Source organism: Burkholderia sp. PR2 (genome assembly GCF_052372875.1).
Taxonomy (GTDB): Bacteria; Pseudomonadota; Gammaproteobacteria; order Burkholderiales; family Burkholderiaceae; genus Burkholderia; species Burkholderia diffusa.
The window spans coordinates 681180-911865 of sequence record NZ_JBQRWH010000001.1 but is presented as its reverse complement, the minus strand read 5'-3'; the positions used below and the strand labels follow the sequence as shown (position 1 = coordinate 911865).

Here is a 230686-nt window from a genome sequence, read left to right as displayed (position 1 = left end):
GCGCCAGGCGCCCGAATACGGCTATGACCAGCCGCAGGGCCCGGGCGGCTTCCGCACCGTCGACGACGACCGCCTGTACAACGGCCCCGGCGACCGCTACGACTGGAAGATCGTCGGCAAGCGCGAGATCTACGTGCCGTACGACAACTACAAGGCGATGGACACCTCGGTGAAGTATGCAGACCTGCTGACCAAGGGCCACGAGAATCCGGCCTACATCCGCTACGAGCTGCATCGCGTGTGGGTGCTGCAGGCGACGCTGAAGAGCAATTACCGTCACCAGTATGCGAAGCGCGTGCTGTACATCGACGAGGACTCGTGGATGACGCTGCTCGCCGACAACTACGACGCGCGCGGCCAGCTGTGGCGCACCAACGTCGCGACGACGCTGTATGCGTATGACGCGAAGGTGTTCTACCCGGGCGTCGTGTTCTACCACGACCTGATCTCCGGCGCGTACATGGCCGACCGCCTGACGAACGAAGGCCCGATGCCGAAGCTCGACAACAGCCCGCAGTTCAACGAGGCGTATTTCTCGCCGGACGCGATCCGCAGTTCGGGTAACTAAGCAACCTGCTGACGCGGCACGCCCGCGACCCACGCGCCGGAGCCCCGCTCCGGCGCCCGACGCCGCCCGCGACGGCGGCCTTTTTCCATTCGAGATTCGAGGGCCCTTTCATGTCTTCCCGCCTGCATACGACGCTCGGCGACGAGCTGTACGCCGCGTGGCACGCACGCGCACCGGTCGCGCCGCTGTCGAGCCGCCCGCGCCGGCTGTCGCTCGACGACGCCTACCGCATCCAGCAGCGCTTCATCGAACGCCGCGTCGAGCGCGGCGAAGCGGTGGTCGGCAAGAAGATCGGCGTGACGAGCCAGGCCGTGCAGGACATGCTGAACGTGCGCCAGCCCGATTTCGGCATCCTGCTGTCCGGCATGCACTACGCGGCCGGCGAGGCGATTGCCACCGAATCGCTGATCGCGCCGCGCGCCGAAGGCGAGATCGCGTTCATCCTCGCGCGTGACCTGCGCGGCCCCGGCATCGACCGCACCGACGTGATCGCCGCGACCGCCGCCGTCGCGCCATGCTTCGAGATCGTCGATTCGCGCATCCGCGACTGGGCGATCCGCATCGAGGACACCGTCGCCGACAACGCGTCGTGCGGCGTGTACGTGCTCGGCGAAGCACGCGTCGACCCACGCACGCTCGACCTCGCCGCGTGCGACATGACGATCGAGAAGAACGGCGAGCGCGTCGCGCAAGGCCGCGGCGACGCGGCGCTCGGCCATCCCGCCGACGCCGTCGCGTGGCTCGCGAACACCCTCGCCGAATACGACGTGCCGCTGCTTGCCGGCGAGATCGTGCTGTCCGGCTCGCTCGCGAAACTGATTCCGGTCACAGCCGGCGACGCGCTGTCGATGCACATTTCCGGCATCGGCAGTTGCGACGTCCGCTTTATCTAAAGGAACGAACCTGATGAAGAAAATCAAATGCGCACTGATCGGGCCCGGCAACATCGGCACCGACCTGCTGTACAAGCTGCGCCGCTCGACCGTGCTCGAACCCGTGTGGATGGTCGGCGTCGACCCGGCATCCGACGGCCTCGCGCGCGCCCGCGAATTCGGCCTGAAGACCACCGACCAGGGCGTCGACGGGCTGCTGCCGCACGTCGTCGCCGACGACATCCGCATCGCGTTCGACGCGACCTCCGCCTACGTGCACCGCGACAACTCCGACAAGCTCACCGCGCTCGGCGTGAAGATGATCGACCTGACGCCCGCCGCGATCGGGCCGTATTGCGTGCCGCCGGTGAACCTCGACGCGCACCTCGACAGCGCGCAGATGAACGTGAACATGGTGACCTGCGGCGGCCAGGCGACGATCCCGATGGTGTACGCGGTGTCGCGCGTGCAGCCGGTCGCGTACGGCGAGATCGTCGCCACGGTCTCGTCGCGCTCGGTCGGCCCCGGCACGCGCAAGAACATCGACGAATTCACGCGCACGACGTCCGGCGCGATCGAACAAGTCGGCGGCGCGCGCAAGGGCAAGGCGATCATCGTGATCAACCCGGCCGAGCCGCCGCTGATCATGCGCGACACGATCCACTGCCTGACCGACGGCCCGCCCGACGTCGACGCGATCACAGCCTCCGTGCATGCGATGGTCAAGGAAGTGCAGCGCTACGTGCCCGGCTACACGCTGAAGAACGGCCCGGTGTTCGACGGCAATCGCGTGTCGGTCTTCATGGAAGTCGAGGGGCTCGGCGACTACCTGCCGAAATACGCGGGCAACCTCGACATCATGACCGCCGCCGCGGCCGCCACGGCCGAGCGTTTCGCCGAACAGATGCTGGCCGCTGCGGCCGCCACCGCTTGAGTCGAGGAGTCACACGATGTCACTTGCAGGCAAGAAGATCACCGTCCACGACATGTCGCTGCGCGACGGGATGCACCCGAAGCGCCACCAGATCACGCTCGACCAGATGCGCAACATCGCGCGCGGGCTCGATGCGGCAGGCGTGCCGCTGATCGAGGTCACGCACGGCGACGGGCTCGGCGGCGCGTCGGTCAATTACGGTTTCCCCGCGCATACCGACGAGGCATACCTGAGCGCCGTCATTCCGGAGTTGAAGCAGGCGAAGATATCGGCGTTGCTGCTGCCCGGCATCGGCACCGTCGAGCATCTGCGCATGGCGCACGAACTCGGCGTCGGCACGATCCGCGTCGCGACGCACTGCACCGAGGCGGACGTGTCGGAGCAGCACATCGGCCTCGCGCGCACACTCGGGCTCGATACGGTCGGCTTTCTGATGATGGCGCACATGTCGTCGCCGGAGCAGCTCGTCGTGCAGGCGAAGCTGATGGAGTCGTATGGCGCGAACTGCATCTACATCACCGATTCGGCCGGCCACATGCTGCCCGACGACGTGACCGCGCGGATCGGCCAGGTGCGCGATGCGCTGAAGCCGGACACGGAACTCGGCTTCCACGGCCATCACAACCTCGCGATGGGCGTCGCGAACTCGGTCGCGGCCGTTGCCGCGGGCGCAAACCGGATCGATGCGGCCGCAGCTGGCCTCGGCGCCGGCGCGGGCAACACGCCGATGGAAGTGTTCGTCGCGGTGTGCGACCGGATGGGGATCGAGACGGGTGTCGACGTGTTCGCGATTTCCGACGTGGCCGAGGATCTCGTCGTGCCGATCATGGACGCACCGATCCGCCTCGACCGCGATGCGCTGACGCTCGGCTATGCGGGCGTCTACTCGTCGTTCCTGCTGTTCGCGAAGCGTGCGGAAGCGAAATACGGGATTCCGGCGCGCGACATCCTCGTCGAACTGGGCCGCCAGCGGCTCGTCGGCGGGCAGGAGGACATGATCGAGGACGCGGCGCTGACGATGGTGCGGGCGCGGGAAGTCGCGGCCTGAGCGAACGTTGTAGCCATTCGTCCGGAAGCAACGGGAAACGGGGCGCAAGCCCCGTTTTCATTTCGGGTGTCGGGATCGATCCGCCCCGGCCACGCATCGTCAACGATGCTTCCCGCCGTGCCGCTTGCGCCGATGCGCCGCGCGCGCCTGCAGCAGCGTCGGCATCAGCTCCTCGATGTACTGCCGCGCCTGTCCGCGCGTCACGATCTCGCTGAAGCGCTGATGGGCCTTGTCATGGCCGACCAGCGCCGCATGCGCTTTCTTCAGGATGTGCAGATACGCGACCAGGCTCGTGCCGTCGCGCACGGGCAGCGCATCGCGCGGGTCCGGGGCCGGTGTCGTACTCATGATCCGATCCTTTGCGGGCAGTCGGTGCGGCAGGTTGTGGTGACGAGCGCCAGCAGGTCGTTCGCGAGACGGTCGCGGTCCGTCAGCGGCGCGAGGCCGAACAGCCGCTCGAGCGTCGCGGCGACCGACGCATGGTCGTACGGCGTATGGTCGACCTGCCCGGCCGCGACCCACGGCGAAATCACGATCGCCGGCACCCGCACGCCATACACGTCGAACCCGAAGCCGCTCGCGTTCAACGTCGCCGCCGCGCCATCGTTCGGCGGCGGCGCGGCGCCCGGCCTGACCGAATCGTAGAAGCCGCCATGCTCGTCGTAGCAGATCACGAACAGGCTGCTCTCCCACACCGGCGAATTGCGGATCGCGTCGTACACGCGCGCGGCGAGCTGGTCGCCACCGGCCAGGCCATCCATCGGGTGCTGCGAACTGCCGTTCCGGTAGGTGCCGTGCACGATGTCGCCGTAGCCGGGCTCGATGAACGTATAGCGCGCCGTATAGCCGGCCGCGAGATCGGCTTCGAAATGCGCGAGGTCGTCGATGTCGAAGAAGCTCACGCCCTTCAGCGATGCCACCTGCGGCACGTGGCCGAGCGGGTCGCCCGACTGGTCCTGGTAGATGCGCCAGTTGTCGTCGCCGAGCGCGGCGAAGATCGAACCTTTCGGATAGGGGAAGCCGTCGAACGCGTCCCATCCGGCCATTTCCTCCCTGGTCGGCGAATGGTCGAGGCCGGCCGACGACGCGCCGTGCAGGAAGAAGCGGTTCGGCCAGGTCGGCCCTGGCATCGACGCGTGCCACGCGTCGCACAGCACGAATGCGTTTGCCAGCGCGTAAAGCGACGGCGCCTGCGTCGCGATATTGACGCCCTGCATGATCTTGCCCGCATCGGCTGGCTGCGGCGGCGTGCCTTCGGAATGCGACGTCGCGTAGTTCGACACGAATCCCGAATTGTTGATGCTCGGATAAGGTCGCCCTTTGACGAACGGCACGCCCGTGCCGCAAAGCTGTTCGAGCACGTCGGTGAATTCGTGACACGGATCGGTCGGCATCCGGTCGGGTGCGCCGCCGCCGAACGGGTAGACCGCATCGCCGTACGCGTTGCTGTTACCCGGTGATGCGGCAACGATGTCGGGATAGCCCGACAGCGCGAACAGATGGTCGAACGAGCGGTTCTCGAGCATCAGCACGAACACGTGCCGGATGCGGTCCTGAACCGACGAAACTGCGGGAACTGAAGGAGCTGCGGGGGCTGCGTCTGCACTCATGGCGCCTCCTGGCGTCGCGCGACGAAAGTCCTGCTGGCACGATCGCGGCGGCACTGAAAGCAACTGAAAGAAAAGGCGCTGCAGCGTGCGCGGGCCGCGAATTGCCGACGAGTGTACGGCTACGCCGGCCTGCGCGTAAAGCCGGGCACGGCGCGCGGCAAGACACGGGCATTCAGCCGACGACCGGCGTGGGTGGGGAAAGCGATGCGCGGCGAATCGACGCGTGCGGGAAAAGCGAGCCGAATCGGGCGATTCGACCGGAGAGAATGCGGCCTCGGCCGCCGCAGCACTGCCCCGCCGCTGGCGACCGCCGAACGGCGCGAGCCGCGCCGTCCATCCGGTGTGCCCGGCCGCATCAACGGGCCGGACGGGTTTCGATCGGTGCGGCGTTGCGCTGCCCGATCGCTACTGCTTTAGCGACGCGGTTGCCCGGGGCGCTGCGGACGCGTCGAATTCGCGTCCTTGTGGCGGAAGTTGATGCGGCCCTTGGTCAGGTCGTACATCGACAGTTCCAGCGTCACGCGATCGCCCGCGAGAATGCGGATGTGGTTCTTGCGCATGCGGCCCGACGCATACGCGCCGACCACGACGCCGTTTTCCAGCGTGACACGGTATTTGCTGTCCGGCAGCACTTCGTCGACGATTCCGTCCAGTTCCAGCAGTTCTTCTTTTGCCAAACCAATTCCTCCAGACAAGGTGATGACCGCGGCCGCGGCGAGCTCACCGGCGCCGTGCCCCTCAACGGGACGGCGGCCGGCGGGATGCCGGGGATCAATTCGTTCAGACGGACGACGCGCCCGTCTTGCAATCGGAGCCCGGCGCAATGCGGCGGTCGGGCGGTCGGTGGCGGCGGTGCAATCGGCACCGCGCAAAGTCGGGACCGCGCCGTGTGCGGCATGGCGACGGTCTACTCGGGTTGCAGCATGGGCCGCTGGCGACGCGGCGAGCGCTTCGCGAGGGCGTTGGATCGCACGTCGTACGGACCTGCGATGGATGAGAGAAGCACACGACCGATGCATCGTGAATTCCGCGATGCATCGGTCGTGTGCGTCGAAACGCGCAGGACGCCGGCTCGGGCCGGCATCCGCGCGAAATTCGTCCGGCAGCGGCCGCCATTCGACGGCCGGTGCCGACGCGGCTTACTGCGGCGTGATGTTCGACGCTTGCAGACCCTTCGGGCCACGCTTCACTTCGAAGCTGACCTTCTGGCCTTCGGCCAGGGTCTTGAAGCCCGTGCCGCGAATTTCCGAGAAATGGGCGAACAGATCGTCGCCGCCGTTGTCCGGGGAGATGAAACCAAAGCCCTTGGTTTCGTTGAACCACTTGACGGTACCGGTATCCACAAATACTTCCTTAATACGATTGATACGAACGATGAACATGCGCCCGTGACAGGCACAGAAAGAATCAAAAGAGGGAGAGACCAACGACTGCCGCACCGCGTGCGGCCAATGATGAGCAATCGAACTTCTTGAAGACTTCGGTCTCGGACACTACGCGGTGCGGACCGATCCGTCAAGCTCTTTCGATACGATGCAGGCGCGCGGCAGCGCGCGCGCCTTGCCTGGCGGGGGTGCGCGGCGATCTGGAGGCGAAGCGATGCAGCCCCTATTTTCGCCGCGTTCGCCCCCGTTCACCCCGTTACTGCCCGTCACCGCGGTTCGAACACGTGATGCAGCGCCGGCGGCGTCGCACCGTCGCGGATCTTCATCTCGAACGTCTTGCGCGCGACGCTCGACGGCCGCACGTCGGCCGCGTCCAGGTAGAACTGCGAATACCAGTCGCGCATCTGGTACAGCGGCCCGTCGCCTTCGCACAGCAGCGGGTTGTCGATGCGCGTCTTGCTGTGCCAGATGTCGACGTCCTCGTAGAACGCGCGCTGCGCTTCCTTCACGTATGCGTTCGCGATCTCCATGTTCTGCGCGTCGCTCAGGCCGGCCACCTTCTTCACGATCACGCCGTAGCGCAGCTCGAAGCTGTTCATGTCGATCGGCACGTGGCAGTTCAGCAACACCGAGTGGATCGGCTGCCCGCCGCTCTGCCCCGTCATCTGCGTGATGTGCACGGCCGGCCCGAAATACGTCGACAACGCCGTCAGGCTGTCGCCGCCGAGCTTCTCGCTGCGACCGACCATCAGCTGCGTCGCCTTGTGATCCTCGAACAGGTTCGCGAAATAGTCGATCGGTGCGCGGTGCACGGTCGCGAAGTGCGCGACGTCCGAGATGTTGTCGACCAGCTCGCGGCAATTCGCCTGGATCACCATCTTGTCGACGACCCAGTCCGACCATTCGTCGGAGAAGCACACGTCGAGGCGCGGAATCGCGACTTCCGGCGGCGGCGCGTTGCCTTCCGGGTCGTTCCACACGAACAGCAGGTTGTTTTCCTCGCAGGTCGGCCACGCGCCGATGCGCGCCTTCGGCGGAATCCGCTTGCAGTACGGGATCGACGCGCACTGCCCTTCGCCGTTCCAGGCCCAGCCGTGGAACGGGCACACGAGGTTGTCGCCTTCGACCTTGCCGAGGCTCAGGTCGGCGCCCATGTGCGGGCAATACGCGTCGACGACGTTGATCTTGCCGGTCGAATCGGCGAACGCGGCGAGCTTGCGGCCGAAGACGTTCAGCGTGTGCGGCTTGCCGTCCTTGTAGTCGCGGGCGAGCCCGAGGCAGTGCCAGCCGCGCGCATAGCGCTGCGCGAGCGGCTGGGCTTCGATCTTGTAAGGGCGTGCGGACATGTGGGTTGACTCCTCTTGGTGGGACGCGCGGCGGCCCGCCGCGCACCGGGTAACGGGGGTTGCGTCGCTCAGCGCACCGGATTGCCGGGTTCGAGCGTGCGTGTCGGCTTGAGCGCGGGTGTCGGCGCGGCCTGCGGCGATGCCGGCTGCGGCTCGTGCGACACGCGGCGCTCGGCGCGCTCGACGCCGAGCCATGCGGCCAGCGCGGGCAGCAGGAACACCGCGCCGAACAGGTTCACGAGGAACATGAACGCGAGCAGCACGCCCATGTCGACCTGGAATTTCAGCGCGGAGAATGCCCAGGTGCCGACGCCGATGAACATCGTGACGGCCGTGAACAGCGCCGCGGTGCCGCGCTGGCGCATCGCGTCGGCGAATGCGTCCGGCAGCGTCGCGCCGTGGCGGATGTCGTGCTGCAGGCGTTCGTACAGGTAGATCCCGTAGTCGACGCCGACCCCGACGCCGAGCGTGATCACCGGCAGCGTCGCGACCTTCAGCCCGATGCCGAGCCGCGCCATCACCGCGTTGCACAGGATCGACACCAGCGTGAGCGGCACGATGATGCACAGCACCGCGCGCCACGAGCGGAACGTGACCGCGCACAGCAGCGCGATCGCGCCGAAGATCGACAGCAGCATCGCGATCTCCGCGTCGCCGACCGCCTCGTTGGTCGCCGCCATCACGCCGACGTTGCCGCCCGCGAGCCGGAACTCGACGTTCGGCGTGGGGTTCTCGGCCGCGAAGCGCTTGATCTCGTCGACGATGTGCGCGATGGTCGTGCCTTCGTGGTTCTGCGTGTAGATCAGCACCTGGATCGCCTTGCAGTTCGCGGTGTTCATCCCGTTGTCGGGATCGAACGCATTGGCGCCCTGCGTGAGCCCGTCGCTGGAGCGCGGCAGCGCGGCCCAGCGCGGGTTGCCTTCGTTGAACGCGGCGATGAACACCTTGCCCTGCGACGACACGCTCGTGACCGACTGCACGCCGGCCACACCGCGCATGTTCATCTCGAACTTCTCGATCGCGCTCATCACCGGGTAGTGCAGGCACGCGTCGTCGAAACCGGTCGTCTCGACGATCACCGACAGCACGTCGACACCGATGTTGTACTGGTGCGTGATGGCGGCGTTGTCGATGTTGTAGCGCGAGTTCGCGCGCAGCTCCGGCGCACCGGTGCCGATGTCGCCGATCTCCAGCTTGCGCGACTCGAGCGTGCCGTATGCGAGCAGCGCGAGCGCCACGGCGAACACGCCGAGCGCCGGCGCCGGCCGCGCGAACACCGCGAAGCGCGACCACTTCCCGCTGCCGCCCGCGGCGGCCGTGCGCTGGGCGCGCGCGAGCGTGCCGCGCTCGAGGCGCGTGTACGACAGCAGGATCGGCAGGAACACCTTGTTGGTGACGATCATGAGCAGCACGCCGAGGCACGCGGTGATGCCGAGCTCGCGCACGATGTCGATCCGGATCCGCATGATCACCATGAAGCCGAGCGCGTTGGTCAGCAGCGCGACCGTGCCCGGCACGAACAGCTTGCGAAACGCGTCGCGCGCGGCTTCGACCGACGACGCGCCGCGCACCAGCGCCTGCTTCCACGCGTTGGTCATCTGCACCGCATGCGACACGCCGATCGAGAAGATCAGGAACGGCACGAGGATCGACATCGGGTCGATGCCGAGCCCGAGCAGCGGCAGCGCGCCGAGCAGCCAGACGACCGGCAGCAGCGCGACGACGAGCGCGAGCACGGTGGTTTTCAGCGAGCGCGTATAGGCGAACAGCAGCGCGGCCGTCACGAGGAACGCCAGCGCGAAGAACGCCATCACGCCGGCGATCCCGGCCTCGACGTCGCCCACCAGCTTCGCGAAGCCGATGATGTTGACGTCGATGCCCTGCTTCGCGTAGCGCGCACGGATTTCCTCGAGCTGGCGCGCGACCGCGCTGTAGTCGAGCCGCTTGCCGGTGGCCGGATCGGTCTCGCGCAGTTCCGCGCGGATCAGCGCCGACTTCAGGTCGTTGCCGACCAGCCGGCCGATCTGCCCGGAGCGCGCGACGTTGCGGCGCACCTTCGCGAGATCGTCCGGGTTCGCGCTCGAGAACTGGCCGGGCACGACCACGTCGCCGCGAAAGCCGGCTTCGGTCACTTCCGTGTAGTGGACGTTCGGCGTGAACAGCGAGAACACGCGCGAGCGGTTCACGCCGGGGATGAAGAACACGTCGTCGGTCGCGTGGCGCAGCGCGTCCATGAACGTCTGGTTGTAGATGTCGCCGTCGCCCTTCCAGCGCAGGCTGACGAGGATCGTGTTCGCGCCGGGGAACGCGCCCGCGTAGCGCTCGAACACCTGCATGTACGGGTGCTGCATCGGGATCATCTTGTTGAAGCCCGGATCGAGCTTCAGGCGCGTCGCGGACAAGCCGAGCGCGAGCGTCACCGCGACGCACAGCAGCATCAGCAGCCGGCGCTGCCGGATGATCGTGTCGGCGCAGCGCTCGACGAACGCGGCGAGGCGCGATGCGGGAACGGCTTCGGTGGGGCGTGACAGGTCGTCCATGGATTTCTCGGGTCGGAACGGACGGGACGGACGATGCGGGCGAAACGGGTCGGCTCGGCGAGGCGAACGGATGCGGGCGACGGCAAGCGCCGCCGCGCATCAGGACGGCGACGCGGCGAGCGGCGCGACGCCGGCCTCTCCGCCGAGCAGCAGCGCGCCGGAGCCCATGTCGAGCACGGCAGCGAGGCTCTGTACGCCGCCGAGCTTGCGCACGTCGAAGGTCAGGCCGCCGTCGCGCGACGCGACGATCGCGCCGCCCTGGCCGACCAGCACGAGTTCACCGTCGGCAAGCTGGGTCGCGCCGAAGTACGACACCGGCACGCGGCTGTCGACGTGCGTCCAGGTCGCGCCGCGATCGGTGCTGCGCAGCACGTTGCCGCGCATGCCGTACGCGACCCAGTCGCCGTTCGCGAGCATCAGCGCGCCGAACAGCGAGCCTGCGTACGGCGACGGGAGTGTGTCCCAGGTTGCGCCGTTGTCGGTCGAGCGCAGCAGCGTGCCGCTCTCGCCCGCGATCAGCAGGTTGCCGTGGCTGTCGCCGACGATCGCGTTCAGGTGGCGGTCGCCCGCCGGCGTCTTCAGCGGCTGCCACGTGAGTCCGGCATCGTCCGAGCGCAGCAGCTGGCCGAAACTGCCGGCCGCGAACAGCGGGCCGTTCGCGCTGCCCCAGACGGACAACAGCGGATCGGAACGCGCGTGGTCGCTGTGGACCTCGCGCCAGTGCACGCCCGCGTCGTCGCTGCGCACGATCCGGCCGTCGTGGCCGACCGCGATGCCGAGCGTCGGCGTGATGAAGCTCACCTGCGTGAGCGTCGAGCCCTGATCGGGCGTCACCGAGGCCGGCCGCCAGCGACGGCCCGCATCGTCGCTCAGCAGAATCACGCCGCGCTCGCCGACCGCGACGATGCGCGTGCCGGCGCGGGCGAGCCCGTTGATCTGCAGGCGGTCCGCATGGATCGCGGTGACCGGGAACGCCGGCAGCGGTCGCGGCGAGAACGCGAACAGCGCGGCGCCGAGCACAAGCGCCGACATCGTGAGTCCTGGCAAGGTACGTTTCATCGGTTGTCTCCTGTCCTGGCAAGCGGCCCGGACCCGCGCCGACGCGCTCGCCCTGCCGCTGCAAGTCTCCGGGCCGTCGGTCGTTGCCGCGGCCTCGCATGGTTCCGAATGGATGGCGGCCGTTCCGGGCTGCCGGTCCGGCCGCCGGTGCGGCTGCGTCGAATGCCGTTACGCACCGACCTCGAACAGCGCGGCGGCACCCATCCCGCCGCCGATGCACATCGTCACGACCGCATGCCGCACGCCGCGGCGCGCGCCTTCGAGCAGCGCGTGCATCGTCATCCGCGTGCCCGACATCCCGAACGGGTGGCCTAGCGCGATCGCACCGCCGTCGACGTTCAACCGCTCGTCGGGAATGCCGAGCGTGTCGCGGCAATACAGCGCCTGGCACGCGAAGGCCTCGTTCAGCTCCCACAGCCCGACGTCGCGCACGGTCATCCCGAAGCGCGCCAGCAGCTTCGGGATCGCGAACACCGGGCCGATGCCCATCTCGTCCGGCTCGCAGCCGGCCACGGCCAGCCCGCGGAAGGTGCCGAGCGGCGCGAGCCCGCGACGCGCGGCTTCGGCGCGCGACATCACGACCACCGCCGCCGCGCCGTCCGACAGCTGCGACGCGTTGCCGGCCGTCACGAACTCGCCCTGCTCGACGACCTTGCCGCCGCTCCACGATGGCTTGAGCCCCGCGAGCCGCTCGGCCGTCGTATCGGCGCGCACGCCTTCGTCGCGCGCCGCGCGCACGGCCTCGTGACCGGTCAGGTTGCCTTCCTTGTCGAACAGCGCGCGCGTCACGTCGAGCGGCGCGATTTCCGCGTCGAAGCGGCCGGCCGCCTGCGCGTCAGCGGTGCGCTGGTGGCTCTGCAGCGCGAATTCGTCCTGCGCCGCACGCGAGATCCCGTAGCGGCGCGACACGATCTCGGCGGTTTCCATCATCGCCATGTACGCGGCCGGCTGGTGGTCGAGCACGGCCTGCGAACGCGCGCGGTAGCCGTTCTTGTGCTTGTTCTGCGTGAGCGAGATCGATTCGACGCCGCCTGCGACGACGATCCGCGCGTCGCCCGCGCCGATGCTACGCGCGGCGCTCGCGATCGACATCAGGCCCGACGAACACATGCGGTCGATCGCCATGCCGGGCACCGACGCCGGCAGCCCCGCCGCCGCCGCCGACAGGCGGCCGATGTTGTAGCCCTGCGTACCCTGCTGCGCGGCGCAGCCGATCAGCACGTCATCGACGTCGGCCGGCGCGACGCCCGCGCGTTCGAGCGCGGTGCGCACGACGTGGCCGCCCAGCGCGGGCGCCTCGGTGTCGTTGAACATGCCGCGAAACGCCTTGCCGATCGGCGTGCGTGCGACGGAAACGATGACTGCGTCTTCCATGAGCTGGCTCTCTGAATCTGGAACTAGAAGTAGTAACGGCTGATCGTGTCGGCAACGCAGCCGGGCTTGCCTTCGCCTTCGATCTCGACGGTCACGCGGATCCACGCCTGCACGCCGCCGTCGAGCGGCTCGATGCGCAGCAGCTCGCCGACGCCCCGCACGCGCGCGCCGACCTTCACCGGCGCCGGGAAACGGATCCTGTCGCAGCCGTAGTTGACGCCGAGCCGCGCGCCGTCGATGCGCACGATCTGCGGCAGGAAATGGTTGACGAGCGACAGCGTCAGGTAGCCGTGCGCGATGCACGCGCCGAACGGGCCGTCCTTCGCCCGCACCGGGTCGACGTGCACCCACTGGTGATCGCCCGTTGCGTCGGCGAAGCCGTCGATGCGGATCTGGTCGATCGCGAGCCACGCGCTCGCGCCGAGCGTGCAGCCGACGGCCGCCGCGAGTTCATCGGGATGCGCGAACACGCGGGGCGTCGCGCGCACGGGGTCGAGGGTCGTCTCCATCATGCGTGCTGGCTGCTGACCGACAGCACTTCGCCCGTCATGTACGACGCGTAATCGCTTGCAAGGAACACCATCACGTTCGCGACCTCCCAGACTTCGGCGGCGCGCCCGAAGGCTTCGCGCGACGCCAGTTGATTCAGCAAGTCGGCCGGGGCCGACTTCTTCAGAAAATCGTGCATCGCGATGCTCGGCGCGACCGCGTTGATGCGCACTCCGTAAGGCGACGCCTCGAGCGCCGCGCAGCGCGTAAGCGCCATCACGCCCGCCTTCGCCGCCGCGTAGTGCGCCTGTTCCGCCTGCGCACGCCAGCCGAGCACCGATGCGTTGTTGACGATCGCGCCGCGGCCGCGGGCCTGCATGTGCGGCAGCATCGCGCGCATCATCCGGAACGTCCCGGTAAGGCTAATGTCGATCACCCGCGACCATTCGGCATCGTCCATTTCGACGATGCGTTTGGCGCCGCCGAGCCCGGCGTTGTTGATCAGTACGTCGACGCCGTCGAGCTTGTCCTGCGCATCGGCCACGAGGGCCTGCACGTCGTCCTCGACCGCGACGTTGCACAGGCGGCCGTAGACCTGCCGCAGCCCCGTTTCGGCGCGCAGCGTCTCCACTGCCTGTTCGAGGCGCTTCTCGTGGATGTCGGAGATGAACAGCGCGCGGCAGCCTTCCTCCGCGCAGCGGCGCGCGGCCGCGAAGCCGATGCCGGCGCCGGCGGCGGCCGTGATCAGCACCGATTTGCCGGCGAGCAGCTGGTGGCCCGGCACGTAGGCCGGCGCTTTCTGGATCTGGGGTTCGGTCATGCTGTGCCTCGTGGTTCTCTGGGCATGCCGAGCCCGCGCTCGGCCATGATGTTGAGCTGGATTTCGTTGGTGCCGGCGTAGATCGTGTCCGCACGGGAGAACAGGAATACGCGCTGCAGATGGGTGAGCTTCTCGTCGGCCGGATCGATCACGTTCGCGCGCGGCCCGAGTGCGTCCATCGCGAGCTGGCCGAGGTCGCGGTGCCAGTTCGACCAGAAGTACTTGTAGATCAGCGCCTCGCGGCGCAGCGGTGCGGTGGCGCCGCCGTTCGCGTCGTCCGCGCCGGACAGCATCCGCAGCGCGTTGTAGCGCATCACGCGCAGCCCGGCCCACGCGCGGCCGATCCGCTGGCGCAGCACCGGGTCGCGATCGGCGCCCGATTCCCGCGCGGCGTCGATCACCCATTCGAGCTCGCGGACGAACTGCATCTGCTGGCCGAGCGTCGACATCCCGCGCTCGAAGCCGAGCAGCGTCATGGCGATCCGCCAGCCGTCGCCCGGCGCGCCGACCAGGTCGCGTGCTTGCGCGCGCGCACCGTCGAAAAACACTTCGTTGAATTCGGCGCCGCCGTTGAGCTGCCTGATCGGGCGGATCTCAATGCCCGGCTGGTCGAGCGGCATCAGCAGGAACGACAGCCCCTTGTTGCCCTTCGATGCCGGATCGGTGCGCGCGAGCACGAAGATCCAGTCGGAATCGTGCGCGAGCGACGTCCACACCTTCTGGCCGTACACGCGCCAGGTGCCGTCGGTGTCCTGCTCGGCACGCGTGCGCACGTTCGCGAGATCGGAGCCCGCGCCCGGCTCCGAGTAGCCCTGGCACCAGAACTGCGTGCCGGCGAGAATGCCGGGCAGAAAGCGCGCGCGCTGGTCGTCGGTGCCGCACGCGACGAGCGTCGGCCCGAGCAGCCCTTCGCCGATATGGCCCATCCGGCCGGGGCCGCCGGCGCGCGCATATTCCTCGTGGAAGATCACCTGCTCGGCGACCGTGAAGCCACGGCCGCCCGCGTCGGTGTGCCAGCCGAGGCCGGTCCAGCCACCGTGCGCCAGTTCCCGTTCCCACGCCTTGCGCAGCGCCGGAAACGCTTCCTCGTCGCCGGGGCCGCCGCGAAATTTCAGGCAGGCGAATTCGCCGGTCAGGTGCGACTGCACCCAGTCGGCGACTTCGTGCCGCAATTGCTGTTCGCGCGTTTCGCTGTTCATTGGAGTGCTCCCGTGCGCGCGGCGGACGCACGCGTGGCCATCGACGCCTGTGCCGATGTCGGTGCCGCCTCGCGCCGCGACGTGTCGCCGTCGATCGCGTGGCGTGCGAGCCATTCGAGCAGTTGCGGCGTGCTGCCGAACTGCGCGAGCGACGCCTGCGCGCGCTTGAAGTAGAGATGCGGGTCGTATTCCCACGTGAAGCCGACACCGCCGTGCAACTGGATCGCTTCCTGCGCGCAGAACGCATACGCGTCGTTCGCGGCGGCTTTCGCGGCCGCGACGTCGCCGCGCAACGTCGCGCCCGGCACCGCCCCGCCCGCTTCCGCATCCCATGCGTGCGCCGCGCCGAGCACGGCCGAGCGTGCGGATTCAATCAGCACCATCATCTGCGCGCAGCGATGCTTGACGGCCTGGAACGACGCGATCGCGCGGCCGAACTGCACGCGCTGGCCCGTGTAGTCGAGCGTCAGGTCGAGGCATTGCTGTGCGCCGCCGAGCTGCTCGGCGGCCAGCGCGAGCGCCGCGAACCAACCGGCGCGCTCGAGCACCTGCGAGGCAACAGCGCCGCCGGCGAACAACGCATCGCGGTTCACACGGATTTCGTCGAGGACGATGCGCGCGATCGGCCGCGTCGCGTCGAGCGTGTCGAGCGGCGTGATGCTCAGGCCGGGCGCCGTCGCGACGTCGATCGCGAACAGGCCGATCGACTGCCCTTCGTTCGCGATCCGCGCGGGAATCAGCAGCAGATCGGCGCGCGCCCCGTCGATCACCTGTTCGATCGTGCCGGACAGCGCATAGCCGCCCGCTGCTTCTTCCGCGACGACCGGCAACTGCCCGGCACCGGCCGGAAGCTCGAACGGCAATGCCAGCGTCGCGCTGCATGCACCTTCGGCGATCTTCGCGAGCCAGCCGGTCGCGGGCGGCGAGTCGGGGCAGCTCGCCAGCGCGGTCGCAGCCAGGCACGCGGTCGAAAAATACGGCACGCACGCGACGCGCCGGCCGAGCTGTTCCATCAACAGTGTCTGTTCGACCGCGCCGAGCCCCATCCCGCCTGCCGCCTCCGGCAGCGACAGCGCGTTCCAGCCGAGCTCGCCTGCGAGCGCGGCCCACAGCGCGTCGTCACGCCCGGCCGATTGCTCGAGCGCGCGGCGCACGTCGGCGGACGCGCTGCGTTCGGCGAGCACGTCGGCCGCCGCGTCGCGGATCATCGCCTGTTCGTCGGTGAGCGCCAGATCCATGCCTCAGCTCCCGTACACACGCTGCGCGGGACGCGCGTCGGCGAGCAGCCGCGCGACCGCCGGGCCGACCTCGGCCGGCGCCCAGCGCGCGCCGCGATCGACGCTCGGGCCGGTGCGCCAGCCTTCGGCGACCGCGATCATCCCGCCTGCGACCTCGAACACCTGGCCCGTCACGTCGGCCGACAGCGGGCTGCCGAGCCACACGACGAGCGGCGCGACGTTGGCCGGATCGAAGTAGTCGAAGCCGCCGTCCTCGGGCTTCTTCATCATGTCGGCGAACACGCCCTCGGTCATCGACGTGCGCGCGGCCGGCGCGAGCGCGTTCACGCGCACGCCGTACCGCTGCAGCTCGGCCGCCTGCATCAGCGTGAGCGCCGCGATCCCGGCCTTCGCCGCGCCATAGTTCGACTGACCGATCGACCCTTGCAGCCCGGCGCCGGAACTCGTGTTGACGATGCGCGCGTCGACCTGATTGCCGGCCTTCGCGGCGTCGCGCCACACGCGCGCCAGCACGTTCGACAGGCAGAAGTGGCCGCGCAGATGCACGCGCATCACGTCATCCCAGTCGGTTTCGGTCATGCTGGTGAACATCTTGTCGCGGCAGATGCCCGCGTTGTTGACCAGCACGTGCACGTCGCCGAACGCTTCGCGCGCGGCATCGACGATCTGCTGCGCGGTATCCATCGTGGTGATGTCGTCGGCATTCGCGAGCGCGCGGCCGCCGCGTCGTGCGATCTCGTCGCACACGGTTTGCGCGGCCTCGTGGCGGATGTCGTTGACGACGACCGCCGCGCCTTCGGCCGCGAACGCGAGCGCGTATTCGCGCCCGAGCCCGCCGCCGGCGCCGGTGATGATGGCGGTGCGTCCGTTACAGATTCCCATGCTTGTGCCTCCTGGATCGAGAGATCGTGAAAGTGCCGCGCTCACAGGCGCTCGATGATCGTGACGTTCGCGAGGCCACCGCCTTCGCACATCGTCTGCAATCCGTAACGGCCGCCGACACGTTCCAGTTCGTGCAGCAGTGTCGTCATCAGCCGTGCGCCGGTCGCGCCGAGCGGGTGACCGAGCGCGATGCCGCCGCCGTTCGGGTTGGTCTTCTCGTGCGGGAAGCGCGTGTCGGCGAGCCACGCCTGCGCGACCGACGCAAACGCCTCGTTCATTTCGACAACGTCGATCCGCGACCAGTCGAGCCCGCTCTTCTTCAACGCGGCCTTGGTCGCCGGGATCGGCGCGGTGAGCATCCACAGCGGATCGTCGCCGAGCACGCTCAGGTGGTGAATGCGCGCGCGCGGCGTGAGCCCGTAGCGCTTCAGCGCGTCCTCCGACACGATCAGCAACGCGGCGGCCGCATCGCAGGTCTGGCTCGCGACGGCAGCCGTCAGCGAGCCGCCCGGCATCAGCGGTTCGAGCGTCGCCATCTTTTCCAGCGACGTGTCGGGTCGCGGCGTTTCGTCGTGCATCACGCCTTCGAGCGGCACGATTTCCCGCTTGAAATGGCCGGCCTCGATCGCCGCCACCGCGCGGCGGTGGCTTTCCAGCGCGTAGCGCTCCATCGCGTCGCGCGACAGGTTCCAGTGATCGGCGATCCGCTGTGCCGCGACGAACTGCGACACCGGCGCGTCGCCGAAGCGCGCGCGCCAGCCGGTGCTGCCCGAGAACGGGTCGTTGAAGCCGAGTGGCGCCGCGCTCGTCATCGCGGACGAGATCGGGATCTGCGTCATCGTCTGCACGCCGCCCGCGACCACCACGTCCTGCACGCCGCTCATCACGGCCTGCGCGGCAAAATGCACGGCCTGTTGCGACGAGCCGCACTGGCGGTCGACCGTCACGCCCGGCACCTGCAGCGGCAGCCCGGCCGCGAGCCAGCAGGTGCGCGCGATGTTGCCGGCGAGCGGGCCGATCGTGTCGACGCAGCCGAATACCACGTCGTCGTATTCGTCGGCCGGAATCGCGTTGCGTTCGACGAGCGTCTTCAGCACGAAGCCGCCGAGGTCCGCGGCATGCACGTGCGCGAGCCCGCCCTTGCGGCGGCCGGTCGGCGTGCGCAGCGCGTCGACGATATAGGCTTGTTTCATCAGTGGGTTTCCTCGAAGTCGAAGGTCTGCGCGGGGCCGATCGGCAATGCGCGGCCGACGATCGCGTCGGCCACGCGGGCCTTGTGGAATGCGTTGTCGCCCCAGCTGCCGGAGAGCGCCCAGATCCGCTTCATGAAGATCTGCAGGTCGAGCTCCCACGTGTAGCCGATCGCGCCGTGCACCTGCATCGTGTGGCGCGCGGCCAGTTGCGCGGCGGCGGTCGCCGCGAGCTTCGCGTGCGACACCAGCACCGCGCGCTGCGGATGATCGTCGGCGATCGCCCGGGCCGCGCGCGCCACCACCGGCCGCGCGAACTCATAGCGAATCGCGACGTCGGCGAGCAGATGCTTGAGCGCCTGGTACGAGCCGATCGCCTTGCCGAACTGCTTGCGTTGCGCGCTGTAGTCGATCGCGACGTCGAGCACGCGCTGCGTGAGGCCGAGCAGCTGCGCCGCGACCGCAAACGCGCCGTGGTCGAGCGCGCGATCGAGCAGCGGCGCGGCTTCGTCGGCGCTCGCGATGCGCGTGGCCGCCGACGGCTCCCAGTCGAGCGTGAACAGGCGCCGCGACGGGTCGACGCTGTCGACCGGGCGCCACGCGCACTGCGCGGGATCCACGCGGTGCAGCTCGCCGCGGTGCTCGCACAGCAGCGTTTGCGCGACGTGCACGTCGGCCGCATACGGGTTCACCGGATGCACGAGCGCGACACGCGCGCGCCCTTCGGCGATGTCGCGCAGCAGCGCGTCGCGCCAGTCCGCGGCGGGCAGTCGCGCGAGCACGCCGGCCGACACGAGCGCCGTGTCGAGCAACGGCTCCGGGCTGCCGAAATAACCGTAGGTCTGCGCGAGCAACGCCCATTCCACTTCGGTCAGGCCGAGACCGCCGTGCGTCTCGGGCACCGACACGGCGGTCAGCCCCTGCGACGCGAACAGCGACCACAGCGCGTCGGAGCGGCCCGTCGGCGTGGCCCACAGCTCGCGGATCAGCTCCGGGGTCATCTCGGTCATCAGCAGGCGCTTCACGCTGTCCGCGAGCGCTTCCTGGTCTTCATCGAATACGAAATCCATACGATGTCCGTTCAGTGAGGGTGGCGCCTGCGCGCTTACGCGCGCGGCATGCCGAGCATCCGTTCGGCGACGATGTTGCGCTGGATCTCGTTGGTGCCCGCATAGATCGGGCCGGCCTGCGCGAACAGGAAGCCGTCGAGCCAGTGACCGAGCATCGCGTGCTGCGCGGCCGACTGCGGGACGACCTCGCCGTGCGCGCCGAGGATGTCGAGCGCGGTCTGGTGCATCCGCAAATCGAGTTCCGACCAGAACACCTTGTTGGTGCTCGACTCCGCGCCGATATGGCCGCCCTTCAGCAGCCGGCTCGCGGTCGCGTAGGTCGACAGCGCGTACGCCTGCGCATCCATCCACGCGGACACCACGCGTTCGCGCAGCGTCGGGTCGCGATCCGCGCTGTCGCGGTGCGCGAGATACAGGTCGCGCAGCGCCTGCGCGGTGCGCTGGAAACGGGCGGGCGAACGCAGCATCAACCCGCGCTCGAAGCCGGCCGTCGCCATCGCGACCTGCCAGCCCGCGCCTTCGGCCGCGAGGCGGTTCTCGACCGGCACGCGCACGTCGTCGAAGAAGATTTCCGCGAAGCCCGTCTGCCCGTTCAGCTGGCGGATCGGCCGCACCGTGATGCCCGGCGTCGACAGCGGCACCATCAGGAACGTGAGCCCGTGGTGACGCGACGATTCGGGATCACTGCGGAACAGCCCGAACAGCCAGTCGGCCCACACCGCGCGTGTCGACCAGATTTTCTGGCCGTTGAGCACGTATTCGTCCCCGATGCGGATCGCCGTCGTGCGGATCGCGGCCATGTCCGAGCCCGCGTTCGGCTCCGACCAGCCCTGCGCCCACACGTGCTCGCCCGCCGCCATCGCCGGCAGGAAGCGCGCCTTCTGCTCCGCCGTGCCGAAATCCATCAGCGTCGGGCCGAGCAGGAAGATGCCGTTCTGGTTCACGCGCATCGGCGCGTCGGCGCGCCAGTACTCTTCCTCGAAGATCAGCCACTCGATCAGGTCGCAACCGCGCCCGCCCAGCTCGCGCGGCCACGTGACCATGCTCCAGCGCCCCGAATGCAGCGTGCGCTCCCATTCGCGGTGCGCGATGAAGCCTTCCTCGGTGTCGAAGCTCGGCAGCCGCTCGCGTGGCACGTGCGCGGCGAGCCATTCGCGGATTTCCGCGCGGAACGCCTGCTGTTGCGGCGTATAGGTCAGGTTCATGCGCGTGCCTCCTCGGCTTGCGCGTCGAACCGCGCGTCGCGCTTCTCGACGAACGCGGCACGCGCCTCCGTCGAGTCGTTGGTCATGTACGCCTGCAGCGTGAAGCCCTGCTCCCAGCGGTACTTGTCCTCGAGATCGCCGTCCTCGACGCCGTTCAGCGCCTCCTTCGCGAGCCGCACCATCGCCGGGCTCTTGTCCGCGATCTTGCGGGCGATCGAGCGCGCCGCGTCGCGCAGCGCATCGCGCGCGACGACCTGCTCGACCGCGCCGAGCCGATATGCTTCGGCCGCGTCGATCATCTCGCCGGTGAAGTACATCGTGCGGACCTTCTGCACGCCGAACAGTCGTTGCAGATGCGCGCCGCCGCCCATCGCGCCACGGTCGATCTCCGGCACGCCGAAGCGCGCGCAATCGGCCGCGACGACGATATCCGCCGCGCCGCAGATGCCGATCCCGCCGCCGAGCACGAAGCCGTGAACAGCCGCGATCACCGGCTTCGGGTTGCGGTGCACCGCGCGGAACGTCTCGTAGTTGCCCGCGTTGACCGACACGATCCGTTCCGGATGCGCGGCCAGCTCCTTGATGTCGACGCCCGCGCAGAAGCCGCGGCCTTCGCCGCGCACGACGATCACGCGCACCTCGTCGTCCTCGCCGAGCGCATCGAGCGCCCGCGCGAGCGCATGCCAGCCCTGCGCATCGAGCGCGTTCACGGGCGGATGGGCGATCACCAGTTCGGCGATGCCGTCGGCGCGCTCGATCCGGAACGGCATCGCGCCGCCCGGTTGTTTGGATGTAGTCATCTCCACTGCCTCCCTGTGATGTCTTTCAAGCCGCGTGGGTCGCCGTCGCGCCGCGCAACGCGGCCAGCGCGTCGATCCGCTCGCCGGCTTCCGCGACGATCCGCGCGATCAGCGCGTCGCACGATTCGATCGCGCCGATCATCGCGGCCGCCTGGCCGCTCGGCAGCACGCCCTCGTCCGGCCGCCCCTCGACGATCGCGCGCTGAATCAGGAACGGCGCGTTCGCGGCCATCAGCGTCTGGCTCGCCGTGTAGTCGTGCGAGCGCAGCGCCTTGATCGCGAGGCCCAGCATGTCGGTCGTGCGCAGCCCGTTCTGACGGCGCCAGGCTTCGGCCGTCTTCAGCGCGAACAGCGTGCGGCGCAGCGGGCCGAAGCGCTCGAGCTTCAGCAGATACGGGTTGTCGATCATGCGTTGCGGCAGCCCGTCGAGCGCGTCCGACACGCGGATCCGCGCCGGGTCGCCGACCGCGACGTACCGGTCGAGCGTCGCGCGCGGCACCGGCGATTCGGCGCTCATCAGGAAGCGCGTGCCCATTGCGATGCCGGCCGCGCCGTACGCGAGCGCGGCAGCCAGCCCGCGCCCGTCGAAGAACCCGCCGGCCGCGACCACCGGCACGCGCACCGCGTCGAGCACCTTCGGCAGCAGCAGCGTGGTCGGCACCGAGCCCGTGTGGCCGCCGCCTTCCGCACCCTGCACGGTGACGACGTCCGCGCCGAGCTCGACCGCCTTCGCCGCGTGCTTCGGCGCGCCGACGGTCGGCATGCAGACGATGCCGGCGTCCTTGAAGCGGCGGATCGTCTTCGCGTCCGGCCCGCGGCCGTAGCTGACCGCGCGCAGCCGGTGCTTGATCGCGAGATCGACCACCTGCGCGGCGTTCTTCTGGAACATGTGGAAGTTGATGCCGAACGGCTTGTCGGTCAGTGACTTCACCTTCAGGATCTCGGCCTCGACCTGCTCCGGTTCCAGCGTCGCGCCGGCCAGGAAGCCGAAGCCGCCGGCGTTGGCGGTCGCCGCGACGAGCCGTGCATCTGCCACCCAGCCCATCGCGGTCTGCACGATCGGGTAGCGGCAGCCGAGCAGGTCGCACAACGGGGTATGCAGCGTCGTGCTCATGCCGCGGCTCCGTTGACGGCGGCCGGTGCCGCATCGGTGCGTTCTTCGCCGTCGGTCTCCGCCGGCCTGCGCTGCGAGCTGGCCATCTTGCGCGCGTCGTAGCCGCCGAGGCGGTCGCCGCTGACGAGCTCGTTGTGGGCATGCGCGAAGTGATGCCATGCGAAGGCCGCATCCATCGCCGCGCGCTTGCCCTGCAATTCCTCGACGTGGTTCAGCGCCTGCTTGGTCAGCGCGAGGCCGAGCCGCGGCATCGTCGCGATCTTCGCGGCGATCGCGTAGGTCGCGTCGCGCAGCCGCTCGCGCGGCACCACGCGATTGACCATGCCCATCTGGTACGCACGCTCGGCCGGCATCCGCTCGCCGAGGAACAGGAATTCCTTCGCGATGCGCGGGTTCAGTTCGTACGCATGTGCGAAATACTCGACGCCCGGAATGCCCATCCGCACGACCGGATCCGCGAAGAACGCGTCCTCCGACGCGACGATCAGGTCGCATACCCACGCGAGCATCAGCCCGCCCGCGATGCACGCGCCGTGCACCATCGCGATGGTCGGCTTCGGCAGGTCGCGCCAGCGCCGGCACATCCCGAGGTACACCTCCTGTTCGCGCGCATAGAGGAATTCGCCGCCCTCCTTGTCGACGTGGTCGTACCACAGCGACGCGCGGTCGAACGACTCGTGAATGTCGCGGCCGGGCGTGCCGATGTCGTGGCCCGCCGAGAAATGCTTTCCGGCGCCCGCGAGCACGATCGCCTTCACGGCGTCGTCGTGCGACGCGCGCCGGAACGCCGCGTCGAGCGCATACGTCATCTTCGAGTTCTGCGCGTTGTGATACTCGGGACGGTTCATCGTGATCGTCGCGATGCCGTCCTCGACCGCGTAGTCGACGACACCTTCGCCGAACGTCATCTGGGTCGCTTCCATGTCGGACCTCATCCGCGGCGCGGCGCCGGATTGTTGCGCACGATCGTCGCGCGCAGGTTGTGAGGGTCGAGCGCACGCACGATGCGCAGGTCTTCCGCGCTCGGCGCGGCCGTCGTGCCGAGTTCCGGTGCGGCGACCAGCGGGAAACCGGTCGCATCCTGCACCTCGTCGAAACTCACGCCCGGATGCAGCGAACGCACGCGGATCGCGTGATCGGGGCTGCCGAAATCCATCACGCACAGGTCGGTGACGATGCTGCGCAGGTCGACGAAGGTCTTCATGCCTGGCAGCCGGCGCGCCGGGTTGTAGCCGACCGTGCAGACCATGTCGACTTCGCCTTCGACGAACGTGCGCTTGCCGTGGCCGCTGACGAAGAATGAATTCGCGTGATTCGTCGAGTTGCCGGGGAAGCCGCGCGCGCCGAGCAGCTGCGTCTTCGGACGCGCGTAGTCGTCGCCGAGCCACGAGATGTTCGCCTGGCCAAAGCGGTCGATCTGCGTCGGCATCACCAGCGCGTGGCGGCGGCCGTGCCACAGGCAGTCGAATACGCGTTCGTAGGTCATCCAGCCGCTCGCCTTCACGCGATGGCCGTCGGGGCGCGGGCCGAGCGGGACCGGCTCCTCGACGAGATACGCCTCGCCGTCGGTCAGCATCAGACCGTTGTTGTAGGCGAGCCGCGCGAGGCCGGCCGCGAGCCGCGGACCCGTGCCGATGCCGGTCGCCAGCACTTCGCCGTCGTCGCGCCAGAGTCGCGCGGACGCGACGATCATCAGTTCCGCGAGGGAATGGTCGAGAGATTCGCTCACAGGCGCTCCTTTACAGAATCGGCAACGGCAGCGTCGTCACATGCGGCAGGCCGCCGACGCCTTCGAGATACTGGCGTTCGTCCTGGCCGACCACGTCGCGCAGGTACGCCGCCGTCTTCGCATCGTCTTCCGCGCTCGCGCAGTACGCGCGCAGGTGCGGCAGGTCCCAGCCGTAGGCCGGCCCGCACGACGTCGGGTGTGCGCCGCCCGGCGCATGCACGACGCCGGTGACGAGCGAGCGCTCGAACGGGTTGCGTTTCGCGGCATCGAGGTCTTCGGTCGCGAGCGACGCGTCAACCGTTTCCGCCGACACGTAGCAGCGCTGCGCGGCGCGCGCCATCCACGCGTCGAAGAACGGATCGGGGCCGTCGATGCGCGTGTTGCCCATCCGGTCGGCCGCGTTCACGTGCAGCAGCGCGACGTCGAGTTCGAGTGCCGGCATCGCGAGCAGCGTCTCGCCGTCGTCGTACGGCGACTTGACCGTGCGCAGTTGCGGCGCGTGATCGAGCAGCGCGGTGCCGAGCCCGGCGCGGGTCGGCAGGAACGGCAGGCGCGCCGCGGCCGCGCGCAGGCCGAGCTGCAGCATCCCTTCGTCGAGTTCGAGCACGTCGATACGGCCGTGTTCGCGGGCACGGCGAAAATGCGGTTCGAGCGGGATCACGTCGAGCGACACGAAGCCGAACACCACCTTGCGCACCTTGCCCGCCGCGCACAGCAGGCCGACGTCGGCGCCGCCGTAGGCGACGACCGTCAGGTCCTTCAGGTTCGAGCGCGCGATCTCGCGCACCAGCGCCATCGGCTTGCGCCGCGGCCCCCATCCGCCGATGCCGATCGTCATGCCGTCGGCGAGTTGCGCGACCACGTCGCGCGCGGACATCGTCTTGTCGAGAGGTTTCATCGTCATCGTGCTGGCTTACCGGTATCCGATGCTGAAATCGTGGCCCCACTGGCTCACCTTGGTGGCCTCGAACACCGCGTGCTTCGACCAGTCGACCGTGAGGCCGCCGAAGCCGTATTCGAGATCGAAGCCGCCGGGGGTCTTCATGTAGAACGAGATCATCTGGTCGTTGCAGTGCCGGCCGAGCGTCGCCGACATCTTCACGTCGTGCGCGGCGACCCGATCGAGCGCGCGGCCGACTTCGTCCATCGAGTCGACTTCGGCCATCACGTGCACGCAGCCCGACGGCACGGCCATCTCGAACAGCGCGAGGCTGTGATGGCGCGCGTTGCGGCAGTGCATGAAGTGAATGCGCTTCTCGGGTTCGGCGGGGTCCGGCGTGAACTTCACGCGGTAGATGTCGGACAGCTCGAAGCCAAGCACGCCGCGCACGAATGCGTCGGTCGCGTCGAACTGCGGCGCGGGCAGTACCGCGTGGCCGAGCCCCATGTCGCCGGTGACGAAGCGCGCGACGCCGAGCGGCGACACGAAGCGGCGGAAGTCGCAGCGCGCGCCCCAGTACAGCTCGTGGCGGTTGCCGGACGGGTCGGTACACCACGCCATGGCCTGCACTCGGCGCAGCGCGGCTTCGTCGCGCGTGGCGCGCACGGCTTCGACGCCCGCGCGCTGCAACGCAGCGAGCGCGGCGTCGAACGCGGCGCCGTCGGGCAGCTCCCAGCCCGACGCGAAATAGCGGTCGGTTGTGCCGGGGACGATCACGTAGCGGAAATCGCGCTCGTCCATCTTCAGGTACAGCGCGCCGTCGGGTGCGTCGAGCGCCTGCATGCCCAGCACGTCTTCCGCGTAGCGGCGCCACGCATCGACGCGGGTCGCCTCGACCACGACGTAGCCGAGCGCACGGACATCGATCATGTCGGCCTCCTCCAGGTTCAGATTCCGTTGTTCGTGAAAGGATTCTGGCCGGTCGGGGATGGCGTCACATCGTCTGTTGGGACGAGAGCCTGCGGGGAGAGAGAGCGTGGCGCGGCGGGTGCGCGCAGCGAAACGATGCCGCGTTGCTGCGGCGCCGCAAACGACATCGGTCGCGCGGGGCCGCAACGACGCGCGGGCATCGGCGACAACGCCGACGGCGTGCGTACGGTTCAGCCGGAATAACCGGTCCGGCGGTTTATCTTTCTTACGGACGAAACGTCAGGAATGCCTGAAAAAATCGGCCGGAATGCTTATTTCTTCTGCGTAGAAATCAACGATTTACCCCGAGCCGGGAATCGTCGTCGACAACCTGGCGTCATGGCGTCGACCCAGTCTTGACAAGCGCTGCAGCCTTCCGCCGACTGCCTGGAAACGGGCTGCGAAGCGCCGAGACAAACCTCGACACATGCATCATGGACTTCGATCCTTGTAACGGGTATGTTACGCAAGCGGCGTTTAATGTCTTTCATAAATATCAATAACGGCCTACAGGATCACCCATTGAAAACCATAAAAAACCCGCTTTCGCTGTCCGACCTGTACGAGGCGTCGGCGGCGATGAACCGGCGCGGCTTCATTCGCCTCGGCGCGTATGCCGCCGTATCGATGCTGGCCGCCTGCGGCGGCGGCGGATCCGACGCACCGCCGCCGGACCCGCACCCTGACGGCGTCTCGCTGACGCTCGCCGTGCAGTCGGCCGCGTCCGGCACCGCCGCGCTCGATGCCCACTTCGCGAGCCTCAGCTTCGAGAAAGGCGCCATCAACGACAACTACTTCCGTGCCGACAACACGAACCTCATCGGCCTGCTCAACACGCTCGGCGGCGGCGTGCTGCGCATCGGCGGCAACAGCGTCGACCGCTTGACGTGGGCGCCCAACGGGCCGGGGCAGATCCGGGGGCAGATTTCGCGTATCGACGTGGCGCGATTCGGCGCGTGCCTCAAGCAATGTCCCGCATGGAAAGTGATCTACGGGATCAATTTCGCCGGTGCGCGCGGCTCGGTGACCTCGCCGTCGCAAGCGGCCGACGAAGCGCTGTACGTGTCGCAGCAGCTCGGCGGCCAGTTGCTCGCGTTCGAGATCGGCAACGAACCCGATCAATACGGCGACCGCAGGACGCCGAACCTGGCCGGAATCAACTACGACATCTTCCTGAACGGCGGCACGGTCGCCCAGGGCACGATCGCGGGATGGAACCAGTTCGCGCAGGCGATCGCGGGCGCCGTCAGCGGCGCCGTGTTCAGCGGGCCGGCCGCCGCCAGCGACACGCCAGGCTGGGCGGAGTCGTTCGCGGCGAGCCAGGGCAGGAACATCGCACTGCTGACGGAGCACTACTACATCAGCAACTACAACGACAACGCGCCCTCGATCGCAGGGATGCTCGCCTACCCCGATACGAACCTCGTGACGGCCCTGAAAAACATGCGGTCCGCCGCGCAGAATGCCGGCGTGCCGTTCCGGATGGGCGAGACCAATTCGTATTTCAACAGCACGAAGCCGGCCGGCGTCAGCAACGTGTTCGCGAGCGCGCTTTGGGCGATCGATTTCATCTTCACGCATGCCCAGTACGGCGCGAGCGGCCTGAATTTCCACAACAACGGATCGATCAAGAGCTATACCGCGATCGCCGATTCGCAAGGCGAAGTCACGGCCGTGCAGCCGCTCTATTACGCACTGCTGCTCTTTTCGCAAATCTTCGCGGGCGGCGGCGCCGGTCAATTCCTGAATACGACGCTCAGCCCGAGCACGGCGGCCGTGAGCGCATTCGCGGTCGCGACCAATCAGGGCGCGACCTACGTCATCATCAACAACAAAGATACGGCCAGCGCCGCAAACGTTACCGTCACGCTCGACTCGCAGGCGTCGCGCGCGACAGTGATGACGCTCGCTTCGTCAGGTGACGCAACGGGTGTCCAGCTCGCCAATCCGGGCATCTACAACGGCGGAACACCGATCACGTTCGGCGGGCAGGCGGTCGCGCTGAATGGCGCATGGAACAGCACGCCGCAGCAGACGCTTGCCGTCGCGAAACAGCAGGTGGCCGTGAGGGTCGCGCCGGTGAGCGCCGCGCTGATTCGCATCCGGTAGCACGTCCGGCTCAGAAGCGATACGAGATCCCGATCTGCAGGACCGGATACCACCGATATCGCGACATCATCCGGTTCAGTTCGTCGAGGCCGCTGGAGGTCAGGATCTGGCTCTTCTGCGGCCCGGCGGCGGCGGCGAGTTCCGGCGACAGCGTGTAAGAGGAGCGCGGGATCCCGTATGCGACACCCAGATCGGCGACGAAGCCGAGCCCTTTCGACGCCGGCCGATGCCCGTAGCCGATCCCGACGTACGGCATCACGGTCGGATAGCGCGCCTCCGCGACCGCATACATCCCGGGCAGCGCCGGGTAGCGCTTGCCGGCGAAGACGTAGGTGCCGTTGGTGGGCACCGACACGCCGCGGATTTCGTCGTCGGTGAAGCGCAATCCGATCGTCGCGCGAAAGCCGCTGCCGCGCCATGGAAAGATGTCCGCATACAGGCCGCCTTGCCGCAGCTTGATGTCGTCCTGATAGCGATTGCCGGCCACGGTGAAGTCATGCGTCAGATTGATCGCATTGAAATCCGCGTGTGCGCCCAGCACGGAGTTGAAGCTCACGGCCGCGCCGATGCCGACGCCTTGCGTGCCGCCCTGCAGGTAGATTTCCTGCGCGTGCGCGCCAGCCGCGAACACCATCGCCAGCGCAGCCCATTGGTTCATTGTCATTTTCACGGGCGTCTCCCCGACATGTGCCGGGCGCGCCGACCCGCCGCGTGCAGCGCATGCCGCCACGCGCAGCGGGCCCCCCGGCACGACATCTCGCAAGCAAGCTTGCTATTTGACGGATCACGCGTGCGGTGTCCGTTCGTGTCGCCGATACGACGCATTGCGCGTCCGACACGACCGGCCACCATCCTGCGGCGCGATCCGATCCCCGATATTTCGATGTCATTGCGTGCCGCTCCCGCGATTCGTCGTTGCCATCGGTCGCGGTTGTGTCGAGCGGCTCCGGCCTAACCGCAAGGCGTGTGCCATGCGGCGCGGACCGGCGCGGGACAAGCGTCGCGGCCTGACGTCCGGGGTTGCGCGGGAGGAAATCGACGGAAATGTTTCAGGAGCGCATCTGTTTTCGGCGCGTCAGCGCCGTGCCCGATGCCGGGAAGCAGCGAATCGGGCGTCGCGACGCGCGCCGGGAAAGCGTGCGCGGCCGTCGGCGCACGCGAAGTCGCCGCGGCCGGCAAGCGCGTGTGACGCCACGCACGGAAGAAAATGTTTCATCAACGTGACCTCGCGCGAACCGCTCGTGGTCCGAGAGGCGAGATCGCGCGATACGGGTCAGGGTGAATACCGAGGACGATGCGTGCGCAACCAGTCGCTGGTGGGATGGCCGTTCATACGCATCGATGCATGCAATGTGGGCCGACGATACCGTTCGCCGGCGGTATGCAGATCCGGCGCCGGGAGCAACTGACGCGTTCGTCTGCCGAGCCCGCTCGTCCAAGCGGGCCCCCTGCATCCGCTACAACCCGTACCCGCCGGACACGTTCAACTGCTGCCCCGTGATGTAGTTCGCGCGGTCCGACGCGAGAAACACCGCCGCGCGCCCGATATCGTGCGCCTTGCCCCAGCGCTTGAGCGCGAGCATTTTCTGCGTCTCGTCGATCCATGCCTGGTCGAACTGCCCTTGTTCGAGCAGCACCGGAAACATCCCCGCCTCGATCACGCCGACCAGGATCGAATTCGCGCGAATCTCGTGACGGCCCTCCTCGCGCGCGAGCCCTCTCACGAGCGCCTCGTTCGCCGCCTTCGGCGCGACCGACAATCCATCTCGGTCCGGCCAGCGCAGATGCCCGGCCGAGCCGAGCGTCACGAACGACCCACCGCCCGACGCGCGGAAATGCGGCAACACGGCCTTCGCCGCGTTGAAGAAGCCGACGGTCTCGACCTCGATCGCGCGCCGCCAGTCGTCGTGCGTCATGTCGCCGATTCGGCGCTGGTTCACGAACGGGCCGGCCGCCCACACGATCGTGTGCACGCGGCCGTGCGCGTCGATCGCTGCCGCGAGCGCCGCATCGATCTGCGCGGGATCGGTCACGTCCACGCAATGCGTGGTGGCCGCGACACCCGTGCCGCGCAGGTCGCGCGCGACACGCTCTGCCACGTCGGCCTTGCTGCGATAACCGAGCGCGACCGGCACGCCGGCGCGCGCGAATTCGAGCGCGACGCCCTGCCCGATCCCGCCGCTGCCGCCGAACATGAGCACCGCGCCCTGTGGAAATCCGGTGTCGTTCATGTGTTCATCCCATTGGTGACGTATCGCGCGCCGGCAGTCAGGCCGCCGCTTCGGTTCCCGCGCGCAGCCGGTACTTCAGCACCTTGCCGGCCGCGCTCGTCGGTAGTTGCTCGACGAACGTGAAGTGCCGCGGCACCTTGTAGTTCGCCATGTTGCTGCGCGCCCAGTCGTTCAGCGCGGCGGCGTCGGTGTGCGCGCCGGGACGCAGCACGACGTACGCATGCCCGACTTCGCCGAGCCGCGTATCGGGCACGCCGACCAGCGCAACCTGCGCGATCGCCGGGTGCGCGGCCAGCAGCCGCTCGATCTCGGCCGGATAGCAGTTGAAGCCGCCGACTATGAACATGTCCTTGATCCGGTCGGTGATCTTCAGGTTACCGTTCGCGTCGACGCAGCCGAGGTCGCCGGTATGCAGCCAGCCGTCCGCGTCGACGGTTTCGCGCGTCGCGTCCGGCTGGTTGAAGTAGCCGCGCATCACGTTGTAGCCGCGCACCCAGATCTCGCCGGTCTCGTCTGGCCCGAGCGCCGCGCCGTCCTGCCCCGCGATACGCAACTCGACGCCCGGCATCGGCCGGCCCGACGTGCAGGCGATCGTCTGCGCGTCGTCGCCATGACGGCACAGCGTCGCGAACCCGCACGATTCGGTCAGCCCGTAGCCGGTCAGCACGGTCTCGAAGCCGAGCTCCGCGCGCATCCGCTCGATCAGGCTCGGCGCGATCGCGGCCGCGCCCGTCACCGCGATCCGCAGCGACGACAGGTCGCGCGTCGCGCGATCGGGCGCATCGAGCAGCGCATAGTACAGCGTCGGCGGGCCGGGCAGCACCGACACGCGTTCGTCGGCGATGCGCCGCAAGACGTCGGCGGGCTGGAACACGAGATGCGGCAGCACGGTCGCACCGCTCGACAGCGCGGCGAGCCAGCCCGCCTTGTAACCGAACGTATGGAAAAACGGATTGACGATCAGGTAGCGGTCGTCCTGGTGCACGCCGGCGATCGTGGCCCACGCCTGCGCGGCCCGCAGGTTCTGTCCGTGCGCCGTCATCACGCCCTTCGGGCGGCCCGTCGTGCCGGACGTGAACATCAGGTCCATCACGGTATCCGGTGTCACCTGCGCCTCGCGCTCGCGCACGGCGGCGAGCGGTACCGCCGCGCCGCGCGCGAGGAACGCGTTCCAGGTTTCGTCGCGCGAGCCGGACGGCGGCTCGCCGTCGAACACGACGACGCGTTCGAGCGTCGCGGGCCGGTGCGGCGCGAGCATCGCCGGATAGGATTCGCCGAGGAAGGTGCCGCAGCAGAACAGCAGCCGCGCGCCGCCGTCGTGCAGGATGCCGCCCACCTCCATGCCCTTCATCCGCGTGTTGACCGGCACGAGAATCGCGCCGACGGTGTGGATCGCCAGCGCCGCGACGATCCATTGCGGCAGGTTCGGCGCCCATACGGCGATCCGGTCGCCTGCGTCGATGCCGCTCGCGAGCAGCGCGCGCGCCGCTTCGAGACGCGCCGCATCGAGTTCCGCAAAGGTCAGCCGGCCGTGTTCCGACTCGATCGCCGGATGCGCGCCGTGGCGCGCGGCAGCCCGCGCGATCAGCGCGGGCGTGGTGAGGATTTCGTTGTCCATCGTCATAGGCATCGCAACAGGGTTGCCGCGCGCGCCGCCAGCGCGCCACGGCTCAATCGGGGAACACCACGCGCAGCGCGTCGCTCGCGGGCCGCGCGCGGCAGGCGAGCGTCCAGCCGGCCGCGATCTCGTCGTAGTCGAGCACGTGGTTGCCGTCAAGCGCCACTTCCCCGCGTTCGACCCGGCACATGCATGCGCCGCACTGCCCCATCCGGCAGGAATTCGGTGCGGGCAGCCCGGCGCGCAGCATTGCGTCAAGCAGTGTTTCGCCGGGCGCGCTGTCGAACGCGAACGCCTCGCCGTCGAGCACGGTCTCGATCGCCGCGCCATCGCCGGAGTCAGCCGCAGCGGTCGTTGCGGACGATGCCGCCGGATCGGCCTGCGCCGACGCATCGGGCAGCGACGCGAAGCGCTCGACATGGACGCGCGCACGCGGCAGCCCGAGGCCGAGCATCGCGGAGAGCGCATTCTCCATGAACATCGCCGGCCCGCAGATGAACGTTTCCTGCTGGCTGAACGGCCGCGCGAGTTCCTCGAGATGCCGCTGCAGCGGCACGCCCTGCACGCTGTCGAGCCAGTGGATCACGCGCAGGCGCCCCGGATGGCGGTGCGCGAGCTGCTGCAGTTCGTCGCGGAAGATCACCGAGCGCTCGTCGCGGTTCGCATAGATCAGCGTCAGCATCCCGCGGCCGTGCACGAGCGCCGATTTCAGGATCGACAGCACCGGCGTGATGCCGCTGCCACCGGCGAACAGCAGCAGGTCGCCGTCGAGCGTGCGCGGCGTGAAGACGCCGGCCGGCGGCAGCACGTCGAGCGCATCACCCGCACGGATGTGGTCGCACAGCCAGTTCGACGCGCGACCGTCGCGCACGCGCTTGACGGTGATCTTCGGTGCCGCATCGATGCCCGGCGCGCTCGACAGCGAATAGCAGCGTGCGACGGTCGCGTCGGCACACGGCACGTGCAGCGTCAGGAACTGGCCGGGCCGGTATGCGAACGCATCGCGCAACGCGGCGGGCACGTCGAACACGAACGAACATGCGTCGTCGCTTTCGGCAATGACGTCGGCAACGGTCAGCCGGTGAAAACGGGAATCGCTCATCGCCGGCTCCTCATGCCGCACCGGCGGCATGCCGGCCGGTTTCGCTCGTGCGGACCCGTGCCGGGTTCGACGCGAGCGCCGGTGCGATGCATGCGAACGCATTGAGCACCTGCGTTGCCGCAGCACCGATCAACAGCACAAGCGCTCGCATGATCGTTGTGTCCGCACCGTTCGCGATATTGCGGTTCAGTCTGCGTGTCATGAGTCGTCTCTTTCCGATGCGGTCAGGCGCGCGGCCGTCACGCGGCCGCGCGGTTCGCGGGCGCGCCGGGCGTCGTATACGCGCCGTCGAGATAGACGAGCGGATCGACGTCGCCACTCATCAGCACTTCGCGGATTCGCCCGATGAACACCGTATGCGTGCCGTATTCGAAACGGCCGTCCTGCTCGCACACGAGGCTCGCCTGCGAATCGTGCAGATACGGGACGCCGAGCGGCGACGTGCGCCACTCGCCCGTCGTGAAGCGCGCCTCGCCCTTCAGGCGGCCGCTGCAGTCGATCGCGATGCCTTCGTGGCGTGCCGACAGCACGTTCACGCAGAACGGTGCGCCCGCGTCGAGCGGCGGATACAGCGACGCGTTGCGGTTGATGCAGATCAGCAGCGACGGCGGATCGGTCGACAGCGAATCGACCGCCGTCGCGGACATCGAGTAGCGCCGGCCGTCGTGTGCACTGCTGATGACCGTGACGGAGCGCGCGAGGCGGCGCATCGCCAGCAGCATGTCGGTGCGCAGCGGATGGGTAGTGAGATCGCTCATCATTGGACTCCATCAAGTTCAGTCGTGGACGGCCGGTCTGACCGTCCGTCGGCGTCGGCCGCCTGCGCGGCCAGGTGGTCGGCGGCGATGAATCCGAAGGTCATCGCCGGACCGAGCGTCGAGCCCGCGCCGGGGTAGCTCGCGCCCATTACCGATGCACTGGTGTTGCCGATCGCGTACAGGCCGTCGACCGGCGCGCCGTCGGCGCGCAGCACGCGCGCGTGCCCGTCGGTGACCAGCCCGCCCTTCGTGCCGATGTCGCCCGCGTCGATCCGCACCGCATAGAACGGCGCCTCGTCGACCGGGCCGAGACACGGATTCGGCTGGTTCCTCGGATCGCCGTAGTACGTGTCGAACATGTTGTCGCCCTTGCCGAACGCTTCGTCGATACCGGTTGCCGCGTAACGCGCCATGTCGCGCAGCGTGTCGCTCAGCCCGGCCGCGTCGACGCCGATCCGCCCGGCGAGCGCATCGATCGTGTCGGCCTTCACGAGCACGTCGCGAAACGCGTCCGGAATGCGCGAATCGGGCATCATCGGTGCCGGCATGATCGGACCGCACGGATACTTGCGGCGAAAGCGCGCGTCGAACACCATCCACGCCGGCACGCACGCGCCGGTGCGCGCATGGTCGCGATACATCGCCGGCACGAATTCGGAATACGGCGCGGCCTCGTTGACGAAGCGCTTGCCGAGGCCGTTGACGATCACGCAGCCCGGCAGGTTGCGTTCGACGAACAGCGCACGCTGCTTCTCCTCGCCCGCGACGCCGACCGTCGGCGCGCCCCATACGTGTTCCATCAGCGCGAGTGCGCCGCCGAGCCGGTGGCCTTCGGCGATCGCGTCGCCGGTGTTGGCCGGCGGCGTCGCGCTCCATTGCATCTGCGTCGGTTGCGGCAGGTAGCGTTCGCGCATCGGCTGGTTGCGCTCGAAACCGCCCGCGCCGAGGATCACGCCGCGCCGCGCGACGATCGTCACCGGCTGCCCGAAGCGCTGCACGCGCACGCCCGTCACGCGGCCGTCGACGTCGAGCAGGTCGCGCATCGGCGTGTCGAGCCACACGGGCACGTTGCGGTCGAGCAGCGCGCGGCGCAGCCCGCCGATCAATGCATTGCCCAGTGTCAGGCGCCGGTCGCGCCGCGTGCGGCGGCGCACGCCGAAATCGAGCCAATACCGGCCGAATTGCGTGATCGCGAGCTTCATGAAGCCCGGCCCGCGCGAGAACAGCGTGTGCGCCTCCTTCGACGTCACGGCCACGCGGCCGCCGATCAGCGTGCCGGGTGAAGGCGGACGCAGCCGGTCGAGTTCGTCGCCGAGCAGCGCGCCGTCGAACGGCAGCGGATCGAGCGCGCGATAGCCCGGCATCGCGCCCGGCAGCCTCTGGAAATAGTCCGCGTACTTCGGCAGCGCCTGGTAGCGCACCGGCGTCTTGGTTTCGAGGTAACGCAACATCTCGGGCGCCTGGTCGAGATACGCGTCGAGCCGCTCGCGCGACGACGCGCCGGCCGTGCACGCATCGAGATAGCGGCGCGCGGCCTCGCGCGTATCGGTCACGCCGAGTTCCGCGATGTGGTGGTTGCACGGGATCCAGATGCCGCCGCCGGAGATCGCCGACGTGCCGCCGTACAGCGCCGTCTTCTCGATCACGACGGCGGACAGCCCGCGGTCGGCCGCGCGGCATGCCGCGAGCAGCGCGCCCGCGCCGGAGCCGACGACCACGACGTCGAACACGTATTGCTGCGCTTGCGTGTCGTTCATCGCGACCTCGTCAGATGAAGTAGTCCGTGTTCTCGCGGCCGAGCATCACGGCGCCGAGGTTCTGGCCGAAGCGGTCCACGTTGTTCGCGTAGTGCGCGCGGGCCGCGTGCAGGTCGAGGAAGCGGCGCACCAGCGGATTGCGGTGATAGATGCCGTTGCCGCCCGCATAGCGCAGCAGCGCGTTCGCGGCCTGCGCGCAGCGCTCGGCGACCTGCGCGGACTGGTAGCGGAAATGCACGCGACGCTCGATCGACACAGCCGGGCCGCCCGTCACCGATTCCATCAGTTCTGCGAAATTGCGCTTGAGCAGCACCTTCATCTCGTCGATCGCGACGGCCGCGTTCGCGCACGCGTTCTGCGCACCCGGATCGTCGGTCGTCTTCGCGCCGCTGTTGGCCGACACGCGCGTGGCCGCATAGCCGGTGAAATCGTCGAGCGCGCCCTGCAGCGCGCCGATGCACGACGTGCACACCGCGCGCACGAAGATCTGCGCGAACGGCAGCTTGAACAACGGCGCGTCGTTGACCGCCAGGCCCGGGCTCGTGCCCATCATCCCGTCGAGCGCCGTGTGCGTGCGGTAAGCGGGCACGAATGCGTCGTCGACGACGATGTCGTGGCTGCCGGTCGCGCGCAGGCCGAGCACGTCCCAGTCCTGCTGGATCCGGTAATCGGATTTCGGCAGCAGGAACGTGCGGTATTCCGGCGGCTGGCCGGCTTCGGCCGGCGGCACCAGCGCGCCGAGGAACACCCATTCGCACAGTTCGCTGCCGCTCGAGAACTTCCAGTGGCCGGACAGCCGGAAGCCGCCTTCGACCGGCGTCACGCGGCCGACCGGCATGTAGGTCGACGCGATCAGCGTCGCTGGATCCTTGCCCCACACGTCCTGCTGCGCGCGTTCGTCGAACAGCGCGAGCTGCCAGTTGTGCACGCCGACGACGCCGTATACCCATGCCGTCGACATGCAGCCGCGCGCGAGCGCCATCTGGATGTCGAAGAAGGCTTGCGGATCGAGCTCGTAGCCGCCGTAGCGCTTCGGCTGCAGCACCTTGAAGAAGCCGGCGGCCTGCATGTCGGCGATCGTCTCGGCCGGGATGCGGCCCTGCGCTTCCGCCTGCGCGGCGCGGCCGGCCAGCGTCGGCGCCAGGGCCTCGGCCCGGGCGATCAGCGTGGTGGCCAGTGCGTTCGAATCGTTGTCGCGGTGCACGAATGTCTCCTGTGATACGGGGCGCGCGCGGCGGCGCTCATCCCGGTCTCTCTCTAAGTGGTTCGTCGCGGCCGGCGCCGCGAGCCAGGGCTCCTGCCGACGATGGTCGGGCTCGCGCGGCCGCGCCGCATCGTCCGAAGGGACGACGGGCGCGGCCCGCCCCGCCTTACGCGCAGGCGCGCTCCTTCTCCTTGTTGAAGAACGGGATCACGTGCTCGCCGATGTTGCGGATCGTCTCCATCTGCGCTTCGTGCGGCACCGTGCCCATCTGGCACAGGAACAGCACCTCGTCGACGCCGGCTTCCTGCAGGCGGCCGACATAGCCGATGCAGTCGTCCACCGTGCCGTACGCGTGGTTCGGGTTCATCATCGCGAGCGCCGGGTCGGCGAAGTTCACAACGACTTCCTCCGACGCGAAGCGCGAGCGGATCACCATCTCGCCGGTGTCGGCCTGCACGAGGTCGTCGCCCCACTTCGCCGGGTCCGGACGCTCGCCGCCCGTGTACCAGTACGCGAGCGACTCCATGAAGTAACGCTGGCCGCGGATGCCGATCTTGCGGGCGGCCTGGCCGTCGGCCATCACGACCGTCGGGCACAGCGCCGCGAGGTGCTGGGTCGGGCGGAAGCCGACCTGGTCTTCCGGCTTGCGGTTCGCCCACGCTTCGCGGTACACCGCGTTCTTCTTCGCGACTTCGTCGGGGCCGCCGAAACCGAGCACCAGCGCGCCCATCCCGCGCTGGCCGGCACGCAGCAGCGCGTCGGTATTCGTGCACGCGAGGTACATCGGCGGGTGCGGATCCTGGAACGGCTTCGGGTGGATCGGGCGCTTCGGGATCTTGATGTACGTGCCGTCGTGCTCGATCTCGTCCTGCACGAACATCTTCGGCACCAGGTACATCGACTCGTCGATCATCGGCTGAAGTTCGTTGAGGTCGTAGCCGAACGCACCGGCTTCCTGCTGGCTGCCGCCCTTGCCGACGCCGAAGTGCACGCGGCCGCCCGACAGGATGTCGAGCAGCGCGACGCGCTCGGCGACCTTGATCGGATGGTTCATCGCCGGCGGCAGGCACACGACGCCGTGGCCGAGGCCGATGCGCGTCGTGCGGCCGGCCAGGTACGCAAGGAAGGTTTCCGGCGCGCTCATGTGCGCATAGTTGGTCAGCGACGTGTGCTCCACGCACCAGATCGTGTCGAAGCCGACCTGCTCGGCGAGCAGCGCCTGTTCGACCGTCTCCTTGAATACCCGGTGGTCGCCCTCGCGCGATGCGTCGGTGGTCTGGGCTTCGTAGATGAGGGAAAACTTCATTGCGTGCGTCTCCATGTATGTTGGACGAGTCGGGGTCGTGCGGCCCGCCCGCACGATACGGACGAATAGCGACGGTCCACGGATGGGAGTGTCGGCGCGCGGGCCCGCACGGGCATCGTCTGTTTGGAGTAACGGCATGCATGCGGGGACAGAGGGGTTTCACCGTCATCCGAACAGACTGCGTCGCGGCCGGCACCGCGCGCTAGCATCGAATGACGGCCCGGTGCGGACCGTAAACATCAAGACGAGGGAGAGAGGGAATGAAGGTATCGATGCTGCTGTATCCGGTCGACGACATCGACACGGCCTTGCCGCTGTTCGTCGACGGGCTGGGCCTGAACGTGAAGTTTCGGGACGGCGACCGCTATTGCGCACTCGACGGCGGCCCGCTGACGATCGCGCTGGTGGCCGGCGACGAGCAGATCGTCGAACGCGCGGCGCTCACGCTGCGCGTGGACGAGGACGACGACCTTTACGCGGCAATGGCGCGGGTCGTGAAGGCAGGCGCGTCGGTACGCGTGCCGGTGCAGGCGGGGCCGCACGAATACCGCGCGGTGCTGGAGGACAGGAACGGCGCGCTGCTGGTGATTTCGCAGAAACGCGCCGCATGACGCGGCCACGTGTGGCGCGCATGCCACGCGATCCGGCCGGCGGAAACCCGGCCGGATGCCGCAGGAACGATCGGTGTCGGGTAATGAGTCGGGCGGGATCGAGCGTCCCACGTCTTCATCGGCGATGTCGATGACGGTCAGTGCCATAACGCGGCTTCCCGATGGCCACCGGAATCGGTACCATCGGACGTTTGTAGACCGGCCGTGCGCCGGCGCGAGCCTGCCGGGCCGCGTCGCCCGTCATGTCGCCACCGCGCCGGTCGCCGCACTTCCCGTTTCGTCATGTCCCGCGAACCCTCACACTCCGCGCTGCTGTGGATCGTCGCCGCCGCGTTCTTCATGCAGTCGCTCGACACGACGATCGTCAACACCGCGCTGCCGTCGATCGCGCAAAGCCTGCATGCGTCGCCGCTCGCGATGCAGCCGGTCGTGGTCGTCTACACGCTGACGATGGCGATGCTCACGCCGGCGTCCGGCTGGCTCGCCGACCGGTTCGGCACGCGCCGCGTGTTCTCGCTCGCCATTTTGGTGTTCTCGCTCGCGTCGATCGGCTGCGCGGCGTCGCACACGCTCGGCCAGCTCGTCGTCGCGCGCGCCGTGCAGGGCATCGGCGGCTCGATGCTGCTGCCGATCGGTCGGCTCGCGGTGTTGCGCCGCGTGCCGGGCGAACGGTACGTCGCGGCGATCGCGTTCGTGTCGATCGCCGGACAACTCGGCCCGATCGTCGGGCCGACGCTCGGCGGCTGGCTCACGCAGGCGATTTCCTGGCACTGGGTGTTCATCGTCAACGTGCCGGTCGGCGTGGTGGGCTTCATCGCGGTGCAGCGCTTCCTGCCGCACGATCAGGCGATGCAGCCGCCGCCGTTCGACTTCATCGGCTGTGCGCTGCTGTCGGTCGCGATGATCGCGCTGTCGCTCGCGATCGATCCGCCAATGCCCGCGCACCGCACCGGCTGGGCGATCGGGCTCGCCGTGCTGGGCATGGCGAGCGCGCTCGCGTACCTGCCCCATGCGCGGCGCCGCGCGCAGCCGCTGTTCCGGCTCGGGTTGTTCCGCGAACCGAACTTCGGCTCGGGGCTGCTCGGCAACCTGCTGTGCCGGATCGGCACGAGCGCCGTGCCGTTCATGCTGCCGCTGCTGATGCAGGTGCAGCTCGGCTATACGCCGCTCCAGTCGGGGATGATGATGCTGCCGGCCGCGATCGCCGGCGTGATCGCGAAGCGCTGGATCGCGCCGCTCGCGACACGCTTCGGCTATGCGACGTTCCTGGTCGTGAACACGGGGATCGTCGGCTGCGCGATCGCGGGGTTCGCGCTGGTCTCGGCACGGCCCGCGCCGGCGCTGGAGATTGCGTTGCTGATCGTGTTCGGCGCCGCGAACTCGATGCAGTTCGCCGCGATGAACGCCGTGACGCTGAAGGGCCTGTCGCATGCCGACGCCGGCAGCGGCAACAGCCTGTTTACGATGATGCAGATGCTGGCGATGGGGCTCGGCGTGTCGATCGGCGGCGGGCTCGTGAACCTGTTCGCCGCGCATTGGGGCTCGATGGCGAGCGGGTTCATCCTGTCGTTCGTCTGCATGGGCTCGGTCACGCTGCTGTCGTCCGTCGTGTTCCGGCGCATCGACACTGCCGCGCCGCCGAGGCCAGTCGCGCCGCGGCAGTCCGCGTAAGCGGCGCCGCGGGCGGGCACGACCGGCCGTCAGTTCACCTGGCGGCGCTCGACGACCCGCTTGAGCACCCAGCGGATCGACGAGCCGTCGGCCGGCGGCTGCGCGACGCGGTATTCGTCGACTTCCAGCACGTATCGATAGCCCGGCTGGTACGCAAAACCCTCGATACCCGCATACCACAGGCTCCACGGCTCCGCCGGGCTGCTGCGCACCTGCAGGCAGTCCATCGGCGCGACGCCCGTGCAGCGCGCCGCCTGCGGCGCGACATAAACGGTCCTGGTCACGGGCCGGCCGTCGGCCGGGCGAGCCGCGCGCGCGTCCGTCGCGGCCGCTCCGGTCTGGCATCCGGGGAGCAGCATGCTGCCGGCGATCACGGCCGCGCCGAGCAGCGTTCTGGTCTTGCGAATCATCGGGTGTTCCTCGGGAAGCATTGGCGGGCCGATTAGACGAACGCTGCTTCGGGAAAGTTCACGAATGGCTTACAACGGTATGCCGCCACCCTCATTCGTGGGATGTCGTGCGTGCGCCGGCGCGCTACCGTATTCCGGTGCAGGCCGCCGCGCGCCGCCGTCGGCGGTCGGGATACGCCCGTGCACGCACCTGCACGCCCGGAGCACCGCGACCCGGCGCTGCAACAGGAGACAACCCCGATGACCACGGCGCCCCCGGCCCTTCCCCCGAGCCTTGCCCGATCGAGCCTGACGCTCGAGCAGTTCGACGCGCTGCTCGCGACAATCTACGAAGGCCCGCTGGAAGACGTGCCATGGGGCGGCGCCCTCGAACGGATCCGCGTGCATCTGGACGCGAACTACGTGACGATGATCCTGCGCTGGCCCGCCGGCGGTCACGCGGGGCTGATGATCAATGCGTCCGGGCACGGCGCGCCGCTGCCGGGCGTCGCGTCGTACAACAACTACTATTACGCGCTCGATCCGTTCGTGAACCTGCCGAGCGATCGTGTCGTCACCGTCGACGAGTTGCCCGGCGTCGGCGTGTGGCGCGGCAGTGCGATGTATCGCGAATTTCTCGAGCCGTTCGACGTCGGCTACCTGATGGGCGCGGACCTGCGCACGCCGGACGGGATCGAATGCCGGTTCCGCGTGTGCCGCTCGCATCACGGCCACGCGTTCTCCGTGACCGACAAGGCCGTCTGCAACGCGTTGCTGCCGCACCTGAAGCGCGCGGTGCGCCTGCATGCGAAGTTCGGGATGGTCGAATCGGAGCGCATGCTGTACGCGAGCACGATCGACCGCATGCTCGTCGCGACCGCGATCCTCGACGAGCGCGGCACGATCATGAAGACCAACTCCGTCGCGGACGAGATCTTCGCCGAATGCGACGGCCTGCGCGTGCGCGGCGGCGCGCTCGAGGCCTCGTATCCGCTGGAGGACCGCAAGCTGCAGAAGCTGATCCGGCAGGTGGTCGCGGAGCGCGCGGGCGGCGCGCCGACGGTCGCGCAGGCGATCGCCGTGTCGCGCCCGTCCGGCAAGCCGCCGCTCGGCGTGCTGATCCGCACGGTCCCGCTCAGCGAATGGTCGGAGGACAATCCGCGCCGGCCGGCGTGCGCCATCTTCATCCGCGATGCCGAACGCAAGTCGCAGGCGTCGCACGACATCGTGCGCAAGCTGTTCGACCTCACGCCGGCCGAGACCGCCCTGGCGCTCGCGCTCGTCAACGGGTCGACGCTCGAGGAGGCAGCCGACGAGCTCGACATCAGCAAGAACACCGCGCGCTCGCACCTGCGCGCGATCTTTTCGAAGACGGGCGTCACACGGCAGGCGACGCTCGTGCGGACGTTGCTGAACAGCGTGTTGTCGCTGGGGTGACGTGGCCGTGCTCGTCCGCCACGCGCTTCGTCACCGGCCAGACACGCGCGATCGACGGCGGCTTCACCGCATGGCGATCGTGTATTACCATCGGCGCTTCCTCGTACGCTTCGTCGCGCCGCGTGCGCCCGCCCGGACACCGGCGAGCCGCGCCACCTCTTCGCATGACCTCACCCGTTCCGTCCGGCGTCGCGCTGCGGCCGCAGCCGATCGATACGCTGACCGTGCCGGCCGCGCTCGACGGACGGGCGGGCACCAACCGCTCGACCAGCGCGCATCCTCAGATCGCCGCGACGCATGATCTCGACGCCGTGCGCGCGTGGCTCGCACGCTTCGTCGATACGCCCACCACGTTCCAGAACTACCGCAAGGAAGCCGAACGCCTGCTGCTGTGGGCCGTCATCGCGTGCGGCAAGCCGCTGTCGTCGCTCACGCACGAGGATCTCGTCGGCTACCGGCAGTTCCTGCTCGCGCCCGTGCCGGCCGACCTGTGGTGCGCGAACGGCGGCCGCAAGCATCCGCGCGGCGACCCGCGCTGGCGGCCGTTCTACGGGCCGCTGTCGGCGGCCAGCCAGCGGCAGTCGATGGTCATCCTGAACGTGATGTTCTCGTGGCTCGTGCAGGCCGGCTACCTGGCCGGCAATCCGCTCGCGCTGTCCCGGCAGCGGCAACGACGGCCCGCGCCGCGCGTCACGCGCCATCTTGGGCCGCCGCTGTGGCAGGCGGTCAAGGATGCGATCGCCGCGATGCCGCGCGACGACGCGCGCGCCGCCTTCCATGCCGATCGCGCGCGCTGGGTGTTCACGCTGCTGTATCTCGGCGGGCTGCGCATCACCGAAGCAGCCGACACCACGATGGGACAATTCTTTGCGCGGCGCGATGCGAACGGGCGCGACCGCTGGTGGCTCGACGTGACCGGCAAAGGCGGCCGGCAGCGGCTCGTGCCGGCCACCGCCGAGATGATGGTCGAGCTCGCGCGCTACCGGCGCGCGCATGGCCTGCCCGCGCTGCCGGCCGACGGCGAACCCACGCCGCTCGTGCTGCCCGTCGGTCGCACGCGCAAGCCGCTCACGCGCGCGGCGCTGCACCGGATCGTGAAGCAGGTGTTCCGGTTCGCGGCCGAGCGGTTGCGTGCGCAAGGAAATGCAGGCGAAGAACAGGCGCGCGTGCTCGAACAGGCATCCGCGCACTGGCTGCGCCACAGCGCCGGCTCGCACATGGCCGATGGCCGCGTCGATCTGCGGCTCGTGCGCGACAACCTCGGGCACGTGTCGCTGACGACGACGAGCCAGTATCTGCATGCGGACGACGACTGGCGGCACAGCGAAACCGAGGAGAAGCACCGCATCGGGTGGTGAGCGGCGCGCCGTTCACGCGCTTCAATACACGGCCACCCAATGTCCGGGCACCCACGCCCAGTGATTGCCGGCCCAGCGGTAATGGCCCTTCGCCCAGCGATAACCGGGCGCCGGCGGCGGCGGCGCCACCTCGACGACCGGCGCGGGCTGCGGCGGCCGCGCCGGTTCCACCACGCACGCGGACATCAGCACGGCACTCGTCGTCGCCAACACGGCAAGCGATACGGATCGGATCTTCATCGTCGATTCTCCCTGTTGTGTCATATGTAATCGGCTGGCGGATGCGAGCGCGCGCATGCCGCGCGTCATGCGGTTCCGCGAACGAGGCCCGTCATCGGCCGCGTCGCGCCGCTTTGCGCGAACAGCGCGGCCGCGGTATGGCCGGGATCGAGCCGCAGGCTTTCGGCGGCCGCGCCCGCGATCAGCGCATCGAGCGACGCGGTCGGCTTCAGGTCGCGTCCTTCGTACAGGTCGCCCGGCCGCAAGCCTGGCCACTCGGCGATCACGCGCCCGCCCGCGACCGCCCCGCCCGCCAGCATCGCGACCGACGCCTGCCCGTGATCGGTGCCGCCCGTGCCGTTCGCGGCGGCCGTGCGGCCGAACTCGGTCGCGACGAGCACCGTGGTCTGCTGCCACACCGGCCCGAGTCCGTCGCGCAATGCGGCGAGCATCGTGTCGAGTGCCTTCAACTGATTCGCGAGCCGCGCGTTCTGCGCGCTGTGCGTGTCCCAGCCGCCCGTCTCGATCATCGCGATCCGCGGGCCGTCGCTGCGCGCGAGAAACGTCGCCGCAAGCTTGCCGACGCCCGCCGGATCCTGGCGCGCATGCGCATCGCCGGCGAGGCCCCGCGCGGCCATCGCCGACTGCCACAGCGGCCCGAGCTGCGCGTCGGCCTCGTAAAGCGCCGATACGCGCGCGAGCAGGTCGTCCGGCGCGGCCGGCAGACCGGACGCCGCATACGACGCGGCCTGCACGCTGCCGCGCAACGCGAGCGGCACCGTCGGCGCGAACGCGATCGCGCGGTCGCGCGTCGCCGGCAACATCGCGGCGAGCCGGTTGAGCCAGCCGTCCCTCACCTGGTACGGCGCGCGCCCGCCCGTCTCCAGCACGTTCTGGCCGTCGAAATGCGAGCGGTCGCGATACGGCGACGCAATCGCGTGGACGAACAGCGCCTGCTTGTCCCGAAACATCTGCGCGGTCCGCACGAGCGACGGATGAAGCGCGAACATGCCGTCGATGCGTGTCGCCGCCGCAGCGTCGATCGCCAGCGGGCCGCGCAGCGACGCATACGCCGGTTCCGCATACGGGACGACGATGTTCAACCCGTCGGCGGCGCCGCGCTGGATCACGAACACGAAGCGCCGGTCGGTTTCGACGTTCGCGAACACGATGCGCGGCGCGACGAGGATCGCGCCCGCACCGGCCGCGGCGATGCTCAGGAAATGTCGACGAGTCAAGGATCGGGCCATGTTCATCTCCGTTGGAAATCGGGCGACACGAGCAGCAGCGCGAGCGACGTGGTCGCGCTTTCGGCACGCGACAGCGCGGTCGCCGTCGACGCGCTCAGCGAGCCGGCCAGCAGCGTATTGCCGAGCGTGCGCGGGTCGAGCCGGTCGCCCGTGCGTGCAGCCAGCCGCTGCGCGATCTCGACGCGGCGCACCAGCGCGTCGGGCGCGGCCCAGCTCGCGGCGACGTCGTCGTAGCCGGCCGGCGATCCGGGCCGCCATACCGGCTGGCCGAGTTGCGCGAGCAGCGGCGCGACCTTCAGGTCGCCCGCGTCGCGCCAGCCGAGCCCGCGCAGCGACGACACGGCCCACTCCCACGGCGTCTTGAACTTGCGATTGACCGGCGCCCAGGCGTCTGGCGCATCGACCAGCGCGCGATAGACGGTCGGCAAATCGCCGCCGCTCGTCTCGAATGCGCGGGCGAGCCGGTCGGTGAGCGCAGGCGGCGGATTGTCGGCGACGAAATGGCGGGCGAGCTGGAACGCGATATGCCGGCCCGTCGCGGGCGAACGTGCCAGGTCGGCCAGGATCGCGCGTGCCTGCGCTTCGCCCGGCTGGTCGTAGGTGCGTCCCATCACCGTGCGTGCGCCCGGTTCGTGCAGCTTCGGACGGAACACGAACGCGCCCGGCGCCGCATCGCCGGGCTGCGGCCCGCGTCCGCCCGCGATGCTCCAGCCGGTCAGCGCGCGCGCGAATTCCGTCACGTCCGCTTGTGTGTAGCCGGTCCGCACGCCGAGCGTATGCAGTTCCATGATTTCGCGCGCGAGGTTCTCGTTGAGGCCGCGTCGCGCCGCCGGATTGCGGGCTTCGGCGCGCAGCGCGGCCGGGCTGTCGGGGCCGACCGAGCGCGCCTGGTCGAGGAACAGTTGCATTGCGGGATGCTGCTCGACGGCGACGAGCATGTCCTCGAAGCGGCCGAGCACGTGCGGGCGGATCGCATCGCGCTCGAATGCGCCCGCATACGCGGCCACCTGCCCCTTGTCGACCGACACCGCGAAATGGTTCGCCCAGAAATGCACCAGACGCTCGACGAACGGCGCGGGCGTGACGAGCGCGCCGTTCAGTCGTGCGGCGACCGCGCTGCGATATGCGTCGTAGCCGTCGCGGCGGATCGACTGCTCGGTTGCACGTCTGGCCGCCGCGTCGTCGCTCGTCATCGCGTTGCGGGCCGTCGCGAAGCGCGTGGCGAGCGTGATCGCGTCGGGTTCGCCAGCCCATGCGGCCGGCCGTGCGTCGTAACGGTCGAACTGGGCGACCAGCGCGGCCTTCGGATCGACAGGCGGCGCTTCGTCGGGCCGCGCGCCGAGGCCGAAACGGTTCAGCGCGATGGCGGCCGGTGAGATGTCGTTCGGATGGTCCATGACGGGGGCTCTCGCGATGCGTACCCGTGTTTAACGGTGGCTGGCGGGAAATCCGTCGCTGCATGGACGAAATATTTCCGGTTTGGCTCGTAGACGTCGAATCTGCCGCTTCTTGCACGCGGCTTTCAACTGGCGTCGAGCAGTCGCTTGCGCTGCCCGATCGCCGGATCGATCGCAACCACCGGCCGGTAGGAAAAAGGAGCATTGATGGCGGCCCGCGCCGGTGCCCGTGGCATCCACGGCATCGTGCGCGCGGAAACGGTGTCCGACGCCAAGGCGTTCAACCAGAACCACACCGAGTTCGAAAACTGGTTCGAGAAGTAGCCAGGAGACGGCGTCACGTCGGCAGACGCATGTGCAAATCCGGCGTCCGTTCCGGGCCGGCCATGCTCGCGACGATCACCCGAGCTCGAAAGACGTCACCCCGAACACGCGGTCGATCGCAATCGCGGGCGCTTCCTTCGTATACATCCGCGCGGTCTCGAACACGCTCGACATACCGTGACCTTCCGCCAGCGCGACGGCTGCGGGGTTCGTTTCCGGCACGTCGAGCACGATCACCTCGCCGGGCATGCGCGACGCCAGCGCACGAAACAGCCCCGTCGCGACATCGGCGTCATCGGCAAAGAGCGGGCCGATCTTGCAGCCCGCGTGGCAGCGGCGCACGACACCGTATCCGGCAACACGGCCCGCGTCGATGGTCGCGAGCGCCACGGCATCCGGCTGCGCGATCCAGACGGAGACGAAACGCTCGCGCGCCGCCGGAAAACACCGGCGATCGTAGGCGAGCAACTGCTCGAACGGTACGTCGGCCGCTGCCGCAACCTGCGCGCACCCGATGCCGCCCACGCGCCCCTGATAGCGGATGTTGCGATACGCGAGCCGGAACCCTGACTTCCTGTAATTCGCCTGCTGGGCAACGACACCGTCCAGGCCGATGTTTCGTTCTCCAAGGTAACGCATGCCGTGCTGCCAGATGCGCATGCCGAGGCCTTTGCCGCGAAACTCCGGTTTCACGATGTAGAGACCGATGAAGCCGAAGTGTTCGTCATAAGCCACCGCCGCGAGGCAAGCGGCCGGCTCGCCGCGCCAGATGCCGACGAAGAAACCGGCCGGGTCCGCTTCCCTGAAACACCGCGCGTCGTGCCGGCCAGGGTTCCACCCTTCCGCGGCCGCCCATTCGACCGACATGGCCACTTCACTGGCCGACATGGTGCGCACGATAAAGTCTTCGCTTCGATCCATGGCTCGTCCTTGCCGCGGCTCTCGAGATTGCCGCCTCGCGTTGCGGTGCGTTCATCGGGAATGTGCTGCCGATCGGGCCATCATAATCCCGGGACAGGTATCGGCGTGAACGGTCATTCCGTGCCGTCACTGGACGACGTGTGGCTTACTCGTTTCCCGCCGCTCCCTGCTGCTTCTGCAATCTCGCCGGCAACCGCCAGTTCCCGCTACGCCGCAACCCGTCGACGAACTTCGCGCGCTCGTCCGGCGTGAGCGTCGCCGCGAAATCGACGACACTGCGCTCGACTTGCCCTCGCAACGCACTATCGGCCGCTCGCGTCCGATCGAGCGCCGCATCGATCGCCGGACGATCGAGCTGCGGCGCGGCCAGCAGATCGAGCACCGTGATCCGCCCATCGCGCCCTTCCCGCGCGAAATCCCGAGCGTCCTTGCGCGCCGCCTTCAGCGCCGCCGCGAACGCCCGCTGACGCGCATCGGACAATCCGTCCGCGGCGAACCGCAACGCCGTGCGCTGTCCGGGCATCCCCGTTCCATGCAGGTCGCGATGCGTCGAGAACCACTGATATGCGCCGCCGCCAATCGCGCCGAGCATGAACACGTTCAGCACGACCGACCCGACGAGCAACAATTTCCAGCCGCGTTCGCTCATTCGTCGCCTCCGTCGATGCTCGGGCCGCCGAACGTCGTCGTCAGGTAGCCCGGTTCGTGTTGCGCGATCGGCGCGCTGCCGAGCATCAGCATCGACACGGCCACCGCGCCGGCCAACGCGCCGGCCAGCCCGACACCCGCGAATGCCGCGCCCGACCACCACACCCTGCCCCGGCGCCGCGCACGTTGTGGCACCGGCGCCGACGCGACGATGCGTTCGACGAGCGCCGGCGCCGGCGGCGCGACCGTGTCCTGCATGAGCCAGGCATCGAGCTCGGCGGCATCGTCGAGCGCCTCCAGCGCGTCGCGCGGATGCGCATGCGCCCACGCTTCGGCCGCCGCGCGTTCGTCTTGCGGCCAGCGCCGCGCATCCGAGCCGTACGCGGCGACGATGGTACGGAATCTTTCGGGTGTCATCGCTTGTCCTCGCTAGGTGGGTCGCCGGCCAGTTGCGCGCGCAGGTTGCGCCTTGCGCGCGCGAGCAGGCTTTCCAGCGCATCGACGGTGATGCCCATCAGGTTCGCCGCTTCAACGTTCGACATGTCCTGATAGTACTGGAGCACGAGCGCTTCCCGCTGCCTTGGCGGCAACGCGGCGAGCGCCTCGCGCACGCGCGCGTCGCGCGAGCGCAACTCCGCGTGCGCGGCCGGCTCGGGTTGCGGGTCGGGCATGTCGGGCAATGCGTCGACCGGCTCCTCGCGCCGCCCGCGCAAGCGGTCGTAGCACAGGTTCAGCACGACGCGATGCAGCCACGTGTCGAAGCGCGCTTCGCCATCCCGCCAGCGCGGCGCGTGATTCCAGATCCGCAGGAAGGTTTCCTGCGCAACGTCTTCGGCTTCGGTCCGGTCGCCGAGCATGCGTGTCGCGAGCGCGAGCAAGCGCGGCAGTTTGCGTGCGACGAGCGCACGCACGGCCGACGCGTCGCGCGCGCCAACCCGCGCGACGAGTTCCGCGTCCGGATCGGCGTCGCTCAACGCAGGCCGCTCCGCGATGCGCGGTGCGAACGCCGCATGCTGCCGGCGGTTGCGCCCGTTGTCCGGCTGAAACTCATCGTCGTGCTCTCCTTGCATGCATCGGACCGGCGCTTCTTCGACACTTGGTGCGCCGCGCCCGGGATCGGCCCGGTCGATTTCGTCGAGATCCGGTTCGAACGGCATATCGATCCTGTCGATCGCCCGCCGGCCGGCGCGATCAATATACGACGACCGGCGCGGGCCGGTAATACACCGGGCGCGCCGGCACCACGACGCAGCCGGCCAGCACGATGGCCGCGGCTGTCAGGATCACGATGGTTCGAAAAGGCATGGCTCGACCGATGAGGTTGTGTGGAAGTCCCGCCGCGCGGACACTGCACGCCGCGCGGCGCCCTGCGCGTCAGGCCCAGTGGCCCGGCACCCAGCGCCAGTTCGGGCCGCGCGCGGCCCAGTGTCCGGGCACCCAGTGATAGCCGGCACGTACCACTTGCCAGTGACCTGGGATCCACACGTAGCGGCCGTGGCGCCAATGCCAGTGGCCCTGATCCCATACGTAGCCCGCGCGCGGCGCCGGCATCACTTCGACGCGCGGCGGCGGCGGTGCGACCGGTGCGACGATGACGGCCTGCGCGAATGCGGCGGACGTCGCCAGCGCGGCCACGCATCCCGCGGCAAACCGTAATGAAATGGAAAGTTTCATGCAAGACTCCGAAGCATCGTTTCCCGGCCGGAAGTGGCCGTTCGTTCGTTAAACGACGCATGCAAAAAAATCCGTCGCGACACACGCAAAAAAATTTCCGCCGTGACGGCAACGCCGCGCGCGCCATCGACGCATCGGGCCCTCGCATCGATTACCGTCTGTCACAACCCGGCAAAACTGAACTTCGACAATGCGTGTCACCGGGATCCCGCTCGTTTCCGGCCCACGCCCCCGACGCGCTCGCGCACGGCCGGGCAGTTCCGCATCTCGCGTGTCATTCAACGAAAATACGATCATGTCGAACCAGGAAAACCTCCCCGCCGAGTCGAACGAGCCGGCCGCTTCCGTATCGCGTCGCGGCTTCCTGAAACTGGCCGGCGTCTCCAGCCTCGCCACCGCCGCGGGCGGGCTCGCGGCCGCCCGCGCCGCCGGGTCGAATCCGGACGGCACGCCCGAGCAGGTGCACCTGACATGGGGCAGCGACCCAACTTCGGAAGTCGCGATCTCCTGGGCGTCGCTCGCACCGGCCGTCAATCCGCGCGCGCGGATCGTCGCCGACGGCGAACCGGCACGCACCGTGCACGGCGTGCAGCGCATCTACACCGACGGCCTGAACGGCGAAACCGTGTTCACGTACCACGCACGGGTGCACGGCCTGAAGCCGAACACGCGCTACCGCTATGAACTGACGGCCGACAACGACAGCAACGCCGCGCAGCCGTTTGCCGCGACCTTCACGACCGCGCCGCGCGGGCGCGCGCCGTTCCGCTTCACGAGCTACGGCGACCTCGCGACGCCGAACGGCGCGTGGGTGCTGTCGTCGCCGCAAAGCCGCTTCGCGGTGCAGGCCGTCGAGCAGTTCCAGCCGCTGTTCCACCTGCTGAACGGCGACCTCTGCTACGCGAACCTGAACCCCGCGCATCAGCCGGAGGTGTGGCGCGACTTCGGCAACAACAACCAGACGTCCGCTGCGAACCGCCCGTGGATGCCATGCCCGGGCAATCACGAAATCGAATTCAACAACGGCCCGCAGGGGCTCGACTCGTATCTCGCGCGCTACATGCTCCCGGAGAACGGCACGCGCTTTCCGGGCCGCTGGTACAGCTTCCGCGTGAGCTCGGTGCTGTTCATCTCGCTCGACGCCGACGACGTCGTGTACCAGGATGCGGCCGCATTCGTCGGCGGCCCGAATCCGCTCGTGCCGGCCGCGAGCACCGGCCGCGCGCCGATCGACCCGGGCACGTCGTTCTACGTACGCGGCTACAGCAACGGCGAGCAGACGCGCTGGCTCGAGCACACGCTGCGTCACGCGTCCCACGATGACGACATCGACTGGATCGTCGTGCAAATGCACCAGGACGCGCTGAGCTCGTCGAAGACGGGCAACGGCTCCGACAAGGGCATTCGCGAGGCATGGCTGCCGCTGTTCGACCGTTATGGTGTCGACCTCGTGCTGTGCGGTCACGATCACGACTACGAGCGCAGCTACCCGGTGCGCGGCTGCAATCACCGCGCGGGCGTCGATGCCTCGACCGGCGAAGTCGTCGAGACGCTGCAGCCGCGTCCGGTCGGGTCGACCGACCCGAACAGCACGACGTTCGACACGAGCCACGGCACGATTCACCTGATTCTCGGCGGCGGCGGCACCAGTGCGCCGCTCGACGTGTACGGCGAAAACCCGGCGACCGGCTTTGCGCAGGCCAAGGTCTTCACGAAACCGAACCGGCCGGTGTCGGGCACCGCGCCGAACACGTTCGTGCGCGAGCCGGCCGATGCGCTCGAGGATGCGATCTGGTCCGCGCGCCGCGATACGGGCACGGGCTACGGGATCGCCGTGTTCGACCACGATCCGGGCAAGCCGGGCGGCCACACGACGATCACGATGCGCTATTACCACGCGCCGGGCGCGGATCAGCACCCGACCGCGCAGTACGAGCTGTTCGAGACGATCGAGCTGAGCAAGAAGCGCGGCGAGCGCTGACGCGGCGGCCGCCCGCGGCGCGCGATCGCGCGGCGGGCGGCCGGGGCCGGCTCGTGCGGGACATCGTGCGCAACGCGCACCGTCCACTTACCGGCACGGCGAATGCGCGACGGCCTGCTTCACGCGGATCGGCTGCACCCGTTCGTCCGCCGAAGGTTGCATGCGCATCGGTACGTCGATTGCCTCCGCTAGCCGTTCCACCGGCTAGCTTCGCGATTCCAGCGCGATACGCACGGCCAGTCCGGCCAGCACGGTCCCCATCAACCAGCGCTGCCCCCGTGCCCAGGCCGGCCGACCGGCAAGGAACCCCGCGATCGAGCCGGCCATGCTCGCGATCAGCGCGTTGACGCTGACGCTGACCGCGATCTGCACGCAACCCAGAGCCAGCGATTGCGCGAGCACGCTGCCGTGCCCCGGCGAAATGAACTGCGGCAGCAGCGACAGGTACATCACCGCGATCTTCGGGTTCGCGAGGTTGGTGACGAAGCCCATCGTGAAGAGTCGCACGCCGCTCTCGGGCGGCAGCTGCCGCACCTGAAACGCGGAGCGGCCGCCCGGCTTGAGCGCCTGCCACGCGAGATATGCCAGGTACAGCGCGCCGGCGAAACGCAGCACGTCATACGCGTATGGCACGGTCAGCACCAGCGCGGTAAGGCCGAATGCCGCGCAGAACATGTAGAACACGAACCCCAGCGCGACGCCGCCGAGCGACACCAGCCCCGCGCGGCGGCCCTGGCAGATCGAGCGGGAGATCAGGTAGATCATGTTCGGGCCGGGCGTCAGGACCATGCCGAGCGACACGAGTCCGAAAGCAATCAGGGTGGGCAAGGCCGGCACGGCGGTCTCCTTCGAGGCAGTGAAGTCAGGGCGAGTGACCCACAATGTATTGCATGTCGACGGCTTCCGGCATGAATAAACTGCAAGTCGCCCATGAACGCGCTTCATCCCCTCATCGCGCTGCCGACGCGTTACTTTCCCTTTCTCGCTCGCACCTGAATCGCCTTTCCCGCCTTCGCGCGCTGGGCGTCCACCAGCTTGACGAATGCGTCTGCGACCGCATTGCCGGTCGCGTTCCACGACAGCCGCACTGAACGGCGCAGCCTGGGCGACAGCTCCAGCACCCGGCCGCCGAACCGGGTGTAGGTGAGCGTGATGCGCGGGACGATCGACACGCCCATTCCCGCCTCCGCCATCGACAGGATGGTCCGCATCTCGACCACGTTGAACGCGGCGCGAAGCGACGCACCGTTGCGCGCGAAGTAATCCGCGATGACCGGCCCGCACCCCGCCTTCGAGAAAACGAACGGCATCGCGGACAACAGCTTCGCGGACACGCTCTTGCGGCCGTCGAACATGCCGTTCGCTGCCACCGCGACGAAATCCTCGTCGAGCAGCGGCAGATTGTTCGCGAAGGTCTTCGTGCCGGCGACCACGCCGACGTCGGCGGTGCCGTCGTCGAGCCATCCTTCGACCTCCGCGTCCGTGCCTTCGAGCAGTACCGCCGTCACGCCGTTGTGCGCCGCCTTCAACGCCTCGAGCGCGGGTACGACGAATGCGAGCGAAACGCTCGGCAGCGACGCGACCACCAGCCGCCCTTCGAGCTTGCCGCGCGACAGGCCGAACTGCTGGCGCAGCGTCTGTGCCTCGCGAACCACGTTCTGCACGTACGGCCACAGGCGTTCGCCGGCAGCAGTCAGGACGACCGGCTGGCGGTCGCGCAACAGCAGCTTGACCTCGGTGATGTCCTCCAGTTCGGTCAACGCATGACTGATCGCGGATTGACTGCGACTGAGCCGCTCGGCCGCGGCCGTCAGCGAGCCGAGTTCGACCACGGCCGCCAGGGCCTGCAACTGCGCAAGCGTCATCTCGCCTCCTTGTTTCTGTCCATGTATTTTCCACATGATAGAGCCACGTACCATGAAGTGTATTGAAGTGCTCCAACGATATTCGACGGGCGCGGCCCCACGACCGCGCCCGATGCCCCGCGTCGCGCTCGGGTAAGATTCAGCTCGAACCGTGTCGAACGCCGGCGCCGTGGCACGCGCGGGCTTGCGCCAACGCGCCGAAGCCTCCCTGTCGAATGCCGACGGCGGACGATGCAACGGGCGACCGGTTCGACGCAAAACCAAACAACGGCGTGCGCCATCGCACGCACCCGCAACGGGTGCCGTCGACCGCCCCGCCGCCGCTCATGTCTCGACCTGCTCCCGATGACTCATCTCGATCTGACTGAAGGTGTATTGGTGTCCAGCCTGCACGGGCTCGCGCTGCTCGACCTGATCGGCATCGCCGTCGCACTGCTGCTCGGCGGGATGGTCAAGGGGATCACTGGCATCGGCGTTCCGCTGGTGGCGATGCCGATCCTGAACCAGTTCCTGCCGATCCGGCATGCGGTGCTGCTGCTGTCGATGCCGATCATCCTCGGCAACATCCCGCAGGCGCTGGAAGGCGGCGAGGTCCTGGCGACCGCACGCAAGATCGCCGCACCGATCGCGGGCACCGTGCTCGGCAACGTCGTCGGCGTCGCGATTCTCCTGTCGCTGAACGCGGGCCACGCACAGGCCGCGTCGGGTGCGCTGCTGATCGTCGCCGCGGCGCTGATGCTGAGCGCGCCGAAGCTGAACCTGCCGGAGGCATGGCAAAAGCCGGTCGGGTTCGCGCTCGGGTTCGGCGCGGCGCTGATGGAGAGCATCGCGTCGGTGCCGGGGCCGCTGCTCGCCACCTACCTGATTTCATCCGGCGCGACCGGCCGCGCGTTCACGAAGCAAATCGCGATCATCCTCGTGGTGTCGATCGTCACACTGATCACGACGTTCAGCGGCGCCGCACACGCGAGCGCCGCCGACCACGCGATTTCGGCCGCGGCCAGCCTGCCCGCCATCGCCGGCATGTGGCTCGTTCGCCCGCTGCGGGACAAAATGTCACCGCGCGTATTCCGGATGGTCGTCCTGCTGTTCGTGCTCGTCGCCGCGTCCCAGATGATCTGGAAGTCGGGCGTCTTCCGGCACGCGGCATCGCCCGTCGCGCAGGTCGACAGCCCGCATGCAAACGCGAAATGACGTCGGCCGCCCGCCGGCCCCGTCACGGTCCGTTCCCCCTTCAGCCCCGATCCCCAGGACGCGTTAGACTGTCTCGATGGAACAATGCCGTTATTGCCAGAGAATCCGCGATGAATGGGATTGCCACGGGGACGAATGCCGCCGGGCAATCGCGAAGGCACTGCGCCGGCAGCGCGCGGGCCTGCCGATGGTGCCCGATCGCATCCGCAACGAGCTGCCGTCCGGCGCGCCCACCCAGCAGGTGATCGCGGTCCTGTCGCGCCAGCGCCTGCGGGCGCGCCGCGGCAACGAAGAACGCCGCGAGCGCAAGGAGATCGACGACGCCGACGGCGTCTGATCCGGCAACGCCCCCGTCCCGTCCCACCTGCCGGCGCCCGCCGCCGGGTGTTCGCCCATGCGCGGCGCCTTGCCGCTCCCGCCCGCCACCGGTCTGCAATTCCCGCGGCACGGAACAGGGACGGATCGGATTTCCGCTGGGATTATTATCCCGTTTGCAACGATCTTTAGTCGGAATTCACGTTTACCCTGAATCGGCCGACGCCTACGATGTAATCAATCGCTTACGACATGGTGTCGCCGGCGAACTCAATAGAACATCGGAGGTCATCATGAAATCGCTCGTTTCCGCAGTCGTTGCCGCTGTTGCCCTGTCCGCTTCGTTCGGCGCCTTCGCCCAAAGCACCGTAACCCGCGCGCAAGTGCGCAACGAACTCGTCCAGCTCGAAAACGCCGGCTACAAGCCGAGCCAGTCGAGCCCGCACTACCCGGCCGACATCCAGGCCGCGCAAGCGCGCGTGCAGGCCGCCGACGCCAGCGGCTACGGCGCGCAACCGGCCCCGGTCGTCCAGGGCGGCGCACCGGCAGTCAAGGTGCACAACGCGCGCGACTCGGTCTACTTCGGCCACTAAGCCCGCCGCCGCGCGCATCGCGCGCAGTCCACCCGGATCCGGCGAGCCCGTCCCGTGACGGGCTCGTCGCATTTGCGCGGCACGCTGGACCGGCCCGCCGTCAGCGGCCGCCGCCCGCCGCTATGCGGGCGCCCGCATCCGCGCCGCCGCCGCCCAGCAGTTCCTGGTAACGCACGCACGCGCACTGCGCGGACGCCTTGGCCGCGTACATCGCCGCGTCGGCCTTGACCAGCAGTTCCTCCGCCGACGCGCCATCGACCGGATATTCGCTGACACCGATGCTCGCGCCCACGGCCAGGTGACGGTCGCCGAACTCCAGTTCCTCGGCCATCACGATCTGGATACGCGACGCGATATCGCCGATCACCGCCGGCGATCGCACCTCCGAAATCAGCACGATGAATTCGTCACCGCCGAGCCGCGCGGCCATGTCACCGCTGCGCAGCACGAGGCTCAGCCGTTTCGCGACCGCGACGAGCGTGCGATCGCCGGCCGCGTGCCCGTGCTGGTCGTTGATCTGCTTGAAGCGGTCGAGATCGACGAACATCACCGCCAGCCCCTCGCGCTCCGCGGCCGCATGCCGGATCGCGGCATCGAGATGCTCCATGAACAACAGGCGGTTCGGCAGGCCGGTCAGCGGATCGTGACCGGCGAGGTGTGTGAGCTCCAGTTGCTTCGCGCGCAGCATCGCGACCTGCGTGCGAATCTCGACGCGCATGCAGTCGAAACAGCGCGCCAGCACGCCGATTTCGTCGGCCCGCGCAACGGGCAATCGTTCGGCGGCCGGATCGTCGAACACGTGGGTCGCCGCGCGCGCGAGCATCTGCAACGGACGCGTGATCGCACGCGCGAACAGGATCGCGAGAATCACCGCTGCCAGGCTCATCAGGAACACCATCCGGATGATCCGTTCGCCGAGCATCCCGGCCGGCGCCAGCACGTCCGTGAGCGGACGCGCCATGCCGAGCACGACGAAGCGGTTGCCCTCGTTCTTGCCGAACGGCGTGCGCACGAACGCGAGCATCTCGCCCGGTACTTCGTCGGGCTGCGCGAGACCATTGAGCGTCACGTTCGTGCGCGTCCCGGCGAACAGCAGCCGCGTGTCGGGAAAGCTGTCCTGCATCAGCACGCGCCGCCCGCGATCGAAGCCGAAGATCTGCGACGGATCGGGGTGCACGAGGAAGTCGCCCCACTCGTTCGCGAGGAACACCACGTAGTCTTGCGGCAGGTCGCGCTCGAGCCGATCGAACATGCGCGACAACTCGACGTCGACGACCAGCGCACCGACGACCACGCCGGCCTGGTCGACGACCGGCGTGCCCACGCGCAGGATCGGCAGCCCTTCGGCCGCATGCGAGCCGGTCTCGTGATTGATCACGATCGGCGACAGGTAGATGTGACCGGGCGCCGTCGCAAGCGTGTCGAATACGTAGGAAAACTGCCCTTTCTCCTGGAATGCACTCTCCGGCAGCACGACGATGCCGTGTGCGTCGCGATCGACGCGGATGCGCTCGAGCCCGAAATCGCCGCGCGCGATCAGCCGAACCTGCAGGTATTCGGGGTGGTTCTTCATGAAGCTGAAATACACCTGCTCGAGCCGCGAGCGCGGCGCGCGATCGGTGCCGCCGCCGCCCGCGACGAGCGCCGCCGACGGCAATTGCGCGAGCACGAGCGCATCGTCAGCCACGTCGGACAGCGCGGTCGTGAAGCGCTGTCCGAGCAATTGCGTCGACATCAGCAGGCTGTGCTGTGCTTCCTGCACGAGCATCGTCCGGTTCGCGCGGTAGGTGTAGTAGCCGGTCGTGCCGGACGCGATCACGCCGATGCATGCGAACAGCACCGACAGCTTCGACGTCAGCCCGAGCCTGATCATTTGTCGAACCGCTCCGGCCGATCGCCCGAAACGATGCGGCTCCACAGCGACTCGCGCCGCGCGATGTCCTCGACCGGCTGGATCCAGACGAGGTGCTGGTGGCCGGCCTCGAGACCGGGTGGCGGCTCGAGCGTATTCGCGAGCCCCTGGCGTTCGGTCAGCAGCGCGCCGATCGCCGGTTCGAGCATGTAGTTGATCCATGCGAACGCGAGCTCGCGATGCTCCGCGCCGCGCGTGACGCCCCAGCAGTCGAGCCACGCGAGCGCGCCTTCGTTCGGAATCACGTAGCCGACATCCGCACCGGCGCGACGCAGTTGTTCGACCTGCTGCGTGCCGTAGTTGCCGAACATCAGCGCCGCGCGATGCTGGACGAACAGCGCGGTCGCCTCTTCAGGAAACGTGTAATACGTGAGCAGGTTGCGTCGCAGGTCGACCAGCTTGTGCGCGACGGCAAGAGTTTGCGCGGGCGACAGGTGAAACGGGTCGGGATAGCCGAGCGCAAGCGCGGTGAACGAAAAATTATGCTGCGCGCTGTTGAAGTCGAGCACCTTGCCGCGGTAACGCGGGTTCCAGAGTTCCAGCATCGAACGTGGCGCGACCGGCACCTGCTTGCGATCGTAGATCAGTCCCATCGACGAATACGTGAATGGAATCGCATAGGTCGCGCCGTTGTGCACGAGCCCGCCGATCGTCGCGAGCTGCCGGAAATTCGGCAGTTGCCGTCGACGGTTGGGGATCTGGGACAGATCGATGGGTGTGAGCAGGTCGCCGCGCGCATAGCGCTGGATCTCGGCCGTGTTGGCCGCGAGCACGTCATACGGCGGCGGCGACGCGCTGTGCATTCGCGTCCACAACGCTTCGTCGGAATCGACGAACGTCACTTCGACGCGCACATGGAATTGCGTCTCAAATGCATTGACGACATCGTTGTCCGCATAGCCGGGCCATGCAAGGACGCGCAGTACGTTGTCGTTGACGGTCTCGGGAGAAGCGGCGAACGCGTGCACGCATGACACGCCCAGCGCCAACAGGACGAGCAATCGACGGACGGCACGAAGCCCACGCTCGCGCGCGCCTATTCCCCTGATCAAAGGGACCCCGTATGAATGGCCCGACTGCATCCGCCGTCCTTTTTCGAGTCGACGCGTGATCGTGCAACAAGACCATAAAAAATATCGCGGCGCAATTGGAACAAGCCGCACGCGAATCGTGTCCGCCTCATGCGGAGGACGACATGCGTGCACCCGTTCGATCGCGTGTCGTCGCGCTCAGACGAATGCGTATGCGAGAACAACGAATGATCAGGAGAAAGTCGTTACGCGTCGTTGGCGCCGGACGCTTCCAGGCGAAAGGGACGGTGCTAACGGCCGCAACGCGGAGCAGAACGCGGCCTGATGTGGCGCAAGCATCGGCACTGGCATCGCCCCGAAAGCGCGGCCAGCCGCCGCGGCCGTCGCGCTTTCCTTTTCGGGCCGCTCGTCAGACAATGACCCGCCCCGCCGGCGTGGCGCCGCACCGGCCCGCGCGTGGCGCAAGCATGCACCACCCGCACCGATGAAACGCTACGAAACCCTCGCCCACACCATCGCCGACGAAATCCGCCACGGCAACCTCGCGGTCGGCACGCGCCTGCCTTCGCTGCGGCAGATCATCGCGCAACATGGCGTGAGCCAGTCGACGGTGTTTCGCGCGTATTACCTGCTCGAACAGTGGGGGCTGATCCGCGCACGCGAACGCTCCGGCTATTACGTCGCGCCGGGTGCGGTCCCGGCGGCGAACCCGCCCGCGAAACGCCGCGCGAGCCGCGCCGGCGCGACGCGCAAGGTCGACATCAGCAATCTCGTGTTCTCGGTGCTCGACGCCGCGACGCAACCCGGCATCGTGCCGCTCGGCTCCGCGTTCCCGTCGCCGCAGCTGTTTCCGCTGCCGCGCCTCGCGAAGTCGCTCGCGCAGGCGACGCGGCTCGTCAGCCCGTGGAGCACGGTCGTCGATCTGCCGCCCGGCAACGAGGCGCTGCGCCAGCAGATCGCGCGCCGCTATCTGGCGACCGGCGTCGCACAGCCCGTCGACGAGATCGTCGTCACGAACGGCGCGCTCGAAGCGCTGAACCTGTGCCTGATGGCCGTCACGCGGCCCGGCGACGTCGTCGCGGTCGAATCTCCCGGCTTCTATGCGGCGCTGCAGGCGATCGAGCGACTCGACCTGCGCGCGGTCGAGATTCCCGTCGATCCGCGCACGGGCCTCGATCTCGATGCGCTCGCGAACGCGCTCGACCGGCACGACATTCGCGCGTGCTGGTTCATGACCAATTTCCAGAATCCGACCGGTGTCACGTTGTCGCTCGACAAGAAGCGCGCGCTCGTGGAGATGCTTGCCGCGCGCGAGGTGCCGCTGATCGAGGACGACGTGTACGGCGAGCTGCACTTCGGCCCCGACTACCCGCTGCCCGCGCGCGCCTTCGACCGGCACGGCCTCGTGATGCATTGCAGTTCGTTCTCGAAGACGCTCGCGCCCGGCTACCGGATCGGCTGGGCCGCCGCCGGCCGTTTCGCGGAAAAAGTGCAGCGGCTCAAGCTGATGACCACGCTGTCGGCGAGCATTCCCGCGCAGGTCGGCATCGCGAACTATCTGGAGCACGGCGGCTACGATCGTCATCTTCGCAAGCTGCGCGGCGCACTGCAAACGCAGCTCGCCCGCATGGACGACGCGCTGCGGCGCTGGCTGCCGGACGGCGTCGAGTGGGTGCGACCGGACGGCGGGTATTTCCTGTGGCTGTCGTTTCCCGATGCGATCGATGCGATGGAACTGCACCGCCAGGCGATCGCGCGCGGCATCAGCTTCGCGCCGGGGCCGCTGTTCTCGGCCGCGCACGGCTTCGAGCGCTGCGTGCGCGTGAACTTCGGCCATCCGTGGAACCGTGACATCGAACGCGCGATCCGCGTGCTCGGCGAACTGGTCGCCGAGCCGGCCGTACGCAAGGCCGGTTGAGCCCGCACGCAGGCCGCCGCCGCCGTGCAGCCGACGCACGCACGGGTTACAGTGCACCTCTTTTCGCCCCCTCGACCCATCCCATGAGCGCATTGCCGTACCTCGATCACGCCGCGCTGCTGAGGCTCGCCGCCGAAGCCGCTGGCGTCACGCAGCCGTGCACCTGCACGAAGACCCCGCTTGCCGGCTGGACGAGCCTGCCGCTGTCGCTACGGGACACGCGGCTCGTCGAAGTGGCGACCCTCATGCCACCCGACGACCCCGAGCCGACCTACGACGAATACCATCCGGACCGCACGCGTTACGGGTCCGACGACGCACCGATCGGGCCGCGCCACTTTCCGTACAACCGCTGCAACGTCAGCCGCTGCGTGTCGTGCGGCCGGCTGTATCTGCGCTACCAGGAAGGCGGCGGCTACTTCATCGACCAGCGCATCCGCGCGCTCGATCCGGCGTTGATCGTCGACGCGCAGGTGTGAACCCGGCGCGGGCATGCGCAACGCATGCCCGGCGCCCCGCGAATCTGCTGTGCCCTTTTCGTTCCGATCTGCTTCTTTTCCCGCCGCCCCGCGTTCCCTACGCTGTCTCCGGTTGCCCGACACCCGTCGCAACGTCCCCTCCCGAGCGGCGCGCGCCCCTGCGCCGCCGCTCCTCTCGCGTATCACGTCATGTACCGATATACCGATTTCGACCGGGCGCTCGTGCTGAGCCGCGCCGCCCAGTTCCGCGACCAGCTCGAACGCTGGCAGCACGGCACGCTGAGCGAGGACGCGTTCCGGCCGTTGCGCCTGCAGAACGGCTGGTACGTGCAGCGCCACGCGCCGATGCTGCGCGTGGCCGTGCCGTACGGCGAACTGTCGAGCGCGCAGCTTCGCGTGCTTGCCCGGATCGCACGCGACTACGACGTGCCCGACGACGCCACCTATCGCGCCGCCTGCGACGCGCAGGCGCTGCTCGGCACGCTGCGCCTGCCGACCCGCAACGCGCACTTCACGACCCGCACCAACGTGCAGTTCAACTGGATTCCGCTCGCGAAGGCGGCCGACGTGATGGACCTGCTCGCGACCGTCGACATGCACGGAATCCAGACGAGCGGTAATTGCATTCGCAACATTTCGTGCGACGAGCGCGCGGGCGTCGCGCCGGACGAGATCGCCGATCCGCGGCCGTTCGCGGAGGTGATGCGCCAGTGGACGACGCTGCATCCGGAATTCGCGTTCCTGCCGCGCAAGTTCAAGATCGCGATCACCGGCGCGGCCGAGGACCGCGCGGCGACCGACTGGCACGACGTCGGGCTGAAGCTCGTGCGCAACGACGCGGGCGAGCTCGGTTTTCGCGTGAGCGCCGGCGGCGGTATGGGCCGCACACCGCTGATCGCGACACTGCTGCGCGCGTTCCTGCCGTGGCAGCACGTGATGAACTACATCGAGGCGATCGTCCGCGTCTACAACCGCCACGGACGCCGCGACAACAAGTACAAGGCACGCATCAAGATCCTCGTGAAGAGCGAGGGGCAGCGCTACATCGACGACGTCGAGGAAGAGTTCCGCCAGATCGTCGAGCACGACGGCGGCCCGCACACGATTCCGCAGGCCGAGTTCGACCGCATCGCGGCATCGTTCGTGCCGCCGCGGCTGAAGCCGCGCACGCTCGACCTCGACGATGCCGAAGCACGCATGGCCGCCCACGCCAATCGCCATCCGGCCTTCGCGCGCTGGCTCGCGCGCAACGTCGCCGCACACCGCGACCCGGCGCTGCGCATCGTCACGCTGTCGTTCAAGCGTCGCCTGCAGGCGCCCGGCGATGCATCGCCCGAGCAGCTCGACGCGCTGGCCGAACTCGCCGAGCGCTTCTCGGCCGGCGAGGCGCGCGTGACGCACACGCAGAACGTGGTGCTGCCGTGGGTGCATGTCGACGACCTGTTCCTGCTGTGGGAGAACGCGCGCGCGATCGGTCTTGCCAGTGCGAACGTCGGACTCCTGACCGACATGATCGCGTGCCCCGGCGGCGACTTCTGCGCGCTCGCGAACGCGCGCTCGATCCCGATCGCCGACGCGATCGCCGAGCGGTTCCAGGATCTCGACATGCAGCACGACGTTGGCGACATCGACCTGCACATCAGCGGCTGCATCAACTCGTGCGGCCACCATCACAGCGGGCACATCGGCATCCTCGGCGTCGACAAGGACGGCGCGGAGTGGTACCAGGTGACGATCGGCGGCTCGGACGGTTCGAGCGCGAGCGGCCCCGCGCGGCCGGGCAAGGTGATCGGCCCGTCGTTCTCGGCGGACGAGATCGTCGATGTCGTGGACGCGCTCGTCGACGTGTATCTCGACGCGCGTCTCGATGCCGACGGCCGCAGCGAACGATTCATCGACACGGTGCGCCGCATCGGCACCGAGCCTTTCAAAGCCGCGGCGAACGACGCACGTCACCACGCGGAGCACGCATGAACCCGATCGACGAAACAGTGAACGCGAGCGCGAACGCACGCATCCGGCTGCTGACGCCGGCCGAACACGCCGACGATACGAACGCGCCCGACACGGCGACGCGCACGACCCTGACGATCGGCAACGACGAGGAACTGCCGCCGCTCGCTGAACGAATCGCGCAGGCCGCGCGCATCGACCTGCATTTCCCGTCCTTCACCGACGGCCGCGCGTACAGCCAGGCCTATCTGCTGCGCAAACGCTTCGGCTTCGCCGGCGACTTGCGCGCGACGGGCGACGTGCTGATCGACCAGTTGCTGCTGATGGAGCGCACCGGGTTTTCGAGCGCGGTGCTCGGCGTCGATGCCGATCTGGCCGCCGCGCGCCGGCAGCTCGACCGGTTCCCGGGCTTCTATCAGCGCGATGCGAGAACGGCAGCGCCGCGGCAGGACGCGGCGACGCAGACGGAGCAATGAAAACGGGCGGCCCGCAGGCCGCCCGTCCGATGAACCGCAAGCGCCGCGCCCGCCGCGAAGCGGGCGCCGGCGTTCAGCGCGCCGCCACCGGCTTGCCGAACGCGCCAAGGATCTTCCTCTCGAGCGCGATGTAGTCGTGGCCGAAGTGGTGGTCGCCCCCCGTCCTGATCACGTCGGCGCCGGTATTCGCGAGCGCCGGACACATCGTGTCCTTCTCTTCCGCGCCGTAGAAGCACTGCACGAGCTGCGGCGGTACCTTCGCGATTTCCGGCGCGACCTTCATCGCCTTGTCGCTCGCCGGCATGCCGAGCCAGCCCGTCACGCGGATCTGGAAATCCGCCGCCGGCGCGAAGCCGAGCAGCGACATCACCGCGACCTTGTCGCGCAGGTCGCCCGGCAGCCGGTTGTACGCGAACGGCATCACGTCCGCGCCGAACGAGTAGCCAACCAGCGCCACACGGTTCGTATGCCAGCGCGCCATGTACGTACGCATCACGCGCGCCAGGTCGCGGCTCACCTGTGCGGGCGGCTTCTCGCTCCAGAAGTAGCGCAGGCTGTCGATGCCGACCACGGACACGCCATCGCGCTGCAGCGCCTCGGCGATCGTCTTGTCGAGATCGCGCCAGCCGCCGTCGCCGGAGATCACGATCGCGAGGCGGTCGCTGCCGCCCTTGGACGGCAGCTCGACGAGCGGCAGGTCCGACACGTCGAGCTCGTCGCTGCTGCTGGTGTCGTGCAGGTGCGACGTCACGAGCGACACGAGCTTCGTGGAGTCGCCGGCCACGGCCGTTTCGACGAAGCCCGGCATCGCGCGGCGCACGATCGTCGGATCGGGCGGGCACGGCTTGAAGCGCGCATCGAGCTTCGCCGCCGGCGCGACCGACACGACGCCGGCGATGGTGTTCTCCGGCGCCATCGACAGGATCTGCTTCGCGATCGCGCCGCCCTGGCCCACGCCCGCGACGATCGGCGTGTAGTAACGCGCCGATTGCGCGAGGCGTTCGAGCTGATGGCTGACCGCCTCGGCGTCGCCGTCGAGGTGGTGACAGGTTTCCTGCTTCGCGGCAAGGTTCGCCGCGTAGCGCTCCGAATCCACGCCGACCGTCATCGCCCCCGCTTTCGCGAGTGCGTCGGCCGCCTGCTGGTCGGCGGCGCCCCAGCCGCGCTCACGCGAGAACAGCACGACGAAGCCGCGCAGCGGGCCGCTCGGCTTCGTCACGGTCACGGGGCCGTAACGGCCGCCCGACACGGTTTCCGGTTTCGCCGCAGCCGGCTGCGCCGCGAGCGCGGCGCCGGCCAGCATCATTCCCGCGCAGGCGACTGCCGCCTGCGCGATACCCTTCTTGAACATCATGAACGCCGACCTCCAGCCAGCAGGGACAGATCCGCGAGCGTGACGAACACGCCGACCGAGCCCGAGGCCGCGAGATAGCGCGGCTCCCAGTGCGGCTCGAACTTGCTCTTGAATGCACGCAAGCCACGGAAGTTGTAGAAGCGGCCGCCGAAGCGCCAGACCATCAGCCCGAACCGGTGCCACGGCGACGGCATCTTCGCCGCCCCCATCCCCGAGAACGGCGCGATGCCCAGGCTCAGCTTGCGGAACCCCGCTTCCTTCAGGTGCAGCGCGAGCTGCGTAAACAGATACTCCATCGCATACGGCGACGCTTCCGGCAGATGACGCATCACGCCGACCGTCGCCTCGGTGTTGAGGTCGGTCGTCATGAACGTGACGAACGCGATCGGCTTGTCGGCCTGGCGCACGAGCATCACCGACTGCGTCGCGAGATAGCCGTCGTGGAACGCCGCCACCGAGAAGCTCTTCTCGCGCGCGTCGCGGCTGTCGAGCCAGCCGTCGGAGATGTCGCGCAGCGCCGGCAGCGCGGCCGGCACGTCGCTCGGCGCGATCACCTCGACCCTCAGCGCGTCCTTGTCGCCGCGACGCAGCGCATAGCGCAGGTGCGACCGGTTCGAACCTTTCAGGTCGAACCGGTCGAGCGCGATGTGCGCTTCCTCGCCGAGCTTCATCAGCGTGAGGCCCGCGTCGAGATACAGCGGCAACGCGTTCGCGCGCACCTGGTAGAACGCCGCACGGCCGCTGTGCGCGTGTGCGAGCGCAATGAACTTGCTGATCAGCGCCGGCCATTCCTCGCGCGGCCCGACCGGGTCGTGGAGCGCGGCCCACGTGCGGCCGTTCTTCGCATACATCAGGAACGCCTGGCGCGACTCCGAGAACAGGAACGACTTGTCGCCCATCAGCGCGAGGCCCGCGTCGCTGCACTCCTGCGCGCGGATGATCCGTTCGGCATCCGACAGGTCCTGCTCCGCGGGCTTCACGAAACGGCCCGGCGCCGGGCGCAGCAATTGCCACAGCGCGAACAGCGCGACGAACACGCCGGCCGCGAGCGTCGCGCGCAGCGCACGCGGCGCACGCGCGTCGAACGAGAAATGCGACCACAGCTCGCGTGTGTACGGCACGTCGCGGAACGCGAAGAACAGCACCCACACGGCCAGCATCAGCACCATCGCCACCGACACGAACCAGCTCACCGTGAAGCGCTCGGCGAGCAGCGACGAATGCCGGTTGAAACGGCGGCGGCTGACGAGCAGCAGCACCAGCAGAATGCCGAGCACGCCGGCCTCGACGAACGCGAGGCCCTTCGCCAGCGACAGCGCAAGGCTCGCGAGCGTCAGCGCGAACGTCATCCACCATGCGCCGTCGAGGCGGCGCAGCAGCCCGCGCGCGACGAACAGCAGCGCGACGCCCAGCACGCTGCAGATCACCTGCGAGCCTTCGAGCACCCACAGCGGCACGAGGTGGCGCAGGATCGCAATCCGGTGCCAGAACGCGGGCGTCGCGCTCGAGATCACCAGCATCCCGCCGACCGCGAACGTCACGAGGCTCAGGAACAGCGGCGCCAGTTGCGACACGCGCGCGGCCTGCCGCGACACGAGCCGGCGCCGCAGCGCGCGGCCTTCGAAACCGGCCAGCAGGCCGGCCGACAGCACGAGCGGCACGCCGAAATAGATCGCGCGATACGCGATCAGCGCGGCGACCATCGCGTGCGGCGGCACTTCGCGACCGAGCGTGAAGACCATCGCGGCTTCGAACACGCCGATCCCGCCCGGCGTATGACCGATCATCCCGAGCAGCAACGCCGCGGCGTAAACGGTAATGAAGGTCGGGAAACCGACCGGCGCGGCCGGCAGCAGCACCCAAAGCGTCAGGCCGGCCGCGACGACGTCGAGCACCGCATAGACGACCTGCGCGACGAGATCGCGCCGCGCCGGCACGTCGAACGACAGCCACTTGAAACGCGTGACGACCGGGCGCGCGGTGTTGCCGCACATTACGACCATCGCGGCCAGCACCACGAGCAGCGCCGCGCCGGTCCACGTCAGCACGCCGGGCGCGACGTGCAGCATCGCGGCAAGCGCCTCCGGCACGCAGACCATGCCGATCGCCGTCATCCACACCATCGCGAGCGCCAGCGTGCCGCTGGTGAATACCGTCATCCGGCCGATCTGCGCGGGCGTGACGCCCGACACGCCGTACACGCGCGCGCGGACCGCGCCGCCCGTCAGCGCGCCGAAGCCGGTCGCGTTGCCCAGCGCGGAGCCGGCGATCGCGCCGATCCATAGCGCGGCGCGCGGCACCTTCGCGGCGACGTAGCGCAGGCCGACCGCGTCGCGGGCGACGAGCGCGAGATAGCTGAGGGCCGTCGCGGCCAGCGACGCGCCCCACTCGCCGGCGGACATGTGACGCAGCTGGCGGATCACCGACCGGTAGTCGACGGATTCCGACAAGTGCTGGAAGACCACGATCAGCAGCAGGCCGATGCCGAGCGCGAGCAGCGGCGACAGCACACGCTCGTTGCGGATCAACGCCCGGGCACGGGCGATCACCGCCGCGGCGCGGCCGGGCGAACCAGAGTGGCGGGAAGACATAGGTTGTTCAGTGGTGGTGCATAGCGTGTCGCGGCGCAAGACGGCCAGGCGGCGACGTATCTGGTTGTTCTGCGTGGGCGGTCGGCCGACGGAAATCGCGGGCGGCGCCTGGATCAGAACTTACGAGTATACGGAATTTATATTACAGATTCTTTCAAGTTCGGATTGTGCGGATTTGTGGTGCCGCGTGCGTAAACATCGCATCAAAAAAAGTGCGTCCGATCAACGCAAGGTGCGCATCATACCGGGAACCGTCACGGTTTTTTCATCGGATGAATGACTTGTGATGCATTTGGGAGAAAACTGCCGGGCGGCGCCCTTCGGGCGAGGATAAAACCATGAGGCTGGCGGGCTATTCGAGAATGGGGACAGGTCGGCTGGGCTGCTTGTTGCCCCGACTTTGGCAGCACGGCCGATGTCCGGTTTGTGCCGCTCCGTCTCGCAATCGGTGATGACGCGCTGCTCCTGCGCGGCCTTCGTCGCTAAAACTGCGCCGTCAGTTGGAAACCAAATGTGACACTCGCGGTCGGGAAACCCGACGGCTTGTAGACCGGCGTTCCCATTGGCAGTGCAGATGCGCCGTTGGACTTTACTGTGTCGGGTAGTGAAACGGGGACGTCGAGCGTGAAGTTGTCGATGCGGAAGCACGAGTTTCGGCCGGCAGGGTCGGGAAAGCGGCGCTTTCCGTCACGGACGGACGCACTGCCGGCGCGGACACGGTTCGCTTGCGTTCACGCGCGTGGCTCCTGCTCCCGGGCACGTTGATCGTTGCTGTTCGGCACGGCACCCGACGGGATCGACTGCGCGGATACGCCAGCCGTTGTGAGCATCAAGGAGACTGCAACAAGGTTGGTTCCCCGGATTTTCTTCTTCATGTACTTGGCTTTCTCGATTATGCGTACCGCGTGACGATCCAGACGCCGATCAGGATGACAACTGCGCCGACCACTTGCATCGGCTTCAAGAAGTGCTCGTGCAGCGCCGTGAACGTCAACACCACGAGCATGGAGATCGCCACCATGGTTGGATACGCCGTGCCGAGCGTGGTCTTCCGCAGTGCGGCCGCGTAAAGCACGAAGCCAACCCCGTAAGCGGCAACGGCGGCGCCGCGCACAATCCATGGCAGCACGTTCGATTCGCCGAGAACGATCCCCTTGAGCGCGGCAACTCTCAGCAATACGCCGGCGAGGCCGCCGAACACGCCACTCGCGACAACAAACACCCAGTTCATCGAGCGGCTTCAATCGTCACGACGCCGTCAGGCCGACGATCGGACAGGTCCCGGCTGTCATCGGATGGATCCGGACTGGAAACGAAGATCGCGTTGAAGCGGTTCGCGCCATGCAGCGCAATCAGCACGATCGCGGGAAATACGATCGAGAAGTTTCGCGCTTCGTCCCGGTAGCCGAAAAAGACGAACAGCACCAGCACTGGCAGGAATGCTGCGAAGAAGTAGCGCCGGTAGCGCGCTGGCGTCGCACGCCAGGCGGCCCGAAAGAACACCGCAAGCGGCACGAGCATCAGCGGATTCTCCAGGCTCGGCGTAAAGATGCCTTTGCCGATGAGGTTGTAGAACGACAGATAGGATTTGGGATTCAGCCAGAACTTCAGGTTGTCCCACACGTGATACTCGACGAATCCACCGGCATTCTCGCTGTACCCGCTCATGATGAATTGCCGGGTCGCAACGCAGATTCCGAGTTGCAGTACGAGCCAGCCGATCCGCTTCGACACTGCCACATCCCGCTCGTGCAGGAGAAACAGCGCGAGCGGAACGAGAAAGAACGTCTCCTTGTTCAGCGAGAAAACGGCGGTCATCAACGTGCAAGCCAGCATGCGCTTCGTCAGCAGGAAATAGCAGGCACCCAGTACGCCGAGCAGTTCGAAGAAATCGTAGTAGTAGCCGCCCTGCTGAAACGTCAGCGGATAGACGAAACTGAACGCAGCCAGAAAGCCGACCGAATGCCCGAAACTCAGACCGTGAAGCCTCGCCAGCTTGTAGATCAGCAACAGCACAAACAAGGTCGACAACACGATCGCGATGTACGTCATGTGGTAGACCAGCGCCACTACAGGTGTCCAGTATTCATCCGGCACGCTCGTGAAATAGGCGTTGCGCAGAGAGTCGTGGCGTTTGATCGATTTGAACAACTTGTCCTGTTTCGCCGGGTCGAGTTGCTCGGCGATCCATTTCGCTGCACCAGGAAACGATGAGCGATAGACGTACGGTTTCGGTGCATCGCCGTTCATCATGCCGACCAGGCTGTAGCTGGTTGCGAAGTTGCCTTTCTGGTCGTCGCGGAAACCCCATTTCAGCAGCACGCTGTTGGTGATGTTGCCCGCGCATACGAACAGCAGTACGTACACGATAGCGAAGCGGCAGAATGCTCGCACCCGGTTCTGGTTCTTTTCCGTCATGTCGATTGCGCCACTCATGGAACCGGGAGGAAGTGAGCGGCCAGGACGATCGCCACCATGATGCAAAGCATGCTGAAGGTGCCGCGGTTTTCGAGGATATGAACGATGGGATCGTCGTGCATGGCGCCGCGCACCGTCGTGATCCAGAGCCGTCCGAACAGATAGATCATGCCGATCTGCACGAACCAGAGCAGATGCGGAACCGCATAGCGTGCGGCGGTTTCGGGCGCGTTGATGAAAAGGCCGAACACGACCACTGCGGCAAGCGACGCGCCGATACCGAACGGCCAGAGCACTTCGAGATCGCCCACGCGGTAATCGCGGCCAACCGATGTTCGCTTGTCGCTTTGACGTAGAAGCACCAGTTCGGAGCAGCGCTTCACGAGCGCGAGGCTCAGGAAGGCAAATACTGAGAACGCGAGCAGCCAGCGGCTGACCGTGATTTCCGCGGCGATCGCTCCGGCGACGATCCGGTAGGTGTACAGCAACGAAAGTACGAGGACATCGAGCAGCACGATCGATTTCAGACGCAAGCTATATGCCGTCGTGAGCACCAGATAGAGCGCGAACATGCCGGCGAATGCGGGCGATACTGCGAATGCCAGTGCAAATGCCAAGAGCAGCAGCACGGCTGCGCAGCCAAGACCGCTTGCAATCGACAACGTACCGCTCGCGAACGCGCGGTCGCGCTTGCGGGGGTGTCGACGATCGTTGTCGAGATCCCAGAGATCGTTCCCGATATAGGTGGCAGATGCGCCGAGCGACATCGACAGAAATGCAAGCACCAGCGTGGCAACCTTGTCGGTGTCGAGAAAAGCGAATGCCGTCAGCAGCGGAACGAACAGGAGCAGGTTTTTGAGCCACTGGTGAACGCGCAGTGCCTTGCACCATGTGGAGAAGGTCGCGCGTACATTCGAAAATTCTCGCTCGACCGGCTTGCTGCTTCGGACCGCCGCGGCAATGCCAGGCTCGACGCCGGCAAGAACGACTGCGTTTGCGCCGGCCCAGACCGGCAGATCGGCTTTGCTGTTGCCCGCATAGACGAAATCGTCGCCGATCTTTTGGCGAATGCCGGCGAGCTTGGCGTCGCCCTTCAGGTTTGTGTCGTGACTGGACGCAATGACGAGATCGAACAGGCCGAGATGTGCATCCACACGTTCGGCAATAGAACGATGCGCGGCAGTCGCGAGCACGATCGTGCGACCGCAGTTTCGTTCATTGACGAGATAGTCGACCAATGCTTCGCGATAAGGAAGCGACTCCGCGCGAAAATCGGCATGTTCCGCAACCTTGAATTTGAACGCAGCGCGACCACCAGCGATCCAGAAAGGCAAGCGCAACAGGTTTGATGGCTTACGCCTGACGACACGGATTACGGACTCCATCAACGTGTCCGATAGCATCAGCGTGCCGTCGAGGTCGACGACAAGTGGAAGTTTTCGTGTTTCTCGCATCTGCTCTGATTTTTCGGCGTCGATTATGAGTGAGACTAGATATGGCAGATATTTCAGGAAACAAAAAATCCCTCAAAAATCATGCCCAATACACATTCCCATCCTGCCCCACCTAATCAATTCAGCAGGACATGCCTCATGAAAAAACACCCTCCACCAAACGCACGCCGGCCTGCATGGCGCTCGCCGGAAACTGATTCGCCCGAGGCAGTTGCCGTCTCTTCGACAGCCAACACCATTCCCCGGAATCTGGAGTACACCAGACGGCAGGTCTTGTAGTTCATCGTTCTTTATTTGACTTCTTTTGAGATCGATGAACGTTAGCAAAGCAATCGCCAGGAAACCATAGGAAGACCGTCAACGATTGCCAAGCGTCGTAAATATGTGAATAAATCGTCTTTTAGGACGATTCCTATTGCAATTTCAATCTTCGATTAATTCCCTATCATTTAACCTGAACCGACCGAAATTTTCCCGCATTACTTCCCGCACTCTTTCCCAAAAAATCTGAATCCGATGGTTAAAACGCTGCATTTCGATCATCTGCAAACATTCAAATAGTGTTGCAGTCGATTGACTTCCCTTCGCCCCACTCCCAGTCTGTTTGCGCGCTGACGAAACCGAACCCACCAGCGCCGACCTCACTCCGCCCGCTCATGCTCCCCCAACCCGATCGCCTTGTAGTCGTAAGTCGGATAGAACTCCGTCCGGTACGCGCCCCACGCCGTATCCTCGAGCACGCGATTGACCTCCCGCAGCCGCGACGCCGGCAGCCGCAGCACGACGATCTGCCCGATCCCCATCGTCACGGTCCAGCTCACCACCTCCACGCCCGGCGGCGGAAACGCCTTGTAGAACCCCTGCTTCGCGAGTTGCACATTCAGCTCGGCGAGCGGGCGCGACTGGTCGTGCTTGAGGAACACGGTCAGCAGCACCGCATTGTCGGGCGTCGCGGCGGCCGTGCCCGTGGGCGCCGTCGAGCCCTGTGCCGCGGCGGGCAGGCTCCATGCCGCGGCGGCCGCCAGGATGCCCGCCATGCAAACGGTCGCGGCCCGGTTCGCCGCGCTGACAAATCCCTTCTTCATGCTTGCTCCGGTCGATCGTGAAGGAACGATGCGCACCGGCCGCGTAACGAACCGGCCGGCGCCTGCGCCTGTGCTACGCTGCGACGATCGATTCCCGCCTGCGGCCGCAACGCCGCCGGCCGAACGCAAACGGCATGCCCGCCGCCGCGAAGGAACCCATCGAAATGAAAATGACTTCGCTGAAGAATATGCCGATTTTCGGCGGCGATACGCCGGAAACCGTGCGGGTGGCAGTCACGCTGCTGACGGGCGCGTGGTGCATCTTCGCGTACCGGGTCGCCGTTTTCGAGTCGGCGGTCGTTCCGGCGCTGCTCGACCGCTTCCCGAGCGGCTCGTTTCGCGCCGGGATGGTCCGGATGCTCGCGGCGACCTTCGTCGCGATCGCCGTCGCCCTCGCGCTGCTCGTCGTGCAGATCGCGCGCCGGAAGAACTGGGCGCGCATCACGATGATCGGGCTGGTCATCGCCACACTCGCGTTGATGGCCTTCACCGCCGCGCACCGGCCGGCCGATTTCCTGAGCACGGTCTACTGCCTTTTCACGCTGGCGACCTTGCTGTTGCTGTCGCGCTCGAGCCGGCAGTGGTTCGACCAACCGCGACCGCAACCGGACGAACAGCCGTAACCCTCCAGGCCCGCGTCGCCAGCGTTCAGTACACGTCCCGCATGTAGCGGCGCGCCTTCGAAAGCCGCGCGACGTAGTCGTTCGCGGCTTCGTCCGACATCCCGCCGTGCTCGGCGACCACCGCCTTCAGCGCGGCATCGACGTCCTTCGCCATCCGCGCCGCATCGCCGCACACGTAGAAGTGCGCGCCTTCCTCCAGCCACGCGAACAGCTCGGCGCCCTGCTCGCGCATCCGGTCCTGCACGTAGATCTTGTCGGCTTGGTCGCGCGAGAACGCGAGGTCGAGCCGCGTCAGGAAGCCGCTGTCGTGCATCGCGCCCAGTTCGTCGCCGTAGTAGAAGTCGGTCTGCGCGTGCTGCTCGCCGAAGAACAGCCAGTTTCGGCCGCGTGCGCCACGTGCTTGCCGCTCGTGCAGGAAGCCGCGGAACGGCGCGACGCCGGTGCCGGGGCCGACCATCACGATCGGCACGTCGCCGTTCACCGGCGGCCGGAAGTGTGCGGACTTCTGCACGAACACGGGCACACGGCCGTCGTCCGCGCGATCGGCGAGGAACGTCGACGCAACGCCTTTGCGCGCACGCCGCCCGTTGTGATAGCGCACGGCCGACACGGTCAGGTGGATTTCGCCCTGGTGCGCGCTCGGGCTCGACGCGATCGAGTAGAGGCGCGGCTGCATGCGCTTGAGCATCCCGACCAGCTCCGTGCCCGACAGATCGACCGGGAACTCGTGCAGCACGTCCGCGAGCTGTTGCCCCCACAACCATTGCTTCAGGTCGGCCTTGCGATCGTCGCCGAGCAGCGCCTTCAGTGCGCCGTTCGCGCTGCGCGACGCGATGAACGCGAGCGTGTCGGGATGCGGGCGCGTGATGTCGAAGTGGCGCGCCAGCGCATCGCCGAGGCGCACGTCGCCGACACCCGCCACCGACACGGGAGCGTCAGCCTTCAGCGCGGTGACGGACAGCAGTTCGTCGACCAGCTCCGGGCAGTTGGTCGGCCACACGCCGAGCGCGTCGCCGGTTTCGTATTCGAGGTTCGCGCCTTCGGTCGACAGCGACACGTAGCGCGTGTCCTTCGCCGCGCCCGGCCGGTTGAGCCGCAGGTTCGCGACGAGCTTCGACGGCGCCGGATGCGCCTTCGACGGCAGCAGCCCCGACGGGCTCATTCCAGCGGACGGCACCGCATGCAGCGCGGCATCGGCTTCCTTGATCCGCGCGACGACGCGTTCGAGCCACTGGTCGGCGTCGCGCTGGAACTCGACGTCGCAATCGACGCGCGCGCAAAGACGCGCCGCGCCGAGTTCCGCGAGCCGCGCGTCGAGCCGGCGGCCATGGCCGCAGAACTGGTCGTAGTTGCGATCGCCGAACGCGAGCACCGCGAAGTGCACGCCGTCGAGGCGCGCGGCGCTGCCGGCCTGCAGCGCTTCCCAGAACTCGCTGCCGTTGTCGGGCGCGTCGCCGTCGCCGAACGTGCTCGTCATCAGCAGCACGTATTGCGCACCGGCGAGCGACGCCACCGGATAGTCGGACATGCACGCGGTGCGGATCTCGAAGCCCGCGTTCATCAGCTGCGTCGCGTAATCCTCGGTCAACGATTCGATGTTGCCGGTCTGCGATGCCCACAGCAGCACGACCTTCGGCCGCGTGCGCACGATCCGCACACCGCCGGTCGCGCTGGCATCGCCCGGCAGCGCGGGCGCCGCGGCACCCGGCGAGCTCGCCGGCAGCGAGCGGCTGAACAGCCCCGCCAGCATCCCGTCGAGCCAGAACCGCACCGGCGGCGTGAGCGGCGCGCTGGCCGGCAGCACGGGCACGCTGCCCTCGCGCCGGCCGGCGCTCGCCTTCAGCCCGCTGACAAGGCCGGCCACGTACAGCCGTTCGGTGTCCGTCAATGGCGGCGGAGCGAGGTCGGCCACGCCGAGCGCGGCCGCGAAAGTATCGATGTCTGCCATGTCGGATTCCTGTGAAGCAGTAGCCTGCACCAGCGCCGGGGCGGGCCGCGCGTCGTCGGCGCCTGCGTCGGGTTGCGCCGTCTCTTCGTCGGCGGCCGCGAACGCATCGGTCTCGACGCGCCGCAACGCGACCGCGCAGTATTTCAGTTCGGGTTGCTGCGATTCGGGATCGATCGCGTCGTTCGTCACCGCGTTGATGCACAGGTCGTCGCCGTACACGTCGTTCCAGTGCATCGGCGCGAAGCAGTTGCCGCGCCGCACGCGCTCGGTCACGACGGCGGGAAGCACCGCGCGGCCGCGCGCCGAGCGAATCTCGACGCTGTCCTTCGTGGCAACGCCGAGCGCGCTCGCATCGTCCGGGTGCAGTTCGACGAACGGGCGCGGGTTCAGCTTGTTCAGCATCGCGACCTTGCCCGTCTTCGTCATCGTGTGCCATTGATGCTGCAGCCGCCCGGTGTTCAGGACGATCGGGAACGTGTCGTCGGGCAGCTCGGCCGGATCGACATGCGCCCGCGCGAAGAAGCGCGCCTTGCCCGATGGCGTCGGGAACGCGAGGCGCGGCGCGTCGTGCCCGTCGGCCGCCGGACGCGGCGTCTGGCTCACGCCGTCGTTCAGGTAGCGGATCGGGTGCCGCTCGCGCGCGGTGCCCGGCGCGACCGGCCATTGCACCGGGCCCTCGCGCAGCGCCGCATGGCTCGCGCCGCGCAGGTCGTAGCCGGTCGCCGGATTCGAGAAGCGCACGATCTCGTCGAACACGTCGGCCGCCGACGCATAGTCGAACGCATCGCCGAAGCCCATCGCGCGCGCGACTTCCGCGACGATGCGCCAGTCCGGCAGCGCGTCGCCGGGCGGCGCGACCGCCGCGCGCATCAGCGTCATGTTGCGCTCGGAGTTGATCATCACGCCGTCGCCCTCGGCCCACAGTGCGCCGGGCAGCAAGATGTCCGCATAGCGGTTGGTTTCGGTGTCGAGGAAAGCATCCTGCGCGATCACGAGCTCGGCGGCCTGCAGCCCGGCGATCACGTTCTGCCGGTTCGGTACCGTGGCGACCGGGTTCGTGCAGATGATCCAGCATGCCTTGATGTCGCCTGCCGCCATCCGCGAGAACAGGTCGACCGTGCCCTGCCCCGTCTCCTTGCGCAGCGTGCCGGCCGGCACGCGCCACAGGTTCTCGACGAACCGGCGATCATCGTCGGACGTCACCGAGCGCTGGCCCGGCAGCCCGGGGCCCATGTAGCCCATCTCGCGCCCGCCCATCGCGTTCGGCTGGCCGGTCAGCGAGAACGGCCCGCTGCCGGTGCGGCAGATCTTGCCCGTCGCGAGATGCAGGTTGCAGATCGCGTTGGTGTTCCACACGCCGTGCGTGCTCTGGTTAAGCCCCATCGTCCAGCAGCTCATCCATTCCTGCGCGTCGCCGATCCATTGCGCGGCCGTGCGGAGGTCGGCTTCCGCGAGACCGGTGATTTCCGCGACGCGCTCGGGCGTGTAGTCCGCGAGGAACGCGGGCATCGCGTCCCAGCCTTCGGTGTACGCATCGATGAACGCGGCGTCGATGCGGCCGTTCGCATGCAGCAGGTGCAGCAGCCCGTTGGTCAGCGCGAGATCGGTGCCCGGCCGGATCTGCAGGAACAGGTCGGCCTTGTCGGCCGTGCCGGTGCGGCGCGGATCGACGACGATCAGCTTCGCGCCGGCCTTCACGCGATCCATCATCCGCAGGAACAGGATCGGATGGCAGTCGGCCATGTTCGCGCCGATCACGAAGAACAGGTTCGCGCGATCGAAATCCTGGTACGACCCGGGCGGGCCGTCCGCGCCGAGCGACTGCTTGTAGCCGGTGCTCGCGCTCGCCATGCAGAGGCGCGAGTTCGACTCGATGTTGTTGGTGCCGACGAAGCCCTTCGCGAGCTTGTTGACGAGGTATTGCGCCTCGATCGACATCTGCCCCGACACGTAGAACGACAGCGCGTCGGGCCCGTGCGTGTCGAGCACCGCGCGCAGCCGCCGCGCGGTCTCGGCGATCGCGTCGCGTGCCGGCAGCGGCACGAGGTCGTCCTCGCGCGCGCGCCGCACGAACGCGCGGTCGAGCCGCCCGGAACGGCGCAACGCGACGTGCGCCGACGAGCCCTTCGTGCACAGCCGCCCGAAGTTGGTCGGATGGTCGGCGTCGCCGGATACCTTGACGACTTCGCCTTCCTCGACGTGCAGCACCATCCCGCAGCCGACGCCGCAGTACGGGCACACGCTCTTGACGGGGGTGGCGGTCATGCGCGCTCCGGGGCGATCAGGCTGCGATCCACACGAAACCGTCCTCGACCCGCGACGGATACGCGCTCACCGACTGCTCGGGCGCCTCGAGGCATTCGCCCGTGCGCAGGTCGAAATGCTGCTTGTACAGCGGCGACGCGACGACGACACGCTCGCCGAGGCTGCCGATCAGCCCGCGCGACATCACGGCCGCCTGCGACACGGGATCGACGTTGTCGATCGCGAACACGCCGCCTTCTTCGGCATGCGCGACGTGAAAGACCGCGACCTGCGCGCCGTTGACGAGTGCACACACGCCGGTGTTCGGCACGATGTCGTCGAGCGGGCACACGCGGGTCCAGGACAGCGGAAGACGATCGTTCATGATGGGCTCCTTGGAAAAGACGCTGGTGTCGGTCACGGTCAAACGGTTGCAGGTTCGGTGGCGGCTTGCGTCGCGCCAACGGCCACCACGGGAATCGACACGGGCTTGCCGCCCGTCCGTTCGCCGGGCGTCGCGGGCCGGATCTGGCCGCGCGTCTCGACGAATTCGATGGTCGTGTCCGGCGCGTCGCTGTTCACGAAGTGGCGGAAGCGCTTGCGCGTGTCGGGATCGGTGACGGCCTTCTTCCATTCGCACTCGTAGGTGTCCACCACGTGCTGCATGTCGGCTTCGAGTTCGGCACCGATCCCGAGCCGGTCGTGCACGACGACGTCGATCAGGTAGTCGAGCCCGCCTTCGAGGTTGTCGCGCCACACGCTCGTGCGCTGCAGCCGGTCGGCCGTGCGCACGTAGAACATCAGGAAGCGGTCGATATAGCGGACCAGCGTGGCACGGTCGAGATCGGACGCGAGCAGTTCCGCGTGGCGCGGCTTCATCCCGCCGTTGCCGCACACGTACAGGTTCCAGCCCTTCTCGGTCGCGATGATGCCGACGTCCTTGCCCTGCGCCTCCGCACACTCGCGCGTGCAGCCGGACACGCCGAACTTGATCTTGTGCGGTGCGCGCAGCCCCTTGTAGCGGTTCTCCAGATCGATCGCGAGGCCGACCGAATCGTCGACGCCGTAGCGGCACCACGTCGACCCGACACACGACTTCACGGTGCGCAGGGCCTTGCCGTATGCGTGGCCCGATTCGAAACCGGCCGCGATCAGCTCCTCCCAGATCGACGGCAGCTGCTCGACGCGTGCGCCGAACAGGTCGACACGCTGGCCACCGGTGATCTTCGTGTAGAGCCCGTACTTCTGTGCAACCTGGCCCACCGCGATCAGCCCTTCCGGCGTGACTTCGCCGCCCGGCATGCGCGGCACGACCGAATACGTGCCGTCGCGCTGGATGTTCGCGAGGTAGTAGTCGTTCGAATCCTGCAGCCCCGCATGCTCCTTCTTCAGCACGAATTCGTTGAAGCACGACGCGAGAATGCCCGCCACCGCCGGCTTGCACACGTCGCAGCCGAGGCCGTGGCCATGCTTCGCGAGCAGTTCGTCGAAGGTCGTGATGCGCTCGACGCGGATCAGGTGGAACAGCTCCTGGCGCGAATGCGGGAAGTGTTCGCACAGATGGTTGTTGACCGCGAGACCCTGCTTCTTCATCTCGGCCTTCATGATCTGCGTGACGAGCGGCACGCAGCCGCCGCACGACGTGCCCGCGCCCGTGCACGACTTCAGTGCGCCGAGGCTCGTCGCGCCGTCGGCCACCGCCGCGCAGATCTGCGACTTCGACACGTTGTTGCACGAGCAGATCTGCGCGCCTTCCGGCAGCGCGTCGACGCCGATCGCGGGCTTCTCCACACCGTCCGACGACGGCAGGATCAGGAATTCCGGCGACTCGGGCAGCTCGATGCGGTTGAGCATCATCTGCAGCAGCGTGCCGTATTCGGCCGCGTCGCCGACCATCACCGCGCCGTGCAGGAACTTGCCGCAGTCCGACACCACCAGCTTCTTGTAGACCTGGCGGCGCTCGTCAGCGTACTGGTAGGTGCGGCTGCCGGCCGTCGCGCCATGCGCGTCGCCGATGCTCGCGACGTCCACGCCCATCAGCTTCAGCTTGGTGCTCATGTCGGCACCGGCGAACGCGGCGTCGGCCGCATCGGTGATACCGCCGCCGAGCTGCTTCGCGACCACGCGCGCCATGTCGTAGCCCGGCGCGACGAGGCCGTACACCATCCCGTTCCAGGCCGCGCATTCGCCGATCGCGTAGATGTCCGAATCGCTCGTGCGGCACGCGTCGTCGATCGCGACACCGCCGCGCGGGCCGATGTCGAGGCCGCACGCACGCGCCAGCTCGTCGCGTGCGCGGATACCGGCCGAAAACACGATCATGTCGGTGTCGAGATGCGAGCCGTCGGCGAACGCCATCCGGTGCGTGCCTTCCTCGCCGTCGACGATCTCGAGCGTGTTCTTGCCCGTATGCACGGTCACGCCGAGCGCCTCGATCTTCGCGCGCAGCATCCGGCCGCCGCCGTCGTCGACCTGCACCGCCATCAGCCGCGGCGCGAATTCGACGACGTGCGTGTCGAGCCCCATGTCGCGCAGCGCCTTCGCGCATTCGAGGCCGAGCAGCCCGCCGCCGATCACGACACCGCGCTTCGCGTGCGTGCCGCACGCCTGCATCGCTTCGAGATCCTCGATCGTCCGGTACACGAAGCAGCCCGCGCGATCGCGGCCCGGCACTGGCGGCACGAACGGACGCGAGCCCGTCGCGAGCACGAGCTTGTCGTACGCGAGCGTTTCGCCGGACGCGAGCGTGACCGTGTGCGCGGCGCGGTCGATCGACGCGACCTGGGCGTTCAGGCGCAGGTCGAACTGCGGATGACGCTCGAAGAAGCCGGGTTCGACGAGCGACAGATCGTCCGCCGACTTGCCCGCGAAGAATTCCGACAGGTGCACGCGGTCGTACGCCGGGCGCGGTTCCTCGCCGAGCACCGTGACCTGCAGCGCGCCCGCCGCGCCGGCTTGCGCGGCGACGCATTCGAGGAGCTTGTGGCCGACCATCCCGTGGCCGATGACGATGAGTTTCATGATGACGTTTCCTTCGGTCGATCAGTTCATGGCGTTCGCGGCGGCCAGCGCGCGGTCGCGCAGCTCGGCCTCGCGTGCCTTGTGTTCTTCGCTGAAGCGCACGGCCATCGCGCACAATGCGGTCGCGGTGACGGCGAGCCCGAGCAGGCTCAGCGTGTGCTGCACGTCGCCGACGCCCTTCAGCAGGAAGGCCGCGGCCACCGCGCCGACGTTGCCGCCCGCGCCGACGATTCCCGCGACGCCGCCGAGCGCCTTGCGGTCGATGAACGGCACGAGCGCATAGGTCGCGCCGCAGGCCATGTGCGTGAAGAGGCCGAAGGTCAACATCGCGACGAGCGCCATGCCGATGCCTTGCGCATGCGAGAACCAGATCAGCCCGAGCCCTTCGCCGACGATCAGCGCGCACAGCAGCGTCGCGCGCACGTCGAGGCTGCGGCGCGCGGCGATCTTGTCCGACAGCCAGCCGCCGAGCGCGCGGGCAAACAGCGCGAGCAGCCCGAACAGGCCCACCGCGAAACCGGCATCCTTCAGCGACAACTGGAAGTGATCGACGTAGTACAGCGCGGCAATGTTGTGGATGAACACCTCGACGCCGAAGCACGCGCCGTACGTGACGAACAGCATCCACACGCGATAGTTGCCGCACGCGGCGAAGAAGCTCGCCCAGCCGCCCTTCTTGCCGCTGTCGACCGTCACGCCCTGCTTGCGCAGCGCGACGAAGTCGCCTTGCGGGCAGTCCTGCGTGAAGCGCCAGTACGCCCAGGCCATCGCGAGCATCGCGACGCCCGGCACGACGAGCGCGATGCGCCACGATGCGTCGTCGCCGAAGCCGAGCATCAGGCCGGCGGCGACCAGGAGCGGCATCATCGCCTGCGTCGCACCCGCGCCCGCGTTGCCCCAGCCGGCCGTCGTCGCGTTCGCGGTACCGACCACGTTCGGCGCGAACATCACCGACGTGTGGTACTGCGTGATCACGAAGCCCGCGCCGATCGCGCCGATGCCGAGCCGGCAGATCAGGAACGACAGGTAGTCGTGCGTGAACGACACCGCGAACACGGGGATCGCGCCGAGCAAGAGCAGCCCGGCATACACGCGGCGCGGGCCGAAGCGGTCGCACATCGGGCCGACCAGCAGCCGCACGGCGATCGTCGCGGCCACCGCGGCAATGTTGATGTTCGCCACCTGTGCAGCTGTGAGGTGGAATTCGCGCGCGATCAGCGGCATCAGCGGCGCGCATGCGAACCACGCGAAGAAGCACACGAAAAACGCCATCCACGTCATGTGGAACGCGCGCATCGGCGCGGTGCGGAAGCTGAAGAGATCGATACGGGTAGCTTTGTCGGTCATGTCATCCGCCAAACGAAAAACGGCGTCCTGCACACCCGGTCTCGTCGAGACCCGATATGTAGGACGCCGTTGCCCATGAAGCCCGTTGCCGGGCGCGTCAGTAATCGGTACTGCGGACGAATCGTCGTTGATTCGCCCGAATCGGCTTACGCAAACGCCGTGCCATGTCGGCCCGAATCGCGCTCGCGGCCCCGCCGCACAAGGCTCGCCGGCCGTCGCACGCATCGCTGCGGTGCGCCGTGCACGACGCGTCGGGATGCAACCAGGCACAGATGTGGTGCGCTGCAGCACTGTCGCCGTGCGACATCGCGGTGCGCGCTGACGGGGCGCGATGCACGCCGATACGGCATCGCGTGCGCCGCTGTCCCCCGGCCGTATGCGGGTCGGCATCCATCGTGGCGCGCCATGCAGCGCATATCGCCGTGCATATCGCCCCGCTCGCCGCCAGGCTCGCTCAGGTTGGCCCGGATATTGCTGAATCCTGTCTACACCGGCAACGGCGCCGGTGGGCAGTCCCCGCAAGTCAGGCCCGCCGTCGCAGGCGGGCGCAGCAGACCAGGACAACGACGTCCCCCGTGTTCGGCACGGCCGGATGCCGTGGTCGCTTCGACCGCCCGCCGCCGCCGCAAGCAACAACGCGTTATCGATCGCCGCACGCACGCGGCACTGGAATACGACATGACGACTGGTAAAGTCACGCTGCTGGGCGCCGGCCCCGGCGATCCCGATCTCCTTACGCTGAAGGCCGTGAAGGCGCTGGCGGCCGCCGACGTGCTGCTGCTCGACGATCTCGTCGCGCCCGGCATCGTCGAACTCGCGCCGCACGCGCGCGTGATCCGCGTCGGCAAGCGCGGCGGCTGCCGCTCCACGCCGCAGGCATTCATCGAGAAACTGATGCGCCGCCATGCGCTGCGCGGCGCGCACGTCGTGCGCGTCAAGGGCGGCGACGCGCTGCTGTTCGGCCGCGCCGGCGAAGAGCTCGCGACGCTGCGCGCCGCCGGGATTCCGGTCGACATCGTCAACGGCATCTCGTCGGGATTCGCGGCGGCCGCGAGCCTCGGCATCTCGCTCACGCACCGCGAGCACTGCCAGGGCGTCACGTTCGTTACCGCACACCGCCAGGACCACGGCGAGCCCGACTGGGCGGCACTTGCGGCAACCGGCACCACGCTCGCGATCTACATGGGCATGAGCCGCGTCGACAGCATCGCGGCGGGCCTGCTCGCCGCATTGCCCGCATCGACGCCGGCGGCGGCCGTGCAATGGGCCGGCACGCCCGACGAACGCCGCTGGACCGGCACGCTCGGCAATCTCGCGCGCGGTATCGAGGCAGCGCGGCTCGGCAGCCCGGCCGTGATCCTCGTCGGCGGCGCGATCGGGGAAGCGGCCGTGCACGATGTGCCACACGCAGGTGCCGCGATCGAAACGACCTTGTCCCGGGCCGCGTAGCATGCGTGACACCACGCGGCACCGGCCGCCCACCTATCATGAAAGCAGCGGCGCGCCTCGCACCGGCCGCCAGAGCGCCGCACGCGGTGCCGACACGATGTCCGCACGGGGCCACTGCGTCCGATCCGCGTATCGTCGCGCCGCGATTTTGCCGCCGCCGTTTGCCTCATGAGTACGCCTGCTCCACCCTTGCGCCTGCGCGTGCTGCTCGTCACCGACACCGACAAGCCGATCGGCGAACTCGGCGACGCGCTCGCGCGCCTCGGCTACGAGATGCTCAACGACGTCGCGACGCCCGCGCGCCTGCCCGCCGCCGTCGAGGAGCAGCGCCCCGACGTCGTGATCATCGATACCGATTCGCCGTCGCGCGACACGCTCGAGCAACTGGCCGTGATGCACGCGACCGCGCCGCGCCCCGTGCTGATGTTCAGCCACGATGCCGACCAGGCGCTGATTCACGCGGCGGTCGGCGCCGGCGTCAGCGCGTATCTCGTCGAAGGCCTGTCGGCCGAGCGCCTCGCGCCGATCCTCGAAGTCGCGCTCGCGCGCTTCTCGCACGACGATGCATTGCGCCGCCGGCTCGCCGATGTCGAGCGCGAGCTCGCCGAACGCAAGCTGATCGATCGCGCGAAGCGCCTGCTGATGGATCAGCGCAGGCTGTCCGAGCACGATGCGTATGCGTTGCTGCGCAAGCGCGCGATGGATCAGGGCCAGCGCATCGTCGACATCGCGCGGCAACTGCTCGATGCGACCCACCCGTCATGAATGCCATGAAACCTTCGCCTCCCCCCGCGCCGGAACGCGCGCATCTTCGCCTCGGGTTCGTCGCGCTCAGCGACGCCGCCCCGCTGATCGTCGCGCAGCACCTGAATCTCGGCGCACGCCACGGCCTGACGCTGGAGTTGTGCCGCCAGCCATCCTGGGCCGCCGTGCGCGACAAGCTGCTGACCGGCGAACTCGACGCCGCGCACGCGCTGTACGGGCTCGTGTGCGGGCTGCAGGTCGGCATCGGCGGCCCGCAGACCGACATGGCCGCGCTGATGGTGCTGAACCGCAACGGACAGGCGATCACGTTCGCCCGCGGCCTCGCCGACGCGTACCGCGCAAGCGGCGACGTCCGCGCGGCGCTCGCGACACTCGGCCGCAAGCCGCTGCTCGCGCAGACCTTCCCGACCGGCACGCATGCGATGTGGCTGAACCACTGGCTCGCGTCACACGGCGTCGATCCGCTGCGCGACGTGCGCAGCGTCGTGATTCCGCCGCCCGAGATGGTCGCGGCGCTCGCGAGCGGCGAGCTCGACGGCTTCTGCGCGGGTGAGCCGTGGCACGCGGTGGCCGAAGCCTGCGGCGCGGGCCGGACCGTCGCCGTCACCAGCGAGGTCTGGCCCGATCATCCGGAGAAGGTGCTCGCGACCCGGCGCGATTTCGTCGCGCTGTATCCCGCCACCGCGCGCGCACTGATCCGCACGCTCGTCGATGCGTGCGCGTGGCTCGACGATGCCGCGCACCGTCGCGACGCGGCCGACTGGCTCGCGTCACCCGACGCGCTCGGCGTGCCGGCCCGGCTGATCGCGCCGCGCCTGCTCGGCGACTACGGCGCGGGGCCATTCGCGCAGCCGCCGCTGCCGATCCGTTTCCACGACGGCGGCGCCGTGAACCGGCCGGATCCGCAGGAAGGCCGCTGGTTCCTGTTGCAATACCGGCGCTGGGGCATGCTCGACGGCACGCAGGACGACGCGGCAATCGCCGCGGCGATCGCGCAGACGGCGTTGTATGATGCTGCGGTTGCCGAAGGCGATGCGGCGGGCGGGTGATCCCGGCACGGGGTGCCGGGGCCGCCGCGCAACGCCATGCCGTGCCCCGCGGAACGCCTGACGCGATGCGCCGGTCCGCGCCGGCGCGCCGCGCGGCATGGACGCACCTGCGTTCGTGCCGCCGATCCGTCCCCGTTCATAATCGATGCCGAAACGAATGCGCACGCCGCTCGACGTGCTGCTCACCGAAATCCGCGCGTGCCGCGCCTGCGAAGCCGACCTGCCGCTCGGCCCGCGCCCCGTCGTGCGCGCGCATCGCGACGCTTGCATCCTGATCGTCGGGCAGGCGCCCGGCGCCCGCGTCCATGCGAGCGGCATCCCGTGGGACGATGCGAGCGGCAAGCGGCTGCGTGACTGGCTCGGCGTCGACGCCGACACGTTCTACGACGAGACACGCTTCGCGATCGTGCCGATGGGCTTCTGCTACCCGGGCCGCGGCGCGAGCGGCGACAACCCGCCGCGCCCCGAATGCGCACCGCTGTGGATCGACCGGCTGCTCGCCGAATTGCCGTCGATCCGGCTGACGCTGCTGGTCGGCCAGTACGCGCAGCGGCATTTCCTGCGCGACACGCGCAAGGCGACGCTGACCGACACCGTGCAGGCATGGCGCGACTATGGCCGCGACGTGTTGCCGCTGCCGCATCCGTCGCCGCGCAACCAGGCGTGGTTCAAGCACCATCCGTGGTTCGACGCCGAGATCGTGCCCGAACTGCGCCGGCGCGTCGCGCCGCTGATCGCCGGCTGACGAAGCCGGTCGCATCCCACTCCCTATCCGAATGACTCAGAACGACATCGACTTTTCATGCACCGGCTGCGGCCGTTGCTGCCACGACCTGCGCATTCCGCTGACCGTCGCCGAGGCCACCGCATGGCTGCGGCGCGGTGGCCACGTGGAGCTGTTGTGCGACGCCATGCCATGGCCCGTCGAACCGGCCCCCGACGACGCGTTCGCCGCCTACAAGCGGGCACGTTCGTCGCCCGCGCTCAGCGGCTCGCTGCCGGTACGCGTCACCACCCTGCTCACCGCGTCGCATGCCGGGCCGTGCCCGAATCTACTCGACGACCTGCGCTGCGGGATCTACGACGAACGGCCGCTGGTGTGCCGGATCTACCCGGCCGAGGTCAATCCGTTCGTACCGCTGATGCCGGACGGCAAGCAGTGCCCGCCCGACGCATGGCAGCAGGCACCGCTCACCCGCGGCGGCACGATCGTCGATGCGCACACGCGCGAAAACATCGCGCGCGCGCGGGCCGCGAGCGAGGCAGAGACGCCGTTGCGCGCGCGACTGTGCGCGGCGCTCGGCATCGATACGGCAGCCGTCGCGAACGAAGGCTTCGCGATTCATGCGCCGCCCGCCGACAGCCTGCTGGCCGCGCTGAGCACGCTCGACGATGCGCGCGCGACGGCCGCCGCCGAGGCCGCCCCGACGGCATGGACGCTGCTCACGAATCGCACCGCGACCGCCGACACGCTCCGATCGGTCGGCGCATCCAGCCGGCTCGCGACCGACGAGGCCGGCACGCGCTGCCGCTACCTGGGCTTTCATCCGGCCGCCTGATTGCCCTGTCGCCGGGCGGGCGCACACCGCCCGGCCGGCCTGCGCGGCTCGCGCCCACGGATTCCGGCCGCGCCCGGTTCGCTGTACCATCGCGGCTCAACCGCGTCACGAACAGCAGAATCCTTCATGCCATCCACCGCCCCGCCGCGCCTGTACGGGATGCCCGAACGCAGCGACCGGCTCGATTTCTACATCCGCGACCAGGCGTCGCGCCAGGCGATCACCGAGCCGCACCGGCACGCGTATTTCCAGATCCAGTTCAATCTCGGCGGCGACACCGAACAGCGGATCGGCGGCGTCACGCGACCGTTTCCGCGCGGCGCGCTCGCGTTCGTGCTGCCGCACCGCGAGCACCTGATTCCGCATCCGGAAGGCGCGCACTTCATCGTGATCAACTTCAGCCAGGCGTTCCTGCGCGCCGATCTCGACGTCGATCCGCTCGATCTCGAGGATGTCCCCGCGCACCGCTTTCCCGAGCTGACGCCGTTCCGCTTCCAGGAACATCTCGACTTCATCCTGACCGGCGACGCCTTCGACGAGGCGCGCCGCCTCGCGCTATGCATGCTCGATGCCGACCGCGTGCGCACCTTCGGCTCGAGCACGTTGCTGCGCGGCTATCTGCTGCAGCTGATCGGGCTCGTCTGCACGCAATACGCGGGCGCGCTCGACAAGCTCGCGCAGCGCGGCGCCCAGCGCGCGGGCCGGCGCGACGCGCTCGCGCGCGTGATGCGCCACGTGCGCGCGAACCTGACCCGCGAGGACCTGACGCTCGCGGCCACCGCCGAGGCCGCCTTCCTGTCGCCGAACTACCTCGCACACCTGGTGCGCAAGGAAACCGGCAGCACCTTCACCGATCTCGTGACCGAGCGCCGGATCGCGCTCGCGCAATCGCTGCTCGCCCATACGAGCCGGCGCATCGCCGACATCGCGCGCTCCGTCGGCTTTCGCGACGAAGGGTATTTCGCGCGGCGCTTCCGCGCGCGGGTCGGCGTGTCGCCGAAGGCGTACCGGGACGCGAACGCCGCGCTGCCGGCCGGCGACGACGCGCCGGCGGGCGGCGACGCGTAGATTTGTCCGGTTAAAACGCAGTTGCGTCGCATCCGGGCGCGCATGCGTCGGGTATCGTTCCATGCATGCCGGCCCGTGGTGCATTGCGCGGGCGACGGCATCCGTCTTTTCATCGAACGAGGCCATCCGATGTCCGCATACGTCATCGACGCTTCCGAGCGTCCTTCCGTCGAAGTCGAACAGTCGTCCGCGCGCTTTCCGGTGCGCCGCGTCTTCTGCGTCGGCCGCAACTACGCCGACCACGCGCGCGAAATGGGCGCCGACCCCGACCGCGAACCGCCGTTCTTCTTCACGAAGCCGGCCGACGCGATCGTCCCGGCCGCCGGCACCGTCCCGTATCCGCCGCTGACCGGCGACCTCCATCACGAAATCGAGCTGGTCGTCGCGATCGGCAAGGACGGCCGGTCGATCGACCCGGCCGACGCGCTGTCGCACGTATGGGGTTACGGCGTCGGCGTCGACCTCACGCGCCGCGACCTGCAGGCCGAGGCGAAGAAGCTGAGCCGGCCGTGGGACTGGGCGAAGGGCTTCGATGCGTCGGGTCCCGTGACCGCGCTGCGCGCGGCGACCGCGACCGGCCACCCGGCAAGCGGCCGGATCTGGCTCGCGGTCAACGGCGAAACGCGCCAGCAAGGCGATCTCGCGGACATGATCTGGGCCGTGCCGGACGTGATCGCGTACGTGTCGCGCTCGGTCGAGCTGAAGGCCGGCGACCTGATCTTCACCGGCACGCCGGCCGGTGTCGGCGCGCTGCAGCCGGGCGACCGCGTGACCGGTGGCGTCGACGGCGTGGCGACGTTCGAGTTCGTGATGGGGGCCAAGCCGTAAGGCATCGTGCGGGCGCACGTGACGCGCCGTGACGCGCCGTCCGTCCGACGGCCGTCGCGTCGCATCGTGCCGCTCCTTGCCGATCCGGCTCGCGTGCTGGCGAAAGCCGATGGTCGCAACGTGAACCGAACGTTCACCGCATGGTCAGCCAGGGATGAACATTGCCACGGCCGCCGCCCCCATGATCGCGGTCGCAATCCAGCCAAGGACAATCAGCGGCCGACTCGCCGTGAAAGCGCCCATGACCGATTTCTTCGAGACAAGGATGATGATGACGACCAACAGCGGTACGGCGACCACTCCGTTGATCACCGCGCTCCAGAATAAGGCCTTCATCGGACTGATTGGCGAATACTGGATTCCGAGTCCGGCAAGCACGCTGACGGCGATGATCCCGTAGAACCCGCGCGCATCGCCCACCTTGCGTTCGAGCCCCTCCTTCCAGCCCATCACCTCGGACAGGGCGTACGCGCCGGAACCCGCCAGCACCGGCACACCGATCAGCCCCACGCCGAGAATACCGAGCGCGAAAAGCGTGTACGCAAAGTCGCCGGCGAGCGGCCGCAGTGCGCTAGCTGCCTGCGCCGCCGTGTTGATGTCGGTGACGCCAGCCACATGGAGGGTGACGGCGGTCGCAAGAATGATGAAGTAGGCGGCGACGTCGGAGTACAGCATGCCGCTCCACGTATCCCACCGGATACGTCGAAGTTCCGCGTCGGCGACACGCGCGTCGCTTACCAGCGGCGCACTGCCGCGGTTCGCCTGCATGTCCTCGACTTCTTCGGAGGCCTGCCAGAAAAACAGGTATGGGCTGATGGTCGTGCCAAAGACACCGACCACCACGGCGGCGGCGCTGGCATTGGGTGTGAACCTGGGCCAGACCGTGCGCAGTGCAACCTGCCCCCACGGAACATGAACCGTAAAGAGAACCGCCGCGTAAGCGAGCAGGGAGACGGTGAGCCACTTCAGGAAGAAGACGTAGCGATGGTAGGGAACGAACATCTGCAGCAGAAGCGTCCCGAACACGAAGAACGCCGTCATGAGGTGACGATCGACACCGGAGACGAGCTCCGCAACCTCGCCCATGGCAGCAACGTCGGCAGCAATGTTGAGCGTGTTGGCAACGAGCAGCAGCAACACGACGCTCCTCAGCACGCTCGGCGGGAATGCGGTCTTGATGTTGGCCGCGAGCCCTTTTCCAGTGACCCTGCCAAGGTTCGCGCACATCGATTGAACCGCCGCCATCAACGGGTACGCCAGCGGCATCGTCCAAAGCATGTTCAGCCCGAATTGGGCACCCGCCTGGGAATAGGTGGCGATCCCGCTGGGGTCATCGTCGGCGACGCCGGTGATCAGCCCCGGCCCGACCCGGGATAGCGGGTGCTCCTTCAGACGCCCCCAAAGGCCCCGAAAAACGTGCGTGCGCTGCAATCCTTTGGCGTCCATCCACTCACCTCGTCAATGGGAAACCAGCACGGGTATCTTCGCCGACAGGAGAATGGACTGAGTGACGCCACCGAGGATGAACTCCATCCACATGGGATGCGAGTAAGCGCCCATCACCAGCCAGTCGTATGGCCCGTTCTCAATGTGTTTACGCAGTGAACCATGCTCTTCCGTGGAACGGATCCGGAGTACGGCTGAATCGACAGCGACGGCATGTCGGGTCAGGTGGTCCAGGAGACTTTCCGCGTCGTCCTCGCTGCCCTCCGCCGTCGGAGAAACGAACGCGATGATCCGGACCAACCGCGACAGCCGCAGCAGCGGCAAGGCATCGTGGACGGCCCTCACGGATTCACGGCTGCCATCCCAGGCAACGGCGGCCCTGACCAGTGATGGTGGTGCCGCGGCAGGCACAACCAGGACCGGGCGACCGCATCGGACGGCAACCGAGTGGGCGATCGGCAAGGGATGCGTTTCGGGCGAGCCTTGCCATTCGTCCTGGCCAATGATGACGAGGTCCGCGTAGCGGGCTCGGTCGCTGATGCCTTTGGCTACGTCGCCTTTCGCTTCGAACCAGCATGCATCAGCAAGGCGCGCCACGGCTTCTTCCCTGAAGGCCACCGTTGCCGCGGTGCTGTCCTGTGCCAGCTTCGCGGAGAGATATGCAGTGACTTCCGCCACGCGGGTCGGTTTGTACAGAGGCGGGACCTCCGCCGGCGGGGTCACGTGTATTCCGCTCAGTCGCGCACCGACGCTCATTGCCAAGTCGACGGCGAATTGCACCCTGCGCCGCCCCGACTCGCTCCCGTCTACGTGCACCAGCACATCGCGCAGCATGTCCAGTCTCCCGATTGCTTCCCGGCCCAAGCCGAGGCGGCGGCGCGCCGCTGCGCGGGCAGACGCCAGCGTCGGTCACGGCGCACGGCAGCCTCAAAAACGAGCGATTCCGCTCCGCACATTAAACGTGGCACATCGCATGCGAGCTTTGATGCAGATCACGTTACGTCCCGCATCGAGTCAGGCACTGCGGAACGGTCGTTGTCTTGGCGAATACCGTTGATTGCCGGGCGGTACAAATGGCGTTGCGTCACCGGCACACCGACGTTCGCGGCGCGGCCCGCGACCATCGCACCTGGGACGCGAAGCCGACGCCCGCCAATTTCGCCTGACCGGCTCGAGCTGGCCGCACGCTGACGCTGGGGCATGTCACAGCCGCGAACTCCCGTTGTCCTTACGCAGTAGTCTCCCGATCATGAAGCGTCGCCTCGCCGGGGAGCCTTTTGCCGCTCGGCCGGGAGGGCTCAGGAAGACACCGGATACGCTATCCGAAAACTCGAGCCCATACCGCCCGAAGGCGTCGCGCGCGGTCTTCGAAGAGATATGAGGCCGCCAGTGTCAAGAGACATGAAATTGCACCCGTCACGATGTGCTCGACATAGGGGATACGGTAGTGACTCGTGTGCGAGTAGGCGTCGCCTAGCGTTGTCAGCAAGCCAACGATCAGCGCATTGCCGTATCGATGCGCGTAGAGTTTTGACGCAGGCGTGAAAGTCAAAAGTACGGCCAGAAGCCCGGTAAGCAGACCTGTATGCAATGCAATCGTCCAGTGGGCAACGCTCGCAATACTGCCCCAGCTCCCCGGCATGCAGGTCATGCACGCACTGGTCGGCTGCCAGAAACGCTGGATAAATAGCCTTGCACGGTGCTTCCATTCGATTGACATGATGCATTCCCATCAATGACGTCGTCGCGGCCGACGCCACCGCACGCATCGTTGAAGGAGTTTCCAAACCCTTTGATGAGCTTGCCACCCTCGTCACGGATGGTTGACGGCGCGCCGCAGAGTCCGAGCAATAACCTGGACATGGGGGAATACTACTCCACGATCAGACGGCCGCTGTTTCGACCGGGGCCGGCATTCAACGCTTGCGCTTATCGGTGTGATCCCGTCCATGACGGGCATCGAGCGATGCGCTTTCGCGCGAAGTCGGCGTCCGGCATCGACCCGAAGCGGACAGCGCACCTTCCCCGAAGCAGTCACTCACTGTGACGTTGTAGGTGGCGACTATTCAACGCCTCAAGAAATGAGCCGGGTATTGGTTGCATCTCGCCTTCAGGTCCTATCACACGAATCTGCGGATCATTGACGGCAACTTGCAGCCCCGGCGGCAAGGCAAAGAATTTGATCAAATCGGGTCTATCTACGCCCAATTGATAGAGCGAAATTCTGATGAATTGCCCGGGATTCTGCAAACCAAGTTCATCATTCAAATCTGTGAGCGACCAACCAGAGTCTGTTTCATGAGCGAGATCACGAGTCAGCAGTACACGACATGCGCTCTTGTATTCGGCGTGCACAACTGCACTTTGCCGTAGCGAAGGAAAGTCAGGTTGCAGATCCATGGCGACGCTTCCGACCACGTCCTTCTGATTGCGCAGGTGCATCAGCGTGCTGTTGACGGAATCGATGAATCTGATCGGAATCTCCCTCATATCGGGTTCGGTGATGCGCAGTGTGTCAGTCGCCCCTCCATCGAGCATCGTTAGCATCCAGCCGATCTGCAGGGTCTCGCCCGCGCGGAATCGCTCGCCGTCGGCGACACGCTGCTCAAGGAAGCGTAGCAGCCAACTGATGTCCTGATCGGGGATTGCACCGTTGGTGACCTGAATCTGGAATTCCGGTTGGGCAAACCGCTTGCAACCGACGGTTCTATGAATAGAATCGGTCCGCTGCTGCGCAGCTTGTTTCGAGCCGGTCGATCGAAATAGCGAGCGAAAAAGCATAGTTCACATTCTTGGGTGGCAGGCGATTGTCGCCCATCCTGACCATGATATCGAAGGTCCGATGCTGGCCGAACGCGGCCGGCCGCCGCCCTGCAACGCGCGACCGACGCAGATCGAGCCGAAGCGGATCTTCAGTGTACTTGCCTGGAAAGTCCGCAAACAGATGTATAAGAGCCGCCGACGTTAGACACTCGTCTGTCCGCGATGCGCCAACGATCTTGTCAAAGATGCAAGTAGACATGCTTGCCGAACGCGCGTATTACCTCTTCATTACGAGACACAAAAATCCACTGACCCACTCGGTTCGAAACGAGAAGCCCGGCGTCAATCAACGTCGCGATATGTGCAGATACCGTAGACTGCGATAGACCGCTACGTGCATGGATCGCATTCGACGGCACGCCATGACGAAAGTCGACGACTCCTCTCGCGAATCCTCGATCCGGCGTTTTCAGCCACGCCAGAATTTCGCGCCTCAAGGGGTTTGCGAGCGCCTTATGAATCAGATTTTCGTCAATCATGATGTTCGACCAGCATCGGGATAGAAGTCGGCGATATGAAGCAATGCGGGGGGCTGGCATACGATATGCTCCGCCCCGACCGCTCTGCTTCACGTTCGTGCACGCGTTATGTGCCGCAGCGCCAGAGTGCAGCAGCATCAGAACATATCGGTCCTGTTCGGGGGGCCTTCGTGGTGCGCTCCACGCTCAATGCCCGCTCGGGCCGCGATAAAGGGCCCCGTGACCATCGTCGAATAGCTTTGACCCGGCCCGACCATTGGAAATACATCGGCATCCGGGTCGATCCTTACATCGAGGAAGGCTGGCCCCTCAAACTCAATGAATGCCCTAAGCTTGGCCTCCAATTCACTGATCGTATCGACGCGGCAAGCGAATTCGAATCCATCGGCCCGAGCCGCCATCACGAAGTCCTTTCGATGAAGCGCCTTGTCGCTCACGAACATCCGTCCATCAAAGAAGAGCCGCTGCCACTGCCGGATCATCCCGTCGCCGCAGTTGTTGAGAAGCAGCACCTTCACGGGCACACCATACGTACTCGCCGTTTCGAGTTCGCCGACATTCATCCGGATGCTGCCGTCACCGTCGATATCGATTACCAGCGCATCCGGCCTCGCCAACTGCGCACCGATCGCAGCCGGTAGCCCGAAGCCCATCGTGCCCATGCTGCCCGATGTGAGGAAGCTGCGGGGCTCGACGAAATCGAAATACTGAGCGGCCCACATCTGATGCTGGCCTACTCCAGTCGTGACGATCGCGCGCCCGCCCGTCATCTCGCTGAGTTTCTCGATCACGTACTGTGGCTGAATCGCTGACTTGTTCCGGTCGAAATTCATCCCGTGGCGGCGCTTGAGTTCCGCGACTCGATCTAGCCAGTCCGCGGAGCTTTGCACGATCCGGTCATGCGTCATCAACGACCGCAACGCGTCCTTCGCATTGCCGATGTGACTCCACTGCGCCCGCTTGACCTTGTTGATTTCCGCCTCGTCGATGTCGATGTGAGCCACATGCCGTGCGCGTGGCGCGAATCGATCAGGGCGGCCGCCCACGACCCGATCGTCGAACCGGGCACCCACTGCGATCAGGAAATCGCAGTCTTCGACCGCGTAGTTCGCGCAGGCGGTGCCATGCATGCCGAGCATGCCAAGCCCCAGCTCATATCGTGCGGGTATCGCGCCGATGCCCATCAGCGTGGTCACGACGGGGATCCTGTAGCGCTCGGAAAACCGCAGCAGTTCGCCTGCCGCTTCCGCTGCGACAATGCCGCCGCCCGCATAGAGCAGCGGGCGCCGGCTCTGCGCCAGCAGGTCGAAGAATGCCGCACGCTTGTCGTCGTCCAGACGGGCGCCTTTTGCCACCATTCGAAGTCGATCCGAGTACCCGCGAAACTGCAATGTACCGTGGCCGAGATAAGGTCCCACCCAGTTCTGAACGTCCTTAGGCACGTCGACGACCACCGGTCCCGGACGGCCGGTGCGAGCGATTTCGAATGCGCTTCGCAGCGTCTGCTCCAGCTTCGCCGGATCGGTGACGAGAAATACCTGCTTTGCGCACGCCGACATGATGTTGAAGACCGGCGCTTCCTGAAACGCATCGGTGCCGACCATTGCGCGCGGAACCTGTCCGCAGATCAGGACGACAGGAACCGAATCCCCGTTGCAGTCGGCGATCGGCGTGACCGCATTCGTCGCGCCCGGGCCGGACGTCACCATGAACACGCCCACTTTTCCGCTGGCACGCGCGTAGCCGGCAGCCATGAAGCCTGCAGCCTGCTCGTTCGCAGGAACGACGAACCGGATCTGGCGCTTGGGGCTTGCCTTGTGCAATTCGTTGAAACGAAACACGGCGTCGTATGTGGGCAGGATTGCACCGCCGCTGTATCCAAACAGCGTATCGACGCCCTGTTCGGCGAGCACCCGCAGGATGATGTCCGCGCCGGACATCAGTTCGCCGGCGTGAGCAGGTGGCGGAAGAATCTGCGACGTAACAGCGGGATTCCGGGACATGGCTGCCTCGTAGGGAAATGGGCGCCGACCGCGTCGGCGACCGATGACGATGAATGATTTGCCTTCCAACTCGAGAACAGCGTGCGTTCCAAACCCGTTCACGGACGATCGTTCCAACGGACTCGTTGTATCAGGCCCGACTCATCGCGCACGTTCGTGCGCGCACACATGAAAGAATTGCGAAGGAGTCGAGATCATTCTGCCAACGATCGAAGCCGTCGTTGCGCGGATGAACCGCGCTTGCAGGCCAAAATGAGCGTTTTCCGGGCCACGGCGGGTTGCGACGCGATGCGCCTGCTCATCGACGCGATGTCCCGGACCGAGCGCGCGTGACCGATGGCGCCCGCTCGTGCGCCACTTCAGTGCGGTTACGCCAACAATCTTCTGGCAATGTGCTCGACGACGCGCTGGCCCAGATCCTCGCCGACGAGCGCCAGGGCAACGCGAATGCCGGCGTGCACGCCGTCCGCCGAATAGACGTTGCCGTCCTTCACGCAATGCTGACCGGCGACGACGTTCACCTGCGAATGCTCGTCGGCAAGACGCTGTCCGCCGCCCGGATGCGTGACCAGCCAGCGACGATCGGCAAGGCCGGCACGTGCGAGCAGAAACGCTCCGTTGGATACCGTCGCGAGCTTCCGCACGTGACATCCGGTTTCGTGAAGCCAGTCCACGAGCGCACGATGCTCTCGCTCCGGACCGTCGAACGGAGAACCGGGTATCACGACGATGTCGAATGATGCGGCCGCGTCCGCCAGGCACGCTGTCGTGCCCACCGCGGTTCCGTTCGAACAGACGACGGGCCCGGGCACCGGTCCGACGAGGTGCTGTTCGTAGACGATCCGGCCGCACTGGCGATTCGCTTCCTGAAAAACATCCATTGGACCGCTTGCCTCGAGCAGCCGAAAGCCGGCATACAGCATGATTCCGACATCCATGACACATTCCTCCGCAAACGTATTCCGGGAGAGGCTACGCTTTCGACGCCGATACCGGTCGCAGACGGGCCGCGTCGTTCCTTCGAAACAGCGGCGCCACGTGACGCGTTGCGAGCGATACGACGATTCGGTTCCGTGCCCATCTTCGGCGGCGTCGTTGCCTCGCGCGTTGCCGAACCCAGTCTAGTCAGGCGGAGCGGGAGCGGAAACCCGGACATGCAACCTTGCGCGGCCAATCGCGGCGAGATTTCGGCCACGTCGCGTCGCCGGTTTCGGCGCCCGACACACGGCTACCGCTCCACAAACGTCGGAGCACGCCGGCACGGCTTACATTCAGCCTTCTTCCTGCGCCGCAAAAGTCAATTACCGGACCGTGTGTCCACGCGGTCCGTCCGTTGCGGTAATCTGGCGCAAGGCTCGTCACCAGGTCGCCGCGCCGGCTCGAAACGCGATGCAGCAGTCGCGGTACGTGGTGCCTCCGCGCGAGCGGGCTCTTATTTGCTGAAGGTCAGGAATGAAAGTCGCCATTGTCGTCTTCGATGGTGTGCAGGCGTTGGATGTCGCAGGCCCACTGGACGTATTTGCGGAAGCCAACACGTATCTTCCTGTTCATCAGAGGTATGAGGTTTCCCTCGTCGGAAAGAGGGCCGGCACCGTGGCGTGTTCGAACGGAATGCAGTTGTCCGTTCAGTTCGGCTTCGGGGATCTCGACGCGCAATATGACCTGATACTGGTCGCGGGCGGCCCGCAATTGCCGGACGCCTGCCCCTCCGGCGACGTCCTCAGCTGGCTGCAGTGCCAGGCACGGGGCGCGACGCGATTCGGCTCCGTGTGCAACGGAACGTTTCTGCTCGGCCATGCGGGCCTGATCGACGGCAAGGCCGTGACGACGCACTGGGCGGTTGCAGCGCGCCTCGCAAACGAGTTTCCGCTGGCCAGCGTAAAACCCGACAGCATCTTCATCCGGGACGGGCGACTGTTTACGTCCGCCGGCGTGACGGCAGGCATCGATCTTTGCCTGTCATTCGTATCGGAAGACTGGGGACACGAGATGGCCGTACGCATCGCGAAGCAACTGGTCGTCTATATTCAGCGCGAAGGCGGGCAGTCGCAGTACAGTCCGTTCATTTCGGCCGGCAAGGACGAGGACCCGATCATCGGCAAGGTCCACCAGTACGTGACCGACCACATCGCCGATACGCTGTCGATCGAGCAGCTCGCGAGCGCCGTGTCGGTGAGCCGCCGGACCTTCTCGCGGCTGTTCGCCAAGCATGCAAAGGTGACGCCGTCCGCGTTCGTCGAACAGATTCGCGTCGATACCGCGAGGACATTGCTCGAAACGTCGGATGCACCGCTCAAGACCGTCGCGTTCAAATGCGGCTTCCACAGTGCCACGCACATGCGCGCGACGTTCGCGCGGCGGCTCAACGTCACGCCGCAACAGTACCGGCAACGGTTCAGGAGCACGGCCGATTCGAATCGGCACGCGCAGGCCGGTGCGGGAGACGCGGCCGGTTCGCATTCGCAACGGCGATTGCATCCGTGAGTCACGCCAATCCGGTTCAGCCGCTCTCGGACATTCTCGAACGCGGGTTGTCGGTGATCTTTTGCGGCATCAACCCAGGGCTCGGTTCGGCCTCGGCGGGCCATCATTTCTCGAACGCAAGCAACCGATTCTGGCGCGTCGTTCACCTGGCCGGTTTTTCGCCCGAACGGATTCGTCCCGATGACGATCGCACGCTGCTTCGATATGGTTGCGGGCTCACCACCGCCGTTTCGCGTGCGACGGCCCGTGCCGCCGAATTGTCGCGATCGGAGTTCGAAGCGGCCGCATCGGGATTCGAGCGGAAGATCCAATACCATGCGCCGCGGTACGTCGCGTTTCTCGGCAAGACCGCCCTTGCGGCGATGTCCGGCAAGCGCGACATCCAGTGGGGCGCGCAATCCGATACGTTCGGCGGTGCGCGTGTATGGGTGCTGCCGAATCCGAGCGGCCTGAACCGCGCGTTCGACCTCGATTCGCTGGTGGCCGCCTACCGCGAGCTCCGTGTCGCGATCACGTCCGTGCCCTGAAGTTCTGCATTGTTGCGCAGCGTGTGGGTAACGAAATCCACGAAGGCCCGGACCTTCCCGCTCGCGCCTCGCCGCTCGACATGGAGCAGGCTTACGGGAATCGGCTCGTGCTCGAACGCCGTCAGGATTGGCCGAAGCCTGCCGTCGCGCACCTCCGGGGCAGCCTGATACGACAAGAGCTGGGTCACGCCCACGCAATCGACGGCAGCCAGAACGGCGGCGGGAACCAGATCGACGATCATCCGCGGCCGAAGTCGAACGGGCACTCGCGAACCGTTGTCGTGAAACACCCACTCGAGCGGAAGCGACACGCCGGTGCATGACACGCAGTCGTGATGGAGCAGGTCACGCGGATGCGCGGGTTCTCCGTGCGCAGCGAGATAGGCAGGCGCTGCATACGTTCGCCGCCGAACGACACCCAACGGAAGCGCGAATACCGAAGAGTCGCCCAAGTGGCCGATCCGGATGGCAATATCGACACCCTCCTCGAGCAGCCGCGTGGTCCGGTCGACATACACGGCGTTGACGTCGACATCGGGATAACGCAATACGAATGCATTCACCAGCGGCGCGATGAATCGCTGGCCGAACAGCACCGGGGCTGAAATGGTCAGCGTGCCCACGGGGTTTTCATGATCCGTGGCGATATTCACCTCCGCGTCCGTGATCACGTCCAGCACCTTGCGGCACGCATCGGCGTAGATTGTGCCCGCGTCCGTCGCCCGCACCGAGCGCGTCGTGCGCGCCAGCAGTTGCGTGCCGATTCGGGTTTCGAGCGAATGCACCGCCCGCGAAACCGCTGCCGTCGACAAGCCGAGCTTCTCCGATGCGGCGGTGAAGCTGCCGCGGTCGACGACGGCCACAAAGACTTCCATCTCGCGCAACTTGTCCATTCCGCCTCCCGACGCGGTCGATTGAATCCCTACGTCGCGATTGTATGCGCGCGATGCTGCACGTCGAGCTTTCACACGTTCGGGTGACCCAAAAGCGCGTCAGGATGGCCGCAATCGATCCATTTTCATTCGGCATGAAGCAGGCCGATCGTGCCACCCACGGTTCGCCGATGCCAGATCGTTGCGGCCGGACGGCAACAGCGTCTTTCCGGTCGTGCAGGTAATGAAGACGTCCATTGCGGCCGTGGCGCAATTCGCTCACTCATTGGCCCAAAACCGAAACCGCCCGCGCTATGAGAGCGCCACTTCATCTCCGACAATGAACTCCATCACCGCGTGGCTGCGACAGCACGACGATACCGGCCCGCATCAAAGGCGCCGCGCGCATTGCGCATTGCGCCGTATCGCTAACCGAATGAAGGAGTCCGCCATGTTTGCTGCAATGCTTGAAGTCAAGCCGATACCGGAACAGTTCGATGCCTATCTCGGCATGGCGAAGATGCTTCGGCCCGAACTCGAGAAGATCGACGGGTTTGTCGACAACACGCGCTATGGAAGCCTGACCCGGGACGGATGGCTTCTGTCGCTGTCGAGCTGGCGCGACGAGAAGTCGCTGGTGCGCTGGCGAACCTCGACGAAGCACCACACCATTCAGCAGGTCGCGCGCGATCGCATATTTTCCGACTACCAGCTGCGCATCGGCCAGGTCGTGGCCGATACGTGTGTTCCGGCAGGCCAGGTCCTGCAGGAACAGCGCCTCGACGTGACCGAGGTCGGCGCAGGCACGGCCGTCACGCTGCTGGACGCGACGTGCGCGCCGGACTGGCCCAGGCAGGCAGGTCCGCGAGCGGTTGCCGGATGGTTGGGGCTCGACACGCAGGCGCACGGCCTCGTTGCATGGGACGCATTCGACGCGCTGTTGACGCCCGGCGATGTGATCGTCGTCGCGACCTGGCGCGACCAAGCTGCCGCCGCCGCGTTCGAACGCGGAGCGAATCTGCGTTCCGATACGCGCGTTCGGCATATCCGCATCGTGCGGGAGTACGGCATGTTCGATCGCCGGGAAGCGCCGCAGTACTTCGACGAAGCGCGTCGCCATGAACCGGCCGCACGCTGACGGCGTCGCGCCCATGCCGTCATTTCTCCAATCTCAGTAGCCAAGGGATCCTATGAGTTCCGCCAACCCTTCGACGACCGGAACGAGCGAGCCGCTCGGAGTACCCGCACCGGCGCACGCGCCGGTGCGGAGCACGCAGACGCCGGTGCAAACAGGCTCCGGTCACGCTGCATTGTCGCCGCGTGTCGCTATCGGCCTGACCGGAATGCTGTTCGCGTCGTTGCTGGCGATACTCAACGAACAAGTCACCGCAGCGGCGATGGCCGACATTCAAGGCGCACTGTCGATCGGACATGACGACGGGACGTGGCTGACCGCGCTGTTCGAAGCCGCCAACGTGGCGACGATGGTGTTCGCCCCGTGGTTTGGCATGACCTTCACGCTGAAGCGATTCACGATCGGCGCCGTCGTCGCCACGTTGATCTTCGGCATGCTTTGCCCGATCGCGCCCACCCTGCCCGCGCTGTACGTGCTGCGCGTGCTGCAGGGCGTGGCGGGCGGCTGCCTGCCGCCGATGCTGATCATCGTCGCGCTGCGCTATCTGCCGCCCAAGGTAAAGTTGTACGGGCTCGCAGGCTACGCGCTGACCGCGACGTTCGGGCCCGCGCTCGGCACGCCGCTGGCTGCGTTGTGGACGGAGTATGTCAGCTGGCGCATGGCCTTTCTTCAGATCGTGCCGCTCGGGATCGGCAGCTGTGTGGCGATTCAGTTCGGCCTTCCGGCCGATCCGCTGAAACTCGAACGGTTCGGTTCGTTCAACTGGATCGGATTCCTCACCGGCTTTCCCGGCGTGGCGATGCTCGTGATCGGTCTTCTGCAAGGCGATCGCCTCGACTGGCTGAATTCCGGCTTCGTCTGCGCGATGTTTTCCGGCGGGGCGCTCCTGCTTGCGGTGTTTTTCGTCAACGAATGGTTTCACCCGCTGCCCTTTTTCAAGCTGCAGATGCTCGGCCGCCGCAACTTCGCGCACGGCCTCCTCACGCTCACGGGCGCTGTGGTGCTGCTGGTCGGCGTTGCTGCGATACCGGGACAGTATCTCGCGAAGGTTCACGCCTACAGAGCGCTGCAGACGGCTCCGCTGTCGCTGCTGGTCGCGCTTCCGCTGCTGATCACGCTGCCGTTGACCGCCGCCGTGCTGAACCTTAGGCAGATCGATCGCCGCTGGGTGCTCGGTATCGGCGTTGCCCTCATGGCAACGACCTGCGCGATGGGCAGCGTGATGACGTCCGAGTGGATTCGCGACAACTTCTACCTGCTTCAGTCGTTACAGATCGCGGCCCAGCCGATGGTGATCCTGTCGATCCTGATGGGCGTGACGACGGGCTTGCCGCCGACCGAGGGCCCGTTCGCGTCGGCCATGTTCAATTCGCTGAAGACGTTCTCCGCCGCTGCGGCGACTGCGCTGATCGAAGGTGTCGGTACCGCTCGCGAACGCTTCCATTCGAACGTGCTGGTGGACCGCCTGGGCAACCACATGGCGATGACGGACCAGAGCATCGACAGCCTTCATGATTTCGGCGAACTTGCGCACCGAGTCCACGAGCAGGCGTTCGTGCTGACGTCGGCCGATCTTTATCGCGTGATGGCGGGCGTCGCCGTTGCACTTCTTTTCCTTGTTCCGGTGTTGCCCGTGCGGATCTATCCGCCGTGGACCATTACGCCGCCTCCTTCCCGTTGATGGACGAAATCATGTCGACCGCCACCCGTTTTCCGTTCAAGACCACTTACGTTGCCGCATCCCTGGTCGCGGCAGGCATGGCCGTATGGGGCTGCGCACGGCTCGTTTCCGCACCCGAAACCGAATCCACGAACGACGCCTACGTGCAAGCCGACTTCACGCTCGTGGCGCCACGCGTCGCCGGCCAGATTTCCGATGTCCTGGTGGACGACAACGAGTCGGTGAAGGCCGGCCAGTTGCTGGTACGCATCGACGATCGCGACTTCCGCGCAGCATTGCTGAGTGCCCAGGCCGATGTGGTCGCGGCCAAGGCGTCCGTGGCCAATTTCGACGCCGAGATCGCACGGCAGCCGTCGCTCGTCGAGCAGGCGCGCGCGACGCTGCGGTCCGACGATGCCGGTATCGCGTTTGCGCGGGCCAATGCATCGCGCTACCAGAATCTCTCGGAAGCTGGTGCAGGGACGGCACAGGAGCAGCAGCATGCTGCGACGACGCTTGCCGAGCAGCTTGCACAGCAAGCGCGCGATCGGGCCGTGTTGACGGCGACCGAGCAGAACCTCGACGTCCTGCGCGCCGGGCGCGACAAGGCGGCAGGGGCACTGGCGCGTGCCGAGGCGGCACTGGAACAGGCGACGCTCAACCTGTCCTATAGCGAGATCCGCGCACCGGTCGACGGCAAGATCGGGCGACGTTCCGCGCGTGTGGGCGCGTTCGTGACGCCCGGCGCGGCGATTCTCGCGATCGTTCCGCTCCGGGACGCGTATGTCGTGGCCAACTTTCAGGAAAACCAGATTACCAACATGCGGCGCGGTGCCGGCGTACGCATCAAGGTCGACAGCTTTCCGGGCGTGGTGATTCGAGGTCACGTGGACGGTCTCGCGCCCGCGACCGGCGTAAGCTTCGCGCCCATCGCGCCCGACAACGCGACGGGCAATTTCACCAAAGTCGTGCAGCGCGTACCGGTCAAGATCACGATCGACCGCGGGCAGCAGGCAGCGTCCGCACTGAGCGTCGGGCTTTCCGTCGAAGCGGAGGTAGCTGTTGGCAAGCATCGCGATGCGCCGACGGCGGGAGGGAACGGGAAATGAATACGAACGAATTCTCCGTCCGCGAGACGGTACTGGCGATACTCGCGTGTCTCGTGATGGCGGGATGCACGTTGGGTCCGGACTTCGAGCGTCCGAAAACCTCGACCCCCGATGTCTTCAGCCGCACGGAAGCGGCGCAAGCATCGAGCAAGACCGTCGAATCGCAATTCAATGCAGATTGGTGGACGCTCTTCGGCGATCCGGTGCTCGACTCGCTGGAAAAGCAGCTCGCCGACGCGAACCTGGACGTGGCGGTGGCGTCGGCGCGCCTGCGCCAGAGCCGTGCGCAACAGCGGGTCGCCGGTGCCGCGGAACTTCCTTCCATCGTCGGCGCTGCATCGTATAACCGCGAGCGTGGAAGCGAGAACGGGATATTGTCGTTGCTTGGCGTCACGCCGACACAGACGCAACCGCAATCGGCATCGGGAACCTCGCCGGTCGGCGTGGCAGCATTGCCGGGGTCCAAAGGTTCGCCGGCCTACAATCTGTATCAGTCGGGCTTCGACGCGTCGTGGGAGATCGACATCTGGGGCCGGGTTCGACGTGGCGTCGAAGCGGCGACCGCATTGAGCGACGCGTCATACGAGGACCGCAATGCGGTGCTGCTGTCGGTCCGGGCCGAGCTTGCGCGCGACTATATCGAGTTGCGCGATACGCAGTCTCAGCTTCGTATCGCGCGGCAGAACCTCGAGATTGCCCGGGACGCGGTAAACCTCGCGCAAGTTCGCGTACGCGAAGGGGTCACGACGGAGCTGGACGTCGCAAATGCGTCAGCACAGGCCGAATCGATTGAAAGCCTGATTCCGACGCTCGAAGCGAAAGGCGAGACGACGATCAACGCGATTGGCGTGTTGCTCGCCCAGGAGCCGGGGGCGCTGCGGCATGCGTTCGGCGAGTCTCGCGACGTTCCGCCGCTCCCCGAGCAGGTGCCGATCGGATTTCCGTCCGAACTCGTGCAGCGCAGACCGGATATCCGGCGAGCGGAGGCACAGTTGCATGCCGCGACGGCGTCGATCGGAATGGCGAAGGCCGACTTCTATCCGCGCATTTCGTTGAACGGCAGCGCGGGATTCCAGAGCCTGCAGCTGTCGAGCCTCGCCAACTGGGCATCGGGCCAGTTCGTGATCGGACCGTCGATTACACTTCCGATCTTCGAGGGCGGGCGTCTCAAGGGAATGCTCCACCTGCGTGAAGCGCAACAACAGGAGGCTGCGATCAACTACCAACGTACCGTACTCGAGGCATGGCGGGAGGTGGACGACGCGCTTGTCGTCTACGCTGCCGAACAGCGCCGGCGCGATCGGCTCGTATCCGTGGTAACGCTGAACCAGCGCGCGCTCGCGATCGCACAGCAACGGTACAAAGCTGGCGCGGTCGATTACCTCGACGTACTGAACGTGCAGAAGCAGCTGGTGGCGGCGCAGAGCAATCTCGAGCAGAGCAAGGCAACCGCCGACACTAACCTCGTCACGCTATGCAAGGCGCTCGGTGGCGGCTGGGAATCCACATACTCGATTCGGGACGCTGATCGCTGACAAAGCGCTCAGGTGGACAGGTTCCGCTTGTTCTGCGTTCGCATCCGGTTGTGTCGTTTATCTCAAAGTGTTGCGTTCACTTCTATCCCGACGCCTCTAACAGAGACGACTCGCGTGCAGCGAGAGTGGCGCCGGTTGACGCGCCGTCGACAAGATGCTTAAGCCGCGCATCAATCTCAAAATGGCACCTATCTTGCCGCACGTGGTGCAGCGTATCGATAGAATGTCGAACCGTTATGGCCAATCACCGTTCAAGCGGAGACGTCTGCTTTCGATCGAAGAGCAGCCCTTGAGGTGGCTGATGCCAATGGCCGGATATGGCCGGTTGCGGTCAAAAGCAACCGATCGCTGCCGACCCATATCCGTCCTTCTGCAAGCACTGAGGCCGATGACGGCTTTGGGCCTATAAGGGGACGTCCGCACGGTCACATCGCAGATGACCGTCACCTCACTTTTACGAAGGGCGATGTTGTCCGGTGTAGTGCTCTTGCGCATACGTCGGTAGTCGGTCCCCGCACTGTTCCAGTCGCACAGAAGACGGCTTTCCATGATGGCAAGGGCAGTCCGGTCCTCCTTGACGTGCGTCAAGACGCATACCGTCGCCACTCTGCAAGCTGGGGCACCACAATGGTCGAGCCAGATGGTCTATGACAGAACGGAGAGCCTGACGTGAAAGATATCGATCGGGAAATCGACAAACTCTGGAAACGGATTGACCGCATGCCGGCCTTCGCTCCCCGTCGCAACGAGAACGACAACACCGTGACATGGGCGCTGGCAATCGCCCAGCTTGTCTCGTGGGGAACCATCTGCTACGCCGTCTCCCTTTTCGCCGCGACGCCGGCGCCCCTCTACGACCCGGTGTTTGCCGTTACCACGCGGGACTACACTGGCAGCCTCCGCACAAAAATCACCTTGATCATCCGGCAGCCACTTACACACCGTGAACGTAAGGGAGAATTGGCATGAGCACGCCCGTTGATGAGATTCGCCCGGCAGTCGCCACAGACTTCGGCGGCATCCTTGCGTTGCTGGACCTGTGCGGGCTACCCGCGAGCGACCTCACGGCGCAAAGCCTCGACGGCTTCCACGTCGCCGTACGGGACGCCGGGATCGTCGGGGTGGCCGGGCTGGAGCAAGTTGGCGATGCGGCCCTTTTGCGTTCGGTCGCCGTTCACCCGCGGCTGCGCGCATCCGGTCTGGGTGGCCGACTTATCGACGCATCCATTGCGCTGGCGCAAACGCGATCGCTGCGCGCGCTATACCTTATTCCGAACGATGAATCCGCCCTCAATTTTTTTGCGCGCCGCGGATTCACACGCATTGAGCGAACCCTCATTCCCGAAGCGATCCGCGGTCTGCCCGAATTCACGCATCTTTGTCCGCAGACGCATCCGAGCTTGTGGAAGTCGCTGAATTCCAATTGCTCCAAGGTGCCTGCCATGAAGAATCTCGAAGTGTTCGATCCCGCCATGTGTTGCTCGACCGGCGTTTGCGGCGTAGACGTCGACCCCGTACTGGCGCAATTCGCCGCCGATCTGAAGTGGGTCGAGGCGCACGGCGTGACGGTGGCCCGCTACAACCTGGGCCACGCGCCGCAGGCGTTCGCCGCCAACGCCGCGGTGGTCAAGGAAATGGAAGCCGGCATGGAGCGGCTGCCGATCCTCGTGGTCGACGGCCATATCGTCTCGACGGGGATGTATCCGTCGCGCCAGCAGCTTGCGCAGAAACTCGGCATTGCGCTGACGACGGAGGAAAAGCCTCATATCAAGGCCGGCAGCTGCTGTTCGCCGGGCTCGGGCTGCTGCTAAGGAACGCTCATGTCCCTTCCTGACACGCAGACCCGATATCTCTTCTTCACCGGAAAAGGCGGCGTCGGCAAGACATCGCTTTCCTGTGCCACGGGCCTTGCCATGGCCGATGCCGGCAAGCGGGTGCTCATCGTCAGCACGGACCCGGCCTCCAATCTCGACGAGGTGCTCGGCGTCCGCCTGAGTCAGTTGCCGACCGCGGTGCCGGGCGCGCCGGGCCTGTTCGCGTTGAACATCGATCCGGAAGTGGCCGCGCAGACCTACCGGGAACGGATGGTCGAACCGTATCGCGGCGTCTTGCCTGCCGCGGCGATCCGCAACATGGAAGAGCAGTTTTCCGGGGCGTGTACGGTCGAGATTGCTGCCTTCGACGAATTCTCCAAACTGCTCGGCGACCCCGCCGCAACGGCCGATTTCGATCACGTGATTTTCGACACCGCCCCGACCGGCCACACGCTGCGCCTGTTGACGCTCCCTTCGGCGTGGAACGAGTTCATCTCGTCGTCGACGGGGGGCGCCTCGTGCCTCGGACCGTTGGCCGGACTGGAGAAACAGAAAGCGCTCTACGCGGCAACCGTCGAACGGCTGTCGAGCGCAGCCCAGACCACCGTCGTGCTGGTGAGCCGGCCCGAAGTCGCAGCACTGCGCGAAGCGAATCGCACGCGGCACGAACTGGCCGACCTCGGCATCTGCAACCAGGTGCTGGCGATCAACGGACTCTTCTACACAGATCGTAACGACGACGCGATTGCGACCGCCATGACCCGGCGCGCGCAACAGGCACTGGCCGACATGCCGCACGAACTGGCGGGCTTGCCGCAGACGCGCATTCCGTTTCTGCCGCGCGGCACGGTCGGGCTGGATGCGCTGCGCGACATGGCGCATCCCGAACGCGTGCGCATGCCGAGCGAACACCGGATGCCCGACACCGCCTTGCCGCCGGGCCTGGGCGGCCTGGTAGACGAGCTGTCGGCCGCGGGCCACGGCGTGATCATGACGATGGGTAAAGGCGGCGTGGGCAAGACCACTGTAGCAGCCGCGATCGCAGTTGCGTTGGCCGGGCGCGGACACGACGTGATCCTCTCGACCACCGATCCGGCCTCGCACGTGGCCGCCACCGTCGATGGCGTCGTGCCTCGCCTGAGCGTCACACGCATCGACCCGGCGCGCGAAGTGCAGCAGTACACCGAAGAGGTGCTGGCCAAAGCGGCATCGCACCTCGATGCGGGCGGCCGGGCGATGCTCGAGGAAGATCTGCGCTCGCCCTGCACGGAGGAAATCGCCGTCTTCAGGGCCTTCTCGCGCACGGTCGATCAAGGCAAGTCCGGCTTCGTGGTGCTTGACACCGCGCCGACCGGGCACACCATTCTGCTGCTGGACGCTGCCGAGGCCTATCACCGCGAAGTGATGCGCACACAAGGCGACATGCCGGAGTCGGTCCGTCAACTGCTGCCGCGCCTGCGGGACCCGGATTACAGCCGCATCCTGATCGTCACGTTGCCGGAAGCCACGCCGGTTCACGAAGCGGAACGCCTGAGCGCCGACCTCGCGCGCGCGGGAATTACACCGTACGCGTGGGTCATCAACCAGTCGTTGCTGGCGAGTGGCACGACCGACCCGATGCTGTGCCAGCGGGGCACTTACGAGGTGCCGTTCGTCCGCCGCGTGGCGGACGATCTGGCGCAGCGCACCGCACTCATTCCGTGGCTCGCCGAGGCACCGGTCGGGCCAGCTGGCCTCGAGCACGTGATTACGTCGCGGGTGGCCTCGTAGTGCAGTGCACCGCCCACCGCCTTTGAGCTCAATGGGCGGCGTGGCCGCCGGAATCCGAATCATGAGATGGGACGAAAGCGGATGCCTGTAGACATTGATGTCGTGGTAATCGGCGGTGGCCAGGCCGGGCTTGCCACCGCCTACTTTCTGCGTCGCGCGGGGCTCGACTATCTCGTGCTGGATAACCAAAGCGCCCCAGGAGGCGCCTGGCGACATACCTGGGACTCGCTACACCTGTTTTCGCCGGCGCAATGGAGTTCGCTGCCAGGCTGGCAGATGCCCGTATCACACGACAGGTACCCGTCGCGCAACGAGGTTATCGACTATCTGGCGCGATATGAGGAGCGTTATCACATCCCTGTCCGACGCCCCGTTCATGTCGAATCCGTTTCACGCGTTCAGGGTGGGTTGCTGGTCAGTACCGATCGCGGGGAATGGCTCGCCGGGGCGATCGTGAGTGCGACCGGTACCTGGAGCGCGCCGTATGTCCCCGACTATCCTGGACGCGAGATCTTTCGCGGTCGTCAGATGCATTCGGCTCAGTATCGCAATCCGGACAATCTGCGCGGACAAGATGTGCTGGTGGTGGGCGGCGGCAACTCGGGCGCGCAGATCCTGGCGGAGGTATCGACCGTCTGCAACGCCATGTGGGTGACTTTGCAGGAACCGGTTTTTCTTCCAGACGACGTAGATGGCCGGGTCTTGTTCGAACGCGCGACAGCCAAATGGCAGGCTCTTCGCGATGGGCACACGATGACGGCACCAGTAGGTGGTTTGGGCGACATCGTCATGGTGCCACCTGTACGGGACGCGCGTGCGCGTGGCGTTCTGCACGCAATGCGTCCGTTCAGCCATTTCGATACAGACGGCGTCGCGTGGAGCGACGGCACGCATTCCCGCGTCGATGTCGTGATCTGGTGCACCGGGTTCCGCCCCGCACTCAAACATCTTGACCCGCTGCAGATCTGTGATGCAAACGGATTGCCGAGGACAGACGGGACGCGAGCCAGCGACGAGGAACGCCTGTGGTTTGTCGGTTACGGCGAGTGGTGCGGCGCCGCCTCTGCCACGCTCATCGGTGTAATGCGTAGCGCTCGCGACGCGGCGGGGGATATAGCCAGATATTTGCGCGCTATACAGCCGCGCAGCACATCGGCACCGTAGCCGGTGATAGGGGCATCGCAAATGAGGCATCGCCCCTTTTTTCTGCCACGCCACGTCTCGGTCATGTGGCAGGCGGCGTGGATCGAGGCCGGGCCGCAGTTACCAAGATATCAGCACACGCTCGCACGGCCATGTGGAGTCGCTGGCGAATGAGCAGTCGTGGCCGGCTGCGGTCAAAAGCAACCGACCGCGGCCGACCCGCTGCTGCCAGTCGCTCGCTCATTCCGAGAGGCCGATGACAAGCGGCAAGCGGCCCGTCAGCGCTCTTCTTCAGTCGGGCAGGCTTTGCTTGACACATGTCAGCAGCCTACTTTTTCAGGAGGGTGCGTCGATGGAACCGACGCACCCTCCCCGCTCAAGCTAGCCGAGGACATGTTTCATACGCAGGCGAAGCGATGTCCGCCGTGGTGCTGCGCCGGGACAACACTGTGGGTTCAACCAAGCCAGCCCTTGATGGTATTGGCCATGACGTGGGTGGAGATGCCATAGCGATCGTGCAAGGTCGGTAGCGCGCCCGCACCGAGGAACTCATCGGGCAGTGCGATTTGACGGTACATTGGCGTCACGCCCGCCGTAAGCAGCGAGGTCGCGACCGCTTCGCCAAGACCGCCGATCACCGAATGATTCTCGGCGACCACGACCATGCGACCCGTGCGTCGGGCTTCACGCAAGATCGTCTCGGTGTCGAGCGGCTTGATGGTCGGCACGTGCAATACGCCAACGCCTACGTTGTCCGCTTCGAGCACCTTCGCGACTTCCAGCGAGCGCATCGTCATGATGCCCGAGGAGATGATCAGAACGTCGGCGCCGTCGCGCAGCAGCTTGGCTTTGCCGAGTTCGAACTGATAGTCGTATTCATCGAGCACGGCCGGAACGTTGCCACGCAGCAGGCGCGCATACACCGGCCCGTTATGCGCGGCGATCGCCGGCACCATCTGCTCGGTATCGAGCGCATCGCACGGATCGATGACCGTCATGTTCGGCATCGCGCGCATCAGCGCAAGATCCTCGGCCGCCTGATGGCTCGGTCCGTAGCCGGTCGTGAGCCCCGGCAGTGCGCAGATGATCTTTACGTCGAGGTTGTCTTCCGCGATGGCCTGGTGCATGAAGTCATACGCGCGACGGGTTGCGAATACGGCGTACGTCGTCACGAACGGCTGGGCGCCCTCATGCGCCATACCGGCGGCCGCGCCCATCAGCAATTGCTCGGCCATGCCCATCTGATAGTAACGGTCTGGAAACTCCTTTCCGAAGATGTGCAGGTCGGTGTACTTGCCGAGGTCGGCAGTCATGCCAACTACGTTCGTCTTCTCCCGAGCCAACCGGGCCAGCGCATGACCGAACGGGGCGGAACGCGTGACCTGTCCTTCGCCGGCAATAGACGCGATCATCGCCGAGGTCTTCAGGCGCGGCTTCGTGGTGAGAGTGGTGTCGCTCATGCTTGTCTCCCTGCTTCGAGTGCTGCGAGCGCCAGTTGCCACTCATGGGCGTCGACGCGGATGAAATGGTTCTTTTCCCGTTCTTCGAGGAACGGCACGCCGCAGCCCATGCGGGTATCGCAAACGATGATGCGGGGCTGCTCTTTCGGATGATTGCGTGCAGCATCGAAGGCAGCCTTCACTGCGTCAATGTCGTTGCCGTCCACCCGCTGGGTGAACCAGCCAAATGCTTCGAGCTTCTCGACGAGCGGCTCGAACGCCATGATCGTCGAGGACGGACCGTCGGCTTGCTGGTTGTTGACATCGACCATGGCGATCAGGTTGTCCAGCTTCCAGTGAGCGGCCGACATGAGGCCCTCCCAGATGGCGCCTTCGTCGAGTTCACCGTCGGAGAAGAGCGTGTAGACGAAGGCGTTCGAGCCCTTGCGCTTCAGTCCCAGGCAGCGGCCCACCGCGATCGTGAGACCGTGGCCGAGCGAGCCGCCGGACATCTCCATGCCGGGCGTGTAGCTCGCCATTCCGGACATCGGCAACCGGCTGTCGTCGCTGCCGTAGGTTTCGAGTTCTTCCGGTGGCAGGAAGCCGGCTTCGAAAAGCGCCGCGTAGAGCGCGATTGCATAGTGACCATTGGACAACAGGAAGCGATCGCGGCCTTCCCAGTCCGGACTGTCGGGCTGGTAGCGCATCGCGCCAAAGTAGGCAACCGCGAGTACATCGGCGATATCGAGTGCCTGGCCGATATAGCCTTGGCCCTGTACCTCGCCCATCAGCAATGCGTTTCTGCGAATCCGGTAGGCGCGCTCGGCGAGCGTCATCCCATCTGATGACGGATTGTTCATGGTGGATCCTTGATTCAAAAAGGTGAGTCTTTGCAGCGGACGGTGTCAGCGATTGACGGTTTTGGCCGGCACGAGGAAAACAAGCCCTGCACCGATGACGATCGCGACGGAGATGAAGATGAGCCCAGCCGTCGATTTACCGGTCAGATCGTTCAACCAGCCCACGATGGCCGGCGAGAAGAAGCCGGCAAGATTGGCGAAGCAGTTCACCGCCGCGATACCCGCCGCAGCGGACATGCCGCCGAGAAGCGCGGTCGGCAGTGACCAGAACTGCGAAGACGAAGCGAGAATGCCTGCGGCGGCGACGCTGACACACACCAGCGACGCGCCGACTCCGCCCAGTGTCGGAAGCGTTGCGAAGCCCGCTGCCGATACGAGCATCGGGATCGCAAGATGCAGACGGCGTTCGCGATGCCGGTCAGCGCTCGCTCCCACCAGCGGTAGCGCAATGATCGCGCACAGGTACGGGATGGCTGTAAAGACGCCCACCCACAGCGGATCGGCCACCCCGGATTTGCGGATGATCGTCGGCAGCCAGAATGTGAGCCCATATTGACCGAGCACGACGCAGAAGTAGATGGAGGCCATCAACCACAAACGACGATCGCCGATGAACGACCTGATCGACACATGCGCGATCTTGTGCGCGTTGTCGTTCGCCACGTTGCGTGCGAGGAGTGCTTTCTCCGCATCGGTGAGCCACTTCGCGGCAGCGATACCGTTATCGAGGTAGAACAGGATCGTGACACCAAGGAGCAGCGACGGCAGGGCTTCGAGGATGAACAGCCACTTCCAGCCAGCCAATCCCTGCACGCCCTGGAACGCATGCAGGATGTAACCGGACAGCGGCCCGCCGACAATGCCGGCCAGCGGAATAGCCATGAAAAAGAGTGAGAGTGCTTTTGCGCGCCGTGCCGAAGGAAACCAGTATGTCAGATACAGAATGACGCCCGGCGCGAACCCCGCCTCGGCCACGCCCAACATGAAGCGGAGAACATAGAACGTTGTGGGCGACTTGACGAAGACAAACGAGGCCGAAATCACAGCCCAGGTCAGCATGATGCGAGCGAGCCAGTTTCGTGCGCCTACTCTGTGCAACATGAGATTACTCGGTACCTCGAAGAGAAAATAACCGAGAAAGAAAATACCGGCGCCAAGGCCATACACGGTTTCACTGAAGCGCAGGTCGTTGAGCATCTGCAGTTTTGCAAAGCCCACGTTGACACGATCGAGATAAGCGCCCAGGTAGCACAGCATCAGGAACGGTATCAGGCGCCGTCCGACTTTCGCATACGTTTTTGATTCGAAGCTCGCCGAGTCGGCGAGCTTCGTGACATCGCCCGCCAGTGACGGCGCGGTGGCCTTCGTTTTCATGGTTGTCTCCTGCCATATCGCCCCGGGTTTTACCGCCGGGTGCATTGACCCATCTGCCGCAACCGCGGCCGATGTCGTACTTAATGGATTAGCATTCCGCCGTTGACGTCGAGCGTGATGCCCGTGAGGTAAGTCGACAGGTCGCTCGAGAGGAACAGGCAGGCGTTCGCGACGTCCGCGGCATCGCCGAGCCGGCCGAGCGGAATGCCCTTGATGACTTCGGCGCGCATCTCGGTCGTGAGCTTGTCGCCTGTGATGTCGGTCTGAATGAGACCCGGGGTGATCGAGTTGACGCGGATGTTGTCCGGGCCGAGTTCACGCGCCATCGCGCGAGCGAGACCGAGCACACCGGCTTTGGCTGCGCTGTAGTGCGGACCGCCGAAGATGCCGCCGCCGCGTTGCGCGGAAACGGATGACATGCAGACGATGCTGCCGCTCCTTTGCGCCCGCATTTGCGGAATGACCGCTTGCGACATATAGAGCGTGCCGCGCAGGTTCACGTCGATGACCGCATCGAAGTTGTCGGCCCCGATGTCCATCGTCTTCAAAGGCTGCGTGATACCTGCGTTGTTGATCAATCCATCTACACGGCCGTACTTCTCGATGACCGCCGCGGCGGCAGCTATACATGCGGCTTTGTCGGTCACATCGCAGTGGAGGCCGAGGTTGTCCTCGCCGAACTCACGCGCAGCACGCTCGGCATCTCCCTTGTGAAGATCCAGAATCACTACGCGCGCGCCTTGCGCAGCGAGCGCTTTTGCGGTCGCCTTGCCGATGCCGCGCGGCGAGGCGGCACCGGTTACGATGACCACTTTGCTGTCGAGCAACATGTTTGTCTCCATCGATCACGTTAGTTGGTAGACGCAGTTTCAGTGCTTCAACTATCTCGATCAATGCAGTTCGGCTCAACTATTGCTGAAGAATTTTCAGGTGTGGCTGGAACGTGGACTCACGGGTGTCAGAATGCGCCCCTTTGGCATAACGCTGGGGCGCCGCCGCCCCGCCCTGCGCGGCCCGACGCTACAAGGCGGCGCGGCTGGTCTCTTGCTCGACCCAGTCCAAAAATTTGGCCACGCGTGGCAAGTCCAGATTCCTGGCAGGGTAAACGAGGTGATGAGCTCCGACCTCGACCGCATACGTGCGATCGAAGACCGGTATGAGTGAACCTCGTTTGAGATGGACGGATGCGAGCATCGTGCTTTCGAGCGCAATGCCGTGTCCCAATGCCGCGGCCTCGAGGGACATGTACGAGCGGTCGAACGCGAAATCGTATGCCTTGTGCGATACCGCGACGCCGAACTTGCCGAACCATTGCTTCCACTGTACGAGAGGCGTTTCCGAAAAGATCAGGCGCCGTTCGAGCAGATCCTCGGGGGTGCGCACCGGGTGTCGCTTGAGGTATTCCTCCGAGGCAAGAGGCGTGATGAACTCGTTGCGTAGCGTCTTGATCTCGCCATCGGTCCAATGGGCGTAGCCATGCCTTATGTCGAGGTCATAGTGGCCCGAGGTGAACGACACGTCCTCGTACGAGCACGCGAGATTCAACTGAATGTCGCCGTTCGCTTCCTGAAACAAGGCCAGCCGCGGCAGCAGCCACATCAACCCAAAGCTGGGACTCGAATGAATGCGAAGAATCTCGATACCCGACTGGCTCGATGCGCGCTCCGTCGCGCGGCTCAGGTCGGCGAGCGATCCGGTGACATCGGCCAGATACTGCTGACCCGTTGGCGTCAGCACCAGTCCCCGCCCCAGCCTCATGAACAAGGGTCTTCCAACCATGGATTCGAGATTGGCAATCTGATGGCTGACCGCCGACGGCGTTAACCCTAATTCATCGGCCGCCCGATTGACACTCTTTGTCCGGGCGACACTCTCGAACGCGACGATGGCTTTCAGCGGTGGGATGCGCATTGTTCCTGGATGCTGCGGTGACAAACTGTCCTGGATCAGGGTGTTCTGCTCCCCTGAGGGCGGTTCCAGAAATGTCGCGTATCCGAGAGGTAAAGGCAAGCCGCGGTTCGGCCGATGGCAATCGGTTCACACGGGCGCGAGACGTCGTGCAAATATGAGGGCGAGTCCGGCGACCAAACGCATCCGCCGGTAGTCGGACAGGGGCAGGTCTCGGGCCGATATCCGACGCCCAGATGTTCTGACCGTCTGGCGGCTCGTGGCCGAACTGCGCCATACGATGCTGTCGCGCCGCTCGAGCGAGCGGGCGACGTCCGAGCGGCGCATCTCGACCCATAAGGGCACTTCGAGTTGCCATGTGCGAATTGGCCGGCTCCTGGGGTGGATTCAACCGGCAACAACGGTCATTCGCACGGCCGGGCGCGAGCAAACCCGTATAGCCACTGGAGGACAATTGCTGCGATAACCTGGGGGCTTTCTTTGAAAGGCGGTCCAGCGAAGCGGACGTACATCGCACGGAGGCATTGATCGCCCGCCTCATTCAAAGGTTCGCTAGCGAATCAATCGTTGCATCCAGAAGTGCGCGCAGTCGCGCGACTCGACGTAAATCGCGGTGAAAGCCAAGCCAAACATCGCGACCCGGCGGGGCTTCGCCTAAATCGACTCGTCGGATGCCCGGCGTCGCATCACCCAGCGGACAGGGCAGCACTGCAAAGCCAGATCCTTCGGCACACATGCGCGCCTGTACTCCACGATTGTTGCTGCCGAACACGATCCTGGCCCGGGGCAGCATGCGCTTGACCCACTCGACGTCGGACAGCGAGCCGAACTCGCTGTCCATGCTGATCAGCGTGTAGCCGTCACCGTCCCCGCGTGTCGGCGGGACGAGATCGACGTGCCCGTACAACGCATAATCGATGTGCATCAGCTTGCGCTGGATGACGTCGGGTTCGTCGAATGGCGTGATGCGGAATAGCAGATCCGCCTCGCGCCGCGCGAGGTTGTAGAGGCGCGAATCCGTGACGAGTTCCAACGAGATGCCCGGGTACTTCGCTAGAAAGCGCGCGAACACGGGGGTGAGTATGTGCACGCCGAACCAGTCCGACGAGGAGACACGGAGCAGACCCGTCAACTGGGTCTCTTTCCCGGTGAGCGCGCGCGTGAATCCAAGCGCTTCCTCCTCCATTCGCTCGGCATAGGCGAGCGCCGTAGCACCCTCATCCGTCAGCACAAAGCCATTGCTCGTGCGCTGGAACAGCATATGTCCGAGCGCGTCTTCGAGTGCGCGCAACCTGCGCCCCATGGTGGGCTGAGTCTGGCCCACGCGCTTCGCTGCCGCCCCCAGCGTGCCGCAGCGGGCAATCGCCAAAAAAATCCGGACATCGCCCCAATCCAGGTACGGGTCATTCATTTTTGCATGGACTCCGTGCTAAAACTTTGATTTACATGCGTTATAGCATACGTCACGATGAACCCATCGACCCATCAGCTCAACGGAAAGACAACCCGATTGGAGACCACCATGACTATGCAAGCGCTCGTCCTCAGCCGCTACAACGGCCCGCTCGAATTGACTGAAATCTCGATGCCTGAACCCGCACACGGCCAGGTGCGCGTGCGCATTGCCGCAAGCGGTCTCAATCCGCTCGACACCAAGATCCGCGCTGGCAGCGCGGCGCATGCGAAGCATCCGCTCCCGCTGGTGCTCGGCATCGATATGGCTGGCGTAGTCGATGCCGTCGGGCCGGGCGTGACCGCTTTCCATGTCGGCGACGAGGTCTACGGTATGACGGGCGGCGTCGGCGGCATTCAGGGCTCGCTGGCCCAGTATGCGGCGGTGGATGCCGATCTGCTTGCGATCAAGCCCTCCAACCTATCGATGCGTGAAGCCGCGGCGCTACCCCTCGCGTTCATCACTTCCTATTCCGGCATTGTCGATCGGGCCCATCTGCAAGCGGGCGAAACGGTGCTGGTGCAAGGTGGAGCAGGCGGTGTCGGACATATCTCGGTGCAACTGGCGCGCGCACTCGGTGCTCAAGTTTTTGCAACAGCAAGTTCACGCGACCACGATCTCGTTGCGCGGCTCGGCGCTAAGCCAATAGACTACCGGTCGCAATCCGTCGAACAGTATGTCGCATCGTTGACGCACGACACTGGCTTCGACCTCGTTGTCGACACCGTCGGCGGCCCATCGCTCGATGCTTCGTTTGCTGCGGTCAAGCATTTTGGCCATGTTGTCAGCGCGTTGGGTTGGGGTACGCATGCGCTGGCGCCGCTGTCTTTCCGAGAAGCCACGTACTCTGGGGTCTTCACCCTCTATCCGCTCCTGACGGGCATGCATCGCGCGCATCACGGAGCGATACTGCGCGAGGCCACACGGTTGGTCGAAGCCGGCAAGCTCACTCCGAATCTCGATCCGCGCCGGTTCGACCTGCGATCCGCAGAATGCGCCTACGACGCCATCACGAACGCCACCGCACGCGGGAAAATCGTCGTGGACGTCGCGTGAGATCGAACGTGTCAGCTTCGCTGTGTCGATTCACGACTACCCGACACGGTTGGTGCAGGCGCCCCTCAAGCAAATCGTCACGATCCGATGCGGACATTCGAGTGTCCGTCGCGTCGCGCGAGCGAATGACGGAACCTGGCAGGCTGCGGTCAAAAGCAACTGACCGCTGCCGACTCATCCGGGACACTCACATAGCGCACCTCGAATGTCTGTTCACCGCATGTCACGAGCCGCACCTGCTAGCGACGCCCCAATCGGAAATCTCACCGCTGGCGCACTTTGAAAGTCAGTGACAATCGCAAGTCAGCCTGGGTTTTCCGACTCTGATGGCACGGGCATCCCGGCCAGGACGCCCTCGGATATCGCACGCTGGAAGCGGTCGACCAGGAAGTCCAGTAGCACCCTCACGCGTGGAGTCATATAGCGATTTCGGTTCAACACGGCATATATGCCGGGCTCACCTTCGACCCACTCCGGCAACACGACCTGAAGTTTGCCTGCACGAATATCCGCTGCGGCATCCCATATTGTCTTGCGGGCTATGCCGAACCCGGCAAGTGTCCACGCACGTGCCAAGGCGCCATCATTTGTTTCCCATGCGTTTTCCATTGCTACGGTGTGATTCCAACGCTTGCCTTCGGACACGAAGTGAAATTCGTTCAACGGACCTGCAGCCGTAACCAGAACGACAAACTGATGGGCAACCAGGTCAGCCGGGATTCGCGGCGTGCCGTGATTGGTCAGATATTCAGGAGACGCACATAGCACTCGCCAGTTCGGTGCAAGTTGCCGTGCGATAAGTGAAGGATTGTTTGGCCTTCCAAATCGGATTGCGAGATCCACGTCGTCTTGCAGCAAGTCGGAGACGGAGTCGGTCAGGTTAAGTGCGATTTTCAGCTCGGGCTGCGTGCGAACGAAGTCTTCTAGCCAGCTACTCAGTAGATTGCGGCCGAAATCGGCCGATGCCGAAATCCGAACCTTGCCGCGCGCTATCCCCTGGCTCGCGTTGAGTGCGGCCTCGGCATCCTCGATGGCCCTCAATGCGATGCGGCAGTGGTGGTGGTATAGCCGGCCCTCTTCTGTTAGACGTAATTGCCTTGTATTGCGGTCGAATAGCCTTGTTGAGAGTGCCGCTTCCAGTTTGGTGAGCCGCGCGCTCGCTGCTGCCGGTGAGAATCCCAGCTTACGACCGGCAGCGGACAAGTTGCCCAGTGCCGCTGCCTCCACGAACAAACGCATGTCGCCCAGTCGATCAGTTGCCATTCTTCATCCAGATTTGAAAAGTATTCAAATGCGCGGTTAATTATCAAATCCATGTTTACTAGGCAGACTGCCACTCTGCAAGCCCCAACGAGGGAAAACGGTGAAATCTGGAGAACAAGATGGATAAAAATTGCGGGGCAGCGACCGTGGGTATCGGATGCGCTGAGACGGTGAATCGTCTCCCCGTGGGAGCGTTGTTTGCATTGGCGATGGCCAGTTTCATCGCCACAGCGAACGAAACTGTGCCGGCTGGCTTGCTTCCAGAGATTGCACAAGGGTTCCACGTCAGCGAAGCCTGGGCTGGGCAACTTGTAACCCTCTGTGCGCTCGGGTCGGGTGTAGCAGCCATCCCGCTGACCGCAGTTGTCCGTAAGTGGCAACGGCGGCATGTCTTGTTGCTGGTGTTGGCCGCGTTTCTCGTTTGCAATGCGATCACTGCGGTGTCGACGAATTACACGCTGACGCTGGCTACGCGCTTTGCCGTGGGACTCGCCACCGGACTGGCTTGGTGCCTTTTGGCGTCATACGCGCGGCGTATGGTTCTCGCGTCGATGCAGGGACGCGCGCTTGCGGTGGCGATGATCGGCATTCCTTTGGCGTTGTCGGTCGGGGTGCCGTTAAGCGTCTGGCTCGGCAGTATGGTCGGCTGGCGCAGCATCTTTGGCATTATGTCCGGGATGTCACTGGCGTTAATGGTCTTGGTGTGCTGGAAAGTGCCGGATTATCCTGGCGAGATGACGAACCACCGTTTGCCGATGCGGCGAGTCCTCATGATCCGGGGCGTGCGACCCGTGCTGTTCGTGGTGATGGCCTGGATTCTTCCACATTACATTCTTTACACGTACATCGCGCCTTACCTGGCATCGGTCGGACTGGCGCGCGATGTGGATTCTGTGCTGCTGATCTTCGGTATCTCTTCCATGCTCGGCATTTGGGTTATCGGTTCTCTCGTTGACGGGTGGCTGCGCCTGTTGGTATTGGGCGGGCTCGGAGCCTTCGCCTGCGTTTCGGTGATATTTGGGTTAGGCGCCACGTCACCCACGGTCATCTGCGTTGGCGTTGCGATCTGGGGCTTCAGTTTCGGCGGAGCGCCGACCCTTCTTCAAACTGCTTTGGCCGATGCAGCCGGCGAGGGGGCTGACATCGCGCAGTCCGCATTGGTGACGGTGTTCAATCTTTCGTTTGCCGGTAGTGGAATCGTCGGTGGCGTACTACTCGGGACGGTAGGCGTCGCTTCTTTTCCGTGGGTGGTCGCATCGCTGCTGGTGATTGGCGTGTTAGCGGCATGGCAAGCGAATGCCCATGGATTTCCGTCTGGGCAGCGTCAATGAATGAACCAGGCACGTCGCTACGCGCAAGCCGCGAACGGCCGATGGCGGAGGTGTAGCCGCCTTACAAACATCCGGTCAAACGCCTTCGTGAGTGACGCCTCTGGCCGCACACCGACGCTCTTCCCACCCTCCCGTCAACACCCTACCGCGCACGCACCGACACGAACTTCCGCGCATTCTCGCGCTGGATCAGCACCGCGATCACACCGCCTTTCGCTTCGAGCGACTGCACGTCGTCCGGCGTTTCGAGCAGCGTGTCGTTGAGCTCGAGCACGACGTCGCCCGGACGGATGCCCGCGTTCGCGGCCGGCCCGCGCACCGCATCCACCATCATCCCGACCGCGAGCCCGGTCGAACGCCGTTCGGCGTCGCTCAGCGGATGCATCGTCAGCCCAAGCCGATCGCCGCTGTCAGCCGGCCGCGCGGCCGCCATCGCCACGCCGGCGGCACCGCCCGCGCCAACCGTGCCCGCGCTGCCCGCCGCACTCGCGTTGTCGATCGCGTCGCCGGTCGCCGCGCCGGTGACCGTCAGCATCATCGGCGCGCGGTTGCGGATCAGCCGCACCGGCGCCTTTGCACCTGGCGGCAATGCGGCGGCCAGGTCGTTCAGTTCGGCCGACTGGCCAATCGGCTTGTCGCCGAACTTGACGATCACGTCGCCGGGCCTCACGCCCGCCGCGGCGGCCGGCGAGCCGGGATCGACGCCGTTGACGAGCGCGCCCGCCGGACGCGGCAGGCCGAACGCAGCGGCCAGCCCGACGCCGACGTCCTGTACGTCGACGCCGAGCGCGTTGCCGGACGACGCGCGCTGCGCCTGCGCATTGGCGCGGCTCTGTGCCTGCACCTGCGCACGCACCTTCACGGCGAGCGCGATCGGGATCGCGAACGTCGTGCTCGCGTACCGGTCGGCGCCCGTATAGACCTGTACCGCGATGCCGATCACGTCGCCCGCGCGGTTGAACACGGGGCCGCCCGAGTTGTCGGGATTCACCGCGATGTCGGTCTGGAAGAACGGAAACCCGCTGCCGTCCGGCAGCGCATGCGACGTCGCGCTGATGATGCCGGCCGTGACCGTGTTGCCAGAGCCGTCCGGCGCACCCATCGTCATCACCGGTTCGCCGGCGCGCACCCTCGACGAATCGCCGATGCGCACGACCGGCAGCTTCGTCGCGTCGACGCGCAGCACGGCGACGTCGCTCTGCGGATCGACGGCCAGCACCGTCGCCTTCAGGTCGCGACGATCGGCCAGTCGCACCGTGACATCGGTCGCATCGTCGACGACATGCGCGGACGTGAGGATCAGCCCGTCGGCGCTGACGATGAAGCCCGACCCGCTGCCCGACAGCGTGCGCGGCGACGTATCGGGCGCCGGCGCCAGTGGACCTTGTGCGGACGCCGGCGGACCGCCGCGGCGGAAGAACGCGGCAAGCGGATCGTCGGAATCGAGAATCGCGAAGGACGGACCACCGGCCTGCTGGTCGGGCGCGGCGGTCATGATGGTGACGACCGCCGGACCGTAACGGTCGACGATCGCCGGGAAGTCGACCGGCATCGAGTGAGGCGATGCGGCGAGCCGGTTCTTCATGACAGGCGGTATGGCGGGCGGTGCGGCGGCTCCGGCAACAGCTGGCGATGGCGACAGCAACGAGGCGAATACGCCCCCGATCAACGCGGTGCGAAGCACGGCGCGAGCAAGCGTCTGGCGAACCACGGTGCACCTCCCCCGGCAGTCGCGGCGCCGCCCCGCGCGCCACGCGCGGGCGCCCGACAAGCACCGGTACACCCCTCCATTTATAGTCCAAGCAGCATCCGGAACATACGAATCGAAACCCGCATGCCGGGTCGTCACGCGACGGCGGAGCCGCGACAGCGTTCGTTCCGGGCAAAGTTCACGGTTCGTCAATCAGAATATCCACCCGATACCGCGGCGATGCGCACGACGACGTGCGTCCCGCGCTACTAGGCCAGCAGCAGAAAGTTTCGCACCACCGCCGACGGATCGTCGCGTCGCGATGCAATCGCGAGCCTCGCGCGCAGCCCGTTACCCGCAACCTGCCGATACACGACGCCTGCGACCCGCACCTGCGTGATCGCCTTTGGCACGATCGACACGCCGAGCCCGGCCGCGACGAGCGTCACCGCCGACGCGATTTGCGGCGCGGGCTGCGCCATGCGCGGCTGGAAGCCGGCGGCATTGCACGCCGCGACGATGTCGTCGAACAGCGCACTGCCCGCTTCGCGCGGCACCTGCACGAACGCCTCGTCGGCCAGTTCCGCCAGATCGATCCGACGCCGCTGCGCGAGGCGATGCGCGACCGGCATCGCGACGAACATCGGCTCCTCGTCCCAGTCCGCTGCCCGCAACGTTTCCGCGATACGACGCTCCGGACGCACGATCGCGACATCGAGCCGCCCGGCTTCCAGCGCCTCGAGCAACACGCCGGAGGTCGCCTCCTGCAACGTCAGGTCCGTATCCGGAAACGCTTCGCGAAAGCGGCGAATCAGATCGGCCACTTTCGAGTTGAAGGCGGCCGTCCCCGTGAATCCGACCCGCAGTTGCCCGATTTCCCCACGCGCGGCCCGTTTTGCCGCCCGCGCCGCGCGCTCCGCATCGTCGAGCACGCGCCGTGCCTCTTCCGCGAACACCTCTCCCGCAACGGTCAGCTCGGCACCGCGTGCGGTCCGCCTGAACAGCTCCACGCCGAGTTCGTTCTCGAGCGCCTTGATCTGCTGGCTCAGCGGCGGCTGCCCCATGCCGAGCGCCTCCGCGGCCTTGGTGAAGTTCAACGTGGCCGCCACGGCCAGGAAGTATCGGAGATGTCGAAGTTCCATGTGATCTCGGTCGACGGAAATGGCGATCCAGCCATTCGCAAAAGGTATTGCTACGGTTCATTTCATATATTGGACATATATATGACCGTGCGCAAGAATTCGGCTATTCCGCAGCCCATCGGGTCCCTACCATGTCGAATCCCGCGATTTCGTCCGCCGCGACGCGCGCCCCGAGCGCCGCGCCGGATGCGCTGCCCGCCGGCGTGTCGCCCCGCTCGGCGGCCTACAAGCGCATCGCACTGGCACTCTTCCTGGCCGGCTTTTCCACCTTCTCGCTGTTGTACTGCGTGCAGCCGCTGCTGCCTGCGTTCGCGCGCGAGTTCAACCTGGGCGCGGCGTCGAGCTCGCTATCCCTGTCGCTGTCGACGGGGATGCTGGCGGTCTCCATCCTGTGCGCCGGCGCGCTGTCCGAACGCTTCGGCCGACGCGGGCTGATGTTTGCGTCGATGACGCTCGCGGCACTGTTCAACGTGCTCTCGGCGATCGCGCCGAACTGGAACCTGCTGCTGATCTGGCGCGCGCTCGAAGGTTTCGCGCTCGGCGGCGTTCCGGCAGTGGCGATGGCCTATCTCGCCGAGGAAATCGCCGCCGACGGGCTGGGCCTGTCGATGGGTCTTTATGTCGGCGGCACCGCGTTCGGCGGCATGATCGGGCGAATCGGGATGAGCGCGCTCGAGGAGTATTTCTCCTGGCGCACCGCGATGCTGACGATCGGCATCGTCGACCTCATCGCGTCGGTCGCGTTCGTGATGCTGCTGCCGCAGTCGCGACGCTTCGTGAAGCGAACCGACCTGACGGTGCGTCACCATCTGCGGCTGTGGAACGCGCAGTTGCATCATGCGCGGCTGCCGTTCGTATTCGCGGTCGGCTTCCTCATGATGGGCGCGTTCGTGACCGTATACAACTACGCCGGGTTCCGGCTGATGGCCGCGCCGTTCAACCTGAGCGCGACCGCATGCGGGCTGATCTTCGGCGCCTACCTGTTCGGGATGGTGTCTTCATCGAGCGCCGGTGCACTCGCCGATCGTCTCGGGCGCGCACCCGTCCTCATCAGCGGCATTCTCGTGTTCGCGGCCGGCCTGGCGCTGACGCTGTCGCATTCGCTCGTCGCGATCATCGTCGGGATCGTGCTGATCACGATCGGCTTCTTCGTCGCGCATGCGGTCGCGAGCGGCTGGGTTGGCCACCTTGCGGGTTCCGCGAAGGGGCATGCCGCGTCGCTCTACCTGCTGGCCTATTACCTCGGGTCGAGCGTGCTGGGCTCGGTCGGCGGCACGTTCTGGCAACACGGTGCGTGGTCTGCGGTCGCCGCGTATGTCGCGGTGCTGCTCGTGCTCGGCCTGGCGGCTGCCCGCCGGATCATGCGCGAGGAACGCGTGCGGTAAGTTCCGATTCGCCCGCTTCGCCTCCCGGCAATGCGCAGCGACGCGACTCAATCGCCCGCGACCCGATACGCGATCGTCGACAACGTCCGCAGCATCGGCGCGAACGCATCGGCCGACGTATTGCCGAACCCGAGCACCAGCCCGTTGGCCGCCGACGTCGCATGGATCGAAAAACCCGACAGCGGAAACGGCCCTATCCCGTGCACGCGCGCCGCCTCGACGATCGCGCGGTCGCGATAGCGTGCCGGCAGCCGCAGCGCCAGATGCAGCCCGCACGGCCCGCCCTCGACCTGATGCGGCACGGCGAACGCGTCGTCCAGCGCGGCGAGCAGCAAGCGCCGCCGGTCGCGATACAGCCGGCGCATCCGCCCGAGATGCCGTCCGTACTCGCCCGTCTCGATGAAATCGGCGAGCGCGAGCTGCACGTGGCGCGTCCCACCGCGCAGCATCTCCGGCAACGCCGGCCGCACCGCGGCCAGCAGCGCGTCGGGCAGCACGAGAAAACCGATCCGCAACGCCGGAAACATCGTCTTGCTGAACGAGCCGAGATAGACGACCGGCGAGTCGGCCGCGAGCCCGTGCAACGCGCCGATCGGCTCGCCGGTATGCCGAAACTCGCTGTCGTAATCGTCCTCGATGATCCACGCGCGATGCTGGCGTGCGGCGTCGATCAGTGCAAGCCGGCGCGAGATCGACAGCACCGCGCCGGTCGGGAACTGGTTCGACGGCGTGGTGTAGACGAGCCGGGGCGGCCGCTCGCGCCAGTTCGCGTCCTCCGCGCGCAGCCCCTCCGCGTCGACCGGCATCGGCACGACATCGAGATCGGCCGCCTGCATCGCGGTGCGCGCGCCGCGATAGCCGGGCTCCTCGACCCAGACCGTATCGCCCGGGTTCGTCAGCAGTTGCGCGCACAACGCGATTGCACCCTGCGCGCCCTCGGTGATCACGATCTGCTCGGGATCGCAGCGCACGCCGCGCGTCACGGCCAGATGGCGCGCGATCGACTCGCGCAGTGCGCGCTCGCCGAGCGGGTCGCCGTACGCGAGCAGGTCGCGGCCGGCGCGGCGCAACGCGCGGTCGGTTGCGTGCCGCCACGCATCGACCGGGAAATGCGACAGCGCGGGCACGCCCGGCCGGAAGCCGTCCGATTCGCCGGTGCCGATCAGGCTCGGACGGATCCGGCCGAGCCGCTGCGCAACGGTCGGCGGTGCGGCCCGCCGACGAGGCGCGGCCGGCCGCGACAGGCCGACCACGCGCGTGCCGCGACGATCGGATTGCAGGAATCCTTCGGCGACGAGCTGCTCGTAGACCGCCGCCGTCGTGTTGCGCGACACGCCGAGCGTCTCGGCCAGCGCACGCGTGCCGGGCAGCCGCGTGCCGGCCGGCATCGCGCCGCCGAGAATCGCATCGCGCACGCGGCGCAGCAACTGCCGCTGCAAGGAAGGCGCTCCGGCCGTGCGCGCGAGCGGCGCGTCGAGCGGCAGCAGTGGCGCGGCACCGGAAGGAATGGCAGTCGTCATCGGAATATCGCGGCGTGGAAGTCTCGGTGCATGGCGCCATGGTCGCGCCTTCGTGGCACCATAAATTTGCCATCGTCTGGCGCTTCTCATGGTACCTCGCCGGGACTACGATCGTCTGCATGCCGGCATGTCGCCGGCCGCCAACCGAAGCGAGATCGACCTTGTCCACGCTCACCAACGACTTCCAGCAGCCCATCGGCCACCCCGTTCCCGACTGGTCCGCGCGCGCGCGCCCGGAGCGCATCGTGCTCGAGGGCCGCTACTGCCGCCTCGAACCGCTCGACGCCGACCGCCATGCCGCCGACCTGTACGCCGCATATGCGCAGGCGCCCGACGGCGGCGACTGGACCTATCTCGCGCACGGGCCGTACGCCGACGAGTCGAGCTACCGCGACTACGCGCGCGGCGCGGCGGCGAGCGCCGATCCGCTGCACTACACGGTGATCGACCGCGCGACGAACCGCGCGGTCGGCACGCTCGCGCTGATGCGCATCGACCCGGCCAACGGCGTAATCGAGGTCGGCTCCGTCACGTTCTCGCCGCGGCTCAAGCGCACGCCGATTTCGACGGAAGCGCAGTACCTGCTGATGAAGTACGCGTTCGACACGCTCGGCTACCGCCGCTACGAATGGAAGTGCGACGCGCTCAACGAGCCGTCGCGCAAGGCGGCCGCGCGGCTCGGCTTCCGTTACGAGGGCACGTTCCGGCAGGCGATCATCTACAAGGGCCGCAATCGCGACACGGCATGGTTCTCGATCATCGACGGCGAATGGCCGGACGTGCGCGCCGCGTTCGAAGCGTGGCTCGCGCCGGAAAACTTCGACGCCAGCGGTACGCAACGCGAGTCGCTCGTTACGATCCGCCACGCGCGGGCGCGGGCGCGCGACGCAGCCAGCCGTGCGAACGACGCGACGCGCGTCACGGTCCGACCGCTCGTCGCCGCCGACGAAGCCGCGTGGCGCCCGCTGTGGCAGGGTTACCAGCGGTTCTACGAGACCGCGCTGAGCGACGCCGTGTTCGCGACGACGTGGGCGCGCCTGATGGATCCCGCCGAACCGATGTTCGCGCTCGGCGCCTTCGATGCGTCGGGTACGTTGGTCGGCATCGTGCACGCGATCTATCACCGCTCATGCTGGACCGAAGGGCCGTACTGCTATCTGCAGGACCTGTTCACGGCGGCCGACGCACGCGGACAAGGCGCGGGCGGTGCGCTGATCGAGGCCGTGTACGAGCGGGCCCGCGAAGCCGGCGCGAGCCGCGTGTACTGGCTCACGCACGAAACCAATACGACCGCGCGCGTGCTGTACGACAAGCTTGCGACCAACGCGGGGTTCATTCAGTACCGGAAAGATCTCAAGTAACGCGCGGGTGCAACCGGTCGCGCTCAGCCCAGGGCGTCGACCGGATCCGTCGCCTCGCCGCAGGCTGGTGCAACGTGACGCGCGGCGCCGGCCGCAGGCGGCACCGACGCGGGGTGGATCATCTCGTCGCCGTTGACGGGCACCGGCCGCCGCACCGGCCGGTACACCGGTTCACCCGGCTCGATCGCCTGCCCCGAGATCGCGCAGCGGCCCGCCTGCAACGCGACGCGCAAGCGCCAGCGTTGCTCGCCGTAATGGCAGCGCCCGCTTTCGCTCCAGCGCACCAGCAAGCCGTCGTCGCCAGCTTCCAGCACCGACACGAACAGTTGCGGCCGCAACGGTGAAACGCCGGGTGCGACAGGCTCCGGAGATGACGCAAGACCGGCGCGCTCCGGCGGCCGGGCCACCCCGACCTCTGCCGGCAGCGGCATCGCGTCCCGCTCGTCGGCTACCAGCATGTGGGGCGACACGTACCCGCAGATCAGGCTTTCGATGAAGTTTGGCATGCTGGACGACCTTCAGTGAAGATTGAAACGAGCCGCGCCGCGCTCGGCCCTTCGCGCAGCAGCGCCGGCCGATTCGGTCATGCGCCGCCTCCGGTGCCACCGCCGCGCACGCATGCGATCGGACATTGCCGCAGATGATACAAATTGAACTTGACTTCAAGTAAAGGGGGTGTGCGCGCAACGATGCGTTTCACCGATCGGCACAATGGGCTGGCACGACGGTGGTGGAAGCGCAGCCACCCAGCCACGCGTCTCACGTTTCGTCTCAATCCGCTGAGACGAATGTCCCGGTGTCTCACCCGCCCCAACCCGTCGCAAGCGCAGCAAATTTCACGCACGATTCGCTCTGCACACGCTGATACCAGCTCAAGGCCAGTTGCTGCACCGCACACCGCCCCTCCGGCTCCGTCACCACCCGACCGCCCGTTCGGGCTGGCCCCGTTCCTGCATGTCGGTCGCTCGCGCAATCGCGCGACGGACGCATCAGCCCCTTGCCGCGCGTCCGACAACAACCTGACGGAGACAGCAACGTGAGTACACCGGCACCGAACACCGCTCCCAGCATGAAGGCCGCCGTCTGGCACGGCCGCAACGACATCCGCGTCGAGGAGGTTCCCGTTCCGGCGCATCCGCCGGCCGGCTGGGTCCAGATCCGCGTGCACTGGTGCGGGATCTGCGGCTCCGACCTGCACGAGTACGTCGCCGGGCCCGTGTTCATCCCCGTCGACGCGCCGCATCCGCTGACGGGCCTGAAGGGACAGTGCATCCTCGGCCACGAATTCAGCGGAGAAATCGCGGCGCTCGGCGCCGGCGTGACGGGCTTCGCGGTCGGCGAGCGCGTGACGGCCGACGCGTGCCAGCATTGCGGCACCTGCTGGTATTGCCGGCACGGGCTGTACAACATCTGCGAGAACCTCGCGTTCACCGGGCTGATGAACAACGGCGCGTTCGCCGAATTCGTCAACGTGCCGGCCGAACTGCTGTACAAGCTGCCCGACGACTTCCCGACCGAGGCCGGCGCGCTGATCGAGCCGCTCGCGGTCGGGCTGCATGCGGTGAAGAAGGCCGGCAACATCGTCGGCCAGACCGTCGTCGTGGTCGGCGCCGGCACGATCGGCCTGTGCACAATCATGTGCGCGAAGGCCGCGGGCGCCGGACGCGTGATCGCGCTGGAAATGTCGGCCGCGCGCAAGCAGAAGGCGCTGGAAGTCGGCGCGACGGTCGTGATCGACCCGAAGGCGTCCGACGCGATCGCGGAAGTCAAGGCGCTGACGGGCGGCTACGGTGCCGACGTGTCGTTCGAGTGCATCGGGCACACGGCCACCGCGCAGCTTGCGATCGATGTGATCCGCAAGGCCGGCAAGTCGGTGATGGTCGGCATCTTCGAGGAGCCGACGTCGTTCAACTTCTTCGACATCGTGTCGACCGAGAAGGAAGTGATCGGATCGCTCGCGTACAACGGCGAATTCGCGGACGTGATCCGCTTCATCGCGGACGGCCGCATCGACGTGCAGCCGCTGATCACCGGACGCATCAACCTCGGCGACATCGTCACGCATGGCTTCGAGGAACTGGTCAACCACAAGGATCGGAACGTGAAGATCATCGTCCAGCCCGCGAACGCCTGACGAACCTCGGACCGGCCGATGACCGCCGCGTGCCGGACGGACGCGGCGCCGAACGGTGCCGGGGCAACCCCTGTCGCCGCCGCGACGCCCGCCCGGCCGGTACATGTTCCCGCCCGTTCTCGGTGCGCGCGCAACGGCACCGGGCGCGGGCGCGCGGGGTCGGACTTCGATATACTCGAAGCGACATCACCGCCCCGCGCGCCGCCCGCGCACCCGCTTCCGTGAAACCACGAGCCGGCCTGATCCTCGAACTCGTCGTCAACCTGCTGCTGCCCTGGGTCGCATACCGGGTGGCGCATCCGTATTTCGGCGAAACCGGTGCGCTGTATGCGTCGGCGATTCCGCCCATCGTCTGGTCCGTCGTCGAATTCATCCGCTCGCGCCGCATCGATGCGGTGGCTGCCGTCGTGCTGCTCGGCATCGCGCTGTCGATCGCCGGCATGGCGCTCGGGGGCAGCGCGCGCACGTTGCTGATGCGCGAATCGCTCGCGTCCGGCACGATCGGCGTCGTATTCCTGCTGTCGTTGTTCCGCGATCGTCCGCTGATCTTCTATCTCGCGCGCGCGACGGTGGCCCGCGAGATGGCCGGCGGCGCCGCGCGTTTCGAGGCGGTCTGGGCCGAGCAGCCTGGGCTGCGCCAGATGCTGCGGCTGATGACCTTCGTGTGGGGCGCGTGCATGACGCTCGAGATGCTGCTGCGCCTGTGGATGGTCGTCACATGGCCCGTCGAGCGCGTGCTCGTCGTGTCGCCGATCATGGGCTACACAGTGTTCGGCACGCTGCTGCTGTGGACCTTCTGGTACCGGCGGCGAATGCGCGAGCGCAACCGCGTCGACATCCCTGGCCGCGACGGCGTCACCGAAATCGCCGGCCGCTGACTGCCCGCCCCGCGGCATGTCACGGCCGCTAGGGTATGATGCGCGGCGTTTCGTCCGACCCTGCATCGCCCCATGTCTCTCTCGCTTCTCCCGTGTGCCACGATCTGGCTCGCGCTGTTCGCGGCCGCTGCATTCGCGTGGCAGCGCCCGCTGCACGTCCTGAGCATCGCCCTTGCCGCGCTCGGCTATGCCGCTGCGCTGGCGTTCGGCAAGCTCGAGCCGATCGTGCTCGCGCCGATCGCGCTGCTCGTGGCCGCCGCCTGGGGCGTCGCGCCGGGCCGTCCGTTCGCGGTGCGGATCGGCGCGCATGTCGTGTTCGCCGCGCTCGCGATCGCGTTGACCCTGCACCTGATCCCCGGCTTCCACAATCCGCGCGTGATCGCGCCGACGCGTTTCACGCCGGATGCCGTGCCGTTCACGATGTATCTGAATTTCGACAAGCCGCTCGTCGGCCTGTGGCTGCTGTGGGCGCTGCCGTGGACCGCGCCGGACGTCCCGCCGGCGCGCGCGTTGCGCACCGGTGCCGTGGCGGCCGTCGCGACGGCGGCCGCCTGCCTGGCCGGCGCGCTCGCCTTCGGGATGGTCGGCTGGGCGCCGAAATGGCCGGCGTCCGGCTGGATGTGGCTCGTCAACAACGTGCTGCTCGTCACGCTCGCCGAGGAAGCGCTGTTCCGAGGTTACGTGCAGGGTGGACTCACGCGCGTGCTCGGACGGTTCGGATGGGGACCATGGGCCGCGCTTGCGATCGGCGCGGTGCTGTTCGGCGCCGCGCACGCGGCCGGCGGCTGGCCCTGGATCGTGCTCGGCACGGTGGCCGGCTTCGGCTACGGTCTCGCCTGGCGGCGCGGCGGGCTGCTCGCGTCCGCGCTCGCGCATGCGGGGCTGAACGCGATCCACTTCGGGTTGTTCACCTACCCGATGCTCGCCGCCGCGCGCTGAACGCCGTGCGCGACGGGGCGGCGGCGGCAGGCCGCCGGTTTCGCGCGGTTGATCAGTTGAAGCCAGCCACCGCGTGCGGCACGTAAGGGCCTTCAAGCGCCGCGATTTCGTCGTCCGTCAGCTTCAGTTGCAGTGCCCCGAGCGCATCGTCCAGATGATGCGGCTTCGAGATGCCGACGATCGGTGCGGTAACGCCGGGCTTGTGCGCGACCCACGCGAGCGCGACCTGCGCACGCGGCACGTTACGCGCGGCGGCGATCGCGGCAACGGCCTCGACGACCGCGCGATCGGCATCGGCCGTCGCGTCGTAGAGCCGTTGGCCGACGTCGTCGCTCTGCTGCCGGCCGGACGACTCGTCCCAGTTGCGCGTCAGCCGACCTCGCGCGAGCGGGCTCCACGGAATCACCGCGACGCCTTCGGCCTCGCACAGCGGCAGCATTTCCCGCTCCTCCTCGCGATACAGCAGGTTCAGATGGTTCTGCATGCTGACGAAGCGGGTCCAACCATTCTGCTTCGACGTATACAGCGCCTTCGCGAACTGCCACGCGAACATCGACGACGCGCCGATGTAGCGCGCCTTGCCGGCCTTCACGACGTCGTGCAGCGCCTCGAGCGTCTCCTCGATCGGCGTGCCGTAATCCCAGCGGTGGATCTGGTACAGGTCGACGTAGTCGGTGCCGAGCCGCTTCAGGCTCTGGTCGATGTCGGTCATGATCGCCTTGCGCGACAACCCGGCGCCGTTCGGCCCCGGCCGCATCCGGTAGAACACCTTGGTCGCGATCACGACGTCGTCGCGCTTCGCGAAGTCGCGCAGCGCGCGGCCGACGATCTCCTCCGACGTGCCGTCCGAATACATGTTCGCGGTATCGAAGAAGTTGATGCCGGCCTCGATCGCGCGCTGGATGATCGGGCGGCTTTCCGCTTCCGGCAGCGTCCACGGATGCGTGCCGCGTGACGGCTCGCCGAACGTCATGCAGCCCAGCACCAGCTTCGACACGTCCATCCCGGTCGACCCGAATTTCACGTATTCCATCGCGCGCCTCGTCATTGAAGTGGGGTGACGGCCGGATGCGCGCCCCGGTTCGCCGCGCCGGGCGCGAACGCCGGGGGCATGCATCCGCCGGACGTCGCATGGTATCCCGCGGCGCGCAAACGCGTATCGGTGCGCTCGCGCTGCCGGCCAAGGCCGGACGGACGGACGAACGCCCCCCCGCAGCCCGGACACGTCGCTCGGGCCCGGGTTGCGCGTCCAATGACGAACGAAGTTACTTGATCTGGTCGGCGAGCGGCTGCAGGAATTCGGAGAAGCCGGTCAGCATGATCTGCACGCCGATGCACAACAGCAGGAACGCCGACACGCGCTTCGCGACCTTGGTGCCTTCGGTGCCGAGATAGCGCGAGAGTAGCGCGGCACGGCTGTAGGTCAGCCAAATGACGACCGCGACGAGCGCGGAAACCGCGATCGACACGATGCTCGACAGCATGAACTCCGACAGCTTGTGCGTGCGATTCGCGTTCAGCGCGATCGCGGTGGCGATCGAGCCGGGGCCGACCGTCAGCGGCATGGTCAGCGGGAAGAACGCGCGGGTCATGATCGCATTCGCATCGATCGGCTTGATCGGCGTATCGCCGCCGCCCGCCGGCCCGTCGGGCTCGTTCAGCATCTGCCAGCCCGCCACCGCGACCGCGAAACCACCGCCGATCCGCAGCGCTTCCATCGAGATCCCGAAGAAATGCAGCACCGGCGTACCGACGAAGAAAGCGACCAGCAACACGATGAACGCGTTGAACCCGACCTTCTTCGCGAGCAGGTTGCGCTCGTGCACGGTCAGCGCCTCGGTGCGCTCGAGAAACAGGAACGCGATGCCCATCGGGTTGATGATGCCGATCAGGCCGGTGAAGCCGAACAGGATCTCGGAGATAAGGCGATTGACGATCATCGGAAGCGAAGAAGCGGTCAGGGCTGGGCCGGCGGCGCGCCGGGGGTCACGCATTGTAGAGCAAGCGCCCGCGCCCGCGACGCAAATCGCGCCGCGGGCCCGACGGGCCGCGCCCCGCCCTTATTCGGCGACCGGCTCCCACGCCGGCGGCCGCTTCGCGAAGAACGCGGCGAAGCCCTCCTTCGCTTCGGGCGTCGCCCGCACGCGCGAGATCGTCTGCGCGGTGAACGCCGCGCGTTCGTCCGACGGCGGATACTCGCCGATCGCGTCGAAAAAGCGCTTGATCTCCATCAGTGCGTTCGGGCCATTGCGGCTCAGCTCGGCGAGCGTCTTGTCCAGCGCCGCGTCGAGTGCGTCGGGCGGCACGGCCTGGTGGATCAGCCCGATCGCGACGGCTTCGCCGGCCGCGAGCTGCGTCGCGGTCAGCGCGAGCCGGCGCGCCTGGCGCTGGCCGACCGCCTCGACCAGATACGGGCCGATCACCGACGGCAGGATCCCGAAACGTGCCTCGCTGACCGAGAAGCGCGCGTGATCGCTCGCGATCACGATGTCGCAGGCCGCGCACAGGCCGACGCCGCCGCCGAACGCGTGGCCCTGCACGCGCGCGACGGTCGGCTTCGGGCACTGCCGGATCGCCCGCATCATCGCGGCGAACCGCTCGGCGTCGCGCAGGTTCGCGGCCGCGTCGTTCGCGCTCGCGCGCTGCATCCACTGCAGGTCGGCACCCGCGCAGAACGCGCGGCCGTCCGAGCGCAGCACGATCGCGCGCACGTCGTCGCGCCCGCCGAGCGTCGTGAACGCGTCGGTCAGCTCGGCGATCATCGTCTCGTCGAACGCGTTGAGCACGTCACCGCGCTGCAGCGCGACGGTCGCGATGCCGCGCGCATCGACGGCGACAGCCAGGGTCTTCAATCCATCCATCGAACAGGTTTCCTCAGGTAGAACGGCAAACATCCGAATTACGCGGCCTGGCGGCGGTCGATCACGCGCCGGGCCTTGCCGGTCGCGCTCGCGGGAATCCCGCCGGCCGCCAGCACCGTCACGCCGGACGACACACCGACCATCGTCTTGATCCGGTGCTGCAGCTCGCGCGCGAGCGCCGCGCGATCGCTTTCGGTGACCGACGCGGCCGCTTCGGAGCGCAGTTCGACCGCGAGGTCGAGCCGGTCCATGTGACCGTCGCGCGACAGCGTGATCTGGAACTGGCCCGACAGCTGCGGCAGCGCCACGACGATCTCCTCGATCTGGCTCGGGAACACGTTCACGCCGCGCACGATCAGCATGTCGTCGGAGCGGCCGGTGATCTTCGCGAGACGGCGCATCGTGCGCGCGGTCGGCGGCAGCAGCGCGGTGAGGTCGCGCGTGCGGTAGCGGATCACCGGCATCGCTTCCTTCGTCAGCGACGTGAACACGAGCTCGCCCTGGCTGCCGTCCGGCAGCACTTCGCCGGTGACGGGATCGATGATCTCCGGGTAGAAATGGTCTTCCCAGATCACCGGGCCGTCCTTCGTCTCCACGCATTCGCATGCGACGCCCGGGCCCATCACTTCCGACAGCCCGTAGATGTCCAGCGCGTCGATGCCCACGCGCGTCTCCACTTCCTCGCGCAGCGCCTGCGTCCACGGCTCGGCGCCGAAGATGCCGATCTTCAGCGACGATTCGGCCGGGTCCATCCCCTGCCGCACCATCTCGTCGATCAGGTTCAGCATGTACGACGGCGTGACGAGAATGATCTTCGGCTCGAAATCGCGGATCAGCTGCACCTGCTTCTCGGTCTGGCCGCCCGACATCGGCACGACCATGCAGCCGAGCCGTTCCGCGCCGTAGTGAATCCCGAGACCGCCCGTGAAGAGCCCGTAGCCGAAGGCGTTGTGCAGCGTGTCGCCCGGGCTGCCACCGGCCGCGCGGATCGAGCGCGCGGTGACGTTCGCCCAGGTATCGATGTCGCGCGCGGTGTAGCCGACCACCGTCGGTTTGCCCGTCGTGCCGCTCGACGCGTGCACGCGCACGACCTGCTCGCGCGGCACCGCGAACAGCCCGAACGGATAGTTGTCGCGCAAATCGTTCTTGGTCGAAAACGGGAATTTCGCGAGATCGGCGAGCGACTTCAGGTCGTCCGGATGCACGCCCGCCGCATCGAACGTGCGGCGATAGTGCGGGACGTTGTCGTACGCGTGGCGCAGCGACCACTTGAGGCGCTCGAGCTGCAGCGCCTGCAGTTCGTCGCGGCTGGCGGTCTCGATCGGCTCGAGGGCGGCGGCGGGATGCGTCGGGTGAGTCATCGGGGTGCTCCTCCAATGGAGTGATGTCGTTATCGTGTTCGGGGTAACGGGGCCGGCGGCTACGACCGGAACGTGCGGCCGGCCGCGTGCAGCATGGCGATGCGTGGCGACACGCGATAGCGGTCCTCGCCGTAGCTCGCCGCGAGATTCGACAGCACGCGATGCACGCGGCCGATGCCGATCGCATCGGCCCACGCGAGCGGGCCGCACGGGTAGTTCACGCCCTTCTCCATCGCGAGATCGAGATCGGCGGGCGAGCACACGCCCTGGTTCACCGTGTCGGCCGCCTCGTTCGCGAGCATCGCGACGGTGCGCATCGCGACCATGCCCGGCACGTCCGCGACGCCGACGACGCGAAAACCCGCCTGCTGGAACAGACCGACCGCGTCCGCATAGGCCGCATCGCTGCACTGGAGCGCGCGCGTCAGCGCGACGAGCCCGGCCTGCGCGTAATCGCGGGCAAGATCGACGAGCACGAGATCGGCCACGCCGGTTTGCGCGGCGCGCGCGGTCGCGGTGCGGCCGTCGGTCAGCGCGATCGACGCGCGGCCGGCCACGGCCAGCAGTTCGTCGGCATGCGCGCCGCTCTGCCGCGCACCCGCGATGCGTGCAGCGAAGCGTGCATGCAGCGCGGCGGCCGGGCCGTCCTGCGCGAACAGCGCGACGTCGGCCGGCGCATCGCGCGGCGCTTCCAGCTCGGGCGCGGGCGGTGTCGCACCGTCGGCATATGAATAGAAGCCGCGCCCCGACTTGCGTCCGAGGAAGCCCGCGTTCACGAGCTCCTGCTGGATCAGCGACGGCGTGTAGCGCGGGTCATTGAAGTACGCGCGAAATACGGACTCGGTCACCGCGAAGTTCACGTCGTGGCCGATCAGGTCCATCAGCTCGAACGGCCCCATCCGGAAGCCGCCGGCTTCGCGCATCACCGCATCGATCGACGCCGGCGTGCCACCCTGCTCGTTCAGCACGCGCAGCGCCTCCGCGTAATACGGCCGCGCGACGCGGTTCACGATGAAGCCCGGCGTCGACTTCGCCAGCACCGGCCGCTTGCCCCACGCGGCCGCGGTGTCGTACAGCGCCTGCGCGACTTCCGGCGCGGTCGCGAGCCCGCTGACCACCTCGACGAGCGCCATCAGCGGCGCCGGATTGAAGAAATGCAGGCCGGCCACGCGTTGCGGCGCTCGCAGCCCGGCCGCGATCGACGTGATCGAGATCGACGACGTGTTGGTCGCCAGCACGCAGCGATCGTCGACATGGCGCTCGAGCGTCGCGAATATCTCGCGCTTCACGTCGAGCCGCTCGGCCGCCGCCTCGACGATCAGCGCCGCGCCGGCGAACTCGGCCAGCGCGCGCACCGCGCGAATGCGGCTGCCGGCCGCCTCCGCTTGCGCCGGCTCGAGACGGCCCTTCTCCGCGAGCCGCGCGAACTGCGCGCGGATGCCGGCAAGCGCCTTGTCGCACGCGGCTTCGTTCAGGTCGTACAGCAGCACCGCATGGCCGGCCGCCGCGGCAACCTGCGCGATGCCCGCGCCCATCGCACCCGCGCCGATCACGCCGACGACCGCCGACGGCGCCAGCGCGCCCGAATTCACCGAATGTGCAGAAGAAACAGCCATCGCTTGCGATCCGTCATGAAGTGGAGGTGCGAGCGATTATAAACCGACCGGTCGGTAGATTTATGTCAGGGCGAGCCCGAATTTGTCGTGCAAGAGACCGTTACGGAAACTGTAAAACTCAAAAAATCGAACGATCGGGGCACTTTTTGCAAATCGAAAGGTCAATGAAAGCGTTCGAATATGAGATAGTGCCCCCCGAACGCCTGATAAAATTCGACAATTCGCCGGATTTCAGGGGGAAACCGCGTGTCACGCCGTTGCCGTCCATCGTCCGCGCCCTTTCGGGGTCGGTTCAATACCGCCCGGCATGCCTGTCGTCACGTGCGAGTGCCCGCCTCCGGCACTCGGTCGCATCGAACCGTTTCATCCAGCGACGGGCCTCCGCCCGCCCGCGCCCCTCGCCGCCTTACGGCGGCGAACCCGTGGCAGCGCAGTTCCGTGCTGCCGCGCATCGGCTTCATCATCCTCGTTCGGCGGATCATCCGGCCGGGCTTCGTCAACCCGTGACGGCGCGTCGCGCGCCGTCACTCGCATAGGAAACCGTCCATGCCGCTCTCGTCCAACCAGCTCCCGCGCTGGACCCTCTGGGCCCCGCTTGCCGCATGGCTGGTACTCGCGCTGTCGCGCGTCGTGCCGGCCGAAGGCCTCGTCATCGCCGTGTTCGCCGCCGCGCTCGCCGGCGCCGTGTTCGCCGCCGTCCACCATGCCGAAGTCGTCGCGCACCGCGTCGGCGAGCCGTTCGGCACGCTCGTGCTCGCGGTCGCCGTGACCGTCATCGAAGTCGCGCTGATCGTGTCGGTGATGCTCGGCGCAGGCCCCGAGAAATCGGGCCTCGCGCGCGACACCGTGTTCGCCGCCGTGATGATCATCTGCAACGGCATCGTCGGCCTCTGCCTGCTGGTCGGTGCGTGGAAGCACGGCGAACAGGATTTCCAGGGGCGCGGCGCGAGCAAGGCGCTCGCGGTGCTCGCGTCGCTGTCGGTGCTGTCGCTCGTGATGCCGAACTATCTGAACGCCGCGCCCGGCCCGTTCTTTTCGAAATCGCAGCTGGCGTTCGCCGGCGTGTCGTCGCTCGTGCTGTACGGCGCATTCGTGTTCGTGCAGACCGTGCGCCACCGCGACTACTTCCTCACCGAGCACGACAGCGCGAACGAATCGGTGCACGCGGCGCCGCCGAGCGGCCGCACCGCGCTGACCAGCCTCGTGCTGCTGTTCGCGAGCCTCGTCGCGGTCGTGCTGCTCGCCAAGCTGCTGTCGCCGGCCGTCGAGCATGCGGTGATGAAGCTCGGCGCGCCGGAAGCGGCGGTCGGCATCGTGATCGCCGCGCTCGTGCTGCTGCCCGAAGGGCTCGCGGCCGTCACCGCCGCACGCGCGAATCGCCTGCAGACCAGCATGAACCTCGCGCTCGGCTCGGCACTCGCGAGCATCGGGCTGACGATTCCGACCGTCGCGGCCGTGTTCATCTGGGTCGGCCAGCCGCTCACGCTCGGCATCGGCGCGATGGAAACCGTGCTGCTGTCCCTGACGCTGCTGGTCAGCACGCTGACGCTCAGCCAGGGACGCACGACGGTGCTGCACGGTGTCGTGCATTTGTCGCTGTTCGCGGCCTACCTGTTCCTGTCGATCACGCACTGATGCAAAGCGGCGCGCGGCACGGAGAAAACGATCCGCCGTGCCGCGCGCCGTGGTTCACCTTCCCCTCCCAACCTTCTTCGCTCCACGCCGCGCCTACCGGACCGGAATCACGAGATGCTGGCCAGCCAGGATCAGGTTCGGGTTCGCGAGGTTGTTGCGGCGCTGGATCTCGCGATAGCGCTGGCCGCTGCCGAGCTTGCTCGCCGCGATCATGTTCAGCGTGTCGCCCGCCTTCACCACGTACGTCTTTTCGCCCGACGCGGCTGCGGTCGTCATCGTCTGGTCGCTGACGAAGTACTTGCGCAGCAGGTCCAGATACTGCGGCGACTGCTTGAGCTTCGCGATCGCGGCGTTCAGGTAGATCAGCAGGTCCTGGTCGTCGGCACGCACGCCGATCTTGTACGCGATGTTCGAGCCGTCGAGCTTGGTCACCGCGAACTTCAGGTCGGTGCCCTTGATCGAGCTGACCGCGAACGGATAGTCGTAGATGAACGCGTCGACCGCATGGCCGTCGAGGCTCTTCGCGATGAACGCCGGGTCGGAATCGTCGACCTCGACGAACCGGACGTTCGGATACTGGCGCGTGACGAATGCACGCACGTCCGGGTCGCCCTTCAGGATGCCGACCGTCTTGCCGGCCAGATCGTCGGCCGAGCGGATCGCGGAGCCTTGCCGCACGATCAGCGAATAGCCGAAATCATCGACGTACGGCACCGAGTAGACGACGCCCGCCGGCGTGTTGTCCGGGAACGTCAGCCCGTCCATCGCGACGTCGACGACATGGTTGCCCTTCGCATCGGTGTCGAGCAGCTGCTTCGGCACGCCCGGATACGTGTCGACTTCGTGACGCGTATCGACGACGACCGGCTTGCCGCCATGCGAGAACGACGGATCCGAGAACAGCAGCCGCGCGAATTCGACGTTGAAGCCGTGCGGCGCGCCCTTGTCCTCGCCGAAGAACGGCTCGCTCGGGTTCTGCACCGAGACGCGCACGACGCCGTTTTCGGCGATCGATTTCAGCGTGCTCGTCTGCGGCGTGAAGCCGGCCGGCAGCACGTTGGTGGACGTCGACGTCTGCGCGGGCTGGCCCGCGTCGCCTGCCTGCGCGGACGTCGCGCCCGGCGCGGCATCGTGCGCGGGAATCAGTGTCGACAGGCCGCCCTGGTGGACGATCCATACGCCGACGAGCACCACCAGAAACACGACTGCACCGAGAAGTTTTTTCATGGTTGCGTGCCTGCGGGAAGTTATTGTTGTTTCGACGGCAATGCAGCGGCCTGTGCCGCGTCGGGGCCGGGCACGGGCGTGCCGTTCATCACCGCCTGCTGTTGCGCCTGCTTGACCTCGGGATTGTCCAGCAGCGACGTCTCCATTTCGGAAAATGCCTTGTTCACCGAGCGCATCACCGAATCAACGGCCACGTCGGTCTTGATCTGCTCGAACGTATCGGCCGTCTGCCGGCCCGCGAGCTTGTTCATGTGCTGGGCCGCCTGCGACATGTCCCACATCGCCTTCGCGCGGTCGATCGCGGAGGCGAAATTCTTCAGTTCCGCCTGCACCTGCTTGTAGCGGCTTTCGCGAAACGCAAGCAGTTGCTTCATCGTGTCGAGCTGCGCGCGAAAGCGTGGTGCGTCTTCCGGATACTGCTTCTCGAACAGCTCGGTCTTGTTTTCGAAGTTCTTCACTTCGGTGCGGAAAGCGGTGATGCTGTCCGCGAATTTCTGCGCCGCCTGGCGCTTTTCCGCGAGCTGGTTGATGAGCGTCTCGATCGGATTCGACTGCGCTTCCTCGACGATCATCTTCACCTTCTGGTTCGCGAACTTCATCGCGACGACCGGCGCGAGATAGATCGCCCCGAGGCCGATCACGGCCGCCGTGATCAGCGCGACCATCCCCTTCAGGACGAACAGCGCGGCCGGTGCCGCGATCGCGACGCCGGCGATGATGATCGCCCATTTGATCAGCTTTGCCTTGCCACTCCCCGAACTGCCGTTTGCTTCATTCGAAAGCTGCGACATGAGTTTTTCTCCTTGAACCTCGAACTGAACTGCGTGCGTAAGCTGCGTCATGCTCAATCGAAATGCTTCGGACTCCGGTGCCGCCGCGCGCGCGGGAGCGTTGACGGCACGATGCGTGGACGCGTGGCGGCGGCGTCACGACACGCCGGTGTAAGCGTCATGCGCGATACGGTATTCGGGCGCGACGGGCTGGCGCGCGACGCGCCGGCGCCGATCGGCACGGCTCATCGTCGCGGCCAGCGCGCGGACGGGAAAGTGTACCGATGCACGGTACGAAACGGGATGACGGATACGTGACGCGACGGGCGTCGGGAAAATCGCGGCGGGCCGGCGGCTGCGGCGCCGGGATTCCGGTACGAGTGCGTGAAGGCTCATCGTTGTTCTTGTGCGCGTCGCTGATGCGGGAACACGCGGCCAGCGCGCCCCGCTCCAAATGCACGCACGTATCCTGCGCCGACCGGCATGCAGCGTCAAGCGGTCGGCACGGCGGCGCGTTGCCTTTTCGCGATCGAAAGCGTGCGCGGCGCGTCAGCTTTCCGAACAGTAAGGATGTTGCCGACGCCGCGACGCATCGCGCCCGGTCGGGATTGATTTCCATCGAAGCGCGGCCCGCGTCCGGCCGACAGGATCTTACGTCGCGGCGCCGATCGAGGTGTCCGCATCGAACCCGTACAGCACCGCGGGATTGTCGACGAGTATCGCGCGGCCGACCGCCTCGTCCGCCGCGCAGGCGTGCAACCAGCCGAGCAGGTGCGCATCGTCGGGTACCGGCGACGCGTTCGGATGCGGCCAGTTGCTGCCCCACACGCAGCGCGCCGAATGTTCGCGCGCGAGCACGGTGGCAAGGCGTGCGACGTCGTCGTAACCGGGCGAACCGGATCGCGAAGTCTCGTAAGGCGCGGACAGCTTCACCCAAACGTGGCCGCGATCCAGCAGGCGCCGCAATGCGACGAACGCCGGCGCACCCGGAGCCACCGGCGTCAGGAACTTGCCCGTGTGATCGATGACGACACGCGCCGGCAAGGACGTCAGCATCGCCTCGACGTCGGGCAGCGTCCGGCCATCGAGCTGCAGGTCGATGTGCCAGCCGAGCGGCGCGATTCGCATGGCCATCCGCTCGAGCTCGTCCCATCGCGCGACGCCGCCCGACAGCGTCATGAACCGCACACCGCGGATGCCTCTCGCGTGCAGCCGCTCGAGCTCGGCGTCCGGTACGTCGACCGGCAACGTCGCGATGCCACGCGCCTGCGGGCCGAGCGCGGCCAGCGCATCGAGCGTGCAGCGATTGTCGAACCCATAACCGGTCGGCTGCACGACGACCACGCGCGCGAGGCCAAGCGCCCGTTGCACGCGGCGATACGCGTCCACCGGCGCATGCGGCGGGCGGAACGTCGCCGTCGGCGCGAGCGGATACGCATCGTCGTAAATGTGAATATGGCAATCGCATGCGGGCGACGGCCGTGTACCGGCCAGGTCGTGCGTCATCGTGCGCCCGGCGCGGCGGATGCGTCGACCGACCGCCAGCGTGCGAGCCGCGTCGCGTGCGCGGCGTTGACCGCGCCGTTCGGCACGCGTGCGTCAAGCAGCGCGGCGAGTTGTTCGACCGTCTCCAGTGCCTGGTGCTCGACCGCCGGCCGCGTCAGCCCGCCGATATGCGGCGTGGCGATCACGCGCGGATGCGCGGCGAGCTCGGGCGTGGGCATCTGGTCCGTCGCGCGGCCGACATCGAGCGCGCAACCGGCCAGCCTGCCGCCGTCGAGCGCGTCGGCCAGCGCCTGCTCGTCGACGAGCTCGCCGCGCGACGCATTGATGAAGCACGCACCCGGCTTCATCGCGGCGAACGCGCCCGCGTCGAACAGGTTCGCGGTGGCGGGCGTCGCCGGCGCGAGGCACACGACGTAGTCCGCATCGCGCAGCAGGGTCGCGCGGTCGACCTGTTCGATCGACGGCGTGTCGACCCGCACGTACGGATCGCACACGAGCACGCGCATCCCGAACGCCGTCGCGATCGGCGCGAGATGGCGCGCGATCTGTCCATAGCCGACCACGCCCAGCGTGCTGCCGCGCAATTCGCGGCCCATCCGCGGCAGCGGCGGCGTGCCGCGGTGGTACGTAGCGGCATAGGCGCCGATCCCGCGCGCGAGGTCGATCATCGCGCCGATCACCCACTCCGCGACGGCCGGCCCGAAACCGGGGCTCGCCTGCGTGACCAGCACGCCGAATTCGCTCGCCGCGTCGACGTCGACGGTACGAATGTCGACCGCGCAGCGCAGGAACGCGGCGAGCGCCGGCAGCTCCGCGAACAGCGCGCGCGGCGCCGTCGTCTGCCGGTACGCGATCATCGCATCGCATCCTTGGGCGGCGGCGATCAGCTCGTCCGTGCCGAGCTCACGGTCGAGCGGATTGCACGTGACGTCCGCGATCGCCTGCAGCGCGCGCAGCGCCTTCGCACCGAAGTAGTAATCGAGCATCCCGGACGGATGGGTCACGTAGACACGCGTCATGCGGGGGCTCCGTTCGATTCGACCGCACGCGGCGGCGGCGCGACCGATGCGCGCTCGATGAGCGTGACGCCCGGGAACACGCACTGCCCGGGCTCCGACAGGTCGCCGTCGTGCCGCATCACGCGCCGCACCATTTCCGCGGCCATGTCCGTGACGGGCAGCTGCACCGTGGTCAGCGCCGGCCACGAGATCGCCGACAGGAAGTGGCCATCCATCCCGACGACCGACACATCGTCCGGCACGCGCAATCCGCCGTCGCGCAGCCCGGCCATCAGGCCCAGCGCGAACAGGTCGTTGACCGCGACGATGCCGGTCGGCCGCGCGGGATCGGCCGCGAGCGCGGCGCCGAGCGCACGCCCGACTTCGACGATCACGGCGTCGCCATATTCGTTCGCCGGACCGCCATCGAGCACTTGCGCATCGGCGCCCGCGTCGCGCGCTGCCGCGAGAAAGCCGCGAATCTTGTCGCTGCGGCTCACGGTGACGCCGGCCACCGTCGCGAACGCGAGCCGCGTGTGGCCCGCGGCGATGAGGCAGTCGGTCGCGAGCCGCGCGGCCGCCTCGTTGTCGGCCGTCACGTGATCGACCTTCGATTGTGCGCCGGGCGTTGCGCGGCGGTCGTAGCTGACGACCGTCATCCCGCGTTCGGCCGCGCGTTCGAGGTGGCTTTCGTCGGCAAGCGACGAGATCACGATCACGCGCCGCACGCCGTGCGCGAACAGGTCGTCGAAGAACGACGCCTCCTTGCCCGCGTCGCGGTACGTGTTGCCGATCAGCACGCGATGGCCATACTGCTCCTGCGCACAAGCCTCGATCTCGCGCGCGATGTAGCCGTACATCGGATTCGCCATCGACGGCACCAGCAGCCCGACGAGCGGCGTCTGTCCCGTCTTGAGCTGGCGCGCCAGCGTGCTCGGCCGGTACTGCAGCGCATCCATCGACGCCTTCACGCGTTCGAGCGTCTCCGGCTTCATCTGATCGGTGCGGCCGTTGAGCACGTTCGAAACCGTGCTGACCGAAACGGCCGCATGACGGGCCACGTCCTGAATCGTACTCATGTCGTCTTGCAATGAACGGGCTACAGGCCGAAACGGGCCGGCAGCCACAACGAAAACGCCGGTGCGAAGATCAGCGCCACGAGGGCGACCAACAGCACCAGCAGGTATTTCACCATCGGCCGCGCCACGCGTGCGACCTCGGTCCCCGTGATCGCGCAGGTCGTGAACAGCCCGAGCCCGACGGGCGGCGCGAACAATCCGAGCCCCATCGCCACCACCACGACCGTACCGAAATGCAGCGGGTTGATGCCGAGCTGCAGCGCGATCGGCGCGAGCAGCGGCCCGAAGATGATCAGCGCGGGCGCGCCTTCGAGCACGGCGCCGAACACGATCATCAGCAGCGCCGCCAGCAACAGGAACGCCGTCGAGCCGTACTGATGGGCAAACGCTGTCATTGTGCCCGAGACGAGCGCGGGAATCTGCTCGATCGACAACGCGAACGACACGCTCGATGCCGCCGCGACGATGAACAGGATACCGCTCGCCATTGACGCCGCACGCACGAACACGCGGCCGACCGAGCGCCAGGTCAGTTCGCGGAACGCCGCCCAGCCGACCACCAGCGCATAGACCACCGCGAACGCCGACACTTCCGTCGACGTCGCGATGCCCGACGTCACGCCCTTGCCGATCATCGCGACCATGATCAGCGCGACGAGCGCGCCGCCCGCGAGCGGCAGCCACGCGCGGCGTTCGACGAACACCGCGTCGATGTCGATCCGGCGTCCGCAGATCACGGTCACGACCGCCAGCGACGCGGCGAGCACGGCCGCCGGCACGATGCCCGCGACGAACAGCCCCGCGATCGAGATGTTCGCGACGAAGCCCATGATGATCATGTTCACGCACGGCGGAATCGTCTCGGCCATCACCGCGCTGCACGCAAGCAGCGCCGCGGTTTCGTCGGGATCCTGCCGCGCGCGGCGCACGGCCGGCATCACGACGCCGCCCACCGCCGCGATATCGGCCAGCTTCGAACCCGACACGCCGGAAAAGCACGCCGTCGCGAAGATCACGATCAGCCCGAGCCCGCCGCGCACACGCCCGAAGATCCGCAGCAACAACTCGACGAGCCGCGCGGACATCCCGTTCGACTCCATCAGCAAGCCGGCCAGCACGAAGAACGGCACGGCGAGCAGCACGAAGTGATCGGCACCTGCCATCACCTGCTGCGAGTAGACGAGCAACGGCAGCGTCGGATCGGCGAGGAAGTAAAGCAGCGCCGAGAACGCGAGCACGAAGCCGATCGGCACGCCCAGCACGAGCCCGCCGACGAAGCCGGCGATCAGCAGCGCCCCCGGCGCGATCGCGTGCTCGGGCCGCAGCGCGTTCCAGCCGTACACGGCGCCTGCGAGCACGGCGCAGCACGCAAGCGTGCCGAGCACGAGACGGCGCGGCGCGTTCAGTGCGTTCGCGAGCGCGAACACGCTCATGAACAGCGCGCCGAACATCATCGGATACACGTTGATCCATCCCGGCAGGCCGCCGGTCGTCAACTGATCGTACGAGTCGCCGAGCAGCTGCCACGACGACGCCAGCAGGTTCAGCGACACCGCCGCGACGATCCAGTGCCCGATCTGCACGAGCGCGCCCTGCCAGCGTGCCGGCAGCCAGCCGCGGAACAGGTCGATGCCGACGTGCTGACTGCGGCCGAGCACCGTCGCCGCGCCGAAGAACACCAGCACGATCATCAGCGCGCTCGCGACCTCCTCGGCCCAGTCGACCGGATCGTGCAGGAAATAGCGGAAGACGACCGACACGAACACGACCAGCACGTCGACGGCCAGCACGGCGGCCGACACGTATTCGATCCAGCGCATCGCCGCATCCAGCGCGCGGGTGGCGCGCACGGGACGCCCTGGGTCGACGGCCGGCGCGACGCTCGAAACGGAACCGGTATCCATCGCTCAACCCCGCGCGGCGGCAATCGCCGGAAACAGCGGCGCGGTCGCCGGATACTGCTTCGCGAATGCCATATAGAGGCGGTCGTGCATCGCCTGCCGCAGCGCCGTGCGCTCGGCATCCGCCATCGGATGAAACGTCATCCCGTGCTGCTTCAGCGCCGCCTCCGCCTGGACGGCCTTCTGCGTCGCGATCGCGCGCTGCTGCGCGGTCGCGTCGGCCACCGCGCGGTCGAACGCCGGGCGCAGGTTTGCCGGAATCCGCTCGAGCGCGCGCCGCCCCATCACGACGGTCATCGCCGCGAACACGTGGTGCGATTGCCAGCAAGACTTGACGATCTCGTCGAAGCGGCTCGCGAGCACCGTGGCCGGATCGTGCTCGAGCCCGTCGACGACGCCCGTCTGCACGGCCATGTAGAGCTCGCCGAACGGAATCGGCGTCGGCACCGCGCCCATCACCTTGAAGGTGTCCATGAATGCCGGCGTCGGCAACACGCGCAGCTTCGTGCCCTTCACGCCCTGCAGCGCCGTCACCGGCTGCTTCGTGAACACGCAGCGTCCGCCGAAGTGCGAGCCCCAGGTCAGCACGGAGCAGCCCGCGCGCTTTTGCAGCAGCGCGTTCAGGCTGGTGCCGACCTGGCCGTCGAGCACCTTCGCGACGTGCGCATAACTGTCGAACAGGTAGCCGAGATCGAGCATGCCGAGCTCCGGCGCGACCGTGGCCCAGATCGACGAGCCCGCGATCATCATGTCGATCGCGCCGATCTTCACCTGCTGCGCGACGTCGCTCTCCTTGCCGAGCTGGCTGTTCGGAAAGTAGTCGACCCGAATCGCGTCGCCAACGCTCGCCTTCAGGTTCGCCGCGAGGCGCTCGTACCACACGTAGTGCGCGGCGTTCTGGTCAGCCGGCATCGACGACGAGCAGCGCAGCGTCACGGTCTGCGCCGCGCGGCCGATTTCCGGCAAGCCGCCCGCGACCGCGAGCGTGGCGGCGGACGCCGTTTGCAGAAAGCGCCGCCGGGTGAAGGTACTCATGGCCGTCTCCTTTTCAATCGCGTCTTCCGATGCGACTGTATCGATTTAGTGTATCGATACAGTAATACGACGACCGATGAGGGCGAAATGCGGGTTTTCCCGTGACGGGCATGAAAAAACCGGGATTGCTGGTGGCAATTTCGGGCCGGAGCGCAACGCGGAGCCGGCGCATTACGGTCTCTCGGGCCCCTGGCGTGCGTCAGGCGTGCCGGCGGATATCGTCAGACAACTGACTTTTTCTAAACGACGACGCCGCCCGCCCCTTCCGTCAGAAACTGCCCGACCATCGCGTTGAACAGCGGCAGCGCCGGATTGTCGTTGTCCGCGCGCCACGCGAGATACAGCTCTGCCGCCACGTCGACGCCCGCGAGCGGCCGGAACACCACACCGTCGACATGCAGCTCGCGCGCCGAAGCCGGCACCAGCGCGGCACCCAGCCCGGCACGCACCAGGCCGAGGATCGTATGCGTCTGCCCGACGTAATGCAGGTAGTTCGGCAAGCGCCCCGCGCTGGCGAACATCCCCGAGATCATGTCGTGGAAGTACTTGCCCTCGTTCGGCGAATACGCGATGAACGGCTGCCGGTCCAGCTCGTCCGGGCCGATCCGCTCGTACGCGGCCAGCGGCGTGCCCTGCGCGACCGCGACGAGCATCGGCTCGCGCTGCACGAGCCGGTATTCGAGCGGATGGCGCGCCGCGCGCTGGCGCACGAAGCCCGCATCGAGCATGCGCGACGCGAGCGCGTCGATCTGCACGGTCGACACCATTTCGCGCAGTTCGACGTCGACGTCCGGCAGCGCGTGCGCCGCATGCGCGAGCAGCGCCGGAATCATTCGGTACGCACTGACGGCCGTGAAGCCGAGCGTGATGCGGCCAGCCCCGCCGTGCGCGACGCGCTGCGCGGCCTGCTCGGCCCGCGCGGAGAACTCGAGGATGTGCCGCGCATCGCGAAGGAAGCGCTCGCCGGCCGCGGTCAGCCTGACCTGCCGGCTGCTGCGTTCGAGCAGCGCGATGCCGAGCGCATGTTCGAGCAACTGGATCTGCCGGCTGAGCGGCGGCTGCGTCATGAAGAGCCGCTTGGCCGCACGGCCGAAGTGCAGTTCCTCGGCCACGGCGACGAAGCAACGAAGCTGGTTCAGTTCAATCATTCAAATCGTGAATCAATCAATAGTCTCTTGATGTTAGACCGATATCGATACGGTTCCTATACTCGGTTGCACCTGATGCGCGGCCCGCGCCGCGCACGACGACCGAGACCTTCATGACCATCGACATCCTGCTCACCCAGCCGCTTCCCGACACCATCGACGCCGAACTGTCCGCGCGCTACGCGGTGCATCGCCTGTACGCTGCCGACCAGCCGGACGCGCTGCTCGACCGCGTCGCGTCGCGCATCCGCGGCGTCGTCACGGGAGGCGCGAACGGGTTGTCCGCGGCGTTGATGGACCGGCTGAGCGCGCTCGAAATCGTCGCGATCAACGGCATCGGCACCGACGCCGTCGATCTCGATCGCGCCCGCGCACGCGGCATTCACGTGACGACGACACCCGACGTGCTGACCGACGACGTCGCCGACATGGCGATGGGGCTGATCCTGATGACGCTGCGCGACCTCGGCGCCGGCGAGCGCATCGTGCGCGCCGGCCGCTGGGGCAAGACCGCGCAGCCGCTCGCGACGCAGGTGACGGGCAAGCGGCTCGGCATCGTCGGCCTCGGCCGCGTCGGACGCGCGATCGCGCAGCGCGCGCAGGCGTTCCGGATGCCGGTCAGCTACTTCGGCCCGCGCGAACATCGCGACAGCGGCTACCGCTACGTGCCCGACCTGGTCGCGCTCGCGCGCGACAGCGACGTGCTCGTGCTCGCGGCATCGGCCGATCACGGCAACGTGCTCGTGACGGCCGACGTGCTCGCCGCGCTTGGCCACCAAGGATTCCTGATCAATGTCGCGCGCGGCAAGCTCGTCGACGAAGCCGCGCTCGTGCGCGCGCTCGCGGACGGCACGATCGCCGGCGCGGGCCTCGACGTGTTCGCGGACGAACCGCGCGTGCCGGCCGCGCTGCTCGAACTCGAACGCGTCGTCGTGCAGCCGCACCGCGCGAGCGCCACGCACGAGACACGCGACGCCATGGGCCGGATCGTGCTCGCCAACCTCGCCGCGTGCTTCGCGGGCCAGCGCCCGCCGACCAGCGTCACGAACTGAGCGCCGCCTGCTTTCCCCCACCACGACAACAAACCAATCACCTTCGCACGACGAAGGCCAGGAGACTCGCATGCCCAATCGATCCAGCGGCAGCGCCGCCGTCGCCGCGTCGCCCGCCTCATCCACCGCGTCGCGCATGACCGGCCGCGTCCGTTACACGGTCCTCGCGCTGATCTTCGCCGTCACCGTCGTCAACTATGCGGATCGCGCGACGATGTCCATCGCCGGCACCGGCGTCGCGCACGACCTCGGGCTGACGCCCGTGCAGCTCGGTATCGTCTTTTCCGCTTTCGCGTGGGCCTATGCGATCGGCCAGATTCCGGGCGGCTGGCTGCTCGACCGCTTCGGCGCGCGCCGCGTGTACGGCCTGAGCCTGCTGCTGTGGTCGGTCTTCACGATGCTGCAGGGCACGGTCGGCTGGTTTGCCGCGCAGGGGGCCGCCGCGACGTTCGCGCTGTTCGCGATGCGCTTCATGCTCGGCCTGGTCGAATCGCCGGCGTTCCCGGCCAATTCGCGGATCGTCGCGTGCTGGTTCCCGACTGCCGAGCGCGGCACCGCATCGGCACTGTTCAATTCCGCGCAGTACATGGCCGTCGTGCTGTTCGCGCCCGCGATGGCCTGGCTGACGCACGCGCTCGGCTGGGAACACGTGTTCCTGTGGATGGGGATGCTCGGCGTCGCGCTGTCGGCGCTCTGGTTCGCGTGGTATCGCGAGCCGCACAGCCATCCGCGCGTGAGCGACGCCGAGCGCGACGACCTGCGCCAACGCGGCGCGCTCGTCGATCTCGAGGCGAACCGCGTCCGGCACCGGCAGCGCGTATCGTGGCGCGACGCATCGCAGCTGTTCCGCCACCGGAACCTGTGGGCGATCTATGTCGGCCAGTACGCCATCACGGCGCTCACCTATTTCTTCATCACGTGGTTCCCGATCTACCTGATCAAGGGCCGCGGAATGACGATCATGGAGGCCGGCTGGGTCGCCGCGCTGCCGGCGCTCTGCGGCTTCACCGGCGGTGTGCTCGGCGGCGTGCTGTCGGACTGGCTGATCCGGCGCGGCGTGCATCCGTCGCGCGCACGCAAGACGCCGTTCGTCGTGGGGATGGCGATGGCGACGCTGCTCGTGCTCGCGAACGGCGCGTCGTCGAACACCGTCGTGATCGCGCTGATGACGATCGCGTTCTTCGGCAAGGGCCTCGCGGCGGTCGGCTGGGCCGTGCTTGCCGATACCGCGCCGGAAGGCATGGTCGGCCTGAGCGGTGGCGTGTTCAACGGCCTCGGCAACATCGCGGGGATCGTCACGCCGCTCGCGATCGGCTATTTCGTCGCGCACACGGGCTCGTTCGCGGGCGCGCTGTGGTTCGTCGCAGCACACGGGCTGATCGGCATCGCCGCCTACGCGTGGCTCGCCGGCCGCTTCGAACGGATTCGGGTCACGCCGCACGCATGACGCCCGGCGCCGCCGGGCGAGCGAACGGCGGCAGCATCACGCGCGCTGGCGGCTGCCCGGCGCCGGCTCGACCGCGAGCCGGTCGAGTTCGCGCAGGTCGTTCTCCAGCGCGGGCGTGAGCGTCGTGCGCAGATGGTCGAGGAAGGTGCGGATCTTCGCGTCGAGATAGCGGCGTGTCGCATAGACGGCATACACGCTGACCGTCTGCAGCCGGTAATCGGGCAGCACGCGAATCAGCCGCCCTTCACGGATGTCGTCGAGCACGGTGTACAGCGCGACGCACGCGATGCCGCGCCCTGCCCGCACCGCGACGCACAGCGCATCCGGTACGTTGACCTGGAACGGTGCCGGCTGCAGCTCGTACACCGTATCCTCGTCGTCGCCGCGCTCGAGCCGCCACTCGCTGGCCGGCGATGCGGGCGTATCGAGGCGCAGGCACACGTGGTTCGGCAGATCATCTGGCGTCGTCGGCGTGCCATGCCGCGCCAGGTATTCGCGCGATGCCACCAGCACGCTGCAACTCGTTCCGCAAGTCTGCGCGACGTAGCCGGAATCGGGCAGCTGCGACGCGGTCACGATCGACACGTCGTAGCCTTCCTCGACGAGGTTCGGCATCCGCTGCGCGAGCGTCAGCTCGATCGAAACGTCCGGGTTGTCTTCCTGGTAGCGCACGATCGACGATACGACATGACTCTGCCCGAGCCCCGTCATCGCATGGATGCGCATCTTGCCGCTCGGCCGCAGCAGCGCGTTGCGCGCCTCGGCGTTCGCGTAGTCGAATTCGGCGAGGATCGATTTCGCACGCTCGAAGTAGCGTTCGCCGCTTTCGGTGAGGCCGAGATGGCGCGTCGTGCGATGCAGCAGCCGCGTCTGTACGTGAGCTTCGAGATTCGACACCGCGCGCGATACCTGCGCGGTGGTCGCATCGATTTCTTTGGCGACCGCGGTGAAACTGCCGGCTTCGACAACGCGCACGAACAGGCGCATGTTTTCGAGCATGTCCATTGAATTGGCTTGGGGAGTGTCGGTGGGAAAACGTCGGCGGCGCTCGCGTCAGACGGGAATCGGAGCGTGCGCGCGAACGATGCGCAAGCGATCGCCATGCCGGGGAACGGGCGGGAGAGCGGGCATCGCGTGCGTGGTTGTGGCATATCGAGGGATTCGGTGGCCCGAATTGTACGCCGCCGCAGACAAATTTGCGCGGTTGCAGCGTCGCCAAGCTTTCATCTGATGAAAGGTTTTTGCAAGACGGACGCGTCGCGCGCCTGCAACGTCTTGATGCAGCGCGACAATTTATATCACAACGCGATATAATCTGCGCCTTCCTTGCGCTGCGTCATCCGCGTCGTCATTTTTACCGCTTATCGTCCATGTCGTCAGGCTCCTCCCCGTCGCGCCGCACATTCCGCCAATGGCTGCACAGCTTCATTCCCCATCCGATGACGCTCGGCTGGCGCGAGCGCATGCGCTCGTGCACGGGCGCGCTCGTCGGCATCGCGACGGTCGGCGTCACGATGCGGCTGCTGCCCGGCGTGCCGGGCCTCGTGCCGCTGCTCGTCGCGCCGATGGGGGCGTCGGCGGTGCTGCTGTTCGCGGTGCCCGCGAGTCCGCTCGCGCAGCCGTGGTCGATCATCGGCGGCAATCTGGTGGCGGCGACCGTCGGCGTCGCGTGCGCGCAGTCGATCGCCGATCCGATCACTGCCGCCGCGGTTGCGGTCGCCCTCGCGATCGGCGGCATGTTCGTCCTGCGCTGCGTGCACCCGCCGTCGGGCGCGGTCGCGCTGACGGCCGTGCTCGGCGGCCCCGCGATCCACTCGCTCGGCTTCGGCTTCGTGGTCGAGCCGATCGCGCTGCAATCGGCGATCCTGCTGTCGGCCGCGCTCGTGTACCACGCGCTGACAGGCCACCGCTATCCGCACGGCGGCGTGCGTCCCGACGCGAAGCCGCAAGACGCCAACGCCGCGCCGGCACGCGGCGGCTTCACGCGCGCCGATCTCGACGCCGTGCTGAAGCGCCGCGGCGAATGGCTCGACGTCGATCCGGACGACCTCGAGATGCTGCTGCGCGAAACCGAGATGCAAGCGTATGCGCGCACGTTCAGCCAGCTCACGTGCGCCGACCTGATGACGAAGAACGCGATCGAAGTCGCCCCGTCGACGTCGGTGACGGCGGCGCTGACGCTGCTCGACCGCCATCGCGTGAAGGCACTGCCCGTCGTGGACGGCGACGATCGCCTGATCGGCATCGTCACGCGCGCCGACCTCACGCGCCAGCTGCGCCGCCCCGCTCCGCTGTGGCAGCAGCTGGCCGCGCGGCTGCCGCAGTCGTTCGGCGGCCAGCCGCCCAGCGTCGCGACAGTGATGACCCGCGACGTCGCGTCCGTGCCGCAGACCATGCCGATCACCGCGCTGGTGCCGCTGTTTACACATTCGGGCCACCACCACATCCCGGTCGTCGACGCATCGCGACGGCTCGTCGGCATCATTACGCAGACGGATCTCGTCACGGGCCTGTACCAGCAGACGCGGATGCTCGAGGCCGCGTAACGCCGACGAACAACGAAATGTGCTCCATTCCGCTGAAAATCGTCCATTTATATCATATTGTGATATATTTCACGTTGCCGAAACTCCTGCCCGACCGACCGCAATGACCGATACCCGACGCTCGCTGACCAAAGCCGATTTCCAGCAACTGTCCGAGTTCCGCTACCAGATGCGCCGCTTCGAGCGCTTCTCCGAACGCGCCGCGCAAAGCGAAGGCGTGACGCCGCTGCAGTATCTGCTGCTGCTGCACATCAAGGGCTACCCGCATCGCGAATGGGCCACCATCGGCGAACTCGCCGAACGCCTGCAGGCGCAGCATCACGGCGTCGTCGCGCTGGTGACGCGCTGCGAGGCGCTCGGGCTCGTGAAGCGCAAGACGAGCGAAGCGGACCGCCGGCAGGTCGAGGTCCACCTCGAGGAAGCCGGCGAAACGCTGCTCGCCCGCCTCGCGGCCATGCACCGCACGGAACTGAAATCGCTCAAGGGCACGTTCCAGGTTCCGCAGATCGATTATTGACCCAGGCTTGACCAACCTCTCCCTGCTCCGATGAACGCACCACACAAACGCGATTTCTCGACCAACGAACGCCTGCCCAGAATAGCATTGCTGGCTGCCGGGATCGGCGTGCTCAGCACGCTGGCGGCGTTCGTGCTGTTGAGCCTGATCCACCTGTTCACGAACCTGTTCTTCTTCCAGCAGTTCTCGTTCGCCGACCGCTCGCCCGCCCACAACACGCTCGGCGCGTGGGTGATCATCGTGCCGGTGATCGGCGGGCTGATCGTCGGGTTGATGGCGCGTTTCGGCTCGGAGAAGATCCGCGGCCACGGCATTCCCGAAGCGATCGAGGCGATCCTGTTCGGCAAGAGCCGCATGTCGCCGAAGGTTGCGATCCTCAAGCCGCTGTCGTCCGGCGTCGTGATTGGAAGCGGCGGCCCGTTCGGTGCCGAGGGCCCGATCATCATGACGGGCGGCGCGCTCGGCTCGCTGATCGCGCAATGCGTGCACGTGACCGCGGCCGAACGCAAGACGCTGCTCGTCGCGGGCGCGGCCGCCGGTATGACCGCCGTGTTCGGCACGCCGGTCGCCGCCGTGCTGCTCGCGGTCGAACTGCTGCTGTTCGAATGGCGTCCGCGCAGTTTCCTGCCGGTCGCGCTCGCGTGCGCGGTGGCCGGTTTCGCCCGCGCCGTGTTCTTCGGTGTCGGCCCGCTGTTTCCGCTGGCCACCGCATCGCCGACGCCCGTCGCGCTGCTGTCGTGCATCGTCGCGGGCCTGCTGTCGGGCATGCTCGCATGCGGCCTGTCGGCCGCGCTGTACCGCGTCGAGGACGCCTTCGCGAAGCTGTCTGTGCACTGGATGTGGTGGCCGGCGCTCGGCGCGATCGTGATCGGCATCGGCGGCTGGCTCGAGCCGCGCGCACTCGGTGTCGGCTACGACGTGATCGGCGACCTGCTGCACCAGCGCATCGCACTGAAGATCGCGCTCGCGCTGCTGATCGTGAAGGCCGTGATGTGGGTAATCGCGCTCGGCTCCGGCACGTCGGGAGGCGTGCTGGCCCCGCTGCTGATGCTCGGCGCCGGCCTCGGCACCGTGCTGTCGCCGGTGCTGCCTGGCGGCGATCCGGCGCTCTGGCCGCTCGTCTGCATGGCCGCGACGCTCGGCGCGACGCTTGGCGCGCCGCTGACCGCGATCGTGTTCGCGTTCGGCCTCACGCACGACGCGAACGCACTGCTGCCGCTGCTCGCCGCGACGCTCGTCGCGCACGGCTTCGCGACCGTCGTGATGAAGCGTTCGATCATGACGGAAAAGATCGCGCGCCGCGGGTATCACATCTACCGCGAATACGGCGTCGATCCGCTCGAACGCCATGACGTGGCCGAAGTGATGACCTCGGCCGACGCGCTCGTCGCGATCGACGGGGCCATGACGCTCGACGCGGTCGAGTCGCAGTACTTCGGCGTAAAGCAGACACACCGTGCATACCCGGTCGAGCAGAACGGCCGCCTGCTCGGCATCGTCGATCGCGCGACGCTCGACGCGCAGCGCGCGCAGGCCGGTCCCGGCGGCGCGCTCGCGAACGCGTTCGCCGAGCATGTGCCGGCCGTCGCGCAGGCGCACGAAACGTGCCGCGTGGTCGCATCGCGGCTCGCGATGCTCGGCCTTGAACGCCTGCCGGTCGTCGACGATCCGCAATCGCTGCGCATCATCGGCATCGTGTCGCGCAGCGACTTGATCAAGCCCGCGCTCCACCACTTCGACGACGAACAGAAGCGCGAACGCTTCCGTCCGGTCGTACCCGTCAACCTGCGCGACGCAGGTATGCGCAAGGCCGGCTGATACGCACCGCGCGCGCCGCCGCGTCCGGCGTTTAAACTTCGTTGACAATCGATCGGACGAAAGTTTGTCATCATGGTACTCATGCGACGGGGCCATCATTCAGCCGTTCCACATCGTCATCCAATAAAGAAGCGTCGCGGCGCGACATGCAGACACATGCAGCACGCCGCGGCCGTCAATCCGCCACACCTCAGGGCAGCGAGCCGACCTCACGACGCATGACGTCGTTGTCGCGTCTCCACACGGACCGCGCACGACGCATGCCGCCGCGCGACAGAACGCAATGCATCCGGAGTGCCGTTTGGCAAGCGCGTTAACAACTTGTTTCGGAATCGCCGGAACCGCATTTGTCCGATGCAATCTCACAGGCACGCAGTTCTGCTGCGCATCCCACTCAATCAATCACGACTCGAGGGAGATAAAACGTGAACGTGAAATACTTACCGCTCATCGCATTGACCGTGGCAATTTCTGCTCACGCGGCCGATCCGGCCGTGCAGAACGTGGGACAAAGCCAGAAGGCCGCCCCGGACGTCTCGGCGTGCATCGCCAAGACCTGGGCCGACAAGTCGCAACAGCAGGTGATCTCGCAGAACGTGCTCGCCAACGGCCTCGCGACCGATGTCTACGCACCGGGCCAGCAGCCGCCGAACGGCGTGGCCGCGATGGTTCGCCCGTCGTCGAAGCCGGACGCGAAGACGTGGGTCGGCGTGCGCGGCGACGCGGCTGCCGCCGGCGACATCAGCGCCTGCCTGTAAGCCCCGCGCCGGACGGCGTTGCGCCGTCCGCATGCGACAAGCCCCGCCTAGGCGGGGCTTTTTCGTTTGGGCGCACGGGCCGCACGCACGCGTCGCGACCGTGCTTGCGCGCTTACAGGTAGCTGCAGACGTAGTCGAGCGTCTCGAGCACTTCGATGTCGAAGCGGCTCTTGCCCGGCACAGAGAACGATTCGCCGGAGCCGTAGGTCTGCCAGTCGCTGCTGCCGTCGAGCTTCACGCGGCACTTGCCGGCCTGCACTTCCATCAATTCGGGCGCGTCCGTGCCGAAGTTGAGCGCGCACGGCAGGATCACGCCGAGCGTCTTGCGCGTGCCGTCCGGGAAGAGCACGGTATGCGACACGCACTTGCCGTCGAAATAGACGTTCGCGCGCTTGACGACCGATACGTTGTCGAATTGGGTTGCACTGGTCATGTGATGCCTCTGATTGCTGGATGCCGGATGGCGTGTTGTCGGAAGCCGGCCGGGGCGGCAGGCCGGCCGCTATGATACCGGCTCGCGGCGGGCGTGCCGCAAGCGGGGCCGATCGCAGGCGTGCGACCGATAATCAGGATCACTATTCGATGCATTGTGTGGCCCGCATGGAGCATGCTCAACGGAGCCCCTTGCGTCGCGCGGAATCGCGCAGGCAGTCGAGCAGCATTGCCGCAGCCGGCGTGAGCGGACTGTCGCGGCGCGTGACGACCTGCACGGACACGCCGGGCAGCCGCTCGCGGATCGGCAGCACCACGAGCTGGTCGCGCGCCCACTCCCCTTGCAGCAGTTGTTCGGGCATCGACGCGATCAGGTCGCAGCCCGTCATCAGGCTGTGCGCGAGGCCGAAGCTCGGGCATTCGACGACCCGCTGCGGCACCGGCAGCCCGTATGCGATGAACGTGTTGAACAGCACCTGGGTCGAGCTTTCCGGCGACGGATTCATCAGCCAGTCGGCCTCGACGAGATCGGCGAGCGACGTGGCCGACGCGAGTGGATGCCCCTTGCGCGCGACGATCAATGATCGGCTCGCATAGAGTTCCGCGTGATCGAACTCGGCCGCCAGCAGTTCGGGCACGACGACGGCCACCGCGAAATCGAGGGAGCCGTCGTGCAGCCGCGGCAGCGCGACGCCCGGAAACCCTTCGATCAGATTGACGCGCGCGACCGGAAAGCGCCGCCGGAACGCGCGAAACGCGTCGGGCAGGATCGTCACCGCGGCGGCCGGCGTGATCGCCGCCGCGACCGAGCCCGTCATCGCGCCCTGCGCCTGCTCGATGTCGTCGCGCGCACGCTGCATCTCGGCGACGATCAGCCGCGCGCGCACCTGCAACTGCTGGCCGAACGCCGTGAGCTGCACGCCGCGCGCGGTGCGCACGACGAGCGACACGCCGAGCGCGATCTCCAGTTCCTTGACCGCCTTCGTCAACGCCGCCGGCGACACGTTCAGACGCCGCGCGGCCGCTCGGATGCTCCCTTCGTCCGCGACGGTGACGAACGCTTTCAACTGATGGTATTTCATGGCGGCATGCGTGATTCGTGGAAACCCCCGTGCAGCGCGGCGCATGCAGGCTCAGGGTATTCCCGAGCGGCAACCGGTGGTGTGCACCAAAGCAATTTAGCAGCTTCTGGTGCGCAAAAGAAATTTATATCCTTTACCGTCATATGCGCGTCAAACGTCCACCGGCCCCACAGGAGACACCATGCTGCAAGCCGCGAACCCCGTCATCCCCGGCATCGCCGCGATCGCCCCAGACCACATCGAAGTGCGCCGCCGCATCCATGCGCACCCGGAACTCGCGTTCGAGGAAACGCTGACGAGCGATCTCGTCGCGGAACTGCTCACCGGCTGGGGCTACGAAGTGCATCGCGGCATAGGCAAGACGGGCGTCGTCGGCGTGCTGCGCGAAGGACAAGGCACGCGCACCGTCGGCCTGCGCGCCGACATGGACGCGCTGCCGCTCGCCGAGGCCACCGGCCTGCCCTACGCGAGCCGCCATGCGAACAAGATGCATGCATGCGGCCACGACGGCCACACCGCGATGCTGCTGTGCGCGGCGCGCCACCTGGCCGCGACGCGCCAGTTCTCCGGCACGCTGAACCTGATCTTCCAGCCAGCCGAGGAAAACTTCGGTGGCGCGAAATCGATGATGGACGACGGCCTGTTCGACCGCTTCCCGTGCGATGCGATCTTCGCGATCCACAACATGCCGGGCCGCGCCGCCGGCGACATGGCATTCCGCACCGGCGCCGCGATGGCGTCGGCCGACCGCGTGACGATCACGCTGCGCGGCGTCGGCGGTCACGGGGCGATGCCGCACTTCGCACGCGATCCGATGTCGGCCGCGGGCAGCATCATGGTCGCGCTGCAGACGATCGTCGCGCGCGAGGTCGATGCGCAGCATGCGGCCGTGATCACGGTCGGCAGCGTGCAGGCCGGCGAGACCTTCAACATCATTCCCGAAACCGTCGTGATGAAGCTGTCGGTGCGCGCGCTGAACGCCGACGTGCGCGCGCTGCTCGCCCGCCGAATCGAAGCGCTCGCGAAGGGCCAGGCGGAAAGCTTCGGCCTCACCGCGGAAGTGGATTACGACTACGGCTACCCGGTGCTCGTCAACCATCCCGAACCCACCGCGTTTGCAGCCGACATCGCACGCCGGATGCTCGGCGCCGAGCGCGTCGAGACCGAGGCCGCGCCGCTGATGGGCAGCGAGGACTTCGCGTTCATGCTCGAGGCGCGCCCCGGCTGCTATGCGTTCATCGGCAACGGGATCGGCAGCAAGGGCGGCTGCATGGTGCACAACCCCGGCTACGACTTCAACGACGACATCCTCGCGATCGGCGCGAGCTACTGGGTCCGCGTCGCCGAAGCCTGGCTCGCGGCCTGACGGCCCTTCATCACGCAGTTCCGCGCTTTAGCAGGGGAACCCCATGGAAACGTCCGCCCTTCCGTTCGCCGGCTCGCCGGCCGATGCCCGCGCCGCCGCGAAGAAACGCCGCCTGATCGCGGCCGCCGCGGTCGGCAACGCGCTCGAGTTCTACGACTTCACGGTCTACAGCTTCTTCGCAATCCTGATCGGCAAGCTGTTCTTTCCGGTCCACTCGTCGTTCGGGCAGCTGATGCTCGCGGTCGCGAGCTTCGGCGTCGGCTTCGTCACGCGTCCGCTCGGCGGCCTCGTGATCGGCATGTATGCCGACCGCGCCGGCCGCAAGAAGGCGATGATCCTGACGCTCTTGCTGATGGCGCTCGGCACCGCGACGATCGCGGTCGCGCCGACCTTCGCGCAGATCGGCATCGCCGCGCCGCTGCTGCTCGTGCTCGCACGCCTGCTGCAGGGGTTCGCATCGGGCGGCGAAGTCGGCGCGTCGACGACGCTGCTGCTCGAACAGGCACCGCAGCACCGCCGCGGCTTCTACGCGTCGTTCCAGTTCTCGAGCCAGGGGCTCGCCGCGCTCGCCGGCGCGCTGACCGGCGTCGCGCTCACGTCGACGCTCAATGCCGCGCAGCTCGAAAGCTGGGGCTGGCGCGTGCCGTTCATCATCGGCACGCTGTTCGTACCGCTCGGCTACTGGCTGCGCAAGACCGTCGAGGAAGTGCCGGCTGCCGCGCACGCCACCACGCACGACGAGCCGGTCGCGTCGCTGCCGCTCGCCGATGTGCTGCGCCACCACGGCAAGGCTGTGTTCGCGGGCCTCGGCGTGACGATCGGCGGCACGTCGATCCACTACATCATCGTGTTCTACATGGCGATCTACGGCGTGCAGGTGCTGCATCTTCCGACCTGGCTGTCGATGACGGCAGGCTGCGTCGCGGGCGCGATCCTGATGCTGGTGACGCCGATCGGCGGCCACCTGTCCGACGTCTACGGGCGCAACCGAATCGTCTGGTGGACGCGCATCGTGCTGATGGGCGCGATCTACCCCGCGTTCATCGCGCTGAACCGGTGGCCAGGCGCCGCGTCGCTGCTGTCGATCATCGCCGCGCTCTCTGTCGTGCACGCGATCAACATCGGCGCGACCGGTGCGATGCTCGGCGAGCTGTTCCCGCGTGCGGTTCGGGCGACCGGCGGTGCGCTCGTCTACAGCGTCGGCGTCGCGATCTTCGGCGGCTTCGCGCAGTTTTTCGTGACCTGGCTGATCGCGGCGACCGGCAACCCGAACGCACCCGCGTGGTATGCGATCGGCTGTGGTGCGATGACGCTGCTCGCCATTCGCTGCATGGACGAGAAGGCCGGGAAAGCACTCGATTAACTGACAGGCGATGCGCGGCACGTGCGCGGCCGCAACGTCGTCGATCCACCGACCCCGCCGGTTTCGGCGGGGTCTTTCCTTTTGTGTGATCGACACCGCTCACATGAACCGGCAGCGTCAGAGGACCGTCCGTCGCCGTAAACGCAACAAGGCACGGGCCACCATCACCCGTGCCTTGCGTGCGCTACGCCTCGATCAGAACGTATGCATCATCCCGACATACGCGCCCGTCTGCGATTCGCCCGTCATCGGGCTCGTGCCCGACGTCGCGTCGCGCGGCGACGCGAGCAGCGAGAAGTTCGAGTTGCCGCCGTTGCGCACATACGCGACCGTCCCGTACAGGAACGTGCGCTTCGACAGGTTGTACGTCGTACCGAGCACGTACATGATCGCGTGCCCTGACGGATCGTGCGACGCATCGCCGCCGCCGTCACCGACCTTCACGTAATACCCGCCGCCCGTCACGGCCCACTGCGGCGTTGCCGTGTAGGTCGCGCCGAGCCAGTAGTGATCGGCGCGATCGGCGACGCCCGCCGGGCTGTCCGGCGCCTGGTAGTGCGTATAGGCGCCCTGGATCTTGAACTTCGAGACCTTCACGTTCGCGCCGACGAAATACTCGCGCGACGCGGTGAAGATGTTGCTGAACTTGCCGTTGTTGTCGCGCAGCTCGTCGTAGATACCGCGCACGTCGAGCACCGGCGAGTGGTACGAGATCATGATCCCGTCCGAGCGGCCGAAGTCGTCGGCCGCGCCGTAGTTGAAGCCGCGCGACTGGTTGCCGAACGCATATTGCGCCTGCACGTCGAAGCCGCCGATCACCGGGCTGTGATATTCGATGTTGTTGCTGCTCTGCTGCCAGTTGCGCCCGCGCACGAGCGATGCGGACGAAAACGCCTGCTGCACGAACGGATCGAATTCCCACACGCCATCACTGTCGATGAACAGGTTGCGGCCGGCCTGCAGCTGTCCCCACGTGTCGCTCTTCAGCCCGACATACGCGCGGCGCGACCACATGCGTCCGCCGCCCGTCGTGCCGTTCATCACCTGAAACGCGGTTTCCAGGTTGAAGACCGTCGACATCCCGCCGCCGAGATCCTCGACGCCTTTCAGGCCGAACATGCTGGTGCCCCAGTCGCCGCCTTCCGCGCTCCAGCGCGTCGAGCTGCCGTTGGGCGTCGCGATGTGGTTCAGGTATTCGACGCCGCCGTCGATCCGGCCGTACAGCGTCACGCTTGTCTGCGCGAACGCGGCCGCCGGCGTGGCGGCCACGATCAGCCATGCGAAATGTTTGAGTCGCAAAATGATGCCCCCTCGGAGTCCCGACCGTCCGACACGCGCCCCATGCGCGCGCCGGCGATCCGTTTACCCGCGATCGATCGAAAAACGTCCGGGGCCCGCCGCGCAGAGCGCGAGCAGGCCGCCCGAGATCGCGATGTTCTTGTAGAAATGAATCATGTTGTTCATCTGCTCGCCGCCCGTCATCGTCCAGTAGTGGTGGCCGATCAAGCCGGTGCCGATCGTATACAGCGCAAGCAGCAGCGCGAGCGGCCGCGTCTGGAAACCGACGAGGATCGCGATGCCGGCGAACAGCTCCATCACGACGGAGATTGCCGCCGAAACAATCGGTGCAGGCGCACCCTCGCTTCCCATGAACGCGATCGTACCGGAGAAGTCGACGATCTTCTTCCAGCCGAACATCACGAACAGGATCACGAGCAGGATTCGGGACAGCAGCAGCAGCACATCGCGCTGGGAAGCGAGAAACGGTTGATTCGGTGTCATGGTGTGATCAACGAAAGCGGTGCGCGAACCGCGCGCACCGGATTGCCTGTGAACCGGAACGGGCGGCTGCCGGCCGCCCGCCCCGCTCTGCAACAACCGGCATCGGGGCCCGCCCGATGTGCTGTGCGCCTCCTCTTGTCAGTGTTGCCCTGCTTCGTGCCGCGTCGCGTCCGGCGTCAACGCGCCTTCGCGACGTCCTGCTCGGTCACCTTCGCGGCCGGATTGCCGAACTGGCCGGTCAGGTAGTTCACCAGCGCGGCGATCTGCGCATCCGACAGCTCGTTGCGGAACGCGGGCATGCCGACGTCCTCGCTGCCGGCCTTGCGCTGCACGCCATTCAGGATCACCTGCACCAGGTTCGCCGGATTCGACGCACCCACCGTCGAGTTGTGGAACAGCGACGGGTAATAGCCGTCAGGCGTGCCCTTGCCCTGCATCTGGTGGCACGTCGCGCAGTTGCCGAGATACAGCCGCGCCGGATCGATGCCCGACGACGCGAGCGCCACGCCGCGCAGCTTCAGGCCGTCTTCGGCCGGCTTGCCCCACGACGAGCGCGACTGCTTCGCGTCGCCGCTGGCCACCGCCGGCACCGTGCGGATATACGTCGCGATCGCGCCGATGTCGGCGTCGGTCATCTTCGAGAAGCTGTGCTCGACCGCCTCGGCCATCGGACCGGCCGCCTGCGCGAGGCCCGGCACGCTGCCGGTACGCAGGTACTGGACGAGTTGCTGCTGCGTCCAGCCGCCGATCCCCGCGTTCGGGTCGGACGTGATGTTGTAGCCGTCCCAGCCCGCGAGCACCGAGCCCGACAGGAAGCTGCCGCCCGACTCGTCGAGCGACTTCTCCTGCATCGCGATGCCGCGCGGCGTGTGGCACGTGCTGCAGTGCGCGAGGCCCTGCACCAGGTACGCGCCGCGGTTCCACTCGGCGCTCTGCGTCGGCTTCGGCGCGTACGCGCCGTCCTTCAGGAACAGCCAGTTCCAGATCTTCAGCGGCCAGCGCATGCTCAACAGCGCGGGAATCTCGTTCTTCGGCGGCGTCTGCTTGACCGGTTCGACACCGTGCATGAAGTATGCATACAGCGCCTGCACGTCGTCGTCGTTGATCTTCGCGTACGACACGTAAGGCATCGCCGGGTACAGGTTGTTGCCGTTCTTCGACACGCCGTGACGCACCGCCCGCTCGAAGTCGTCGAACGTCCAGTTGCCGATGCCGGTGTCCGGGTCGGGCGTGATGTTGCTCGTATAGATCTTGCCGAGCATCGGCACCGGCATCCCGAGGCCGCCGGCGAACGGCTTGCCGCCCTTCGCGGTGTGGCAGGCCATGCAGTCGCCCGCGACCGCGAGATATTCGCCGCGCTTGATCTGCGCGGGATCGGCCGAGTCGGCCGCGCGCACGAGGCCCGGTAGCGCGAGGCAGCCAGCGAGGAGGAAGGTGAGAGTAGATTTCCGCACGGTCAGACTTCCTTCTTCAGCGTGTCCGACATCCGCAGCGCCAGCGCCGCGATCGTCAGCGTCACGTTCACCGTACCGACGGTCGGCATCGTCGAGCTGCTCGAGATGAACAGGTTCGGATGGTCGAACGTGCGGCAGTCCTTGTCGACGACCGAGTCGCGTGCATCCGCGCCCATGATCGTCGCGCCCGTGATGTGGTTGTTCGGCGCGAACTCGTCGTTGAACACGACGTCCGTGCCGCCCAGCACCTGCGCCGCGGTCGCATAGACTTCGCGCGTGTGCACGGCGCCGCGCTTCACGTAGTCGTCGATCGCATAGGTGATTTCCGGGCGCGGAATGCCGATCGCGTCGGTGGCGGTCTTGCTCGGCACGATGCGGTTCTCGGGCTGCGGCAGGATTTCGTGGAAGCAGTCGAACTGCACGTAGCGGGCCGAACGATCGCGGATCTGCGCGTCGAGCTCGTCGGACTTCATCAGCTTGCCGGCCTTGAAGATCTTCTGCGTCTCCTGGTTGATGCGCGACATGTTCGACAGATGGATCTTCTTCGCGGCTTCGGTCGCGCGGAACGGACCGTCGCGGAAACCGATCAGCGACGTCATTTCCTGCGGACCGCGACCCGGCCACAGCTTCTCGCTCGCATAGAACGACACGCCCGTGCCCGGGTGGTCCATCAGGTTGCGCCCGACCATGTCGGAGCTGTTCGCGACGCCGTTCGGGAAGTCGCGGTTCGCCGACATCAGCAGGATCTTCGGCGTCTCGATGCCGTTCGCGGCGACCACGAAGTACTTGCCCTCGACGCGATGGTCGGCGCCCGTCTTGTCCTTGTAGATCGCGGCGACGATGCGCTTGTCCGGACCCGTCTCGAGCTTGTAGACGACCGCGCTGTCGATCAGCTTCGCGCCGGCCTGCTCGGCCTTCTCGACGTGCACGATGCCGTTGTACATCGCACCGATCGGGCAGATCGGCATGCAGTTGTTGTTCCCGCAACAGGTTGGCCGGCCGTCGTACGGACGGCTGTTGCGCGCGACCGGTTCGGTCACCACGTGGAACTTCGGGTCATGGCCGTTGAGCGCGCTCTTGATCGTCTGCTCGTTGAACGACAACGGCAGCGGCGGCATCGGATACGGCTGCTTGCGCGGCGAGTACAGGTCCTCCTCGGGGCCGGGGCCCCACACGCCGAGTTCTTCCTCCGCGCGCTGGTAGTAATGCTCGAGGTCGTCGTACTGGATCGGCCAGTCGCGACCGACGCCGTACACGGTCTTCATCTTGAAGTCGTTCGGGATGAAGCGCCACGCCGACGCGGCCCAGTGCCACGTCGTGCCGCCCACCGCGCGGATGTACTGCGAGTTGAACTTGTGCTCGCCCTTCAGGACCAGGTAGTCGTTCGGCGGGCCGTATTCCGGATGCGGCGCCCACGGGCTCGACGGGTACGGCGCCATGAAGTCCGTCTTGTCGGGCTGATTGCGGAAGCGTTCGACGATTTCCCAGCGCGGCATGCGCGGGCCTGCCTCGAGCAGGATCACCGACTTGCCGGCCATGGCGAGCTGGTGCGCGACGATCGCGCCTGCGACACCGGATCCGACGACCACGACGTCGGCTTTTTGCGTATCGGTATCGGCCATCAGGCTTGCCTCTCGGTCGGTTTTTCGGCCCAGAAGCCGGGTTTGTTGGGGCAATACGAAGGAATCACGAGCGTATCGGATACGACGCTGAACATTAATGCTTCCTCGTACGTAATCACGACGTTGTCGACGATGCCGAGATACCACGCTTCGAGAATCGACAGCGCGGAGGCCTCCTGATCGGGACTCAATGAACCGGACGCGAGCGCGCCGGCGAGTTGCGACAGACCGTCGGCGGTCTTGAACGAGCCCTTCTGCAAGGCCTGCAGGAAGCGGTCGCCGAGCACGCGGCTCAGCCCTTTCTTGCCTGTCAGTGCTTCGGAGAGCGTCATGAACGTATCGAGCGGCGCGGCGCCGGGATTATCGGCCAAGGCTCGCAACGCCAGCGAGCCGGTGAGGCCTGCCGCCGTCAGCGCCAGTGCGCCTTGCAGCCATTGACGCCGCGTGATGCCGGATGCGGCTGCGTCGCGATCGCGACGCGAGTGGGGGGTGTTGTCGTTGTGCATGTTTCCTTCTCTCGAACACCGGATTCGGGAAAACCACGCTTGATATTTCTCAAACTTTCGCGCGGCCCTGAAATGTACGCGCACAATTCGAATTGGACAATGCTTTTATAGTCCAATAAATGTTCCGCAATCCGAGACAATCGACATTTCGCTGCATTTTTGTGTCGTCGACGCGACAATTCTGCTTCGGGATGCCGGCGTGTCGCAAGCCGGCGACACGCCGTCTCCATTCATCCGCTCACATGCGCGTCGGTTAGAATCGCGTGCAATCAAACAGAAAGCTTCCCTCCGAGGGCATCGAGCGATGAAGCAGCACGACAAGCACAACAATACGAATTCAACCCGTCACACCACACGGCTGCTCTGGCGCATCGGCGCGGTCACGGCGCTCGGCGCTGCCGCGGCACTGTCGCTGCATGCGGGCGCCGCACGCACGGTGAGCGTGTCGCCGCAAGGCACCGTCACCGAAGTGCGGCAAAGCGTCGTCAAGTTCGACGAACCGATGGTCGCGTTCGGTTCCGCCTCCGCGCCGAGTCCCGCGCGCATGACCTGCAACGACTCCACCGCCGCACGCGGCCAGGGACACTGGCTCGACGACAAGACGTGGGTCTACGATTTCGAGAACGACCTGCCGCCCGGCGTGCGCTGCTCCGTCGCGCTCAACGACACGCTGCGCTCGGTCGCCGGCAATGCGGTCAGCGGCCCGCGCCGCTTCACGTTTCAGACCGGCGGCCCGTTCCCTGTGACAGTGCGCCCCGGGTCGCGCGAGATCGAGGAGCGCCAGGTTTTCGTGCTGAAGCTGAACGGCCCGGCCGAGCCGCGCTCCGCGCTCGCGAACATCTGGTGCGAAGCGGCCGGCATCGGCAACCGCATCCCCGTCACGGCCGCCGACGACGATACCCGCAACGCGCTGCTCGACCACTTCGGACTGAAGAAGGACGCCGCGCGCGTGCTGACACTGTCGTGCGCGCAGGCGCTGCCCGCGAGCGCGAAGATGCAACTCGTCTACGGCAAGGGCGTCGCGAGCCCGAGCGGCATCGCGAACGACACCGAGCGCCGCTTCGACTTCACCGTGCGCGCGCCGTTCGCCGCGAGCTTCTCGTGCGAGCGCGAAAATGCGAAGGCGCCCTGCACGCCGCTGCGTCCGCTCACGCTGTCGTTCAATGCGCCGATCTCGCGCAAGAACGCCGAGGCGATCAAGCTGCGCGGCCCTGACGGTTCGCTTTCACCGACCTTCGCGGCCGACGATCACAGCGACGAAGTGACGACCGTCACCTTCAACCCGCCGCTGCCCGCGCAGGCGAACCTGACGATCGAGCTGCCGTCCGGCCTGCACGACGTGACCGAGCGCGCGCTCGCGAACGCAGACCTGTTCCCGCTCGCGACGCGCACCGCGCCGATGCCGCCGCTCGCGAAATTCTCGTCGGGCACCTTCGGGATCGTCGAGCGTTTCGCCGAACCGGATACGCCTGCGCTCGTGCCCGTCACGCTGCGCAACGTCGAGGCCGACCTGCATGTCGCGGGCCTCAACACGAGCGGCGCGCAATTCTCGAACCTGAAAGTCGACGACGACACCGCGATTCGTCAATGGATGCGCACCGTCGAGCGCTTCGACAACTGGTCGATGACGGCCGGCACGATCGACGAGCGCATCCCGGGCCTGCTCCGTCGCAAGGGCCAGCACCCCGTCTACGTGCCGCTCCAGGCCGGCGAAAAGATGCCCGCGCCGCAGAACCGTCGCATCGACGTGCGCTCGCTGTCGCTGCTCGCCGGAGAGCCGGGTGCGCAGGCACTGACGTTGCCGAAGGCCGATCCGAAGGCGCTGCGTCCATTCGAGGTCGTCGGCGTGCCGATCGAAAAACCCGGCTTCTACGTGCTCGAACTCGCGTCGCCCGCGCTCGGCCGCTCGCTGCTCGCGAAGCCGTCGAGCATGTACGTACGTACCACCGTGCTCGTCACGAACCTCGGCGTGCATCTGAAACAGGGCCGCGAGAACAACCTCGTGTGGGTCACGACGCTCGACAAGGGCAAGCCCGTGCCGAACGCGCGAATCCGCGTGTCGGATTGCAACGGAGACGAAATCGCGTCCGGCAAGACCGATGTGCACGGCCTGCTGAAGATCGACGGTGCATTCGAGCCGAAGCACGAATGCAGCCAGTCGGAACGCTTCGACGACTACTTCGTGTCGGCACGCGTCGATGATCCCAGGACGGGCCCGGACATGGCGTTCGTCAGCTCGAACTGGAACCGCGGGATCGAATCGTGGCGCTTCAACGTGCCGACCGACACCGACAGCGCGCCGACCGTGCGCGCGCATACCGTATTCGACCGCACGCTGCTGCGTGCCGGCGAAACCGTGTCGATGAAACACTTCCTGCGCACCGAGACGCTGCAGAGCCTCGCGTTTCCGGCGCAATACCCGACGCGCGTGACGATCCGCCATCTCGGCTCCGACCAGACCTACAAACTGCCGCTCACGTGGTCCGTCGACCACAGCGCCGACACGCGATTCACGCTGCCGCCCGCGGCGAAGCTCGGCGAATACAGCGTCTCGCTCGAAGGCGGCCCCGACGATGCACCGACCGCCAGCTACTACAGCGGCAGCTTCCGTGTCGAGGCATTCCGCCTGCCGGTGCTCAAGGGGTCGATCGGCGCGCGCGACGCGCAGAAGAGCCCGCTCGTCGCGGTCAAGGAAGCGCCGCTCGCGGTGCAGATCGACTACGTGTCGGGCGGCGGCGCATCGAACCTGCCCGTGCAGGTGTCGGCGCTGATGAAGTGGGCGTCGCCGCCGTTCGCGGATCGCTTCGAGGACTTCAGCTTCACGCCGTATCGTCCGGAGCGCAGCGACGGCAATGCCGACGACGATGCGCAGGACGGCGACAGCGCATCGGCCGCGAACAACGATCCCGACGCGACCCGGTTGATCGCGGACAAGCTGCCGCTGACGCTCGACCGCAACGGCGCCGGCACAGTCACGCTCAAGGGCCTGCCCGACGTCGACGCGCCGAAGCGCATCGCGCTCGAGGCGACGTTCGCGGACCCGAACGGCGAAGTACAGACGATCCGCGGCGACACGATCCTGTGGCCGGCCGCGGTCGTGGCCGGCATCAAGGCCGGCCGCTGGGTGTCGGTCGGCCAGCGCGTGCCGGTGCAGGCGCTCGCGGTCGACCTGCAGGGCAAGCCGCGTGCATCGGTGGCGGTCGAGATCAAGGGTGTCGCGCACATCACGACGTCGTCGCGCAAGCGGATGGTCGGCGGCTTCTACGCATACGACAACAAGAGCGACACGCGCGACCTCGGCGTGCTGTGCTCGGGCAAGACCGACGACAAGGGCCGCATGGCCTGCGACGCGACGCTCGAACAAGCCGGCAACATCCAGTTGATCGCGGTCGCGAAGGACGGCGACGGCCGCACGTCGAATGCGTCGACGTCCGTCTGGGTCACGCGCGAGGACGAACTCTGGTTCGGCGGCGACAACACCGACCGGATCGACGTGATCCCGGAAAAGACGTCCTACGAGGCGGGCGAAACGGCCCGCTTCCAGGTCCGCATGCCGTTCCGCTACGCAACCGCGCTCGTCGCGGTCGAACGCGGCGGCGTGATGGAAACGCACATCGTCGAACTCAACGGCAAGAACCCGACCGTCGACCTGAAGGTCGGCGAATCGTGGGGGCCGAACGTGTACGTGTCGGTGCTCGCGTTGCGCGGCCGAATTCGCGAAGTGCCGTGGTACTCGTTCTTCACCTGGGGCTGGAAGGCGCCGGTCGAATGGGCCCGCGCGTTCTGGCGCGAAGGCCGTCACTATGAAGCGCCGACCGCGTTCGTCGATTTGTCGAAGCCCGCGTTCCGCTATGGCCTCGGCGAGATCAAGGTCGGCACGGGCGTGCATCGTCTCGGCGTGTCCGTGACGACGGACGCGACGCGGTACACGGTGCGCAGCAAGGCGCAGGCGCACGTGAAGGTCACGCTGCCGAACGGCCAGCCGGCGCCAGCCGGCACGCAGATCGCGGTCGCGGCCGTCGACGAGGCGCTGCTCGAGCTGATGCCGAACAACAGCTGGGACCTGCTCGACGCGATGCTGCAGCGACGCGCGTACGGTGTCGAGACGGCCACCGCGCAGATGGAAATCGTCGGCCGCCGCCACTTCGGCCGCAAGGCCGTGCCGGCGGGCGGCGGCGGCGGCAGCTCGCCGACACGCGAGCTGTTCGACACGCTGCTGCTGTGGAACCCGCGCGTGACGCTCGACGCGAACGGCAGCGCGACCGTCGAAGTGCCGCTGAACGACGCGCTCACGCGCTTCCGGATCGTCGCGATCGCGGCGGTCGGCCCCGATCGCTTCGGCACCGGCAGCACGTCGATTCGCAGCACCCAGGATCTGCAACTGATCTCCGGACTGCCGCCGCTCGTGCGTGAAGGCGATGCGTTCCGCGCGCAGGTCACGCTGCGCAACACGACCGACCGCGCGATGCAGGTCGTCGTGACGCCGCGCGTGACGGGCCTCGACGTCGCGCCGCAAACCGTGTCGCTCGCGGCCAATGCGGCGACGGAGGTTGCATGGACGATCACCGTGCCCGAGCAGGCGCTCGACGCGGCCGGCGCATTGAACTGGCGCATCGAGGCGGCCGAGCAAGGTGGCAAGCGCGCGTCCGATGCGCTCGCCGTCGCGCAGAAGGTCGTGCCCGCGCTGCCGGTCACCGTGCAGCAGGCTACGCTCACGCAGGTCGACGGCACGCTGACGGTGCCCGTGTCGGCTCCGGCCGGCGCCATCAACAACGCACAGGGCGCGCCGCGCGGCGGCATCGCCGTGTCGCTGCAGTCGAAGCTCGCCGACGGCCTGCCCGGCGTGCGGCGCTGGTTCGAGCGCTATCCGTACCGCTGCCTCGAACAGCAGACGTCGCGCGCGATCGGCCTTCATGACGCCGCGCAATGGCAGGCGCTGGTTGCACGCATGCCGGTGTACCTCGACAGCGATGGCCTCGCGAGCTACTTCCCGCCGTCGTCCGACGATGCACACTACGGCAGCCCGACGCTGTCGTCTTACCTGCTCGTGGTCGCCGACGAGGCCGCACGCCTCGACGCGCGCTTCGCGCTGCCGGAAGACCTGCGCACGCAGCTCGAGGCCGGGCTCGCACGCTTCGTCGATGGCCGCATCGAGCGCAACGCGTGGGCGCCGCGCCAGGATCGCGATCTGCGCAAGCTCGCCGCGATCGAGGCGCTGTCGCGTTACGGTGCAGCGCAGGGCCGCATGCTCGGTTCGATCGAGATCGCACCGAACCAGTGGCCGACGTCGGCGGTGATCGACTATCACGCGATCCTCACGCGTGTGAAGGACATCCCGCAGCGTGACGAGAAACGCGCGCAGGTCGAGCAGATCCTGCGTGCGCGCCTCACGTACCAGGGCACGCAGCTCGTGTTCTCGACCGCGCGCGACGACGATCTGTGGTGGCTGATGACGAGCAACGAGACCAACGCCGCGCGTCTCGCGCTGGAATTCGCGGGCGACCCGGCGTGGAAGGACGAGATGCCGCGCATCGCGACCGGCCTCCTCGCGCTGCAACGCCAGGGCGCATGGCAGACGACGACGTCGAACGCGCTCGGCCAGCTCGCGATCGAACGCTTCTCGCGCACCTACGAGAGCACGCCGGTGGCGGGCACGACGAAGGTCGCGCTCGGCGGCAACGAGCGCGCGATTTCCTGGTCGCAGCCGCCGGCGCCCGCCGACGCCCCCGCGTCGGCCACCGCCGCGACCCGCGCCGCCGCCGCGCGCAGCGTGCTGATGCCGTGGCCGCGTGCGGCGCAGGCGCCGGCCACGCTATCCGTCATCCAGGACGGAACGGGCCGCCCGTGGGCGACCGTCGAAAGCCTCGCGGCCGTTGCGCTGCGCGCGCCGTTCGCGGCCGGCTACCGGATCACGAAGACGGTCACGCCCGTGTCGCCCGCCGTCAAGGGTGTGCTGACGCGCGGCGACGTCGTGCGCGTGCATCTCGACATCGATGCGCAGAGCGACATGACGTGGGTCGTCGTCAACGATCCGATCCCGTCCGGCGCGACGATCCTCGGCTCCGGCCTCGGCCGCGACTCCGAAGCCGCGACGCAGGGCGAAAAATCCCCGGACGGCGCGTGGCCGGCGTTCATCGAACGCGACTTCGACGGCTACCGCGCGTATTACGACTATCTGCCGAAGGGCAAACTCTCGGTCGAATACACGGTGCGGCTGAACAACGTCGGCACCTTCGGGCTGCCGCCGACGCGCGTCGAAGCGCTGTACGCGCCGTCCGTATACGGCCTGTGGCCGAACCCGCCGATGACCGTGAAGCCGGCCGACGCGGGCAAGTAACGAGTACGTGATGATCGATCGTGTATTGCCGCGGCCGGTGCGTTTCGCCGGCCGCGTATTCGTCGCCGTCGTGCTCGGCGCGCCGCTGGTCGCGCACGCGCTGCCCGGCTACGACGACGTGCGCCGCAACTGGCGCAGTTCCGACTGGGTGCTGCTCGCGCGCGACGGCACGCCGCTGCAGCGCACGCGCGTCGACCTCACCGAACGGCGCGGCGACTGGGTATCGCTCGCCGACGTGTCGCCCGCGTTCCGCGAGGCGATCGTCGTGTCCGAGGACAAGCGTTTCTACGAACACAGCGGCGTCGACTGGCGCGGGATCGCCGGCGCGGCGTGGGGCAATCTGTGGAACGAGCGCACGCGCGGCGCGTCGACCGTGACGATGCAGCTCGCCGGGCTGCTCAGCGATTCGCCGCGCCGCTCAGGCCAGCGCTCGCTGCCGCAGAAGGCCACGCAGGCGATGAACGCGCTGCTGCTCGAGCGCGGCTGGCGCAAGGACCAGATCCTCGAGGCCTACCTGAACCTCGTGCCGTTCCGCGGCGAGACGGTCGGGCTCGCCGCGCTGTCGCAGGTGCTGTTCGGCAAGGCGCCGTCCGGCCTCGACGTGCGTGAAGCCGCGATCGCGGCCGCGCTGGTGCGTGCTCCCAACGCAGCAAGCGCGAAGGTCGCCGAGCGTGCGTGCCGGATCCTGCGCGACATGCACGCGGAACAGGCGTGCGCATCGCTCGACGGCTACGTGCAGCTCGTGATCGCACGCCCGGCCAACGCCGTGCGCGACGACGGCGCCGCCCTCGCCCCGCACTTCGCGCGCCGCATCGCGGCCGAGGTCAGACCCGCGGCCGGCGCGCAGGTGCGCACGACGCTCGATGCGCCGCTGCAGCGCTTCGCGCGCGACACGCTGACGCGCGCGCTGACCGAGCTCAACGCGCCCGCGCACCGGCGCAACGTGCAGGACGGCGCGGTCGTCGTGATCGACAACGCGACCGGCGAGATTCGCGCATGGGTCGGTTCGTCGGGGGCGCTGTCGAGCGCGCGCGACGTCGACGCCGTGCTCGCGCCGCGCCAGGCCGGCTCGACGCTCAAGCCGTTCCTCTATGCGCAGGCGATCGACGAGAAACGGCTGACCGCCGCATCGCTGCTCGACGACGCACCGATCAACCTCGCGGCCGGTGGCGGACTCTACATTCCGCAGAACTACGACAAGGATTTCAAGGGCTGGGTGAGCGTGCGCAGCGCGCTCGGCGGCTCGCTGAACGTGCCGGCCGTGCGCACGCTCGTGCTCGTCACGCCGCACCGCTTCGCGCGCACGCTGACCGCGCTCGGCCTGCCGCTGGCGCAGGAAGGCGATTACTACGGCTTCAGCCTTGCGCTCGGCAGCGCGGACGTCACGCTGCTGTCGCTGACCAACGCGTATCGCGCGCTCGCGAACGGCGGTGTCGCGCGCAAGATCGTCGACTTGCCCGCGCCGTCGCCCACGTCCGGCATATCGGGATCGGGGCGCACCGACAACGGCACGCGCGTATTCAGCGAAGCAGCCAGCTTCGTCGTCACCGACATCCTCTCCGACAACAACGCGCGCGTGCGCACGTTCGGCTTCGACAATCCGCTCGCGACGCGCTTCTTCTCGGCGGTGAAGACCGGCACGAGCAAGGACATGCGCGACAACTGGACGGTCGGCTTCACGTCGCGCTATACGGTCGGCGTGTGGGTCGGCAATGCGGACGGCTCGCCAATGTGGGACGTGTCAGGGGTGACGGGCGCGTCGCCCGTGTGGTCGGCCGTCGTCGGCTACCTGCACCGCGACTTGCCGAGCCGCGCGCCACGTCCGCCGGCCGGTGTCGAAACGCGCCGCATCACGTTCGAGCGCGACGTCGAGCCGTCGCGCGACGAGTGGTTCATCGCGGGCACGGCGCTCGACACGATCCGGCTCGCGGCGCCCGTCACGCCGGGCAAGAACGGCGCGCGCGCACCGCTGACGATCGGTGCGCCGACCGACGGCACGATCTTCGCGATCGATCCGGACATTCCGCCGAAGAACCAGCGGATCTGGTTCGAGCGGTCTTCCGGGCATGCGGCGCGGTTCGCGTGGCGGCTCGACGACAAGGTGATCGGGCACGCCGACCGCCTCGCGTGGATGCCGTGGCCGGGAAGGCACCGGCTGGAACTCGTCGACGCGCGCGGCAACGTGGCGGATGCGATCGGCTTCGAGGTGCGCGGCGCGTTCGCGAAGCCGGCCGCGCGCAAGCCCTGAGTGCCCGGGCAGGCCGCTTACTGGCCGGCTGCGTTCGTCTTCGGCGGCTGATTGGAGAAGTCGACGACGGGCGCGGTCGAAATCGCGGATTCGTTCGCGACGCTGAAGTTCGGGCGCGGCTGATAGCCGAAGATCCGCGCGATCACGACACCCGGGAACTGGCGGATCTGCACGTTGTACTGCTGCACCGTCTTGATGTAGCGGCCGCGCGCGACCGCGATGCGGTTTTCGGTGCCTTCGAGCTGCGTCTGCAGATCGCGAAACGCCTCGTTCGCCTTCAGCTCCGGATATCGCTCCGACACCACCATCAGCCGGCTAAGCGCGCCCGATAGTTCACCCTGCCGCTGATCGAACGCCGCCAACGCGGCGGGATCCTTTGCCATCTCCGGCGTCATCTGCACGCTGCCCACGCGCGCGCGGGCCGACGCCACCTCGGTCAGCACGCGTTCCTCGTGCGACGCGTAGCCCTTCACCGACGCGGCAAGGTTCGGCACGAGGTCGGCACGACGCTGATACTGGTTCAGCACCTCCGACCACGCGGCGTTGACGTCCTCATCCGACGACTGGATCGCGTTGTAGCCGCAACCGGCGAGCGGCGCGAGCACGCAGCACACGAGCAGGATTCGAAACCAATTCATTGTTTGTGACTTCCGGTTGAACGCTCCGGCTGGAGCGGTAAGTTGAAAAGAAACGTTCGCGCACGCGCCGCGCACGGCGGCTACCAGCGGCCCGATGCCCCGCCGCCGCCGCTCGAGCCGCCACCGCCGGTGAATGAGTCGGACGAACTGGAACTGGAGCTGGACGAGCCCGAGCCGGACGATGGCCATTTGAAGGACGAAGACGAGGACGTGGAGCTGGATGACGACCCATCGCTGCCAGTCAGTTTTTCGACGATCCACAGGATCGCCACCACCACGCAGAAGACCGCCACCAGAACCTCGCCGGGCGAATATCCCATCAGATGCCCGATCCCGATCAACGCCAGCAACGTCCCGCCGATGATCGCCGTATTCTTGCGCACGCGTGCGGAGCGAACGACGCCGATACCGAGCAGCCACGCACCGACACCGATGCTCGTCGGGACGATCGCCAGCGCACCCACGATCGCTTCCAGATCGCCTCTGAAAATCGCGCCGACCGGCAACATCGCAGCCGGCACGATCGTCGCGACGAGAAAGCTGGCCGGCAACATCACCTGCCAACGCAGCTTGCGCCATTCGGTGACGACACCCAGCGTGACGCCGGTCAGGCCGAGCAGCAACCAGAACAGGAAGCTCCCGACGTCGTCGGGGGGAGTCTCCGGCAAGCCGTTCGACAGCCGCTTCGCATCGCCGGACGCCGCGCGCCGAGCGTCCTCGTCGGGCAGTGCGCTATCCGACGCCGCCATTTGCGGCGGCGTCATCTCCCGCACCAGTGCATCGACCGTATCGCTCACGCCGGCTTCGATACGCTTCTCGCGAAACGCCGGCACGATGCGCTCGCGGATGATTCGCCCTGCGACGATGTCCGGAATCGCGCCTTCGAGGCCGTATCCGACCTCGATCCGGACGGTGCGATCGTTCAGTGCGGCGACCAGCAGCAAACCGTTGTCGATCTTGCTCTCGCCGAGACGCCATTTCTCGAACACCGTGGTCGCGAACTGCTCGATGGTCGCGTGGCCGGTCGACCCGACCAGCAGGATCGCCATCTGCACGCCGAGCCGGTGCTCGAGATCGGCGAGACGGTCGGTCAATTCGGACGCACATGCAACACTGAGCACGCCCGTCATGTCGGTCACGCGGCCTGTCAGCGGCGGCGCCGCTTCGGGGTCGTGGGCCACGGGATAGGAGGCTGCGGCAGCCACGTTCGTACAGGCCGACGGCGCATTGGCTACCGACGGAATCGCGCCATCGCCGGCGTCGGCCGGGGCGGCGAAGGCCGGGACGCAAAGGAACGCCGCGCCGGCCAGCAGCGCGGCGGCCACCGCCGCGTTGCCGATGCGGGCCTTGCCGCGGATACGCGCGGGTCGCACCGCATCGCGGGGCGTGCATGCCATCGATGCCGGATCGCCCTCGCAATCCGGGAGGCTTGACCGCCCCATCAGTCGTTTCAGGTTCATGTCGGAAACGGCGCACCAGTTCCGTCGGGAACGGCGCGTTCTCTCGTCGTTTTTTAATCGTCCCGCAGCATAACCAATTGCGAAGGGAATCGAAAGGTTCAGGACCCGGCACGTTCGGCCGCGTCCCGTCAGGAAAACGGGCAAGCACCGACGGGATTCGAGACATAAAATAGGAGCGGCACCGCCCCGCCGGCGCCCACCGGTTGCTTCACTCGCCCAAAGGCCCGCGACCATGAACCTTCGCCACCCGCGCTTCATCCGCCCCGCGCTGGGCACCGCCTGCGTCGCCGCCGTCGCGGCACTTGCAGGCTGCAACGGCGACGCCTGCTTCGGCGTCGATGTCTGCTTCAACAACACCAACACGCAGACCATCGCGCTGTCGGGCACGGCCGCCACGGGCGCCGCGCTCGCGAGCGCGTCGGTGACGGTCAGTTGCGCACAAGGCTCGGCGACGACGCTGACCGACGGCGGCGGCAACTACCGCGTGACGGTCAACGCCGTGCTGCCGTGCGTGATCACCGTCGCATCTAGCGGCACGAGCCTGCATTCGCTCGCCTACGCGGGCGGCACCTTCAACACGACGCCCGAGACCGAGCTGATGCTCGTCTATCTCGCCGCGCAACTCGGCACCAACACGGCCGGGCTGATCGGCAATTTCCAGGGGAATGCGCACTTCCAGAGCGTAATGGGCAGCCCGGGTGCGGTGCAGTCCGCGCAATCGGCGGTCGTGACGAATCTGCAGCAGCGCTATTCGGTCACACTGTCGACACCGGCCTTCCTGACGACGCCGTTCGTGGTCGGCCAGCCGGGCGTCGACAGCGATCTAGACGCACTGGCCAAGGCCGGCGCGATCGATTCGAACGGAATGCCGGATCCGGCCGCGATTTCGCTGCTGGCGCAGGCGGGCGCGGCGCAGCCGCTGTGAGCGGCCGGCGTGCCGTTGCGGCACGCGTTCACGCGGCCTATATGGCTTACGCGGCTTCCCCGCGCCCGCACGCCACGCTCGCGGCCTGCTGCTGCGTCAGGTAGCGCAGCAGCTTCGTCACCATCCACACGACGATAAACGACAGCGCGACGAAGAACACCGCGAGCGGCGTCAGCACCTGCACCGACACGAAACCGGCGAGGCCCATCATCGCGGACGACACGAGCAGCAGCGCACACCCGAGGATCGCACTCGTCAGCCCCGCGATATGCGGAAACAGCGAATTGCCCTTGGCCATCAGCGTCGGATACATCGCGCCCGCGCAGAAGCCCATCACGAGCACCGGCGTCGCGAGCGTCCACACGCGCAGGCCGACGGTCAGCGCCAGCACGAGCATCGCGACCGCCGCGACCGCCATCACGCGTGCGCCGATGCGCAGCCGCTGCTCGGCACTCGGCAGCCCGCGCCCGTGAATCCGGTTCGACAGCCCGCCGAGGAAATACATCAGTCCGATCCCGAGCGCGAGATAGCCGAAGAAGGTCGGCGGCTTGTGCAGCGTGGTCTGCACCATGAACGGCCCGATGATGTTGAACACCAGCAGGATGCTGTAGCACAGCCCCTGCGCGAGGAAGCAGCTCTGGAACACCGGGCTCGCGAGCACCTTGCCCGCGTTCGCCATCAGCGTGCGTGGCTCGAGATGGACCGGTTTCGGCAAGGTTTCGCGATAGCGCCACAGCAGCGCCCACATCACCAGCGAGTACACCAGCAGGAACACGAGGCACGCGCGCCAGCCGAACCATTCCTGAAGGTGCGCGCCGATCACCGGCGCGATGATCGGCGCGAGCCCCCACGCGATCGACATGTACGTAAACGCATGCATCAGCGCCTGGCCCGAGAACGAGTCGGTGATGATCGCCTTCGCGAGCAGGTTCGTGGTCGCGATCCCGAAGCCCTGCAGGCAGCGCGCCAGCACGAATGTCTCCAGGTTCGGCGCGCCGAGCGACAGCAGGCAGCCGATCGTGTAGATGACGAGCCCGAACGCAAGCACGCGCTTGCGCCCGTACGCATCGGCGACCGGGCCGAAGATCAGCTGGCCGAGCGCGTAGGCGGCCATGTAGCCGGAGACGCTCGACTGGATCGCCTGCGGCGTGGTCGCGAACGAGCGCGCCATGTCGGGCAGCGCGGGCACGTAGATGTCGATCGCGAGCTGGCCGGCGGAGGCGAACAGGCAGATCAGGAACAACAGGAAGCGCGGCGAGTTCGATTCGCGCGCGGGTGTGAGCGAGGCGTTCATGACAACCGGGAAAGATTCGGACGGCGGCGACACGCGCCGTGCTGTTCGAACAACGAACAACGGTGCGCGGCGAAGTGCGTATTGTGCCTGTTGTTGCGCAGCGCGACAGGAATCCCATGGCGCGGGCACGGTTGAATGCCGATTTCGGCACAGTCTCCGCCTGACAGGCCGGCAGCGCCCGGGCCGGAAATCAGGTCTGACGCACACTTTCGCCGCGCCAGCGAGCGCACCAGAAACGGAAACCGCCGGCATCTGCCGGCGGCTTTTCATGTGCGATGCAATACCACGACGACGCTTCGATCAGTATTGCGCCTGATCCGTCGGATTCCTGAACAGCTGCTTCATCTCCGGCGACAGCGGATAATTGAGGCTCACGCCCTTCGGCGGAATCGGCTGCATGAACCACTGGTCATAGAGCTTCTCGGCCGCGCCGGAGGTCTGCATCTTCGCGATCACGCCATCGACCACGCGCTTGAACGCCGGATCGTCCTTGCGCATCATGCACGCGTAGTTTTCGTGAACCAGCGGCGTGCCCGTCACCGTGTACGCACCCGGATTGCGGTCCTTTGCGATCTCGCCATACAGCAGGGGCTCGTCCATCACGAACGCGACCGCGCGCCCCGTCGTGACGTTCATGAACGCTTCAGCGTGGTCCTTCGCGCTGATGATCGTCATGTTCATCCCCTTCTCCTCGTTGAGCTTGCGCAGCAGGCGCTCGTCGGACGTGCCGGCCGTCGTCGCGACCGTCTTGCCGGCCAGGTCCGTGAAGTCCTTCACACCCGAATCCTTGCGCGTGCTGAAGCGGATCCCGTACAGGAAAATACTGTTCGAGAACGCGGCCTGCTTCTGCCGCTCCAGCGTGTTGGTCGTCGACCCGCACTCGAAGTCGATCGTGCCGTTCTGCAGCAGCGGAATCCGGTTCTGCGACGTGATCGGAATTTCCTTCACCGTCAGGTTCGGCGTCTTCAGCTCGGCCTTGAGCGCATCGATGATGCGCGCCGCGATGTCGCGCGAGTAACCGATGTTCTTCTGCTGGTTGTCGGAATACGAGAACGGCACCGACGATTCGCGGATACCCAGCGACACGATGCCCGTGTCCTTGATCTTCTTCAGCGTACCGGTGAGCGCCTGCGCATGCGCGGTGCCCGCCAGCGCGCAGGTCAGCGCGACGGCCAGCCAACGGAAGCGGCGATCCATGCTTTTCTCCTGACGAAACGTTGATCGAATCGCGATCGTACGCCTGACAAAATTCGCACCTCATCGGGGAAAGCGCCAAACACCATCGTCGAGGCCACGCCGCGAACAATCGTTTCCGTGGCGCGCAAAAGCGCCAGCGCCGCACGTTTTGCCCCATCAACCGCCTGCGATCTTGCACCGCGTGAACAGATCATCCGTTCCAAACGCGCGTTCATGCTGCGATACAGCAAGGCAATCGTTTGCGTTTCGCACTTTTTCACCCGAAAACATATTCAAGAAACCGCCTCATCAGCCGTTACCCAATGCATGGCGCGTCGCAGCAGTCCCGTGCACGCCCGATAAAAAACAGGTCCGGTTTACGCCGGCCAGGCACAACCGCCAGCACGACGGTTATCTACGAGGATCGAGTTTCACCATGAGAGCCAAACGATTCAATTTCGCGCTGGCCCGCTCCGCTCATGCGCGCATGCTCGCCGGCATGCTGTCTGCCGCGGCCCTGCTTCCGATCGCCGGCTGCGGGGGCGGTGGCGGCGACGGCGGCAGTCCGTCGCCTTCCAATGCAGCGCCGGCCCCCTCGCCGTCGCCTTCCCCGACGACCCCGCCCGCGACCAACGGCAGCAATACATGCGCGACGCAGCAGGCCGCCGTGCAGATGGCTGCCCAGCCGACCGCGCCGACCGAGCCGCCGGTCGATCACCTGATCGTCAGGCTGAAGACGCCGACAGCCGCGCGCGCGATGGCGGCCCTCGACACCGGCACGCGGCTCGACGCGGTCATCCAGCGCTCGATGACGCGCTGGACAGCGCCGACGACGACCGGCGCCGCACGGACGTATGCCGCCGTGACGACGTCGCAGGCACCGCTGAACGTGCAGGTGGAGCGAACCTTGTCGGACGGCGCAGCCGTGCTGTCGATCGGCCAGCGCATCGCGTCCGGCGACGCGGCGGCGCTCGCGCAGGCATTCGCGGCTGACGGCGACGTCGACTACGCGGAACCCGATCACCCGATGCGAATCCGCGACACGCCGAGCGACCCCGCATATGGCCAGCAGTGGTATCTGTCCGACGCCAGCGTCGGCATCAACGCGCCGCCCGCATGGACGCGAACCAAGGGTGCGCCGACCGTCGTCACGGCGGTGCTCGACACCGGCTACCGGCCGCACCCCGACCTCGTCGGCAACCTGCTGCCCGGCTACAGCTTCATCTCGAATGCCAACACCAGCAACAACGGTCAGACGCGCGGCACCGATGCATCCGATCCGGGCGACTGGGTCACGCAGCAGGAACTGGACGACACCAGCGGCCCGTACTATCACTGCGCGAGCGAACCGAGCACCAGCAGCTGGCACGGCACGCGCGTGATGGGCGTGATCGGCGCCGCCGCCAACAACGGCATCGGCGTCGCCGGCGTGTCGTGGCTCGGCCGGATCCTGCCGGTGCGCGTGCTCGGCAAGTGCGGCGGCACGACGAGCGACATCGCGGACGCGATGCGCTGGGCAGCCGGGATCCCGGTCGCCGGCGTGCCGACGAACCCGAATCCCGCGAAGATCATCAACCTGAGCCTGGGCGGCGTCGGCGCGTGCAGCGCGACGTTCCAGCAGGCGATCGACGATGTGAACGCGAAGGGCGTGACCGTCGTCGTCGCCGCCGGCAACGATGGCCTGGCGACCGCACTCGACCAGCCGGCGAACTGCCGCGGCGTGATCAGCGTCGGCGCGACCGACGCGACCGGGCGCCGCGCATCGTTCAGCAACTTCGGCTCCGACGTCGCGCTGAGCGCGCCGGGTGTCAACATCCTGTCGACGGCCAACAGCGGTACGACGACACCGGGCACGGACACGTATGGCACCGCGAGCGGCACGAGCCTCGCGACACCGCAGGTGACGGGCATCGTCGGGCTGATGCTGTCGGTGAACGGCAACCTCACACCCGCTCAGATCCAGCAGAAGCTGCAAGGCGGCGCGCGTGCGGCGATGCTGCCGGCCAGCACGTCGTGCACCGCGCTGCCGGCCGGTTCCGGTATCGCCGATGCAGGCGCTGCCGTCACCGCGGCCACGCAGTAACCGGTACGTCGCCTCGACGCAAGCGCGCGCATGCCTGCCTGGCGTGCGCGCATTTTTTCGTCCGCGGAGCCGGTGCCGTTGTGCCGACGTATCCCAGGAATTGCCTGAAAAAAGGGCGGAAAAAGGGTTGACGCTTCGCACGACGACCCATTACCATCGCCCCCGTCTGATTACATGGAGTGTTCTGTGAACACCGATGCGAGTTGTAGTTGGTCCTCGACCGACTTGACTGCTGCCTGAGGAAACCGCGCAGAGCCTCGTCTTCTGCCGCATCCCGGGAAGCAGGATGCGGCGCCCTTCCGGCCTGACCGGCCAGAATCCCCCGCCGATTTTTTCGATATCGCCGAATGTCCGCGCTGCGCAACCGTGCGTTGCCGCGCGCATACGTTCGCGCCGCACGCAGCGCACGCCGCGTGCGTGTTCCGTTCGCGTGCCGTCCGGCCGCGCGCCCTCGAGCGTGCGCGGCTGCCGATCACCCGTGCCGCCCACCCGCAACCGACAGGAGTGCAGATGAACTCAGACGACAGTAGTCGATTACCGCTCGCCGGTGCGACGCCGCGCTTCGTCCTGCGGACCGCACTTCGCGCGCCGGCGAGCCTTCCTCCCTTCACCGATCCACAGCCGATCGCGCCCGGCGCGACGCGGCGGGAAGCGTTCGTGCGTCGATAACGTCACGGTCGCTTCCCGTCCGCCGCCGCGTGCGCAAGGAGCGACTCATGACACAACGAAACACCTCGCAAAAGAAACAGCGCGGCTTCATCAACGCCGGCCCCGGTCAGCAGAACGAACCGCGCGTCATGCGCGCCGCGCAGGAAGCGGCTCGCCCGCTCGAAGAAACCTTCAAGTCGCTGCATACCAGCATGCGCGGCCTCACCTACGCGCAGGCCGCCGACCGCCTGCAGCACGACGGCCCGAACGAAATCGCGCACGACAAGCCGCCGCACTGGACGCGCCAGCTGCTGCATGCGTTCCACAATCCGTTCGTCTACGTGCTGCTGGTGCTGGCCGCGATCAGCTTCTTCACCGACGTCTATTTCGCGGCACCTGACGATCGCGACTACGTCGGCATGACGATCCTGCTGGCGATGGTCACGATCAGCGCGCTGCTGCGCTTCGTGCAGGAATTCCGGTCGCTGCGCGCGGCCGAAAAGCTCAAGGCGATGGTTCGCACGACGGCGACCGTGCAGCGCGCGGTGACCGACACGTCCGAGCCGGCGCGACGCGAGGTGCCGATGCGCGAAGTGGTGGTCGGCGACATCGTGCACCTGTCGGCCGGCGACATGATTCCCGCCGACGTGCGTCTGCTCACGTCCCGCGACCTGTTCATCAGCCAGGCGGTGCTGACCGGCGAAGCGCTGCCGGTCGAGAAGTACGACACGCTCGGCGCGGTTGCCGGCAAGTCGGCCCACGCGGGCATGGCGGGCACGCCGGGCGCGGCGAACGACGCGTCGACGTCGCTGCTCGATCTCGAGAACGTGTGCTTCATGGGCACCAACGTGGTCAGCGGCACCGCGACGGCCGTGGTCGTCGCGACCGGCGAGGACACGTATTTCGGATCGCTCGCGCGCAACGTGGTGAGCCACAAGCGCATCGAGACGAGCTTTGACCGCGGCGTCGCGAGCGTGAGCTGGCTGCTGATCAGGTTCATGTTCGTGATGGTGCCGATCGTGTTCATGATCAACGGCCTGACCAAGGGCGACTGGCTGAGCGCGCTCACGTTCGCGCTTGCGGTGGCCGTCGGCCTCACGCCCGAGATGCTGCCGATGATCGTCAGCGCGAACCTCGCGCGCGGCGCGATCGCGATGGCGCGCCGCAAGGTCGTCGTGAAGCGGCTGAACTCCGTGCAGAACTTCGGCGCGATGGACGTGCTGTGCACCGACAAGACCGGCACGCTCACGCAGGACAAGATCATCCTCGAACACCATCTCGACCTGTCCGGCCACCGTAACGAGGACATCCTCCGGCTCGGCTGGCTGAACAGCTTCCATCAGAGCGGCCAGAAGAACCTGATCGACATCGCCGTGGTCGCGCGCGCCGACGAGATCGGCGAGCGCGTGAAGCCGCAGGGCTACAGGAAGATCGACGAGCTGCCGTTCGACTTCGTGCGCCGCCGCCTGTCGGTCGTCGTCGAGGACACGCACGGCGCGCACCTGCTGATCTGCAAAGGCGCGGTCGAGGAAATGCTCGCGGTATCGACCCACGTGCAGGACGAGCACGGCGTGCGTCCGCTCGACTTCGTCGCGCGCAAGCGACTGCTCGAACAGGCAAACGCATACAACGAGGACGGCTTCCGCGTGCTGGTGCTCGCGACGCGCGCGATCCCGCGCGGCGACGAACGCGAACAATACCGCACCGCCGACGAGCGCGACCTCGTCGTGCGCGGTTTCCTGACCTTCCTCGATCCGCCAAAGGAATCGGCCGCACCGGCGCTCGCCGCGCTGCGCGATAACGGCGTGTCGGTGAAGGTGCTGACGGGCGACAACCCGACCGTCACGATGAAAGTGTGCCGCCAGGTCGGCCTCGAACCGGGCAAGCCGGTGCTCGGCGCCGAAATCGAGGCGCTCGACGACGCGACGCTCGCGCAAGTCGTCGAACGCACGACGGTGTTCGCGAAACTCACGCCGCTGCAGAAGGCGCGCATCGTGAAGGCGCTGCAGGCGAACGGCCACACGGTCGGCTTCCTCGGCGACGGCATCAACGACGCGCCCGCGCTGCGCGACGCCGACGTCGGCATTTCGGTCGACAGCGGCGCCGACATCGCGAAGGAAACCGCCGACATCATCTTGCTCGAAAAGAGCCTGATGGTGCTCGAGGAAGGCGTGATCAAGGGCCGCGAGACGTTCGGCAACATCCTGAAGTACCTGAACATGACGGCCAGCTCGAACTTCGGCAACGTATTCTCGGTGCTCGTCGCCAGCGCGTTCCTGCCGTGGGAGCCGATGCTCGCGACGCAGTTGCTCGTGCTGAACCTGATCTACGACACGTCGCAGATGCTGCTGCCGTGGGACAAGATGGATCCGGAGTTCCTGAAGAAGCCGCGCAAATGGGAAGCCGGCAACATCGGCCGTTTCATGCTGTGGGTCGGGCCGACGTCGTCGGTGTTCGACATCACGACCTACGTGCTGATGTGGACCGTGTTCGGTGCGGGTGCGATGTATCACCTGCAAGGCGGCTCGGGCGGCCAGATCGTGATGAACTCGGGCTGGTTCATCGAGAGCCTCGTGTCGCAGACGCTCGTCGTGCACCTGCTGCGCACGCAGAAGATTCCGTTCCTGCAGAGCACGGCCGCACTGCCTGTGCTGCTGTCGACATTCACCGCGATCGCGATCGGCTGCTGGCTGCCGTTCTCGCCGTTCGCGGATTCGCTCGGCTTCATGCACCTGCCGGGCACCTACTGGCTGTGGCTCGCCGCAACGATGGTCGGCTACATCCTGCTCGCGCAGATCGTCAAGACGATCTATGTGCGCCGCTACAAGCAGTGGTTCTGATTTCCTCCAGGTGACGGCGTGCCGGCCCGCATGGGCCGGCCGCCCACGACGCACTACAGGTGACATGATGAAAAGAAGAATGCTTCCGCTCGCGGCCGCGAGCGCCCTCCTCGCGCCGCTGGATGCCTACGCGGCTCATCCGCTCGTCAGCGACGACACGGGCACGCAGGGCAATGCGAACTGGCAGTTCGAGTTCAACGGCGAGGAAACCTCGAAACAGGACGAGAACGGCCGCCATCAGTTGTGGAACGCGACGCTCACGCGCGGGTTCGGCGAGCACGTCGATCTCTACGTGAACGCGCCTTACACGCATCTGCAAACGCGGACCGACGACAACGGCGCGGGCATCGGCGATGTCGAGATCGGCATGAAATGGCGCTTCGTCGAACACGGGCCGCTATCGCTTGCGCTGAAACCGAAGGTGACGATGCCGACCGGCAACGACGGTCGCGGGCTCGGCACGGGCCGCGTCGGCACTGGCGCGACGCTGCTCGCGCAAGCCGACGTCGCGCGCTTATCGCTGCTCGCGAATGCGGGTCTCGCCTACCAGCCGAACCGCCAGGGCGATCTGCGCTCGGTCTGGGCCGTGTCGGCCGCGGCGCTCTACAAGGCAACCGACACGCTGCAGTTCGTGGCGGACGTCGGCCTGTCGCGCAACACCGAAAGCACGGCCGGCGCGAATCCTGCGTTCGTGATTGCCGGCGCGATCTACTCGCCGAAGCGCTGGTTCGATCTCGACATCGGCTACCGGCACGGGCTGAACGACCAGACCTACCGTCATTCCATCATGGGTGGCGTAACGGCGCGGTGGTGATGCCGCGGTGATGCGGCCGACGCCGCATGTCTGGCCGCACCACGACGGGCCGCCTTCGGGTGGCCCGTTTTCTCATTGGCCGTCGTTCGCGCCGAACAGTTGCGCGCACACGGCGCGCCCCGCTTCGGTCAATGCGGCGCTGCCGGTGCCGTCGTCGTTCAGCGTCGTCCCGCTCAGGCCGGCGGCGTCGAGTTGGGTCAGCACGCGACGCAGCGTGCTCATCGGCAATTGCGCGCGCTTCGCGATCTTCGGCAGCGACCACGTTCTGCCGGACGGATCGGTCGCGGCTTCGTGCAGCGTCGCGAGCGTCGCAACGAGTGCGGGATCGAGCGGGGCGTCGTCGGATTCTGAAGTCATCGATTCGGGTTCGCGAGCCGGCGCGGGACCGGCATTCAGGACGGATGCAATCGCGGACACTATACGCCCGGTCACGCGCCCTTGATCGCGGTGCGCATGAACGACACGAAACGCGTCGTCACGGGATCGTCGCGGCCGGACAGCCACGCCAGCCCGACGCGCCATTTCGCGTCCCTGCCGGCGAGCGGCAACACGGTCGCGTCGCGCAGCAGGTACTGCGCACGCGACGGAATGAACGCGACGCCGACCCCTGCCGCGACCGACGTGAGCACCGATTGAACGTCCTCTGCCTGCTGCGTGACCTGCGGCACGAAGCGCCGCTCGACGCACCACCGGTCGATCTGCGCAGCGAGCCCGGGGCCGCGTGCGCGCTGCAGCGCGATGAAGCCGATCTCGTTGAGCACATCGAGATCGGCCGGCACGCGCTTGAAGCCGAGGTGCGGCGGCACCGCGAGCGCAAGCCCTTCGTCGATCACCTTGAACGACGACAATCCTTCATCCGAGGGCAATCGCAGGAACCCCGCGTCGAGCTTGCCCGCGCGGAGCCGACGCGTTTGCTCGGACGACGACAGGTCGCTCAGCGTGACCGCGATGCCCGGATTGCGGCGCCGGAATTCCGCGACAAGTTTCGGCACGAGCGTCAGCACGGACAGGCAGATGCCGAGCCGCAAATGCCCGAGTTGCCCGCTGGTCGCCTCCCGTGCGCGCGCGAGCATCTCGTCGGCATCGCGCACGAGCGCCTGCGCATCGGGCAGGAAGCGTTCACCGAACGGCGTCAGCTCCGCGCCATGCCGCCCGCGCTCGAACAGCTTGCCGCCGAGGCTCGCCTCGAGCGCGCCGATCTGCTTGCTCAGCGCCGGCTGGCTCATGTGCAACGTGTCGGCCGCGCGGCTGAAATGGCTGAGCTCGGTGACCGTCAGGAAAGTGCGCAGCAGTTTCAATTCCATTCTTCAAAGGAATCGTATCGATCGAAACATTCATTTTACTGATCGAATGGCGTGACGCTCAATACGGGCACGCCCTTTTCGGAATTCACCATCATGCCTCTCGATCAAGCGGCCGAGTGCCTGACCGACGTGCCGCACGACACGGTCGTCACCGGTGCAAGCGATGCCGAGCCCGACGCGCCGGCGCCCGAGCGTCGCACCGCACGCACCGCACGCACCGCACGCGCCGACGGCCGCAGCCGCCGCTTCCGCTTCGGCGATGCGCTGGACGACGCGCAGCCGCGTGCCGTCACCGGTTCGATCGCGATCAGCTTCGCGGTCGTATCGCGGCGGAACTGGCCGCGTTGAATCGACACGCCAGGCGCCCGCCGCCGAACGCACGCGTTCGACCCTCCGCAAAAAACAGCAGAAATCCGCACGCATCACGCATCATTGCGCACACATCCATCGTCATCGTCGCGAGATCGACCTTATAATTTCCCGCAGCCACCGACCGCCCACGCATTTCGCGCCGCCGCAACGCGCGTGAAAAGGAGACTTTCGCTTGACCGGCCTCATCGCGCGCCTGCCTCGCGCCCGGACCACCCTGATCATCGCCCTCTCATTGCTGACACTCGCGTTCGCGACGAACGCGTCCGCGCAGCCGCATCGCACCGCGTCGCCGCATGCGCATGCGAAAGTCGTCAAGAAGAAACCCGCGCCCCGCAAGCACAAGGCCGTCAAGCATCGCCGCCCGCGCGTGAAGCATCATGCGGTCAAGCGTCACGCGGCGCCCGCACCGCACCGGCGCGCGAAACGCACGAACGCGGTCCACCCACGCCCCACCGCGAAGCCGCGCCTGCTCGCGAGCTGCGGCTACAGCCCGCGCGCGGTACGCTCGCTGCACTCGCGCGCGGCCTATGTGCTCGACGTCGACTCCGGCACGCCGCTGCTGGCCCGCAATGCACGCACGGTGCGGCCGATCGCGTCGATCTCGAAGCTGATGACCGCCGTCGTCGCGCGCGACGCGGACCGGCCGCTGAACGGCGTACTGCGCGTCACCTCGCGCGATCGCGACACGATCAAGTTCACCGGTTCACGGCTGCCGATCGGCGCCGAACTGTCGCGCCGCCAGATGTTCCATATCGCGCTGATGTCGTCGGAAAATCGCGCGGCCGCCGCGCTGAGCCGCGACTATCCAGGTGGCCGCGCCGCGTTCGTGAAGGCGATGAACCGCGAGGCGCGCCGGCTCGGGATGCGCCATACGCATTTCCGCGAACCGACCGGCCTGTCGCCGCACAACGTGTCGACCGCCGAGGATCTCGCGCGGCTCGTCGACGCAGCCGCGCAGGATCCGCTGATCCGCTATTTCTCGACGGACACGTCGACCACCGTGCAGGCCGGCGATGGCGATCTGCTGTACGTGAACTCCGATCCGCTCGTCCGCTACGGCCGACTGCCGATCCGGATGCAGAAAACCGGCTTCATCAACGAATCGGGGCACGGCGTCGTCATGCGCATGCACGTGAAGGGCCGCCGCGAAACTGTCGTGCTGCTTGGCGCGCCGACGCGCGCCGGCGTGTCGAGCGATGCACTGAAGATCCATCGCTGGCTGGCCTGCTCGATCCAGTAAGCACGACGCGCGCGGCCGGCGCGTTCATCCACGAAGGAGCGATGCCATGCAGGACGAATACCGTTTCAACGCGTTCGGACGCCTGCTCGCCGTCGTGCGTTCGAACGATCGCTGGGCCGTGTTCGATCTCGGCGCCGACGGCAAGCGCCGGCCGGCCAACCTGCAGATTCCGTCCGCGCTCGCCGCGGACGAACTTGCGCAATATCTCGGCGACCTGCTGCACGAGGATGCGTCGCCGAAGTACAACGACGTCGTGCCGATTCCGTCGCCGCGCCGCGCGTAACGCGCCGCCGCCCGCCGCCGACATCCCGCCCACCGGTGGTTGCCGCGCCACCACCCGCCACTCCGGTCGCATCGATGTCAAATTCGACAGTTTAACTTGCAAGTCAAACTGTCGTGTTCTATGATCCGCCGCATGACACCGCCACGCACACCCGGCGTTTCCGCCGATACCGTCGCCGCCGAACTGACCCTCGCGGTCGGCCAGTTGATCCGCCGGCTGCGTTCCGAGATCGAATCAGAAGGGCTCGGCATGTCGCAGACGAGCGCGCTCGCGCGGCTCGAACGACAGGGCCCGATGACCACCGCCGATCTCGCCCGCGCCGAGGCGATGAAGCCGCAGTCGATGAAGGCCATTCTCGCAAGCCTCGAGGAAGACGGGCTCGTCGAACGCGAGCCTCATCCGACCGACGGCCGCCAGATCCTGTTCCTGCTGACCGCAGCCGGCCTCGCGGCACGTCGCAAGCGCGACACCGCGAAGCACAAGTGGCTCGGTGCCGCGATCGAGAAGCTCGGCCCGGAAGACATCCGCACGCTCGCCGCCGCGATTCCGCTGATCCGGCGCATCGGCGAGCAATGACCCCGCCTGCGTGATGCGCGGCATCCGCGCGCACGCTTTTCTTCGCCTAATTCACGGAGCATCACGCCATGAGCACAACCCGTCTCGACATGCAAACGGCGCTCGTCGTCATCGACCTGCAGAAGGGCATCGTCGCGCTGCCCACCGCCCATCCGGTCGCACCGGTGATCGAGCGTGCGCGCGAACTGCTCGACGCCTTCCGTAGCCGCGGCCTGCCCGTCGTGCTCGTCAACGTCGCCGGCAGCGCGCCAGGCCGCACGCAGCAGCAGGTGCGAGTGGATGCCCTTCCCGCCGACTGGACCGATCTTCTGCCCGAACTGAACCGCCAGCCGAGCGACCATGTCGTGACGAAGAAGACCTGGGGCGCGTTTACCGGCACCGGTCTCGACGCGCACCTGAAAGCGGCCGGCGTCACACAGATCGTGCTGACCGGCATCGCGACGAGCATCGGCGTCGAATCGACGGCCCGCCAGGCGCACGAGCTCGGCTACAACGTGACGCTCGCGGTCGACGCGATGACCGACCTCAACGCCGACGCGCACACGAACAGCGTCGAACGGCTGTTCCCGCGTCTAGGCGAGACGGGCCCGACGCAAGAAATCCTCGCGCTGCTCGACCGGCGCGGCGCGTGAACGACAAACGCGCTCAGCGGGTGCCGGGCCATGCGGCCGGCCGGCTCGATCCATCGATCTGGAAAGTCAGCGCGGTCGCAACGCTCGGCTCGCTGCTGTCGCAACTCGACGCGACGATCGTCAACGTATCGCTGGCAAGCCTCGCGACCGACCTGCACGCGAGCCTGTCGACGATCCAGTGGGTGACGAGCGCCTACCTGCTCGCCCTCACGCTGGTGTTGCCGCTGAACGGCTGGCTGGTCGACCGCATCGGCGCGAAGGCGCTATACCTGTGGTGTTTCGCCGCGTTCACGCTGACGTCCGCGCTGTGCGGGCTCGCGTGGTCCGCGCCGTCGCTGATCGCATTCCGCGTGCTCCAGGGCGTCAGCGGCGGGCTGCTCGCGCCGATGGCGCAGATGATGATCGCGCGCGTGGCCGGCCAGCAGATGGCGCGCGTGATCGGTTATGCGGCGGTGCCCGTGCTGATCGCGCCGATCCTCGGGCCCGTCGTCGCCGGTGCAATCCTGCAGCACGCATCATGGCGCTGGCTGTTTCTCGTGAATCTGCCCGTCGGTGCACTGGCGCTTGCGCTGGCCGCGTGGTTCCTGCCCGGCGACCGCGAGCAAACGCAGCGGCGCGAACTCGACTGGGTCGGCCTCGCGCTGCTGTCGCCGGCGCTCGTGCTGTTCCTGTATGGCGCCGAGCGCATCGACGCGGTGCCCGGCATCGCCGCGATCGCGGGTTCGGTGCTGCTGCTCGCCGCGTTCCTGCGCGTCGCGCGGCGCAAGGGCGAGCATGCGCTGATCGACCTCGCGCTGTTTCGCTCGCGCGTATTCGGCGCGGCCGCTGCCACGCAGTTCCTGTCGAACGGCGCGATCTACGCGGGCCAGATGCTGATTCCGGTGTTCCTGATCGAAGCGTGCGGCCGCTCGCCCGGCGAAATGGGCTGGCTGCTGGCGCCGCTCGGGCTCGGCATGCTCGTCACCTATCCGTCGATGGGCGCGCTGACCGGCCGGTTCGGCGTGCGCCGGCTGGCCGCCGCCGGCGCGCTGCTCGCGCTCGCCGCGACGCTGCCGTTCGTGTATCTCGCGCTGGCCGGCTACGATCCCTACGTGCTGGTGCCTGCGCTGTTTCTGCGCGGGATGGGCCAGAGCGCGATCGGGGCACCGTCGATTTCCGCCGCGTATGCGTCGGTCGAACGGCGCAACCTGCCGATGGCGACGACGTCGCTCAATATCGTCCAGCGCCTCGGCGGCCCGACGTTCACGACGATCTGCACGCTGCTTCTCGCATGGCGGCTGCAGGCCGAATCCGTGTCGACCGGCGGCACGCACGGGGCCGCCTACGCGTGGGCGTTCGGCCTGCTTTGCGCACTGCATGCGGCGAGCTTCGTGACGACGCTGCGGCTGCCGCGATGGTCGAGCGGCGCGGGCGGACGGCCGGCGGGGGCCGCGCGGGCCGGTTCGCGCTGAATGCCGGGGCCGCGCCGCGCGTGGCGCCGCTACTGCAACCACATCGGCACGATCGACGCCGCGAGCAGGATGCCCAACCCGGCATTCACGCAACGCCACTGCCGCTCCGTGCGCAGCACGCGCGCGAACAGCAGCCCGGCACAACACCAGAGCGACAGCGACGCCATCGCCGCCACGCCGAATGCCAGCCCGATCAATACCCCGAGCCTCACGGGGCCGGACGCCAGCGCGGCGAACGACGCGGCCGCGCCGAACGTCATCGCCCAGCCCTTCGGGTTGTGCCACAGCATCCAGACGCCGCTGACGAACCCTTGCGGCCGATGCACGGCCGCGTCGACGCCGGGCTTGCCGCCGCGCGCGATCCGCGTGGCCAGCCACAGCAGATACAGCGAGCCGAGCACCTTCATCCCGAGTTGCAGCGCAGGCAGCGCCAGCAACACGCTGCCGAGCCCGGCCGCGGCGGCGGCGGCCATCGATGCCAGGCCGGCCGCGATGCCCGCCATCATCGGCAACGAACGCCGATAGCCGAAATGCGCGCCCGATGCTGTCGCCAGCGTTGTCGCGCCACCCGGCGTCACCGTGGACACGATCACGAACAGCATCAGCGGCAAGTAGTCTTGAAGCGACACGCGGGCTCCCGGTCATGGTCGTCGAAGCCCCGTTTTACCCGCGATCCACGCATTACGAAAGCGAAAGCTTTTTATGTCTTCCATTAGCATTCATAATGCGACCTATGGTACGCAACCTCGACATCGCCCTGCTTCGCGCCTTCGTCACGGTCGCCGATCACGGCAGCATGACGGCGGCGAGCCGCGCGCTGAACCTGACGCAAGGCGCGGTCAGCCAGCAGGTCGCGCGGCTCGAAACGCTGTCCGGCCCGCTGTTCGTGCGCGAGCATCGCAACCTGCTGCTCACCGCGGACGGCGAGCGTCTGCTCGCGCAGGCGCGCCGGCTGCTCGCCGCGCACGACGCGCTGCTGACCGACATGACGGCCGGCGCGATGGAAGGCGCCGTGCGCATCGGCGCGCCGCAGGATCTCGTCGGCAGCTGTCTCGCGCCGATCCTGAAAGGCTATGCGCACGCGCATCCGCAAGTCGCGCTGTCGCTCGTGTGCGCGGCGTCGCCCGAACTGCGCAAGGCGCTCAGGCAGGGCGAGATCGATGTCGCGTTGATCGAGGCGCCGGTCGGCCCGTCGCGCGGCGAATGCGTCGCCGTCGACCGTCTGGTCTGGGTCGGCGCGAAAGGTGGCAGCGCCCATCTGCAGACGCCGCTGCCCGTGTCGATGGTCGACCGGACCTGCGCGTTCCGCCCGACCGTGCTCGACGCACTGCGCGCCTGCGACCGCGCATGGCGCACGGTGTTCGAGAACGGCAGCATCGACGCAACGGCCGCGACCGTGCGCTCCGATCTGGCGGTGACCGTCTGGCTCGCGTCCACCGTACCGGTCGATCTCGACATCCTGCCCGCCGACAGCGGCCTGCCCGCGCTACCGAATTTCGCGATCAACCTCCATCTGCCGCGCGGCGAGCCCACGCCGGCTGCGGCGGAACTGGGCCGCCACCTGCGCAACGGCTTCGCGCGCATGCGCGCGGCCGCCTAGCCTTCTTCCCCGCTTGCCGCTACGCGACACGTGCCCCCGAGCGGGTATTGCATGGCAATGCGCGCAGTGTGTTGCCCGGCATGAAAACAAGGCAGTGCGACGTAACGGTGAAAATGTTCCGGAGCCCTACGTCACGCATTCGCGGCATCCGGGCGGAACCCGATGGCACAATCACGGTCCCTTTCATGTGCCCTTCAGCGGGCGCGCGCCGCATCGCGGCGCAGATTCAACGCACGAGAAGGACCCTGTCTGCCCTTATGACCCTGAACGAATCCTGGTTTGCGCCGCTCGTCGGCATCCTCATCCTGCTCGCCGCCGCCGGCGCGATCACGGCTACCGCCCATTTCCTGCTGTTCCGCGTGGTCGCGCGTCTTGCGCGGCTGTCGGCCACCCGCATCGACGACGCGCTGTTCGAGTTCGGCGCATTCAAGTGGCTGAACCGCATCGTGCCGTTCGTCGTGATCAAGCTCGGGCTCGGCGCGGTGCCCGGCATCCCCGCCGTGGCCGCTCAAGCCGCCGACAAGGTGCTGTTCGCGCTGATCGTGTCCCTGGTGTCGATGACGATCAGCGCGACGCTGTCCGCGCTCGAGCACACGCATCGCACGAGCCGGCGCGACCAGCCGCGCCTGTCGCTGAAAGGCGCGATGCAGCTCGTCAAGCTCGTGATGTTCATCACGGCCGCGCTCGTCGTGATCGGCGACGCGACCGGCAAGCAGATCGGTCTGCTGCTGTCGGGCATCGGCGCGATGTCGGCGGTGCTGATGCTGATCTTCAAGGACACGCTGCTCGGCCTCGTCGCCGGCGTGCAGCTGTCGTCGAACGACATGCTGCGGATCGGCGACTGGATCACGATGCCATCGGCCGGCGCGGACGGTACCGTGATCGACATCACGTTGAACACGGTCAAGGTTGCGAACTTCGATCACACGATCATCACGGTGCCGACCTGGAAGCTGATCACCGAAAGCTACCAGAACTGGCGCGGGATGACCGAGGCCGGCGGGCGCCGCATCAAGCGCGCGCTGTTCGTCGACGCGACGAGCGTGCGCTTTCTCGGCAACGACGAGGTCGAACGGCTCGAACGCCTGACACTCCTGAAGGACTACCTGGAAGACAAGGTCGACGCAATCGCGCAATGGAACGGCACGCTCGGTGCCGCCGGCGAATGCCAGGCGAACCGCCGTCAGCTCACGAATCTCGGCACGTTCCGCGCGTACGTCGCGAACTACCTGAAGGGCCATCCGCGGATCCGCCGCGACATGACGTGCATGGCGCGCCAGTTGCCGCTGACGGCCGAGGGCATTCCGCTCGAACTGTACTGCTTCACCGACACGACGACCTGGGTCGACTACGAGGCGATCCAGTCCGACCTGTTCGATCACCTGATCGCGGTGCTGCCGGAATTCGGGCTGCGCGTGTACCAGCATCCGTCAGGCTTCGACATGCGCCGGATGGCCGGCGCGGCGCAAGCCGACATGCCGGCGCTGCACGCGCGATAGTGCTTGCCGCGGCGGCCTGCAACGGGTCGCCGCCGGCATCTCGCGCGCGTGGCGCCGCTCACCGCCCCGCGCACTCGGACGCGAGCCGCCCCACCACCTTCAGCGCATCCTCGATCTGCCGCGACCACGGATAACTGTAGTTGAGCCGGATGAAGTGCCGGTAATCGGCGGTCGCCGAGAACATGTGGCCGGGCCCGATCGTGATCCCCTGCGCGAGCGCGAGCGCATACAGCTTCATCGCGTCGACCTGCGGCGGCAGCTCGACCCACAGCACATACCCGCCCTGCGGCTGCGACAATCGCGTGCCTTCCGGGAAGAAGCGCCGCACCATCGCGCTCATCAGGCTCGCCTGCTGCGCATACTGCTTGCGCATCCGCCGCAGATGAAAATCGTAGCCGTCGTGCTTCAGGTATTCGGCGATCGCGAGCTGCTCGATCGCGGGCGTCGCGAGCGTGTTCAGGAATTTCAGCTTCTCGACCTGGTCGCGGTAGCGGCCGGGCATCGCCCAGCCGATCCGGTAGCGCGGCGACAGGCTCTTCGTGAACGACGCGCAATGCAGCACGAGCCCGTCGCGGTCGTACGACTTCAGCGCACTCGGCGTCGTGTCGCCGTAATGCAGCTCGTGATAGACGTCGCTCTCGATCGCGGGCACGTCATGCTTCGCGAGCAGCTCGACGAGCGCGCGCTTGCGCGCATCGGGCATCTGGAAGCCGAGCGGATTGTGGAAATTCGGCATCACCATGCACGCGGCGATGCGCTCGCGCGCGAGGATCCGTTCGAGCGCGTCCAGATCGATGCCGTCGCCCGGATGGGTCGCCACCTCGAGCGCACGCATGCCCATGCGCTCGATCGCGTGCAGCATCGCGTAGAACGTCGGGGACTCCACCGCGATCGTGTCGCCGGGCTTTGCGACGGCCTGCAGGCACAGGTTGATCGCCTCCGTCGCACCGATCGTCATCACGATCTCGCCCGGCTCGACCGGGATCCCGCGCTCCGCGTAGCGCCGCGCGATCTGGCGGATCAGCTCCTGGTTGCCTGGCGGCAGATCGTCGATCACGCCCCAGCGCGTGCGGCGCCGGCCGATCGCCTGTGCATAGCGCGCAAGACGCTGGACCGGGAACTGCGACGCATCGGGATACGGCGAACCGAGCGGCACCGCGTCGTCGCGCGCGATCGAGCGCAGCGTCGACAGCACGAGCCGGCTCACGTCCACCGCCGACGGCTCGTCGGCCGGCGCCGACACGTGCAGCTCGGCCTCCGCCGGCGCCGTGGCCCGCGCCCGCACGAAATAGCCCGACTGCGGCCGGCTCTCGATCAGCCCGCGGCTCTCGAGCACGAGATACGCGCGCAGCACGGTCGTGACGCTGAGCTGCTGCTGCCGGCTCGCCTGGCGTACCGACGGAATCCGCTCGCCGGGCCGGTACACGCCGCGCTCGATCTGCGCCTGCAGATCGTCGGCCAGTTGTTCGTAACGCTTCACGCGCCTCCCTTTCAACGTCCCTTCAACAACACAGTTACGGTCCGCACTGCCTGATTGGCCGCAACTGTACTCTTTTTCGAAGACGAGAGGTGTACACACAGCGGTCGGAACACTGCGCGTACTCTCCGTGCATCGACCCCGACACACGCATCATGAAAAAGAAATCCGCCGCCGCGCGCATCGAACCGTACACCCACCCGGCCGCCGGCTGGGGCGCGCTGAAAGCCGTCACGATCAACCTGATCAAGGAAAAGGTCGCCGGCGGCAACTACCGCACGCTGCTGCGCCAGAACCAGCCGGACGGCTTCGACTGCCCGGGCTGCGCGTGGCCCGACCGCCAGCATGCCTCGACGTTCGAATTCTGCGAGAACGGCGTGAAGGCCGTGGCCGCCGAAGCGACGAGCAAGCGCGTGACGCCCGAATTCTTCGCCGCGCACACCGTCGCCGAGCTGCTCGGACAGTCGGATTTCGAACTCGAACAGCACGGCCGCCTGACCGACCCGATGGTGTACGACGCGCGGACCGACCGCTACGTGCCGATCGCGTGGGACGACGCGTTCGAGCTGATCGCACGCCACCTGCGCGCGCTGCCGGACCCGAACCAGGCGGCGTTCTACACGTCCGGCCGCGCGAGCAACGAGGCGGCATTCCTGTATCAGCTACTGGTGCGGCTGTACGGCACCAACAACTTCCCCGACTGCTCGAACATGTGCCACGAGGCGACGAGCCGCGGGCTGCCGGCGTCGGTCGGCGTCGGCAAGGGCACCGTCACGCTCGACGATTTCGAGCACGCGGATATGCTGCTCATATTCGGCCAGAATCCGGCAACCAACCACCCGCGGATGATGGGCGAGCTGCGCGAATGCGCGAAGCGCGGCGCGACGATCGTGTCGATCAACCCGCTGAAGGAACGCGGACTCGAGCGTTTCGCCGATCCGCAAAGCCCGCTCGAGATGCTGACGATGTCAGGCACGAAGATCGCGTCGACGTTCATCCAGCCGACGATCGGCGGCGATTTCGCGCTGATCAAGGGGATGGCGAAGCGCGTGCTCGAACTTGACGACGCCGCGTGCGCTGCCGGTGCACCGCGTGTGCTCGACACCGCGTTCATCGGCGAGCACACGGCCGGCTTCGATGCGTTCGCCGAAGATCTGCGCAACGAAAGCTGGTCCGCGCTGACGGCCGAAAGCGGCGTACCGTACGAGCAGATCGACGGCCTCGCGCAACGCTATGCACGCAGCGAGCGCGTGATCGCGACCTGGGGCATGGGCATCACCCAGCACAAGCATTCGGTCGCGACCGTGCAGATGCTGACGAACCTGATGCTGATGCGCGGCAACATCGGCCGCCCCGGTGCGGGCCTGTGCCCGGTGCGCGGCCACTCGAACGTGCAGGGCAACCGCACGGTCGGCATCGAGGAAAAGCCGTCGCAGGCGTTCCTCGACCAGCTCGGCCACGTGTTCGACTTCGAGCCGCCGCGCCATCACGGCTACGACGTCGTCGAAACCATCGAAGGCATGCTCGAAGGCCACGTGAAGGTGCTGATCGGTCTCGGCGGCAACTTCGCGATGGCGACGCCCGACACGCCACGCACGTGGGAAGGCATGCGCCGCTGCGACCTCTCCGTCCACATCACGACGAAGCTGAACCGCAGCCACCTGATTCACGGCCGCGACGCGCTGATCCTGCCGACGCTCGGCCGTACCGAGATCGACCTGCAGGACAACGTCGCGCAGGGCGTGACGGTCGAGGATTCGATGAGCATGGTCCACGTGTCGTACGGGATGAACAAGCCGGCGTCGCCGAACCTGATGTCGGAGCCCGCCATCGTCGCGCACATCGGCCATGCGCTGTTCGGCAGCGGCAAGATCGACTGGCTCGCGTACAAGGACGACTACGCGAAGATCCGTGACGCGATCGAGGCGACCGTCGACGGCTTCTACGACTACAACGCGCGCATCGCGCGGCCGGGCGGCTTCCACCTGCGCGTCGCGTCGCGCGACCGCGAATGGCTGACGCCGACGGGCAAGGCGAACTTCATCGCGCATGCGCTGCCGACCGACACGCCGATCCAGCGCGCCCGCGCACTGCACGGCGAGCGCCTGATGACGCTGATGACGACGCGTTCGCACGACCAGTACAACACGACCGTCTACGGGCTCGACGACCGCTATCGCGGCGTATTCGGCCAGCGCCGCGTGGTGTTCGTCAACCGCGACGACCTCGCGATGCTCGGCCTGAAGGCCGGCGAATGGGTCGACATGGAAACCGTGTGGCACGACGGCATCGAGCGGCGCGCGGACGGTTTCCTGCTCGTCGAATACGACATCCCGCGCGGCTGCATCGGTGCGTATTACCCCGAAACGAACCCGCTGGTGCCGCTCGACAGCGTCGGCGACGTGTGCAACACGCCGACGTCGAAGTCGGTGCCCGTGCTGCTGCATCGCGCGGCCGCGCCGGCGTCGGCCGCTGCCTGACGGAGCGCCGCGATGATCGTTCGGCCGCGCGAGCACTGGTTTCGGATGCTGCTCGTCTGGAACGGATCGGTACTGCCGACCATCCTGCCGCAGCTCGCGCTGACGCTCGCGATCAGCTTGGTCGCGGTATGGGGCGGCGGCCGCCTGCTCGGCGAGAAGGTGCCGCTGAATCCGACGCCGTTCACGCTGATCGGCCTCACGCTCGCGATCTTCGCGGGGTTTCGCAACAACGCGAGCTACGAACGCTATCGCGAGGGGCGGCAGCTGTGGGGCGGCGTGCTGACCGCCACGCGCACGCTGGTGTCGCAGGCGCTCTGCTACGGCGCGATCGACGGCGACGACGCTGCGCGGCAGGCGTTCGTACGCAAGGTCGTCGCGTTCGTCCATGCGTTGAAGCATCAGCTGCGCGGCACCGATCCTGCAGCGGACCTGCGCACGCTGCTCGACGGCGCGACCTATACGCGCATCGTCGCCGCCCGGTTTGCACCGATCGCGATCGTCCATGAACTGCGCGAAGCATTCGCCGCGCGCGCCGACGCGGGCCATCTCGCCGATACCCGGCTGTGGATGCTCGACGTGCGCCTCGACGATCTCGTGTCGATGGTGAGCGGCTGCGAGCGCATCGCCTCGACGCCGATCCCGTTCTCGTACGACGTGCTGCTGCACCGGACCATCTACGCGTACTGCGTGCTGCTGCCGTTCGGTCTCGTCGATTCGATCGGCGCGGCGACACCGTTCGTCACCGTGTTCGTCGCCTATACGCTGATCGCGCTCGACGCGATCGCGCATGCGATCGCCGAGCCGTTCGGCGACGGACCGAACCAGCTCGCGCTCGATGCAATGACGCGAACGATCGAGCGCACGCTGCTCGAACTGAACCGCGAACCGCTGCCGGCCGAAGTGACGCCGAGCCCCGCGTATCGGCTCACCTGACGGGCCGACGCTGCCGACGCGCGACGCATGCTCGGCCGGCCGGCCTGGCCGCTGTAATGAAGACTTGCAATCGATACAGCCGGAAACGTCAACAGCCGGGGGGCGCACAGCGTTTTTTCCACAAGCGCGCACGTCTCGTGACGCGCAACGACAGGAGAAAACGTCATGCGAGCCCTTACCCGCCATCTCGCGATCGCCGCCACCCTGATGTCGGTACTGACCGGCACCGCGTTCGCCGAAACGCCGTGGCAGCAAGCGCATCCGCGCCGCGAGGAGGTCAACCAGCGCCTCGCCAACCAGAATCGCCGGATCCGTCACGAAGTGAAGGAAGGCGAGATGTCGCACGCCCAGGCCGCGCGCCTGCACCGTGACGACCGAAAAATCCGCCAGGAAGAGCGGGACATGGCCGCGCAGGATCGCGGTCACATTACGCAGAGCGAAAAGCACGTGCTGAACCAGCAGGAAAACGCGGTCAGCCACAAGATCGGCCAGTAACGCCGGCAAGCGTCGATTCGCCATCGCTTGAAACGCCCGCTGCCGCCGTGCGGCAGCGGGTGCTTGTTGTTGTATCGAATCGTTTCAGCAGGCCGTTCGCGTCAAGTGCCGCGGGTATACTTCGACGTCAGCCGCCACCCGCATCGACCGTCGACAACGGCACGATTCCGGCGGTTTCGTCGCGAAGCTCCGCGTTTCGCGTACCCCGCGCCCCAGCCTCGACACGAGACACACGACGATCCCGATCATGAAACGATTCCTGCTGCTCCTTCCCGCCGCCCTGCTCGCCGCCTGCGGCTCGGCGCCCTCGTCCGATTCGGCCGCGTCCGGCTCGGCACCGATGATCTACGTGTCGTCCGCGCGCCCGGCCCACGCGATCGCCAACTGCCTCGACAGCCGCCTGTCCGGCACCGCGCAGTCGCAGCACAACGGCGTGACCGACATCACCGTCGGGTCGCGCTCGTATTTCGTCACGCTCACACCGTCGGGCAACGGGTCCGTCGTCAAGGTCGTGCGCGGCTCGGGCAGCGAGCCGGCCGAGGAAGCGATGCGCTTCGCGATCGCGCGCTGCGTGATCTGACCGCCACCGGCGCCGGGCGCTCCGCCCGGCCCGCAAGCCACGTCACCCGGGCGCCGTCATGCGCGTCCGTCGAATTTTTTCATCCGGGCCGCCGTCGATGAGAGAATCGCACCACGATTCCCTTTCCACGGAGCCCGCATGAAGCACCTGCTGTCCCGGCTGTTCGTCAGCGCCGCGCTCGCCGCGCTTGTTCCGGCGCTGCCGGCGCAGGCCGCGACGCCGCCCGGCATCTTCGTCGTCGCCACCCAGCTCGGCGAATTCACGACCCTCGATCCGAGCGAAATCTACGAGCTCGTGCCGTCCGAGTACGTCGCGAACACCTACGAACGGCTCGTGCGGGTCGACCTGAAGGACCCGACGCGCTTCGACGGACAGATCGCGCAATCCTGGTCGGTCGGCGCCGACGGCGTCACGTACACGTTCAAGCTGCGCCCCGGTCTCACGTTCCACTCCGGCAACCCGGTCACCGCCGACGACGTCGCGTGGTCGCTGCAGCGCACCATCCTGCTCGACAAGGGCCCGGCCGGCGTGCTCGCCGATCTCGGCCTCACGAAGGCGAACGTGATGCAGAAGGTGCGCGCGGTCGACCCGCAGACCTTCGTGCTCGAAACCGACCACAAGTACGCGCCGAGCTTCGTGCTCAACGTGCTGAGCGCGTGTCCGGCGTCGGTGCTCGACAAGAAGCTGCTGATGTCGCACCAGCAGGGCAGCGATTTCGGCAGCGCCTGGCTGAAGACCAACGACGCTGGCTCGGGCCCGTACCAGCTCGTCAAGTGGACGCCGAACGAAAGCATCGTGCTGCAGCGTTTCGACAAGTACCGCGCGCCGTACCCGATGAAACGCGTCGTGCTGCGCCACGTGCCCGAGGCATCCGCGCAGCGGTTGCTGCTGGAAAACGGCGACGTCGACGCCGCGCGCAACCTGAGCCCCGACAGCCTCGCCTCGCTGACCAAGGCCGGCAAGATCAAGGTCGCGTCGTGGCCGGTGTCCGCGCTGCTGTACCTGAGCCTGAATACGAAGAACCCGAATCTCGCGAAACCCGACGTGCAACAGGCAATGAAGTGGCTGGTCGACTACGACGGCATCCAGCGCAACATCGTCAGCACGACATACAAAGTGCACGAGACCTTCCTGCCCGAAGGCTTCCTCGGCACGCTGAATTCGAACCCGTACAAGCTCAACGTCGCGAAGGCGAAGGCGCTGCTCGCAAAGGCCGGCTTGCCGAACGGATTCGACGTGACGATGGACATGCCGAACGATTATCCGTACCTCGAGATCGCACAGGCACTCCAGGCGAACTTCGCGCAGGGCGGCATCCGCGTGAAGCTGATTCCGGGCGATGCGAAGCAGGCGATCGGCAAGTACCGCGCGCGCCAGCACGACATCTTCATCGGCGAATGGTCGCCGGATTACATGGACCCGAACAGCAACGCGCGCGGCTTCGCCTGGAATCCTGACAATTCCGACCAGTCGAAGACGAAGATGCTCGCATGGCGCAACAGCTGGGACATCCCGCAACTGACGAAGGACACCGAGGCCGCGCTCGTCGAGCCGTCGCCCGCGAAACGCGCGCAGCGTTACGAGGCTCTGCAGAAGGCCGTGCTCGCGAACTCGCCGTTCGTCATCATGTTCGAGAAGGTCGTGCAGGTCGCGACGCGCCCCGGCACGACCGGGCCGGAGATCGGGCCGATCAACGACCTCGTGTCGTACCGGACGCTGGCAAAATAAGGCCGGCTGCCCGCGCGGCCGGCGACGCCGGCGCGCGGGTGCATCCATCATCCAATATGCTTCGCTCGGGGACCACGCAATGCGCTCATTACAAGAACTGCGCCTGGAATTTCTCCAGTACAAGATCGAACCGATCGGCTGGCTCGGCGACAGCCCGTCGCGCTTCGACTTCTACACCCGCACTGCGGAAGGATGCGACAGCGTCGTCGAGCTAGGCGTATTCACCGGCCTGACCACGACGGCCTTCATGCTCGCGCAGCCGAAGCGGCTGGTGTCGGTCGACATCACCGATCAGTATTTCCACATCCAGGATGAGCTGAAGCACGCGGCGAATGAACTGGCGATCGACTTCGAATTCAGGATCGCCGACGATCTCTCGATGGAGCCGCTTGCATCCGACCTGCTGTTCATCGACACCACGCACACGTACGAGCAGACGCTCGCCGAACTGAACCGGTTCGGCCCGCTCGCGCGCAAGAAGATCGTGCTGCACGACATGAACACGTCGGGCGTCTACCAGGCCGTATTCCAATGGCTGTGGGACAACAAGCAGTTTCACATCACGTATCACGACAGCCGCGGCTGCGGCGCGGTCGTCTGCGAGCGTCACGTCGGCTATTGAGCCGCGCACGCGCGACGGGAGGCACCATGCATTCGAACGGGCACGCGGTCTGCGTGGCGATCAACGACAACAACCGCGCGTGGTACGAGATGCTCGTGCCGTTCCTGCTGTCGCTGCGGCACACGGGTTACGACGGACAGGTGGCCGTCATCGGCTACGGGCTGTCCGAGCACAAGCGGCGCATCCTGGAAAGCCAGTCGGTCGACGTGATCGAAGCGTCGAGCGCGCATGCGCTCCCGGTCGGCCGCTTCATCGAGGCCGCCGGCTATTGCGCGCGCAATCCGCACATCACGAAACTCGCGCTGTACGACGCGGACATCTGGTTCTGCGCGCCCTCCTTCGACCTGTTCTCCCGGATCGCCGACGATCGCCTGTATGCGTGCCCCGACCCGCTGTTCTGCACGTTCGTGGTCACGCCGCTGATCGGTGAGCGGCGCGACGCGCATTGGCGCCTCGTCGTCGACGAGGTGCAGACGCGTCACGGCGGTGCGCTGCAGGCCGGGCTCGTCGCCGGCACGGCCACCGCGTGGGCGCGCTTCGCGGCGCACCTGCGCGACTGCGTCGCCCGCATCGGCACCGACTTCCAGGAATGCTTCGGGATCGACACGACGTTCCTGCACCTGTGGGGCGCACGCGGCGAAACCGCGTTGCTCGACCCGGTCCAGAACTTCGTCAGCAAGAACGGCATTCACGAATCGTTCGACGCGCGCAACGGCACCACGACACTGCGCTATCAGGGCGAACCGATCCGCGCGCTGCACATGACCGGCGACATTCGCTTCCTCGACCGCTGGCGCTACTACGCGAACCACGTCGACGCCGCATTGCGCGACGGCGTGCCGTTCGCGCTGTCGGACGGCACGCCGTCGCCATCCGACACGGCTGCCGCCAGCATCGCCGCGACCGGATTCGTGCGTTCGGCCGGGCTGACCGTCACTTCCGCCGCGGTCGAGCGCAGCGCGGGCGCGTACCTGCAGGCGATCGACGAACCGGGCGGCACGATGCTCGTCGGCAGCGCGAACCACGAGATCGTGTTGACCGCGACCCGCGACATCGCGCGACTGAACGTGTACATCACGCATCCGTCCGGCACGCCGTCGCCGCTGCGATGCGAGGTGCTGATCGATGGACACGCGCAGCGCAAGGGCACCGAACTGATGACGCATTTCTGGTATCAGATCGCGGCCGGCACCGTCATCACGCTGCGCTCGACGAGCCTCGGCGGCCAGCAGTGCAATGCGATCTGGCGGCTGCGCGAGACGTCGGACATGCAGCAGTAGTCGATGGGCAACGTCGAACGCTCGCGTGCCCGGCTTCGAGCGCGCGGCATGTCGTCGAGGCGCCGCGCGGTGAAGCGCCCCGGCAAATTATCCCTGTCAGGCATGAACGCGAAATATGCGTGACAGGAACAATTTCTCCGTTGCCCATCGCGATCCTGTCGTTGGGCGTGTACGTCCGCCCCTATCATCCTCTGCCAAACGATAGTTTTTATTCGCTGGCGCCAATGATTTTGGCTTTGTTAGATAGATGTCAAAGAATCATCCAATGACAACGATCTAACAGCCCGATGACCTGTGCATTCGCCCATACCGTCGAATCCCGCTTTGCCGAGCTGACGCCGACCGCGAAGCGAATCGCGAGCTACATGCTCGCGAACCTCGATCGGCTCGGCCTCGAAACCGCCGACCAGATCGCGCAGCAGACCGGCACCAGCGGCATTTCGGTCGGGCGGTTCCTGCGCAGCGTCGGTTACCGGAATCTCGACGACCTGAAACGCGAACTGCGTGGCGACGGCGATCGTCCATGGATGATCACCGACCGCCTCGACGAGTACCGCCGCGCCGCCGCCACGCAAACGACCGTCGGCGAAGGCGACAGCGATCGCAGCAGCGGCACGCTCGCGTCGTCGCTCGACCGCGAGCTCGACGCGATCCGCCACGTGTACCGGCTCGCCGAAGAACCGGTGTTCGCGCAAGTCGCGGACCGGATCGCGCATGCCGATGCCGTATTCATCCTCGGCATCCAGTCGACCCGCGGCATCAGCAATGCGTTCAGCAGCTATCTCGAATACCTGCGCCCACGCGTGTTCTATTCCGACGGCCAGTCGGGCTCGTACGTCGATTCGCTGAATTCCGAGTTCGAACGCCCGTACTGCATCGTCACCGACACGCGCGCGTATTCGCGCAGCGCGCGCCGCTATTGTCAGGCCGCCGCCGAACGCGGCCAGCCGTTCGCGCTCGTCACCGATCTGTATTGCCCGTGGGCGCGCGAATGGCCGGCCGACCTGCTGCAGGTGAAGACCGACGTCGGCCAGTTCTGGGATTCGCTCGCGCCGCTCACCTGCCTGTTCAACCTGCTGATCACCGCCGTGGTCGACCGCCTCGGTCCCGCGGTCGACCGGCGCGTCGCGCGCAATCGCGAACTGCAGCGCACGTTCGACCAATTCGAATCCTGAGTCAACCGGACCGCCGATGAACCATCACCGTCTCGTCGAAATCACGCCCGCCACGCATCGCATCGAGATCGATCTCGTCTACGCGACCGAGCACAACCTGACCGGCAAGCCGATCTACCGCAACGCGCACTGTCTGCTGCTCGAGCCGGCCGAAGCCGCGCTGCGCCGCGCGGTCGACGTCGCCGCGCAGGCCGGCTTCACGCTGCGCATCTACGACGCGTACCGGCCGCCGGAGGCGCAGCAGGTGTTGTGGGATTTCCTGCCGGATCCGAACTTCGTCGCCGATCTCGGCCGCGGGTCGAACCACAGCCGCGGCACCGCGCTGGACCTGACGCTCGTCGGCGCGAACGGCGAGCCGCTCGACATGGGCACCGGATTCGACGAGATGGTGGCCGCGTCGGGCCACTTTCACGCGGGGTTGCCCGAGCACGTGCAACGCAACCGGCTGCTGCTGCTCGGCGTCATGCATGCGGCCGGCTTCGCGCATATCGACAGCGAGTGGTGGCACTACGAGCTGCCCGGTTCGCATGCGCTGCCGCAGATCGACAACGCGGCGAGCGGCCCGTGGCGCCTGATGTAACGATGCTGCACGCCCCCTTTTTCATGCAGGTTCACGTTCAACGACTCAAACGACAGATGGAGAAGCGCCCATGAAATTCCCGACCTCCCGGCTCGTCGCGGCGCTGGCCGCCGCGTCCCTGTTCGCCGCCGTTCCGCTTTCCACCGCCCATGCGGAAACGCCGAAGGACATGTTCGTGATGGCCACGCTGCTCGACGAATTCACGACGCTCGATCCGGGCGAAATCTACGAGCTGGTGCCTGAGGAGTACGTCGCGAACACGTACGACCGGCTCGTGCGCGTGGACCTGCGCGATCCGTCGAAATTCAACGGCGACGTCGCGCAGTCGTGGACGGTGAGCGCCGACGGCCTGACCTATACGTTCAAGCTGCGCTCGGGCCTCAAGTTCCACTCGGGCAACCCGCTGACGGCCGACGACGTCGCATGGTCGATCCAGCGCGCGGTGCTGCTCGACAAGGGACCGGCCGCGGTGCTGACCGGCATCGGGCTCACGAAGGCCAACGTCGTGGCGAACGTGAAGAAGCTGGACGACCAGACGGTGTCGATCACGACTGATCACAAATACGCGCCGACCTTCGTGCTCAACGTGCTCGGCTCGTGGCCCGCGTCGGTGCTCGACAAGAAATTGCTGCTGTCGCACCAGCAGGGCAACGACTTCGGCAACGCGTGGTTGAAGACCAACGAGGCCGGCTCCGGCGCGTACAAGCTCGTCAAGTGGTCGCCCAGCGACAGCATCGTGCTGCAACGCTTCGACGGCTACCGGCTGCCGCTCGCGATGAAGCGCATCGTGCTGCGCCACGTGCCCGAAGCGGCGAGCCAGCGACTGCTGCTGGAAAACGGCGACGTCGACGCGGCGCGCGACCTGAGCCCGGACGATCTCGCATCGGTCGTGAAGTCGGGCAAGGCGAAAGTCACGGCCTCGCCGCAGGCGACGCTGCTGTATCTCGGCCTGAACACGAAGAACCCGACGCTCGCGAAGCCCGACGTGCAGGAAGCGCTCAAGTGGCTGGTCGACTATGCGGGCCTCCAGGCCAACGTCGTGAAGACGACCTACAAGGTGCACCAGACCTTCCTGCCCGAAGGCTTCCTCGGCACGCTGAATTCGAACCCGTACAAGCTCGACGTCGCGAAGGCGAAGGCGCTGCTCGCGAAGGCCGGCGTGCCGAACGGCTTCTCGGTGACGATGGACGTGCGCAACGACTATCCGTACACGGAGATCGCGCAGGCCGTGCAGGCGAACTTCGCGCAGGCGGGCGTCAAGGTGCAGCTGATCCCAGGCGACAACAAGCAGACGCTCGCGAAATACCGCGCGCGCCAGCACGACATCTACATCGGCGAATGGTCGGCCGACTACATCGACCCGCACAGCAATGCGCAGGGTTTCGCATGGAACCCCGACAACTCCGACAAGTCGAGCTACAAGATGCTGGCCTGGCGCAACAGCTGGGACATTCCGCAACTGACGAAGGAAACCGACGCCGCGCTCGCCGAGCCGACCGCCGCGCAACGCGCGCAGCGGTACCAGGCGATGCAGAAGGAAATGCTCGCGCGCTCGCCGTTCGTGATCATGTTCGAGAAGGTCGCGCAGGTCGCGACGCGACCCGGCGTGAGCGGGCTCGAAGTCGGGCCGATCAACGACCTCGTGTCGTACCGTAACCTGAAGAAGCAATAAGGTTCGCCGCATGTCGACTCCCGCCTCCTCCCTCGAAGCACTGCGCACGCTGCCCGCGCGGCGCCCGGCCGTGCGCTGGGTGCTACGCGTGCTGCGCTGGGCGCTCACGCTCGCCGTCACGTTCACAGGGCTGCTCGCGCTGACGTTCGTGATCGGCCGCAAGGTGCCGATCGATCCCGTGCTCGCGATCCTCGGCGATCGCGCGTCGGCCGAGGCCTACGCGGCCGAGCGCATCGCGCTCGGCCTCGACAAGCCGCTCGTCACGCAGTTCCTGATCTACGCGCGCGACGTGCTGCACGGCAATCTCGGCATGTCGCTGCTGACGTCGAACCCGGTGCTCGACGACATCAGGCGCGTGTTCCCCGCCACGCTCGAACTCGCGACGATCGCGACGGTGATCGGCATCGCGATCGGCGTGCCGCTCGGCGTCGCGGCCGCGGTGAAGCACAACCGGCCGATCGACCACATCGCGCGCTTCGTTGGCCTGATCGGCAATTCGGTGCCGGTATTCTGGCTCGGGCTGATGGGGCTGCTGCTGTTCTATGCGCGGCTGCACTGGGTCGGCGGCCCCGGCCGGCTCGATCCGGTGTACGACGGGATGGTCGACCCGCGCACGGGCAGCCTGCTGATCGACTCGGCGCTCGCGGGCGAGTGGGACGTGTTCCGCAACGCGGTGTCGCACATCGCGCTGCCGGCCGCGATCCTCGGCTACTACTCGGTCGCGTACCTGAGCCGGATGACGCGCTCGTTCATGCTCGACCAGCTGAGCCAGGAATACATCGTCACCGCGCGCGCGAAGGGCTTGTCCGAGCGGCGCGTCATCTGGCGGCATGCGTTCGGCAACATCGCGGTGCCGCTGCTCACCGTGATCGCGCTCACGTACAGCAACCTGCTCGAAGGCTCGGTGCTGACCGAGATCGTGTTCGCGTGGCCGGGGCTCGGCTCGTACCTGACCGGCGCGCTCCTGAACGCCGACATGAATGCCGTGCTCGGCGCGACGCTCGTGATCGGCGTGATGTTCATCACCGTCAACCTGCTGACCGACGCGCTGTACCGTGTGTTCGATCCGCGTGCGCGCTGAGGGCCGCTTCGACATGACCGTTTCCATCCCGCTTCCTTCACCGACCATGCCGAAGGCCACCCGTCCATGAATGCCGAACCTCTCACGCTGCGCGCGTGGCTGCTTTCCGATGCGCCCGCGTCGCGCTCGCAGGCCGCGTTCGGCCTCGCCTACCGCCGCTGGCGCCGTTTCGCGGGCAATCCGCTCAACCTGTTCGGGCTCGCGATCCTGGTGACGCTGATCGTGGTCGCGATCGTCGGCCCGCTGATCATGCCGCACGATCCGCTGCGCCAAGTGCTGTCGGACCGGCTGCTGCCGCCCGGCTCCGCATCGCACTGGCTCGGCACCGACCAGCTCGGCCGCGACATCCTTTCGCGGATGATCGCGGGCTCTCGCCTCACGCTCGGCATCGCGATGCTCGTCGTCGTGATCGTCGTGCCGATCGGCCTCGCGATCGGCACGACGGCCGGCTATTGCGGCGGCTTCGTCGACAGCGTGCTGATGCGCATCACCGACATCGCGCTCGCGTTCCCGAAGATCGTGCTTGCGCTCGCATTCGCGGCCGCGCTCGGGCCCGGCGTGATCAACGCGGTCGTTGCGATCTCGATCACCGCGTGGCCCGCGTATGCGCGGCTCGCGCGCGCGGAGACGATCCGCATCGCGCAGGCCGACTACATCCACGCCGCGCGGCTGCAAGGCGCGTCGGGCCCGCGGATCCTGCTGCGCTACATCATGCCGCTGTGCATGTCGTCGGTGATCGTGCGCGCGACGCTCGACATGGCCGGCATCATCCTCACCGTCGCGGGCCTCGGCTTTCTCGGCCTCGGCGCGCAGCCGCCGAGCCCCGAGTGGGGCTTCATGGTCGCGTCGGGCCGCAACGTGCTGCTCGACGCGTGGTGGGTCGCGACGCTGCCCGGCATCGCCATCCTGCTCGTGAGCCTCGCATTCAACCTGCTCGGCGACGGGCTGCGCGACGTCTTCGATCCCCGCCATGGAGCATGACATGCCGATGAATTCCACCACCGCGCCCGCGCCGCTCTGCGAGATCGACGGCCTGAAAATCGGCTTTCGCGGGCACGACGGCGTCGTCACCGACGCGGTGCGCGACCTGTCGCTGACGCTCGCGCCCGGCGAACGGCTCGGCATCGTCGGCGAATCGGGCTCCGGCAAGTCGCTGACGGGCCGCGCGCTGCTCGGCCTGCTGCCCGAAGCCGCGCGCTGGTCGGCCCGCACGATGCGCTTCGCGGGCCAGGACCTGCTCGCGATGTCCGCGAGCGAACGCCGGCGCCTGTGCGGCAGCCAGATGGGGATGATCCTGCAGGATCCGAAGTATTCGCTGAACCCGGTGATGACCGTCGCGAAGCAGATGGGCGAAGCGTTCCGGCGGCACGAGCCGCGCCTGCGCGGCCGCGCGCTGCGCGAGCGGATCGTCGACGCGCTCGCGGCCGTGCAGATCCGCGACCCGGCGCGCGTCGCCGATGCGTATCCGCACGAGCTGTCGGGCGGCATGGGCCAGCGCGTGATGATCGCGATGATGGTGTCGACGGGCCCACGCCTGCTGATCGCCGACGAGCCGACCTCCGCGCTCGACGTCGCGGTGTCGATGCAGGTGCTCGCGGTGCTCGACGCGATGATCGCGCGGCACAACACGGGCCTGATGTTCGTCAGCCACGACCTGCCGCTCGTGATGTCGTTCTGCGATCGCGTCGCGGTGATGTATGCGGGGCGCGTGGTCGAAACCTGCGCCGCGCGCGACCTGCGCGATGCGACGCATCCCTACACGCGCGGGCTGCTCGCGGCGAACCCGCCGCTCGTGAACCCGCCCGACGAACTGCCGGTGCTGCGGCGCGATCCGGCGTGGCTCGACGCCGCTGCGCCCGCGCCGACCGCTCACATACCGCAGGAGGCCGCACGATGATCGACGTCGATCACGCATCGATCCGTTTCCCGACCCGCACGGGTCACGTCGACGCCGTGCGCGATGCCAGCTTCGCGGTACGCGACGGCGAGGTGTTCGGGCTCGTCGGCGAATCGGGCTCCGGCAAGTCGACGCTGCTGCGCGCGCTGACCGGCCTCGTGCCGCTCGCGGGCGGCAGCCTGTCGATCGACGGGCGGCCCGTCGGCGGCACGCCCGATCGCGCATTTCGCCGCCACGTGCAGATGGTGTTCCAGGATCCGTACGGGTCGCTGCATCCGCGCTTCACGGTGGACCAGACGCTGCGCGAGCCGCTGTCGATCCACGCAATCGACGACGCCGACGCGCGCATCGCCCGCGCGCTGTCCGAAGTCGGGCTCGGCCCGTCGTTCCGCTTCCGCTATCCGCACCAGCTGTCGGGCGGCCAGCGCCAGCGTGTCGCGATCGCGCGCGCGCTGATTGTCGAGCCGCGCGTGTTGCTGCTCGACGAGCCGACGTCCGCGCTCGACGTGTCGGTGCAGGCCGAAATCCTGAACCTGCTGCGCCGCCTGCATCGCGAACGCAAACTGACGATGATCCTCGTGAGCCACAACCTCGCGGTGATCGGCTTCCTGTGCCAGCGCGTCGCGGTGATGCAGCATGGCGAGATCGTCGAACAGCTGCGGATCGAGGACGTGCGCGCCGGACAGGTCGCACGCGACTACACGCGCACGCTGCTGCGCGCGACCGAAGGCTACCGCCGCCTCGATCCGGTCGCCTGACATGAGTGCGACGCGCGGGCGTGCGATACTCGGCACCCCGTGCGTCGGTGCGCCAATGCACCGGCACGCACGCCGAATGGAACCCTCGCGCGCCGCGCGGGTCCATTTCCTTTCGTCAACAGCTCAACAGCTATAGGGAGGCGTTCATGCTGCAATTCATCGAAACCCTGGTGGTCGGGCTCATCGTCGGCCTCCTCGCCCGTGCGCTCAAGCCCGGCGACGACAAAATGGGCATCCTGATGACCGTCGTGCTCGGCGTCGTCGGCTCGCTCGTCGCGGGCTACGTCGGCCGCGCTGCCGGCTGGTATGCGCCGGGCCAGGGCGCCGGCTGGATCGCGTCGATCATTGGCGCGATCGTGCTGCTCGTGATCGTCGGCGCGGTGCGCAAGCGCGCGGGCTGACCGCCGCATCGACCGCGTCGATGCGGAAACGGCCGCTCGTCACACGAGCGGCCGTTTTTCTTTCTGCACCCCGCAATTCGCACCCTCGTCGAATCGTTGAGTTCTCAACGATTCACCTGCAAAACCCCTGTCCGTTGGCCGGATTGCCGCGAGCTTACGCCATCGGCAATACCCTGACTTGCGGCCGCACAAATTTGAGATAAATTGATTGGAGGAATACGGCGTCATTTGCTCGTTGCCGTCATTTCCCGTTCTTTCATTCAAGAGGTCCAATGGAATTGCCGTTTACGCATACAGCATCGCAGCGTTGACGGACTGCCATTCGAGCGGCCCCGCTGCGACGCGCTTCCTCTCTGGAGCCTGTCATGAAGCATCGCCTGTTTGCCGCCTCGTTTGCCCTGGCTGCCTCGCTTCTGGCGTCGTCCTCGTCTTTTGCCGCCGGCGCGTCCGGCGTCGTCCACTTCACCGGCATGATCGTCGAGCCGCCGTGCTCGTTCGCACTCGACACGGCCGACGCCGCGCACGCGCACGTGCGCCCCGACTGCCCGCGCCCGGCGAGCGGGCAAGTCGCGTTCATCGACGCGGCCAGCCTGCGCACGATCAAGACCACGACCTTTACGCAGGCCTCGCGCGCAATCGTTTTACCTGACCGTGCGGGCAACGCGCATGCGCCGATGATCGCCGTCGTGACGTACCAGTAGCGCCTGCTGCAGGAGACGTCGCGCGTCAGTCGCGATGGCAGGCGATCCAGTCGCTGAACGCGCGGATCTTCTGCTGGCTGCCGATGCTCTCCGGATAGACGAAGAAATAGCGGGCGCCGGTCTCGAGCACGATGTCGAACGGCCGTTCGAGCCGGCGCGCGGCGACGTCGTCGTCGACGAGCGTCACATCGCCGATCGCGACGCCGAAGCCCTGCATCGCCGCATTCGTCGCGAGATCGAGCGTGTCGAAGGTCGGCCCGCGCTCCGCGTCGACGGCGCGTTCGCCCGCGTGATCGAGCCACGCGCGCCAGTCGCGGTGGTCGCGCGTCGGATGCAGCAGCGTATGGTGCGCGAGATCGCCGACCGCATCGAGCGGCACCGCCTGCCGCAGCTCGGGCGCGCACACCGGCGTCAAGCGCTCGTCGAACAGCGGCAGCGCGAACACGCCGGCGCCCGGCGACGTACCGTAGACGACCGCCGCATCGAACGGCTCGGTCGAGAAATCGACGATGTGCTGCCACGCGGTCGTGATCTGCACGTGGAGCTCGGGATGCTCGCCCTGGAAGCGCATGATGCGCGGCAGCATCCAGCGCATCACGCAAGTCGGCACCTTCAGCGCGAGATCGGTGCGCTGCCGCGTGAGCTTCATCGAGATGTCCTCGATCCGCGCGAAGCTCTCGTTGACCACCGGCAACAGTTGCTCGCCCTCCGCCGTCAGCGTGAGGCCCTTCGCGTGCCGCTTGAACAGCGGAAAGCCGTAATGCGCCTCGAGTGTCTGGATCTGCCGGCTTACCGCGCCCTGCGTGAGGCACAGCTGCTCGGCCGCGCGCGTGAAGCTGCGGTGGCGGGCCACCGTCGAGAAGATCTGCAGCGCGTGCAGGGGTGGAAGTCGGCGCATGACGAAGGGGTAGACGGATCGATCGCACCCAACGAAGGCGCGGCAAGACCGCGCGCCGACACCGGCGCGCGCTGATCGACACGATAAGCCAAACGCCGGCTTTACGCGAGGTGCACCGGACGCTCAGGCCGTGGCGGCGAGCGCGCCCGTCGCGATGCGCGCCGCCGACGCGACGACGTCCGCACGTGCCGCCGCGTCGGCACGCGGCTGCGTGAACGACACGGCCAGCACGATCGGCGCGCGCGACGGCGGCCACAGCACGGCGACGTCGGTCGTCGTGCCGTAGCCGCCGGTGCCGGTCTTGTCCGCGATGCGCCAGCCCGGCGGCACGCCGGCCGCGATTCCGGTCGCGCCGCGCGCGCCGCCGGTCATCCATTCCGTGAGCTGCGCACGCTGCGGCTCGCGCAGCGTATCGCCGAGCAGCAACCGCTGCAGCGTGTCGACCATCGCGACCGGTGTCGACGTATCGCGCTCGTCGCGCGGCGCCGCCTGGTTCAGTTCGGGTTCCCAGCGGTCCAGCCGGAATGCGGTGTCGCCGCTTTCGTGCGCGAACGATGTGACGGCCTGCGGACCGCCGAGCACGCCCATCAGCAGGTTCCCCGCGCCCTTGTCGCCCGACTGCAGCATCGCCGTGCAGAGCTGCGCGATCGTCATCCCCGTGTCGACGTGGCTTTCCGTCACCGGCGAGCCGGCCACGACTTCATAACGGCGATACAGGATGCGGCGTGGCAGCAGCGACGCGTCGAGCGAGCCGCGCGCGAGTATCGCGGCGGCGGCGACGACCGCGTAGGTGCCGCACAGCGGGAAGCGCTCGCGCGCGTGATGCGCGATGCGCGTGCCGCTCGACGTATCGAGTGCGGCGACGCCGAGCCGACCGTTCGACGCTTTTTCGAGCGCGGCGAGTTCGGCCTGGGCGGCATGTGCGCGGCCCTGGTCGGCGACGGGTGCCGACGAGCACGCGGCGACGAACGGCGCGGCGACGGCGGCGAGCAACAGCGAGCGGCGTGTCGGAGAGTGTTCCATGGGTGAAGGGTGTTCTGTCGGAAACGGTGGCACGAAGCAACATACGTGCGCATCGACGATGCACACGCATTCACGCCGACGGCCGGCTCGCGACGGCATACGCCGCGCATCCCCGAAGACGTCCGTCGGCCCCGCATGCGGCGGGACGCACATGAACAGGCCCTAGCGTAGCAGCGAGCGCCGCCGCGTTCCAGCGGCGCGGCCTGCATCACCCTTGCGACGAAGGCAGGTACGGCATCGGATTGACGGGCTTGCCGTCGCGCCGCACTTCGAACAGCAGCGCGACACGCGAGTTGTCGAGGTCGCCCATCTCGGCGATCTCGTCGCCCCGGCGCACGATATCACCGGTCTTCACGAGCAGCTTGCGATTGTGCGCATAGGCCGTGAGGAAATCCGCGTTGTGCTGGACGATGATCAGGGTACCGTAATCGTTCAGGCCGCTACCCGCGTACATCACGCGGCCGTCGGCCGCCGCGCGAACCGGGTCGCCCGGCCGGCCGGCGATCTGGATGCCCCGGTTCTGCCCCGGCCGGAACGCGTCGACGATCTTGCCGCGCGCGGGCCACGTGAGCGCCACCGCACCCGTGTGCCGCCTGGTTTCCTTCACGACCTGCCGGTCGCTCGCCGTCGACGCGCTCGCCTGCGCGGCGCCCGCCGCATTGCTCGCGGCGGCCGGCGCCGCGGCCGGCGCGCTGCCACTCGCGCCCGATGCCTGCAACGGCTGCTGGCGAACGATGCGGAGCACCTGCCCCATGCGCAGCCTGCCGCGCCCATCGAGCTTGTTCCAGGTGCGCAGGTCGGCGACGCTGCAGTCGTTCGCGGACGCGATGCCCGACAGCGTGTCGCCGCGTTTCACCATGTACTTCTGCGCGACGAGAATGGGCGCGGGCGGCGGCGTCGCGGGCGTGGCCGCCGGTGCGGCGGCGGGCTGCCCCGACGGCGATCCCGCCAGCGTGTCGCTCGGCGGGACGGACTGCGTGCTGGCACAACCGGCCATGACGAGCACCGCGGCGAGGCCGGACAGCCACGCCGACTTGCGGCAAATCTCGCGCTGTTTCATGGACGATCGACTCCGGTTTGACAATCTTTCAAGCATCTCAAAAACGGAACGGCCGACGTGTAACCGGATGCAAACAATCATGACAAACGATCACGAACCGGGCGCCGGCGGACACTCGTTACCGGTAATACGGTCAATTTCGGGAAAACTTGACGGTTTCTGGCGCGCGATGCGGAAGAAATTTCGCGATGGGCCGAAATTTCGAATGGCTTTCAATTTCGATATAGCCGCATCGGACAGCCGATGCGGCTGCGATGGGCGCCTGCTCAACGCAGCCAGTCGACCAGCTCCGCGCAGGCCCACCCGAGCCCGATGCACAGGAACAGCAGGTGCAACGCGATCTTGAACGACACACCCCACGACGAATCGACCCGCATGACAGTCTCCCCCGGTTGATATGCGGCCATGATCCGGCATCGATCCCGCCCCGAAAATGCGGAACCGGCGAACGGGGTCTCAGGCCCAGCCTGAGACCGGTACGGCGGTTCCTGCTAACTTATCGGCCATACCAATCCTTACGCGCCCCCACCCCGCCATGCGATTCGACCTGACCGACCTCCGGCTCTTCCTGAACATCTGCGAGGCCGGCACGATCACGGGCGGCGCCGAGCGCACGCACATCACGCTGCAGGCAGCAAGCGAGCGCATTCGCGGGATGGAGGACGAACTCGGCGTGCCGCTGCTGCACAGGAGCAAGTCCGGCGCGCAGGTGACCGACGCCGGCCGCGCGCTCGAGCATCACGCGCGCACGGTGCTGCAGCAGATCGACCACATGCGCGGCGAACTGCAGCAATACGGCCAGGGGCTGCGCGGGCATATCCGCCTGCTCTGCAACACGGCCTCGCTGAGCGAATACCTGCCCGACGCGCTCGCCGCGTACCTGCCGCATCATCCGAAACTGTCGATCAGCGTCGAGGAGCGCTCGAGCCAGGAAATCGTGCACGCGATCCGCAACAAGACGGCCGAGGTCGGCATCGTCGCCGATTCGGTCGGGCTCGGCGGGCTCGAGCAGAAGCCATTCCGCGAGGATTGGCTGATCGCGGTCGTGCCGGCCGGGCATCCGCTCGCCGCGCGCGACAAGGTCGCGTTCGACGAGATCGCCGACGCGGATTTCATCGGGCTGACCGACGGCAGCGCGCTGCAGGTCCATCTCGCGGACCAGGCGCGTGCGCTCGGCAAGCGGATCCGCTACCGTGTGCAGCTGAAGAGTTTCGATGCGATCTGCCGCGTGATCGAAAGCGGCGTGGGGATCGGCATCGTGTCGCGCCATGCGGCCGAGCGCGCGATGCAGACGATGGACGTGCGGCTCGTCGAGCTGTCCGACGCGTGGAGCCACCGCAAGCTGACGCTCTGCGCACGATCGTTCGATGCGCTGCCCAAATATACGCAGGCGTTCGTGTCGTATCTGTCGGGCGAAACGTCATCGCGCTGAACGCCCGCGCCATCCGCAACAGCCGGACGATACACGAGGAGGCACCGCCGTCATGACGAAACCCGATCTCGCCACGCACTACCGCGCCTACATCGACTGCCTGAACCGCCAGGACTGGCCGGCGCTCGGCCAGTACGTCGCCGACAACGTGATCCACAACGACCGGCCGCTCGGCCTGGCCGGCTACCGCGCGATGCTCGAGCAGGATTTCCGCGACATTCCGGATCTCCATTTCGCGATCCGGCTGCTGGTGTGCGAACCGCCGCGCGTCGCGTGCCGGCTTCGCTTCGCGTGTGCGCCGAAAGGGACGTTCATGGGGCTCGCCGTCGACGGCACGCGCGTCACGTTCGCCGAGAACGTCATCTACGAATTTCACGACGGCAAGATCCGGCAGGTCTGGTCGGTGATCGACAAGGCGGCGATCGAAGCGCAGCTCTAGCATCGCCGCGGGGCCGCCGCCGGACAGAATCGACAGCCGAGATCCGGCTTGATTCGATTTTCAGGGGTAACGTTTTCTCTTGCATCTCGTTGGAAGCGCGCCGCCCGAGCACCTTTACAACGCTTCAGTCGCTGCCGATATGTCACGCTGCATTGCAGCGAAAATAATAATAAATCGCGGTAATTCCGGCATCAACACCCCATCTTCACGACAGCTGCCATTTCAGCCATCCGGGTTTTCACCGGCGTCTCCGGCGTGAAAGCGCATTGACATCGAAGCAATCGATGCCTAAATTTGGAAAACGTTTTCCTTCGCCTTCAGCGCGACGCCTTCGTGGCCCGCGCAGGGAGAACGCTTGCCTGCCCGAGTTGCGATTCAAACCTTCATCACTATTCGAAAACCCGGAGACACAATGCATATGCGCAGCAGATTCGCGCTCGGCGCCGCGCTCAGCGCCCTTTCCGTCCTGTTCGTCAGCGCATGCGGCGGCAACGACGTGACCGCCCCGCCACCCTCGTCGCCCCCGCCGTCGACACCGGCGCTCGCGCCGAACTCGTTGCAGGCGCTCATCTACGGCGCACCCGACACCAGCGTGCCGGCGGGCACGAGCATTCCGGTCACGATGATGGGCCAGATGCGCGCGCTGTTCGACCTGATCCGGAAGTCGCCCGACTTCACGCAGGTCGTGATGGATCTCGGCGACGGTTCGCCGGTTCACGTGCTCGACACGAACACCGGCGACAAATTCCTTCCCGGCAAGCTCGCGCTCGGCCTGTCGTACATCCTGATCGACATGAAGTCGAAGGGCGACCCGCAATACGCAAGCTATCTGGCGACGTACCAGACGATCACGACCGCGATGATGGCGCAGTCGGGCAGCGACTATGCGTATGCAAATACGTCATGGGGCGAGTACTACTACCTCGTCGCGCTGAACAACCTGAAGGCGCACGGCATGCTCAACGAGGTCTTCAGCGACGCGATGCTCGCGACGCTGCAGCAACGGCTCACTTTCTGCGACATGTTCGGCCCCGATGCAAGCGGCAAGACCAGCACCTGCCCGGCCGCCGGCACGCCGATCGACATTGCGTCGCTCAACACCGCGCAGAATTACTATGCGGTGTCCTACGGAATTGCCGGCCTGCGGCAAAAACTCGGCTGGAGCAATCCGTCGTTCTCGTCGGCGACCGATCCGGCCGTCGCGACGATGGGCGCGCGCGATGCGCTGCTCTATACGTTGACGAACCACATCCGCAAGGATTCGTCGGGCGGGTTCTCCGACGAAGCGTCGAACACGCACACGACCTATTACGACCAGGCGCGCTACGACCGCTACAGCACGCTGCTGATCGGCGAAGTGACCGAGCGCACGTTCGAGATGGGCAACGAGGCGAACCTCACGCCGGAACTGAAGGGCTATCTGCGCAAGTCGGTCGACCTGATCCTGCCGCAGCTGAACGCCGACGGCCAGGGCTTCGACTACGGCCGTTCGATCGGCCCGTACGGCGATTCCGCGTTCATGGAGATCCTGACGGCAGCGGCCAATGCGGGCGTGCTGACCGATCAGGAAAAGCAGATTGCGTACGCGTTCATCTACCGGGCCGCGCGTCGCTTCGACACGTACTGGTACGACCCGTCGCTGCCGACGCCGTCGGTGAACATGTGGGTCAAGGGTCGCGGCACGGACGCCTATCGCGGCAAGCCGCGCGTGATGGGCGAGAATTTCAGCCTGCTGCACCAGTACCTTTACGTGAACGCGTGGTGGAACAAGCTCGGCTTCGGCGGCAAGGCGCCGATGGACGATGCGGCCTACGATACGTGGCTCGACGCGCTGCCGCGCTACACGCTCACCTGGTACAACCAGCCCGGCGATACCGCGCATCCGTACGACGCGGCGCTGCTCACCGTGCGCGACGGCCGCCGCGTCGTCAACCTGAATCTCAGCCAGGCGCCCGACTACAACTCGTTCACGCCGTACTACCCGGTGCCGTTCTCCGACAAGCTGATCTACGGGACGACCGATCTGGGCTATGCACTGCTGGTGCCGCAGGTGTCGTACAACGGGAAGACCTACGTTCCCGTCACGTACTACAAGAACCTCAACGTGCAGCAAGCCAACGGCCAGGTGGTCGTGTCGTTCGACACGGCGAAGTTCCGTCTCGCATCGAAGAACGCGGCGTACACGACGGATCTCGACCTCCAGGTGCATACCGTGCTGACGTTCGCGCACGGCACGATCTCGCGCAGCGACACGCTTGCTTCGGGCACGCTCGCCGGCAACCTGTCGGTCGAGACGGACTTCGCGTCGTTCGCGGACTTCGCGTCCACGCAAGCAAACGGCGACGGCACATCGGTGACGTACGCGAACAGCGCCGCGACCGGCTATGCGGCGTCCGGGTTCGACACCTGCGCGCTGTCCGCCTTCGACACGGTCAACGGCGCGACGAACCCGCTGTCGACGACGCCGATCGGCCAGCTGCATTCGAACTTCGCGTGCAAGACCGCGCCGTTCGCGCTCGGTGCGGGCGTCACCCGCGCGTTCGGGTGGACGCTGAAGTACGCCGACCCGGCCTGAGCGGCCTGGCCGCCGCTCCGTGAGCGTCCTCGAAGCCGGCGCTCGAAACCGGCTTCGGGGCATTCACGCGCGGCGCGCATTGCGCGCACGGCGCGTGTCGGCGATGCCCGCTCACTGCCACGCCGAAGCGGCCATGCAGGCGCCGAGCGCGGTCATCCCGACGAAGAAGCAGCGCTTGAAAGTCTTCTCGCTCATCACGCGCCGCGCATATTGTCCGCCGATCATCCCCGCGAGTGCCGGCACGAGCGCCAGCGCCGATACGCCGAGATCGACCGTCTGCAGCGCGCCCGTTACGCGCAACTGCAGCCCGAGCGCGATCGTCGACGCAGTAAACGAGAGCCCGAGCGCCTGGATCAGGTCATCCTTCGACAGCCGCAGCGCCTGCAGGTACGGCACAGCCGGCACGACGAACACGCCGGTGGCGGCCGTCACGACGCCCGTCAGATAGCCGATCGCGGCTGACAGCCACTTTTCGTGTCGGCCCGGCGCGGGCAATCGCGCGGCGGCGAGCCCCCAGCCGCCGTACGCGACCAGCACGACGCCGAGCGCCGCGTGGGTCCACGCACTGCCGCCCGCGAGCGCGGGCAGCCCGCCCGTCAGCGTGCCGATCGTCAGCCCGGCGAGCAGCGGCCACAGACGCCGCAGCAACGGCCCGAACGACGGGCCGAGCCACAGCTGCCACACATTGGTGATGAACGACGGCACGAGCAGCAGGCTCGCGGCGGCCGACGGCGGCATCGCGAGCGTCAGCAGGCCCATCGCGATCGTCGGCAGCCCGAGGCCGATCATGCCCTTGACCGCACCGGCCAGCAGAAAGACCAGCACGATGATCGTCAGCGTATGGGTTTGCATGGAGGGCGTTCCGTCCGGTTGAAGACGGCGCCGATGATGAACCACCGTCACGCCGCCGGCCATCTGGCTTTGCCTGAGGCTGGCTCGGGCCCACCCGGCGGGCCTCGTCGCCTCATCATCCCGCCATGCCCGCCGTTCAGGCTGCGTGCGTCGGCCCCCGGCCATGCTCGCTGTCGAGGTGCGCCATCTGGGGGGCCGGATAACGCTCGCCGGCAGCCGCCCCGGCGGGAACCGCCGTTTCGATGCGAGCCAGATCATCGACCGTTAGTTGCAACTTTGACGCTTGCAACGCGTCCTGGAGTTGCGTGCGCTTGCGCGCGCCGACCAGCGGCACGATGTCGTCGCCGCGCGACAGCGCCCACGCGATCGCGATCTGCGCCGGGTTGCTGCCCTTTTCGTCGGCAATCGCGCGCAGTGCGTCGACCAGCGCGAGATTGTGCGCGAGGTTCTCGCCCTGAAAGCGCGGGCTGGCCGCGCGGAAGTCGCGCTCACCCTGCCGCGCCGCGCTCCAGCCGCCGCCGAGCAGCCCGCGCGACAGCACGCCGTAGGCCGTCACGCCGATCCCGAGTTCGCGACACACGGGCAGGATGTCCGCCTCGATCCCGCGCGACAGCAGCGAGTACTCGATCTGCAGGTCGGCGATCGGCGCGACGGCTGCCGCACGGCGGATCGTGTCGGCACCCACCTCCGACAGGCCGATATGGCGCACATGACCGGCCTTCACGAGATCGGCGATCGCGCCGACCGTCTCCTCGATCGGCACCGCCGGATCGACGCGCGCCGGCCGGTAGATGTCGATGTGGTCGGTGCCGAGCCGCTTCAGCGAATACGCGACGAAATTGCGGATCGCCTGCGGCCGCGCGTCGTAGCCGACGAACGCGCCGGCCGGGTCGCGCAGCGCGCCGAATTTCACGCTGATCAGCACCTGGTCGCGCGTGCGGCCGCGCAGCGCGTCGCGGATCAGCATCTCGTTGTCGCCCATCCCGTAGAAGTCGCCCGTATCGAGCAGCGTGATCCCGCTGTCGAGCGCCGCGTGCAGCGTCGCAATGCTTTCGTCGCGATCCGCCGGCCCGTAGAGATCCGACATCCCCATGCAGCCGAGCCCGATCGCCGACACCTGCGGGCCCGTGCGGCCCAGTTGACGCTTGTCCATGTCCGTTTCCTTGCGGTGGTGAGTGAATGAACCGGATTCTGGACGCATCGCGGCGCGCGATAAACGCGAAACGCCCAACCAAATCATTCGACGCTGATTAACAATGGAGCCTGTCCCAATTCGCCCAGGCTCCCGCTCCGCATGGACCATCTGCATGCAATGCGCATCTTTGCGCGCGTCGCCCACCTCGGCAGCTTCACGAAAGCGGCCGAGCAGTTGCAATTGCCGCGCCCGACGGTCAGCAATGCCGTCCAGTATCTGGAAAAACACCTGCGGGTGCGCCTGCTGCAGCGAACCACCCGGCGCGTCGCGCTGACCGCCGAGGGCGCCACTTATTACGAGCGCTGCACGCGGCTGCTGGCCGATCTGGACGATGCCGAGACGCTGTTCGACGACGCCGGCGCCGCGCCGCGCGGCGTGATCCGCGTCGACCTGCCCGAACGCTTCGCCCTGAACAAGGTGATTCCGGCGCTGCCGGATTTCCACGCGCGCTATCCCGACCTGCGCGTCGTGCTGAGCACGACCGACCGCTTCGTCGATCTCATCTCCGACGGCATCGACTGCGCGGTGCGGGTCGGCGTGCTGTCCGACACGTCGCTGGTCGCGCGCCGCGTCGGCGAGATGGCGCAGATCAACTGCGCGTCGCCCGCGTATCTCGCGCGATACGGCACGCCGCGCTCGCCGGACGATTTGCCCGACCATGTCGCGGTCGGCTATTTCTCGAGCCGCACGGGCCGTGAGCTGGACTGGGAATATGCGGACATGGATTCGGGCGCGCTGCAGACGGTGAAAATGCGCAGCGTGGTCGCGGTAAACAGCTCGCAGGCGTATCTCGCGTGCTGCATCGCAGGCCTGGGTCTGATCCAGGTGCCGCGCGACGGGCTCGCGCCGCTGTTCGAGGACGGCTCGCTGGTCGAGGTGCTGCCGGAATGGCATGCCGCGCCGCTGCCGGTGTCGGTCGTGTTTCCGAACGGCCGGCATCTGGCGCCGCGCGTGCGGATCTTCGTCGACTGGCTCGCGCAAACGCTCGACGACGCGCACCGGCCAACATGACGAAAGCCGGCACCGGGGCGATCCGCCCCAGGGCGCCGGCACATCAGCGTCAGAACTTGTGGCGGATCGCGGCGCGCACCGCGAACTGGTTCGCCGACGACGACGGGCCGTCCGTCCCGACCACGTAGCCGCCATCGGCGGCGGTGCCGGTCTTGTCACCGGCGACCTTCTGCCATGCGCCCTGCAGGTAGACGTCGGTGCGCTTGGACAGGCTGTAGTCGGCCATCAGCCCGACGGTGTGGTACTTCGGCTTGAACGAACCGGCCGCGGCGTCGAACTTGCCGTCCGTGTACACGTACTGCGCGCCGAGATAGAAATCGGACGTGAGCTGATACTTGCCGTTGATCTCGAAGTTCTGGAACTTGGTCGCGGTCAGCCCGAGGCCCGAGAACGTCGACGCCGGCAGGTAGACGGTCGACACCGGGTTCTTCACGTCGGTCTTCGTATAGACGAAGCCGACCGTCGCCGGGCCGAACGTGTAGTTGATGCCGCCGCCGAAGATGCGCAGGCGGTCGGCGACGAAGTTCGCATCGTCGGCCGCGATCGCGCCCGCGTTGCCGACGCCCGGGCTGTTCGCCTGCAGGTAGGCAGCCGCGACCTGCAGCCCGGCCAGCGAATACTGCGCGCCGATGCTGTACTGTCGGTTGGTCGAGAAGCCCGTGCTGTTGCTGAAGCTGTAGGTGCCGCCGAACGACAGCCCGTTCCAGTCGGGGCTCGCATACTTGACCGTGTTGTTGACGCGGAACGAGTTGTCCGTGTTGTCGTTGTCGAACGGGTGCGAGAACAGCGTGCCGCCCCAGTTGCCGTTCGCGGTCAGCGGCGCGAGATAGTCGACGACTGAATCGTACTGGCGGCCGAAGGTCAGCGTGCCGAAGCGCGACGCGCTCAGCCCGACGAACGCCTGGCGGCCGAACATCCGGCCGCCCTGATTGAACCGGCCGTTGTTCACGTCGAAGCCGTTTTCCAGCGTGAAGATCGCCTTCAGCCCGCCGCCCAGGTCCTCGCTGCCCTTCAGGCCCCAGCGGCTGCCCTGCGCGTAGCCGCTCGCGAGCTGGTAATTCGTTTTTCCGACCCCGCCTACGTTCACGTTGTTCGTGTAGTTGAAGCCCTCGTCGATCAGGCCGTACAGCGTCACGCTGTCCTGCGCGAAGGCCGGCGCGGCAAAAGCGGCCAGCGCGGCGGCAAAAATGACGTGCTTCTTCATGACGAATCTCCGGAGCCGGGTGCCGGGCAGGCCATGCGCCCGGCGATTGTTTGGTCTGTTTTATAGAGGTGGCCCGCAGGGCGGACTGCGCGGTGTGCGGCCGCGAGGACAAAATGGTGTCACGTCGCAAACCGCCCGTCCATATGGGCGTGGGGCCGGCACGCAAAGCGTTGCGCTCGTCCAACTGCCCTGTCCTCGTCATGGCCTGACCAGGCTTGTCGGTAGCGGCTGGCCGGCCCACCATCCGCGTAAACCCGGACGGCGTCACATCGGTGGCACAATGCGCATCCGTTCGTCATTTCTTCACGAAGTCATGCTTCACCCCGATTCATGCGCGGCGGGTGCCGGCCGCGCACGCGGCGCGCGCCGGGAGGCGGCCCGATGACCGCCGCCGCCCGGGCCGGCCGCTACGCCGAGCTCGACTTCTTCCGCGGCCTCGTGCTGCTGGTGATCGTCGTCGACCACATCGGCGGCAGCATCCTGTCGCGCGTGACGCTGCATGCGTACGCGCTGTGCGATGCGGCCGAGGTGTTCGTGTTCCTCGGCGGTTTCGCGACCGCCATCGCGTACAACTCGCTGGCCGAGCGCCACGACGAGGCTGCCGCGCGCCAGCGTTTCATCCGCCGTGCCTTCGAGATCTACCGTGCTTTCCTCGTGACGGCCGGCCTGATGCTGCTCATCACCGCCGTGCTGAACGCATTCTCGATCGACGGCCCGAACATGCCGACCAATGATCTCGATGGCCTGCTCCACAAGCCGCTCGCCGCGTTGCGCGACATCCTGCTGTTCCGCCGCCAGCCGTATCTCGCGTCGGTGCTGCCGATGTATGCGTTCTTCGCGCTGCTCGTCCCGCTCGCGCTGCCGCTCGCGCGCACGCAGCCGTGGTTGATGCTCGCGTTCAGCGGCTCGCTCTGGTACGCGGCGCCGCACATTGCGCGCTTCTTGCCGACCGTCGAAGGCGCGCCGTGGGACTTCAATCCGTTCGCGTGGCAGTTCCTGTTCGTGCTCGGCGTGATCGCACGCTGCCAGCCCGTCTACCAGACGCTCGCACCGAAACCGCAGGGCTGGCTGCTGACGGCCGTGTCGCTCGCGATCGTCGCGGCCGGCGCGTACTACCGGCTGCGCATCGAGCCGTTCCCGACCGACCCGTCGATCAAGCAGAATCTCGGCGCGCTGCGGCTCGCGAACTTCCTCGCGATCGCGTGGCTCGCAGCCAAGCTCGTGCACCTCGGGTGGATGAAGAAGGTCGCGCATGCAATGCCGTGGATCGGCACGATCGGCCGCCAGGGGCTGCTGTGCTTCGTCGCCGGCACCGGCATCTCGCTCGCGGTCGACTCGCTGCTGTACCAGGCGACCGAAGGCTATCTGAACGTGCCGCTCGGCCTGACCGCCGACGTCGTCGCGATGGGCCTGCTGTATCTCGTCGCGAAGCTCTATGCGCCGCTCGTGTCGCGGCTGCCGTTCCCGTTCCGTCCGCGGTGATGATGCGCCGCGCCGTCATGCGCCGCTGCTACGATAGCGGGCGCCTCTCCTGAAACGGTTCACCATGCGCCGACTCGCCCTTCTGTTCGCCGCCGCCCTGATCGCCGGTGCCATCGCCACCGCCCACGCCACGCCGGGCGGGCCCGCGGTTTCGCCGGCGTCGTCCGCGCCCGCGGCCGCGACCGTCCCGCCCGCAACGATCGCGCCGGCCGCCCAGGAACCCTCGGTCAATCCGGGCAGCAGCGTCGTGCTGCGCGCGTTCCGGTCGGCGTCGCTGAAGCGCGACTGGTCTTACACGGTCTACCTGCCGCCCGGCTACAACCCGGAAGGCGCGCGCTATCCGGTGCTGTACCTGCTGCACGGCAACGCCGGCAACGCAAACGACTGGATCACGCAGGGCCGGCTGCAGGCCACCGCCGACACGCTGATCGAGCGCCGCGAGATCCCGCCCGTCGTGATCGTGATGCCGCAAGGCGGCACCGACTGGTACGTCGACCGCAAGGAGAAGATGCAGAGCGCGTTCCTCAACGACCTGCTGCCGGAAGTCGAAGCGCACTTCGCGGTGTCGAACCAGCGCGCGGGCCGCGCGATCGGCGGCGTGTCGATGGGCGGCTTCGGCGCGCTGCGTTTCTCGCTGCTCGAGCCGGGCCTGTTCTGCGGCGCGATGCTGCTGAGCCCCGCGATCTACGCGAACGAGCCGCCGCTCAATTCCGCCGCACGTTATGTCGGCGTGTTCGGCGACCGGCAGTTCGACCCGCGCGTGTGGCACGAGCTGAACTACCCGGCGCTGATGCGCGGTTATTTCGCGCGCAACTGGCGCGTGCCGATGTTCATCGCGGCGGGCGACGACGACCTGACGATCCAGGCCGAATCGAGCGTGCTGTACACGCACCTGCGCCGCGCGCAGAACCCGGCGGAACTGCGCATCGTCGACGGCGGGCACACGTGGGAAGTGTGGCGCGGGCTGCTCGGACAGGGGTTGAAGTACGCACTGGAATGCGTGAAATGATGCGGGCCCGAGCGCGGCCCTGCCGTGGCGGGCGGTATGCGCGCGCCGCCGGCCGCCTTGCTTGCGTCAGACTTCCGCAGCGATCGTCCTTGCCATCCGCAGCGCCAGCGCATACCCGGTCAGCGTCGGATTGACCACCGACGAACTCGGATGCACGGCCGTGCTCGCGATGAACAGGTTCGGGTGATCGTGCGTACGGCAATCGCGGTCGACGACCGAATCGGCCGGATCGCTGCCCATGATCGTCGTGCCCATGATGTGCGAACTCGGCACCCACGCATGGATGTCGTTCACGATCTCGGTCGCACCGAACACCCGCTGGAAATCGCGGTAGTCGTCGAGCACTTGCGATGCCGCGCGCAACGCGTAGTCGTACACGTCGTAGTCGGTGCGCGGCGTCGGCAGCCCGAGCGCATCCTTGCGATCGCTCAGCGTCACGCGGTTGCGCGGGTCGGGCAGGATCTCGACGTAGCTGGCGATCTTCAGATAGCGCGCCGCGTCGTGACGGATCCGCGTATCGAGCGCCTCGCCGACGACACCTTGCGCGATCAGCCGCCGCGTGACGACCTCGTTGGGCACCGTGTTGTCGAGGAAATGCCGGATCGCGCCGTGTTCGCGGCGAAACGCGCCGTCGCGCCGCGTGTTGATGCTGCCCTGCTGCGTCGGGCCGCGCCCGGCCCACACCGGCTCGCGCGCGAGCATCGCGATCGCGCGGCCGGTGTGTCCCATCATGTTGCGGCCGACCTGGTCCGACGAATTCGCGACACCCGACATCAGCAGCAGCTTCGGAATCTCGACGCCATGCGCCGCGAGCACGAAGGTCCGTGCGGTCAGGCGCGTGCTCTTGCCGTCCGGCGTCATGTAATGGATCGCGGCGATCCTGCGATTCTCGCCGCGCTCGATCTTGTAGACGACCGCGTTCGTCAGCAGCCGCGCGCCCTGCGCGACGGCGCGCAGCACCGGGCGATCGCCTGAAAATTGCGCACCGATCGGGCAGATCGGCGCGCAGTTGTTGTTGCCGGCGCAGGTCGGTCGACCCTCGTAGGGCCGCGTCGCGCGCGCGTTGGGTTCGTCGACGAAACGATGACCGATCGTCGCGACCTTGTCCGCGACCTGCTGCGTCAGGTACGACCACGGTTGCTGCCGCATCGGATACGGCTTCGAGCGCGGCGGGAACGGCCCGCCGCCCTGGCCGCTCTGGTCGTCGGTATCCGAGCCCGATACGCCGATCTGCTCTTCGGCGAGCTGGTACCACGGCTCGAGTTCGTCATAACCGATCGGCCAGTCGCGCCCCTGGCCGTAGAGGCTGCGCAGCCGGAAATCGTTCGGCAGCATGCGCCACGTCGCCCCTCCCCAGTGCCACGTGGTGCCGCCGACGAGGCGCAGGAACGACGGCTTCTGCAGCACCGGGCCGACGCTGTCGATGTAGCGATCGGAATAGCGCCCGGTGGACGATTTCGGCGCCCACGGCAGGTCCGGATACGGGCCGTTGTAGTCCGACTTGTTGCCGTAGTCGCGGAACGCGCGCACGAGCTCGGCGCGCTTCACCTCCGGCCCCGCCTCGAGCACGATGACGGACTTGCGTTCCTGCGTCAGCGACTGCGCAACGGCGCCGCCCAGGATGCCCGCGCCGATTACGATGACGTCCGCGTCATAGGTAGTGCTCATGATTTCGATCCTCGTTCGATAGGCCGGTCAGCCGGCGTCGGCGGTCGGGCGCGCCGTCCAGTACTCGGGGCGCGCGCGGATGTAGGTCGGAATGACCGTGACGTCGGCGGTCGGCTCGAACATCAGCGCGGTTTCGTAGCCGACCATGCGCGCCTGCCCGCCATGGCCGACGCTGCCCGTGTAGAAGGCCTCGATGATGGCCAGCGCGGCGGTGCGCAACTCGGGGGCCGCGACGCCGAGCGTGCGCACGAGAGCGTCGAGCGGCTGCGTGCCCATGTCGATCGCGACGGCGAGCGCGCGCAGCCGCGCGGGAAATTCGCGGTCCTGCGCGACGAGACCGTCGTAGACGGATTGCACATAGCGCGACGGTAGCGTCGAGCGGCGCGTCAGGTAGGCGGCCACGCCGGCAAAATCCCGCAGCGGCACGGCCTCTGGCGCAGCCGCTGCACGTGCGATCAGCATGCCGGCAGGCAGTGCGGCGGCAAGCGCCGCGCCGGCCGACAGCTTCACGAAGCGGCGACGCTGCGCGTTCGCGTCGTCGGTCACGTCGAAATCCTTCATCGCGTGCATCTCCTGTCAGTGGGCGGGGGCCGTGCGGATCTTCGCGACATCCGCCGCGCTCACGCGAGCCTTGCCATTGCCGAACCGGTCGCTCAAGTAGTTCACCAAGGTCGCCACTTCGTCATCCTTGAGTTCGGTCTGGAACGCCGGCATGAAATAGTGCGCGGCGCCGTTGTTAACGCTCGCGCCATGCATGACCACCTGCAGCAGGTTCGACGCGGTGGCGGTGCCGACCGCGCTGTTGGCGAACAGCGACGGGAAGAATCCGTCCGCCGTGCCGGCGCCCGTCATCCCGTGACAGCTCGCGCAATGATCGAGGTAGAGCGACGCGCCGGCCGGTGCCGGGCTTCCCATCGCGGCCGCGGCGCGTACCGCGACGTAGTCGTCGGTCTTGCGCCCCTGCGCGGAACGCGGTGCGATATCGGCGCCCTTCGCCGCCGGCACGGTCGACAAATAGGCGGCGATCGCATTCAGATCGCGGTCGCTCATGCGGCTGAAGCTGTGTTCGACCGCTTCCGCCATCGGGCCGGCCGCCTGTGCCTTGCCCGGCACGTTGCCGGTGCGCAGGTACTGGACGATCTGCGCGGTCGTCCACGTGCCGATGCCCGCGTCGCGGTCGCGCGTGATGTTGAACGCCTGCCAGCCCGCGAGCGGCGCGCCGCCGAGATAGCCGGCGCCGGTTTCGTCGTAGGCCAGCTCCTGCATCCCGATGCCGCGCGGCGTATGACAGGTGCCGCAGTGCGCGGCGCCCTGCACC

Annotated in this window: 202 protein-coding genes and 1 pseudogene (2 of these 203 only partly in view); 89 read left to right on the top strand and 114 right to left on the bottom strand. The window is 67.2% G+C overall.

Annotated features, from left to right (window positions below; translation table 11 throughout):
* The 4 genes from ACT2FV_RS04090 to dmpG all read left to right on the top strand — a co-directional run.
* On the top strand, window positions 1–568 hold the 3' end of the coding sequence (locus ACT2FV_RS04090; protein WP_444503269.1) for a DUF1329 domain-containing protein. Its footprint begins 815 nt before the window's first position; the window shows 568 of its 1383 coding nt (coding positions 816–1383); its start codon lies off the left edge, out of view; the stop codon is at window positions 566–568.
* A 110-nt stretch (window positions 569–678) separates the two neighbouring features.
* Window positions 679–1461, top strand: a complete 783-nt coding sequence (gene dmpE, locus ACT2FV_RS04085; protein WP_059600521.1) for a 2-oxopent-4-enoate hydratase — start codon at window positions 679–681, stop codon at window positions 1459–1461.
* A 13-nt stretch (window positions 1462–1474) separates the two neighbouring features.
* A complete protein-coding gene (locus ACT2FV_RS04080) occupies window positions 1475–2374 on the top strand; it encodes an acetaldehyde dehydrogenase (acetylating) (RefSeq protein ID WP_444503268.1) in 900 nt (299 codons plus the stop codon).
* A 16-nt stretch (window positions 2375–2390) separates the two neighbouring features.
* Window positions 2391–3422: a 4-hydroxy-2-oxovalerate aldolase gene (gene dmpG, locus ACT2FV_RS04075; RefSeq protein WP_444503267.1), complete on the top strand. Its 1032-nt coding sequence runs from the start codon at window positions 2391–2393 to the stop codon at window positions 3420–3422.
* A gap of 99 nt (window positions 3423–3521) precedes the next feature.
* Here dmpG and ACT2FV_RS04070 read toward each other — a convergent pair whose 3' ends face one another.
* The 22 genes from ACT2FV_RS04070 to ACT2FV_RS03965 all read right to left on the bottom strand — a co-directional run bounded on the left by ACT2FV_RS04070 (window position 3522) and on the right by ACT2FV_RS03965 (window position 26282).
* The gene (locus ACT2FV_RS04070) at window positions 3522–3770 is read right to left on the bottom strand and encodes a hypothetical protein (RefSeq protein WP_124622815.1); all 249 of its coding nucleotides are present in this window, start codon (window positions 3768–3770) and stop codon (window positions 3522–3524) included.
* Window positions 3767–5032, bottom strand: coding sequence for an alkaline phosphatase family protein (locus tag ACT2FV_RS04065; protein WP_444503266.1), 1266 nt, complete (start codon window positions 5030–5032; stop codon window positions 3767–3769). The genes ACT2FV_RS04070 and ACT2FV_RS04065 overlap by 4 nt, the downstream gene beginning before the upstream one ends.
* A 413-nt stretch (window positions 5033–5445) precedes the next feature.
* Window positions 5446–5709, bottom strand: coding sequence for a translation initiation factor IF-1 (infA, locus tag ACT2FV_RS04060; protein ID WP_059600526.1), 264 nt, complete (start codon window positions 5707–5709; stop codon window positions 5446–5448).
* 462 nt (window positions 5710–6171) lie between these two features.
* A complete protein-coding gene (locus ACT2FV_RS04055; protein WP_006483056.1) occupies window positions 6172–6375 on the bottom strand; it encodes a cold-shock protein in 204 nt (67 codons plus the stop codon).
* Window positions 6376–6683: 308 nt separating this feature from the next.
* Window positions 6684–7763 (bottom strand): Rieske 2Fe-2S domain-containing protein, encoded by a 1080-nt coding sequence (locus ACT2FV_RS04050; RefSeq protein WP_444503265.1) that lies wholly within the window; start codon window positions 7761–7763, stop codon window positions 6684–6686.
* A gap of 68 nt (window positions 7764–7831) precedes the next feature.
* Window positions 7832–10303, bottom strand: coding sequence for an efflux RND transporter permease subunit (locus ACT2FV_RS04045; protein WP_444503264.1), 2472 nt, complete (start codon window positions 10301–10303; stop codon window positions 7832–7834).
* Between the two features lie 99 nt (window positions 10304–10402).
* On the bottom strand, window positions 10403–11362 hold the full coding sequence (locus ACT2FV_RS04040; protein WP_059600529.1) for a WD40/YVTN/BNR-like repeat-containing protein: 960 nt from the start codon (window positions 11360–11362) through the stop codon (window positions 10403–10405).
* A gap of 168 nt (window positions 11363–11530) precedes the next feature.
* Window positions 11531–12736, bottom strand: a complete 1206-nt coding sequence (locus tag ACT2FV_RS04035; RefSeq protein WP_444503263.1) for an acetyl-CoA C-acyltransferase — start codon at window positions 12734–12736, stop codon at window positions 11531–11533.
* Between the two features lie 23 nt (window positions 12737–12759).
* The gene (locus tag ACT2FV_RS04030) at window positions 12760–13245 is read right to left on the bottom strand and encodes a MaoC family dehydratase (RefSeq protein ID WP_444503895.1); all 486 of its coding nucleotides are present in this window, start codon (window positions 13243–13245) and stop codon (window positions 12760–12762) included.
* Window positions 13245–14045 carry an SDR family oxidoreductase gene (locus ACT2FV_RS04025; protein ID WP_124622825.1) on the bottom strand — a complete coding sequence of 267 codons (801 nt, stop codon included), beginning with the start codon at window positions 14043–14045 and terminating at the stop codon, window positions 13245–13247. Before ACT2FV_RS04025 ends, ACT2FV_RS04030 begins: the two co-directional genes overlap by 1 nt.
* Window positions 14042–15244, bottom strand: a complete 1203-nt coding sequence (locus ACT2FV_RS04020; RefSeq protein ID WP_444503262.1) for an acyl-CoA dehydrogenase family protein — start codon at window positions 15242–15244, stop codon at window positions 14042–14044. Before ACT2FV_RS04020 ends, ACT2FV_RS04025 begins: the two co-directional genes overlap by 4 nt.
* Entirely contained in the window at window positions 15241–16482 is a 1242-nt protein-coding gene (locus ACT2FV_RS04015; protein ID WP_444503261.1) for an acyl-CoA dehydrogenase family protein, read from the bottom strand. Before ACT2FV_RS04015 ends, ACT2FV_RS04020 begins: the two co-directional genes overlap by 4 nt.
* A 3-nt stretch (window positions 16483–16485) precedes the next feature.
* Entirely contained in the window at window positions 16486–17364 is an 879-nt protein-coding gene (locus ACT2FV_RS04010; RefSeq protein ID WP_444503260.1) for an SDR family oxidoreductase, read from the bottom strand.
* A 41-nt stretch (window positions 17365–17405) separates the two neighbouring features.
* Window positions 17406–18557 carry an acetyl-CoA C-acetyltransferase gene (locus ACT2FV_RS04005; RefSeq protein WP_059600536.1) on the bottom strand — a complete coding sequence of 384 codons (1152 nt, stop codon included), beginning with the start codon at window positions 18555–18557 and terminating at the stop codon, window positions 17406–17408.
* On the bottom strand, window positions 18557–19624 hold the full coding sequence (locus tag ACT2FV_RS04000; RefSeq protein ID WP_444503259.1) for an acyl-CoA dehydrogenase family protein: 1068 nt from the start codon (window positions 19622–19624) through the stop codon (window positions 18557–18559). The genes ACT2FV_RS04005 and ACT2FV_RS04000 overlap by 1 nt, the downstream gene beginning before the upstream one ends.
* A 35-nt stretch (window positions 19625–19659) precedes the next feature.
* Window positions 19660–20829, bottom strand: a complete 1170-nt coding sequence (locus ACT2FV_RS03995) for an acyl-CoA dehydrogenase family protein (RefSeq protein ID WP_124903942.1) — start codon at window positions 20827–20829, stop codon at window positions 19660–19662.
* Window positions 20826–21629: an enoyl-CoA hydratase family protein gene (locus ACT2FV_RS03990; protein WP_444503258.1), complete on the bottom strand. Its 804-nt coding sequence runs from the start codon at window positions 21627–21629 to the stop codon at window positions 20826–20828. The genes ACT2FV_RS03995 and ACT2FV_RS03990 overlap by 4 nt, the downstream gene beginning before the upstream one ends.
* Before the next feature lie 25 nt (window positions 21630–21654).
* Window positions 21655–22743, bottom strand: coding sequence for an NAD(P)H-dependent flavin oxidoreductase (locus ACT2FV_RS03985; protein ID WP_444503257.1), 1089 nt, complete (start codon window positions 22741–22743; stop codon window positions 21655–21657).
* The gene (locus tag ACT2FV_RS03980) at window positions 22740–23666 is read right to left on the bottom strand and encodes an enoyl-CoA hydratase (protein WP_444503256.1); all 927 of its coding nucleotides are present in this window, start codon (window positions 23664–23666) and stop codon (window positions 22740–22742) included. The genes ACT2FV_RS03985 and ACT2FV_RS03980 overlap by 4 nt, the downstream gene beginning before the upstream one ends.
* A gap of 8 nt (window positions 23667–23674) precedes the next feature.
* Window positions 23675–24472, bottom strand: a complete 798-nt coding sequence (locus ACT2FV_RS03975) for a CoA-transferase subunit beta (protein ID WP_444503255.1) — start codon at window positions 24470–24472, stop codon at window positions 23675–23677.
* Window positions 24473–24482: 10 nt separating this feature from the next.
* Window positions 24483–25376 (bottom strand): CoA transferase subunit A, encoded by an 894-nt coding sequence (locus tag ACT2FV_RS03970; RefSeq protein WP_124903938.1) that lies wholly within the window; start codon window positions 25374–25376, stop codon window positions 24483–24485.
* 9 nt (window positions 25377–25385) lie between these two features.
* Window positions 25386–26282: a VOC family protein gene (locus ACT2FV_RS03965; protein WP_124622846.1), complete on the bottom strand. Its 897-nt coding sequence runs from the start codon at window positions 26280–26282 to the stop codon at window positions 25386–25388.
* A gap of 561 nt (window positions 26283–26843) precedes the next feature.
* Here ACT2FV_RS03965 and ACT2FV_RS03960 point away from each other — a divergent pair.
* The gene (locus ACT2FV_RS03960) at window positions 26844–28430 is read left to right on the top strand and encodes a hypothetical protein (RefSeq protein ID WP_444503254.1); all 1587 of its coding nucleotides are present in this window, start codon (window positions 26844–26846) and stop codon (window positions 28428–28430) included.
* Window positions 28431–28440: 10 nt separating this feature from the next.
* On the opposite strand, the gene ACT2FV_RS03955 is transcribed toward ACT2FV_RS03960, so the two are convergent.
* From ACT2FV_RS03955 to ACT2FV_RS03915, 9 genes are all read right to left on the bottom strand, one after another.
* Window positions 28441–29094 carry a hypothetical protein gene (locus ACT2FV_RS03955; RefSeq protein ID WP_413226854.1) on the bottom strand — a complete coding sequence of 218 codons (654 nt, stop codon included), beginning with the start codon at window positions 29092–29094 and terminating at the stop codon, window positions 28441–28443.
* Window positions 29095–29887: 793 nt separating this feature from the next.
* Window positions 29888–30661 (bottom strand): SDR family NAD(P)-dependent oxidoreductase, encoded by a 774-nt coding sequence (locus ACT2FV_RS03950; RefSeq protein ID WP_226114316.1) that lies wholly within the window; start codon window positions 30659–30661, stop codon window positions 29888–29890.
* Between the two features lie 37 nt (window positions 30662–30698).
* Window positions 30699–32285: a FadD3 family acyl-CoA ligase gene (locus ACT2FV_RS03945; RefSeq protein ID WP_444503253.1), complete on the bottom strand. Its 1587-nt coding sequence runs from the start codon at window positions 32283–32285 to the stop codon at window positions 30699–30701.
* 46 nt (window positions 32286–32331) lie between these two features.
* Complete coding sequence (locus ACT2FV_RS03940) at window positions 32332–33381, bottom strand: 2Fe-2S iron-sulfur cluster-binding protein (RefSeq protein ID WP_444503252.1); 1050 nt, start codon at window positions 33379–33381, stop codon at window positions 32332–32334.
* A gap of 10 nt (window positions 33382–33391) precedes the next feature.
* Window positions 33392–33583 carry a hypothetical protein gene (locus ACT2FV_RS03935; protein WP_124903926.1) on the bottom strand — a complete coding sequence of 64 codons (192 nt, stop codon included), beginning with the start codon at window positions 33581–33583 and terminating at the stop codon, window positions 33392–33394.
* 37 nt (window positions 33584–33620) lie between these two features.
* Window positions 33621–34139, bottom strand: a complete 519-nt coding sequence (locus ACT2FV_RS03930) for a flavin reductase family protein (protein WP_059451250.1) — start codon at window positions 34137–34139, stop codon at window positions 33621–33623.
* Window positions 34139–35896: an FAD-binding protein gene (locus tag ACT2FV_RS03925; RefSeq protein ID WP_444503251.1), complete on the bottom strand. Its 1758-nt coding sequence runs from the start codon at window positions 35894–35896 to the stop codon at window positions 34139–34141. Before ACT2FV_RS03925 ends, ACT2FV_RS03930 begins: the two co-directional genes overlap by 1 nt.
* 10 nt (window positions 35897–35906) lie before the next feature.
* Entirely contained in the window at window positions 35907–37100 is a 1194-nt protein-coding gene (locus ACT2FV_RS03920; RefSeq protein WP_444503250.1) for an acyl-CoA dehydrogenase family protein, read from the bottom strand.
* A gap of 166 nt (window positions 37101–37266) precedes the next feature.
* On the bottom strand, window positions 37267–38406 hold the full coding sequence (locus tag ACT2FV_RS03915; RefSeq protein ID WP_059600601.1) for an LLM class flavin-dependent oxidoreductase: 1140 nt from the start codon (window positions 38404–38406) through the stop codon (window positions 37267–37269).
* 260 nt (window positions 38407–38666) lie between these two features.
* On the opposite strand from ACT2FV_RS03915, the gene ACT2FV_RS03910 reads away from it, so the two are divergent.
* Both ACT2FV_RS03910 and ACT2FV_RS03905 read left to right on the top strand, forming a co-directional pair.
* The gene (locus ACT2FV_RS03910; RefSeq protein WP_057925050.1) at window positions 38667–39017 is read left to right on the top strand and encodes a VOC family protein; all 351 of its coding nucleotides are present in this window, start codon (window positions 38667–38669) and stop codon (window positions 39015–39017) included.
* A 282-nt stretch (window positions 39018–39299) separates the two neighbouring features.
* The gene (locus tag ACT2FV_RS03905) at window positions 39300–40688 is read left to right on the top strand and encodes a DHA2 family efflux MFS transporter permease subunit (RefSeq protein ID WP_444503249.1); all 1389 of its coding nucleotides are present in this window, start codon (window positions 39300–39302) and stop codon (window positions 40686–40688) included.
* Between the two features lie 29 nt (window positions 40689–40717).
* Here ACT2FV_RS03905 and ACT2FV_RS03900 read toward each other — a convergent pair whose 3' ends face one another.
* Window positions 40718–41098, bottom strand: a complete 381-nt coding sequence (locus ACT2FV_RS03900) for a DUF4377 domain-containing protein (protein WP_444503248.1) — start codon at window positions 41096–41098, stop codon at window positions 40718–40720.
* A gap of 240 nt (window positions 41099–41338) precedes the next feature.
* Between ACT2FV_RS03900 and ACT2FV_RS03895 the strand changes: the two genes are divergently transcribed.
* Window positions 41339–42514, top strand: coding sequence for a helix-turn-helix transcriptional regulator (locus ACT2FV_RS03895; RefSeq protein WP_059600602.1), 1176 nt, complete (start codon window positions 41339–41341; stop codon window positions 42512–42514).
* A gap of 164 nt (window positions 42515–42678) precedes the next feature.
* Window positions 42679–43872 (top strand): tyrosine-type recombinase/integrase, encoded by a 1194-nt coding sequence (locus ACT2FV_RS03890; RefSeq protein WP_444503247.1) that lies wholly within the window; start codon window positions 42679–42681, stop codon window positions 43870–43872.
* Between the two features lie 21 nt (window positions 43873–43893).
* Here the strand turns inward: ACT2FV_RS03890 and ACT2FV_RS03885 are convergent, their stop codons facing one another.
* The 8 genes from ACT2FV_RS03885 to ACT2FV_RS03850 all read right to left on the bottom strand — a co-directional run bounded on the left by ACT2FV_RS03885 (window position 43894) and on the right by ACT2FV_RS03850 (window position 50305).
* Window positions 43894–44112, bottom strand: coding sequence for a YXWGXW repeat-containing protein (locus tag ACT2FV_RS03885; RefSeq protein ID WP_059600556.1), 219 nt, complete (start codon window positions 44110–44112; stop codon window positions 43894–43896).
* 65 nt (window positions 44113–44177) lie between these two features.
* Entirely contained in the window at window positions 44178–45341 is a 1164-nt protein-coding gene (locus ACT2FV_RS03880; RefSeq protein ID WP_444503246.1) for a DUF1501 domain-containing protein, read from the bottom strand.
* Window positions 45342–45343: 2 nt separating this feature from the next.
* The gene (locus ACT2FV_RS03875) at window positions 45344–46738 is read right to left on the bottom strand and encodes a DUF1800 domain-containing protein (RefSeq protein WP_444503245.1); all 1395 of its coding nucleotides are present in this window, start codon (window positions 46736–46738) and stop codon (window positions 45344–45346) included.
* A gap of 399 nt (window positions 46739–47137) precedes the next feature.
* Window positions 47138–47983: a GNAT family N-acetyltransferase gene (locus ACT2FV_RS03870; protein WP_151047274.1), complete on the bottom strand. Its 846-nt coding sequence runs from the start codon at window positions 47981–47983 to the stop codon at window positions 47138–47140.
* Between the two features lie 145 nt (window positions 47984–48128).
* Window positions 48129–48632 (bottom strand): periplasmic heavy metal sensor, encoded by a 504-nt coding sequence (locus tag ACT2FV_RS03865; RefSeq protein WP_124622875.1) that lies wholly within the window; start codon window positions 48630–48632, stop codon window positions 48129–48131.
* Window positions 48629–49048: a hypothetical protein gene (locus ACT2FV_RS03860; RefSeq protein ID WP_124903908.1), complete on the bottom strand. Its 420-nt coding sequence runs from the start codon at window positions 49046–49048 to the stop codon at window positions 48629–48631. The genes ACT2FV_RS03865 and ACT2FV_RS03860 overlap by 4 nt, the downstream gene beginning before the upstream one ends.
* Window positions 49045–49788 (bottom strand): RNA polymerase sigma factor, encoded by a 744-nt coding sequence (locus ACT2FV_RS03855; RefSeq protein ID WP_151047278.1) that lies wholly within the window; start codon window positions 49786–49788, stop codon window positions 49045–49047. Before ACT2FV_RS03855 ends, ACT2FV_RS03860 begins: the two co-directional genes overlap by 4 nt.
* 217 nt (window positions 49789–50005) lie before the next feature.
* Entirely contained in the window at window positions 50006–50305 is a 300-nt protein-coding gene (locus tag ACT2FV_RS03850) for a YXWGXW repeat-containing protein (protein WP_059600563.1), read from the bottom strand.
* A 295-nt stretch (window positions 50306–50600) separates the two neighbouring features.
* Here ACT2FV_RS03850 and ACT2FV_RS03845 point away from each other — a divergent pair, with 295 nt between their 5' ends.
* Window positions 50601–52286: a purple acid phosphatase family protein gene (locus ACT2FV_RS03845; protein WP_444503244.1), complete on the top strand. Its 1686-nt coding sequence runs from the start codon at window positions 50601–50603 to the stop codon at window positions 52284–52286.
* 204 nt (window positions 52287–52490) lie between these two features.
* Here the strand turns inward: ACT2FV_RS03845 and ACT2FV_RS03840 are convergent, their stop codons facing one another.
* Together ACT2FV_RS03840 and ACT2FV_RS03835 are read right to left on the bottom strand one after the other, a co-directional pair.
* On the bottom strand, window positions 52491–53123 hold the full coding sequence (locus ACT2FV_RS03840; protein ID WP_444503243.1) for a LysE family translocator: 633 nt from the start codon (window positions 53121–53123) through the stop codon (window positions 52491–52493).
* Window positions 53124–53254: 131 nt separating this feature from the next.
* Window positions 53255–54151, bottom strand: coding sequence for a LysR family transcriptional regulator (locus ACT2FV_RS03835; RefSeq protein WP_444503242.1), 897 nt, complete (start codon window positions 54149–54151; stop codon window positions 53255–53257).
* A gap of 345 nt (window positions 54152–54496) precedes the next feature.
* On the opposite strand from ACT2FV_RS03835, the gene ACT2FV_RS03830 reads away from it, so the two are divergent.
* From ACT2FV_RS03830 to ACT2FV_RS03820, 3 genes are all read left to right on the top strand, one after another.
* On the top strand, window positions 54497–55345 hold the full coding sequence (locus ACT2FV_RS03830) for a sulfite exporter TauE/SafE family protein (protein ID WP_444503241.1): 849 nt from the start codon (window positions 54497–54499) through the stop codon (window positions 55343–55345).
* A 76-nt stretch (window positions 55346–55421) separates the two neighbouring features.
* Window positions 55422–55682, top strand: coding sequence for a hypothetical protein (locus ACT2FV_RS03825; RefSeq protein WP_006760082.1), 261 nt, complete (start codon window positions 55422–55424; stop codon window positions 55680–55682).
* A gap of 271 nt (window positions 55683–55953) precedes the next feature.
* Window positions 55954–56253, top strand: a complete 300-nt coding sequence (locus tag ACT2FV_RS03820) for a DUF4148 domain-containing protein (RefSeq protein WP_059600568.1) — start codon at window positions 55954–55956, stop codon at window positions 56251–56253.
* Window positions 56254–56353: 100 nt separating this feature from the next.
* On the opposite strand, the gene ACT2FV_RS03815 is transcribed toward ACT2FV_RS03820, so the two are convergent.
* Window positions 56354–58126 (bottom strand): diguanylate cyclase domain-containing protein, encoded by a 1773-nt coding sequence (locus ACT2FV_RS03815; protein ID WP_444503240.1) that lies wholly within the window; start codon window positions 58124–58126, stop codon window positions 56354–56356.
* The gene (locus tag ACT2FV_RS03810) at window positions 58123–59247 is read right to left on the bottom strand and encodes an extracellular solute-binding protein (RefSeq protein ID WP_124622890.1); all 1125 of its coding nucleotides are present in this window, start codon (window positions 59245–59247) and stop codon (window positions 58123–58125) included. Before ACT2FV_RS03810 ends, ACT2FV_RS03815 begins: the two co-directional genes overlap by 4 nt.
* Before the next feature lie 433 nt (window positions 59248–59680).
* Between ACT2FV_RS03810 and ACT2FV_RS03805 the strand changes: the two genes are divergently transcribed.
* The 4 genes from ACT2FV_RS03805 to ACT2FV_RS03790 all read left to right on the top strand — a co-directional run bounded on the left by ACT2FV_RS03805 (window position 59681) and on the right by ACT2FV_RS03790 (window position 64022).
* A complete protein-coding gene (locus ACT2FV_RS03805) occupies window positions 59681–61114 on the top strand; it encodes an aminotransferase-like domain-containing protein (RefSeq protein WP_151047286.1) in 1434 nt (477 codons plus the stop codon).
* 83 nt (window positions 61115–61197) lie between these two features.
* The gene (locus ACT2FV_RS03800) at window positions 61198–61593 is read left to right on the top strand and encodes a hypothetical protein (RefSeq protein WP_444503239.1); all 396 of its coding nucleotides are present in this window, start codon (window positions 61198–61200) and stop codon (window positions 61591–61593) included.
* A gap of 189 nt (window positions 61594–61782) precedes the next feature.
* Window positions 61783–63567 carry a nitrite/sulfite reductase gene (locus tag ACT2FV_RS03795; protein WP_124903894.1) on the top strand — a complete coding sequence of 595 codons (1785 nt, stop codon included), beginning with the start codon at window positions 61783–61785 and terminating at the stop codon, window positions 63565–63567.
* Window positions 63564–64022, top strand: coding sequence for a DUF934 domain-containing protein (locus tag ACT2FV_RS03790; protein ID WP_444503238.1), 459 nt, complete (start codon window positions 63564–63566; stop codon window positions 64020–64022). Before ACT2FV_RS03795 ends, ACT2FV_RS03790 begins: the two co-directional genes overlap by 4 nt.
* 73 nt (window positions 64023–64095) lie before the next feature.
* Here ACT2FV_RS03790 and ACT2FV_RS03785 read toward each other — a convergent pair whose 3' ends face one another.
* From ACT2FV_RS03785 to ACT2FV_RS03750, 8 genes and pseudogenes are all read right to left on the bottom strand, one after another.
* Window positions 64096–65376, bottom strand: a complete 1281-nt coding sequence (locus ACT2FV_RS03785; RefSeq protein ID WP_444503237.1) for a virulence factor family protein — start codon at window positions 65374–65376, stop codon at window positions 64096–64098.
* Entirely contained in the window at window positions 65373–67967 is a 2595-nt protein-coding gene (mprF, locus tag ACT2FV_RS03780; protein ID WP_444503236.1) for a bifunctional lysylphosphatidylglycerol flippase/synthetase MprF, read from the bottom strand. Before mprF ends, ACT2FV_RS03785 begins: the two co-directional genes overlap by 4 nt.
* Before the next feature lie 482 nt (window positions 67968–68449).
* Window positions 68450–68527 (bottom strand): annotated as a pseudogene (locus ACT2FV_RS03775) (peptide transporter); the annotation flags it as partial.
* Between the two features lie 171 nt (window positions 68528–68698).
* Window positions 68699–68842 (bottom strand): hypothetical protein, encoded by a 144-nt coding sequence (locus ACT2FV_RS03770; RefSeq protein ID WP_444503235.1) that lies wholly within the window; start codon window positions 68840–68842, stop codon window positions 68699–68701.
* A gap of 17 nt (window positions 68843–68859) precedes the next feature.
* A complete protein-coding gene (locus ACT2FV_RS03765; protein WP_226114335.1) occupies window positions 68860–69198 on the bottom strand; it encodes a small multidrug resistance protein in 339 nt (112 codons plus the stop codon).
* Window positions 69195–70403: a hypothetical protein gene (locus tag ACT2FV_RS03760; RefSeq protein WP_444503894.1), complete on the bottom strand. Its 1209-nt coding sequence runs from the start codon at window positions 70401–70403 to the stop codon at window positions 69195–69197. The genes ACT2FV_RS03765 and ACT2FV_RS03760 overlap by 4 nt, the downstream gene beginning before the upstream one ends.
* On the bottom strand, window positions 70400–71839 hold the full coding sequence (locus ACT2FV_RS03755) for a UbiA family prenyltransferase (RefSeq protein WP_444503234.1): 1440 nt from the start codon (window positions 71837–71839) through the stop codon (window positions 70400–70402). The genes ACT2FV_RS03760 and ACT2FV_RS03755 overlap by 4 nt, the downstream gene beginning before the upstream one ends.
* A 641-nt stretch (window positions 71840–72480) precedes the next feature.
* Window positions 72481–72924, bottom strand: a complete 444-nt coding sequence (locus tag ACT2FV_RS03750; protein WP_444503233.1) for a hypothetical protein — start codon at window positions 72922–72924, stop codon at window positions 72481–72483.
* A 164-nt stretch (window positions 72925–73088) separates the two neighbouring features.
* Between ACT2FV_RS03750 and ACT2FV_RS03745 the strand changes: the two genes are divergently transcribed.
* Window positions 73089–73547: a hypothetical protein gene (locus tag ACT2FV_RS03745; protein WP_444503232.1), complete on the top strand. Its 459-nt coding sequence runs from the start codon at window positions 73089–73091 to the stop codon at window positions 73545–73547.
* A gap of 25 nt (window positions 73548–73572) precedes the next feature.
* On the opposite strand, the gene ACT2FV_RS03740 is transcribed toward ACT2FV_RS03745, so the two are convergent.
* Genes ACT2FV_RS03740 through ACT2FV_RS03725 form a run of 4 tightly spaced genes read right to left on the bottom strand, consistent with a single transcriptional unit; the run spans window position 73573 to window position 82107 of the window.
* Window positions 73573–77760, bottom strand: a complete 4188-nt coding sequence (locus ACT2FV_RS03740) for a molybdopterin-dependent oxidoreductase (RefSeq protein ID WP_444503231.1) — start codon at window positions 77758–77760, stop codon at window positions 73573–73575.
* 16 nt (window positions 77761–77776) lie between these two features.
* The gene (gene nirD, locus ACT2FV_RS03735; RefSeq protein ID WP_124622908.1) at window positions 77777–78124 is read right to left on the bottom strand and encodes a nitrite reductase small subunit NirD; all 348 of its coding nucleotides are present in this window, start codon (window positions 78122–78124) and stop codon (window positions 77777–77779) included.
* A gap of 38 nt (window positions 78125–78162) precedes the next feature.
* The gene (gene nirB / locus ACT2FV_RS03730; RefSeq protein ID WP_444503230.1) at window positions 78163–80760 is read right to left on the bottom strand and encodes a nitrite reductase large subunit NirB; all 2598 of its coding nucleotides are present in this window, start codon (window positions 80758–80760) and stop codon (window positions 78163–78165) included.
* Window positions 80761–80781: 21 nt separating this feature from the next.
* Complete coding sequence (locus ACT2FV_RS03725; protein WP_059600583.1) at window positions 80782–82107, bottom strand: MFS transporter; 1326 nt, start codon at window positions 82105–82107, stop codon at window positions 80782–80784.
* Window positions 82108–82785: 678 nt separating this feature from the next.
* Between ACT2FV_RS03725 and cobA the strand changes: the two genes are divergently transcribed.
* The 7 genes from cobA (at window position 82786) to ACT2FV_RS03690 (ending at window position 88825) form a co-directional block, all read left to right on the top strand.
* Window positions 82786–83556: a uroporphyrinogen-III C-methyltransferase gene (gene cobA, locus ACT2FV_RS03720; RefSeq protein ID WP_124903878.1), complete on the top strand. Its 771-nt coding sequence runs from the start codon at window positions 82786–82788 to the stop codon at window positions 83554–83556.
* 168 nt (window positions 83557–83724) lie between these two features.
* Window positions 83725–84321, top strand: coding sequence for an ANTAR domain-containing response regulator (locus ACT2FV_RS03715; RefSeq protein WP_059600584.1), 597 nt, complete (start codon window positions 83725–83727; stop codon window positions 84319–84321).
* 5 nt (window positions 84322–84326) lie between these two features.
* Entirely contained in the window at window positions 84327–85370 is a 1044-nt protein-coding gene (locus ACT2FV_RS03710; RefSeq protein WP_151047306.1) for a CmpA/NrtA family ABC transporter substrate-binding protein, read from the top strand.
* Between the two features lie 145 nt (window positions 85371–85515).
* Complete coding sequence (locus tag ACT2FV_RS03705; protein ID WP_151047310.1) at window positions 85516–86115, top strand: uracil-DNA glycosylase family protein; 600 nt, start codon at window positions 85516–85518, stop codon at window positions 86113–86115.
* A gap of 31 nt (window positions 86116–86146) precedes the next feature.
* A complete protein-coding gene (locus tag ACT2FV_RS03700; protein ID WP_444503229.1) occupies window positions 86147–86929 on the top strand; it encodes a YkgJ family cysteine cluster protein in 783 nt (260 codons plus the stop codon).
* 126 nt (window positions 86930–87055) lie between these two features.
* A complete protein-coding gene (locus tag ACT2FV_RS03695; protein ID WP_059679368.1) occupies window positions 87056–87997 on the top strand; it encodes a helix-turn-helix transcriptional regulator in 942 nt (313 codons plus the stop codon).
* A 129-nt stretch (window positions 87998–88126) separates the two neighbouring features.
* Window positions 88127–88825, top strand: coding sequence for a fumarylacetoacetate hydrolase family protein (locus ACT2FV_RS03690; protein ID WP_124903870.1), 699 nt, complete (start codon window positions 88127–88129; stop codon window positions 88823–88825).
* 144 nt (window positions 88826–88969) lie between these two features.
* On the opposite strand, the gene ACT2FV_RS03685 is transcribed toward ACT2FV_RS03690, so the two are convergent.
* The 7 genes from ACT2FV_RS03685 to ACT2FV_RS03655 all read right to left on the bottom strand — a co-directional run bounded on the left by ACT2FV_RS03685 (window position 88970) and on the right by ACT2FV_RS03655 (window position 96514).
* Entirely contained in the window at window positions 88970–90271 is a 1302-nt protein-coding gene (locus tag ACT2FV_RS03685; RefSeq protein WP_444503228.1) for an NRAMP family divalent metal transporter, read from the bottom strand.
* Between the two features lie 12 nt (window positions 90272–90283).
* Window positions 90284–91105, bottom strand: coding sequence for a universal stress protein (locus tag ACT2FV_RS03680; protein WP_444503227.1), 822 nt, complete (start codon window positions 91103–91105; stop codon window positions 90284–90286).
* 484 nt (window positions 91106–91589) lie between these two features.
* Complete coding sequence (locus ACT2FV_RS03675) at window positions 91590–91991, bottom strand: hypothetical protein (RefSeq protein ID WP_444503226.1); 402 nt, start codon at window positions 91989–91991, stop codon at window positions 91590–91592.
* A 314-nt stretch (window positions 91992–92305) separates the two neighbouring features.
* Entirely contained in the window at window positions 92306–93052 is a 747-nt protein-coding gene (locus ACT2FV_RS03670; protein ID WP_444503225.1) for an immunity protein Imm33 domain-containing protein, read from the bottom strand.
* A 221-nt stretch (window positions 93053–93273) separates the two neighbouring features.
* Entirely contained in the window at window positions 93274–93573 is a 300-nt protein-coding gene (locus ACT2FV_RS03665) for an ArsR/SmtB family transcription factor (protein WP_082728813.1), read from the bottom strand.
* Between the two features lie 137 nt (window positions 93574–93710).
* Window positions 93711–95576, bottom strand: coding sequence for a biosynthetic-type acetolactate synthase large subunit (gene ilvB, locus ACT2FV_RS03660; protein WP_444503224.1), 1866 nt, complete (start codon window positions 95574–95576; stop codon window positions 93711–93713).
* Window positions 95577–95944: 368 nt separating this feature from the next.
* Window positions 95945–96514: a DJ-1/PfpI family protein gene (locus ACT2FV_RS03655; RefSeq protein WP_124903854.1), complete on the bottom strand. Its 570-nt coding sequence runs from the start codon at window positions 96512–96514 to the stop codon at window positions 95945–95947.
* Between the two features lie 514 nt (window positions 96515–97028).
* Here ACT2FV_RS03655 and ACT2FV_RS03650 point away from each other — a divergent pair.
* Together ACT2FV_RS03650 and mug are read left to right on the top strand one after the other, a co-directional pair.
* Window positions 97029–98060 (top strand): GlxA family transcriptional regulator, encoded by a 1032-nt coding sequence (locus tag ACT2FV_RS03650; protein WP_444503223.1) that lies wholly within the window; start codon window positions 97029–97031, stop codon window positions 98058–98060.
* A complete protein-coding gene (gene mug, locus ACT2FV_RS03645; RefSeq protein ID WP_059599029.1) occupies window positions 98057–98587 on the top strand; it encodes a G/U mismatch-specific DNA glycosylase in 531 nt (176 codons plus the stop codon). The genes ACT2FV_RS03650 and mug overlap by 4 nt, the downstream gene beginning before the upstream one ends.
* Here the strand turns inward: mug and ACT2FV_RS03640 are convergent.
* A complete protein-coding gene (locus ACT2FV_RS03640) occupies window positions 98548–99480 on the bottom strand; it encodes a LysR family transcriptional regulator (protein ID WP_124648323.1) in 933 nt (310 codons plus the stop codon). The two genes, mug and ACT2FV_RS03640, sit on opposite strands and share 40 nt — an antisense overlap.
* A 430-nt stretch (window positions 99481–99910) precedes the next feature.
* Between ACT2FV_RS03640 and ACT2FV_RS03635 the strand changes: the two genes are divergently transcribed.
* The 8 genes from ACT2FV_RS03635 to ACT2FV_RS03600 all read left to right on the top strand — a co-directional run bounded on the left by ACT2FV_RS03635 (window position 99911) and on the right by ACT2FV_RS03600 (window position 109646).
* On the top strand, window positions 99911–100597 hold the full coding sequence (locus ACT2FV_RS03635; RefSeq protein ID WP_059599031.1) for an antibiotic biosynthesis monooxygenase family protein: 687 nt from the start codon (window positions 99911–99913) through the stop codon (window positions 100595–100597).
* A gap of 52 nt (window positions 100598–100649) precedes the next feature.
* Entirely contained in the window at window positions 100650–102275 is a 1626-nt protein-coding gene (locus ACT2FV_RS03630; protein ID WP_444503222.1) for an MFS transporter, read from the top strand.
* A gap of 11 nt (window positions 102276–102286) precedes the next feature.
* Entirely contained in the window at window positions 102287–103363 is a 1077-nt protein-coding gene (locus ACT2FV_RS03625; protein WP_151047374.1) for an HlyD family secretion protein, read from the top strand.
* Window positions 103360–104898: an efflux transporter outer membrane subunit gene (locus ACT2FV_RS03620; protein ID WP_151047340.1), complete on the top strand. Its 1539-nt coding sequence runs from the start codon at window positions 103360–103362 to the stop codon at window positions 104896–104898. Before ACT2FV_RS03625 ends, ACT2FV_RS03620 begins: the two co-directional genes overlap by 4 nt.
* Before the next feature lie 669 nt (window positions 104899–105567).
* Window positions 105568–105867 (top strand): hypothetical protein, encoded by a 300-nt coding sequence (locus ACT2FV_RS03615; RefSeq protein WP_226114357.1) that lies wholly within the window; start codon window positions 105568–105570, stop codon window positions 105865–105867.
* On the top strand, window positions 105864–106709 hold the full coding sequence (gene arsD, locus ACT2FV_RS03610) for an arsenite efflux transporter metallochaperone ArsD (RefSeq protein WP_124903850.1): 846 nt from the start codon (window positions 105864–105866) through the stop codon (window positions 106707–106709). The genes ACT2FV_RS03615 and arsD overlap by 4 nt, the downstream gene beginning before the upstream one ends.
* A gap of 9 nt (window positions 106710–106718) precedes the next feature.
* Window positions 106719–108482: an arsenical pump-driving ATPase gene (gene arsA / locus ACT2FV_RS03605; protein WP_444503221.1), complete on the top strand. Its 1764-nt coding sequence runs from the start codon at window positions 106719–106721 to the stop codon at window positions 108480–108482.
* 81 nt (window positions 108483–108563) lie between these two features.
* The gene (locus ACT2FV_RS03600; protein WP_151047344.1) at window positions 108564–109646 is read left to right on the top strand and encodes an ArsO family NAD(P)H-dependent flavin-containing monooxygenase; all 1083 of its coding nucleotides are present in this window, start codon (window positions 108564–108566) and stop codon (window positions 109644–109646) included.
* Between the two features lie 434 nt (window positions 109647–110080).
* Here ACT2FV_RS03600 and ACT2FV_RS03595 read toward each other — a convergent pair whose 3' ends face one another.
* From ACT2FV_RS03595 to ACT2FV_RS03570, 6 genes are all read right to left on the bottom strand, one after another.
* Window positions 110081–111085 (bottom strand): transketolase family protein, encoded by a 1005-nt coding sequence (locus tag ACT2FV_RS03595; RefSeq protein WP_124622953.1) that lies wholly within the window; start codon window positions 111083–111085, stop codon window positions 110081–110083.
* Entirely contained in the window at window positions 111082–111924 is an 843-nt protein-coding gene (locus ACT2FV_RS03590; protein WP_444503220.1) for a transketolase, read from the bottom strand. Before ACT2FV_RS03590 ends, ACT2FV_RS03595 begins: the two co-directional genes overlap by 4 nt.
* A gap of 45 nt (window positions 111925–111969) precedes the next feature.
* Window positions 111970–113298, bottom strand: a complete 1329-nt coding sequence (locus ACT2FV_RS03585; protein WP_444503219.1) for an MFS transporter — start codon at window positions 113296–113298, stop codon at window positions 111970–111972.
* An 80-nt stretch (window positions 113299–113378) separates the two neighbouring features.
* Window positions 113379–114128 carry an SDR family NAD(P)-dependent oxidoreductase gene (locus tag ACT2FV_RS03580; protein ID WP_124903840.1) on the bottom strand — a complete coding sequence of 250 codons (750 nt, stop codon included), beginning with the start codon at window positions 114126–114128 and terminating at the stop codon, window positions 113379–113381.
* Window positions 114129–114318: 190 nt separating this feature from the next.
* Window positions 114319–115209, bottom strand: coding sequence for a LysR substrate-binding domain-containing protein (locus tag ACT2FV_RS03575; protein ID WP_151047376.1), 891 nt, complete (start codon window positions 115207–115209; stop codon window positions 114319–114321).
* A gap of 538 nt (window positions 115210–115747) precedes the next feature.
* Window positions 115748–116617, bottom strand: a complete 870-nt coding sequence (locus tag ACT2FV_RS03570; RefSeq protein WP_444503218.1) for a LysR family transcriptional regulator — start codon at window positions 116615–116617, stop codon at window positions 115748–115750.
* Between the two features lie 111 nt (window positions 116618–116728).
* On the opposite strand from ACT2FV_RS03570, the gene ACT2FV_RS03565 reads away from it, so the two are divergent.
* Window positions 116729–117715, top strand: coding sequence for a zinc-dependent alcohol dehydrogenase family protein (locus tag ACT2FV_RS03565; RefSeq protein ID WP_124622963.1), 987 nt, complete (start codon window positions 116729–116731; stop codon window positions 117713–117715).
* Between the two features lie 303 nt (window positions 117716–118018).
* Here the strand turns inward: ACT2FV_RS03565 and ACT2FV_RS03560 are convergent, their stop codons facing one another.
* Window positions 118019–118978 carry a LysR substrate-binding domain-containing protein gene (locus ACT2FV_RS03560; RefSeq protein WP_444503217.1) on the bottom strand — a complete coding sequence of 320 codons (960 nt, stop codon included), beginning with the start codon at window positions 118976–118978 and terminating at the stop codon, window positions 118019–118021.
* A 119-nt stretch (window positions 118979–119097) separates the two neighbouring features.
* On the opposite strand from ACT2FV_RS03560, the gene ACT2FV_RS03555 reads away from it, so the two are divergent.
* Entirely contained in the window at window positions 119098–120309 is a 1212-nt protein-coding gene (locus ACT2FV_RS03555; RefSeq protein WP_444503216.1) for an MFS transporter, read from the top strand.
* Window positions 120310–120451: 142 nt separating this feature from the next.
* Here the strand turns inward: ACT2FV_RS03555 and ACT2FV_RS03550 are convergent, their stop codons facing one another.
* Both ACT2FV_RS03550 and ACT2FV_RS03545 read right to left on the bottom strand, forming a co-directional pair.
* Window positions 120452–122020: a trypsin-like peptidase domain-containing protein gene (locus ACT2FV_RS03550; protein WP_151047358.1), complete on the bottom strand. Its 1569-nt coding sequence runs from the start codon at window positions 122018–122020 to the stop codon at window positions 120452–120454.
* Window positions 122021–122268: 248 nt separating this feature from the next.
* Complete coding sequence (locus ACT2FV_RS03545; protein ID WP_151047360.1) at window positions 122269–123141, bottom strand: LysR family transcriptional regulator; 873 nt, start codon at window positions 123139–123141, stop codon at window positions 122269–122271.
* Window positions 123142–123272: 131 nt separating this feature from the next.
* On the opposite strand from ACT2FV_RS03545, the gene ACT2FV_RS03540 reads away from it, so the two are divergent.
* Window positions 123273–124526 (top strand): MFS transporter, encoded by a 1254-nt coding sequence (locus tag ACT2FV_RS03540; protein WP_444503215.1) that lies wholly within the window; start codon window positions 123273–123275, stop codon window positions 124524–124526.
* 47 nt (window positions 124527–124573) lie between these two features.
* Here ACT2FV_RS03540 and pdxR read toward each other — a convergent pair whose 3' ends face one another.
* Complete coding sequence (gene pdxR / locus ACT2FV_RS03535; protein WP_444503214.1) at window positions 124574–126046, bottom strand: MocR-like pyridoxine biosynthesis transcription factor PdxR; 1473 nt, start codon at window positions 126044–126046, stop codon at window positions 124574–124576.
* Between the two features lie 161 nt (window positions 126047–126207).
* Here pdxR and ACT2FV_RS03530 point away from each other — a divergent pair, with 161 nt between their 5' ends.
* On the top strand, window positions 126208–127407 hold the full coding sequence (locus ACT2FV_RS03530; protein WP_444503213.1) for a GNAT family N-acetyltransferase: 1200 nt from the start codon (window positions 126208–126210) through the stop codon (window positions 127405–127407).
* Window positions 127408–127430: 23 nt separating this feature from the next.
* Here the strand turns inward: ACT2FV_RS03530 and ACT2FV_RS03525 are convergent, their stop codons facing one another.
* Entirely contained in the window at window positions 127431–127913 is a 483-nt protein-coding gene (locus ACT2FV_RS03525) for a DUF3331 domain-containing protein (RefSeq protein ID WP_444503212.1), read from the bottom strand.
* A gap of 563 nt (window positions 127914–128476) precedes the next feature.
* On the opposite strand from ACT2FV_RS03525, the gene ACT2FV_RS03520 reads away from it, so the two are divergent.
* The 3 genes from ACT2FV_RS03520 (at window position 128477) to ACT2FV_RS03510 (ending at window position 131358) form a co-directional block, all read left to right on the top strand.
* Window positions 128477–129541, top strand: a complete 1065-nt coding sequence (locus ACT2FV_RS03520; protein WP_124622977.1) for a 2,3-butanediol dehydrogenase — start codon at window positions 128477–128479, stop codon at window positions 129539–129541.
* 221 nt (window positions 129542–129762) lie between these two features.
* Window positions 129763–130419, top strand: a complete 657-nt coding sequence (locus ACT2FV_RS03515; protein WP_059607286.1) for a VC0807 family protein — start codon at window positions 129763–129765, stop codon at window positions 130417–130419.
* Window positions 130420–130491: 72 nt separating this feature from the next.
* Window positions 130492–131358 (top strand): CPBP family intramembrane glutamic endopeptidase, encoded by an 867-nt coding sequence (locus ACT2FV_RS03510; protein WP_174919858.1) that lies wholly within the window; start codon window positions 130492–130494, stop codon window positions 131356–131358.
* A 52-nt stretch (window positions 131359–131410) separates the two neighbouring features.
* Here the strand turns inward: ACT2FV_RS03510 and ACT2FV_RS03505 are convergent, their stop codons facing one another.
* The 5 genes from ACT2FV_RS03505 to ACT2FV_RS03485 all read right to left on the bottom strand — a co-directional run bounded on the left by ACT2FV_RS03505 (window position 131411) and on the right by ACT2FV_RS03485 (window position 137196).
* Window positions 131411–132391, bottom strand: coding sequence for an aldo/keto reductase (locus ACT2FV_RS03505; RefSeq protein WP_151049828.1), 981 nt, complete (start codon window positions 132389–132391; stop codon window positions 131411–131413).
* A gap of 232 nt (window positions 132392–132623) precedes the next feature.
* Window positions 132624–133298, bottom strand: coding sequence for a MarC family protein (locus ACT2FV_RS03500; protein ID WP_059607280.1), 675 nt, complete (start codon window positions 133296–133298; stop codon window positions 132624–132626).
* A 120-nt stretch (window positions 133299–133418) separates the two neighbouring features.
* The gene (locus tag ACT2FV_RS03495) at window positions 133419–134219 is read right to left on the bottom strand and encodes an enoyl-CoA hydratase-related protein (protein ID WP_151049830.1); all 801 of its coding nucleotides are present in this window, start codon (window positions 134217–134219) and stop codon (window positions 133419–133421) included.
* Between the two features lie 38 nt (window positions 134220–134257).
* Window positions 134258–135580: a phenylacetate--CoA ligase PaaK gene (gene paaK / locus ACT2FV_RS03490; protein ID WP_444503211.1), complete on the bottom strand. Its 1323-nt coding sequence runs from the start codon at window positions 135578–135580 to the stop codon at window positions 134258–134260.
* A 59-nt stretch (window positions 135581–135639) separates the two neighbouring features.
* Entirely contained in the window at window positions 135640–137196 is a 1557-nt protein-coding gene (locus ACT2FV_RS03485) for a 3-hydroxyacyl-CoA dehydrogenase (RefSeq protein WP_444503210.1), read from the bottom strand.
* A 546-nt stretch (window positions 137197–137742) separates the two neighbouring features.
* Between ACT2FV_RS03485 and ACT2FV_RS03480 the strand changes: the two genes are divergently transcribed.
* Window positions 137743–138831: a calcium:proton antiporter gene (locus ACT2FV_RS03480; RefSeq protein ID WP_059607271.1), complete on the top strand. Its 1089-nt coding sequence runs from the start codon at window positions 137743–137745 to the stop codon at window positions 138829–138831.
* A 93-nt stretch (window positions 138832–138924) separates the two neighbouring features.
* On the opposite strand, the gene ACT2FV_RS03475 is transcribed toward ACT2FV_RS03480, so the two are convergent.
* Window positions 138925–140058 (bottom strand): transporter substrate-binding and LysM peptidoglycan-binding domain-containing protein, encoded by a 1134-nt coding sequence (locus ACT2FV_RS03475; RefSeq protein ID WP_151049014.1) that lies wholly within the window; start codon window positions 140056–140058, stop codon window positions 138925–138927.
* Window positions 140059–140078: 20 nt separating this feature from the next.
* On the bottom strand, window positions 140079–140849 hold the full coding sequence (locus ACT2FV_RS03470) for a hypothetical protein (protein WP_151049015.1): 771 nt from the start codon (window positions 140847–140849) through the stop codon (window positions 140079–140081).
* Window positions 140850–140861: 12 nt separating this feature from the next.
* Here ACT2FV_RS03470 and ACT2FV_RS03465 point away from each other — a divergent pair, with 12 nt between their 5' ends.
* Window positions 140862–141146 carry a hypothetical protein gene (locus ACT2FV_RS03465; protein ID WP_151049016.1) on the top strand — a complete coding sequence of 95 codons (285 nt, stop codon included), beginning with the start codon at window positions 140862–140864 and terminating at the stop codon, window positions 141144–141146.
* Window positions 141147–141479: 333 nt separating this feature from the next.
* On the opposite strand, the gene ACT2FV_RS03460 is transcribed toward ACT2FV_RS03465, so the two are convergent.
* The 6 genes from ACT2FV_RS03460 to ACT2FV_RS03435 all read right to left on the bottom strand — a co-directional run bounded on the left by ACT2FV_RS03460 (window position 141480) and on the right by ACT2FV_RS03435 (window position 148495).
* Window positions 141480–142334, bottom strand: coding sequence for an amidohydrolase family protein (locus tag ACT2FV_RS03460; protein ID WP_444503209.1), 855 nt, complete (start codon window positions 142332–142334; stop codon window positions 141480–141482).
* Window positions 142331–143353, bottom strand: coding sequence for an NAD(P)-dependent oxidoreductase (locus ACT2FV_RS03455; protein WP_444503208.1), 1023 nt, complete (start codon window positions 143351–143353; stop codon window positions 142331–142333). The genes ACT2FV_RS03460 and ACT2FV_RS03455 overlap by 4 nt, the downstream gene beginning before the upstream one ends.
* Window positions 143350–144423, bottom strand: a complete 1074-nt coding sequence (locus ACT2FV_RS03450; RefSeq protein WP_226114383.1) for a LacI family DNA-binding transcriptional regulator — start codon at window positions 144421–144423, stop codon at window positions 143350–143352. The genes ACT2FV_RS03455 and ACT2FV_RS03450 overlap by 4 nt, the downstream gene beginning before the upstream one ends.
* Window positions 144424–144431: 8 nt before the next feature.
* Window positions 144432–146315, bottom strand: a complete 1884-nt coding sequence (locus ACT2FV_RS03445) for a TRAP transporter large permease (RefSeq protein WP_444503207.1) — start codon at window positions 146313–146315, stop codon at window positions 144432–144434.
* 3 nt (window positions 146316–146318) lie between these two features.
* A complete protein-coding gene (locus ACT2FV_RS03440) occupies window positions 146319–147347 on the bottom strand; it encodes a TRAP transporter substrate-binding protein (protein ID WP_151049021.1) in 1029 nt (342 codons plus the stop codon).
* 239 nt (window positions 147348–147586) lie between these two features.
* Window positions 147587–148495 carry a LysR substrate-binding domain-containing protein gene (locus ACT2FV_RS03435; RefSeq protein ID WP_444503206.1) on the bottom strand — a complete coding sequence of 303 codons (909 nt, stop codon included), beginning with the start codon at window positions 148493–148495 and terminating at the stop codon, window positions 147587–147589.
* Window positions 148496–148608: 113 nt separating this feature from the next.
* Here ACT2FV_RS03435 and ACT2FV_RS03430 point away from each other — a divergent pair, with 113 nt between their 5' ends.
* Together ACT2FV_RS03430 and ACT2FV_RS03425 are read left to right on the top strand one after the other, a co-directional pair.
* The gene (locus tag ACT2FV_RS03430; protein WP_444503205.1) at window positions 148609–149547 is read left to right on the top strand and encodes a 2-hydroxyacid dehydrogenase; all 939 of its coding nucleotides are present in this window, start codon (window positions 148609–148611) and stop codon (window positions 149545–149547) included.
* 70 nt (window positions 149548–149617) lie between these two features.
* Window positions 149618–150994, top strand: a complete 1377-nt coding sequence (locus tag ACT2FV_RS03425) for an MFS transporter (protein WP_444503204.1) — start codon at window positions 149618–149620, stop codon at window positions 150992–150994.
* Between the two features lie 36 nt (window positions 150995–151030).
* Here ACT2FV_RS03425 and ACT2FV_RS03420 read toward each other — a convergent pair whose 3' ends face one another.
* The gene (locus ACT2FV_RS03420) at window positions 151031–151999 is read right to left on the bottom strand and encodes a LysR family transcriptional regulator (protein ID WP_059607251.1); all 969 of its coding nucleotides are present in this window, start codon (window positions 151997–151999) and stop codon (window positions 151031–151033) included.
* Window positions 152000–152364: 365 nt separating this feature from the next.
* Between ACT2FV_RS03420 and ACT2FV_RS03415 the strand changes: the two genes are divergently transcribed.
* The 4 genes from ACT2FV_RS03415 (at window position 152365) to ACT2FV_RS03400 (ending at window position 156633) form a co-directional block, all read left to right on the top strand.
* Entirely contained in the window at window positions 152365–153540 is a 1176-nt protein-coding gene (locus ACT2FV_RS03415) for an HPP family protein (protein WP_151049023.1), read from the top strand.
* A 103-nt stretch (window positions 153541–153643) separates the two neighbouring features.
* Window positions 153644–154057, top strand: coding sequence for a MarR family winged helix-turn-helix transcriptional regulator (locus ACT2FV_RS03410; RefSeq protein WP_059607248.1), 414 nt, complete (start codon window positions 153644–153646; stop codon window positions 154055–154057).
* 30 nt (window positions 154058–154087) lie between these two features.
* Window positions 154088–155875, top strand: a complete 1788-nt coding sequence (locus tag ACT2FV_RS03405) for a chloride channel protein (protein WP_444503203.1) — start codon at window positions 154088–154090, stop codon at window positions 155873–155875.
* 425 nt (window positions 155876–156300) lie between these two features.
* A complete protein-coding gene (locus ACT2FV_RS03400; RefSeq protein WP_174919636.1) occupies window positions 156301–156633 on the top strand; it encodes a hypothetical protein in 333 nt (110 codons plus the stop codon).
* A gap of 112 nt (window positions 156634–156745) precedes the next feature.
* On the opposite strand, the gene ppnP is transcribed toward ACT2FV_RS03400, so the two are convergent.
* Together ppnP and ACT2FV_RS03390 are read right to left on the bottom strand one after the other, a co-directional pair.
* A complete protein-coding gene (gene ppnP, locus ACT2FV_RS03395) occupies window positions 156746–157066 on the bottom strand; it encodes a pyrimidine/purine nucleoside phosphorylase (RefSeq protein WP_151049025.1) in 321 nt (106 codons plus the stop codon).
* Window positions 157067–157244: 178 nt separating this feature from the next.
* Window positions 157245–158147 carry a LysR substrate-binding domain-containing protein gene (locus tag ACT2FV_RS03390; RefSeq protein ID WP_059607242.1) on the bottom strand — a complete coding sequence of 301 codons (903 nt, stop codon included), beginning with the start codon at window positions 158145–158147 and terminating at the stop codon, window positions 157245–157247.
* A 181-nt stretch (window positions 158148–158328) separates the two neighbouring features.
* Here ACT2FV_RS03390 and ACT2FV_RS03385 point away from each other — a divergent pair, with 181 nt between their 5' ends.
* Together ACT2FV_RS03385 and ACT2FV_RS03380 are read left to right on the top strand one after the other, a co-directional pair.
* A complete protein-coding gene (locus ACT2FV_RS03385) occupies window positions 158329–159513 on the top strand; it encodes a M20 aminoacylase family protein (RefSeq protein WP_444503202.1) in 1185 nt (394 codons plus the stop codon).
* Window positions 159514–159556: 43 nt separating this feature from the next.
* Entirely contained in the window at window positions 159557–160876 is a 1320-nt protein-coding gene (locus ACT2FV_RS03380; protein WP_444503201.1) for an MFS transporter, read from the top strand.
* A gap of 195 nt (window positions 160877–161071) precedes the next feature.
* On the opposite strand, the gene ACT2FV_RS03375 is transcribed toward ACT2FV_RS03380, so the two are convergent.
* The 5 genes from ACT2FV_RS03375 to ACT2FV_RS03355 form a co-directional block, all read right to left on the bottom strand.
* Window positions 161072–162175 carry a porin gene (locus ACT2FV_RS03375; RefSeq protein WP_059533872.1) on the bottom strand — a complete coding sequence of 368 codons (1104 nt, stop codon included), beginning with the start codon at window positions 162173–162175 and terminating at the stop codon, window positions 161072–161074.
* Window positions 162176–162238: 63 nt separating this feature from the next.
* Window positions 162239–162658 (bottom strand): DoxX family protein, encoded by a 420-nt coding sequence (locus ACT2FV_RS03370; RefSeq protein WP_059607238.1) that lies wholly within the window; start codon window positions 162656–162658, stop codon window positions 162239–162241.
* A 176-nt stretch (window positions 162659–162834) separates the two neighbouring features.
* On the bottom strand, window positions 162835–164112 hold the full coding sequence (locus tag ACT2FV_RS03365) for a c-type cytochrome (RefSeq protein WP_444503200.1): 1278 nt from the start codon (window positions 164110–164112) through the stop codon (window positions 162835–162837).
* Between the two features lie 2 nt (window positions 164113–164114).
* The gene (locus ACT2FV_RS03360) at window positions 164115–165734 is read right to left on the bottom strand and encodes a GMC family oxidoreductase (protein ID WP_059607234.1); all 1620 of its coding nucleotides are present in this window, start codon (window positions 165732–165734) and stop codon (window positions 164115–164117) included.
* On the bottom strand, window positions 165734–166240 hold the full coding sequence (locus ACT2FV_RS03355) for a sugar dehydrogenase complex small subunit (protein ID WP_444503199.1): 507 nt from the start codon (window positions 166238–166240) through the stop codon (window positions 165734–165736). The genes ACT2FV_RS03360 and ACT2FV_RS03355 overlap by 1 nt, the downstream gene beginning before the upstream one ends.
* Window positions 166241–166544: 304 nt before the next feature.
* Here ACT2FV_RS03355 and ACT2FV_RS03350 point away from each other — a divergent pair, with 304 nt between their 5' ends.
* Both ACT2FV_RS03350 and pbpC read left to right on the top strand, forming a co-directional pair.
* Entirely contained in the window at window positions 166545–172577 is a 6033-nt protein-coding gene (locus ACT2FV_RS03350; RefSeq protein ID WP_444503198.1) for an alpha-2-macroglobulin family protein, read from the top strand.
* 10 nt (window positions 172578–172587) lie between these two features.
* Entirely contained in the window at window positions 172588–174825 is a 2238-nt protein-coding gene (gene pbpC, locus ACT2FV_RS03345; RefSeq protein ID WP_444503197.1) for a penicillin-binding protein 1C, read from the top strand.
* Between the two features lie 17 nt (window positions 174826–174842).
* Here the strand turns inward: pbpC and ACT2FV_RS03340 are convergent, their stop codons facing one another.
* Together ACT2FV_RS03340 and ACT2FV_RS03335 are read right to left on the bottom strand one after the other, a co-directional pair.
* Complete coding sequence (locus ACT2FV_RS03340) at window positions 174843–175463, bottom strand: LemA family protein (protein ID WP_444503196.1); 621 nt, start codon at window positions 175461–175463, stop codon at window positions 174843–174845.
* 80 nt (window positions 175464–175543) lie between these two features.
* A complete protein-coding gene (locus ACT2FV_RS03335; protein WP_444503195.1) occupies window positions 175544–177067 on the bottom strand; it encodes a TPM domain-containing protein in 1524 nt (507 codons plus the stop codon).
* 88 nt (window positions 177068–177155) lie between these two features.
* On the opposite strand from ACT2FV_RS03335, the gene ACT2FV_RS03330 reads away from it, so the two are divergent.
* Entirely contained in the window at window positions 177156–177848 is a 693-nt protein-coding gene (locus ACT2FV_RS03330) for a hypothetical protein (protein WP_124904169.1), read from the top strand.
* Between the two features lie 46 nt (window positions 177849–177894).
* Here the strand turns inward: ACT2FV_RS03330 and ACT2FV_RS03325 are convergent, their stop codons facing one another.
* Window positions 177895–179142, bottom strand: coding sequence for a multidrug effflux MFS transporter (locus tag ACT2FV_RS03325; protein WP_444503194.1), 1248 nt, complete (start codon window positions 179140–179142; stop codon window positions 177895–177897).
* 38 nt (window positions 179143–179180) lie between these two features.
* Between ACT2FV_RS03325 and ACT2FV_RS03320 the strand changes: the two genes are divergently transcribed.
* Window positions 179181–179306: a hypothetical protein gene (locus ACT2FV_RS03320; RefSeq protein WP_260436561.1), complete on the top strand. Its 126-nt coding sequence runs from the start codon at window positions 179181–179183 to the stop codon at window positions 179304–179306.
* A gap of 136 nt (window positions 179307–179442) precedes the next feature.
* Here the strand turns inward: ACT2FV_RS03320 and ACT2FV_RS03315 are convergent, their stop codons facing one another.
* Entirely contained in the window at window positions 179443–180339 is an 897-nt protein-coding gene (locus tag ACT2FV_RS03315; RefSeq protein WP_124623036.1) for a glutamate/aspartate ABC transporter substrate-binding protein, read from the bottom strand.
* Complete coding sequence (locus tag ACT2FV_RS03310; protein WP_151048795.1) at window positions 180303–180599, bottom strand: hypothetical protein; 297 nt, start codon at window positions 180597–180599, stop codon at window positions 180303–180305. The genes ACT2FV_RS03315 and ACT2FV_RS03310 overlap by 37 nt, the downstream gene beginning before the upstream one ends.
* 155 nt (window positions 180600–180754) lie before the next feature.
* On the opposite strand from ACT2FV_RS03310, the gene ACT2FV_RS03305 reads away from it, so the two are divergent.
* From ACT2FV_RS03305 to ACT2FV_RS03295, 3 genes are all read left to right on the top strand, one after another.
* Window positions 180755–182401, top strand: a complete 1647-nt coding sequence (locus ACT2FV_RS03305) for a S8 family peptidase (protein WP_151048794.1) — start codon at window positions 180755–180757, stop codon at window positions 182399–182401.
* A gap of 716 nt (window positions 182402–183117) precedes the next feature.
* The gene (mgtA, locus tag ACT2FV_RS03300; RefSeq protein ID WP_444503193.1) at window positions 183118–185889 is read left to right on the top strand and encodes a magnesium-translocating P-type ATPase; all 2772 of its coding nucleotides are present in this window, start codon (window positions 183118–183120) and stop codon (window positions 185887–185889) included.
* 67 nt (window positions 185890–185956) lie between these two features.
* Window positions 185957–186703 (top strand): transporter, encoded by a 747-nt coding sequence (locus ACT2FV_RS03295; RefSeq protein ID WP_151048792.1) that lies wholly within the window; start codon window positions 185957–185959, stop codon window positions 186701–186703.
* A gap of 72 nt (window positions 186704–186775) precedes the next feature.
* Here the strand turns inward: ACT2FV_RS03295 and ACT2FV_RS03290 are convergent, their stop codons facing one another.
* Window positions 186776–187060 carry a transcriptional regulator gene (locus ACT2FV_RS03290; RefSeq protein ID WP_444503192.1) on the bottom strand — a complete coding sequence of 95 codons (285 nt, stop codon included), beginning with the start codon at window positions 187058–187060 and terminating at the stop codon, window positions 186776–186778.
* A 71-nt stretch (window positions 187061–187131) separates the two neighbouring features.
* Window positions 187132–188007 (bottom strand): LysR family transcriptional regulator, encoded by an 876-nt coding sequence (locus tag ACT2FV_RS03285; protein WP_444503191.1) that lies wholly within the window; start codon window positions 188005–188007, stop codon window positions 187132–187134.
* A gap of 93 nt (window positions 188008–188100) precedes the next feature.
* Between ACT2FV_RS03285 and ACT2FV_RS03280 the strand changes: the two genes are divergently transcribed.
* The 6 genes from ACT2FV_RS03280 to ACT2FV_RS03255 all read left to right on the top strand — a co-directional run bounded on the left by ACT2FV_RS03280 (window position 188101) and on the right by ACT2FV_RS03255 (window position 192561).
* On the top strand, window positions 188101–188355 hold the full coding sequence (locus ACT2FV_RS03280; RefSeq protein WP_444503190.1) for a hypothetical protein: 255 nt from the start codon (window positions 188101–188103) through the stop codon (window positions 188353–188355).
* A gap of 196 nt (window positions 188356–188551) precedes the next feature.
* A complete protein-coding gene (locus ACT2FV_RS03275; RefSeq protein WP_444503189.1) occupies window positions 188552–189619 on the top strand; it encodes a serine hydrolase in 1068 nt (355 codons plus the stop codon).
* Between the two features lie 46 nt (window positions 189620–189665).
* Entirely contained in the window at window positions 189666–189902 is a 237-nt protein-coding gene (locus tag ACT2FV_RS03270) for a DUF7661 family protein (RefSeq protein WP_444503188.1), read from the top strand.
* Between the two features lie 120 nt (window positions 189903–190022).
* Window positions 190023–190478, top strand: a complete 456-nt coding sequence (locus ACT2FV_RS03265) for a MarR family winged helix-turn-helix transcriptional regulator (protein WP_059607205.1) — start codon at window positions 190023–190025, stop codon at window positions 190476–190478.
* A 68-nt stretch (window positions 190479–190546) separates the two neighbouring features.
* Window positions 190547–191110, top strand: coding sequence for an isochorismatase family protein (locus ACT2FV_RS03260; RefSeq protein WP_444503187.1), 564 nt, complete (start codon window positions 190547–190549; stop codon window positions 191108–191110).
* A complete protein-coding gene (locus ACT2FV_RS03255; RefSeq protein ID WP_444503186.1) occupies window positions 191107–192561 on the top strand; it encodes a DHA2 family efflux MFS transporter permease subunit in 1455 nt (484 codons plus the stop codon). The genes ACT2FV_RS03260 and ACT2FV_RS03255 overlap by 4 nt, the downstream gene beginning before the upstream one ends.
* A gap of 29 nt (window positions 192562–192590) precedes the next feature.
* Here the strand turns inward: ACT2FV_RS03255 and ACT2FV_RS03250 are convergent, their stop codons facing one another.
* Window positions 192591–193190, bottom strand: coding sequence for a LysE family translocator (locus tag ACT2FV_RS03250; protein WP_444503185.1), 600 nt, complete (start codon window positions 193188–193190; stop codon window positions 192591–192593).
* A 95-nt stretch (window positions 193191–193285) separates the two neighbouring features.
* Here ACT2FV_RS03250 and ACT2FV_RS03245 point away from each other — a divergent pair, with 95 nt between their 5' ends.
* Together ACT2FV_RS03245 and ACT2FV_RS03240 are read left to right on the top strand one after the other, a co-directional pair.
* On the top strand, window positions 193286–194161 hold the full coding sequence (locus ACT2FV_RS03245) for a LysR substrate-binding domain-containing protein (RefSeq protein ID WP_174910297.1): 876 nt from the start codon (window positions 193286–193288) through the stop codon (window positions 194159–194161).
* Between the two features lie 257 nt (window positions 194162–194418).
* A complete protein-coding gene (locus ACT2FV_RS03240) occupies window positions 194419–195660 on the top strand; it encodes a mechanosensitive ion channel family protein (RefSeq protein WP_444503184.1) in 1242 nt (413 codons plus the stop codon).
* Window positions 195661–195718: 58 nt separating this feature from the next.
* Here the strand turns inward: ACT2FV_RS03240 and ACT2FV_RS03235 are convergent, their stop codons facing one another.
* A complete protein-coding gene (locus ACT2FV_RS03235) occupies window positions 195719–197140 on the bottom strand; it encodes an aminotransferase-like domain-containing protein (protein ID WP_124623064.1) in 1422 nt (473 codons plus the stop codon).
* A gap of 152 nt (window positions 197141–197292) precedes the next feature.
* Here ACT2FV_RS03235 and ACT2FV_RS03230 point away from each other — a divergent pair, with 152 nt between their 5' ends.
* The 16 genes from ACT2FV_RS03230 (at window position 197293) to ACT2FV_RS03155 (ending at window position 213520) form a co-directional block, all read left to right on the top strand.
* Window positions 197293–199617 carry an FdhF/YdeP family oxidoreductase gene (locus ACT2FV_RS03230; RefSeq protein WP_444503183.1) on the top strand — a complete coding sequence of 775 codons (2325 nt, stop codon included), beginning with the start codon at window positions 197293–197295 and terminating at the stop codon, window positions 199615–199617.
* 12 nt (window positions 199618–199629) lie between these two features.
* The gene (locus tag ACT2FV_RS03225) at window positions 199630–200550 is read left to right on the top strand and encodes a bestrophin family protein (RefSeq protein ID WP_059607192.1); all 921 of its coding nucleotides are present in this window, start codon (window positions 199630–199632) and stop codon (window positions 200548–200550) included.
* A 165-nt stretch (window positions 200551–200715) separates the two neighbouring features.
* Window positions 200716–201045 carry a hypothetical protein gene (locus ACT2FV_RS03220; RefSeq protein ID WP_069227181.1) on the top strand — a complete coding sequence of 110 codons (330 nt, stop codon included), beginning with the start codon at window positions 200716–200718 and terminating at the stop codon, window positions 201043–201045.
* Window positions 201046–201292: 247 nt separating this feature from the next.
* Entirely contained in the window at window positions 201293–201625 is a 333-nt protein-coding gene (locus ACT2FV_RS03215; RefSeq protein WP_059607188.1) for a hypothetical protein, read from the top strand.
* A gap of 138 nt (window positions 201626–201763) precedes the next feature.
* Window positions 201764–203353, top strand: a complete 1590-nt coding sequence (locus ACT2FV_RS03210) for an ABC transporter substrate-binding protein (protein WP_124623072.1) — start codon at window positions 201764–201766, stop codon at window positions 203351–203353.
* Between the two features lie 79 nt (window positions 203354–203432).
* Window positions 203433–203975 (top strand): class I SAM-dependent methyltransferase, encoded by a 543-nt coding sequence (locus ACT2FV_RS03205; RefSeq protein WP_444503182.1) that lies wholly within the window; start codon window positions 203433–203435, stop codon window positions 203973–203975.
* Between the two features lie 26 nt (window positions 203976–204001).
* The gene (locus ACT2FV_RS03200) at window positions 204002–205255 is read left to right on the top strand and encodes a hypothetical protein (RefSeq protein WP_444503181.1); all 1254 of its coding nucleotides are present in this window, start codon (window positions 204002–204004) and stop codon (window positions 205253–205255) included.
* A gap of 287 nt (window positions 205256–205542) precedes the next feature.
* Window positions 205543–206430 (top strand): sap1 transcriptional regulator SapR, encoded by an 888-nt coding sequence (sapR, locus tag ACT2FV_RS03195; RefSeq protein ID WP_444503180.1) that lies wholly within the window; start codon window positions 205543–205545, stop codon window positions 206428–206430.
* A 16-nt stretch (window positions 206431–206446) separates the two neighbouring features.
* A complete protein-coding gene (gene ddpX / locus ACT2FV_RS03190) occupies window positions 206447–207010 on the top strand; it encodes a D-alanyl-D-alanine dipeptidase (RefSeq protein ID WP_059607182.1) in 564 nt (187 codons plus the stop codon).
* Window positions 207011–207080: 70 nt separating this feature from the next.
* A complete protein-coding gene (locus ACT2FV_RS03185) occupies window positions 207081–208682 on the top strand; it encodes an ABC transporter substrate-binding protein (RefSeq protein WP_124904125.1) in 1602 nt (533 codons plus the stop codon).
* 10 nt (window positions 208683–208692) lie between these two features.
* Window positions 208693–209763, top strand: coding sequence for an ABC transporter permease (locus ACT2FV_RS03180; protein WP_124623079.1), 1071 nt, complete (start codon window positions 208693–208695; stop codon window positions 209761–209763).
* Window positions 209764–209829: 66 nt separating this feature from the next.
* Window positions 209830–210744, top strand: coding sequence for a nickel transporter permease (nikC, locus tag ACT2FV_RS03175; RefSeq protein ID WP_059607176.1), 915 nt, complete (start codon window positions 209830–209832; stop codon window positions 210742–210744).
* Between the two features lies 1 nt (window position 210745).
* The gene (locus tag ACT2FV_RS03170; RefSeq protein ID WP_059607174.1) at window positions 210746–211660 is read left to right on the top strand and encodes an ABC transporter ATP-binding protein; all 915 of its coding nucleotides are present in this window, start codon (window positions 210746–210748) and stop codon (window positions 211658–211660) included.
* A complete protein-coding gene (locus ACT2FV_RS03165; RefSeq protein WP_124623083.1) occupies window positions 211657–212418 on the top strand; it encodes an ABC transporter ATP-binding protein in 762 nt (253 codons plus the stop codon). Before ACT2FV_RS03170 ends, ACT2FV_RS03165 begins: the two co-directional genes overlap by 4 nt.
* Window positions 212419–212564: 146 nt before the next feature.
* Window positions 212565–212819 carry a GlsB/YeaQ/YmgE family stress response membrane protein gene (locus ACT2FV_RS03160; protein ID WP_057924918.1) on the top strand — a complete coding sequence of 85 codons (255 nt, stop codon included), beginning with the start codon at window positions 212565–212567 and terminating at the stop codon, window positions 212817–212819.
* 365 nt (window positions 212820–213184) lie between these two features.
* A complete protein-coding gene (locus tag ACT2FV_RS03155) occupies window positions 213185–213520 on the top strand; it encodes a type 1 fimbrial protein (RefSeq protein WP_124623085.1) in 336 nt (111 codons plus the stop codon).
* A gap of 25 nt (window positions 213521–213545) precedes the next feature.
* On the opposite strand, the gene ACT2FV_RS03150 is transcribed toward ACT2FV_RS03155, so the two are convergent.
* From ACT2FV_RS03150 to ACT2FV_RS03140, 3 genes are all read right to left on the bottom strand, one after another.
* The gene (locus ACT2FV_RS03150) at window positions 213546–214418 is read right to left on the bottom strand and encodes a LysR substrate-binding domain-containing protein (RefSeq protein WP_059607168.1); all 873 of its coding nucleotides are present in this window, start codon (window positions 214416–214418) and stop codon (window positions 213546–213548) included.
* A gap of 123 nt (window positions 214419–214541) precedes the next feature.
* Window positions 214542–215441 (bottom strand): class A beta-lactamase, encoded by a 900-nt coding sequence (gene bla / locus ACT2FV_RS03145; protein WP_059684794.1) that lies wholly within the window; start codon window positions 215439–215441, stop codon window positions 214542–214544.
* Window positions 215442–215649: 208 nt separating this feature from the next.
* Window positions 215650–216501: a peptidoglycan DD-metalloendopeptidase family protein gene (locus tag ACT2FV_RS03140; protein WP_174919650.1), complete on the bottom strand. Its 852-nt coding sequence runs from the start codon at window positions 216499–216501 to the stop codon at window positions 215650–215652.
* Between the two features lie 535 nt (window positions 216502–217036).
* Between ACT2FV_RS03140 and ACT2FV_RS03135 the strand changes: the two genes are divergently transcribed.
* The 3 genes from ACT2FV_RS03135 to ACT2FV_RS03125 all read left to right on the top strand — a co-directional run bounded on the left by ACT2FV_RS03135 (window position 217037) and on the right by ACT2FV_RS03125 (window position 220947).
* Window positions 217037–217933: a LysR substrate-binding domain-containing protein gene (locus tag ACT2FV_RS03135; RefSeq protein ID WP_124623091.1), complete on the top strand. Its 897-nt coding sequence runs from the start codon at window positions 217037–217039 to the stop codon at window positions 217931–217933.
* 52 nt (window positions 217934–217985) lie between these two features.
* Window positions 217986–218372: an ester cyclase gene (locus ACT2FV_RS03130; RefSeq protein ID WP_124904111.1), complete on the top strand. Its 387-nt coding sequence runs from the start codon at window positions 217986–217988 to the stop codon at window positions 218370–218372.
* 412 nt (window positions 218373–218784) lie between these two features.
* On the top strand, window positions 218785–220947 hold the full coding sequence (locus ACT2FV_RS03125) for a hypothetical protein (RefSeq protein ID WP_444503179.1): 2163 nt from the start codon (window positions 218785–218787) through the stop codon (window positions 220945–220947).
* Window positions 220948–221058: 111 nt separating this feature from the next.
* On the opposite strand, the gene ACT2FV_RS03120 is transcribed toward ACT2FV_RS03125, so the two are convergent.
* Both ACT2FV_RS03120 and ACT2FV_RS03115 read right to left on the bottom strand, forming a co-directional pair.
* On the bottom strand, window positions 221059–221799 hold the full coding sequence (locus tag ACT2FV_RS03120) for a sulfite exporter TauE/SafE family protein (RefSeq protein ID WP_124623097.1): 741 nt from the start codon (window positions 221797–221799) through the stop codon (window positions 221059–221061).
* Between the two features lie 136 nt (window positions 221800–221935).
* A complete protein-coding gene (locus ACT2FV_RS03115) occupies window positions 221936–222952 on the bottom strand; it encodes an aldo/keto reductase (protein WP_124904107.1) in 1017 nt (338 codons plus the stop codon).
* A gap of 141 nt (window positions 222953–223093) precedes the next feature.
* Between ACT2FV_RS03115 and ACT2FV_RS03110 the strand changes: the two genes are divergently transcribed.
* Window positions 223094–224005, top strand: coding sequence for a LysR family transcriptional regulator (locus ACT2FV_RS03110; RefSeq protein WP_151051809.1), 912 nt, complete (start codon window positions 223094–223096; stop codon window positions 224003–224005).
* Window positions 224006–224054: 49 nt separating this feature from the next.
* Here ACT2FV_RS03110 and ACT2FV_RS03105 read toward each other — a convergent pair whose 3' ends face one another.
* On the bottom strand, window positions 224055–225209 hold the full coding sequence (locus ACT2FV_RS03105; RefSeq protein ID WP_124904105.1) for a porin: 1155 nt from the start codon (window positions 225207–225209) through the stop codon (window positions 224055–224057).
* 381 nt (window positions 225210–225590) lie between these two features.
* Here ACT2FV_RS03105 and ACT2FV_RS03100 point away from each other — a divergent pair, with 381 nt between their 5' ends.
* Window positions 225591–226691: an OpgC domain-containing protein gene (locus ACT2FV_RS03100; RefSeq protein WP_124623103.1), complete on the top strand. Its 1101-nt coding sequence runs from the start codon at window positions 225591–225593 to the stop codon at window positions 226689–226691.
* Window positions 226692–226755: 64 nt separating this feature from the next.
* Window positions 226756–227700 (top strand): alpha/beta hydrolase, encoded by a 945-nt coding sequence (locus tag ACT2FV_RS03095; protein ID WP_444503178.1) that lies wholly within the window; start codon window positions 226756–226758, stop codon window positions 227698–227700.
* Between the two features lie 66 nt (window positions 227701–227766).
* Here the strand turns inward: ACT2FV_RS03095 and ACT2FV_RS03090 are convergent, their stop codons facing one another.
* The 3 genes in view from ACT2FV_RS03090 to ACT2FV_RS03080 are tightly spaced (at most 27 nt apart) and all read right to left on the bottom strand, a layout consistent with a single transcriptional unit that may run on beyond the window.
* Window positions 227767–229368: a GMC family oxidoreductase gene (locus ACT2FV_RS03090; RefSeq protein WP_444503177.1), complete on the bottom strand. Its 1602-nt coding sequence runs from the start codon at window positions 229366–229368 to the stop codon at window positions 227767–227769.
* A 27-nt stretch (window positions 229369–229395) separates the two neighbouring features.
* A complete protein-coding gene (locus tag ACT2FV_RS03085) occupies window positions 229396–229929 on the bottom strand; it encodes a sugar dehydrogenase complex small subunit (protein WP_124904101.1) in 534 nt (177 codons plus the stop codon).
* Between the two features lie 15 nt (window positions 229930–229944).
* Window positions 229945–230686 carry the 3' portion of a c-type cytochrome gene (locus tag ACT2FV_RS03080; RefSeq protein WP_444503176.1) on the bottom strand. It continues 545 nt past the right edge of the window, so only the last 742 of its 1287 coding nucleotides appear in the window; its start codon lies beyond the right edge, outside the window — the gene reads right to left on this strand; its stop codon occupies window positions 229945–229947.

Bases quoted from the DNA above. Each gene is read 5' to 3' on its own strand.
- ACT2FV_RS03575 (WP_151047376.1), bottom strand. From the start codon at position 115,209: ATGCGCATCCCACCGCTGAAAGCCATCGTCGCGTTCGAGAGTGTCGCC.
- arsD (WP_124903850.1), top strand. From the start codon at position 105,864: ATGAGCACGCCCGTTGATGAGATTCGCCCGGCAGTCGCCACAGACTTC.
- ACT2FV_RS03155 (WP_124623085.1), top strand. From the start codon at position 213,185: ATGAAGCATCGCCTGTTTGCCGCCTCGTTTGCCCTGGCTGCCTCGCTT.
- ACT2FV_RS04050 (WP_444503265.1), bottom strand. From the start codon at position 7,763: ATGTCCGCACGCCCTTACAAGATCGAAGCCCAGCCGCTCGCGCAGCGC.
- ACT2FV_RS03125 (WP_444503179.1), top strand. From the start codon at position 218,785: ATGCATATGCGCAGCAGATTCGCGCTCGGCGCCGCGCTCAGCGCCCTT.
- ACT2FV_RS03955 (WP_413226854.1), bottom strand. From the start codon at position 29,094: ATGACAATGAACCAATGGGCTGCGCTGGCGATGGTGTTCGCGGCTGGC.
- ACT2FV_RS03475 (WP_151049014.1), bottom strand. From the start codon at position 140,058: ATGAAAAAACTTCTCGGTGCAGTCGTGTTTCTGGTGGTGCTCGTCGGC.
- ACT2FV_RS03595 (WP_124622953.1), bottom strand. From the start codon at position 111,085: ATGAGCGACACCACTCTCACCACGAAGCCGCGCCTGAAGACCTCGGCG.
- dmpE (WP_059600521.1), top strand. From the start codon at position 679: ATGTCTTCCCGCCTGCATACGACGCTCGGCGACGAGCTGTACGCCGCG.
- ACT2FV_RS03820 (WP_059600568.1), top strand. From the start codon at position 55,954: ATGAAATCGCTCGTTTCCGCAGTCGTTGCCGCTGTTGCCCTGTCCGCT.
- ACT2FV_RS03670 (WP_444503225.1), bottom strand. From the start codon at position 93,052: ATGCTTTTTCGCTCGCTATTTCGATCGACCGGCTCGAAACAAGCTGCG.
- pdxR (WP_444503214.1), bottom strand. From the start codon at position 126,046: ATGACGACTGCCATTCCTTCCGGTGCCGCGCCACTGCTGCCGCTCGAC.
- ACT2FV_RS03770 (WP_444503235.1), bottom strand. From the start codon at position 68,842: ATGAAGAAGAAAATCCGGGGAACCAACCTTGTTGCAGTCTCCTTGATG.
- ACT2FV_RS03380 (WP_444503201.1), top strand. From the start codon at position 159,557: ATGGAAACGTCCGCCCTTCCGTTCGCCGGCTCGCCGGCCGATGCCCGC.
- ACT2FV_RS03520 (WP_124622977.1), top strand. From the start codon at position 128,477: ATGAAGGCCGCCGTCTGGCACGGCCGCAACGACATCCGCGTCGAGGAG.
- ACT2FV_RS03680 (WP_444503227.1), bottom strand. From the start codon at position 91,105: ATGCTGCGCGATGTGCTGGTGCACGTAGACGGGAGCGAGTCGGGGCGG.
- ACT2FV_RS03940 (WP_444503252.1), bottom strand. From the start codon at position 33,381: ATGAGCGATTCCCGTTTTCACCGGCTGACCGTTGCCGACGTCATTGCC.
- ACT2FV_RS03970 (WP_124903938.1), bottom strand. From the start codon at position 25,376: ATGACGATGAAACCTCTCGACAAGACGATGTCCGCGCGCGACGTGGTC.
- ACT2FV_RS03410 (WP_059607248.1), top strand. From the start codon at position 153,644: ATGACCGATACCCGACGCTCGCTGACCAAAGCCGATTTCCAGCAACTG.
- ACT2FV_RS03880 (WP_444503246.1), bottom strand. From the start codon at position 45,341: ATGGCCCGATCCTTGACTCGTCGACATTTCCTGAGCATCGCCGCGGCC.
- ACT2FV_RS03895 (WP_059600602.1), top strand. From the start codon at position 41,339: ATGACCACGGCGCCCCCGGCCCTTCCCCCGAGCCTTGCCCGATCGAGC.
- ACT2FV_RS03825 (WP_006760082.1), top strand. From the start codon at position 55,422: ATGGAACAATGCCGTTATTGCCAGAGAATCCGCGATGAATGGGATTGC.
- ACT2FV_RS03900 (WP_444503248.1), bottom strand. From the start codon at position 41,098: ATGATTCGCAAGACCAGAACGCTGCTCGGCGCGGCCGTGATCGCCGGC.
- ACT2FV_RS03860 (WP_124903908.1), bottom strand. From the start codon at position 49,048: ATGACACCCGAAAGATTCCGTACCATCGTCGCCGCGTACGGCTCGGAT.
- pbpC (WP_444503197.1), top strand. From the start codon at position 172,588: ATGATCGATCGTGTATTGCCGCGGCCGGTGCGTTTCGCCGGCCGCGTA.
- ACT2FV_RS03665 (WP_082728813.1), bottom strand. From the start codon at position 93,573: ATGATTGACGAAAATCTGATTCATAAGGCGCTCGCAAACCCCTTGAGG.
- nirB (WP_444503230.1), bottom strand. From the start codon at position 80,760: ATGAAACTCATCGTCATCGGCCACGGGATGGTCGGCCACAAGCTCCTC.
- ACT2FV_RS03245 (WP_174910297.1), top strand. From the start codon at position 193,286: ATGCGACCTATGGTACGCAACCTCGACATCGCCCTGCTTCGCGCCTTC.
- ACT2FV_RS03705 (WP_151047310.1), top strand. From the start codon at position 85,516: ATGCCGAAACGAATGCGCACGCCGCTCGACGTGCTGCTCACCGAAATC.
- ACT2FV_RS03815 (WP_444503240.1), bottom strand. From the start codon at position 58,126: ATGATCAGGCTCGGGCTGACGTCGAAGCTGTCGGTGCTGTTCGCATGC.
- ACT2FV_RS03505 (WP_151049828.1), bottom strand. From the start codon at position 132,391: ATGGAATACGTGAAATTCGGGTCGACCGGGATGGACGTGTCGAAGCTG.
- ACT2FV_RS03240 (WP_444503184.1), top strand. From the start codon at position 194,419: ATGACCCTGAACGAATCCTGGTTTGCGCCGCTCGTCGGCATCCTCATC.
- ACT2FV_RS03270 (WP_444503188.1), top strand. From the start codon at position 189,666: ATGCAGGACGAATACCGTTTCAACGCGTTCGGACGCCTGCTCGCCGTC.
- ACT2FV_RS03295 (WP_151048792.1), top strand. From the start codon at position 185,957: ATGAAAAGAAGAATGCTTCCGCTCGCGGCCGCGAGCGCCCTCCTCGCG.
- ACT2FV_RS04040 (WP_059600529.1), bottom strand. From the start codon at position 11,362: ATGAAACGTACCTTGCCAGGACTCACGATGTCGGCGCTTGTGCTCGGC.
- ACT2FV_RS03965 (WP_124622846.1), bottom strand. From the start codon at position 26,282: ATGATCGATGTCCGTGCGCTCGGCTACGTCGTGGTCGAGGCGACCCGC.
- ACT2FV_RS03910 (WP_057925050.1), top strand. From the start codon at position 38,667: ATGAAGGTATCGATGCTGCTGTATCCGGTCGACGACATCGACACGGCC.
- ACT2FV_RS03985 (WP_444503257.1), bottom strand. From the start codon at position 22,743: ATGAGCACGACGCTGCATACCCCGTTGTGCGACCTGCTCGGCTGCCGC.
- ACT2FV_RS03740 (WP_444503231.1), bottom strand. From the start codon at position 77,760: ATGACCGCCACCCCCGTCAAGAGCGTGTGCCCGTACTGCGGCGTCGGC.
- ACT2FV_RS03225 (WP_059607192.1), top strand. From the start codon at position 199,630: ATGATCGTTCGGCCGCGCGAGCACTGGTTTCGGATGCTGCTCGTCTGG.
- ACT2FV_RS03290 (WP_444503192.1), bottom strand. From the start codon at position 187,060: ATGACTTCAGAATCCGACGACGCCCCGCTCGATCCCGCACTCGTTGCG.
- ACT2FV_RS03700 (WP_444503229.1), top strand. From the start codon at position 86,147: ATGACTCAGAACGACATCGACTTTTCATGCACCGGCTGCGGCCGTTGC.
- ACT2FV_RS03330 (WP_124904169.1), top strand. From the start codon at position 177,156: ATGAACCTTCGCCACCCGCGCTTCATCCGCCCCGCGCTGGGCACCGCC.
- ACT2FV_RS03440 (WP_151049021.1), bottom strand. From the start codon at position 147,347: ATGAGTACCTTCACCCGGCGGCGCTTTCTGCAAACGGCGTCCGCCGCC.
- ACT2FV_RS03170 (WP_059607174.1), top strand. From the start codon at position 210,746: ATGCCGATGAATTCCACCACCGCGCCCGCGCCGCTCTGCGAGATCGAC.
- ACT2FV_RS03765 (WP_226114335.1), bottom strand. From the start codon at position 69,198: ATGAACTGGGTGTTTGTTGTCGCGAGTGGCGTGTTCGGCGGCCTCGCC.
- ACT2FV_RS04070 (WP_124622815.1), bottom strand. From the start codon at position 3,770: ATGAGTACGACACCGGCCCCGGACCCGCGCGATGCGCTGCCCGTGCGC.
- ppnP (WP_151049025.1), bottom strand. From the start codon at position 157,066: ATGACCAGTGCAACCCAATTCGACAACGTATCGGTCGTCAAGCGCGCG.
- ACT2FV_RS03635 (WP_059599031.1), top strand. From the start codon at position 99,911: ATGTTTGCTGCAATGCTTGAAGTCAAGCCGATACCGGAACAGTTCGAT.
- ACT2FV_RS03695 (WP_059679368.1), top strand. From the start codon at position 87,056: ATGCCATCCACCGCCCCGCCGCGCCTGTACGGGATGCCCGAACGCAGC.
- ACT2FV_RS03675 (WP_444503226.1), bottom strand. From the start codon at position 91,991: ATGTCAATCGAATGGAAGCACCGTGCAAGGCTATTTATCCAGCGTTTC.
- ACT2FV_RS03180 (WP_124623079.1), top strand. From the start codon at position 208,693: ATGTCGACTCCCGCCTCCTCCCTCGAAGCACTGCGCACGCTGCCCGCG.
- sapR (WP_444503180.1), top strand. From the start codon at position 205,543: ATGACCTGTGCATTCGCCCATACCGTCGAATCCCGCTTTGCCGAGCTG.
- ACT2FV_RS03315 (WP_124623036.1), bottom strand. From the start codon at position 180,339: ATGGATCGCCGCTTCCGTTGGCTGGCCGTCGCGCTGACCTGCGCGCTG.
- ACT2FV_RS03725 (WP_059600583.1), bottom strand. From the start codon at position 82,107: ATGACCGACAAAGCTACCCGTATCGATCTCTTCAGCTTCCGCACCGCG.
- ACT2FV_RS03205 (WP_444503182.1), top strand. From the start codon at position 203,433: ATGCGCTCATTACAAGAACTGCGCCTGGAATTTCTCCAGTACAAGATC.
- ACT2FV_RS03200 (WP_444503181.1), top strand. From the start codon at position 204,002: ATGCATTCGAACGGGCACGCGGTCTGCGTGGCGATCAACGACAACAAC.
- ACT2FV_RS03785 (WP_444503237.1), bottom strand. From the start codon at position 65,376: ATGATGTTCAAGAAGGGTATCGCGCAGGCGGCAGTCGCCTGCGCGGGA.
- ACT2FV_RS03655 (WP_124903854.1), bottom strand. From the start codon at position 96,514: ATGGATGTCGGAATCATGCTGTATGCCGGCTTTCGGCTGCTCGAGGCA.
- ACT2FV_RS03415 (WP_151049023.1), top strand. From the start codon at position 152,365: ATGTCGTCAGGCTCCTCCCCGTCGCGCCGCACATTCCGCCAATGGCTG.
- ACT2FV_RS03510 (WP_174919858.1), top strand. From the start codon at position 130,492: ATGTCTCTCTCGCTTCTCCCGTGTGCCACGATCTGGCTCGCGCTGTTC.
- ACT2FV_RS04030 (WP_444503895.1), bottom strand. From the start codon at position 13,245: ATGGAGACGACCCTCGACCCCGTGCGCGCGACGCCCCGCGTGTTCGCG.
- ACT2FV_RS04010 (WP_444503260.1), bottom strand. From the start codon at position 17,364: ATGGGAATCTGTAACGGACGCACCGCCATCATCACCGGCGCCGGCGGC.
- ACT2FV_RS03600 (WP_151047344.1), top strand. From the start codon at position 108,564: ATGCCTGTAGACATTGATGTCGTGGTAATCGGCGGTGGCCAGGCCGGG.
- ACT2FV_RS03525 (WP_444503212.1), bottom strand. From the start codon at position 127,913: ATGCCAAACTTCATCGAAAGCCTGATCTGCGGGTACGTGTCGCCCCAC.
- ACT2FV_RS03935 (WP_124903926.1), bottom strand. From the start codon at position 33,583: ATGACACGCAGACTGAACCGCAATATCGCGAACGGTGCGGACACAACG.
- ACT2FV_RS03995 (WP_124903942.1), bottom strand. From the start codon at position 20,829: ATGAACCTGACCTATACGCCGCAACAGCAGGCGTTCCGCGCGGAAATC.
- ACT2FV_RS03875 (WP_444503245.1), bottom strand. From the start codon at position 46,738: ATGGACCATCCGAACGACATCTCACCGGCCGCCATCGCGCTGAACCGT.
- ACT2FV_RS03640 (WP_124648323.1), bottom strand. From the start codon at position 99,480: ATGGACAAGTTGCGCGAGATGGAAGTCTTTGTGGCCGTCGTCGACCGC.
- ACT2FV_RS03540 (WP_444503215.1), top strand. From the start codon at position 123,273: ATGTCGAATCCCGCGATTTCGTCCGCCGCGACGCGCGCCCCGAGCGCC.
- ACT2FV_RS03470 (WP_151049015.1), bottom strand. From the start codon at position 140,849: ATGTCGCAGCTTTCGAATGAAGCAAACGGCAGTTCGGGGAGTGGCAAG.
- ACT2FV_RS04020 (WP_444503262.1), bottom strand. From the start codon at position 15,244: ATGAACAGCGAAACGCGCGAACAGCAATTGCGGCACGAAGTCGCCGAC.
- ACT2FV_RS03435 (WP_444503206.1), bottom strand. From the start codon at position 148,495: ATGATTGAACTGAACCAGCTTCGTTGCTTCGTCGCCGTGGCCGAGGAA.
- ACT2FV_RS03915 (WP_059600601.1), bottom strand. From the start codon at position 38,406: ATGAAGTTTTCCCTCATCTACGAAGCCCAGACCACCGACGCATCGCGC.
- ACT2FV_RS03430 (WP_444503205.1), top strand. From the start codon at position 148,609: ATGACCATCGACATCCTGCTCACCCAGCCGCTTCCCGACACCATCGAC.
- ACT2FV_RS03110 (WP_151051809.1), top strand. From the start codon at position 223,094: ATGGACCATCTGCATGCAATGCGCATCTTTGCGCGCGTCGCCCACCTC.
- ACT2FV_RS03810 (WP_124622890.1), bottom strand. From the start codon at position 59,247: ATGCAGTCGGGCCATTCATACGGGGTCCCTTTGATCAGGGGAATAGGC.
- ACT2FV_RS03425 (WP_444503204.1), top strand. From the start codon at position 149,618: ATGCCCAATCGATCCAGCGGCAGCGCCGCCGTCGCCGCGTCGCCCGCC.
- ACT2FV_RS03480 (WP_059607271.1), top strand. From the start codon at position 137,743: ATGCCGCTCTCGTCCAACCAGCTCCCGCGCTGGACCCTCTGGGCCCCG.
- ACT2FV_RS03305 (WP_151048794.1), top strand. From the start codon at position 180,755: ATGAGAGCCAAACGATTCAATTTCGCGCTGGCCCGCTCCGCTCATGCG.
- ACT2FV_RS03280 (WP_444503190.1), top strand. From the start codon at position 188,101: ATGCCTCTCGATCAAGCGGCCGAGTGCCTGACCGACGTGCCGCACGAC.
- ACT2FV_RS03360 (WP_059607234.1), bottom strand. From the start codon at position 165,734: ATGGCCGATACCGATACGCAAAAAGCCGACGTCGTGGTCGTCGGATCC.
- nirD (WP_124622908.1), bottom strand. From the start codon at position 78,124: ATGAACGATCGTCTTCCGCTGTCCTGGACCCGCGTGTGCCCGCTCGAC.
- ACT2FV_RS03445 (WP_444503207.1), bottom strand. From the start codon at position 146,315: ATGGATACCGGTTCCGTTTCGAGCGTCGCGCCGGCCGTCGACCCAGGG.
- ACT2FV_RS03835 (WP_444503242.1), bottom strand. From the start codon at position 54,151: ATGACGCTTGCGCAGTTGCAGGCCCTGGCGGCCGTGGTCGAACTCGGC.
- ACT2FV_RS03885 (WP_059600556.1), bottom strand. From the start codon at position 44,112: ATGAAGATCCGATCCGTATCGCTTGCCGTGTTGGCGACGACGAGTGCC.
- ACT2FV_RS03500 (WP_059607280.1), bottom strand. From the start codon at position 133,298: ATGATCGTCAATCGCCTTATCTCCGAGATCCTGTTCGGCTTCACCGGC.
- ACT2FV_RS03745 (WP_444503232.1), top strand. From the start codon at position 73,089: ATGAAAATGACTTCGCTGAAGAATATGCCGATTTTCGGCGGCGATACG.
- ACT2FV_RS03260 (WP_444503187.1), top strand. From the start codon at position 190,547: ATGAGCACAACCCGTCTCGACATGCAAACGGCGCTCGTCGTCATCGAC.
- ACT2FV_RS04015 (WP_444503261.1), bottom strand. From the start codon at position 16,482: ATGGATCTGGCGCTCACCGACGAACAGGCGATGATCCGCGACGCGGCG.
- ddpX (WP_059607182.1), top strand. From the start codon at position 206,447: ATGAACCATCACCGTCTCGTCGAAATCACGCCCGCCACGCATCGCATC.
- mprF (WP_444503236.1), bottom strand. From the start codon at position 67,967: ATGTCTTCCCGCCACTCTGGTTCGCCCGGCCGCGCCGCGGCGGTGATC.
- ACT2FV_RS03150 (WP_059607168.1), bottom strand. From the start codon at position 214,418: ATGCGCCGACTTCCACCCCTGCACGCGCTGCAGATCTTCTCGACGGTG.
- ACT2FV_RS03385 (WP_444503202.1), top strand. From the start codon at position 158,329: ATGCTGCAAGCCGCGAACCCCGTCATCCCCGGCATCGCCGCGATCGCC.
- ACT2FV_RS03495 (WP_151049830.1), bottom strand. From the start codon at position 134,219: ATGGATGGATTGAAGACCCTGGCTGTCGCCGTCGATGCGCGCGGCATC.
- ACT2FV_RS03105 (WP_124904105.1), bottom strand. From the start codon at position 225,209: ATGAAGAAGCACGTCATTTTTGCCGCCGCGCTGGCCGCTTTTGCCGCG.
- ACT2FV_RS04045 (WP_444503264.1), bottom strand. From the start codon at position 10,303: ATGGACGACCTGTCACGCCCCACCGAAGCCGTTCCCGCATCGCGCCTC.
- ACT2FV_RS03455 (WP_444503208.1), bottom strand. From the start codon at position 143,353: ATGACGCGTGTCTACGTGACCCATCCGTCCGGGATGCTCGATTACTAC.
- dmpG (WP_444503267.1), top strand. From the start codon at position 2,391: ATGTCACTTGCAGGCAAGAAGATCACCGTCCACGACATGTCGCTGCGC.
- ACT2FV_RS03850 (WP_059600563.1), bottom strand. From the start codon at position 50,305: ATGAAACTTTCCATTTCATTACGGTTTGCCGCGGGATGCGTGGCCGCG.
- ACT2FV_RS03585 (WP_444503219.1), bottom strand. From the start codon at position 113,298: ATGAAAACGAAGGCCACCGCGCCGTCACTGGCGGGCGATGTCACGAAG.
- ACT2FV_RS03795 (WP_124903894.1), top strand. From the start codon at position 61,783: ATGTACCGATATACCGATTTCGACCGGGCGCTCGTGCTGAGCCGCGCC.
- ACT2FV_RS03420 (WP_059607251.1), bottom strand. From the start codon at position 151,999: ATGGACATGCTCGAAAACATGCGCCTGTTCGTGCGCGTTGTCGAAGCC.
- ACT2FV_RS03210 (WP_124623072.1), top strand. From the start codon at position 201,764: ATGAAGCACCTGCTGTCCCGGCTGTTCGTCAGCGCCGCGCTCGCCGCG.
- ACT2FV_RS03220 (WP_069227181.1), top strand. From the start codon at position 200,716: ATGCGAGCCCTTACCCGCCATCTCGCGATCGCCGCCACCCTGATGTCG.
- ACT2FV_RS03230 (WP_444503183.1), top strand. From the start codon at position 197,293: ATGAAAAAGAAATCCGCCGCCGCGCGCATCGAACCGTACACCCACCCG.
- ACT2FV_RS03090 (WP_444503177.1), bottom strand. From the start codon at position 229,368: ATGAGCACTACCTATGACGCGGACGTCATCGTAATCGGCGCGGGCATC.
- ACT2FV_RS03140 (WP_174919650.1), bottom strand. From the start codon at position 216,501: ATGAAACAGCGCGAGATTTGCCGCAAGTCGGCGTGGCTGTCCGGCCTC.
- ACT2FV_RS03485 (WP_444503210.1), bottom strand. From the start codon at position 137,196: ATGGCTGTTTCTTCTGCACATTCGGTGAATTCGGGCGCGCTGGCGCCG.
- ACT2FV_RS03865 (WP_124622875.1), bottom strand. From the start codon at position 48,632: ATGAGCGAACGCGGCTGGAAATTGTTGCTCGTCGGGTCGGTCGTGCTG.
- ACT2FV_RS03580 (WP_124903840.1), bottom strand. From the start codon at position 114,128: ATGTTGCTCGACAGCAAAGTGGTCATCGTAACCGGTGCCGCCTCGCCG.
- ACT2FV_RS04005 (WP_059600536.1), bottom strand. From the start codon at position 18,557: ATGAAACAAGCCTATATCGTCGACGCGCTGCGCACGCCGACCGGCCGC.
- ACT2FV_RS03565 (WP_124622963.1), top strand. From the start codon at position 116,729: ATGACTATGCAAGCGCTCGTCCTCAGCCGCTACAACGGCCCGCTCGAA.
- ACT2FV_RS03980 (WP_444503256.1), bottom strand. From the start codon at position 23,666: ATGGAAGCGACCCAGATGACGTTCGGCGAAGGTGTCGTCGACTACGCG.
- ACT2FV_RS03185 (WP_124904125.1), top strand. From the start codon at position 207,081: ATGAAATTCCCGACCTCCCGGCTCGTCGCGGCGCTGGCCGCCGCGTCC.
- ACT2FV_RS03890 (WP_444503247.1), top strand. From the start codon at position 42,679: ATGACCTCACCCGTTCCGTCCGGCGTCGCGCTGCGGCCGCAGCCGATC.
- ACT2FV_RS03165 (WP_124623083.1), top strand. From the start codon at position 211,657: ATGATCGACGTCGATCACGCATCGATCCGTTTCCCGACCCGCACGGGT.
- ACT2FV_RS03845 (WP_444503244.1), top strand. From the start codon at position 50,601: ATGTCGAACCAGGAAAACCTCCCCGCCGAGTCGAACGAGCCGGCCGCT.
- cobA (WP_124903878.1), top strand. From the start codon at position 82,786: ATGACGACTGGTAAAGTCACGCTGCTGGGCGCCGGCCCCGGCGATCCC.
- ACT2FV_RS03545 (WP_151047360.1), bottom strand. From the start codon at position 123,141: ATGGAACTTCGACATCTCCGATACTTCCTGGCCGTGGCGGCCACGTTG.
- ACT2FV_RS03760 (WP_444503894.1), bottom strand. From the start codon at position 70,403: ATGAGTGGCGCAATCGACATGACGGAAAAGAACCAGAACCGGGTGCGA.
- ACT2FV_RS03650 (WP_444503223.1), top strand. From the start codon at position 97,029: ATGAAAGTCGCCATTGTCGTCTTCGATGGTGTGCAGGCGTTGGATGTC.
- ACT2FV_RS04025 (WP_124622825.1), bottom strand. From the start codon at position 14,045: ATGACCGAACCCCAGATCCAGAAAGCGCCGGCCTACGTGCCGGGCCAC.
- ACT2FV_RS03405 (WP_444503203.1), top strand. From the start codon at position 154,088: ATGAACGCACCACACAAACGCGATTTCTCGACCAACGAACGCCTGCCC.
- ACT2FV_RS03755 (WP_444503234.1), bottom strand. From the start codon at position 71,839: ATGCGAGAAACACGAAAACTTCCACTTGTCGTCGACCTCGACGGCACG.
- ACT2FV_RS03805 (WP_151047286.1), top strand. From the start codon at position 59,681: ATGAAACGCTACGAAACCCTCGCCCACACCATCGCCGACGAAATCCGC.
- ACT2FV_RS03100 (WP_124623103.1), top strand. From the start codon at position 225,591: ATGACCGCCGCCGCCCGGGCCGGCCGCTACGCCGAGCTCGACTTCTTC.
- ACT2FV_RS03800 (WP_444503239.1), top strand. From the start codon at position 61,198: ATGAGCGCATTGCCGTACCTCGATCACGCCGCGCTGCTGAGGCTCGCC.
- ACT2FV_RS03990 (WP_444503258.1), bottom strand. From the start codon at position 21,629: ATGACTACATCCAAACAACCGGGCGGCGCGATGCCGTTCCGGATCGAG.
- ACT2FV_RS03085 (WP_124904101.1), bottom strand. From the start codon at position 229,929: ATGAAGGATTTCGACGTGACCGACGACGCGAACGCGCAGCGTCGCCGC.
- ACT2FV_RS03350 (WP_444503198.1), top strand. From the start codon at position 166,545: ATGAAGCAGCACGACAAGCACAACAATACGAATTCAACCCGTCACACC.
- ACT2FV_RS03750 (WP_444503233.1), bottom strand. From the start codon at position 72,924: ATGAAGAAGGGATTTGTCAGCGCGGCGAACCGGGCCGCGACCGTTTGC.
- paaK (WP_444503211.1), bottom strand. From the start codon at position 135,580: ATGACTCACCCGACGCATCCCGCCGCCGCCCTCGAGCCGATCGAGACC.
- ilvB (WP_444503224.1), bottom strand. From the start codon at position 95,576: ATGTCCCGGAATCCCGCTGTTACGTCGCAGATTCTTCCGCCACCTGCT.
- bla (WP_059684794.1), bottom strand. From the start codon at position 215,441: ATGGAACACTCTCCGACACGCCGCTCGCTGTTGCTCGCCGCCGTCGCC.
- ACT2FV_RS03685 (WP_444503228.1), bottom strand. From the start codon at position 90,271: ATGGACGCCAAAGGATTGCAGCGCACGCACGTTTTTCGGGGCCTTTGG.
- ACT2FV_RS03215 (WP_059607188.1), top strand. From the start codon at position 201,293: ATGAAACGATTCCTGCTGCTCCTTCCCGCCGCCCTGCTCGCCGCCTGC.
- ACT2FV_RS03690 (WP_124903870.1), top strand. From the start codon at position 88,127: ATGTCCGCATACGTCATCGACGCTTCCGAGCGTCCTTCCGTCGAAGTC.
- ACT2FV_RS03570 (WP_444503218.1), bottom strand. From the start codon at position 116,617: ATGAATGACCCGTACCTGGATTGGGGCGATGTCCGGATTTTTTTGGCG.
- ACT2FV_RS03710 (WP_151047306.1), top strand. From the start codon at position 84,327: ATGAAACCTTCGCCTCCCCCCGCGCCGGAACGCGCGCATCTTCGCCTC.
- ACT2FV_RS03120 (WP_124623097.1), bottom strand. From the start codon at position 221,799: ATGCAAACCCATACGCTGACGATCATCGTGCTGGTCTTTCTGCTGGCC.
- ACT2FV_RS03620 (WP_151047340.1), top strand. From the start codon at position 103,360: ATGAATACGAACGAATTCTCCGTCCGCGAGACGGTACTGGCGATACTC.
- ACT2FV_RS03625 (WP_151047374.1), top strand. From the start codon at position 102,287: ATGTCGACCGCCACCCGTTTTCCGTTCAAGACCACTTACGTTGCCGCA.
- ACT2FV_RS03905 (WP_444503249.1), top strand. From the start codon at position 39,300: ATGTCCCGCGAACCCTCACACTCCGCGCTGCTGTGGATCGTCGCCGCC.
- ACT2FV_RS03590 (WP_444503220.1), bottom strand. From the start codon at position 111,924: ATGAACAATCCGTCATCAGATGGGATGACGCTCGCCGAGCGCGCCTAC.
- ACT2FV_RS03115 (WP_124904107.1), bottom strand. From the start codon at position 222,952: ATGGACAAGCGTCAACTGGGCCGCACGGGCCCGCAGGTGTCGGCGATC.
- ACT2FV_RS03390 (WP_059607242.1), bottom strand. From the start codon at position 158,147: ATGAAATACCATCAGTTGAAAGCGTTCGTCACCGTCGCGGACGAAGGG.
- ACT2FV_RS03285 (WP_444503191.1), bottom strand. From the start codon at position 188,007: ATGGAATTGAAACTGCTGCGCACTTTCCTGACGGTCACCGAGCTCAGC.
- ACT2FV_RS03160 (WP_057924918.1), top strand. From the start codon at position 212,565: ATGCTGCAATTCATCGAAACCCTGGTGGTCGGGCTCATCGTCGGCCTC.
- ACT2FV_RS03930 (WP_059451250.1), bottom strand. From the start codon at position 34,139: ATGAGCGATCTCACTACCCATCCGCTGCGCACCGACATGCTGCTGGCG.
- ACT2FV_RS03130 (WP_124904111.1), top strand. From the start codon at position 217,986: ATGACGAAACCCGATCTCGCCACGCACTACCGCGCCTACATCGACTGC.
- ACT2FV_RS03950 (WP_226114316.1), bottom strand. From the start codon at position 30,661: ATGAACGACACCGGATTTCCACAGGGCGCGGTGCTCATGTTCGGCGGC.
- ACT2FV_RS03870 (WP_151047274.1), bottom strand. From the start codon at position 47,983: ATGGATCGAAGCGAAGACTTTATCGTGCGCACCATGTCGGCCAGTGAA.
- ACT2FV_RS03325 (WP_444503194.1), bottom strand. From the start codon at position 179,142: ATGAACGCCTCGCTCACACCCGCGCGCGAATCGAACTCGCCGCGCTTC.
- ACT2FV_RS03925 (WP_444503251.1), bottom strand. From the start codon at position 35,896: ATGAACGACACGCAAGCGCAGCAATACGTGTTCGACGTCGTGGTCGTC.
- ACT2FV_RS03945 (WP_444503253.1), bottom strand. From the start codon at position 32,285: ATGACGATGGACAACGAAATCCTCACCACGCCCGCGCTGATCGCGCGG.
- mgtA (WP_444503193.1), top strand. From the start codon at position 183,118: ATGACACAACGAAACACCTCGCAAAAGAAACAGCGCGGCTTCATCAAC.
- ACT2FV_RS04065 (WP_444503266.1), bottom strand. From the start codon at position 5,032: ATGAGTGCAGACGCAGCCCCCGCAGCTCCTTCAGTTCCCGCAGTTTCG.
- ACT2FV_RS03560 (WP_444503217.1), bottom strand. From the start codon at position 118,978: ATGGCAACTGATCGACTGGGCGACATGCGTTTGTTCGTGGAGGCAGCG.
- ACT2FV_RS03265 (WP_059607205.1), top strand. From the start codon at position 190,023: ATGATCCGCCGCATGACACCGCCACGCACACCCGGCGTTTCCGCCGAT.
- ACT2FV_RS04000 (WP_444503259.1), bottom strand. From the start codon at position 19,624: ATGGATTTCGTATTCGATGAAGACCAGGAAGCGCTCGCGGACAGCGTG.
- ACT2FV_RS03340 (WP_444503196.1), bottom strand. From the start codon at position 175,463: ATGAATTGGTTTCGAATCCTGCTCGTGTGCTGCGTGCTCGCGCCGCTC.
- ACT2FV_RS03355 (WP_444503199.1), bottom strand. From the start codon at position 166,240: ATGCACAACGACAACACCCCCCACTCGCGTCGCGATCGCGACGCAGCC.
- ACT2FV_RS04035 (WP_444503263.1), bottom strand. From the start codon at position 12,736: ATGGAAGACGCAGTCATCGTTTCCGTCGCACGCACGCCGATCGGCAAG.
- ACT2FV_RS03855 (WP_151047278.1), bottom strand. From the start codon at position 49,788: ATGCCGTTCGAACCGGATCTCGACGAAATCGACCGGGCCGATCCCGGG.
- ACT2FV_RS04080 (WP_444503268.1), top strand. From the start codon at position 1,475: ATGAAGAAAATCAAATGCGCACTGATCGGGCCCGGCAACATCGGCACC.
- nikC (WP_059607176.1), top strand. From the start codon at position 209,830: ATGAATGCCGAACCTCTCACGCTGCGCGCGTGGCTGCTTTCCGATGCG.
- ACT2FV_RS03630 (WP_444503222.1), top strand. From the start codon at position 100,650: ATGAGTTCCGCCAACCCTTCGACGACCGGAACGAGCGAGCCGCTCGGA.
- arsA (WP_444503221.1), top strand. From the start codon at position 106,719: ATGTCCCTTCCTGACACGCAGACCCGATATCTCTTCTTCACCGGAAAA.
- ACT2FV_RS03460 (WP_444503209.1), bottom strand. From the start codon at position 142,334: ATGACGCACGACCTGGCCGGTACACGGCCGTCGCCCGCATGCGATTGC.
- ACT2FV_RS03830 (WP_444503241.1), top strand. From the start codon at position 54,497: ATGACTCATCTCGATCTGACTGAAGGTGTATTGGTGTCCAGCCTGCAC.
- ACT2FV_RS03095 (WP_444503178.1), top strand. From the start codon at position 226,756: ATGCGCCGACTCGCCCTTCTGTTCGCCGCCGCCCTGATCGCCGGTGCC.
- ACT2FV_RS03790 (WP_444503238.1), top strand. From the start codon at position 63,564: ATGAACCCGATCGACGAAACAGTGAACGCGAGCGCGAACGCACGCATC.
- ACT2FV_RS03370 (WP_059607238.1), bottom strand. From the start codon at position 162,658: ATGACACCGAATCAACCGTTTCTCGCTTCCCAGCGCGATGTGCTGCTG.
- ACT2FV_RS03715 (WP_059600584.1), top strand. From the start codon at position 83,725: ATGAGTACGCCTGCTCCACCCTTGCGCCTGCGCGTGCTGCTCGTCACC.
- ACT2FV_RS03555 (WP_444503216.1), top strand. From the start codon at position 119,098: ATGGATAAAAATTGCGGGGCAGCGACCGTGGGTATCGGATGCGCTGAG.
- ACT2FV_RS03135 (WP_124623091.1), top strand. From the start codon at position 217,037: ATGCGATTCGACCTGACCGACCTCCGGCTCTTCCTGAACATCTGCGAG.